Origin of the sequence: Leifsonia sp. 1010, from assembly GCF_031455295.1 — a bacterium.
Taxonomy (GTDB): domain Bacteria; phylum Actinomycetota; class Actinomycetes; order Actinomycetales; family Microbacteriaceae; genus Leifsonia.
Map to the genome: position 1 here is coordinate 224,483 of NZ_JAVDSL010000002.1, position 225,400 is coordinate 449,882.

The window sequence follows — 225,400 nt, forward strand, 5'->3', positions numbered from 1 at the left end:
CAACGCGCCGGGGGAGTACTACCTCGTCTACACGCTCGGAGCCGGGCCCAAGACGACGACGGGGCTCGCGCGCGTCGACATCGCGCCGCAGGGTGCGAGCGAGGCTCCGCCGATCGCCGTGACCGACAAGGCCTACGTCCGGCCCGGAGAGCCCACCTCCGTCGCCGTCCTCGAGAACGACGTCTCGCCGTCCGGCCGCGTGCTCGCCGTGCGATCCGTGTCGGTCGGCAAGGGCGCCGAGGACCTCAATGTGGAGGTGCTCGACAACGCCGTGGTCAAGGTCACGGCGCCGACCGTGCTCACCCAGCAGGTGCAGCTCTCCTACGTCGTCTCGGACGGGATCAACGAGGCGACCGCCGGCATCACCGTCGTCCCCGTCCCTCCGCTGGTGCAGCACCAGCCGCCGGTCGCCGTCGACGACCAGGTGCCGGTCCGAGCAGGCGATGTCGCGACCGTGGCCGTGATGGAGAACGACTACTCGCCCGACAACGCCCCCTTCACCCTCGACACGCAGCTGCGCGACGAAAGCGGTGCCGGCCAGGGCGCGACCGCCTTCGTCAGCGGCGAGTCCGTCCGCTACCAGGCGCCGACGACGCCCGGCCAGTACAACGTGGTCTACGGGATCACCGACAAGTACGGCCAGAAGGCGCAGGCGACCGTGACCTTCGTCGTCGGCGCCCCGGAGAGGGGCTCCGACCGTGCGCCGCAGCCGCAGCCGCTCACCGTGCGTGCCTTCGCCGGCTCGTCCGTGCCGGTGGAGGTCCCGCTCGACGGCATCGACCCGGACGGCGACTCGGTCTCGCTCTCGGGACTCGCGACGCAGCCGACGCTCGGCCGGATCTCCGACTCCACCAGCCGATCCTTCACCTATGAGGCGTATCCCGACTCGGCCGGGACCGACACGTTCACGTATCAGGTGAAAGACACGTACGGGAAGACGGCGACAGGCACGGTGTCGATCGCCGTCATCCCGCGCCCGAGCCAGGTGCGGCCGCCGATCGCGGTCAACGATCCGGTGCAGGTGAAGCCGGGCCGGACCATCGCGGTACCCGTACTCGACAACGACTCCGACCCGAACGGGTACGCGATCGCGCTGCAGAAGAAGCTGCTGCAGGTGGACGAGGGCCTCAAGGCGTCCGTGCACGGCAAGATCGTGCTCGTCACGGCTCCGAAGGACGAAGGCTCGTTCGTCGTGCGCTATCAGATCACCAACGGGCAGGGCGGCGTCGCCAGCGCGTTCATCCAGGTCACCGTGACCCCGAACGCCAAGGATGTGCCGCCGACCGCGGTGGACCACGTCCTGGAGCCGGACGAGGTGGCGAACAAGCAGAGCGTCAAGGTGAACGCGCTCCAGGGCGCGACCAACCCGTCCGGACTCGTGGACGACCTGAAGGTCGAGGTCACCGGGCCGAACGCCTCCGCCGCCGACGTCGGCCAGGACGGCTCCATCACCGTGAAGCCCGGCGAGCAGCGGATCGCGATCGCCTACACGCTGACCGACACGGTGACCGGGCTGAAGGGCACCGCGTTCATCGTGGTCCCGCCGAAGGGCGACGCGACGGCCCCGCCGCGGGTCAGGGACGGCCTGCCGCAGCAGATCGTGCAGGCCGACGGGTCGAAGAGCTGGAAGCTGTCCGACATCCTCACCGTCCCGTCCGGCCGCGACTACAAGCTCACCGGCGCTTCCGGCGTCAGCGCCACCAACAGCTCGGGCGGATCGTCGTACGGCGACGAGCAGACGCTGACCTTCACGGCGGCGAAGGGATACCGGGGACCGGCGGCGCTCACCTTCAAGGTGAACGACGGACGGGAGGCCGGCCAGAGTTCGGACCGCATCACCACGCTGGTCCTTCCGATCACGGTCGGGGAACCGGACCAGTCCGACGTCGCGCCGACGTTCACCTCGCCCAGCGAGAAGATCGAGCCGGGGGAGGCGCCGCTGTCGGTCGACCTGCGGGCGTCGAGCTTCCACCCGAACCCCGAGATCCTCAACAAGCTGACGTACTCGGGCGGCACGTCGTCCAACTCGAAGATCCAGTCGGCCTTGAGCGGGTCGACGCTGACCCTGTCGGCGCCGCTAGGCGTGCAGGCAGGGGAGACGGCGACGGTCGCGGTGACGATCAGCTCGGGGACGCACACGATCTCCGGCACGGTGAACGTGCAGGTGGTGAGCTCGAGCAGGCTGGTCGCCACGCAGAAGAACCCGCCGCAGACGGCCGAGGTCAAGCGCGGGGACACCGCGACGGTCACGGGCGCGTCGAGCGACGCCCAGTGGGTCAACCCGTTCCCGGGGCAGCCGCTGACGATCACCGACGCGACAGCGCAGAGTGCGCCGGCCGGGGTGACGGTCACGCACACCGGGTCCTCGATCAGCGTCAGCGCGTCCTCCGGGGCCGCGATCGGTGCGGTGAACGTGGTCTACCACGTCGAGGATGCGACCAAGGACCCGAAGCGCACCGCGTCGGCCATCGGGCAGCTGCGCGTGACCATCCACGACGTCCCGTCGAAGCCCAGTGCGCCCTCGAACCCGCGCGCGAGCGACGGGAAGGTCACCGTATCCATCAAGGCGCCGGCCGACAACGGGAAGCCGATCACGCAGTACGAGGTGACGGACGGCGCCGGGCACACAATGACCACGGCCTCCGTCGGGGATGTGACCATCGGCGGCCTGACGAACGGCAAGTCGTACTCGTTCACCGTGCGGGCGCAGAACGCGGACGGATGGAGTGACGAGTCGGCCGGAAGCACGCCGGTCACCCCGTACGGCAATCCGACGAAGGTGGGCGGACTCTCTATTAAGAGCAGCGGGAACGCCCCGAGCGACCTGACGATGAGCTGGAACGCGCTCTCGGACCCGAACGGGACGGGTGGCGGCCAGGCGACGTACCACTACCGTCTCAGCGGCGGGTCGTGGCAGACGACGACCAGTACGAGTGCCAAGGCGAACAACAAGGGCGCGGGGACGTACTCCTTCGAGATCTATGCGTCGAACCCGGGCGGCAAGGAGGGGCCGCACGCGACCTCCGGCAGCGTCGAGGTCAAGGATCCGCCGCCGCCGGCTCCCTCGATCGACCTGAAGAAGGGCGACCTCAAGCCTGGATTCGTCCACAGCTACACGTACGACGTGACTCTCCACAATTTCCCCGCGAACCGCACGTTCAGCATGCAGGTGCACTGCAATGGAGGGACGTTGTCGACGCGGTCGATCTCGACCGACGGGAGCGGCTACGGCCACTACCACGGCAACGCCGGAAGCGACATCGAGCCGTGGTGCGGCTATCCGGGAGCGTACGTGGTCGTGAACGGCGAGCAGAGCAGTGTTCAGGACTGGTCCAAGTAAGGAGATGCAGCAGTGGCAGTGACACAGGAGCAGGCGGACTGGTTCGCCGGGGCGTTCACGCAGTTGGTGGCGAACGTCGATAAGGCGATCCTCGGCAAGGAACACAGCATCCGCCTGGTGATCACGGCCATGCTCTCCGGCGGCCACGTGCTGCTCGAAGACGTGCCGGGTACCGGCAAGACGGTGCTCGCCAAAGCGCTCGCCAACACGGTCGAGGGCACGCAGTCGCGCATCCAGTTCACCCCGGACCTGCTGCCGTCCGACGTCACGGGCGTCACGATCTACGACCAGTCCAGCGGCCGGTTCGAGTTCCATCCCGGACCGATCTTCGCGTCGGTGGTGCTCGCAGACGAGATCAACCGGGCGAGCCCGAAGACGCAGTCCGCGCTGCTCGAGGTGATGGAGGAGGGCGTCGTGACGGTGGACGGCGTCGGCCATCCCGTCGGCGCGCCGTTCATCGTGATCGCGACGCAGAACCCGGTCGAGCAGGCTGGAACGTACTCGCTGCCCGAGGCGCAGCTCGACCGCTTCCTGATCAAGACCTCGCTCGGCTACCCGGACCACGCGACGACCGTCGACCTGCTGCTCGACTCGTCGAACCGCTCCCGCGCGTCGGCCGTGCGACCGATCATCGCGTCCGACTCCGTCACGACGCTCGCCCAGCTGGCGTCCGAGGTGCACACCGATGCCAGCGTCATGGGGTACCTCAGCGAGATCGTCACCGCGACCCGCGACGACAAGGATGCGGCGCTCGGCGTGAGCATCCGCGGCGCCCTGGCGCTGGCACGTGCGGCGAAGACGTGGGCGATCTCGGCCGGGCGCACCTTCGTGACGCCGGACGACATCCGCGACCTGGCCCAGCCGGTGCTCGCTCACCGCGTCATCGTCGACCCGGAGTCGGAATTCGCGGGGGTGACAGCGGCCGACATCGTCGAGCGGGCCGTCGCCTCGGCCACACCGCCCGCCTATCGGGCAGCCTGAGCCTCCTCGCCTTCGTTTCTCCGTCCCGACCGACCCGACAGGATTCTGCAGCCATGACCACCGACAGCCCCGCTCGCGGACGGCGTCGTCGCACGCCCGGCGCCGATCAGGCGCGCATCGCGGCGGAGCTCGTCGGCGGCGCGGTCGCGCGCGCGGCCGGAGCGGTGACCTCGCGGGTCGCGCCCCTCGGTCGTGCGGTCGGTCGCCGCATAGCGCCGGTCGTCGGCGTTGTCAGCACCCTCGGCTGGATCGTGCTCGCCAGCGCAGCGGCCTCCATCGTCCTGGCGGTGTGGCTCGGATGGGCGGAGTTCGTCTACATCGCGGCCACGCTGCTTGCCGCGTTCGTGATCGCGGCCGCCTTCGTCTTCGGCCGCTCGACATACCGGGCCGGAATCGAGCTGAACCCGCGTCGCGTGGTCGCCGGCGGCAGGGCTCTCGGACGGCTGACCGTCGCCAACAGCGGATCGCGGCCGGTCCTGCCGACGCGGATGGAGCTGCCCGTCGGCGAGGGACAGGCCGACTTCACCATCCCGCGGCTCGCCCCCGGGGCCGAGACCGAAGAGCTGTTCGCCGTGCCCACCGAGCGGCGGGCACTCATCCTGGCCGGCCCCGCGCTGTCCGTGCGCGGTGACCAGTTGGGGCTGCTGCGCCGTACGAACCAGTGGACCGAGCAGATCGAGCTGTTCGTCCACCCGAAGACGGTGCGGCTCGCCGCAACGGCCCGCGGTCTCGTCCGCGACCTCGAGGGGCAGACCACCAAGGTCATCACCGACAGCGACCTCGCATTCCACGCCCTGCGCACCTACGAGCCGGGCGACGACATCCGGAACGTGCACTGGCGGACGTCCGCACGGACGGGGCAGCTGATGGTCCGGCAGTACCAGGAGACCCGCCGCTCGCAGCTGCTGCTGGCGTTCGACGCCGAGCGCTCGCACTTCGCCTCGGACGACGAATTCGAGCTCGGCGTCTCCGTCCTCGCCTCGGTCGGCTGCCAGGTGATCCGCGAGGAGACCGAAATCCGCGCCCTGTGGCAGGGCGGACCGATGCGCGCCGAGACGCCGACCGCCCTGCTCGACGACTCCTGCCGCATCCAGTCGGTGGATGGCGCGCACCCCACCCTGCGCGAGTTCCTGCGCCAGGCCACCCTGCGCCTGCCCGCTCCGAGCCTCGCAGTCACCGTGGTCGGATCACAGGTCGACGCGGCCGAGCTTCGCGGCGCGTCCGCGCTGTGGTCGGCCGACACGGAGACCATCGTGATCCGGGTCGACGAGGCCGCAGAGCCGCGCCTGACCCGGCTCGGGCGCTCGATGCTGATCACCGTCTCCGCTCTGCCCGAGTTGCCGTCCCTGCTGAAGCGAGCCGGTCGATGAGCGCGGCGACGGGCACAGGGTCCGACCGGCGACGGGACGCGCGCACGGCGGCCGCGACGACACCGCTCTTCGACTCCCTTTCGCGCACGACATGGATCGACGTCGCCGTCCTCACCGGCCTCAGCCTGCTCGCGGTCGCCGGATTCGAGCCGGCGTTCGGGCACTATGCTTTCGCTCCGGCGGCGATCGGCGGCATCGTGGTGGGCGGGGGAGTCGCGCTGCTCGGCCGGTTGCTGCGACTGTCCTGGCCGCTGACCACCGTCATCGCGCTGGCCGCCTACTTCCTGTTCGGCACGCCGCTCGCGCTTCCCGGCCAGGCGCTGTACGGGGTCCTGCCGTCGCTCGACAGTCTTTCCGACCTGGTCATCGGCGCTGTGTTCGGCTGGTCCGACGCGGTGACCCTGCAGGCTCCGCTCGAGGCGCCTCCGTACGTCGCGGTGGTGCCCTACGTCGCCGGGTGGCTGGTCACCCTGGTGTCCGTCACCCTCGCCGTCCGCTGGCTGCCGCGCGTGCGGCGTCCGTCCTCGGGTCGCGCGGCCGTACTGCTCGCCGGGCCGGCGCTGCTGCTGCTCGCGGCCATTCTGCTCGGTACCCGGGATGCGTTCTTCGCCGGGATACGCGGCGTCCTGTTCGCAGGGGTGGCTCTCGTGTGGCTCGCCTGGCGTCGCGCGCGCTTCGCGCGAGACCGTGTCGAGACCGACTCCGGGGTCCGGCGCAGCCGGGTGCTCGGGGGCGCCGCGGTCGTGCTCGGTGCGGTGCTCGTCGGAGCGCTGGCGGGGTCGGTGCTCGCGCCGCCGGCCGCCTCGCGATTCGTCGTGCGCGACGAGATCACGCCGCCGTTCGATCCGCTCGACTATCCGAGCCCTCTGGCCGGGTTCCGGAAGTACACGAAAGAACTGCAGAAGACCAAGCTCTTCACCGTCACCGGACTCAAACAGGGCCAGGTGATCCGGCTCGCCACCATGGACAGCTACGACGGCGTGGTCTGGTCCGTCGCGTCCCCGGGGAGCGACAGCGATGCGTCCGGCGCGTTCGAGCTGCTCGGCAGCACCATCCCGCGGCCACCGGTGTTCACGCCCGGTGCGTCGTCGACCGCCGCCATCGACGTCCTCGGCTACTCGGACGTGTGGCTGCCGACCCTCGGCTACACGAACACGCTCACGTTCGACGCGCACACCGGCCAGGACCCGACATCGACGGTGCGCGTCAACACCGCGACGGGAACGGCGGCCGTCACGAGTGGCGTGCGCAACGGCCTCGCCTATACGGTCGGGGCGACCGCGCAGAAGATCCCGAACGACCGGGCGCTCGCCAAGGTCCCGCCGGCCAAGCTGACACTCCCGTCGGTCACCAACGTCCCCGACGTGGTGTCGGCGAAAGCCGAGGAGTACGCCGGATCCGCCGACACGGCCATCCAGAAGCTGCGAAACATCGAGCGGTCGCTCAAGTCGCTCGGCTACCTCAGCCACGGGCGGGCGTCCGACCCGGTTCCCTCGCGCGCCGGTCAGGGCGCCGACCGCATGACCGACCTGCTCTCCAAGTCGCCGATGGTCGGCGACCAGGAGCAGTACGCGAGCGCCTTCGCGCTCATGGCCCGACGGCTCGGCTACCCGACCCGCGTCGTGATGGGCTTCGCGCCGAAGGTCTCGGGCAGCACCACCACGGTCACCGGCGATGACGTGACCGCCTGGGACGAGGTCGCCTTCGAGGGCGTCGGATGGGTGCCGTTCTTCCCGACGCCGACCAAGACGGATGCGCCGAAGAACCAGACCACGAAGCCGAAGCTCGAGCCGCAGCCGCAGGTCCGGCAGCCGCCGCCCGCCGATCCGCGCGCCGAAGACCTCCTGACGCCCGTCAAGACGAAGGACAACGACCCGAAAGACAAGGCGTCGGCGTTCCGTCTGCCGGTCTGGGCGTGGGTGGTGCTCGGGGTCATCGGGATCCCGCTGCTGGCCTACTTCATCCCCCTGCTGATCATCGCCGGACTCAAACGTCGGCGACGGCGCAAGCGCGAGAGCGCCGGGCCGCCCGACCGGCGCGCGGCCGGTGCCTGGGACGAGCTGACCGACGGATACGCCGAGCTGGGGCTCGCCGTCCCGGAGCGTGCCACGCGGCTCCAAGCCGCCGCCGCGCTCGAGGAGCAATCCGCCGCCCAGGAGCTCCCGGTCCCGGACGGCGGCCTCCGCGACCTGGCCCGGCACGTCGATGCGGCGGTGTTCGACGGCAGCGTGGTCGACGAGGAGCGGGTCCAGCATGCGTGGACGACAGCCGACGACGCCCTCACCCGTGCCACGAAGGCGGCCGGCCCGCTGCGCGCCCGGCTCGCGGCGTTCCGCTACCGACGCGCCCGCCGCGCGTGAGGCGGGCGCGCGCCGCGGACCCCTCGACCGGTCGTCCCGTTTCCGTATAGTGGGCGGCATGGACGACCGCGGGTTCATCGTTCCGCCACCTGGCCTCATCCCGTCACGGGCGTCCCAGCCGGCGCAGACACCGGCGCCCGCGCCCGCCGCCGAACGGATCGAAGCGGTCGCTCCCGGCCGGGCCTTGCCCGCCTTCACCCCGCCGCCCGGACCGAACGGCCCCGCCGCTCCTAACCGGCCCGTCTGGCGTCTCCTCCTGCCCGGCGGCCGGGCCGTGCCGCTGACCCGGGCCGTGCTCCTGGGCCGCAACCCGTCCCGAGGCGCGCACGCCGGCGACGCCGAGCCGATCGCGCTCGACGACCCGACCTCGACGGTGTCGAAGACGCACGCGCTGCTCGTCGTCGAGGGCGACACCCTGACCGTCACCGACCTCTATTCGACCAACGGCGTCGTCGTCGCCGGAACCCGCGCCCAGCCGGGAGAACCCGCCGCCGTGCCCGACGGCGCGGAGCTGCTCCTCGGCGACCTGAGCATCCGCGCAGAGCGCTCCTGACAGAGGCCCGCCCGCGATCGGGTGATACCCTGTCACTCGTGTACGCGGGTCTTCTCCTCCTTAGCCGCCGCGGCGAGTCCTAGTCTCAGGCCACTCTCGCCGCGGAGTCCGTCGACGGCTGATCCGTTCACACGCTAAGGAGTTCGTAAGAGCATGAGCAACCCCACCGGGCCACTGACACTGGCCGAGAAGGTCTGGAACGACCACCTGGTCGCCAAGGGCGAGGACGGCTCGCCCGACCTCATCTACATCGACCTGCACCTGGTCCACGAGGTCACCAGCCCGCAGGCCTTCGACGGCCTGCGCATGGCCGGCCGGCCGGTCCGCCGCCCCGACCTCACCATCGCGACAGAAGACCACAACACCCCGACGATCGGCATCGACAAGCCCATCGCCGACCTGACCAGCCGCACCCAGATCGAGACGCTGCGCCGCAACGCCGAGGAGTTCGGCATCCGCCTCCACTCGCTGGGCGACGTCGAGCAGGGCATCGTGCACGTCGTCGGCCCGCAGCTCGGCCTCACCATGCCGGGCATCACCGTCGTCTGCGGCGACTCGCACACATCCACCCACGGCGCGTTCGGCGCCATGGCGTTCGGCATCGGCACGAGCGAGGTCGAGCACGTGCTCGCCACCCAGACGCTCCCGCTCAAGCCGTTCAAAACCATGGCCATCACCGTCGAGGGCGAGCTGCGCCCCGGAGTGACCGCGAAGGACATCATCCTCGCCGTCATCGCCAAGATCGGCACCGGCGGAGGCCAGGGCTACGTGCTCGAGTACCGCGGCAGCGCCATCCGCTCGCTCTCCATGGAGGGCCGGATGACCATCTGCAACATGTCCATCGAGGCGGGTGCGCGCGCCGGGATGGTCGCCCCGGACGAGACGACGTTCGCCTACCTGAAGGGGCGTCCGCACGCTCCGGAGGGCGCCGACTGGGACGAGGCCGTCGCCTACTGGAAAACGCTCCAGACCGACGACGACGCGGTCTTCGACGCCGAGGTCTACCTCGACGCCGACGAGATCGAGCCGTTCGTCACCTGGGGCACCAACCCGGGCCAGGGCGTCTCGCTCAGCCAGCCCGTCCCGGACCCGGCCGCGATCGCCGACCCCAACGCGCGGGCCGCTGCCGAGCGCGCCCTGGAGTACATGGACCTCCAGCCGGGCACGCCGATGAAGAGCATCCCCGTGGATGCGGTGTTCATGGGCTCCTGCACGAACAGCCGGATCGAGGACCTCCGAGCCTTCGCGTCCATCATCAAGGGCAGGAAGAAGGCGGACGGCGTCCGCGTCATGGTCGTCCCCGGCTCGGCGCGCGTCCGCATCGAAGCCGAGGCCGAGGGGATCGACAAGATCGTCGAGGAGTTCGGCGGCGAGTGGCGTTTCGCCGGCTGCTCCATGTGCCTCGGCATGAACCCGGACCAGCTGGCGCCGGGGGAGCGCTGCGCCTCCACCTCCAACCGCAACTTCGAGGGCCGGCAGGGCAAGGGCGGCCGCACGCACCTGGTCTCGCCGCTCGTCGCGGCGGCCACGGCGATCCGCGGAACGCTCTCGAGCCCGTGGGACCTGGAAGCCGAAGGCGGCGACACGCCGCGCGATGGCGGCGCCGGCACGCGAATCGGAGAGAAGGTGGGCGCCTGATGGAGAAGTTCGAGACCGTCACCGGAACCGCCGTCCCGTTCCGGCGCTCCGACGTCGACACCGACCAGATCATCCCGGCGGTGTTCCTCAAGCGCGTCACCAAGACCGGCTTCGAGGACGCCCTGTTCTACGCCTGGCGCCAGGACCCGGACTTCATCCTCAACCGACCGGAGTACCAGGGCGCGACCGTGCTCGTCACGGGCCCCGATTTCGGCACGGGTTCGTCACGCGAACATGCCGTCTGGGCGCTCCGCGACTTCGGTTTCCGCGTGGTCCTGTGCCCTCGGTTCGCCGACATCTTCCGCGGCAACGCGGGCAAGCAGGGCCTGTTGACCGGCATCATCTCCGAAGAGGACGCCGAGCGGCTGTGGGGGGCGATCGAAGCCCAGCCGGGAATATCGGCGACGGTGGATCTGGTTGCCAAGACTGCGACCGTCGGTGAGGTCCAGGTGTCTTTCGACATCGACGACTACACTCGCTGGCGTTTGCTCGAAGGGCTGGACGACATCGCCCTCACCCTGCGCGACGAGGCGCGAATCTCCGAATACGAATCGGGCCGCGCGAGCTGGCGGCCCACGACCCTCCCGGTGAAACTTTGACATCTCTTCTTCAGGACGCACAGGCAGCAGGAGCACGCGTGGGCCTCAAGGGCGATCGCATCACGATCAACGGCGGACGCCCCCTCGAGGGCCGCATCGAGGTGCGCGGCGCCAAGAACTTCGTCACGAAGGCCATGGTCGCGGCGATCCTCGGCGAGAGCCCGAGCGTGCTCCGCAATGTGCCGGACATCTCCGATGTCCGCGTGGTGCGCGGCCTGCTCGAGGTCCACGGCGTCAAGGTGACCGACGGCGCCGAGGAGGGCGAGCTGCTGCTCGACCCGAGCGCGGTCGAGTCGGCGCACATGGCCGACATCGACGCGCACGCCGGCTCCAGCCGCATCCCGATCCTGTTCTGCGGCCCGCTGCTGCACCGCCTGGGCGAGGCGTTCATCCCCGACCTCGGCGGCTGCCGCATCGGCGACCGGCCGATCGACTACCACCTCGAGGTGCTGCGCAAGTTCGGCGCTGTCGTCGACAAGCTGCCCAGCGGCATCCGCATGACGGCCCCGAACGGCCTCCACGGCGCAAAGCTGGAGCTCCCGTACCCGAGCGTCGGGGCGACGGAGCAGGTGCTCCTCACCGCCGTGCGGGCGGACGGCATCACCGAGCTCAAGGGCGCGGCCATCGAGCCGGAGATCATGGATCTCATCAACGTGCTCCAGAAGATGGGCGCCGTGATCTCGGTCGACACCGACCGCGTGATCCGCATCGAGGGCGTCGACTCGCTCTCCGGCTACACCCACACCTCGCTGTTCGACCGCAATGAGGCCGCCAGCTGGGCTGCGGCCGCGCTCGCGACCGGCGGCGACATCTTCGTCGGCGGCGCACGGCAGCCCGAGATGCTCACATTCCTCAACGTCTTCCGCAAGGTCGGCGGCGCCTTCGAGATCCACGACGACGGCATCCGCTTCTACCACCCGGGCGGTGAGCTCAAGCCGGTCGTCATCGAGACGGACGTGCACCCCGGCTTCATGACGGACTGGCAGCAGCCGCTCGTCGTGGCGCTCACTAAGGCGTCCGGCGTGTCGATCGTCCACGAGACCGTGTACGAGCAGCGTTTCGGCTTCGTCGACGCGCTCATCGACATGGGCGCGAAGATCCAGGTCCACAAGGAGTGCCTCGGCGGCCACCCGTGCCGCTTCGGTCAGCGCAACTTCAACCACTCGGCCGTCATCATGGGCCCGGTGGAGCTGAAGGGCGCCGACATCGAGGTTCCGGACCTTCGCGGCGGCTTCAGCCACCTGATCGCGGCCCTGACCGCCGAGGGGCGCTCGACCGTGAGCAACGTCGGAATCATCAGCCGCGGCTACGAGAACTTCATCACGAAGCTGCAGCTGCTCGGCGCCGACTTCGTCCTCGAAGGCTGAACCGGCTCATCCGGCTGGTCCATCCCGTGCGGCATGCTCCGTGCGGGATGCCGGGTCACCGATAATGGGACGGTGCCAGAAACCGCTATGCCCGTGAAGAAGCAGCGCTCGGAGAAGAGCAGACCGTCGGTGTTCTGGGTTCTCGCCGGCCTCATCGTGCCGATCGGGAGCCTGCTCGCCCGCTTCCGGATCGTCGACGGCGACAAGTTCCCGCGGACCGGCGCGTTCATCCTGACGCCCAACCACTACAGCGAGATCGACCCGGTCATGATCGGGATGGTCGCGTGGAAGCTGGGGCGGCTGCCGCGGTTCCTCGCGAAGGAGAGCCTGTTCCACGTTCCGGTGCTGGGATGGTTCCTGCGGCGGTCGGGCCAGGTCCCCGTCTCGCGCGGAGGCAGCGCCCGCGGCTCGGCGCCGCTCGAGGCGGCGCAGAAGATCGCCGACGAGGGACGGATCGTCGTCATCTATCCCGAGGGCTCGCTCAGCCGCGACCCGGACATGTGGCCGATGCGCGGCAAGACCGGGGCCGCCCGGATGGCCCTCGAGCACGACCTCCCGGTCATCCCGATCGCGCACTGGGGAACCCAGCAGGTGATGGCGCGCTACGCGAAGAAGATCAGCTGGTTCCCGCGCAAGACCATCGACGTCAAGGTGGGCGACCCGGTCGACCTGTCGGCGTTCCGCGGCAGGCCGCTCGACAACTCCACGCTCACCGAGGCGACAGCGGTCATCATGGATGCGATCACCGCTCTGCTCGAAGACCTGCGCGGCGAGAAGGCCCCGGCCGAGCGCTGGGATCCGTCGCAGCACAACCAGAAGGAGACCGGCCGCTTCGATGGCTAAAGCAGTGAAGGCTCCCATCGCGCGTCCCCGCCGCATCGCCGTGCTCGGCGCCGGCAGCTGGGGCACCACGTTCGCGAAGATCCTCGCCGACGGCGGGTCCGACGTCGTGCTCTGGGCGCGTCGTCCGGAGCTCGCCCGCGAGATCAACGAGGTGAAGCGCAACAGCGACTACCTCGAAGGCATCAACCTCCCGCGGAACCTCCGTGCCACCAGCCGCCTCGGTGAGGCGATGAGCGGTGCGGAGCAGGTGTTCGTCTCCATCCCCAGTCAGACGCTCCGCTCGAACCTCGAGGCGATGATCCCGTACCTGAGTCCGGAGACGGTCGTCGTCAGCCTGATGAAGGGCGTCGAGAAGGGCACCGGGCTGCGGATGAGCGAGGTCATCGCTCAGGGGCTGCCGATCGACGTGGAGCGCATCGCGGTGGCGTCCGGCCCGAACCTGGCGCTGGAGATCGCGCGCGAGCAGCCCACGGCGGCCGTCGTGTCGTCGGCCAGCCTGGAGACGGCGCAGGCTGTGGCCATCGCGGCGACCAACCGCTACTTCCGGAGCTTCGTCAACACCGATGTCATCGGCACGGAGTTCGGGGGCGTGCTGAAGAACCTGATCGCCGTCGCGATCGGCATCGTGGACGGCGTCGGCTACGGCGAGAACACGAAGGCGTCGATCATCACGCGCGGCCTGGTCGAGATGACGGACTTCGCCGTTGCCTACGGCGCACAGGCCGAGACGCTGTCCGGCCTCGCAGGCTTGGGCGACCTGATCGCCACGTGCGAGTCGTCGCTGAGCCGCAACAACACGGCGGGCCGGCTGCTCGGCCAGGGATACGGCTTCCACGACGTCGTGAAGCAGATGAACCAGACGGCGGAGGGTCTCGCGTCCGTCGCGCCGATCCTGCACCTCGCCGAGGCGCGCGGGGTGGAGATGCCGATCGTCCGTCAGGTGAGCCAGGTGCTCGCCGGTACGCTCGATCCGAAAGACATCGCACCGCATCTCACGACGGATTCGGACGAGCCGCAGGGCGAAAGGACAACGGATGACGGACAAGGTCGCGGTCGCGCTTCTCTTTGGGGGTCGCTCAAGCGAGCATTCGATCAGCTGCGCGACGGCGGCGGGCGTCCTTGAGGCGATCGACCGCGACAAGTACGACGTGATCCCGATCGGGATCACGCACGACGGCGCCTTCACGCTGCAGCCGGACGACGCATCGCTCTTCGCGCTGAACGCCGAGAAGCTGCCAGAGGTCGAAGACAACGGCTCGCGCATCCTGTGGCCGGACAGCGTCGCAACGCGCGAGCTGACGGTCATCGACCGCGACGGCGGCCGCTCGTCTCTCGGCGACGTCGACATCGTGTTCCCGATCCTCCACGGCCCGTGGGGAGAGGACGGCACCCTGCAGGGGATGCTCGAGCTCGTCGGGCTTCCGTACGTCGGCAGCGGTGTGCTCGCCAGTGCCCTGGGGATGGACAAGCACTTCACCAAGACCGTGCTGCAGCAGGCCGGCATCCCCGTGGCGCCCTGGGTGACGGTCAGCGCCTACGAGTGGAGCACCGACGCCGACTCCGTGCGCGAGGCCGCGCGCGAGCTGGGTCTCCCCGCGTTCGTCAAGCCCGCCCGGGCCGGTTCGAGCGTCGGCGTGACGAAAGTGAAGGACTGGTCGGAGCTCGACGCCGCGATGGAGATCGCACTGGCCGAGGACGACCGCGTGCTCATCGAGTCGATGGTCACCGGCCGCGAGGTCGAGATCGCCGTCCTCGGCGGACGGCCCGGCGAGCCTGCGCGAGCGTCGGTCGCCGGCGAGATCGTCGTCAGCGGACGCGACTTCTACGACTTCGCAGCGAAGTACCTGGACGCACCGGGCATCGACCTGGTCTGCCCGGCCGACCTCACGGACGCGCAGCTGGCCGAGATGCGCGAACTCGCCATCCGCGGCTTCGACGCCATCGGCGGGGAAGGGCTCGCGCGCGTCGACTTCTTCCTGACGGCCGACGGCTTCGTCATCAACGAGATCAACACCATGCCGGGCTTCACCCCGATCTCGATGTTCCCGCGATGCTGGCAGGAGTCAGGGCTGAGCTACCCGGCGCTGATCGACGAGCTCATCCAGGTCGCCCTCGCGCGCGCCGCCTGAGCGCGGGGACGCGAACCCGGCCGGCTCAGGGACTCGGCCTCGCGGTCGGGTCGGTGTCGAGCGTGGACAGGCACTTCTGCGTCTGCTTGACGGTGGAGACGGCGCTGGCGAACTCGGGCAGCACGGACGAGTCGGAGACGCCCGAAACGTGGTCGATGATGACCTCCGTCGCCGGCACGCGGCCGAAGGTCTGGTAGACGATCGTCTTAGCGGCCGGGTCCGTCATGAGCACCCAGTCGACGCCGTTGACGTTGACGCACGGCTTCGTCGTCGCCCCGATCGGCGGAACGCCGCAGCGCAGGATGACGGCAGCCGGATCGCCCCAGGCGCCGGTCGCCTGCGCATCCGTCTCGCGCTTCGCCTTATCGGCGACCGAGTCGGGCAGGCGAACGCTGATCTCGGCGCAACCGGGCGCGTTGCTGTTCGCGGCGGGGTCGAGGGAGACGGTGGGCGCGCAGCCCGCGAGGAGCAGGGCGGCGCCTGCGAGCAGGACGGCCGGGAGGGCGCGGCGACGGGACTTCATCGGTTTCAGGCTACCGTTTCAGATCATGGGAATCTCTGGGAGCGACGCGGCCGGCATCACCATCGGGGAGGCGTCGGAGCGGGAGGCGCTCAAGCGCATCTTCCCGCGGCTCCCGGACTCGAGCGCCACGCTCGTCGGACCGGGTGACGACGCGGCGGTGCTCGCCGCGCCGGACGGGCGCTTCGTGGTGACGACGGACATGATGGTCCACGGCCCGGACTTCCGGCTCGCGTGGTCGGGCCCGGCGGACCTCGGCTGGAAGGCCGCGGCGACGAACCTGTCGGACGTGGCGGCGATGGGCGCAGTCCCGACCGCCTTGGTCGTCGCCATCGCCGCGCCGCCGGAGACTCCGGTGGCGTGGCTGGAGGGCGTCGCCGACGGCTTCCGGCTCGCGTGCACCGAGCTGGCTCCCGGGTGCGGCGTGGTCGGAGGCGACCTGTCGGTGTCCCAGACGCTGACCATCGCGGTGACGGCGTTCGGCGACCTCGGCGGACGCCGTCCGGTGCTCCGCAGCGGCGCGCGCCCTGGCGATGTCGTGGCCGTCTCCGGGGCCCTCGGGCAGGCGGCTGCCGGCCTGCGCACGCTGTTCACGGACGCGGTGGATGCGGCGGGAGAGCCGGATTCCGCGCGTCTCGCGGCCGTCGTGGCCGCGCATCCCGATACCGTCTCGGCTCAGCTGCGGCCGCGTCCGCCGATCGCCGACGGACCGCTCGCGGCCGACGCCGGTGCGACGGCGATGCTCGACCTGAGCGACGGCCTGGCGCTGGACGCCCGGCGCGTCGCCGAGGCGAGCGGCGTGGCGATCGACCTCGACCCCGCCGCCCTGGGCTCCGACCCGCGGACGGCCCTCACCGGGGGAGAGGACCACGGCCTCCTCGCCACCTTCCCGTCCGGCACACCCCTCCCCGGCGGCTTCCGCCCGATCGGCACCGTCCGCGACGGCGCGGGCCTCCTCGTCGCCGGCACCCCCTTCGACGAGCGCGGAGGCTGGGACCCCTACCTCGAATGGGACGGCCGCCGCGGCTGACCCACCCCCGCCGCCCATCCGCGCCTCCGCGCTCACCCCACCGTCGAGTCCGCGAATTTTGCACGCTCGTAGCGCAAATCGTGTGCAAAATGTGCGGACTCGACGGTGGGCGGAGCCACGGGAAGAGGGCTAGGGGCGGAGAGGGGCGAGCCAGTGGATGGCGGTCTCGCCGTAGGACTTGCGGCGCACGAGGGCGAGTCCGTCGGGGAGGCTCGGGTCCGGCGTGCGTGCGCTCCGCTCGACGCAGACCTCGGCGTCGTCGGAGAGCAGCGGCTGCAAGGCGGTGAGCACGGCGAGCAGCTCCGCATCCGGAACGTCGTAGGGCGGGTCGATGAACACGACATCGAAGGGCCCGCGGGCACCGGCGAGGTAGGACTGCACCGTGGAGGGCCGCACGTCGATCTCCGGGACGGCGACCCGAGCAGCCCGCGCCGCCGACACGACCGCCGCGGCGTTCCGCTTGCAGACCTGCGCCGCCGCCGCGCCCTTCTCGACGAGAACGACGGAGGCGGCGCCGCGGCTGGCGGCCTCCAGCCCCAGCGCGCCCGATCCGGCGTAGAGGTCGAGCACCCGGGCTCCGTGCAGCGCGTCGCGCGCATCCAGCGCGGAGAAGATGGCCTCGCGCACCCGGTCGCTGGTGGGGCGGGTGCCGCTCTTCGGCACCTGGAGGCTGAGCGAGCCGGCGAATCCGGAGACGATGCGGGTCATGGCCCCCCGAGCCTAGCGTCGGCACCCGGAGTGCCGCCAAGATATGGGGATGGAGGAACGCCTGGAGCAGGCAGAGCTCGACGCCCTGTGGCTCCCCGGTGACCCGATCGCCTCCGCAGAACGGCTGGCCGCCGCTGCCGCCGAACCGGACCGGTCGGAGGTCGTCCGGGCCGAGCTCGAGACGCAGCGCGCCCGCGCGCTCGGGCTGCAGGGGCGGTTCGACGAGGCGGAGGCCCTGCTGGAGTCGCTCGAGCCCGCAGCCGGCGTGCTGGAGGTCCGCGTGCTGCTCGAACGGGGCAGGCTCCGGACGGCAGCCGGTCGATGGAGGGAGGCCGTGCCCGTTCTGGAGGCCGCCCTGCGTGCCGCCCGCCGGGACGGCGACGTGTCTCTCGCCGTCGAATCCGCTCTGGTACTCGCCGACGCGGACCGGCCCCGGGCACTGCAATGGATCGAGGAGGGTCTCTCCGACCTCGCCGCGACCGGCGACCCCCGCACCCTCCGCTGGGGCGTCGTGCTCCACGACCTGCGCGGCTGGGCGCTGCTGCGGGACGGGGATGCGGCCGCGGCTCTCGCCTCGTTCGAGGATGCGGTGGAGTACGCCGAGGCGTACGGCACCCTCGACCAGCAGTTCGCCGCGCAGTGGGCGTACGGTCGCTGCCTCCGCGAGCTGGGCCGTAAGGCCGAGGCGCGCGAGATCCAGCGTCGGCTCGCCTCGGAGCGTCCCGGCGAACCGGCCGTCGCGTCGGAGCTGGCGGAACTGGACGCGCCGGACGCCCCGGCCGGCCGGCCCGACGACACACCCCCCGACGACGGAATGCCGGAGGGGAAGCATACGATCGAGTCATGACCTCCGTCCCCGCCCCGGCCGGCTCCGGGTCCGCCGGCTCCGGGTCCGCCGACGCGGGCTCCATCGGCCTCGACACCCGGCTGACCGGCGTCCTCGGCGGCCGCACGGCCTCGGCGTTCGAGAAGGCCTTCGGGATGCGCACGGTCGCCGATCTGCTCAGCCACTTCCCTCGGCGCTACGCGAAGCGCGGCGAGCTGACGGCGCTGGCGAACCTGCCGCTGGACGAGAACGTGACGATCATCGCCGAGGTGCTGCGCGTGCAGGAGCGCCCGATGCGTGCGAGGCGCGGAAGCATCCTGGAGGTGAAGATCTCGGACGGCGAGGGCATCCTGACCCTCACCTTCTTCAACCAGGCATGGCGTTCGCGCGAGCTCCTTCCGGGCGTGCGCGGAATCTTCGCCGGCAAGGTGTCCGCGTACCGCGGCGCCTTGCAGCTCGCGCATCCCGACTATGAGCTGTTCGAGCCGGATGCGGAGAATGCGGTGATCCCCGGCAGCACGGCCGCGAAGGAGTGGGCGCAGACGCCCATCCCGATCTACCCCGCGACAGGGACCGTGGCGAGCTGGCAGGTGCAGAAGGCCGTCGCTCTGGCGCTCGACGCCCTCGGGCCGGTGCCCGACCCGGTGCCGGATGCGATCGTCGTCGAGCGCGGCCTGGTGCCGTACCGCGATGCGCTCGAGGGCATCCACCGGCCGCAGAAGGACGCGCAGTGGCAGCGCGCTCGCGACACGCTGCGGTTCCAGGAGGCGTTCGTCCTCCAGGCCGCGCTGCTGCAGCAGCGTGCGGCGTCGCGGGAGGCCGCCGCGACATCGCGTGTGGCCGTTCCCGGCGGGCTCCTCGAACGGTTCGACGCGGCGCTGCCCTTCTCTCTCACGGGCGACCAGGATGTGGTGGGCGGCGAGATCGCACGCGACCTGGCCGGCACGGCGGCGATGCACCGGCTGGTGCAGGGCGAGGTCGGCTCCGGCAAGACGCTCGTCGCCCTCCGTGCCATGCTCGCCGTCGCCGACTCCGGCGGCCAGTCGGCCCTGCTCGCTCCGACCGAGGTGCTCGCCGCGCAGCACCTGCGCTCGATCGCCGCGATGCTCGGCCCCGACCTCTCGGCGCAGCTCATGCCGACCCTCCTCACGGGCCAGCTCTCCACCGCCGAGCGGAAGCGCGCGCTCCTGCGGACGGTGTCCGGGCAGGCGCGCATCGTCGTCGGAACGCACGCGCTCCTCGGCGACGCGGTCACCTTCTTCGACCTGGGACTGGTCGTCGTCGACGAACAGCACCGCTTCGGCGTCGAGCAGCGGGAGGCGCTGCGGGCAAAGGGCGGCACCCCGCCGCACGTGCTGGTCCTCACCGCGACGCCCATCCCGCGCACGGTCGCGATGACCGTCTTCGGCGACCTGGATGTGTCGACGATCGCGCAGCTCCCCGCCGGCCGGCAGGGCATCGAGAGCTTCGTCGTGCCGCTCGCCGACCGCCCCGGATGGGAGCGCCGGATCTGGGAGCGCGCGTCGGAGGAGATCGCGAAGGGCCGCCAAGTGTTCGTCGTCTGCCCGGCGATCTCGGGCAAGGACGCCGAGGACGATGGCGAGGAACCGGAGCCCGACGAGCCGGAGGGCGACGGCGCCCCGCCCCGGCCGATCGCGAACGTGGAGGCCGTCGCCGCGCAGGTGCGCGCCGACCCGCTCTTCGCCGGCTCGCGGATCGGCGTGCTGCACGGCCGCCTTCCGTCCGATGAGAAGGACGAGGTCATGCGCGCGTTCGCGGCCGGCGACATCGACCTGCTGATCGCGACGACGGTCATCGAGGTCGGGGTCAACGTGCCGAACGCCTCGGCCATGGTCGTGATGGATGCGGACCGCTTCGGCGTCTCGCAGCTCCACCAGCTGCGCGGCCGGGTCGGCCGCGGCGACATCCCGGGCCTCTGCCTCCTGGTCACCTCGGCCGAGCAGGGGAGCCTGGCGCGCGAGCGGGTGGAGGCCGTCGCTGCGACGCTCGACGGCTTCGAGCTGGCCAACATCGATCTGGAGCTGCGCCGCGAGGGCGATGTGCTCGGCAGCCGTCAGTCGGGCGGGCGCTCGTCGCTCCGGCTGCTGCGGGTCGCGACGGACGGCGAGCTGATCTCGGAGGCGCGGGTCGCCGCGGAGGAAACGCTCGAGGCGGATCCGTCGCTCGCCGCGCATCCCGCTCTCGCCGCGGCGCTGGCCCGGCGGCTCGACGAGAGCGAGCGCGCGTTCCTCGGCAAAGCCTGAGTCGCGCGGACGAAACCCGTTGGTAACGGATTCACAACGAAATGCCGGGAACCGCGGGATAGTCTGGAGGTCTATGAACAGGATCGCCGTTGTCCCTGGATCGTTCGACCCGGTCACTCTCGGGCACCTCGATGTGATCGAGCGTGCAGCCGGTCTGTGGGACGAGGTCCACGTCGTGGTGGTCCACAATCCGGACAAGTCGGCGCTGCTGCCCATCGCGCAGCGCGTGGCCCTGCTGGAGCGGTCGATCGAGGATGCCGGCATCGTCGGCAACATCGTCATCGCCTCCTGGTCCATGGGGCTGCTCGTGGACTACTGCACCGATGTCGGCGCCCACGTGCTGGTGAAGGGCATCCGCTCGCAGGTGGATGTCGCCTACGAGACGCCGATGGCCATCGTGAACCGACACCTGGCCGACGTCGAGACCGTCTTCCTGCTGCCGAACCCGGCGAACGCTCACGTCTCCAGCTCGCTGGTGCGCCAGGTGTCCGCGCTCGGCGGCGACGTGAGCCCGTACGTGCCGCCGGCCGTGCACGAGTACCTCCAAGAGACCTAGCGGGGGAGTCATGAACAGTTACGCGACGCGCCAGCCCACCGAATCCTCCGTCGCGCCCGAGGAGGAGCCGGGGGATGCCACCCGCATGGACCTCGACGAGCTGAGGCGCGCCGCGGAGCAGATCACCGCCAATGTGGAGTCCGTCATCGACGGCAAGCACGAGGCCGTGCAGACCGCCCTGGTGGTGCTGCTCGCCGAGGGGCACCTGCTGATCGAGGACGTCCCCGGCGTCGGCAAGACCATGCTGGCGAAGTCGCTGGCGAAGTCGGTCGACTGCACGGTCAGCCGCATCCAGTTCACGCCGGACCTCCTGCCGAGCGACGTCACCGGCGTCTCCGTCTACAACCAGGCGGAGCGCCGGTTCGAGTTCAAGCCGGGCGCGATCTTCGCGAACATCGTCATCGGCGACGAGATCAACCGGGCGAGCCCGAAGACGCAGTCCGCGCTGCTGGAGTGCATGGAGGAGCGCCAGGTCACGGTCGACGGCTCGACCTACCCGCTCGCCGCCCCGTTCATCGTGGTCGCCACGCAGAACCCGGTCGAGATGGAGGGCACGTACGCGCTGCCGGAGGCGCAGCGCGACCGTTTCATGGCCCGGATCGCCATGGGGTACCCGGACGAGGGCTCGGAGCTCGCCATGTTGACGACGCGCGACACGTCGAGTCCGTTGTCGCGCATCCGCCCGGTGGTCACCTCCGACGAGCTGCGCGCCATGATGGTGACGGCCCGTGCGGTGTTCGCCTCGACACCGGTCAAACAGTACGCGGTCGACCTGGTGCGGGCCACGCGCGAGGACCGCGACCTGCGGCTCGGTGCGAGCCCGCGTGCCACGCTCCAGCTGATCCGCGCGGCGAAGGCGATGGCGGCTCTCGCCGGCCGCGACTTCGTCCTCCCCGACGATGTGGATGCACTGGCTGTGCCGGTGCTCGGCCACCGGCTCCTGCCGACCAGCCGGGCGCTCGGACACCACCATGAGAGCGCGCCGGTGATCGCTGACATCGTCCGGCGGATCGTCGCGTCGACGCCGGTGCCGGTCGGTTCCGGTTCTTCGGTCGGCCCCGGCGCTTCCGTCCGCCCCAACTCTTCCGTCGGCTCAGGCGCACCGGGCGCCACGGGACGCTGACATGCCCCCGGGCGGCCGTTCCTCCTCGCCGCTGAAGCGGCCGCGCCCGACCGCCCGCGGCTGGACGCTCGGGGCCGTGGGTGTGGTGGCGCTCGTCGCGTCCGCTGTCTTCGGGCGCACGGACGTGCTGTTCGTCGGCGTGTTCCTCACCGTGCTGCCCCTGGCCGCGATGATCTCGGTGACCGTGGACCGTCCGCGCCTGACCGTCACCCGCAGCTTCCACCCCGACGTCGTCGCGGCGGGGGAGAAGGCCACGATCGTCACGACCGCGCGCAATCAGGCGCCGCGTCCGAGCCCGGCCGCGCGCTGGCGCGAGTCGGCTCCTGCGACGGTCGGCGTGCAGGATTCCGCGCCGTTCCCGCGGCTCGGCGCGCACCAGGCCAATGGCATGCTCGGCCGCGACACGGTCGTGCTCCGACAGGATGTCGTGCCGCAGCGGCGGGGCGCGCATCCCATCGGCCCGCTGGTGGTGAGCCGCACGGACCCGTTCGGGATCGCATACGCCGAGTACGCGATCGGGCAGCCACGCCAGCTGCTGGTCACGCCCCGCGTCGTCCCGCTGTCGCGCGGCGAGCTGGATGTCGCCCACAGCGAGGGCACGGAGCACGAGCTGCTGCGCCACAGCATCCCGAGCGCCGATGAACTGATCGCCCGGGAGTACCGGCCGGGCGATCCTCTGCGGCGCGTGCACTGGCGGGCCACGGCCCGGCATGACCAGCTGATGGTGCGGCAGGAGGAGCAGCGCAGCAACCCCGAGGCGTGGATGCTGATGGACACGCGTCCGCTGCCCGCCCACGCCGAGGCGGCGGCCGACGAGTTCGAGACGCTGGTGGACCTGGTCGCATCCATCGGTGTGCACCTGCTGGACGAGGGATTCGCGGTGAGCGTCGTCGAGACGGGCGACCGCCAGCTGTCGGGGCGGAGCGGTGCCGGACGCACGGGGACGATGGGGGCGACGACGGCGACCTACGACGTCGGGAGCGCCGACCGCATGCTGCTGGCCGACCTGGCGGCGGTCGAGACCAGCGTCACGGCCAGGGACGACGCCGTCGCCGAGCTCGGTGCGGGTCTGCGGAGGGCAGGGCGCCCGGTCCCGGTGTTCGCCGTGCTGGCCGGCTCGCCGCCCGCGGAGCTCGGCGCTCTCGCCGCACTCCGGTCGATGGGCGACCCCGCCGTCGCCTTCGTCGGCGCCTCCCTGCCGGCCGAGACGGCTGAGGTGCTCGCCGACGCCGGATGGCTCTGCGTGACTTTCGCCGCGGGAGACGACCCCGCGGAATGCTGGCAGCGCGCCCTGCGGAGACAGCGGGCGGGGGTGGTGGCGCGTGGCGACTGAGTCCGTCGCGTTCCCCGTCGCTCGCGTCGGCGTGCGGCGCCGGGTCGGCTATTGGCGCATCACCGGCGCTCTCGTGCTGCAGGTGGTGGCGCTGAGCTACGCGCTCTCCGGGCTCATCCAGGGCATCGGCTGGTGGTTCGCGCTCGTGGCGACCGCCTCGCTGTTGCTCGTCACCGGGGCGGGGCTGCGCAGCCTCGGCGTCCCGAAGGGCGTCGTGCCCGTGCTGCTGCTGGTGGAGTCCGCGGCGATCATGACGGCGGCGTTCGGCCGAGGCTCGGGTCTGCTCGGCGTCATCCCCACGCCGACGACCGTGACGAACTGGCTGCAGTACCTCCAGCAGGCGATGCTCTCCATCTATCAGCAGGGCACTCCGGCGGAGGCGCTCCCCGAGTTCCTGTTCCTCGTCGTCGGCGGCGGATGTCTGCTCGCGCTCATCCTCGACACGTTCGCGGTGGCCATCCGGACGCCGGCCTTCACCGCCGTGGGCATCGCCGCGGTGCTCGTCGTGCCGGGCGCGCTGCTCGGCGACGGGCTCGACCCTCTTGCCCTCGCCGCGTCGGCGGCGGCGTACCTGTGGCTGCTGCGCTGCGACGTGCGCAGCAGACGCCCGGGCACACCGCGACCGGGAGCCGCGCTGTCCGTCGGCGCCTCGGCCGTGACCATCGCGGTCGTGCTCGCCGGGACGGCGCCGGGCTTCGACCAGGGCGGTGCCACCTCCTTCACCGCCGGGGGCATCTCCATCGGCGGCACGGTCACGCCGCTCGTCGACCTCGGCAAGGACCTCCGCCGCCCCGCCGCGGTGCGTGCCCTCACCTATACGACGACGGCGGCGAACGGGCAGTACCTCAAGCTGGCCTCTCTCGACCAGTTCACCGGATCCGTGTGGAAGCACCGGGAGCGCGACACCAACCGGCTGAGCGACGGCGCCAAGATCGGACCGGTCGCCGGACTCTCGGACACCGTCAAGACGACGAAGATCACGACCACGGTCGCGATCGACAACATGACGAGCCGCTGGCTGCCGACGCCAGCACCCGTCCAGTCGGTGAAGGGGTTGAACGGGACCTGGTCGTGGGACCCGGACGACCTCACGATCGGCGGCATCAACTCGACGACGCAGGGGCAGAAGTACACCGCGACCAGCCTCCTGCTGCAGCCGACAGCCGACCAGCTCAAGGCGGCGGGCGGGTTCGTGCCGGTGGAGGTGCAGCGCGACCTCTTCCTGCCGCCCAACCTGCCGTCGATCATCGAGGACTCCGCGCTCACCGCGACGAAGGATGCGATCACCGAATACGACAAGGCCGTCGCGCTGCAGGACTACTTCCGCGACAACAGCTTCGTGTACTCCACCCAGACCCCGCTGAAGCAGGGATACGACGGCGACGGCGCTCGGGTGATCGCGAAGTTCCTCGAGACCAAGAGCGGGTACTGCGTGCACTTCGCCTCGGCGATGGCGCTGATGGCCCGCACCCTGGGCATCCCGTCGCGCGTCGCGGAGGGCTACCTTCCCGGCGCGACCAGCGGAGGGACGGCCACCAACCCGGGCGAGTACACGGTGACGAGCGACGACCTGCACGCCTGGCCCGAGCTGTACTTCGCCGGCGTGGGCTGGGTGCCGTTCGAGCCGACGGTCGGCCGAGGGACGGTCCCGGACTACACCCGGCCGCAGACCGACCCCGCCGCGGCGCCCCCGAGTTCGGCCGCCACCTCCAGTTCCGCACCGCGGGCGCTCGTGCCGACCGACCCCGCCAACCCGGCCGGATCGGCCACCTTCACCCCGACCTCGGGAGCCCAGCCGCTCGCGACCGGGATCGGCGTCGCCCTCCTCGTCGTCGGCGTCTTGCTCATCCCCGCGGTCTGGCGCAGGATGCGACGGCGCAGACGGCTGCGCGAGCTCAGCGACGAGTGGGGCGGAGCCTCCCTCGTCTGGGACGAGTTGCGCGACACCGTGCGCGATCTCGGCTGGACGGCGCCGCCGACGGAGACCCCGCGCGTTTTCGCCGGCCGGGTCGCCGCGGCGGTGGCCGGAACGCCGGCGGAGGATGCGGTCCTCCGGCTGCTCGGCGAGCTCGAACGCGACGCATACGGACCGCCGAGCCGGCGGTGGGCGGGCGGCCTCTCCGACGACCTCGAGTCGGTGCTCTCCGCGCTGGAGGCCCAGGCCGGGCCGGTGCTGCGGACGAAGGCACTGCTCATTCCTGTGTCCTTGCTGCCAGCGGGCTGGCCTTCCGCCGTCCGTCCCCGTGGAGCGGCGTAAAATAGTCGCTCGTGACCCACAAGAACTCGCCGTACACCGTCAATGTGTACGACCTCATCCGCCGCCCAGGCACGATGCGCGAACAGCGCATCACCATCCCTGTGGCGGAGAAACTCGGCGAGGGCCTGATCAGCGTCCCAGAGGGCGGGACCATCGATCTCGACCTCCGGCTGGAGTCGATGCACGAGGGGATTCTCGCGACGGGCGACGCCCAGACGACGGCCATCGGCGTGTGCGGCCGGTGCCTGATCGACATCGAGCAGCCTGTCCAAGTCGATTTCCAAGAACTTTTCGCGTATTCTTCTGACGAAGCTTTCGATCATGAGGTTCACGACGACCACGTGGATCTTGAACCTCTGATCAGGGATGCGGTAGTGCTGGCACTGCCGTTCCAGCCGGTGTGCCGGCCGGACTGCCCGGGTCTCGACCCCGAGACCGGGGAGAGGCTGGCGGATGTACCGGACCGCGAGCCGTCGCAGATCATCGATCCGCGCTGGTCTGCGCTTGCGGCCTTCCAGGCTTCCGACACCGATGAACCCCGACCGAACACAGAGAAGAGATAGTCATGGCCGTCCCGAAGCGGAAGCAGTCGCGCGCCAACACCCACGCCCGTCGTTCGCAGTGGAAGGCTGAGGTCCCCACGCTCGTCAAGACGATCGAGAACGGCAAGGTCACCTACAGCCTCCCGCACCGCGCGAAGGTCGTCGAGGACTCTGCGGGCACCGCCCTCTTCCTCGAGTACAAGGGCCGCAAGGTCGCCGACGTCTGATCGTCGCTGACGATCGGTGAACGCTGTGGTCGGAGAGAATACTGACCGCACCGCACTTCTGGAGAAGCTCGGGGTCGACATCGACCCCGAGCTTCTCGAGCTTGCGCTGACCCATCGCTCGTACGCGTACGAGCACGGCGGCATCCCCAACAACGAGCGCCTCGAGTTCCTCGGCGACTCGATCCTGGGGCAGGCCGTGACGGTGAAGCTGTTCCGCGAGAATCCTCACCTCGATGAAGGCGAGCTCGCCAAGCGGCGTGCCAGCCTGGTGAGCTCTGTCGCGCTGGCCGAGGTCGCGCGCGGCATCGGGCTGGGGGAGTACCTCCGACTCGGACGCGGCGAGAACCAGAGCGGCGGCCGCGAGAAGGCGTCCATCCTCGCCGACACGGTCGAGGCCCTGATCGGCGCCACCTACCTGGATGCCGGGGGCGATGCCGCAACGGCGCTCGTCCTTCGGCTGATCGAGCCGCTGCTCGACGACCCGGACCGCTTCGGCGCCGCCATGGACCCGAAGACCAGCCTGCAGGAGGTCGCCGCACACCGCGGCGCCGGACTGCCGGTCTACACGGTGACGAACTCCGGCCCCGATCACTCCAAGACGTTCCACGCCACCGTCGAGGTGGGCGGCCTCGTCACGGCCACCGGCGAGGGGACGAGCAAGAAGCAGGCCGAGATGGCCGCTGCGCTGAGCGCCTGGACGGAACTGACGAGACGACGTGCCCGAGCTTCCCGAGGTTGAGGTCGTCCGCGCGGGTCTCGCACCCGCGGTCACCGGCGCGACCATCCTCGGCGTGGAGGTGTTCGAGCCGCGGTCGCTGAAGCGCCACGATCCCGTTGCCGGCGCCTTCGAGACGCTGCTCACCGGACGGGTGATGGAGCAGCCGGTCCGGCGCGGCAAGTTCCTCTGGATCCCGCTCGCGGGCGTCCCGCGACGCGCCATCGTGGCCCACCTCGGGATGAGCGGCCAGATCCTTCTGCGCGAGCCCGGGACCGACGAGGCCGGGCTGCTCCGCATCCGGCTGCACATCGAGCATCCGCTGCACGGCGAGCTGTGGGTGCATTTCGTCGACCAGCGGATCTTCGGGTCGATGGCGGTCGACTCCCTCGTGCCCACGGCGGACGGCGCGCCGGGCGGCCTGGGAACCGAGGAGCCGCTCGTGCCGACGCAGGTGACTCACATCGCCCGCGACCCGCTCGATCCCGCCTTCGACGACGCCGGCTTCGCCGCCGCGCTCGCCCGCAAGAACACGGGCATCAAACGCGCACTGCTCGATCAGACCCTGGTCAGCGGCATCGGCAACATCTACGCCGATGAGGCGCTGTGGGCCGCCCGCATCCACTACGCCCAGCCGGCGAACTCGCTCAGCCGCGCGAAGGTGCGGACACTGCTCACGGAGGTGCGCCACGTGCTCGAGAAGGCCCTCGCCGAGGGCGGCACCAGCTTCGACGCGCAGTACGTCAACGTGAACGGCGCCTCCGGCTACTTCTCGCACAGCCTCAACGCCTACGGTCGTCAGGGTCAGCCGTGCCCGCGCTGCGGCACGCTGATCGTGCGCGAGCAGTTCATGAACCGCGGCTCCCACTTCTGCCCGCACTGCCAGCGGCTGCGGCGGGTGCCGCCTGCGCCGGCCGCGAGCTGACCGCCGCGGCCCGCGCTCCGATCCTTCGTCGTCGCAGGAACGGAGGACATCGTCCCCCGTTCCGCCGTGAACGCCTCCGTTAACCGTCGACACGCCGCTGCGCGACCCGGAACACCTCCGTTTCCGCCCTCGCGGCAAACGGAGGCATTCCAGGGCGACACGCCGAGGCCGCACGGAGAACGGAGGCGGCGCGGTGCCCGTACGTCCACGAACTCCTCCGTTCGTGTGGGCTAGCGATCAGCCGAGGGTCTTCTGCCAGTGGCCGGTGAGGGCGTGGGGCCGGAAGCCGAAAGCGCGGTTGATGGCCAGCATCGGGTCGTTCTCGTCGGCGTTCCAGGTAAGGATGCGGCGGATGTGCGGAGCGCGCCGGCCGAGCTCCTGGATGTTCCGCAGCTTCACCGCGGTGCCGAGCCGGTGACCGCGGTGCGCGCGTGCCACGAGCGTGTCGTACTGCTCGGCCTTCGTGCCGTCGGCGGGGACCGCGAGCTCGGTGTACGCCGCGATCTCGCCGGTCGCCTCGTGGACCGCCGCGGTCACGAGCAGCGGTTCACCGCGGGCGACGAGCGTGCGCTCCTGCGACCGCACCCGCTCGCCGTCCCAGTCCTCCGGGTCGACGGCGATGCCGCTCTGCGGGATGTCGGTCGACATCCGGGCCTTCATCGCCGCGAACCGCTCCAGCAGGTCGTCCGGGGCGGCGCCCCACCACGACACGAGGCGGAAGCCGTTCAGCGTCATGGTCAGTCCGGCCTCGCGCTCCGGCGGGAGCGGCAGGTGCAGCTCGCTCGACCGCTCGATCTGACCCAGCTGGAACCCGTGGCGCAGGGCGAAGCGCACATCCCGTGACGTCGCGGGCAGCCCGGCCGTGCCCGCGGGCGCGCGCACGAAACGGTCGGCTCCCTCCAGCGTGCGGACGGGGTGCTCCGTGTACGTCGAGACGATCCGGCGGCCGCCGTCCGCGGCGAGCTCCTCGCCCTTCTCGAGCAGCGCGGAGCCGATTCCGCGGCCGCGGAGCGCAGGGACGACATCGACCAGCAGCGACACCGTCTCCGAGTCCTCATCCAGCGGGAAGATCGCCTCGACCCGGCCGACGATCGCGCCCTCCTCGATCGCCACGAAGACGATCCGCTCGACGTAGTCCTGCTCCCGGTACGCAGCCAGTGCCTGCTCGGCTGTCTCGACGAAGTCGTCGTCGCCCCACAGATCGACGACGATGCCGTTGAGGATGCCCACCAGCTCCTCGAACGCGGCCGAAGCGGGGGTGCCGAGCTCGTCGGGGATCTCCAGCCGGGTCACACGCATCCGATCGGACACCTCCTCGAGCCGTTCAACGCCGAAGGATCAGCCTACCCAGGCCCGCGGCGCGGTGTGAAGGATCCCGCACGGTTTGGTTTCGATCGTGTAAATCTGCGTTCCGATCGTGGTTGCAAAACGTTGCGAGCCCTGTATTCTCAGCACACATATTCGTGGCACGAACCGGCGAAAACGGCGAGTTCGTGACGGATTAACGTCGAGAGGCAGAAGATGCTACGGAAGAAAGTCACCATCGGTGCGGCTGTTGCAGCGTCAGTCGCACTGTTCCTCGCGGGATGTGCGAACCAGCCGTCCACGGGAGGATCCACCAACGGCAACTCGTCGAAGGTCGACATCCCGGCGATCACGTCGGTCGATGTCCCCAAGGACGCAGTGCTCCCCGCGGGCGACGGAAAGGCCACCTGTCCTGCTGGCCTGACCATCGGCTACGTGGGTGCGGAGACGGGCCCGAACGCCCAGCTCGGTATCAACATCTACAACGGCATCCAGCTGGCCATCGACCAGCACAACGAGGCCAACAAGGGATGCCAGGTCGGCTTCAAGAAGTTCGACACCGAGGGCGACCCGAACAAGGCCACCGGCCCGGTCACCCAGGCCGTGAACGAGTCGGACATCGTCGGCGTCGTCGGCCTCCCGTTCTCGGGTGAGTCGAAGGCCACCGGCAACATCTTCGAGCAGCAGGGCCTCGTCCACATCACGCCGTCGGCCACCAACCCGGGCCTGACGCAGAACGGGTGGAAGACCTTCTTCCGCGGCCTCGGCAACGACGCCGTGCAGGGTCCCGCCGCCGCCAAGTTCCTCACGGACAAGCTGGAGGCCAAGAAGGTCTACCTGGTCCAGGACGACTCCGACTACGGCATCGGCCTCGGCACCCAGACCTCGAAGGCGCTGGGCGACGCGCTCGTCGGCACCGACAAGGTGACCACGGGCCAGAAGGACTTCTCCGCGGTGATCTCCAAGATCATCAACGCGAAGCCCGACGCGGTCTACTACGCCGGCTACTACGCCGAGGGTGCTCCGTTCGACCAGCAGCTGGTCAACAAGGGCTACAAGGGCACGTTCGTGGCCCCGGACGGCGTGAAGGACGACCAGTTCATCAAGCTGGCCGGTGACGCCTCCGGCAACGCGTACTTCACCTGCCCCTGCATCCCGGGCGAGCTGATCCCCGACTTCGAGTCCGCCTACAAGAAGCTCGCGAGCGCCGAGCCGGGCACCTACTCGATCGAGGGCTACGACGCGGCCACCGTCCTCCTCGCCGGCATCGACAAGGGCAAGACGACCCGCGCCGACCTGCTGTCGTGGGTCAAGGACTACGACGCCGACGGCCTGAGCAAGCACTACAAGTGGGACTCCACCGGTGAGCTCCAGGCGCCGGCCGTCTACGGCTACAAGGTCGAGAACGGCAAGATCGTGCCGATCGGCACCATCGGCTGAGGCGACACCTGAAGGGTGCCGCGGGACACGACGGCCCGCGGCACCCTCGTTTTTCGACTACGCTCGCTTTGCTCGCCGGATCGACGGAGATCCGGCACTGAACCCTGGATGCTCGAATGCTCGAAACCCTCCTCCTTCATCCCGCCCTCGACAGCTCCTGGATCAATTTCGACGTCAACGCACTGGTCCAGAACTTCTGGAGCGCAACGTTCGACGGGCTCACCTTCGGCGCGGTCTACGGCCTCATCGCCGTCGGCTACACGCTGGTCTACGGTGTGCTGAACCTGATCAACTTCGCCCACTCCGAGGTCTTCATCGTCGGCGCCTATGGCGTCGTCGTGACCCTCACGACGCTCGGTTTCGGTCCGAGCGCGCCGAATCTGAGCGCCGGCGCCATCATCGGGGACCTCATCCTGGCGCTCATCGTCGGTGTGCTGGCCTCGGCCGTCACGGCATGGCTCCTGGAACGCGTCGCCTACCGGCCGCTGCGAAAACGCAACGCCCCGCGCCTGGTGTTCCTCATCACGGCCATCGGCGCCTCGTTCGCGATCCAGTACGGGATCTTCCTGATCCGTGGCGCGAACGCCGAGCCTTCGGTGACCATGTTCATCCCGCAGCCCATCTTCGATGTGTTCGGGACGATCGTGAACAGCCAGCAACTGATCATCGTCATCGCGTCTGTGATCCTCATGATCGCGACCGACTGGTTCATCCGGCGCACCCGCACCGGCCGCGGCATCCGCGCCGTCGCGCAGGACCCGGACACCGCGACCCTGATGGGCGTGAACAAGGAGCGGATCATCCAGATCACCTTCATCACCGGCGGTATCCTCGCCGGCGCTGCGGCGCTGTTCTACGTGATGCTGGTCCCCTCCGGCGTGATCTACAACGGCGGCTTCATCCTCGGCGTCAAGGCGTTCGCGGCGGCCGTCCTCGGCGGCATCGGCAATGTCCGCGGTGCTCTGCTCGGCGGTCTGCTGCTGGGCGTCATCGGCAACTACGGGCAGATCCTGCTCGGTGACTCGCAGTGGACGGACGTCGTGGCCTTCGTGGTCCTCGTCCTGGTGCTGCTCATCAAGCCGAGCGGCATTCTCGGCACCTCGCTCGGAAGGAGCCGCGCATGAGCATGTCAGAAGGCCCCAGGGTCCTGCCCGATGCTCGCGAAGAGCAGGCCGTCGACGCCCTCGAAGCGTCCCGCGGCAAGCGCAGCACCGGCCCGTTCGCCAACCTCCGCGACCGCTGGAACAACCTCCCGCGTGCCGTGCAGTGGGCATGGCTGCTCATCGTGGTCGCGCTCGCCTACGCCCTGCCGTACCTGAACTTCTTCCCGCTCTCGACGGCCCCCGGCAACGACTGGGCGCTGGCCTGCTTCTCGATGGCGGTCTACGCGCTCATCGCGATCGGCCTGAACGTCGTGGTCGGTTATGCCGGCCTGCTCGACCTCGGCTACGTCGCGTTCTTCGCGGTCGGGTCGTACACGGCCGCAATGCTGACCAGCCCCGACTCGCCGTTCGTGAAGATCCCGTACCTGTGGACGATCCCGGTCGCCATCGCGGTGACGATGACGTTCGGCATCATCCTCGGCGTCCCGACGCTCCGCCTGCGCGGCGACTACCTGGCGATCGTGACGCTCGGCTTCGGTGAGATCGTCCGCATCCTCGCCACGATCATCCCGGCGATGAAGGGTCAGGTCGGCTTCCAGAACGTCGGCCACCCGCCGGGGGAGAACGCCGACGGCATCCCGATCTTCTCCAACTCCAACGGCGTGCCGTGGTACTGGCTGACGATCACCGTCATCATCGTGATCCTGCTGCTGGTCGGCAACCTGGAGCGCAGCCGCGTCGGCCGCGCCTGGGTCGCGATCCGCGAGGATGAGGACGCCGCGGAGATCATGGGCGTCCCGACCTTCAAGTACAAGGTGTGGGCGTTCGCGATCGGCGCCGGCGTCGGCGGTCTGTCCGGTGCGCTGTTCGCCGGTCAGGTCGGCTTCGTGAACAACCAGAAGTTCGACGTGCAGACGTCGATCCTGTTCCTCGCGGCCGTCGTCCTCGGCGGTGCGGGCAACAAGGTCGGCGCCATGCTCGGTGGCGCGATCGTGGCGTACATCCCGCTGCGGTTCACCGTCATCGCCGACTACAAGTACCTGATCTTCGGCATCGCCCTCGTGCTCATCATGATCTTCCGTTCGCAGGGACTGTTCCCGGCGCGGCAGAAGCTGCTGGCCTACGGCAGGCACGCCTACCGCCGGGTGGCGGACGCGGCGAAGGGACGTCCGGGCCCGCGGACCGGGGCCACTCCGGTCGTCGACAGCGGGGCACTGGATGCCGATGGCAGCGCGAAGGGAGGCGCACGATGACGGACGCACGGAACACGGTTCCGGAGGAGGAGCCGGCCCTCGGCGTGAACGAGGACGAGCTGGAGGCTGCGGGTATCGACCTGGAGGTCGCCGAGGCCGCAGCACCGGACCGCGAAATCGCGGTCGAGGTGGGCGAGAACATCGTAGAGGTGCGCAACCTGACGGTGAAGTTCGGCGGCCTCACCGCTCTCGACGATGTCACCTTCGACATCCGGCGTGGCGAGATCCTCGGGCTGATCGGCCCGAACGGTGCAGGTAAGACGACGTGCTTCAACGCCATGACGGGCGTCTACAAGCCGACCAGCGGCGACGTGCTGCTGGAGGGCCAGACGATCAAGGGCCGCAAGCAGCACCAGATCACCCGGCTCGGTCTCTCGCGGACGTTCCAGAACATCCGGCTGTTCGGTGAGATGACGGCGCTCGAGAACGTCGTGGTCGGACTGGATGCACGGCACCGCACGTCGGTCCCCGGCGCGCTGCTCCGCCTCCCGCGGCACACGCGCGAGGAGAAGTCGTCGATCGAGCGCGGAATGGCCCTGCTCGAGTTCGTCGGCATCGCCGACCAGGCAGGTTCGCTGTCGCGGTCGCTCCCGTACGGCTACCAGCGCCGTCTGGAGATCGCCCGCGCGCTCGCGACCGACCCGAAGGTGCTGTGCCTCGACGAGCCGGCCGCCGGCTTCAACCCGGCGGAGAAGGAGGAGCTCATGGAGCTCATCCGCACCATCCGGGCCGACGGGTACACCGTTCTGCTGATCGAACACGACATGAAGCTGGTCATGGGAGTGACCGACCGGATCGTCGTGCTGGAATTCGGACGCAAGATCGCCGACGACACTCCGGAGGCCATCCGGAACGACCCTCGCGTGATCGCCGCCTACCTCGGGGAGCCCGAAGATGACGTTGCTTGAGCTGAAGAACATCAGCGTTTCGTACGGCCGGATCGAGGCCATCCACGACATGTCCTTCTCGGTTGATGAGGGCGAGATCGTCAGCCTGATCGGTGCGAACGGCGCCGGCAAGTCGACGACCATGAAGACGATCTCGGGCATCCTGAACCCGTCGAAGGGGTCCATCCTCTTCGACGGCGAGGACATCACCAAGATGAAGGCGCACATCCGCGTCGTCCGGGGCATCTCGCAGGCGCCGGAGGGCCGGGGCATCTTCCCGGGCATGACGGTCATGGAGAACCTCGACATGGGCGCGTTCGGCCGCAAGGACCGCTCCAAGATGGGCGAGGACTTCGACCGGGTGTTCGCGCTGTTCCCGCGACTCGCCGAGCGGAAGACGCAGGTCGGCGGCACGATGTCGGGCGGCGAGCAGCAGATGCTCGCCATCGGACGCGCGCTGATGTCGAACCCGCGGCTCCTGCTGCTGGACGAGCCGTCGATGGGTCTGGCGCCGCAGTTCATCCGTCAGATCTTCTCGATAGTGACGGAGATCAACAAGCAGGGCACGACGGTCCTGCTGGTGGAGCAGAACGCCAACCAGGCGCTGGCCCGCGCGAATCGCGGCTTCGTGCTGGAGACCGGCGTGATCACCCGCGCGGGCACCGGCAAGGAGCTCCTCGCCGACCCCGCCATCAAGGAGGCCTACCTGGGCGTCGCCTGACCCCGCCTCCCACCCACCGTCGAGTACGCGAAAACTGCACGCCGTCCACCCGGACGACGTGCAGTTTTCGCGTACTCGGCGGTGGAGTCGTGCGGCGCTCCGGCGCGGCGGCGGCGTGAACGTCCGGTAAATTCGCCTGCGTGTACTTGAAGAGTCTGACGCTCAAGGGCTTCAAGTCGTTCGCGCAGCCGACGACGTTCGCCTTCGAGCCGGGCGTCACCTGCGTCGTCGGCCCCAACGGGTCCGGCAAGTCGAACGTGGTGGACGCGCTCGCCTGGGTGATGGGCGAGCAGGGCGCCAAGACGCTTCGCGGCGGCAAGATGGAGGACGTCATCTTCGCCGGAACGGCGACGCGCGGTCCGCTCGGCCGCGCCGAGGTGCAGCTCACCATCGACAACGCCGACGGCGCGCTGCCGATCGAGTACTCCGAGGTGACCATTTCCCGCACGCTGTTCCGCAACGGCGGCAGCGAGTACGCGATCAACGGGCAGTCCTGCCGGCTGCTGGATGTGCAGGAGCTGCTGAGCGACTCCGGTCTCGGCCGCGAGATGCACGTGATCGTCGGTCAGGGTCAGCTCGACGCCGTGCTGCACGCCAGCCCCGAGGACCGCCGGGGCTTCATCGAGGAGGCGGCCGGCATCCTGAAGCACCGTCGCCGCAAGGAGAAGACCCTCCGCAAGCTGGAGGCCATGCAGACCAACCTGACCCGCCTGAGCGACCTGGCCGGCGAGGTGCGCCGACAGCTGAAGCCGCTCGGGCACCAGGCGGAGATCGCGCGCGAGGCGCAGTCCATCGCCGCCATCGTGCGGGATGCGCGAGCGCGGCTGCTCGCCGACGAGGTCGTCACGTTGCGCCGCACCCTCGACGACCACGGCCGCACCGAGTCGGAGCGCCACAGCGAGCAGATCGTGCTGCAGGAGCAGCTCGAGCAGAAGCAGCTGCGCCGCACGCGCCTGGAGCAGGCCCTGGTGGGGGATGCCGTGGATGCGGCCCGCAGCACCGCCTTCGCCCTGGAGTCGGTGCAGGAGCGCCTGCGCGGGCTGTTCACCCTCGCCAACCAGCGGGTCGCGCTGCTCGGCAGCCAGGGCGACGCGCCGGACGCGAACCCGAGCGTGACCCCGCAGAACGTGCAGGACGCTCGCGACGAGGTCGAGCGCTTGCGCGGCGTGGTCGTCGACGCCGAGGCCGCCTGGACGGCGGCGCAGGCGGCGACGCGCAGCGCCCGGTCGCGCCTGGACGCGGTGGACGAGGAGATCGCTGCGCAGAGCGCCCTGGTGTCGCGCCACGACCTGGAGATCTCGAAGCTCAACGGCCAGGCCGATGCCGCCGCACAGCGTCTCGCCGCGGTGCGCGGCGAGGTGCTGCGTCAGCAGAACGCGCTGGACGCCGCGACCGAGCGCCGCGAGCGCGCCCGCGCCGAGTTCGCGGCCCGAGAGGCCGAAGCCGCCACCGCGGACGTCGGAGAGGGTGACCTCGACGAGGCGTACGAGCTGGCGCAGGCGACGGTGTTCGAGGCGGAGGGCGAGATCGAGCGGCTGCGCGAGGAGCTGCACACCCTGGAGCGCGAGCGGGACGCCCTCGCCGCCCGGGTCAGCGCCCTCTCGCTCGCGCTGGACCAGAAGGACGGATCGTCGGCTCTCGTCGCCGCGCGCCTGGCCGGCGTGCGCGGGCTGGTGGCCGAGCACATCCGCGTCCATCCCGGCTACGAGGCCGCGATCGCCGCGGCTCTCGGCACCCTCGCCGACGCCGTGCTCGCGGACGACCGGGATGCTGCCGTCGCCGCGGTGACGCACGCGGCGGCCGACGACCTCGGCCGAGTGGAGGTCGTCATCGCCGACGCGCCCGCAGCCGACGTCGACCTCAGCGGCGTCGCCGGCGTCGTCCCGGCCACCAAAGTGGTGGATGCCCCCAACGGCGTCCGAGGCATCCTCGCCTTCACGGCGATCGCCGACGACCTGGACTCCGCCCGACGCGCATTCGAGGCGTTCGGCGCCCGCGGGAGCGGCGGCCCGATCACGATCATCACCACGACCGGCGACGTCCTCACCGAGCACGTGCTGCGCGGCGGCTCGGGCGCGAAGCAGAGCCGCATCGAGCTCATCGCCGACCGCGACGCCGCCCAGGAGCGGCTCACCGAGGTCACCTCGCTGATCGACCGGGCGAAGTTCGCCCTCGCCGAGCAGCGCGGCGTGCTGCAGGTCGCCAAAGAGCAGTCGCAGGCCGCGCTCGCGACCCTGCGGGAGTTCGACGCGAAGCTCGCGGCGCAGACGGAGCAGGTCAACCGGCTCAAGGTCCAGCTGGAGGCCTCCCAGGCCGAGTTCGACCGCCTCAGCCGGGCGCTCGAGCAGGCGGGCGAGCGGGTCGCCGAGGCCGAGCAGGCAGCGGAGAAGGCGAGGGCGGAGCTGGAGGCCGCGCGGTCGCGTCCGCGCCCTATCCTCGATGTCAGCGCCCGCGACGCCCTCTCGACCGAGTTGGATGCGGCCCGCGAAGCCGAGGTCGAGGCGCGCCTCGCGGTCGAGACCGCCAAGGAGCGCGTCCGCGCCGAGCAGGCCCGCGGGGAAGCGCTCGTCCGGCGGATGGAGGCCGAGCGCGCCGCCGCCGAGGAGGCCGCCCGGCGCGCGGTCATCCGCCGTCGCCAGCTGGATGCGGCCCAGAGCGTCATCGGCGCCCTCCCAGCCGTCCTGGCCTCCGTCGACCGGTCCGTCGCCCAGGCGCGGTTGGAGCTCGCCACCGCGGAGGCCGAGCGCGCGAGCCGCAACGAGGAGCTCGCGACCCTGCGTCGCGACGAGAACGCGGTGCGGGAGCGCCTGCAGGCCATCACGGAGTCGGTGCACGGCCTGGAACTCCAGATCTACGAGAAGAAGCTGCACCTGTCGAGCCTGCTGGAGCGGGCGGGCAGCGAGCTGGGCCTTGTCGAGGATGTGCTGGTCGCCGAGTACGGGCCGGAGGTGCCGGTGCCGGTCGACCGTGCGCGCGACGAGGAACGCGAGCCCGACGCCGAGGTCGAGACCGTCCCGTTCTCGCGCGAGCAGCAGCAGAAGCGGCTGGCCGCGGCGGAGCGCAAGCTGTCGCAGCTGGGTCGCGTCAACCCGCTCGCGCTGGAGGAGTTCGCCGCGCTCGAGCAGCGCCACAAGTTCCTCACCGAGCAGCTGACCGACCTCACGAACACCCGCAAGGACCTGCTGACGATCATCGAGGACATCGACGAGCGGATGCAGACCATCTTCGAGTCCGCGTTCGCCGACACCGAGGAGGCCTTCAAACGGGTCTTCCCCATCCTCTTCCCGGGCGGCCAGGGCAGCATCAGCCTGACGAATCCGGACGATCTGCTGACGACCGGCATCGAGGTCTCGGTGAAGCCCGCAGGCAAGAAGATCGAGCGGCTCTCGCTGCTCTCCGGCGGCGAGCGGTCGCTGGCGGCGGTCGCTCTGCTGATCGCGATCTTCAAGGCGCGGCCGAGCCCGTTCTACATCATGGACGAGGTGGAGGCGGCGCTCGACGACGCCAACCTGGGCCGCCTGCTCACGATCTTCGAGGACCTCCGCGAGAGCAGCCAACTGATCGTCATCACGCACCAGAAGCGCACCATGGAGATCGCAGACGCCCTGTACGGCGTCTCGATGCGCCAGGACGGCGTCTCCGCGGTCGTGGGGCAGCGCGTGGCGCAGGAGAAGGCGAGCTAGCTGTAGGGCCTAGGCGCAGTGTCTGACTCAGATGCTGCGATATGAGAAGAGCCTCCAGGCGGGGTGGGCGTTGAAAGACGCTCACTCGAGGACCTGGAGGTTCTCGCGTCTCACGACACGGTGGCAGGCAGCCGCTCGATCGAACCCATCGACTGTCTGCGCCATCCCCACGTCCGCACCGTGGGTGGGGTGGGTCGGACCGTCATGGCTGTCGTCACCAAACGTCCGGAATGTTTGTTGTAGACTCCTGTTCTTATGGCAGAGATCGAGATCAGACCCGAAGACGCGACGGCCGCCGCGGGTCGGGTGGCCGCGGCCGCCGAAGGCATTCAGAGTGAGGGGTCGGTCTTTCAATCGGCTGCGGAGAGCGTGGCGTCATCGATGCGGTTCGCGTCCTTGCATAACGCGTTGTCGGAGTTGATGGAGGACCTCGTGAGTGTGCCTTCGGCGGTGAGCACGAACCTGAAGAAGGTGGCGCAGGCCGGCACAGCAGCGGTGGATGGCATGGTCGCGGTGGATCGTGATGGTGCGCTGACCTTCCGTGCGGCTGATTCGAATGTGGTGATGTTTTGATTCGCGAGGACGATCTGCGAGACCTGGAGGAGTTGAATCCGGCGGCGGTGTTGGATGCTGCGGTGGCGTCGCGGGATGTCGCTTCTCGGATGCTGACTCATGCGCAGGAGGCGGAGTCGGCGCAGGCGGTGTTCGTGGAGAGTTTCCGGTCGCGGAACATGCCGGACACCGTGACGAAGTATTTGAAGCCGGGCCGGGTGTCGCTTGAACGTGTCCATTCGACGGTGGAGGCGTTGTGCCAGGTGGTGGGTGGCGCGTTCCACGAGCATGGCGCTCTCGGGCGCCGGCGGCAGGAGTTGCTGGAGTCGATCCAGACGATGTACTCCCGTGATATCCCTCCGCTGTTGGAGAAGTGGGCGGCGGTTCACGGCGGGATCGGTTATCCGGAAGTCTCTGATGTGCCGGAAGCGGCGACGTTAGAGCGGAACGCGCGGGGCCAGGTCACCGCGTTCAACAAGGCTGTCGAAGCGTTCGCTGTGGAGTTCGAGCGGTCTGTGAGGGCGTTGCGGGTCGAGCCGGGGAATCCGGCGGCGGGACCGTCCCCGGTGTCGGCGTATGACCCTGACGCGAAAGCCAAGGAGCGCGCTCAGAAGATGGCGGACTGGCTCGAGTCGAAGCTCGGCACCGATTTCGATAACACCACGAGGCTGAGCGAAGAGGATGTCGCCAAGCTCACCAAGTTCCTGCAGGAGTGCGGTGGCGACCAGAAGGCGATGGAGGAGTTCTTCGGGAAGATCCCGCCGGGCGCCCTGACGAACCTGCTCTCCGGGATCGGCTGGGGAATGGCGCCGAGTTCGCCGACCAAGTCGGAGTCCGAGCAGCTCCTTCGACTCCTGCAGGGTGGCTTCGCGCTCGGCACCGCGTCGTGGAGCAAGGAGAAGGCCAAGAAGTTCGCGAAGACGTTCGCCTCCGCGAAGTCGTCCGAGGTGGCGGCGCTGGGGCAGCTGTTCAACGGGCCGCCCTTCCCAGGCCCGGAGGTGTCGCTTGCAGCAGCGCGTGCACTGCAGGAGCGGGAGAAGAAGGAGGGCGCCGATATGGTGTTCTCGTTCCCGCCGGGCTCGGGAACCCCGTTCGATGCCACCGGGGCCGTGTTCGAATCGCTGGGGCAGTATCCCGATCAGGCGTACACATTTATAGACACGCTCTCGTATGACGATTTCAATCGGTTGTATCGGGATCGCGACTGGCGGGACGACGGGTTCGCCGGAGTCAACGCGCTTCTGTTCGGCGCAAATCAGGCCACCGGCGGTGTGTTCTCTCACCCAACGGACCTGACGATTCAGAAGCGGATTGCGGAGCTGACGAGTCAGGGCTTTGACGGGCTGGTCAAGAACAAGGCGTTTGATGCGTCGAACGTCTCAGCGGATGGAAGCCGTTACCTGGCGGGAACCATCGGACTCAACCTGCCCGCCTTGACCGAGCGCCCTATCGGTGCCGACCCGGAAAACCGCGCCCCCGACTCCGAGAAGCTGACAGTGGCCGGCCTGGGCAAGCTCTTCGGTTCCTCGATCAGTGTGGACGCCCTGATCGAGCTGCTGGGGATCGCGTCCTCGCAGCCGGTCGGCGCCCATGTCCTGGGCGACGCCATCTCCCAGTACGAGCAGGCGCTGCTTGGACTGGCGAACTCCACTTCAGACCCCAATGTGGTCAGGGACGCGTTGACCCTCTATGGCCGCCTCGACGGCTTCACTCACGGGGCGATCGACGCCGGCACGTTGAGCCGCGCGACGGAGCTGGACGAGGAGAATGCCCGGGCGGCGGATACGATCGCTGCGCTTCTGGGCCTCATGCCGTTCCCAGCGGCGTCGGACGCGCTCAAGCTCGGCGGTGTTTTCGGGGAGGGCCTCAATCTGGGTCAGGATGTGGCGATGTCAAACCTCACCGACGCCGGGGCAGACGTGTTCCGAACCGACCACGCGGCAGAGACTTTGACGCAGTCGCGGTCGGATCGAGACTCCCGCGCGAAGCTCTCCGATTACACCGTCTATGGCACGATCGCGGAAACGATGCATATTCCCGGCGTCACAGGGCAAGCGCCCCTGAGTACGGACCCGGGCACAGCGCTGTCACAGGTGCAGGCGTGGCTGGATGCGAACCGGTCAGTCGTCAATCAGTGGGTACAGGAGCACACCGAGGTGCGTGCGGACATGATCGCACGAGACTGGTCCGACGCCTACGGGAACGCCCACGACAGGGGGCGGCCTTGATAATCGCGCGCAGGATAAATGTTGTGGTTCTCGCGGCGGCGGCGGGTGCGGTGCTGGCTGGGTGTGTGCCGGGGCCGACGGTGATGAAGACGCCGACGATCGTCTGGCAAGACGGGAAGCGTCCCTCCTCAGAGTTGGAGAACCATCCCGCGATCAAGACACTGCGAGCGGCGACGATCGGGGATGCGATGGCGTGGAACTCGGGCGACTTCACCATCAAGCAGCTGACGGACACCTATCGGTACGGAGGATCGATCGTTGACCGGTACGAGAATCAAAGGGACCATCCGTGGGTGTATCGAGGTCCACTGCCATTCGAGCCGGTGAAGGTGGACCGGCTGGCCAACGGTGATTATGACGTGACGGTGTGTGCGTTGCCGTTGAAGGACTGGACGATCACCACACCCGGACATGACTGGTCCGCGAACGAGAACCCATCAGAGCCGCACCTGGAGACCTGGTCAGTAGGGAGGTTCGAGAAGCTAGGTCTGCGGATAATCGGCGGTGGCGGCTCGTTGGACGAGTCGTGTGACCGGTCGACGATCCCGGTGGGGTTCTTCGACCCCCAACCGGTCCTTCCGAAAGGTCCGATCACCAAGCCCAAACGCGAGCCCTTCCCGGACTTCCGTTGATGGCGTCGACGTTGCGTCCGCGACACTACGCGAAGACGGTGCGGCCGTGATGATCGTGCGCAGTATAGGAGTTGTGGTTTTCGCGGCAGTGATGTGTGTGGTGCTGGGCGGGTGTGTGCCGGGGCCGACGGTGATGAAGACGCCGCGGATCGTGTGGCAGGACGGAAAGCGTCCGTCGTCGGAGTTGGAAAAGCACCCCGCGGTGAAGCTGCTGCGGGCGGCGATGATCGGGGATGCGATGGCCTGGAATTCGGGGGATTTCACGATCAAGCAGCTGACGGAAACGTATGAGGACGGTCATTCCATCGTTCAGGAGTATGAGGATCAGGGGGATGATCCGTGGGTGTATCGGGGCCCCCTGCCATTCGAGCCGGTAGAGGTGGAGGAGATCAATGGCATCGACTATGACGTGACCGTGTGTGCGTTGCCGTTGAAGGACTGGACGATCACTACGCCGGGTCATGACTGGGCTGCGAACCAAAATCCCTCGAAGCCGCACTTGGAGACGTGGCACATCGCAAAGTGCGAGAAGCTCGGGTTGCGGGTCATCGGCGGTGGCGGGGGGACGGACGAGGACTCGTGTGATGGGTCGACGATTCCGGTGGGGTTCTTCGATCCGCAACCGGTGGTGCCGAAGGGGCCGATCACCAAGCCCCAACGCGACCCTTTCCCGGATTTCCGTTGGTCGTGTCGTCACTGCCGGTTCATCGACCGTCTGCCTCACGCGACGTGACCAATCAGTGGGTCAGAACAGCCACGAGTTCCTGCTGATCCGATCGCGACGGCTCACGGCTCGATCGCGGCGAGCTTGTCGTCGAGCCCCGCCAGGAGCTCCTCCGCCCGCAGATCACATTCGGCGGCGAGCAGGGCGATTCCGGTCGCGGCCGATGCGCTCAACTGCCGCTCGTCGGCCTTCTCGCGGAGGTGGCGCGCCAGCAGGACCAGGTCGCGGTGGTCGCCGAGCGCATCCTGCACAGCCTCCGCCGCCGCGGCGATCCGCACCGCCTCCCGGCCGAGGTCGTCGACGACGGCCTCGGCGGCGTACCGCAGGCGCCGCGCCGCTTTCCGGGTCTCGTGCCGCTGCTCCAGCGTCCGGCCGGAGCGCTTCCTCACGCGTCGCGCGGCCTTTCCGAGCCCCTTCCTGACCACCCGCCGCGGGTGCTTCCGTCCCGGCTTCGCCAGCGGGGGATCGGCGGCGAAGGTCTGCAGATCGGCGAGGAGGGTCCGGTGGGCCCGGCCGTGCAGGTGCCGGAGCAGCCCTCCCAGCGCCCGTCCGTGCTCGGCGCGGGCCTCCGCGGCGAGCCCCTCCACCGCATCCACCAGCTCGGGCGCAGACTCGGCACCGAGCAGACCCTCCAGGTCGCGCGCCCGCACCTCGGCGTCGCGCACCCGCCCCAGCCGCTCGCCGAGTCGCTTCAGCCGGGCGCGCATGGCCCGCTGCTCTTCGCGGTCGAAGGCCGACCGGTACACGCTCAGGATGCTGCGCAAGCGCCGCACCCGCGTCCGCGCCTGGTGCACCGCATCCTCTCCGCCGGTCTCGATCGCCACCAGCTGCTCGGCCAACTCCGCCGAGACCCCCACGAGCGCGTACATGAGCACACCGTACAACCGCGGCTAGTCTGAGTGTCATGGCTGACCGCACCCCCTGGTCTCTGTCGGGCGCCCTCCGCGGGCTGTTCGCCAAGAAGACCATCGACGACGACACCTGGGACGACCTCGAGACGGCGCTCATCACGGCCGACTTCGGTCCGGACGTGACCGAGGCGGTCATCGACGACCTGCGCGCGAAGGTGGAGCGATATCACACGACCGATCCGGCCGACCTGCAGCGCATGCTGCGCGAGACGATGGAGGAGCGGCTGTCGAAGCTCGACACCACTCTGAAGCTGAGCGACCGCCCGGCGATCGTGCTGGTCGTCGGCGTCAACGGCGTCGGCAAGACGACCACCATCGGCAAGTTCGCGAAGTTCCTCCGCACGTACGACCGCTCGGTGGTCGTCGGCGCGGCCGACACGTTCCGAGCCGCCGCGGTCGAGCAGCTGGCGACCTGGGCCGAGCGCGCGGGTGCCGAGATCGTCCGCCCGCAGCAGCAGGGGCAGGACCCGGCCTCCGTCGCCTTCCAGACCGTCGAGAAGGCCAAGCGCGACGGTACCGAGATCGTCATCATCGACACCGCCGGGCGCCTGCAGACCAAGGGCGGCCTCATGGACGAGCTCTCCAAGATCAAGCGCGTCGTCGAGAAGCAGGCGCCGATCGCCGAGGTGCTGCTCGTGCTCGACGCGACGACCGGGCAGAACGGGCTAGCGCAGGCCGAAGCCTTCCTGGAGCACGCCGGTGTCACCGGGCTGGTGCTCACGAAGCTCGACGGCTCCGCGAAGGGCGGGTTCGTGCTCGCCGTGCAGGAGCGCACCGGCATCCCGATCAAGCTCGTGGGGCAGGGCGAGGGGATCAACGACCTGACCGGCTTCACGCCGCACGTCTTCGCACAGCAGCTGGTCGGATAGGGGAGCGTCATGGCGATCGAGCATGATTTCTTCGGCCTCATCGACGAGACGGCCAGCGGTGGACTCGCCTGGGACGACACCGTCGAGCTGGGCGACCAGACCGTCGACGTCGAGCTCCTGGCCGACGACGAGAGCGGCGTCCCCGAGTTCGCGCTCGACTCTGCTGCTGCGCTCATTCAGGCGCTGGAGGGCTTCGATGCGCGGGCCCGGGATGCGCTGGTCGCCGAGCTGAGCTCGCGGCAGTCCGCGACCTCCAGCTACATCGACGAGCACGTCGACAAGCTGGGGGACAGCCTGGTCGATCTGCTGGTCTACAACTCGGGCGACATCGCCATCGACGTGCTGCGTTCCCTGCAGCTGATGAGCGTCGTCATCCAGGCGGACCACTCGGATGAGGACGAGGTGTTCGCGACGTTCGACTACTCCATCGCCCCGGACGAGTCGGATGCGCTGCTCACCGTCGCCTTCGACGTGCGGGGCGACGTGGTCTCGGTGGAGACGTCGGGCGACTGACCGACGCTCACGGCGCGTAGCCAACGTGGCCCGATAAGATATACGGATCATGGCTACTTTCGGGACGCTGTCCGACCGTCTTGCGGACACCTTCAAGAACCTTCGCACCAAAGGCAAGCTGTCGCCGGCGGATGTCGACGGCACCGTGCGCGAGATCCGTCGCGCACTGCTCGACGCCGACGTGGCGCTCCCGGTGGTCAAGGACTTCACCGCGAAGGTGCGCGAGCGCGCGCTGAGCGACGAGGTCAACAAGGCTCTCAACCCGGCCCAGCAGGTCGTGCAGATCGTCAACGAGGAGCTCGTCGCCATCCTGGGCGGCCAGCAGCGCCGGCTGCAGTTCGCCAAGCGGCCTCCGACGGTCATCATGCTCGCCGGCCTCCAGGGTGCCGGAAAGACGACGCTCGCGGGCAAGCTCGGCAAGTGGCTGGTGAAGGACGGGCACACCCCGCTCCTGGTCGCCGCCGACCTCCAGCGCCCGAACGCCGTGACCCAGCTCCAGATCGTCGGCGAGCAGGCCGGCGTCCCGGTGTTCGCGCCGGAGCCCGGCAACGGCGTCGGCAACCCGGTGAAGGTCGCCAAGGACGCCTTGAAGTTCGCGGAGACCAAGCAGTACGACACGGTCGTCATCGACACCGCCGGCCGTCTCGGCGTCGACGCCGAGCTGATGAAGCAGGCGGCCGACATCCGCAAGGCGACCGACCCCGACGAGGTGCTGTTCGTCATCGACGCCATGATCGGTCAGGATGCCGTCGCGACCGCGAAGGCGTTCCAGGACGGCGTCGACTTCACCGGCGTCGTGCTCTCCAAGCTCGACGGTGACGCCCGAGGCGGTGCCGCCCTCTCGGTCGCGTCGGTCACCGGCCGTCCGATCATCTTCGCCTCGACCGGTGAGAACCTCGACGACTTCGAGCCGTTCCACCCGGACCGCATGGCGTCGCGCATTCTCGACCTCGGCGACATCCTCACCCTCATCGAGCAGGCCCAGCAGGCCTTCGACGAGGAGGAGGCGCGCAAGGTCGCTGAGAAGTTCGCGACCGACAGCTTCACCCTCGACGACTTCCTCAAGCAGATGCAGCAGCTGCGCAACATGGGGTCGATCAAGAAGATGATGGGGATGCTGCCCGGTGCCGGCCAGATGAAGCAGCAGCTCGACCAGTTCGACGAGCGCGAGATCGTGCGGACGGAGGCCATCATCCAGTCGATGACGAAGGCCGAGCGCACCAACCCGAAGCTGCTCAACGGCTCGCGTCGCCTGCGCATCGCGAAGGGCTCCGGCACGACCGTCACCGAGGTCAATCAGCTGGTCAGCCGGTTCGAGCAGGCCGCCAAGATGATGAAGACCGTCGCCAAGGGCGGCGTGCCGAACGTCCCCGGCATGGGCCCCATCCCCGGTGCCTCGTACGCCGGGCGCAAGCAGCAGAAGAACAAGAAGAAGGGTTCCCGTTCGGGCAACCCGGCCAAGCGCGCGGCGGAGAACGCCGCGCTGGCCTCCGGCGTCAAGGCGGCCGGTACGCCGAGCGGCAGCGGGTTCGGGCTGGGCGGTGGCGCCGCGGCGCCGCAGGCAACACCGGCCGGCGGTCCGTCCGAGGAGGAGTTGGCCGCTCTGCAGAAGTTCCTGGGTCGCTGACCCGGGGCTCGCTGCGCGCTACAGCGCCAGGTTGAGCGGCTGGAGCTTCGACTCGATGGTCTGCGCCACGACCTTCTGACCGGCCGCATTCGGGTGGATGCCGTCCGCCTGGAGCAGCTCCGGGTGCCCGACGAGCGGGAAGCCGATGTCGAGCCAGGTGCCGTCGACGCCGCGCACCGCGTCCCCGACGATGTCGTCGACGCGGGTCATGGTCGCGGGCGGCTGGTCGGAGCCCCAGATGCCGGTGATGCCGACGATCGTCGCGTCAGGGAAGCGCTCACGCAGCTCCCGCAGCATCCGGTCGGCGTTCGCGGTGACAGCGGCCGGGTCCTGTTCGCGGTCGTTGCGGGTGGCGGCGAGGAGGATCACCTGCGGGTGGAGGCGGAGCGCCGCATCCACCTGCTGACGGTAGGTCGTGCCGTTCCAGCCCGGCTTGACGAACCCGGAGCCGGAAACGGCGAGGTCGGTCAGCTGCCAGCCGTGCGCCTCGGAGACGAGCGCGGGCCAGGCCTGATCGGCCGTCACGCCCTTGCCGAAGGCGATCGAATCGCCGATCGCGACGGCGTCGACGATGCCCGACGCATCCCGTCCGACGCTGCCGGCGTCCGGCGCGGCGACGGCGGTCGCCTGCGCCGCGACGGGGTGGGCGGTCGGGGCGGACGCGCAACCGGCGAGAGCGAGCAGTGCCACCGTCAGGGCCGCGGGCGCGAGCAGGGGGAGCCGGGTGCTGAGCGGGCGCGGGCGGCGTCGGGTGAGGGTGCGCACGGGTGCGAGGCTAGACGGTCCAAGCTGCGAGAACGCTGTGTCTCACTTCTCGGCGTGTCGGCCCGGTGGTAGCGGTCGCCGTCAGCGGTCCACGAGCTGCGAGCCGATGCCACGAACGACCGCGTTAGCGATGAGCTGCTGACCCTCGACGGTGGGATGCACCTGGTCGCTGATCAGCAGCTCGGGATGCCCGGCGAACGGCTGGCCCAGCTCCACCCAGGAGCCGCCCACATCGAGGACGGCCGCCTGCACGGTCCGCGAGATGACCGGGACTTGCGCGGGGGTGGGATCGGAGCCCCAGAGGGCGCTGACGCCGACGATTCGCGCCTCGGGGAGCGCCTCACGCAACCGGTGCAGCGCTGCAGTGGCCGCTCGCTGCAGGTCGGGCGTCGATGCGAAGACGTCGTTGCGCGTCGCTCCGACGATCACGACATCCGGATGGAGGCGGATCACCGCGCTGACCTGATCGTCGAACGTGTGCGTGTTGAGGCCCTTCACGGTGAACCCTGCCGCACTCTCCGCGAAGTCGCTCAGCGTCCAGTCGAGCCGATCCGCGACGAGCAGGGGCCACGCGTCTTCGGCGGGCACACCGTAACCGATGGCGATCGAGTCACCGATCGCTGCGGCGGTCACCCCACGGGAGGAGGACGCGGGGGAGGGCGAGGGCACCGACGCCGAATGCGTCGGCGACCCGCTCGGCGACGCGGGCGCGGCGGACGGCGCGCATGCACTGAGAGCGCTGCCGACGACGACGGCGAGGAGGATGGCCAGCAGGGCAGGGCGGGGACGTCGGAACCTCACCCGATCCACCCTAAGCGTCCCGTCCGAGCCGCTCTCACAGGCTCAGCTTCGCGGCGACGACCGCCGCGATCGCCTGCTGGCCGGGGAGGGTGGGATGCTCGTCGTCGTCCTGCACGAGCCCGGCTTTGCCGCGATAGGGCTGCCCGAGGTCGAGCCACGCGCCGCCGGCGTCGAGGACCGCCTGTCGCAGCGCCGTGTCGCCCGCGGCGAGCTCCTCGTCGCTCGCCTGACCGCTGAGCGCGTTGAATCCCGCGATCCGGGCGTCCGGAAGGGCTGCGGCGAGACGGTCGACCGTCGAGCGCATGGCCGTGCTCAGCCGGTCGGGGTCGGTGCCGAGGTCGTTGTCGGACGCGCCGATGAGGACGAGATCCGGCTGGGCGGCGATCGCCGCATCCACCTGGCCGGAGAAGTCATGCCCGTCGGATCCCTCGGCGACGAAGCCGGCGCCGGGCACGCTGAGGTTGTCCAGCCGCCAGCCGTGGTCCGAGGCGAGGAGGGCCGGCCAGGCCTCGGAGGGGTCGAGCCCGAGACCCGACTCGATCGAGTCACCGATCACAGCGACGTGCTCCGGCGTCGCGGTGGAGGACGATGTCGCCGGCTGCGTGGCCAGAGCGGCGTTGGAGGCCGCTTTCGCCGAGGCGCATCCCGAGAGGGCGGTCAGCGCCAGGAGGGCGGCCGTCATCGCGGTGGCCGCTGCCGCGAGGGGGCGTCGGGCGAGCATGACCACACCGTACGCCCGGAGGCTATGGGTGGGCTTTGCCGGATCCGTGGATCGGCTCGGGGTCTCTTCGCTGAACGATCAGCGGGCGAGGCCGTTGCGCAGCTCGTGCGTCAGCGAGCTGACCACGGCCTGCAGGCTCCCGCCGTTCTGCTCCGCGACGGCGAGCTGCCGTTGGTAGCTGGCGCCGGTGTCCAGGATGGTGAGGACCGTCGCCAGCTCGTCGACGCATCCCAGCCGCTCGGCTTCCGGTTGCAGGTCGTCCACCAGTTCGCGCAGGGAGTCCGAGACGAGCCGCTCGCTGCCGTCCGGCGCCTGGATGATCTCGGCGTCGAGGCCGTAGCGGGCGGCACGCCACTTGTTCTCGCGGACGAACCAGGGCTGCAGCGTGACCGGCTCGACGCCCGCGTCGAGCTGTCCCGACATCCGATCCGTCAGGCAGTGGATCAGCGCGGAGACCGCGCCGACCTCGTCGGGCGTCGACAGCCCGTCGCAGGCGCGCATCTCGACCGTTCCCCACTTCGGCGACGGGCGGATGTCCCAGCGCACCTCGGAGTGATCCTCCACGACGCCCGTCGTGACCAGGTCCTCGACATAGGCCTCGTAGTTGGCCCAGGTGCCGAACTGCCAGGGCAGGCCGGCGGTGGGCAGCTGCTGGAACATGAGCGCGCGGTTCGAGGCGTACCCCGTGCGAGCGCCCGCCCAGAACGGGCTGGACGCGCTGAGCGCCTGCAGGTGCGGGTAGTACGTGAGCAGACCGTTGACGATCGGCAGGGCCTTGTCGACCGAGTCGATGCCGACGTGCACGTGCACGCCCCAGATCATCATCTGCCGCCCCCACCACTGGGTGCGGTCGAGCAGCCGGTCGTACCGCTCGTTCGGCGTCACCTTCTGGTCGAACCACTGGGCGAAGGGATGCGTCCCCGCGCACATCAACTCGACGCCGAGCGGGTCGGTGACACCCCGGACCAAGCCGATGAGCTCCTGCAGGTCGGTGATCGCCGCGGGCACCGTGCGGTGCACCCGGCTGACCAGCTCCACCGTGTTCATCAGCAGCTCATGGGTGATCTGGGGATGCTCCCGGCCGTCGGGCGTGCCCAGCTCGCGCAGCACGTCGTCGGCGATCTGGACCAGGTCGCCCGTCGAGCCGTCGACGAGGGCGATCTCCCACTCGATGCCGACAGTGGAGCGCTCGGACTCCGAGAAATCGATCTGCATGCGGTCGTTCCATCCGTCCGATTGTTCAAAGCAGCGCAGTATCTGACAGAATAGCTAGTTGAGTTCGACGTACCCGACCCTCTATCCGGTGCGGCGGACGAACATAGACCTCCTGCCGCGTGTGCCCCCACGCCCACGGCAGTCAGTTCGATACAACTCATCCACTCACACAGGAGAATCGTGGCTGTCAAAATCCGTCTGAAGCGCCTGGGCAAGATCCGCGCTCCGTACTACCGCATCGTCGTCGCCGACTCGCGCACCAAGCGCGATGGTCGCGTGATCGAGGAGATCGGTCTGTACCACCCGACCGAGGAGCCCTCGCGCATCGAGGTCGACTCCGAGCGTGCGCAGTACTGGCTCGGCGTCGGCGCCCAGCCGACCGAGCAGGTCACCGCGCTGCTCAAGCTCACCGGCGACTGGGGTCGCTTCAAGGGCGACAAGAACGCCGTGAGCACCGTCAAGGTCGCCGAGGGCAAGGCCGAGTTCGTCGCCGACGAGAAGAAGAAGCCGGTCCTCAAGCCCAAGGCCGAGAAGCCCGCCGAGGTCGCCGCCGAGGCGGAGGCCGTCGTCGAGGCCGAGGTCGAGCGCGAGGAGGCCGCCGAGGCCAACGTCGTCGCCGAGGCCGAAGCCATCGCCGACGACGCGTCCGACGAGAAGGCCTGACGTCTTGCTCGCACCCGCGCTCACGCACCTGGTCAAGGGGATCGTCGATCACCCTGACGACGTCCACGTCGTGGCCAAGAGCTCTCCGCGTGGCGAGGTCCTCGAGGTTCGTGTGAACCCCGAGGACCTCGGCCGGGTGATCGGCCGCTCCGGCCGCACGGCGAAGGCTCTCCGTACGCTCGTTGCCGCGCTGGCCGATGGCCGGCGCGTCCGTGTCGACGTCGTCGACGACTGAGGTGGCGGACCACAAACTGCCTCGCAAGGAGGTCGCCCCCCGGCCCGGTCAGACCGAGCTGCGTGTCGGGCGCCTCACGAAGGCGCACGGCCTCAAGGGCGCCATCAAGCTGGAGCTCTACACGGACGAACCGGAGAAGCGGTTCGTCCCGGGTGCGGTGTTCACCCTGCAGGTGCCCACCGCATCCAAGTGGCACGGCAAGACGCTCGAACTCCGCGAGCTCCGCTGGTACAACGGCCACCCGGTCGGGTTCTTCGCCGGCGTCGACGACCGTACGGAGGCCGAGACGCTCATCAAGGCGATCCTCTGGGTCAGCCAGGACGCCACGCAGCTCCCGGACGAGGAAGACGCCTGGTACGACCACCAGCTGGTCGGGCTCGACGCGGTGCGCGACGGCGTGACGGTCGGACGCGTGGCTCGTGTCGACCACCTGCCCGCACAGGACCTGCTGGCCATCGCGACGGGCGACGGTGAGGTGCTCGTGCCGTTCGTGAAGGCGATCGTCCCGGAGGTCGACATCGCCGCCGGAACCGTCACGCTGACTCCGCCCGCGGGGCTCTTCGAGGAGCTGCCGGACGACGAGCCGGAGACGGAGCCTGTGGGCGACGCCGAGCCGGAGGCCGATTCCGAAGGCGAAGCCGCCGGGCCTACGTCCGACGACTGATCCACGACGCGAAGAGGGCGACCCGAACGGGTCGCCCTCTTCCCTTTCCCGCCGGCTCGTGGACAGAATGCGGCATGACCGCGTACGTGATCGACGCTCCCGCAGCCGTCCGGCTGGCCGAGTCCGGGTGGAGCGGACCGGAGGCGCTGCTGGCGCCGACGCTCCTCCGGTCGCAGACCTTGTCACTTCTGCACGCGGACGCGCGCTCAGGACGGCGTGAACCGGCGGACGCCCGGACACTGCTCGCGGCCGTCGACCGGCTTCCCGTGCGGTTGCTCGGCGACCGTGTGCTGCGGCGTAACGCCTGGCTGGTGGCGGACGAACTGGGCTGGGCGCAGACCGAGGCCGCGGAGTACGTCGCGCTGACCCGGCTCCACGGCGACGCGCTGGTGAGCGGCGAACCGCAGATCTATGCGGGCGCTGGGGCGCTCGTCCGGATCGTGCCGGTCACCGATGTGATCGGCTGAGCGTCAGGAGACGATAGCGAGACCGCGCCCGCGCAGCGAGCGGGCGTCGGCACCTAAAGCGCCCACCAGGCGGTCATGGGTGCCGACGACGTGCTCGTGGATGCGAGCGGCGGCCTCGTCCGCCTGCCGCGCGGCGACCAGGGCGAGGATCTCCCGGTGCTCGCTCGTGGCGCCCTCGTCGCGGGCGACAAGCCACCGCGCGCGGGCGAGGCGGGTCATGGCGTCCGCGACCGCGTCCGCGAAGAACGCATTGCCGGAGAGAGCGGCGAGCCGGACGTGGAACTCGGTCCCGGTCCGCACGGCGCCGTCGGGGGAATGGTCCTCCGCCCACCCGTCCAGGTGCTCGTGCAGAGTGGCGATCGCGCCGTCCGAGGCGCGAGCGCAGCTGAGCCGCACGGCGGCCGTCTCGACCGCATCCCGGAACTCGCTCAGGCGCGCGATCTCGCCGAGGTCGATCGGCGAGACCTGCCAGCCACGCCCATCGCGGCCGACGAGTCCATCCGACTCCAACCGCATGAGCGCCGACCGCAGGGGAGTTCGGGATGCGCCGAGTTCCCCCTCGAGACCGCGCTCGGTGAGACGCGAGCCTGGGATGCGGTCGAGGTCGAGGATCTCGGCGCGGAGGCGGTCGTAGACGCGGGAAGCCTCGGCGGCGGGCAGTGGCTCGGACATCGGGACTCCTTTGGTATACCGGCATGGTATACCGCTAGGGTATACCCATGTTCGCCCGAACCGTGCGTCGTCCCCGCCCGTGGCTCATGCTGGCCTTCGGCGTCCTCGCCCAGGCGAGCTCGACCGTCTTCGTGTCGACCCCGGCGTTCCTGATCCCGCTGCTGCACACCGAGCGCGGGCTGAGCCTGGCGCAGGCGGGGCTGCTCGCGTCCGCTCCCACTCTGGGCCTCGTGCTCACGTTGATCGCCTGGGGGGCGCTGAGCGACCGGATCGGGGAGCGCTGGGTGATCGCGTCGGGACTCGCCCTCACCGCACTGGCGGCCGTCGCCGCCATGTTCGTCGACTCGTACGTCGCGCTCGGCGCCCTGTTCCTGGTCGGAGGGATGGCGTCCGCCAGCCCCAACGCGGCGAGCGGGCGCGTAGTCATCGGCTGGTTCCCGAAAGAGCGGCGGGGGCTGGCGATGGGCATCCGCCAGATGTGCCAGCCGCTCGGCGTGGCGATCGCCGCGGTCAGCGTGCCGCTGCTCGCGGCGTCCGGGGGCATCGCCGCAGCGCTGATCGTGCCCGCCGTCCTCTGCGGTGTGTCCGCGGTGCTCTGCGCGATCGGCATCGTCGATCCGCCACGGCCGCCGCGGAAGGCCGCCGCGGGAGAGGATGCGCATCCCCAGGCCGTGTGGCGGCCGTACCGGGAGACGTCGCTGCTGTGGCGCATCCACGCGGTCTCCATGCTGCTCGTCGTTCCGCAGTTCACGGTCTCCACCTTCGGGCTCGTGTGGCTCGTGTCGCAGCTGCACTTCTCGCCGCTCGCCGCGGGCATCGTGATCGGTGTCAGTCAGTTCGCCGGTGCGATCGGGCGGATCGGCGTCGGGGTGCTCAGCGACCGGGTGGGCAGCCACCTGCGACCGCTGCGCTGGGTCAGCGTCTGCGCCGTCGCGGTCATGCTGCTGATGGCGGCGGCGTCCGCCCTCGGGTCCGTCGCGGCTGCCGTCATCCTCATCGTCGCGGCGATCGTCACCGTCGCCGACAACGGCCTGGCCTACACGTCGGTCGCCGAGATCGCGGGACCCTTCTGGTCGGGCCGTGCGCTGGGGGCGCAGAACACCGGTCAGTTCCTCGCCGCATCGGTTGTCGGACCGGCCGTCGGCGCCCTGATCGGCTGGGTGGGGTATCCCGTCGCCTTCGCGGTTGTCGCGCTGTGTCCCGCGGTGGCGACCCCGCTCGTCCCGCGTGATCGCGAGCTGGCGGTCGTCCCGGCCTAGCGCCGGCGCCCTTCTAGACTTTCCCCATGCGCATCGACATCGTCACGATCTTCCCGACCTTCTTCGATGTGCTCGACATCTCCCTGCTCGGCAAGGCCCGGCAGTCCGGCCTCATCGAGCTCGGCGTCCACGACCTGCGCGACCACACGCACGACCGGCACCGGACGGTCGACGACACCCCGTACGGCGGGGGAGCCGGCATGGTCATGAAGCCGGAGCCGTGGGGCGAGGCGCTCGACGGCATCCTGAACGGCGCGTCCGACCCCGTCGTGATCTTCCCGTCGCCGGCCGGGGAGGTCTTCACCCAGTCGATCGCGCGCGAGCTGGCGCAGGAGCAGCACCTGGTGTTCGGCTGCGGGCGCTACGAGGGGATCGATCAGCGCGTCTTCGACGACACCGCGGCTCGCGCGCGGGTGCGGCTCATGAGCATCGGGGACTACGTGCTCAACGGCGGGGAGGTCGCGACGATGGCGATGATCGAGGCGGTCGGCCGGCTCATCCCGGGCGTCGTCGGCAACCCCGAGAGCCTCGTCGAGGAGTCGCACGAGGACGGGCTGCTCGAGTACCCCAGCTACACGAAGCCGGCCGTCTGGCGCGGCCGGGAGGTTCCTCCCGTGCTGCTCTCCGGCAACCACGGGGCCGTCGACGCGTGGCGTCGCGAGCAGCAGCTCGAGCGCACGCGCGCCGTCCGCCCCGACCTCCTCCCGTGAGCGTCCTGCCGCGCCTCCCAGCCAACAGCTCCTGAGTTTTTCGGCTCCCATCCGCGTTTCGGAGCGAAAAACTCAGGAGCTGTTCGCTGGGGTCAGGGGGCGGTGAGGACGAGGGGGCCGTCGTCGGTGATGGCGACGGTGTGCTCGGAGTGCGCGCCGCGGGAGCCGTCGGCGCTGCGGAGAGTCCAGCCGTCTCGGTCGGTGTAGATCTCGTCCGTCGTCTCCAGGAACCACGGCTCGATCGCGACGACGAGTCCCGGGCGCAGGGGATAGCCGCGCCCGGCGCGTCCGTCGTTCGAGATGTGCGGGTCGCCGTGCATCGTCCGGCCGACGCCGTGGCCGCCGAACTGCGTGTTGATCGAGTAGCCCTCCGCGTGTGCGACGGCGGCGATGGCCGCGGAGATGTCTCCGATCCGTCCGCCCGGCTGCGCCGCCTCGATGCCCGCCGTCAGCGCGCGACGGGTCGTGTCGATGAGGCGGAGGTCCTCGTCGCGCGGAGTGCCCACGACCAGGCTGACGGCCGAGTCGGCGACCCAGCCGTCGACGCTCGCCGCGAAGTCGAGGGTCAGGAGGTCGCCGTCCTGCAGGCGGTAGTCGTGCGGGAGGCCGTGCAGCACGGCATCGTTGACGGAGGTGCAGATCACCTTCCCGAACGGGCTGGCACCGAACGACGGGTGGTAGTCGATGTAGCAGGACTCGGCGCCGCGGCGACGGATGAGGTCGTGCGCGAGCGCGTCCAGCTCCAGCAGGTTCACGCCGACGTGGGCCGCCGCGGCCGTCTGCGCGAGCACATCGGCGACGAAGCGGCCGGCCGGTCGCATCTGCTCGATCTCGGCGGGCGTCCTCAGCTCGATCACGGTGGCTCCTCTCGGTTTCCTGCCCACCAGTCTCGCAGGTCGGCATCCGGCAAACGCGCAGCCGCAGCACAGCCGGCCGCGGCTACGCTGGGCGCGTGATCATCCGCAAGGCGTTCTACTGGTGGCTCTTCCCGTCCGCCGTGGTGCTCCCCGCATGGCTGCTGGTCGGCTGGGCCGCCTTCAGCCAGGGGAGCGGCTGGTCGTTCCTCGGCCTCCTGCTGCTCTGTCCCATCCTTTTCGTCGCCATGCTCGTCGTCGGCGGGATCGTGATGGCTCGCCGCAGCGTCCGCGACAGCCACGCGGTCTCCTGGTACGACGTCGGCCTGTTCGGTGCCTGGCACCTGGCGATCATCGGGTTCGGCTTCTTCCCGGCCGGAGTGACGGGCTGGCTCGCCGTGCTCGGCATCCTGCTGTTCGTGGCGATCTTCTGGGTCGTGCTGTGGGAGCTCCTCAGGGAGACACGAGCGCGTGTCGCCATGACCTTCGAGGCGTACCAGCGTGCCGCGCAGCCCCGCGAGGTGCCGCCTCCGCCCGGCGAGTCGGTCGACGGCGGCGAGTACATCGTCATCGAGGAGCGGCGCGAGCGCGACTGACGGCTTGCGCGAGGAGTGTCGTCTCGGCATCCGATTCGACGCGCTTTGGCAAACGGGTGTCCCGCGTGGCAGAATTGACACTTGTGCCGCGGCCAGGCTCTGCCACGGGGGAGCCAGCACTTCTCGCGGACACCCACTTACCGAACCCAGACGGCCGACACTCCTGATCGGAGCCGGCCCCGAGTCCGTTCCCGACCTGTGGCGGGTACAGAGAGCGAACACCCATGCACATCCTCGACCAGCTCGACGCCGCGTCCCTCAAGCAGGACATCCCCGACTTCCGCGCCGGCGACACCGTCAAGGTGCACGTGAACATCATCGAGGGCAACCGCTCTCGCGTCCAGGTCTTCCAGGGCGTCGTCATCGGCCGCTCCGGCGAGGGCGTCCGCGAGACCTTCACGGTCCGCAAGATCAGCTTCCAGGTGGGTGTCGAGCGCACCTTCCCGGTCCACTCCCCGGTCATCGACAAGATCGAGGTCGTCACCCGCGGTGACGTCCGTCGCGCGAAGCTCTACTACCTGCGCGAGCTCCGCGGCAAGAAGGCGAAGATCAAGGAGAAGCGCGAGAACTGATCTCCGCGCCTCAACGCGTCCAGAACCCCCGATCCTCTGCGGATCGGGGGTTCTGTCGTTGGGAGCCGACCGGCCGCGTCGTGCACAGACGGCTCTCGACGATGAGTGACAATGGATGCGAGGCTTCCCGCAGATCGAGAGGGCGGAGGACGAGGAACGCATGATGACCCCGGTGTCGCCGTCCCTGCGGTTCGAGAAGGCCCTCTATCGGGAGGGCGTGACCTCCATCGTCGCCGTCGACGAGGTCGGCCGCGGAGCGCTCGCCGGCCCTGTCGCGGTCGGGATGGTCGTCATCGATACGGCGGTGAAGCGCATCCCGCCGGGACTGCGGGACTCCAAGCTCCTGCCGGAACCCGTGCGGGAATCGCTCGAGCCGCTGTGCCGCAAGTGGGCCATGCATCACGCGGTCGGTCTGGCGACAGCCGAAGAGGTCGATTCGCTCGGGATCATGCGCTGCCTGGGACTCGCGGGAGCTCGAGCCCTCGTGCAACTGGAGGAACAGGGCGCCGGCGTGCATGACAGCACCCTCATCCTCGACGGCAACTACGACTACCTGAACCCCGCGCTCATGCGGCCCGCGAAGGTGGTCACCCGCATCAAGGCCGACCGGGACTGCGCGTCCGTCGCCGCGGCATCCGTCATCGCCAAGGTGCATCGTGACCGGATGATGATCGCGCACGACTCGGAGTATCCGGGCTACGGCTGGGCGAGCAACAAGGGGTACTCGACACCGGAGCACTTCGCCGCGATCGCAGAGTTGGGCCCGAGTGCCCTGCACCGGATGACGTGGCTGAAGCAGCCCGCGCTGATCGACATCCCGGAGTGATCGGGGTCGTTCGTTCCGTCGGTTCGTCCACAGCGTGACCGCCACCGACGCGCGAGTCGGCCGAGCGGCATAGACTTGACGGACGATGGATGAAGACGAGTTCGACGACTACGACCGCGAGGTCGAGTTGGCTTTGTATCGCGAGTACCGGGACGTCGTCTCGCAGTTCAAGTATGTGATCGAGACGGAACGCCGTTTCTATCTGGCGAACGAGGTGGAGTTCGTGCGCCGCGATACGGAGCACGACTTCTACTTCGAGCTCACGATGAACGACGTCTGGGTGTGGGATGTGTACCGGGCCGACCGCTTCGTCAAGTCGGTGCGCGTTCTGACCTTCAAGGACGTCAACATCGAGGAGCTCTCCTCCAAGGAGTTCGAGCTGCCCAAGGAGCTCGCGCTCGACGAGTGAACGTCGTGCTTTCGTGAGCGACTGAGCGTTCACGCTCCACCTGTTCACAGGCTCCGTTCCTCGCGGTCTTTCCACAGATCCGTCCTCTCCGCTCCGCCGATCGGCCCACCAGCCGAGGCTGGATGCGGAGGTTGACATGGCTGAGAAAGACGAATTGGGCCGCCGCGGCGAGCAGGTCGCTGCTGAGTGGCTGCAGGAGAACGGGTACACCCTCATCGACCGCAACTGGCGGTGCCCGTCGGGGGAGCTCGACCTGGTCCTGCGGCGCGGCACAACGATGGTGTTCGCGGAGGTGAAGACGCGGTCGTCGCTGACGTTCGGGCACCCGTTCGAAGCGATCACATCGCGGAAAGCGGCTCGCTTGCGGCGTCTCGCCGCGGCGTGGTGCCGTGAGCGGGAGCCAGGGGCCGTCGCGGTGCGTATCGACGCGGTCGCCGTCACCGACGCGTGGAGCGATCGACCGGTCGTCGAGCACCTGACCGGGATCGCCTGATGGCGCTGGCACGCACGTTCGCCATCGCCCTCGACGGTTTGCGCGGCCACGTCGTCGAGGTGGAGGCGGATATCTCGGCCGGTCTCCCGGCTTTCGTCCTCATCGGGCTGCCCGACACGGCGCTGGGGGAGTCGCGCAAGCGGGTCGGGGCCGCCGCCGTCAACGCGGGCTGCTCCCTGTCGCAGAAGAAGCTCACGGTCAACCTGTCGCCGGCCGCGCTGCCGAAGCAGGGGTCCGGTTTCGATCTGGCTATCGCGATCGCGGCGCTGTCGGCGGCGGGGGTCGTACCCCCGGCCTCCGCGGCGCGTGCCGTCCATCTGGGTGAGCTCGGGCTGGACGGGCGGCTGCGTCCGGTGGCGGGTGTGCTGCCCGCGGTCCTGGCGGCTCGCGAAGCCGGGTTCGATCGGGTGCTCGTGCCCGCAGGCAACCTCGACGAGGCGTGCCTGGTCGAGGGCATCGAGGTGACAGGAGTGACGGGTCTACGTGCCGCGGCGATCGTACACGGCGCCGAGCTCGACCCGGCGGACGAGGAGCCGGTCCTTCCAGCAGTGTCCGAGCACCGTGCAGCACCGGAGCCGGACATGTCGGAGGTCTCGGGCAACGGCGAAGCGGTCGAGGCTCTGGTCGCCGCTGCAGCGGGCGGCCATCATCTGGCCATGGTCGGGCCGCCGGGTGCGGGCAAGACCATGCTCGCCCGGCGCCTGCCGTCGTTGCTGCCCGACCTCGATGGTGCCGAGGCGTTGGAGGCCACGTGCATCCGTTCTCTCACAGGTCTGGGCGTCGGAGCCGAGCTGGTGCGGAGGCCTCCGTTCGAAGCGCCGCACCATACGGCATCGGCCGTCTCACTCGTCGGCGGCGGCAGCGGACGCATCAACCCCGGCGCGATCGTCCGGGCCACTCACGGTGTGCTGTTCCTGGACGAGGCGGCGGAGTTTCCGCCGTCCGTGCTCGACGCGCTCCGGCAGCCGCTCGAGAACGGGAGCATCACCATCCATCGCGCGAGCGGTGCGGCGTCGTTTCCGGCGCGGTTCCAGCTCGTGCTCGCCTCGAACCCCTGTCCGTGCGGGCACTACGGTTCGGCGGATGCGGAGTGCACGTGCTCGCCGATGGCGCGCAGACGCTACCTCGCTCGCATGTCCGGGCCGCTGATGGATCGTGTGGACATCCGTCTCACCGTGCGGCGATTGGGGCTGGCGGCCCTCCATGCGGCGTCCGACGTCCATGCGCCCGGCTGGACCAGCAGCGAGCTCCGAGCGCGCGTCGAGGCGGCTCGGGCCAGTGCGGTCGAGCGACTGCGCGGAACAGGCTGGGTGCGCAACGCCGACGTGGCCGGCAGCTGGCTGCGATCGGGCGAGCGCCGACTCGGTGCATCGGCGATCGCGCCACTGGACCGGGCGTTGGAGCGCGGCGGCATCACGATGCGCGGCTACGACCGAACACTGCGCCTCGCTTGGACCCTCGCGGACCTCGACGGCGCTGGATCGCCGGACGTCGACCATGTCGGGCGTGCGCTGTTTCTCCGGCGCGGGATCAGCTCATGAGCGCCCAGTGCGACGGGTGCGCGGTGGCGCAGCATGCCGTGGGTGACGGAAAGGACGAGGGCGTTGTCGGTGAACCGCTGACCGGCGCGGCACGCACCGATGTGCCGTCGATGCCTGAGACCGGACGCCGTTCCGCATCGGTCATCTCGGGTCTGTCCGATGGCGACGTGGGGCGCCTGGTGGCAGGGGTCTCCAGCGGTCCGCTGGATCGCGGAGCAGGGACGTCCCAGCTGAACGCCGAACGGTTCGCGCGAGCCGCATTGACGACGGCGATCGAACCCGGAGACCTGGAGGCCGGGCGCCTGGTGGGTGCGCTGGGCGCGGTCGGACTGCTCCGAGCCATCGTGGAAGGCCACGAAGCGGAGCAGGTGCTGCGCCTCGCGCGCCACACGGACGCCCTCACGCGGCCTCCCGGGGAGGAGTCGATGCTGTCGGCGGGACGAATGGGCGAGCAGTTCGGGCACCGGTTCGAGACAGACGAGGGTCGGGCTGCCGCAGGCACCTCTGCCTTGACGCTCGAGAGCTTCCCGCCGGAGCGCCCACCCGTCGACGCACGGGCGGTCCGGCGGGTCGCCGAGTGCCTCGGACGTTGGAGGTCGCGGCTCTCCGTGGAGGAGTCCTGCCGTGCCCTCGAGCGGGCGGCACGACTCGGCGCGGTCCTGGTGACACCCGACACGGAATGTTGGCCGGAGGGCTTCGCGTCGCTCGAGGACGGAGAGCCGCTCGCGCTGTGGATCCGTGGCGATCCTCAGCGACTGGCGCTGCTAGCTCGTTCGGTCGCTCTCGTGGGCGCCCGGGCCTCGACCGACTACGGGGAACACGTGGCGATGGAAGCCGCCGCCGGACTGGCCCGACGCGGCTTCGCCGTCGTGTCCGGGGGTGCGTACGGAATCGATGCGGCGGCCCACCGAGCGGCGCTGGCGAGCGGCGGGCTGACCGTCGCCTTCCTCGCCGGAGGGGTCGACCGTCTCTACCCGGCAGGGAACAACGAACTGCTGCGTCGCGTCGCCCGGGAGGGTGTGCTCGCCGCCGAACTCCCTCCGGGCAACGCGCCGACCCGGTGGCGGTTCCTGATGCGCAATCGCCTGATCGCCGCTGCGGCGAGCGCGACGGTCGTGGTCGAGGCGGGGCGACGGTCCGGTTCCCTCAACACCGCAGGCCACGCTGCCCAGCTCGGGCGACCGCTCGGGGCGGTTCCGGGCAGCATCCTCTCGCCGGCGTCGGCAGGGTGTCACCGTCTCATCAGGGAGTATGCGGCCATCTGCGTCACGTCGGCCGAAGAGATGGCCGAGCTGGCAGACCCGCTGGGAACCGGCCCGACAGACGAACCAGGGTCGGCGGCGGCCGACACCGTGATGGTGCCGTCTGACGGCGGAGATGCGGAGGGGGCGGTCCTGTCCGCACTGTCATCGGCGCGCGGTGCCAGCGCGGACGAGATCGCGGCGCGGTCGGCTCTGCCGTTCACGACGGTCGCCGCGATCCTCGGCCGGCTCGATCTCGCGGGACGCGCCAGGGAGAGCGGTGAAGGCTGGACGCTCAGCGAACGGAGGCACGCGTGAAGCGCCCCGGTGGTCGCCGTGGTAGCGGGGCTTCGGCGGACGCCGTCTCGCAGAGGGCGCGTCGCTGCCGTCGGCGGAGAGGGTCCGGCGTCAAGCTGAGGAGGTGATTCTGGATGCGGCCATCGAGCAGTACGAGCGGCACCTGCGGGTGGAGCGCGGGTACTCGCCGCAGACGATCCGCGCCTACCGGTCGGACCTGGGGGCGCTCGCCGCCTTCGCGGCGGAGCGGGGCGTCTCGTCCCCGGAGGGCTTGACGCTCGACCTCTACCGCGACTGGCTCTGGGAGGGCTCCAAGCGGGGTCTCGCGAAGTCAACGCTCGCGAGGCGGGCGGCGTCGGTCCGCGGCTTCAGTGCCTGGGTGACCCGACAAGCCGAGGGGACTCGGAGTGCCGGCGCGGCCTCGGAGGCGCAGGGCGGACGTCGTGGCGCTCACGGCTCGGAGGGGGCGGTCCGTGGGGTCGAGTATTCGTCCGCGTCAGGCGGAGGGTCTGCGGCAGGGACCGGGCCGGATCATGCGGTCGTAGACCCGGCCGTGGCTGACGCGGGGCCGGGTCATGCGGTCGTAGACCCGACCGTGGCGGAGACGGGGCCGAACCATGCGGTTGCGGACCCGGCCGCGGGGGAGGCGGCTGCGGATCGTGCCGTTGCGGACCCCGCCGCGCGGCTGCGGTCGCCGAAGGCGGACAAGACGCTTCCGAGAGTGATCACGCGGGAGCAGATGGACGAGATCCTCGAGGGGCTCGCCGCGCGGGCGGCGGACGGCGACCCCGGGTCGCTCCGCGATGTGGCGGTGATCGAGCTGCTGTACGCGGCCGGCATCCGAGTCTCGGAGCTCACGGGGCTCGACGTCGACGATGTCGACCTCGACCGCCTGACTGTCCGTGTGGTCGGTAAGGGGTCCAAGGAACGGGTCGTGCCGTTCGGGGTGCCGGCGCTGCGCGCCATCCGTGCCTGGCTGTCGGGCGGGCGTCCGCGGCTGGCAGGTGCCGGGTCGGGGCCGGCGCTGTTCCTCGGTGCGCGGGGCGCGCGTCTGGGCAGCCGTGCCGTCTACGAGCTGGTCGCCGGGTTGCTCGCCGATGTGCCAGGGCGAGGGCCTTCCGGGCCCCACGCTCTCCGTCACACGGCCGCGACGCACCTGCTCGACGGCGGGGCGGACCTCCGGGCCGTGCAGGAACTGCTCGGCCACGCCAGCCTCGGGACCACCCAGATCTACACCCACGTCTCGACCGAACGGCTGAAAGAGGCCTACCGCATCGCCCACCCGCGCGCGTGAGCCACGCTGCCTGAGCCACCGGGTCTGAGCCACCGGTTTTGAGCCACCGGTTTTGAGCCACCGGGTCTAAGCCATCGCGCGTGGACCATCGCGCCTGAGCCAACGTGACCGAGGCACCGGGTCTGAGCCACCGGGTCTCAGCCAACCGGTCCGAGCCACCGGGTCTCAGCCACCGGGTCTGAGCCGCCGGGTCTGAGCCGCCGGGTCTGAGCCGCCGGGTCTGAGCCTTCGCGCCCGAGCCAAAGTGCCCGTGCCATCGCGCCCGAGCCATCGGGCCTAGACCACCGCGCTTGAGCGCGGCCGGGCGCACCCGCTCGACCAGCGGTCGCTCAACCGCGGCCGAGCGGCAGAAGGATCGCGGGCGGCACCCGTCCGAAGAACAGCATGGGCGACACGTACTCTCCGTCCACGCGGACACCCACGTGGATGCACGCCGTGCCGCAATGCCCGCCCGACGCCACGACCCCGATGACCGCACCACGGGCGACGGCCGAGCCCACCGGAAGGTCCGACGACACCGGTTCGACGCTCGACAGCACTCCACCGCCGTGGTCGAGCGTCACCACCGGGCGGTCCACGACCACTCCCGCGAAGCGCACTGTCGCGGTCTCCGGTGCGACGACCGGCGTCCCCGACACCGCCGTCACGTCGATGCCGCGATGCCCCGCGGCGTAGCGCGTCGGAGGTGCCGCATAGGGCGCGCTGATGGCAGGGGCGGCGACCGGCCACATCCAGCGCGCACCCTGATCTGCGGCCGCTGGCCGGTCACGCCCGGTCTCCTCGACGTCGACGGCCTGCGGGCGCGATGCGGGCGAGGGTGCGACTACGGCAGCGGCGGGCCCCGCAGCAGCCGAACCGACGGGTAAGGCGGTCACCAGCAGCCCCAACCCGGCCAGGGCACGCCACACCGCTCGCCAGCGCCCGAGTCCCAGCCGCAGCCGTGCCCAGGCACCGCCCACCCGCTCACGCAACCGCATCCGTTCCGCCTTTCTTCGCATCCACCCACACCACCCTGCGCTTCGTCGTCACCGGGCGCCCACGCGCGCTCCGAAGCGGTGGACAACTCGGCACGGAAGCCGTCTGTGGACACGCCCGTGGCCGACGGTTCTCCCCGGCGCATTCGCGGCGTACCGTGAGATTCGCCCTCGCCGCCCCCCGACCGGGAGCCGCGAACAGTGGGCGACACAACCGAAAAAGGGATGACATGACTGAAGAGAGCAGGAACGCAGCCGCCACGAGCGACGAGAACGCACCACGGCCCACGGCGGCGATGCGGAGGAAAGTCACCGGACTGGCGATCGCAGCGGCGGTCGGCGGGTTCCTGTTCGGTTTCGACTCGTCGGTCATCAACGGCGCCGTCGACTCCATCCAGAAGAGCTTCGCACTCAACGCCTTCGTCACCGGGTTCATCGTCGCCATCGCTCTGCTCGGCTGCGCGGTCGGCGCCTTCATCGCCGGTCGCCTCGCCGACCGCTGGGGGCGCCTCAAGGTGATGCTCCTCGGCGCCGTCCTGTTCCTCGCCAGCTCCATCGGTGCCGGCCTCGCGTTCTCCGCCTGGGACCTCGGGTTCTGGCGCGTCATCGGCGGTCTCGGCATCGGTATCGCGTCCGTCGTCGCCCCGGCCTACATCGCCGAGATCTCGCCGCGGCAGTCCCGTGGACGCCTCGCCTCTCTGCAGCAGCTGGCCATCACCATCGGTATCTTCGTGGCGCTGCTCTCGGACGCCCTCCTCGCCGGCGTGGCCGGTTCCGCGTCCCAGCAGCTCTGGTTCGGTCTCGAGGCATGGCGCTGGATGTTCCTGGTCGGCGTGATCCCGTCCGTCGTCTACGGCATCCTCGCCCTGACGCTGCCCGAGTCGCCCCGCTTCCTGCTCGCCAACGGGCGCCATGACGAGGCACGGGAGATCTTCACCACGCTCGTACCCGAAGAGGACATCGACCGTCAGATCGGCGACATCGAGCGCGCGATCCAAGAGGACAAGGAGGGTGCGAAAGCCACCCTCGCCGGCAACCGGCTGGGCCTCAAGCCGATCGTCTGGATCGGCATCATCCTCTCCGTCTTCCAGCAGTTCGTCGGCATCAACGTGATCTTCTACTACTCGACGACACTGTGGAAGGCGGTCGGCTTCACCGAGAGCAACTCGCTGCTCATCACCGTCATCACGTCGGTCACGAATGTGGTCGTGACGATCATCGCCATCGTGCTCGTCGACCGCGTCGGCCGCCGCCCCATCCTGCTGACCGGCTCGGTCGGTATGGCCCTGTCCCTGGGTGTCATGGCGCTCTCCTTCGCCTTCGCGGTCAAGGTCGACGGCGCCGTCTCGCTGCCGAATCCGTGGGGCCCGATCGCGCTGATCGCCGCGAACATCTTCGTCATCTGCTTCGGTGCGTCGTGGGGACCGCTGGTGTGGGTGCTGCTCGGCGAGATCTTCCCGACCAAGATCCGCGGGAAGGCGCTCGGCGTCGCGGCGGCCGCGCAGTGGATCGCCAACTTCCTGGTGACGGTCTCGTTCCCGCCCATGGCCGACTTCTCGCTGCCCTTCACGTACGGCATGTACGCGATCTTCGCGGCCCTGTCGTTCTTCTTCGTCTTCTTCAAGATCCCCGAGACGAACGGGATGGCACTGGAGCACGCCGAGACCCTCTTCCGCGAAGCCGGGGGCAAGCGCCGGGGCGTCCAGGTGCGCTCCAGCGGAGACTCCGCCTGACCCCCGCTTCCTGCTAGGATGTCTGAAGCACTCCGCTCGTCGGAGTGACTACGCGTGCCCGTAGATCCTCGCGAGAGGCGCCTTTCACCGGGCGGGGCGCGCATCCACCGGTCTCCCACTCCACTCGACGGCCTCGCCGTGCGGGCGGTGGGATGCGGATGCGCGCGGGGCACCAGGAGTGGCGGCCGCCGGCCGTCGCAGACAACCGCAACCAAAGGAGAAACGGCAATGGCCGTCGTCACCATGCGCCAGCTGCTCGACAGCGGCGTCCACTTCGGACACCAGACCCGTCGCTGGAACCCGAAGATGAAGCGCTTCATCCTCACCGAGCGCTCGGGCAGCTACATCATCGACCTGCAGCAGTCTCTCGCGTACATCGACAAGACGTACGACTTCGTCCGCGAGACCGTCGCCCACGGCGGCACCATCCTCTTCGTCGGCACCAAGAAGCAGGCCCAGCAGGCGATCGCCGAGCAGGCGACCCGCGTGGGCCAGCCCTACGTGAACCAGCGCTGGCTGGGCGGTCTGCTGACCAACTTCTCGACCGTGTCCAAGCGCCTCGCCCGCATGAAGGAGCTCGAGGAGCTCGACTTCGAGGGCACCACCAGCGGCTTCACCAAGAAGGAGCTGCTGATCAAGAAGCGCGAGCTGGACAAGCTCCACAAGTCGCTGGGCGGCATCCGCAACCTCAGCAAGACGCCGAGCGCGCTCTGGGTGGTCGACACCAAGAAGGAGCACCTCGCGATCGACGAGGCCAAGAAGCTGGGCATCCCGGTCATCGGCATCCTCGACACGAACTGCGACCCGGACGAGGTCCAGTACCCGATCCCGGGCAACGACGACGCCATCCGCTCCGTCACCCTGCTGACCCGCATCGTCGCCGACGCCGCGGCCGAGGGCCTCATCCAGCGTCACCAGAAGCCCGAAGAGGGCGCCGAGCCGGCCGAGCCGCTCGCCGAGTGGGAGCAGGAGCTCCTGCAGCAGTCCTCCGAAGAGGTGCAGTCGAGCGCCGAGACCGCCAAGGCCGCTGACGCGGACCTGGCGGCCGCCAAGGCCGACTCCGCCGAGGTCATCGCCGAGGGCGAGGCGGACGCTGTCGAGGCTGACGCCGTCGTGGCCGCCGAGACCGACGCCGCCGAGGCCGAGTCGACCGTCGAGACCGACGCACCTGCGGACGCCGAGTCCAAGTAACCCGCGTCAACCAGAAGTCTTCGAGAAAAAGAAGGTTCCAGTCAGAACATGGCAAACATCAGCATCGCCGACATCAAGGCTCTCCGTGAGCAGCTCGGCACCGGCATGGTCGACACCAAGAAGGCCCTCGAGGAGGCCGGTGGCGACATCGAGAAGGCCACCGAGATCCTGCGCCTGAAGGGTGCGAAGGGCAACGCGAAGCGTGCCGACCGCTCCACCAGCGAGGGCCTCGTCGCCGCCAAGGAGAACGGCAACGGCACCGCCACCATGATCGAGCTCGCGTGCGAGACCGACTTCGTGGCGAAGGGCGACAAGTTCATCGCCCTGTCCGAGAAGGTTCTCGACGCGGCCGCGGCCGCCGGCGCCACCACCGTCGAGGAGGCCCTCGCGGCCCCCGCCGGCAGCCAGACCGTCGCCGAGCTCATCGGTGACGAGGCCGCCATCCTCGGCGAGAAGGTGGAGCTCCGCCGCATCGCCGTCGTGAACGGCGAGCACTTCGCGATCTACCTGCACAAGACCTCCAAGGACCTGCCGCCGCAGGTCGGTGTCGTCCTCGGTTACACCGGTGACGACGCGGAGACCGCCCGCAGCATCGCGCAGCACATCTCGTTCGCGAACCCGACCTACCTCAACCGCGAGGACGTCCCGGCCGAAGAGGTCGAGAACGAGCGTCGCATCGTCGAGGAGATCTCGCGCAACGAGGGCAAGCCGGAGGCCGCGCTCCCGAAGATCATCGAGGGTCGCCTCGGCGCCTACTTCAAGCAGGTCGCCCTGCTCGAGCAGGAGTACGCGCGCGACAACAAGCTGACCATCACCCAGGTGGTGAAGGATGCGGGCCTGACCATCACCGGTTTCGCCCGGTTCAAGGTCGGCGCGTAACAGGTCATGAAGGAGTCCGGATCGTGAACACGATCCGGACTCCTTTTCTGTGCGCGGGAGGATGTCCCTCTCCCGCGAGCACCCACTAGCTTTAACCAGAACCACGCACGGAAGGACGCTATTCACGCATGTCGGCAGCCACCCAGAGACATCCTTCACAGCGACGCAGGGTCCTTCTCAAACTCTCCGGCGAAGCGTTCGGCGGCGGACAGCTGGGCGTCAACCCGGACATCGTCAGCAGCATCGCGCGTGAGATCGCGCAGGCCGCACAGGACGTGGAGATCGCCATCGTCGTCGGCGGAGGCAACTTCTTCCGCGGAGCCGAGCTCTCGCAGCGCGGTATGGACCGCGGCCGTGCCGACTACATGGGCATGCTCGGGACGGTCATGAACTCGCTCGCACTCCAGGACTTCCTGGAGCAGGCCGGAGCGGAGACGCGCGTCCAGTCGGCGATCTCGATGACCCAGGTCGCCGAGCCGTACATCCCGCGCCGGGCGGAGCGGCACCTCGAGAAGGGTCGGGTCGTGATCTTCGGCGCGGGCGCCGGGCTCCCGTACTTCTCGACCGACACGGTCGCCGCGCAGCGCGCGCTCGAGATCAGCGCCGACGTCGTGCTCGTCGCCAAGAACGGCGTCGACGGCATGTACGACGACGACCCTCGCACGAACCCCGATGCGCGCAAGATCGACCAGATCAGCCACCAGGAGGCTCTGCAGCAGAACCTGAAGGCGGTCGACTCGACGGCGCTCAGCCTCTGCATGGACAACGGGATGCCGATGCGCATCTTCGGGATCGAGCCGGCCGGCAACGTCACGGCCGCACTTCTCGGTGCCGAGATCGGCACTCTCCTCGGCTGAACGCCGCGGGCGGGTCTTCGAGCGTCGCCGCCGGTCCGGCACCGGCGGCGACGTGACCGCGCAATAGACTAGACACCGACCCACCGATCTGAAGGAGAAACCGTGATCGCGGATGTGATTTCCGATGCCCGTCAGCGCATGAGCAAGACCGTGGACGCGGCGAGGGAGGACTTCGGCACCGTGAGCGCGGGCCGGGCCAACCCGGCACTGTTCCAGAAGGTGCTGGTCGACTACTACGGGTCGCCGACGCCGCTCGCGCAGCTGGCCGGTCTCCAGAACCCCGAGGCCCGCGTCCTGCTGGTCACGCCGTACGACAAGTCGGCGCTCAAGGACATCGAGAAGGCCATCGTCAACATGCCCAACCTCTCGGCCAACGTCGGCAACGACGGCGAGATCGTCCGGGTCACCCTGCCGGAGCTCACGGAGGACCGCCGCAAGGAGTTCGTCAAGATCGTTCGCGGCAAGGGCGAGGACGCCAAGGTCGCGCTGCGCAACATCCGCCGTCGGTCGAAGGACGACCTGGATGCGCTGAAGGGCGAGGTCGGCGACGACGAGCTGGCCCGCGCCGAGAAGGAGCTCGAGGCCATCACGCGCACCCACGTCGACGCGGTCGACGAGGCTCTGAAGCGCAAGGAAGCCGAACTCCTCGAGGTCTAGCCGATGACCGACGAGAGCCCCGGAGCGCCGACGCCGGGAGCGCCGACGCCGGGAGCGCCGACGCCGGCGAACCCGGTCCCGGCGACGCCGGCACCCGGCGGCCCGCCGTCCGCGGAGCCGCCCGCCGTGCTGCCCGTCGACACGGCGGATCTGCACGGTCGCCGGGGCAAGGCACGCTCGCGGGAGGAGTTCCGCGCCCAGGTGCAGGCCACCCGCGCCGACTTCGAGCGTCAGGTGCAGGCCCGCAAGGCGCAGCTCGACGCCACGAACGAACGGATCGCCGAGCGCACGGGCCGCAACCTGATCCTCGCGATCGTGATCGGCCTCGCCGTCGGCGCGCTCGTCCTGGTCAGCCTGATCTTCATCAAGGAGCTCTTCCTGGTGTTCGGGATGGCGATGGCCGGGTTCGCCAGCTTCGAGCTGGCGCAGGCGTTCCGCGGGGCCGGACGCCGCGTGCCGCGCATCCCGACCGTGATCGCCGCGGTTGGTATCGTCCCGGCGACGTTCTTCCTGCACGCGGGGGGCATGCTCGTCGCTCTCTCCGCCGGGATCGTGCTGGTCGTGGTCTGGCGGCTGGTGGAGGAGCTGGTCGTGCCCGCCTCCCGGCGCAGCGCAGGCGCACTCGGCCGCGACCTGCTGTGGGCGGTCTTCGCCCAGTTGTACGTGAGCCTGCTGGCCAGCTTCGTCATCCTGCTCCTGGCGGAGCCGGGCGGCGAGTGGTGGGTGCTCGCGTTCCTCATCCTCGTCGTCTCGGTCGACACCGGCGCCTACGTGAGCGGTCTGTCGTGGGGCAAGCACCCGATGGCGCCGACCATCAGCCCGAAGAAGACGTGGGAGGGCTTCGCCGGCGCTGCCGCCGCGGCCATCATCGCGGGCGTTCTGCTCTCGGTGTTCATGCTGGGCGAGGTCTGGTGGTTCGGCATCGTCTTCGGCGTCGTCCTGCTGCTGACCGCTACCGCCGGCGACCTCGCCGAGTCGCTCATCAAGCGCGATCTGGGCATCAAGGACATGAGCTCGTGGTTGCCCGGCCACGGCGGTTTCCTCGACCGGCTCGACTCGATCCTGCCGTCGGCGGCGGCCACCTACGTCCTGTTCCTCATCTTCCGATGACAGAATGGGGGAGTGAGCACCTTCCCCCGCAGCCCCAAGTCCAAGCCGGGCTATGACGTCGAACAGGTGGATGAGTTCCTCAAGCTGGCGCGCCGGGCGTACGACGCCGACGAGGATGCGCCCTCGCTGACGGCCGCCGACATCCGTCACGCGGCGTTCTCGATGGCCAAGGGCGGCTATTCGACCACGCACGTCGATGCGGCGCTGGAGCGCCTGGAGGACGCGTTCGCGGCCCGCGAGCGCGAGGCTGTCCGCAGCCGTCAGGGTGACGCCTCGTGGTTCGAGGAAGCGCGCACGACCGCCCAGGTCGTCCTGAACCGCCTCGACCGTCCGCTCGGGCACCGGTTCGACCGCGTCAGCTTCCTCACGCTCGGCTACAACCGCAACGACGTCGACCGGTTCGCGAACCGGCTGGTGCGGTATTTCCAGGACGGCCGTCCGATGAGCGTCGAGGAGGTCCGGACGGTCACGTTCCGCGAGCAGCGCGGCGGATACCGTGAGGTCCAGGTCGATCTCCTGCTCGACAGTGTCACCGACGTCATGCTGGCGGTTCGCTGAGTGCGGGCGTCGATTCTTGGATCTGAGCCCGATCTCCGTTATCGTTCTGTGATCGTGGGTAGACGAGCAGCAGCAGCAGAGATCGTGCCGCTGACTCCGGCCAACCCGGTCGGCGTCGCGTTCAAGCGATCCCGGCGACCGCACATCCGGTCGCGGGCGGCCCTTCTGGGGTTCGCATTCACCGCCGCCGTGGGTTTCGCGCTGGTGAACGTGGTCGATCCGTTCTCGGGCACGACCACTACGCCGGCCTACGCGGAATCGCTACAGGAGATCCCCACCACCCAGCGCTACGACGGCGCTCCCACGCAGAATCTGACGGCTCCGGATGCGGCGGGCCAGACCATCACGCGCGATGCGGTCACGGTCAAGGAGAAACCGAAGCCCACTCCGACGCCGACCCCGACGCCGACGCCGTCGGCCAAGAAGTCGTCCTCCAGCGGCGGGTCGGCCCCGACCGCGCCCATCCCGAGTGCCGGCACGGCCAAGGACATCGGCTACCAGATGATGCAGGCGCGCGGCTGGGGCGACGACCAGTGGGGCTGCCTCGACACCCTGTGGAGCCACGAGTCCGGCTGGCGCGTCAACGCGTCGAATCCGAGCGGCGCGTACGGCATCCCGCAGGCGCTGCCCGGCAGCAAGATGGGGCCGGGCTGGGAGACCGACGCGTCGGTGCAGATCAACTGGGGCCTCGGCTACATCGCCGGCCGCTACGGCACGCCGTGCGGCGCCTGGGGCGTGTGGCAGAGCCAGGGCTGGTACTGATCCCGGCTCACGCCGAGCACCCTGACCCGCGGTCCACCGTGACCAGCACCCACGAACTCCGCGCCTAAACTGGTCCCATGCCGCGTTCCAACCGTCCCCGAGGCCGTCAGGGCGGCCGGAAGGACGACGAGCCGGACGGCCTGGAGCGACTGCTCTCCGGATGGCGACGCACCGAGGTGCGCCGCGGCGTCGAGTGGAACGTCCAGCCCGTCTCTGCCGCGCAGGCGCAGAAGAGCTACCGGTGCCCGGGCTGTGGGCGCGACATCGCGCCGGGCGTCGCCCACTTGGTCGCGTGGCGCGCCGACGGTGTGCTGGGGGATGCGGCCGACCTGGCCGCACGACGGCACTGGCACGAGTCCTGCTGGAGGATCGCATGACGACCGAGAACGTGACCGCGCACAGCACGAGCGGCGAGCCCGTCGAGATCCGCGGCGGGGTCGAACTGCCCGCGCGTCGTGAGGACATCGAGCTGCATACGGCCGACGGCCTCACGCTGGTCGGCGAACTGGCGACCCCCGTCGACCGCGAGCCGGTGGCCACACTCGTGACGCTCCATCCGCTCCCGACGGCCGGCGGCTTCATGGACTCGCACATCCTCCGCAAGGCCGCCGCCCGGTTGCCCGCGCTGGCCGACGTCGCCGTGCTGCGGTTCAATACGCGCGGCACCTCCTCGCCGCGCGGTCGCAGCCAGGGCAGCTTCGAGCACGGTGTCGGCGAGCGATTCGACGTCGAGGCGGCGATGGCGTTCGTCGCCGAGGGCGGGCTCCCGCATCCCTGGCTCCTCGGCTGGTCGTTCGGCACGGAACTCGCCCTCATGTACGGGCGCGAGTTCCCCGTCGACGGGGTCATCCTGCTGTCTCCGCCGTTGCATCGGGCGAAGCCGGAGCATCTCGCTGCGTGGTCGGGGGACCATCGCCCGATCGTGGCGCTCATCCCGGAGCTCGACGACTTCCTGCGTCCGGCCGAGGCTGCCGAGCGGTTCCGTCCGCTGCCGCAGATCGAGCTGGTGGACGTCGAGGGCGGGAAGCACCTCTGGGTGGGGGAGAACCAGACCCGGCGCGTCCTCACCGAGATCGTGCAGCGCATCAACCCCGGTGCTCTGCCGCTGCCGACCGAATGGCCGCCGCCCGCTTCCTAGGCGGGCGTTGCGTCAGAGCTCGTTCTGACGCGGGATGACGACCTGCTTGACGATCAGCAGGATGGCCGCCGCGAACGGGATCGCGACGAGCGCTCCGAGGATGCCGAGCAGCGTGCCGCCGGCGAGGGCGGCGACGACGACGAGGGCGCCGGGAACGGAGACCGCGCGGTTCATGATGCGCGGGCTGAGCACGTACGCCTCCACCTGCATGTAGATCAGGTAGTAGATCGCCGCGGCGATTGCGGTCGGCGTTCCGGACAGGAAGCAGACCGCGACGATGATGACGGAACCGGTGATCGTTCCGACCAGCGGGATCAACGAGAAGAAGAACGCGATCGACGCGAGCAGGATGGGGAACTTCGCGCCGATCACCGTCAGGAAGATCGCGCTCAGGATGCCGTTGACGAGGGCCAGCAGGACCTGCCCCATGACGTACTTGCCGACGGAGTCGGTGATCTGGTCGCCCAGGTCGGCGAACCGGGCCCGGCGGGAGGCGGGCACGAGCTGGTATGCGGAGCGTTTGATCGCGGGCAGCGAAGCCGTGAAGTAGATGGTCAGGATGACGACGATGATGACGCCGAACACGCCCTGCACGATTCCGACACCGGTCTGCAGCACCTTCGACGTGATGTCCGGCAGGTTCTTCTGCAGCCACTCAGTGACGGCGTCGATGTTCTGCTGGTTGACGATCCCAGGGAATTGATGCTGGAGGCTGAGGAACCACTTCTCGGCGTCGCCGTTGTTCACCCAGGTGATGGTGTTCTGGACGAGCTGGGTGGCCTGGCTGATCGCGACCGGGACGATCGCCCAGATCAGGCCGATGAAGGCGCCGATGATGACCACGAGAGCGACGACCAGCGCCAGCCAGCGCGGGAACTTGCGGCGCTCGAGGAACGAGATCAGCGGCTCGATGCCGAGCGCCAGGAACAGCGCGGCACCGATGTACGTGATGATCGTCGCGAGGCTGGTGATCGCACTGAGGATGAGGATCCCGAGCCCGACTCCGAGGGCGCCGATGAGGCCGAGGCGGAACGGGTTCTGGATCTTCATGTGTCCCCCTGGGTCAGTCGCGGTCGGCAGTCACACTTTCGGCCTGCTGAAGGACGCCGCGCAGGTTCTCGAAGTACCCGGCCACAGCCTCGCGCTCAATCCTAATCTGGGCGAGGCGCTCTTCCGCGTCCGCCACGAGGCGTTGTGTGCGCTCCTCCGTCTCCTCGAGCAGAGCCGCGGCCCGCTCCTCGGCGTCGTGGATGACCTGCGTGGCGGTCTCTTCGGCCTTCTTCCTGGCCTCGGTGACCGTGCGACGGGCCTCCGCCTCGAACGCCTCGGCTTCGGAACGGGCCTGGGCGGTGCGCTTGACGGCGTCCGCAAGCTGCACGTTGGCCTCGTCGAGGTACTTCTGCGTCTGGGCGACGGCCTCCTGGTGCCGCGTGAGGTACTCCTTCTCGGCCTCGTCGCGGCGCGCCTTCAGCTCGACGTCCAGGTCGATGCGGGCCTGCGCGATCTCGCGCGTACGCGCATCCAGTTCCTCCAGGGTGGAGGTGCGCAGCTGCGTGAGCTCGTTGTCGAGTGCGGCGCGGGCGTTCGCCGCCTCCTGCTCGAACTCGGCCGTGCGCTGGGCGATCTCGGCCTCGAGCGCCGTGCGGGCCTCGGCGGTCTCACGGGCGACCTCGGCGCGGGCTTCCGCGGTCTCCTTCTCGAGGGCGACCCTCGTCTGCTGGGCCTCGTCGGCAAGGGCGACGCGGGTGCGCTCCGCGTCGCGCTCGAGCTCCAGCCGCTGCTGCTCGCGCTGGTCGGCGAGCTCGTTCGCGGTCGCCTCACGCTGGTCGGCGAGCTCCAGTGTCGTCCGGCGCACGTCCTCCGCGAGGCGGGTGCGTGTCTCCTCCGTCTCGGCCGCGAGCGCGGACTTCGTCCGCTCGGTCTCGGCGGCGAGGGCCTTCTTCGTCTGCTCGACCTCGGCGGCGAGTGCGGCCTTCGTGGTGGTGACCTCGGTCTCGAGGGCCGACTTCGTCTGCTCGACCTCGGCGGCGAGCGCCTTCGTGGTCTGGTCGACCTCGGCCGCGAGCTCGGTCCTGGTCCGCTCCACCTCGTCCGCCAGGGCGGCCTTCGTGGTGGTGACCTCGGTCTCGAGGGCCGACTTCGTCTGCTCGACCTCGGCGGCGAGTGCGGCCTTGGTCGTGGTGACCTCGGTCTCGAGGGCGGACTTCGTCTGCTCGACCTCAGCGGTGAGGGCGGAGGTGGTCGACTCGACCTCCGCGGCCAGGCGGGCGCGCTCGGCGGTGAGCTCGGCCTCGACGGAGCTGCGCTCGCGAGCGATCTCGTCGGTGAGCGAGGTGCGTGCGGCATCCACTTCGGAGGCGAGCTGCGCCCGCAGTTCGGCGGCCTCGGCCGCCAGCTCGCGGCGCTGACGGTCGGCCTCCGCGGCCAGGCGGGCGCGCGTGCTGTCGACCTCGGCGGCCAGTTCGCTGGCCGTCTGCTCGCGGTCGGCGGCCAGCTGGGCCGCGGTCGCGGCGCGGTCGGCTTCCAGCCGTGCCCGCGTCTCCGTCGTCTCCTTCTCCAGGGTGGTGCGGGTCTGGAGGGTGTCGTCGGCGAGCTGCTTGGTGGTCCGCTCGACCTCTTCTGCGAGGGTGGATCGGGTCGTGGTGACCTCGTTCTCGAGCGCGGCGCGCGTGGAGGTCACCTCGTTCTCGAGCGCCGATCGGGTGGTGGTGACCTCGGTCTCGAGCTCCGACTTCGTCCGCGTGACCTCTTCGGTCAGGGCGGAACGCGTGCGGGTGACCTCGTCGGCGAGCTCCGCCTTCGTGCGGTCGACCTCCTCCTTCAGTGCGCTCCGCGCAGCGGTCACCTCGGCGTCGAGGGCCGAACGCGTCTGCTCGGCCTCGGCCGCGAGGGCGGCCTGAGTCTGAGCCACCTCCGCTGCGAGCGCCTTCTTCGTCTGCTCGACCTCCGTGGCCAGAGCGAGGCGCGTCGTCTTGTCCTCGTTCTCGAGGTCGGCGCGGGTCTGCGCGGCCTCCGCGGCGAGGGAGGAGCGCTGCTCCTCGACCTCGGCGGCCAGGTCGGCGCGTGCCTGGGCGGCCTCGGCGGCCAATGCGTTGCGGGTCTCGGCCTCCTCGGCCGCGAGCCGGTCGGCGGTCTCGGCCACGCGCTTGTCGAGGTCGAGACGGATCTGCGCGGCCTCGCGCTCGAACGCGGCGCGGTCGTCGGCGAGGGCGTTCTCGAGCTCCGCCTTCCGGGCGGCGATGGTGCGGTCGAGTTCGGCCGCCTCCGCGCGCGCAGCCTCGGCCTCGCGGGACGCGACCGCCTTGAGCTCCGCCGCCTCGCGGTCGGCCTCGGCACGGACGGCTGCCGCCTCGCGCTTGCTGGTGGCGCGCAGCTCGGCGGCCTCCGTCGCGACGGCGCCGCGGATGGCCGCTGCCTCGCGCATGGCGTCGTTGAGCAGGGTCTCCTTGTCGGAGCGGGTCTTGGCGAGCAGCTCGCCCGACTCGATCTGCGCGTCCTCCAGCAGGGTGGTGGCGCGGGCCTGGGCGTCGGCCAGGATGCGCTCGGCCTGCGCCGCGGCAGCCTTCTTGACCTTCTCGATCTCGGCGGCGACGCCGGCGCGCAGCTTCTCGGCGTCGATGTCGGCCTGGGCGATGAGACGGGTGGACTGCTCCTCAGCGACGCGCAGCGTGTTCTCGAGCTTGGTGCCGAGGCCCGAGTAGGTGGGGCTGCCGACCTCCTCGATCTCCGCGTTGAGGTCTTCGATGCGCGCCTGCAGCCGCTTGATCTCCTTCGCCGACTCCGCGGACTGCGTGTTCGACTTGATGAGCTCGCGCCGGAGCTCCTGCAGAGCCTTGTCGACCTCGTCCTTGTCGTAGCCGCGGAAGACCTGCGTGAAGTTGGATTCGTCGGTGGCCACTGTTGTTACTCCTGAGGGGATTCGGGTCGACCCGCTGCGCGCGCGCCGGGACGATCCTACAATTCGCGGGTCTACGCCCGCACGGGGGGCTGCGTGAGCGTCCAGACAAGGGTTAGCTGCCTTTCAGGCACGTCCGGTATCGTCGTGTGACTGTGCCCGCCCCCGAACTTCGGCACACGAGGAGTCCTGTTTGCGTTTCGTACTCGCCATCGTCGCGTTCGTCGTCGCCGCGGTCATGATCGTGGCCGGCATCGCGCAGCGCACCGTCTTCGCTCCGCCGACCCACATCGAGGCCGGCACCTCCGTGTCCGGCGACCCGCGGTACGTGGTCGTCGACGGCTCGGTGCTGAACGCTCATCCTGGCCAGCAGACGCTGACCGTGACGGGCGCCCCCGACGGCGCGAAGCAGGTCGTGGCTTACGGCCGTACAGCGGACGTGAAGGCCTGGCTCGACGATCAGAAGTACGTGGAGGTGGGCTACCGCACCTCCACCGGCAAGCTGACCACGAAGAACGTTACGCCGAAGGCGGCCGACACGAAGGACGACGGCACGAAGGACGGCGGCGCGAAGGACGACGGAGGCGCGGCATCCGGCTCGACCGCGACGCCGGCTCCCGCGGCCACACCGTCTCCGTCCGCGTCCGCCGGGGCCGCATCCGGGTCGACGAGCGGTGCCGCCGCAACGACCGCCGGACCCGACCCGGCCGGCTCCGACCTGTGGCTCGAGGAGTTCGACGGCCAGGCCGCCCAGGTCACCCGCATGAACATCCCGGACGACGTCAGCGTCATCGTCGCCTCCGACGGCACGAAGGCCGCGCCGTCGCGTGTCACCGTCACCTGGCCGGTCGACTCGAGCACGCCGTGGGCCTTCCCGCTGATCATCGGCGGCATCGTCCTGCTGATCATCGGCATCGCCCTCTATCTCTGGGGCCTCTACACGCATCGCCGCTCGCGCGGCCCTCGCCGGAAGAGCGGACCGAAGATGCCCAAGCTGCCCAAGGCCCCCAAGTACAAGCCCACCGCCATGATCGAGACCACACGGCGCGGCCGCCGCTCGACCCGCCGCGCACGCGTCATCATCCCCGCAGCCCTCGCCGGAGTCCTCGCGCTGACCGGCTGCACCACGGGTACGGACGCCGCGACGACGCCGACCAAGACCGCGACGCCGCTCGCCACCGAGGCGCCGGACGCCAAGGACCAGCTGCCTCCCGCCGTCACGGTGCCCCAGCTGGAGCGGATCGTGAAGCGCGTCTCCGAGTCCGCCGCGCAGGCCGACGCGAAGGCCAGCCCCGACCTCGCCAAGGAGCGATTCACCGGACCCGCCCTGCAGCTCCGCGAGGCCAACTACGCCATCCGCGCGAAGAAGGCCGACGAGCCGGCGCTGCCCGCCATCCCGGCCAGCCCGATCGTCCTGTCGCTCCCGCAGGCCACCGACGCCTGGCCGCGCACCGTCGCGGCCGTGATCGAGACGCCGAAGGACGCCAAGGGCACTGCTCAGGCGCCGATCGCGATCACCATGGTGCAGGAGACCCCGCGCGACAACTATCAGGTCGAGTACGCCGTGTCGCTCGAGCCCAAGGCGAAGGTTCCGAACCTCGCCCCGGCGAGCATCGGCTCCGCGGTCGTGCCGCCCGACTCCAAGCTGCTCGCCCTGCCGCCCCAGAAGGTGGCCGCCGCGTACGGCGACATCCTGATGAACGGCGACAAGAGCCAGTACGCCAACCTGTTCAGCGCCGAGGGCGACACCCTGCGCACCCAGGTCGGAGCGGAGTGGAAGGCGAAGCAGAAGTCCATAGTCCCCGCCACGGCGTCGCTCGAGTTCACCAGTCAGCCCGGAAGCGGGACGGACGTGGCCATGGCCACCAACGACTCCGGCGCCATCGTGTGGACGGACCTGCAGGAGTCGCAGGTGCTCAGGGTCGTCGAAGCGGGCGCCGAGGTCAACGCCGGAGTCACGTCGGCAGCCTTCACGGGCGTCGCGTCGTCGAAGACGGGCATCGAGTCGACCTTCGGCTACCAGCTGGCGTTCTACGTCCCGCCGGCCGGCTCCGACTCGAAGATCACCCTGCTCGGCTTCGCCCAGGGCATGGTCTCCGCCAAGCAGCTCTGACCCATCCACCGTCGAGTACACGAAAACTGCACGCTCTCTGCCGGATGAGCGTGCAGTTTTTGCGTACTCGACGGGGGAGTGGAGGGTGCTCGGCGCGCGGGGGCGGCGGGGACGCGAGTATCCTTGATTCTCGTGCTGTTACGCGACGCGCGCACGCATCTGGAGGAACAATGAGCAATGTCCCGCCGCCGCCCACCAACCTGCGCGGAGCTGTCGATCTGAGCTCCCTGGTCAACCGGCCCCCGGCAGGCGAGGCCCCGGCCGGGCAGCCGCCCGCGGGTGCGATCACCCTTCCGAGCCTCTTCTTCGAGGGCACGGACGCGAACTTCAACGACTTCATCGACCTGTCGATGCGGGTGCCGGTCGTCGTCGACCTCGGCACCGAGCGGTCCGACCAGTGGAAGCAGTTCACCGCCGTCCTCGACCGCGTGATCGCCGGCTTCGGCGGGCGTCTGGTGCTGGTGAAGGTGGATGTGGATGCCAACCCGCAGCTGGCGCAGGCGTTCCAGGCCCAGTCCGTGCCCGCGGTCGCCGCGCTCGTGGCCGGGCGACCCGTCCAGCTCTTCGTCGGCGCCCTGCCGGAGTCGCAGATCGCGGACGTGTTCGAGCAGCTTTTGCAGCTCGCCGCGCAGAACGGCGTGACCGACACCGTGACCGTCGAGGGCGGAGCGGCCCCCGACGCCGACGCTGCGGCGGCGGAGCCTGCACCGGAGCCGCCGCTCCCTCCGCTGCACGCCGAGGCGTACGACGCGATCGAGCGGGGCGACTACGAGGGCGCGATCCGCGCATACAAGACCGCGATCGCGCAGGACCCGCGCGACACCCTTGCGGTGGCCGGCCTCGCGCAGGTGAGCCTCCTGGCGCGCCTGAGCGGGCACACGGCGGACGAACTCCGTTCGGCCGGAGCCCAGGCGCCCGACGACGTGGATGCGCAGCTCGGCGTGGCCGACCTCGACATCTCGGGCGGCCACATCGACGACGCCTTCGACCGCCTGCTCACGCTCTTCCCGAAGCTCGACGCGAGCGGCAAGGAGACCGTTCGCACGCGCATCCTCGAGTATTTCGAGATCGTCGGCGTCGACGACCCTCGTGTCGGCAAGGCGAGGGCTAGGCTGGCCTCGCTGCTGTACTGAGCCCGTCCCCACCGGGCAGCGGACGGCGGCCCATCGTCGTGCCGGCGATCTCCGGCAGTCGAAGCTGAGGGAGTGACCCGCATGTCCCGTGTGCTCGTCATCGGAGGCACCGGCCTGGCCGGCCGCGCCGTGACCGCCGAAGCCGTCGAACGCGGCCACGAGGTGGTCGTCGCCGCCCGCCGCGTGCCGGACGACGACTCCGAGCAGTTCGTCCTCGGCGCCACCTACGTCACGGCGGACATCGTGACCGGCGACGGGCTCGAGGAGGCGGTCGACGGCGTCGACGTCCTGATCGACGCCAGCAACGCGGTCGGCAAGCAGGCAGCCCACGTCTTCGCCACCGGAGCGCAGAACCTCCTGCACACGGCCGCCCGCTTCGGCGTGCAGCGTGCCGTGCTGCTCTCGGTCGTCGGCGCCGACCGCTCGGCGTATGGCTACTACCGCGCGAAGGCCGCACAGGAGCGCGCCTACCTCGAGTCGCCGCTCGACACCCGGGTGGTGCGCGCGACGCAGTTCCACGACTTCGTCACCGCGATCTTCGACCGGGGGAGGCCGCTGGGCGCCATCCTGTCGCCCTCCGGCGTGCGGTTCCAGCCCATCGCGGTGACCGACGTCGCCCGCGTGCTCGTCGACGTCGCCGAGGGCGCGGGGGAGCCCGACAGCGTGATCAACATCGGCGGACCCCGGGTGGAGTCGGCCCGCGACCTCGCCGAGCAGCGCAAGCGGGCCAGCGGGAGCCGCCGCTACATCCTGCCCGTCCGGCTGGGCGGGCCGCTCGGGACGACGTGGCGCGCCGGACGCAACCTGGTGCCGGAGCACGCCGTCGACGGCGTCGGCTACGGCACCTGGCTCGAGACCGGCACCTGACGGCGGCCGACCGCAGGCCCGGCTAGCGCCGGGGCTTCAGCCAGAGGGCGCCGAGCGGCGGAAGCGTGAGCACCGCCGACGCCTGCCGGCCCATCCACGGCTCGTCGAGTGCCGTCACCGAACCGAGGTTGCCGACCCCGGAACCGCCGTAGGCCTCCGCATCCGTGTTGAGCAGCTCCTCCCACTCGCCCGCGAACGGCAGCCCGACACGGTAGCCGCTGTGCGGCGCCCCGGAGAAGTTGAAGAGCATCACGATCGGGTCGCCGTCGCGGTCCTTCCGGAGGAACGCGATGACGTTCCCCTGAGCGTCCGACCCGTCGATCCACTCGAAACCGGCCGGCTCGTTGTCGAGCGCCCACAGCTGCGGGTTCTCGCGGTAGAGCGTGTTCAGCTGGGCGACGAGGTTCCAGAGGCCCTGATGCGCCGGCTGGTCGAGGATCCACCAGTCGAGCCCGCGCTCCTCGCTCCACTCCGACGGCTGGCCGAACTCCTGGCCCATGAACAGCAGCTGCTTGCCGGGATGCGCCCACATGTACGCCAGGAACGCGCGCACGTTCGCCAGCTGCTGCCAGTGGTCGCCGGGCATCTTCGTGAGCAGGGAGCCCTTGCCGTGCACGACCTCATCATGGCTGATCGGCAGCAGGAAGTTCTCGCTCCAGGCGTAGACGAACGAGAACGTGATCTCGCTGTGGTGGTAGCTGCGGTACATCGGGTCCTCGTGGATGTACTGCAGCGAGTCGTGCATCCAGCCCATGTTCCACTTCAGCCCGAAGCCGAGTCCGCCGGACGACGTCGGCGCGGTCACGCCGGGGTAGCTCGTCGACTCCTCGGCGATCATGACCGTTCCGGGGTTGCGCTTGTACGCGGTCGCGGTGACCTCCTGCAGGAAGCCGATCGCCTCCAGGTTCTCGCGGCCGCCGTGGATGTTCGGCACCCACTCGCCCTCGGCACGCGAGTAGTCGAGGTACAGCATGGAGGCGACGGCATCGACCCGGAGGCCGTCGATGTGGAACTCCTCCAGCCAGTACAGGGCATTCGCGACCAGGAAGTTGCGCACCTGCGAGTTGCCGTAGTCGAAGATGTAGGTGCCCCAGTCCTTGTGCTCGCCGCGGCGCGGGTCGGCGTGCTCGTAGAGCGGCTGGCCGTCGAAGCGGGCGAGCGCCCAGTCGTCCTTGGGGAAGTGCCCGGGCACCCAGTCGAGGATGACGCCGATGCCCGCCTGGTGCAGCCGGTCGATGAGGTACTTGAGGTCGTCGGGGGAGCCGAACCGGCTCGTCGGCGCGTAGTAGCCGGTGACCTGGTAGCCCCACGACCCGCCGAAGGGATGCTCGGCGAGCGGCAGGAACTCGACATGGGTGTACCCGAGGGCACCGACGTAGTCGATCAGCTGGTCGGCCGCCTCCCGGTAGCCGAGCCCGGGGCGCCACGACGCGAAGTGCAGCTCGTAGACGCTCATCGGGCCCGCGTGCGGGTCCGTCTCGGCGCGGCCGCGCATCCACTCGTCGTCCGCCCACTCGTGGCGGCTGACGGTGATGCGGGAGGCGGTCGCGGGAGGCGTCTCGGCGAACTGGGCCATCGGGTCGACCTTGCGGACCCAGCGGCCGTCCTGCGCCAGCAGGTCGAACTTGTAGATCTCGCCCTCGCCGAGGCCGGGGACGAACAGCTCCCACACGCCCGAGGCGCCCATGTTGCGCATGGAGTGGAGGGTGCCGTCCCAGCCGTTGAAGTCGCCGACCACGCGGACGGCGCGGGCGTGCGGCGCCCAGACGGTGAACGCCGTCCCGACGACGCCGCCGAGGTCGCGCACGTGCGCGCCGAGCGCCGTCCACAGCGTCTCGTGCCTGCCTTCGCCGATCAGGTGCAGGTCGAGCTGGCCGATGGTCGGCAGGAAGCGGTACGGGTCGTCCGCGGTCCAGGTGCTCCCGTCCTCGTAACGCGCCTCGATCAGGTACGCACCGGGGCCGACGATGTCGACGCCCTGCCAGATGCCGTGGCCGATGTGCGCCAGCTCGATGTGAGCGCCGTTCGGCAGCACCGCGAAGACCTCGGTGGCGAGCGGGCGGAGTGCCCGGATGACCGTGATCGGGTCGGCGACGCCCGGCGCGGCGACCTGGTGCTGACCGAGGATGGTGTGCGGGTCGTGGTGGCTGCCCGCGGCGACGGTCGCGAGCAGGGTGTCGTCGAGAGTGGGCAGGTCGACGGCGGCGGCACCTTCGGGGATCGGGGACATGGTTCTACTCCTCAGGTTGTCGGTCGGCGGTCAGAGCGGCCGGACGGCCAGGATGTGCACGGGCTCGGTGAACGCGTCCAGGCGCACGTAGTCGTCGGCGCCCCAGGTCCAGCGTTGGCCGGTCACGCGGTCCTTCACCTCGAACTGGGAGCCGAGCGGCAGGCCCAGCGCGGTCACATCCAGGTGCACGATCGTCTCGCGCACCGAGTGCGGGTCGACGTTGGCGACGACGATCACCGCATCCGGCTTTCCCGTCCGGGTGAACTTCCCGTCGAGATACTTCGAGTAGACGAGGATGCTGTCGTCCTCGCTGTAGTGGAGGTGCAGGTTGCGCAGCTGCCGGAGCGCCGGGTGCTCGCTGCGCGCCCGGTTCAGCATGGTCAGGTAGCCCGCGAGCGAGCGGCCCTGCGCCTGCGCCTTGGCGTAGTCGCGCGGGCGGTACTCGTACTTCTCGTTGTCGATGTACTCCTCGGCGCCGGGACGCGCGACGTTCTCGTACAGCTCGTAGCCGGAGTAGACGCCCCACGTGGGAGCGGCGGTCGCGGCGATGGCGGCGCGCACCTTGAAGGCGGCGGGGCCGCCGAACTGCAGGTACTCGGTGAGGATGTCGGGCGTGTTCACGAACAGGTTGGGCCGCAGGTAGTCGGCCGTCTCGTGCGCGAGCGAGTGGAGGAACTCCTCCAGCTCCTCCTTCGTGTTGCGCCACGTGAAGTACGTGTACGACTGCTGGAACCCGGCCTTCGCCAGGGTGCGGAGCAGCGCCGGACGGGTGAACGCCTCGGCGAGGAACACCACATCCGGGTCGGTCGCGTTGACCGTGTGGATGAGCCACTCCCAGAAGTGCAGCGGCTTGGTGTGCGGGTTGTCGACGCGGAAGATGCGGACGCCCAGCGACATCCAGTGCCGCACGATGCGCAGCACCTCCTGCCGCAGCCCCTCGTAGTCGTTGTCGAAGTTGATCGGGTAGATGTCCTGGTACTTCTTCGGCGGGTTCTCGGCGTATGCGATGGTCCCGTCGGGGAGGGTCGTGAACCACTCGGGGTGCTCGGTCACCCAGGGGTGGTCGGGCGACGCCTGCAGGGCGAGGTCGAGGGCGACCTCGAGGCCGGCCTGCTTCGCCTTGCCGAGGAAGAAGACGAAGTCCTTCTCGGTGCCGAGATCCGGGTGGATGGCGTCGTGGCCGCCCTCCGCGCTGCCGATCGCCCAGGGCGAGCCGGGGTCGTTCTCGCCGGCGTCGAGCGTGTTGTTCGGGCCCTTGCGGAACGTGCGGCCGATGGGATGGATCGGCGGCAGGTAGACGACGTCGAAGCCCATCGCCGCGACCTCGGGGAGGCGCTTCGCCGCGGTGCGGAACGTGCCCGACTTCCAGGAGCCGTCGGGCAGCTGCTTCGCGCCCTCGGAGCGCGGGAAGAACTCGTACCAGCTGCCGACCCCGGCGCGCGTGCGCTCCACCTGGATGGCGCGTGTGGCCGAGAGGGTGGGAAGGCCGACGACCGGGCGCTCGGTGAGCACCTGCTGGATGCGCTCGTCGACGGCGGCGGCGAAGCGCTCATCCACTGGCCGCTTGGTGTCCGCGACGACCTTGGCCGCCTCGGAGAGGTGCCTCCGCTCGGCGGTGCTGCGGCGCTTGTCCTTGGAGGCGGTGACCAGCAGGTCGTGGCCCATCGTCAGCATCAGCTCGACGTCGATCCCGGCCGGGACCTTCACCTCGGCGTTGTGGTGCCAGGTGGCATACTCGTCGGCGTACGCCTGAACGCGGTAGCGCCAGAGACCGGTCTGGTCGAGCTGCACCTCCACCTCCCACCGGTCGGTGCCGGCGGTCAGCGGGTGCATGTGGTGCTCGGTCTGCTGCCCCGCGGGGTCGAGCAGGATGAGGTCGACGCCGATCTTGTCGTGCCCCTCGCGGAACGCGGTCGCGCGGAACGGGATGACCTCCCCGCTGAACGCGGTCGCCGCCCAGAGGCCCTCATCCACCTGGGGGGAGAGCTCGAGGATGGGGATACGGCCGAGCAGGGGCTCGTACGGGCCCGGTTCCGGGGCGCTGGGGGCCGCCTCTGTCGCGGCGGCTGATGACCTGGTCGCTGCGTTCTTCACCACGCACCCGACCGTACACTCATTAACCCGCCCGTCATGCGGCTCGTTTACAGTGGACCGAGTGAAGGCCATCCGAAGATTCACCGTCCGCGCCGTCCTCCCCGAGAACCTCTCAGCACTGGAGGAGATCGCAGGCAACCTCCGCTGGTCCTGGCACGAGCCCACCAAGGAGCTGTTCGCCCGCATCTCGCCCGAGCTGTGGCAGCAGGTGAGGCATGATCCCATCGCCCTCCTCGGCGCCGTCGAGCCGTCGCGGCTCGCCGAGCTCGCCGCCGATCAGGGCTACGTCGACTGGGCGAACCACATCCGCGACGACCTGCGCGCGTACATCCACGACCCGCGCTGGTACCAGTCGCTCGGCGATGCCGCGCCGCAGACCATCGCCTACTTCTCGCCCGAGTTCGGCATCGCCGCGACCCTGCCGCAGTACTCCGGCGGTCTCGGCATCCTCGCCGGCGACCACCTCAAGGCCGCAAGCGACCTCGGCGTGCCGCTCGTCGCCGCCGGGCTGTTCTACCGCTCCGGCTACTTCTCGCAGGCGATCACGCCCGACGGCTGGCAGCTGGAGAGCTACCCCGTGCTCGACCCGGACGGACTGCCGCTCAGCGTCCTCCGCAACCCCGACGGCACGCCCGTCCAGATCTCCCTCGCCCTGCCGGACGGCGTGCTGCACGCCCGCGTCTGGCAGGCGGCAGTGGGCCGCGTGAAACTGCTGCTGCTCGACACCGACATCCCCGACAACGAGGAGCGCCTCCGCTCGGTCACCGACCGCCTGTACGGCGGCGGCGGCGAGCACCGGCTCCTCCAGGAGCTGCTGCTCGGAATCGGCGGCGTCCGCGCCGTGAAGGCGTGGACCGAGCTGACCGGCGCACCCGAGGCGGAGGTGTTCCACACCAACGAGGGGCACGCCGGCTTCCTGGGCCTGGAGCGCATCTCCGACCTGATCGGCGAGGGGCTCACCTTCGACCAGGCGCTGCAGGTCGTGCGCGCGGGGACCGTGTTCACGACGCACACGCCCGTCCCGGCCGGCATCGACCGGTTCGACAAGACGCTGATCCAGCGGTACTTCTCCACCTCCCTCCTGCCGGGAGTCAGCGCCGACCAGGTGCTGCCGCTCGGCGCGGAGGACTACCCGGGCGGCTCACCCGACGTGTTCAACATGGCGGTCATGGGCCTGCGCCTCGGCCAGCACGCGAACGGCGTCTCGAAGCTCCACGGCGACGTCTCCCGACACATGTTCAACGGCCTCTACCCGGGATTCGACCCGCAGGAGGTGCCGATCGACTCGGTCACCAACGGCGTCCACGCGCCCACCTGGACCGACCCGATGCTCCGCGCTCTCGCACTCGAGCGCCTCGGCACCGAGGACACGACGCACGCCGACTGGGGCAACGCGTCGGCCGTCGGCGACGCCGATCTGTGGGGCGTCCGCAACCGGATGCGCGAGCAGCTGGTGCAGGACGCGCGGCGCCGCCTGATGGCGGCGTGGGAGGACCAGAACCCGGGCGGCATCGCGCCGGCGTGGATGAGCGACCTGCTCGATCCGAACGTCCTCACCATCGGCTTCGCGCGGCGTGTGCCGACTTACAAGCGGCTCACCCTGATGCTGCACGACCCGGACCGGCTGCGCCGCATCCTCACCGACCCCGAGCGGCCCGTGCAGTTCGTCATCGCCGGCAAGTCGCATCCCGCCGACGACGAAGGCAAGCGCCTCATCCAGAAGCTCGTGCAGTTCGCGTCGGAGGCGGACATCCGCCAGCGCATGGTGTTCCTGCCCGACTACGACATCGGGATGGCGCAGCTGCTCTATCCCGGAACCGACGTCTGGCTGAACAACCCGCTCCGACCCCTGGAGGCGTGCGGGACCTCGGGCATGAAGGCGGCCCTCAACGGCGCCCTCAACCTGTCGATCCTCGACGGCTGGTGGAACGAGTTCTACGACGGCGAGAACGGCTGGGCCATTCCGTCCGCGGACGCGGCCGGGGACGGCGCCGAGCGCGACGCGCTCGAGGCCGAGGCGATGTACGACCTGATCGAGCACCAGATCGCGCCGCGCTTCTACGAGCGCGACGGCGACGGCGTCCCGACCGCGTGGGTCTCGCGCATCCGCCACACGCTCGCCACGCTGTCGTCGCCGCTCTCGGCCGAGCGCATGGTGCGCGAGTACGTCGAGCGGCTCTACCTCCCGGCCTCGGACTACGAGAACCGGCTGAGCGAGAACGACTACGCCGAGGCGCGGTCGCTCGCCACCTGGAAGCAGCGGGTCGAGAGCGCGTGGCCCGGGGTCGCGGTGACGCACGTGGACGCGGGCGGTGTGGATGCGGTGCCGCAGGTCGGCGACGAGCTGCACGTGCGGGCCCTGGTCCAGCTGAACGGGCTGTCGCCGGACGACGTCGAGGTGCAGGTGGTCTACGGCCGCAGCCAGGAGGGCGACGAGCTCACCGACGTGCACCGGCAGGCGCTGACGGTCGACAACGGCGTGCCGGGCACGCACGACGCGTCGGTCGCGCACGAATTCGTCGGCACGGTGCGGCTGGGCTGGGCGGGTTCGTTCGGCTACACGGTCCGCGTGGTGCCGGTGAACGACCTGCTGCTCACCCCCGCCGAGCTCGGCCTCGTGACCACCGCCTCCTGACCCTCCGCCTCCTGACCCCAGCCAACAGCTCCTGAGTTTTTCGGCCACCGAACGGCGTGTCGGGGCGAAAAACTCAGGAGCTGATGGCGGGGTCAGCGGGTCAGGCGGACGGCGAGGACGGTGGCGTCGCCGGCGGGATGCGTCATGGTCGCGCCGTCGCGGGTGAAGCCGTTGCGGCGGTAGAAGGCCTCGGCACGGCCGTTGCCGTCCATGACCCAGAGGTACGCCGGTGCGTCGCCGATCGCGGCGTCGAGCAGCCGCTGGCCGGCGCCCGAGCCGTAGGCGCTCGCGAGCAGGTAGATGCCCTCCAGCTCGCGGTCGCGCGGTGCGTCGTCGTCGCGTCCTCGGCCTGCGGTCGCCCAGCCGACGATCGTGCCATCGCGCTCGGCGACGAAGGCGTCGGTCTCGCCGCGCTCCAGGATGCGGGTCCAGCCCTCCGCTCGGGACCCCACGTCCATGGACGCCAGGAACTCGGCGGGCATGTGTCCGGCGTACGCCTCGCGCCACGCCGTGACGTGCACCTCCGCGATGCCGCGCGCGTCGTCGACGGTCGCCCGCCGCACCGTCACCTCGGTCATTTCGCGATCGCTCCGAAGCTTCCGTCGGTCGCGCGCAGCAGGTCGTCGGGGGAGAGCTCCACGTCGAAGCCGCGCTTGCCGCCGGACACGAACACGGTGTCGAACAGCTGCGCCGTCTCATCCACCACCGTGGTGTGCCGCGTCTTCTGACCGATCGGGCTGATGCCGCCGACCACATAGCCGGTGCGGCGCTCGGCGACGGCCGGATCGGCCATGGTCGCCCGCTTGGCGCCGACTGCGGCGGCGAGCGCCTTGAGGTCGAGCATCCCGGTCACCGGGACGACGCCGACGACGAGCCCGAGATCCGTGTCGGCCAGCAGCGTCTTGAAGACGCGGTCCGGCTCGACGCCCAGCGCGTCGGCCGCCTCCAAGCCGAACGACGGCGCGGCCGGGTCGTGCTCGTACGGATGCGCGGTGAAGGGGATGCCCGCAGCGGTCAGCGCAACAGTCGCCGGAGTCCCCGCCGGCGCCTTCTGCCGGGCCATCAGACGCGCGGTCCGTTCGCCCGGTACAGCTGCATCGACGTGCCTCCGACGAGTCGCGTGTCGCCGGGGGCGAACTCGGTCGCGTCCTCGGGGATCGGGACCTCGGTCGCCGAGTCCCACAGCAGCTGGTACGAGGTGACCCCGGGGGCCGCAGGGAGCGACACCTCCACGTCGTCCTCCACCCCGTGCACGATGAGCAGGATGCGGTTGAACTCCTCCTTGTCCGGCGTCGACGCCGCGAGGTACTGCAGCGTGCGGTTCTCCGGGGAGTTCCAGTCCTCGTCGTCCATGCGCTGACCCGTCGCGTCGTACCAGTCCATGTGGCTGGCGTTGGGCGTCGTCTGCCCGTCGACGGCGTACCGGCTCGGGCGGAGCGCCGGGTTCTCGCGCCGCAGCTGCAGCAGCCGTTTCGTGGTGTCGTACTGCTCCCGCTGCTCGCGTGTGCGCAGCCAGCTCAGCCAGGTGAGCTCGCTGTCCTGGCAGTACGCGTTGTTGTTGCCGCGCTGACTGCGTCCGTACTCGTCGCCCGCGGTGATCATCGGGACGCCGGCGGAGAGCAGCAGCGTGCCCAGCAGGTTCCTGATCGCCTTGCCGCGCATGAGCAGGATGGCCTCATCCGTCGTCGGCCCCTCCACGCCGTGGTTGAACGACCGGTTGTTGTCGGTTCCGTCGCGGTTGTTCTCGCCGTTGCCGAGGTTGTGCTTCACGTCGTAGGCGGTGAGGTCGGCCATGGTGAAGCCGTCGTGCGCGGTGACGAAGTTCACCGAGGCGAGCGGTCCGCGCTCGGGCGAGAAGGTGTTGGAGGAGCCGGCCAACCGGGTGGCGAACCCGCCGATGCCGACCGGCGCCTGCCCGTTGCGGCGGGCTTCGGCGATGTCGGCGAGCCAGAAGTTGCGCACGCGGTCGCGGTAGCGGTCGTTCCACTCGGACCAGCCGGCGTGGTCGTCGGACGGCCCCGGGAAGTTTCCGGTCTGCCATCCGCCGAGCCCCACATCCCATGGCTCGGCGATCAGCTTGACCCCCTGGAGCGCCGGATCGGCGGCCGCGGCGACGAGCAGTGGATGGTCGCGATGGAAGGATGCGTCGGTGCCGCGCCCGAGCGTCGCCGCCAAGTCGAACCGGAAGCCGTCGATCTGCATCTCGTTCGCCCAGTAGCGGAGCGAGTCGAGCACGAGCCGCTGCGGGACGGGGTTGCCGAAATCGACCGTGTTTCCGCATCCCGTCACGTCGATGTACGCGCCGGTCTTGTCGTGCCGGTAGTAGGTCGCGTTGTCGATGCCGCGGAAGCTGGTGCGCGGACCACCCATGCCCTCTTCGGCGGTGTGGTTGTAGACGACGTCGAGGATTACCTCGATGCCGGCGAGGTGCAGCAGCTTGACCATGCCCTTGAACTCGGCGAGCACGGCCTCCGGACCGGCCGCCTGCGCCGCGCGCGATGCGTACGGGCCGTGTGGCGTGAAGAAGTTCAGCGTGTTGTAGCCCCAGTAGTTGGTGAGGCCCTCCTGCTGCAGGCGCTGCTCCGAGACGAAGGCCTGAACCGGCAGGAGCTCGACCGCGGTGACGCCCAGATCCTTCAGGTAGGCGATGGTCGACTCGTGCGCGAGGCCCGCGTAGCTGCCGCGCAGCTCCTCGGGAACTGCCGGATTCAGCCGGCTGATGCCCTTCACGTGCGCCTCGTAGATCACGGTGTGGTCGAGCGGGGTGCCGGGTTTGCGCGCATCCCCCCAGTCGAAGCCGTCGGCGACGACGACGGAACGCCAACCGTCGGAACTGACATGCAGGAGGCCGCGCGCGTACGGGTCGATGAGGAGCGCTTCGGGATCGAATAGGTTGCCGGGCGCCTGCGGGCCGGACACGCGGACGGCGTACCGGCTGCCGACCGTGAGTGAGCGCGAGCGGCCCACCCAGACGTCGTTCGCATCCCGGGTCATCGGCACGGTCTTGACCAGCCAATCCGGGTCGTGCTCGTCGAACAGGCACAGCTCCATGGCATCCGCGTTGGCCGAGAAGACCCTCAGCTCACCCCCGTGCGGCCCGACACGGACGCCCAGGTTGCGCAGGGGATCGGTCGAGGTCATGCGATCTAGAGTAGTGACACACGCCTGGATACTTCGGAGGGCACCGTGCCGGTCTACCTCGACCACGCCGCAACCACGCCGATGCGCCCGGAGGCGATCGCCGCCTACACCGAGGCCATGGGCGTCGTCGGCAACCCGTCGAGCATCCACAGTCAGGGGCAGCAGGCCAGGCGGATGCTAGAGGAGGCCCGGGAGACGGTCGCAGCGAGCCTCGGCGCCGACCCGATCGAGGTGGTGTTCACCTCCGGCGGCACGGAGGCGATCAACCTCGCGATCAAGGGCATGTTCTGGGCCAGGAACGACGGCGCGCGCCGACCGCGCATCGTGGCGCCCGGAGGCGAGCACCACGCGACGGTCGACACCGTCGAGTGGCTGGAGCGCGCCGAGGGAGCCGAGATCTCGTGGCTTCCCCTCGACGGTGAGGGCCGCATCCTCGTGCCGGAGCGGATCGCCGGAGACGACGCTGCTCTGCTGACCTTCCTGGCGGTCAACAACGAGGTCGGGACGATTCAGCCCGTGTCGGCGCTCGCCGCGGTCGCGCGCGCCGCGGGGGTTCCGGTGCATGTGGACGCGGTGGCTGCCTATGGCCACCTGCCGATCGACTTCGCGGGGCTCGGGGTGGATGCGCTCAGCGTCTCGGCGCACAAGATCGGCGGGCCGGTGGGGATCGGCGCGCTCGTGCTGAGCCGCGCATCCACCGTCGTCCCGCTGATCCACGGCGGCGGCCAGCAGCGGCAGGTGCGCAGCGGGACGCAGGACGTCGCCGCCGCCGTGTCGTTCGCGACCGCCGCCCGGCTGGCGGAGGCGGAGCGCGAGGCCGAGACGGCGCGGCTCTCCGCGCTGCGCGACCGCCTCATCGCGGGGGTGCGAGCGGCGGTGCCGGAGGCCGTGCTCAGCGGGCCAGAGCCCTCGTCGGGGGAGCGGGTCGCCTCGAACGCGCACTTCACCTTCCCCGGCGCGCAAGGCGACTCCTTGCTGTTCCTGCTCGATCTCGCGGGCGTGTCCGTGTCGACCGGATCGGCGTGCCAGGCGGGCATCCCGGAGCCGTCGCACGTGCTGCTCGCGATGGGACGCGACGAGACGGAGGCGCGCAGCGCCCTGCGGTTCACGCTGGGGCGCGGCTCGACGGACGCGGACGTGGATGCGCTGCTCGCGGCGCTGCCGGGCGCGTACGCCCAAGCGTCGCGCGCGGGACTCGCGGAGCGGGCGCCGCGCCTCGGCCGCTAGCGCCCGCCGACCTCGTCCGTGGGGCCGAGATTTGGCGCAAATCGTCGCAACGCGGCCGCAAGAACCGAGATTTGGCACAAATCGTGGTTATGCGGCCGCGATAACCGAGATTTGGCGCAAATCTCTCGCGTGGCGGGCGGCGGGTAGAATCGGCGGGTGAAAGTTCTGGCGGCGATGAGCGGTGGTGTCGACTCCGCGGTGGCGGCGGCGCGCGCCGTCGAAGCGGGGCATGACGTAATCGGAGTGCATCTGGCGCTGAGCCGGATGCCCGGGACGCTGCGCACCGGAAGCCGCGGCTGCTGCACGATCGAGGACTCGATGGATGCGCAGCGCGCCGCGAACATCATCGGCATCCCGTACTACGTCTGGGACTTCTCGGAGCGCTTCAAGCTCGACGTCGTCGACGACTTCATCGCCGAGTACTCGGCGGGCCGGACGCCCAATCCGTGCATGCGATGCAACGAGCGCATCAAGTTCGCGGCCCTCCTCGAGAAGGCGCTCGACCTCGGCTTCGACGCCGTCTGCACCGGCCACTACGCGGCCATCGTCACCGACGAGCACGGCAACCGCGAGCTGCACCGCGCGAGCGCGTGGGCGAAGGATCAGTCGTACGTCCTGGGCGTGCTGACCGCCGAGCAGCTGGCGCACGCGATGTTCCCCCTCGGCGCGACCCCGTCGAAGGCGGAGGTACGGGCCGAGGCCGCCGCGCGCGGCCTGAGCGTCGCGAACAAGCCGGACTCGCATGACATCTGCTTCATCCCCGACGGCGACACCCGCGGCTGGCTGGCCGAGCGCGTCGGCACCGCGACGGGCGACATCGTCGACCGCGAGGGCAACCGGCTCGGCACGCACGAGGGCGCGCACGCCTACACGGTCGGCCAGCGGAAGGGCCTCAACGTCGGCTACCCGTCTCCGGACGGCCGCCCGCGGTTCGTCCTGGAGGTACGGCCGAAGGAGAACACGGTCGTCGTCGGGCCGCGCGAGGCGCTCGACATCGCCGAGATCGCCGGGTCGCGCTACACCTGGGCGGGGATGCCGCCCGCCGACCCGTCCACGCCGTTCGTCTGCGAGGTGCAGATCCGCGCGCATGCCGATCCCGTGCCCGCCGTCGCGTCCGTCACGGGCGGCGAGCTCCTCATCCGCCCGGACGTGCCCCTCAACGGCGTCGCTCCCGGTCAGACCGCCGTCGTCTACGTCGGCACCCGCGTCCTCGGCCAGACCACGATCGACCGCACCGTCTCCGCCGTCCCCGCCTGACCCCCTCGCCGGGACGCGTCTCGCTCCTTCGCGCCTCCACCCGCCGTCGAGTCCGCAAGTTCTGCACGCGAAACGCCCGCCCACCGTGCAAAGTTCGCGGACTCGACGGTGGGCGGAGGCCGCGGGGGAGCAGAGGGCAGAGGGCAGAGGACGAGGCCGCGGCGTCGGGGGTCGCGAATAAGCTTGGGGGGTGGCGATCGAGACGACGACCGACGACCAGCTCGCAGAAGCGCGAGCCGAGGCGCAGCAGCTGACGACCCGCATCCTGGAGCTCCGGGATGCGTACTACGAGCGCGACACGGTGCTCGTCAGCGACGAGGAGTACGACCGCATGATGCGGCGGCTGGAGGAGCTCGAGCGGCTCCATCCGGAACTCCAGTCGCAGGACAGCCCCACGCAGACCGTCGGCGGCCGCGCCCAGACGACGCTGTTCGCGCCGGTGCAGCACGCCGAGCGGATGCTCAGCCTCGACAACGTCTTCTCGTTGGAGGAGTTCGAGGCCTGGGCCGCCAAGGTCGAGCGCGACGCCGGGCGGCGCGTCGACTACCTGTGCGAGCTCAAGATCGACGGCCTGGCGATCAACCTCCGCTACGAGAACGGCGTGCTCGTCACGGCGGCCACGCGCGGCGACGGCGTCGTCGGCGAGGACGTGACCGAGAACATCCGTTGGATCCCGGCGATCCCGGCTCGCCTCGCCACCGACGACCCGCCGGCGCTGGTGGAGGTACGCGGCGAGGTGTTCTTCCCCGTCGCCGAGTTCGAGGAGCTCAACGCGCACCAGCAGGAGGCCGGCGAGCGTGTGTTCGCCAACGCCCGCAACGCGGCGAGCGGGTCGCTCCGGCAGAAGGCCGAGGGCAAGAACCCCGCGCAGCTGGAGCTCATGCGCAATCGCCTGCGCCGCCTGCACATGCTCGTCCACGGCATCGGCGCGTGGAACAACCCGCCCGTCGACGCGCAGTCGAAGGTGTACGACCTGCTGAAGGGTTGGGGTCTCCCGACGTCCACGCACTACAAGGTCGTCGACGAGGTGAAGAAGGTCGACGAGTTCATCGAGTACTACGGCCAGCATCGCGGCGCGGTCGAGCACGAGATCGACGGCATCGTCATCAAGGTGGACGAGCTGGCGCTGCACGACGAGCTGGGCGCCACCAGCCGTGCACCCCGCTGGGCCATCGCGTACAAGTACCCGCCGGAGCAGGTGAACACCAAGCTGCTCGACATCGTCGTCAGCGTCGGTCGCACCGGCCGGGCAACGCCGTTCGCCGTCATGGAGAAGGTGCGCGTCGCCGGCTCGGAGGTGCGCCAGGCCACCCTTCACAACCAGGAGGTCGTCAAGGCGAAGGGCGTCCTCATCGGCGACACCGTCGTGCTGCGCAAGGCGGGGGATGTGATCCCCGAGGTCCTCGGCCCGGTGGTCGAGCTGCGCGACGGCACCGAGCGCGAGTTCGTCATGCCCGAGAACTGCCCCGAGTGCGGCACCCGCCTCGCGCCCGCCAAGGAGGGCGACATCGACCTGCGCTGTCCCAACGCCGAGTTCTGCCCGGCGCAGGTACGCGGTCGCGTCGAGCACATCGGCTCGCGCGGCGCCCTCGACATCGAGGCGCTCGGCGAGGTCGCGGCTGCGGCGCTGACCCAGCCGCGTTTCCCCGCGGAGCCGCCGCTCCCGACCGAGGCGGGCCTGTTCGGGCTGACCCTCGCCGACCTGTTCCCGATCGAGGTCGTGGTGCGGGATTCGGAGACGGGGCTGCCGAAACTGACCGATGCGGGGGAGGAGAAGGTAGACACTCCGTTCCGCCGTCGCAGGCAGAAGAAGGACGGCCCGTTCGACGCGTCCGCGGCGGAGTTCTTCGGCGACGAACTGTATGTCCCGTCCAAGAACGCGGTCGAGCTGCTCGCCAATCTGGCGGCGGCCCGCGAGAAGCCGCTCTGGCGCATCCTGGTCGCCCTGAACATCCGCCACGTCGGCCCCGTCGCCGCCCGCGCGCTCGCGAACCACTTCGGATCGCTCGATGCGATCCGGTCCGCCTCGCGCGACGAACTGGCCGCGGTGGATGGCGTCGGCGGCATCATCGCGGACGCCGTCCTCGCCTGGTTCGAGGTCGACTGGCACCGCGAGATCGTTGAGAGATGGGCCGCGGACGGCGTGCAGTTCAGCACACCCGGCCACCCCGGCCCCGGGCGTGCGGATGACGCGGGCGGCGTGCTCGCGGGTCTCACCATCGTGGCGACCGGGTCGCTCGAGGGCTTCACCCGGGAGGGAGCACAGGAGGCGATCATCGCCGCCGGCGGCAAGGCGGCATCCAGCGTCTCGAAGAAGACGGATTTCGTCGCTGCGGGGCCGGGCGCAGGGTCGAAACTCGCCAAGGCGGAGGAGCTCGGCGTGCGCATCATCGACGCCGCCCAGTTCAAGACGCTGGTCGAGGAAGGGCCCGCAGCACTCGAAATGTGACGATTTCGGTCCTCCTTCTCGCGGACAGGAGAGAAATTCTCCCCCTGAATCGGGGGTAGAACGGCTCGCCGTCGGCCACCCGTTCATGGGTAGAGTCGAGATGTGCGCTCCCCCCGGACGCACACGCAAAAGGGCTTAGCTCGCTCGCTCTCGGAGGGACCCGGACGGAGTGCTGGTCGGCTTTGCAGCTGTTCTCACTGTTACCTCGGCGGTCTCCGGACTGACTGGGGTTTCTGTGCTGCCCGCAGACACCCCGGCGGCACCCGTCTCGGCGGTCTCCTACGCGGCGGTCCCGGCCCTGGACGCCTCGGCTTCCGGACCCGTCTCCGATGTCCCCGCCGGGCCTGCGGCCCGCTCCGCGTCGACCGCGCTCCTCGGCGCCGTCGCCAGCGTCGACGCCTCGGCCCTGCCGTCCTTCCTCGACGCCAACCGGGCGAAGCTCGACGCGCTCCTCCTCGACGCCCCGGCGGCGGTGGATGTCAGCCGCCTCTGGAACCTGATCGACCCCGACAAGCAGAAGGCGCTCATCCAGGCTGCACCGCACGTCGTCGGCAACCTGGAGGGCGTCCCGTACGACGTCCGGGGCCGCGCGAACACCCTCGACCTCAAGCAGACCATCGCCAGCGTCACCAAGACGCTCAAGACGGAGCACGGTCGCGCGGAGCGGGTGGCGCTGCAGCGGCAGCTCGACACGTTGCACAACGTCTCGACCGCGCTCTCGAAGCACGACGGGGTCAAGCGGACGCTGGTGACCCTCGACCCGTCCGCCGATGCGAAGGCCGCGATCGTCGTCGGAGACATCCGCACGGCGAAGTACGTGAGCGTCCTGGTGCCCGGCATGTACATGTCCGTCGGGGAGCAGATCGAGGCATGGGCGAAGGTGGCTCAGGAGCAGTACGACCTGCAGACCGGTTTCCTGCGCCGTGTCCTGGGCCCGCGCGGCAACGGGGGAGCGCCGGGCGTCGCCGTCGTCGCGTGGATCGGCTACCAGACGCCGGTGCTCACCAACATCGGCGGGACGGCTCTGGCCGAGCAGGGCGCCGACAGCCTGGAACGCACGCTGGAGGGCATCCGGGCTCTGCGCGGCGCCGACCAGCCGTACCTCAGCGTGTTCGCGCACTCGTACGGGTCGACGGCCGCCCTGATGGCGCTCGAACGGCGCACCGTCACGGTGGATGCGCTGGCGCTGATGGGATCGCCGGGGAGCGCCGCGCAGTCGGTCGCCGGACTCGCGGTCACTCACGGGAACGTTTTCGTCGGCGAGGCCCCGATGGACCCGATCGTCAACAGCGCCTTCTTCGGCAGCGATCCCGGCTCGCCGGGCTACGGCGCGAAGCCGATGGGGGTGGACGGCGCCGTCGACCCGCTGACGCACGCGTCGCTGGCCGGATCGACCGGTCACAACGAGTACTTCACCGCGGGGACCGAGTGCATGCGCAACCTCGCGATGATCGGCATCGACCGCGGCGACCTGGTGATCGGCGGCACGACGTCGAGCGGATCGGACGCGAACACCGCGGCGTCCTCGCGCTGAGCGCATCCTGAGCCTCCGGCCCGATGTCGGCGCCGGACCACATAATGGATGGGATGGCACCGGACGACGACCCTTCCCCCGAACGACGGGGATCGAGCCGCCGCGCGTTCCTGAAGGGCGCGGGCCTCGTGGCTGCGGGCGCGGTCGCCGGCGGGGCAGCGGGCGGTGCGGCGGGCGCGAGCCTGGGAGCGGCTGCCGGGCGCGCCGCTCCGACGGCGGACGAGTCCGGTGAGGAGTACCCGCCGCTTCCGCCGCGGGGCGACGGTCCCGGGTTCGACCACCTGGTCGTGCTGATGTACGAGAACCGCTCGTTCGACAACCTTCTCGGGCACCTCTACGACGAGGAGACCCTGCCGAAGGGCGAACGGTTCGAGGGGCTGGCGTTCGGCGACTACAGCAACCCGGATCCGGCGGGCGGCCCGGACATCCCCGCGCACATCTATCAGGGCACGACCGATTTCGTGATGCGCCAGCCGTCGCCCGACCCGGGCGAGGTCTACCCGCACGTGAACACGCAGCTGTACGACGTCGTCGACCCGCCGTCGAACGCCGATGCGCGGGTGCGGGAGATGCAGCCGCCTTACAACGCACCGCCTCCGGGAGCGCGGCCGAGCATGCGCGGCTTCGTGCGCGACTACCTGGGCGTGCTCCGCAAGGACACCGGCCGCGAACCCGCGGTGGACGACTACCGCCGCGTGATGGGCGGCTTCTCGCCCGACATGCTCCCTGTCTTCTCGACGCTGGCGCGCCAGTTCGCGGTGTACGACGACTGGCATTGCGCCGTGCCCTCGCAGACGTTCTGCAACCGGTCCTTCTTCAACGCATCCACGTCGCACGGCTACGTCGACAACGGCGGTGCCGAAGGGCTCCGAAAATGGTTCGACCCGAAGAACGACGCGCCGACCATCTTCAACCGGTTGGAGGAGGCGGGTCGCAGCTGGCGGGTCTACTTCGACGACCGGCAGCTGATTTCCCTGACCGGATTCATCCACGCGCCGGTGCTGGAGCCGTACTGGAAGACGCGCTTCCGGACGATGTCGCAGTTCTACGCGGATGTGGCCGAGGGGACGCTCCCGGACTACGCCTTCGTGGAACCGCGCCTGCTCTACGACCACAACGACATGCACCCGCCGGGCGGTCCGATGACCGGGGAGGATGTGGACGGCGAGGTCGTCGTCGGAGGCGCGATCTCCGACGTGCGCGCGGGCGACCTGCTGCTGCACAAGGTCTATTCGGCCATCCGCTCGGCGCGCAGCGCGAAGGGCTCCAACGCGCTCAACACGCTGCTGCTCGTGACCTTCGACGAGCACGGCGGCACATACGACCACGTCCCGCCGGGTCCGGCGACTCCGCCGGACGACAGCGGCCCGGGCGAGAACGGCTTCGGCTTCGACCGCCTCGGCGTGCGTGTGCCCGCCATCGCGATCTCGGCGTACACAGCGCGCAACACGATCATCCACGAGGAGATGCACCATTCGGCGGTCGTCGCGACGCTGTGCAAGAAGTTCGGGATGAAGCACCTCACCGAGCGCGATCGCGGCGCCAGGACGATCGACAACGCGATCAACCGGACGACCCCGCGGCAGCCGGGCACGTGGCCCGACACGCATCCTCAGTACGTCCCGGCGAACCCGGAGTCCGACGCGCCGGCGCCGGAGGATGAGGACCGCCCGCTCAGCCCGCCCGGCATCGGCCTCGTCGGCCTGCTGATGGCGCGCTACGGCGTGCCCGGCGCGACGGTGCCGCGCACGTACAAGGAGGCGTACCAAGCGGTCAACGGGCTGGGGCGCGGGCTGTTCGGCTCGCCCTAGAATCGATAGGGCGGGCCGCGACGCGAGCTCCCGTCACCCCACCACCGAATCCACGGAGACGCACCCTTGTCTGAAACCAGCGCAAGCGAGATCAGCGCAGAGCAGGTCGCCCACCTGGCGAACCTCGCCAGGATCGACCTCAGCCCGGAAGAGCTCGAGAGCCTCACGAAGGAGCTCGGCCAGATCGTCGAGTCCGTCGCGAAAGTCCAGGAGGTGGCCGGGCCCGACGTCCCGGCGACCAGCCACCCGCTCCCGCTGACCAACGTGTTCCGGAAGGACGAGGTCCGGCCGTCGCTGACCGTGGAGCAGGCGCTGTCGGGTGCCCCCGAGCGCGAGGGCGACCGCTTCAAGGTGCCCACCATCCTGGACGAGGAGTAGGACGACATGACCGACCTGATCAGGCTCTCCGCCTCCGCCCTCGCCGAGAAGCTCGCCGCGGGCGAGGTCTCCTCGGTGGATGCCGTTCGCGCCCACCTCGACCGCATCGAGTCCGTCGACGCGGACGTGCACGCGTTCCTCCACGTCGCCGGCGAGAAGGCCATCCGCACGGCCGCCGAGATCGACGGCCGCCGCGCGGCGGGCGACCCGCTCGGCCCGCTCGCCGGTGTCCCCATCGCCATCAAAGACGTCCTGGCGACGGAGGACATGCCGTCGACCTCCGGCTCGAAGATCCTCGAGGGCTGGATCCCGCCCTACGACGCGACCGTCGTCCGCCGCCTCCGCGAGGCCGACCTCGTGCCGCTCGGCAAGACGAACATGGACGAGTTCGCCATGGGCTCCTCGACGGAGCACTCGGCGTACGGCCCGACCCGAAACCCGTGGGACCTGGAGCGCATCCCCGGTGGATCGGGTGGAGGCTCGGCCGCGGCCGTCTCCGCCTTCGAGGCCCCGCTCGCGCTCGGCTCCGACACCGGCGGCTCGATCCGCCAGCCCGCCGCGGTGACCGGCTCGGTCGGCGTCAAGCCGACGTACGGCGGCGTCAGCCGGTACGGCGCGATCGCCCTGGCGAGCTCGCTCGACCAGGTGGGCCCCGTGTCCCGCAGCGTGCTCGACGCCGGCCTGCTGCACGACGTGATCGCCGGTCACGACCCGCTCGATTCCACCTCGCTGGCCGACACCTGGCCGTCGATGGCCGATGCCGCCCGCGCCGGACACCGGGACGGGGCGCTGAAGGGCGTCCGTGTCGGCGTCATCCGCGAGATCGCCGGCGACGGCTTCCAGTCGGGCGTCAAGCAGCGCTTCGACGAGGCGCTCGCCCTGCTCGAGTCCGCCGGGGCCGAGATCGTCGAGGTCAGCGCTCCGAGCTTCGAGTACGCGGTCTCGGCGTACTACCTGATCCTCCCGGCGGAGGCCTCGAGCAACCTGGCGCGCTTCGACTCGGTGCGCTTCGGCCTGCGCGTCAACCCGGCCGACCCGCCGGTGACTGTCGAGCGCGTGATGGCGGCGACCCGCGACGCCGGCTTCGGCCCGGAGGTCAAGCGGCGCATCATCCTGGGCACCTACGCCCTGAGCGCCGGCTACTACGACGCCTACTACGGCAGCGCGCAGAAGGTGCGCACGCTCATCCAGCGCGACTTCTCCGCCGCGTTCGAGAAGGTGGATGTGCTGGTCAGCCCGAGCGCGCCGACCACCGCCTTCAAGCTGGGCGAGAAGATCGACGACCCGATGGCGATGTACCTGAACGACATCACCACCATCCCGGCGAACCTCGCCGGCGTTCCGGGCATGGGCCTGCCGATCGGCCTCGCACCGGAGGACGGGCTGCCGGTCGGCATGCAGCTGATGGCGCCCGCCCGTGCGGATGCCCGCCTCTACACGTTCGGGGCGGCGCTCGAGCAGCTGCTCGAGCAGAAGTGGGGCGGCACACTGCTCAGCCAGGCGCCGGATCTGAGCGCCACCGAGATGTTCGCGAGCGAAGAGGGAGCCGTCTGATGGCGAACGCCACTGCCCACACAGCGGAGCTGATGGACTACGAGAAGGCACTCGAACTGTTCGAGCCCGTTCTCGGCTTCGAGGTCCACGTCGAGCTCAACACCAAGACCAAGATGTTCTGCGGCTGCGCCAACGAGTTCGGCTCTGGCGCCAACACGAACACCTGCCCGACCTGTCTCGGACTCCCGGGCGGCATGCCGCAGGTGAACGAGAAGGCCATCGAGTCGAGCATCCGGCTCGGCCTCGCCCTCGGCTGCGACATCGCCGAGTCGAGCCGGTTCGCGCGGAAGAACTACTTCTACCCGGACCTGGCCAAGAACTTCCAGACCTCGCAGTACGACGAGCCGATCGCGCACGACGGGTCGATCACCATCGAGCTGGAGAACGGCCGCGAGCTGACGATCGAGATCGAGCGCGCGCACATGGAGGAGGACGCCGGCAAGCTGACCCACGTCGGCGGCGCCACCGGCCGCATCCAGGGCGCCGACTACTCGCTGGTCGACTTCAACCGCGGCGGTGTGCCGCTGGTCGAGATCGTCACCAAGATCATCGAGGGCGCCGAGGCGGACGCGCCGGAGGTCGGCCGCACGTATGTGCGCGCCATCCGCGACATCGTGAAGGCGCTCGGCGTCTCGAACGCCCGCATGGAGGAGGGGAACGTGCGCTGTGACGCCAACGTCTCCCTGCGCCGCCGTGGGTCGACGGAGCTCGGCACGCGCACCGAGACGAAGAACGTGAACTCGCTGCGCTCCATCGAGCGCGCGGTCCGCTACGAGATCCAGCGCCAGGCCGCGATCCTCCAGGCGGGCGGCACCATCGTGCAGGAGACGCGCCACTGGCACGAGGACTCCGGCACGACGAGCGCCGGCCGCCCCAAGTCGGACGCCGACGACTACCGCTACTTCCCGGAGCCCGACCTCGTGCCGGTCGCCCCGGCCCGCGAGTGGATCGAAGAGCTCCGCGGCACGCTCCCGGAGCAGCCGTCGCTGCGCCGCAAGCGCCTGACCGCAGAATGGGGCTTCACGGCCCTCGAGTTCCAGGACGTCGCCAACGCCGACCTGCTGGACGAGGTCGAGGCCACGATCGCCGCCGGCGCCGACCCCGCCGCCGCCCGCAAGTGGTGGACCGGTGAGATCGCCCGTCTCGCGAACGCGCAGAACGTCCCCGCCGGAACGCTGGTCAGCCCCCAGAACGTCGCCGAACTGGCCGCCCTGATCGAGGCCGGCACGCTCACCGACCGCCTGGCACGCCAGGTGCTCGAGGGCGTCATCGCGGGGGAGGGGCGACCCCAGGAGGTCGTCGACGCCCGCGGGCTCGCGGTGGTCTCCGACGACGGCGCGCTCATCGCGGCCATCGACGAGGCACTGTCGTCGCAGCCGGATGTGCTCGCCAAGATCCGCGACGGCAAGGTGCAGGCCGCCGGAGCCGTCATCGGCGCCGTCATGAAGGCCATGCGCGGTCAGGCGGACGCGGCACGCGTGCGCGAGCTGGTGCTCGAGCGCGCGAGCGCCACGGAGTAGCCAGGCCCGTGGGCGGGATCCTCGTCGAACGGGTGACGGCGGAGAGTGCGGAGGCCGACGCCGCCGCACTCTCCGCCGTGCTCGCCGAGACGGTGAAGGCCGGCGCGAGCGTCGGCTGGATCGTGCCGCCGTCGCCCGAGGAGGCGACCGCCTGGTGGCGAGCGCTGTTCGCGGAGGCGGACGCCGCGACCTGGGTCGCCCGCGAGCCGGACGGGCGCGCGGTCGGCACCATCACCCTTATGCGGTCCCCGAAGCCGAACGGCCCGCACCGCGGAGAGGTCGTCAAGCTGATGGTGCATCCCTCCGCCCGCGGCCGGGGAGTCGCCCCGGCCCTGATGACGGCTCTCGAGCAGCACGCGGAGCAGACCGGGCTGACCCTCCTCGTGCTCGACACGGAGACCGGCAGCCTGGCGGAGACGCTGTACCGCCGGTGGGGCTGGAGCGCGGTCGGCAGCATCCCGGACTTCGCCGTCAGCCCATCCGGAGTGCTCGGCGGCACGACGATCATGTACAAGCGGCTGGGCCTGGCGGCCCAGGCTCCGGAGCTGTTTGCGGACTCCCAGGCGGCGCGTGCAGAGTAGGCGCATGGGCGTCTTCACTCTCGGCGGTCTGACCTCCGCACCGGCCTCCTCCCGCACCGATCTGCTCGCTCCGGTGACCCTCGAGGCGCTCGCGACGCTCGGCTGGCTGGATGAGGTGGGCATCGTCGAGATCGACCCCGACGTGTCCGACACGGCCGCGACGCGCGACCAGTTCGGGCTAGATGCCGCCGACCTCGCCAACTGCGTGGTGGTCGCGGGCAAGCGCGAGGGTGTGGAGCGGATCGCCGCGTGCGTCGTCCTGTCGACCACCCGGGCGGATGTCAACAACACCGTCAAGCGCTTCCTGGACGTGCGCAAGGCGTCCTTCCTTCCGATGGACCGCGCCGTGGAGTTGACCGGCATGGAGTACGGCGGGATCACCCCGATCGGCCTTCCCGCCGGCTGGCCGGTGCTCGTCGACGCGCGCGTGATCGACGACGGCGTGGTGATCATCGGGTCCGGCGTCCGCCGCTCCAAGCTCCTCCTCCCCGGCCGTCTGCTCGGCGAGCTGCCCGACGCGCAGGTCATCGACGGTCTCGGCCTCGAGATTCCGGGATGAGCGTGGCCGCATGACCGGAGCCGCCGTCGAACGGGTGCTCGCACCCGTCCGCTCACGTCTGATCGAGACCCTGGCCGGGCGATCGGATGAGGTGCCCGCCTGGATCCTGCGGCTGGAGGACGGAGAGGACGAGGGTTTCTTCGGTCCCGACAGCGCTGCCTGGGCGGTGCACGGCGGCATGCCGACGCTCGTCGCCGGGGTGCGCGCCCTTCTGCTTCAGGCCCTGCACCCGGGCGCGCTGGCCGGAGTGCGCGACTTCTCGCGCTACCGCGAGGACCCGCTCGGCCGGCTTGCGGGGACCATCCAATGGATCCACACCGTCACCTTCGGCAGCCGGGGACAGGCCGTCGCGGGGAGTGAGATGGTGCGGTCCCTGCACCGCCGGGTCACCGGCACCTACGTCGACGGGCACGGCGTCGAGCGGCCGTACTCGGCCAACGACCCCGACCTCGCCCGCTGGGTGCACCTCGCCTTCACCGACGCGTTCCTGACGGCGCACGAGCACTGGGGCGGTCCCATCCCGGGCGGAGCGGACGTTTACGTGGCCGAGTGGGCCACGGCGGCGGAGCTCATGGGGGTGCCGGATGCTCCGCGATCCGCAGCGGCGTTGCGGGCCGAGATCGACGCGATCACCGACGCGGGGGAGCTGCGCGGCGGTCCGGAGGTCGAGGAGATCGTCCGGTTCATCCGCCGGGCTCCGCTGCGCCGCACGCTGCGGCCGTCGTACCGAATCGTGTTCCGTGCCGCCATTTCCACGTTGGAGCCGCGGCACCGCGACCTCCTCGGGCTGCCGCCCACGCTGGCCGAGCGCGTGCTTCCGCTCCACGGGGCGACCTCCGCGGTGCTCGCCGGGGCCCGCACCCTTCTCGGCCCTCAGCCGCAGGCCGAGCTGGCGGCCCGGCGGCGGCTCGCGCGGCTCGGCGCCGCCTGACCCGCATCGCCTGACCCGCGCCGCCTGACCCGCGGGCGTCTGACCTGCGGGCGCCGCGCGTGCGAGGATGACAGCATGAGCGACGCCGGCGCCGACCAGACCCAGACCCAGACCCAGACCGAGACGCAGACCCGCACCCGAACCGTCCACTGGGAGGACCCGGCTCCCGGCGTCGCGCGGATGCCCTCCATGACCGGGCTCGAGTACCTCCGGTCGATGCTGCGCGGCGAACTGCCTCCGCCTCCCATCACCGAGCTGATGCGGATGACGCTGGTCGCAGCCGACCCCGGCACCGCAACATTCGTGTGCGAGCCGGACGAGTCGCACTACAACCCCATCGGGACGGTGCACGGCGGATTCGTGTGCACCGTGCTCGATTCCGCGCTCGGCTGCGCGGTCCAGACGACACTGCCGCAGGGTCAGGGCTACACATCCATTCAGATCACCGTCAACTACCTGCGCCCGGTGCACGCGGGGACCGGTCCGCTGACCTGCACCGCGACCGTGACGAAGCCCGGCAACCGCGTCGCCTTCGCCGACGGAGTCATCACGGATGCTGCGGGCAAGACGGTCGCGACGGCGACCGGTTCGCTGCTGGTGTTCCCGATCGGCGGCTGACGCCCGACCGCGCGGCTACTTCGCCTGTGCGGCGAGCAGCTGGTCGCGCACCTTGCGGCGGATGACCTTGCCGACGATGGAGCGCGGCAACTCATCCACCTGCACGACGTGCTTCGGGACCTTGTACGGGGTGAGGCAGTCGCGGCCGAATGCGCGGATGGCCTCCTCGTCGAAGGATGCGCCGGGCTCCATCACGACGGCGGCGACCACGTCTTCGCCGCCGCGGCGGTGGGGGAGTCCGACCACGGCGATGTCGGCGACCCCCGGGAAGGACCGCAGGGCGTCCTCCACCTCGGTCGGCGACACGTTGAAACCGCCGGTGACGATGAGCTCCTTGATGCGGTCGACGATGCGGACGAACCCGTCCTCATCCATCGTCACGATGTCGCCGGTGCGGAACCAGCCGTCGTCGGAGAACACCTTGGCGGTCTCGTCGGGCTTCCGCCAGTAGCCCGAGAACACCTGCGGACCCCGTGCGAGCAGCTCGCCCTCCTCGCCGAACGGGCGGTCGATCGACGGGTCGTCCGGATCGGCCACGCGCAGCTCCGTGCTCGGCAGCGGCAGGCCGACCGTGCCCTCGCGACGGGTCGCGCCCACCGGGTTCGCCATCAGCACCGGCGAGCATTCGGAGAGACCGTAGCCTTCGACGAGGTAGCCGCCGGTCTCGTGCTCCCAGAGGTCGACGATGCCCTGCGGCAGGCTCATGGCTCCCGAGATGGCGATCTGGATGCCCGAGAGCGACACCTTGCGCTTCTCGGCCGCCTGCACCAGCCGTTCGTAGATCGGAGGGACAGCGGGCAGGAAGGTCGCCGGGTGCTTCTTCACCACATCCAGCACCAGGTCGGGGTCGAACTTCGGGAACAGCACCAGCCGCGCCCCCATGCTCATCGCGAAGGTGAGGCAGAGGGTGAGCCCGTAGGCATGGAAGAGGGGGAGGACCGCGTAGACGACCGACGTGCCGCGCTCGATGGTCGGCACCCACGCGCGGGACTGAGCCGCGTTCACGTTCAGGTTGCCGTGACTGAGCATGGCGCCCTTCGGCGTTCCGGTGGTGCCGGAGGTGTACTGGATGAGGGCCAGGTCGTCGCGCTCCGGGCGCGGGGAGGACTTCGCGATCCGGCGGGAGGCGACCAGCGAATCCCACGAGATGGTTCCGGACACCTTCGCGGTCAGCTGCTCGCGGGCCTTGCGCGCCGCCGGGACGGGGAGCCGCAGAGCGATCCGCTTGGAGGCGGGCATAGCGCGGGTGAGGTCGACGGAGATGATCGTGGTCACGCCGAGGTCGGCGGGGAGGTCCTGCACGGTGGCGGCGACCTTGTCCCAGACGATGGCGACGGTCGCGCCGTGATCCTCGAACTGGTGGCGGAGCTCGCGCGGCGTGTACAGCGGGTTGTGTTCGACGACCACGGCGCCGAGGCGCAGGACGGCGTAGAACGCCGCGACGTGCTGAGGACAGTTCGGCAGCACGAGCGCGACGCGGTCGCCCTTCGAGACGCCGAGCTTCCGCAGGCCCTCGGCGGCACGCGCGATCTGGTCGCCCAGTTCGGCGTACGTGGTGGTCGCGCCGAAGAACTCCAACGCGACGTGCTTGCCGTAGGTCTTCACCGACTCGTCGATGAGGTGGGAGAGGGACCCGGCGGGCACCTCCACATCGGCCGGGACGCCCGGCGCATAGCCGGCGAGCCAGGGCTTGGTGCTGTACGGGAGGTGCTCGGCGCCCGCGGTCGCGGCTCCGTCGCTCGTCGCGCTGTCGGTGGTCACGGCGGCAAGCCTACGCGGAGGCGACCTGCGCCCGCACGGCGTCCTCGATCGGGGTGTCGCCGCCGATGACCTCCCACTGGCGGCCGATCGCCGCGGGCTCGTCGAGCACGACGGCGATGAGGGTGGCGACGTCCTCGCGGGCGATGCTGCCGCGCGGAACGCTGTCGCCGAGCGTGATCCGCCCGGTTCCCTCGTCGGTGGTGAGGCCGCCCGGGCGGACGATGGTCCAGTCGAGCCCGGAGGCGCGGAGCGCCGTGTCGGCGTCGCGCTTGGCGTCGACATAGGCCTTCCACACCGGGTCGGCGTCGTCGACGGGAGCGTCTACGCCCCAGGCCGAGACCTGCACGAAACGGCGGATGCCCGCCTTCGCTGCCGCCTCCTGCGACTTCACCGAGCCGCCGTAGTCGACGGTGCGCTTCCGCTCGATGCCCGAGCCGGCTCCGGCCCCGGCGGTGAAGACGACCGCGTCGCAGCCGCGGATCGCCTCGGCGAGGGCGTCGGCGTCCGCCTTCTCGATGTCGACAAGCACCCCGAGACCGCCGAGGCGGTAGACGTCCTCGGCGTGCTCGTCGTTGCGGACGACGCCGACGAAGTCGTCACCGCGGTCGTAGAGCACCCGCATGAGCTGCTGGGCGACTTTTCCGTGGGCTCCGATGATCGCGACTCGAGTCATGACCCCATCCTTCCACCGTGCGTCGGCGGGATGCGACACGCGTCCGCCTGGCGCGAACGCTCTCGGCGTTCGGGCCAGGCTCTGTTACCGTCGAGTCCATGACCGCCCTGCTCGAGCTCCTCGGACGCGCCTTCGCGTCCGCGCTCGGGATGCTCGGCGGCGGCAGCCCCGCCGGCGTCGTCGCGCTGGCCGGTGTGGCCGGCGCCCTCGGCCTCGTTGCGGTTGTGGCTGCGGCGGCACTTCGGTCGGTGGCGGCTCTCGCCGCCTCCCTGCGGGTGCGCTCCGCGTGGTCCCGGCCGATCCTGCCCGCCGCGGGATGGCTCGCCGAGAGCCAGTCGGCTCCGGACGCCGACGGCCGGCCGCGGCCCAGAGCGCCCGGCGCCTCCCTGCCGGTCGCGTAGCCGCATCCCCGTATCCCGCCACCGGGCGGACGGCGGTGCCGCGCGACCAGACGCGTCCGCATCCGTCCGAATCGCAGGGACCACACACTCATGGACTTCTTCTCCTGGCCGCCCATCGCGGCCCTCCTCGACGGGGCGTACGGCCTCGTCACCGCCCTCTCCGCCGCCGTCGAGCCGATCGCCGGAACCGCCGCCGGCCTCGTCGCCGTCGTCGTGCTGACGCTGCTCGTCCGCGTCGTCCTCATCCCCGTCGGCGTCAGCCAGGTGCGCGCCGAGTACAGCCGCCGGCGGATCGCTCCGCGCCTCGCCGAGCTGCAGCGCCGCCACAAAGGCGACCGCGAGACCCTCGCCCAGAAGACGATGGAGCTGTACCGCGAGGAGCAGGTGTCGCCGTTCGCCGGGATGCTGCCGCTGCTCGCGCAGATCCCCGTCGTGACGCTGCTGTACGCCGTTTTCACGCATCCCACCATCGCCGGGCACGCCAACGCGCTGCTCGGGGAGCACGCCTTCGGGGCGCCTCTCGGCACCAGCTTCGTCGGGCTCACCGGCGCCGGGGCCGGGGTCTGGCCGGCAATACTCGTCTACTTCGGCGTCCTCGCGTTGATCGCCATCGTGACCACGGTCTCGCGGCGCGTGCTGACGCTGCCGCAGCCGGAAGGCTCGACGGCGCCGGTCGGGATGCTGCGGGCGCTGTCGTTTTTGCCCTATGTGACGGTGGTGTTCGCGGCGTTCGTCCCGCTCGCGGCCGCCGTCTACATCCTGACCTCGACGACGTGGACGGTCGCCGAGCGGTGGACGCTGCGCCGGCTCCTCGATCCGGCGCGCCGTGCCGGGGGATCGACGCGGCCGACGACGTCGCACTGAGGAAAGCACAGACGGATGGCGCAGAGCCGGTACTGAGCGGTCGCACAGCCCGCGGGTGGCACGATGGACGGCATGTGGAGACGCGCATCGGGTGATCGATCGGCGACGGGCGGGGGCTCGGAGGTGACGGGACGCGGGCCCGGGTTGGGCGTCGGCGTCCAGGTCTATGTGCGTGAGCACGATCCGGCGTCGTCGGACGACTGGATCGGCGAGCCGACGGGCGTGATCATCGCGCCGGGCGATCGCGGGCTGCGCAACGTCTACGGACCCCAGGACGGGCTGACGACGTGGACGGTGTCGTTCTTCGAGCCGCAGCACCGCCGCGACGGACGCGGACCGTACGAGACCGCGATCATCCCGGCGTCACTGCTGGTCGCCGAGGAGCCGTACGACCGCTGATGCTCCGCATCCCGCCGCGCCGCTGAACCGGTTCGGCAACCCACTACCTCCGGGCGCGCCGCGAACCTACAATGTCGGCATGTTCGTCGAGGGCACCCTTCGATGGCAGGTCACGGAGGACTGCCCGTGGGACCTGCTCGTCGCCCTCGCCGTGCGTGAGCTCGCCGGCCTGCACGGCCGGGTCGAGCCCGCGCTTCCGCGACTCGAGCCTGCGGTGGTCCCTGTGCTGCATTCCGGGCGGACGGAGGCGGTGGACGGGCGCGGTGCGTCGGGGCCGCTGCCGACCACCCGGCCGGCTCCGCTCATCCATCCCGCGCGTCCGGCGGGCAGGCCGGCCGCCCCCACGACCGAGCCGGATGCGGCGCGGGAGGACGGCGCCGCGGCCCTGGTGCGGCAGTGGGAGGCGTGGTTCGAGGTGGCGGCCGACCGGCACCGCCGCCTGACCGCGCCGCTGCTGCGACCCCCGCACTTCGAGGCGTTCGACCGGGTGATCGAACTGCAGGATGCCGTGATCGCCCACTACGACGCGGCCGCCGGGTGGGCGACCGCGCGGCACGCCGAGTACCTGGCGGACAGCGCCGAGCACCACGCCCGCCGCGCCGCCGACATCGTGGACGTCGTGCGCGAGCGGGAGCACGAGCTCCGGCGTCAGGCCGGGTACTTCCGGCTCGACATCGACGTGCTGCCGCTCGCCGAGAAGGGCACCTGGATCGTCGGCCCGCACACCGTGGTGGTCAGTGCGTCGCTGCGGAACGACTCCGTGGCATTCCGCGACTGGCTGCGCCCGCTGGTGGCCGCCCTCGTCTGACGCCCGACGACGCGCCACCCGCGAAGGGATCAGGCGGGGCGCTTGGCGGGGGATGCCGTGAGCGCCGGGTCGGTCTGGGCGACATCCCCGACGGCCTCGTCGATGCGCGCCATGATGTCGCCCGAGAGCCGCACCCCCGCAGCCGCGGCGTTCGACCGCACCTGCTCCGGGCGCGACGCGCCGACGATCGCGCCGGACACGTTCTGGTTCTGCAGCACCCACGCCACGGCGAGCTGCGCCATGGTGATGCCGAGCTCGTCCGCGATGGGCTGAAGCCCCTGCACCGCGGTCAGCACCTCGTCGCGCATGAATCCGCGGATGGCGTCGGCGCCGCCCTTCTCGTCGGCCGCGCGGCTGCCCTCCGGCGCCTGCTGTCCGGGCTTGTACTTGCCGGTGAGCACGCCCTGGGCGACCGGCGACCAGACGATCTGCGAGATCCCGAGCTCGCCCGAGGTGGGCACGACCTGCTTCTCGATGACGCGCCACAGCATCGAGTACTGCGGCTGGTTGGAGATGAGCTGGATGTTCAGCTCCTTGGCGAGCGCGTGTCCCGCGCGCAGCTGGTCCGCCGTCCACTCGCTGACGCCGATGTAGAGCGCCTTGCCGGCACGGACGACGTCCGCGAAGGCCTGCATCGTCTCTTCGAGCGGCGTCTCGTGGTCGTACCGGTGCGCCTGGTACAGGTCGACGTAGTCGGTGCCGAGGCGCTGCAACGAGCCGTCGATCGACTCGAGGATGTGCTTGCGCGAGAGGCCGACGTCGTTGTGGCCCTTCGGGCCGGTCGGCCAGTAGACCTTGGTGAAGATCTCGAGGGAGGCGCGGCGCTGGTTCCTGAGAGCGTCGCCCAGCACCTGCTCCGCGACGGTGTTGGCGTAGGCGTCCGCGGTGTCGAACGTCGTGATCCCCGCGTCGAGGGCGGCGTGCACGCACTCGGTCGCCGTGTCGTTCTCGACCTGGGAGCCGTGGGTGAGCCAGTTGCCGTAGATGATCTCCGAGATCTTGAGACCGCTGTTGCCGAGGTACCTGAATTCCATGCCCCCAACGTACGTCGCCGGGTCCGCGAAGTGCACGTCGTGGTCGCTATTCGCCGGTTTTAGCCGCCACGACGTGCACTTCGGCGGAGGAGGGTCCCGCGTGTCGGCGGCGGGTGAGAAGCTGGAGTCGTGGGACGAGCGGACGGCAGCGAGCGGCAGGTGAGCGCGGCCGACGTCGACGACTCCGAGTCCGCCATCCTGCATGTCGACATGGATGCGTTCTTCGCGTCCGTCGAGCTGCTGGAGCGCCCGGATGCCCGCGGCAAGCCGGCGATCGTCGGGCATGCGGGCGGCCGCGGTGTCGTGACGAGCGCGACGTATGAGGCGCGACGGTACGGCGTGCGGAGTGCCATGCCCATGTCGCAGGCGCTCCGGCTGTGCCCGAACGCGATCATCCTGCCGCCCCACTACGACCGCTACACCGAGTACTCGGCGAAGGTGATGGACATCTTCCGGGAGGTCACGCCGCTGGTGGAGCCGCTCAGCATCGACGAGGCGTTCCTCGACGTGTCGGGCGCCCGTCGCCTGCTCGGGTCGCCGCGCCGCATCGCCGAGCTGATCCGGTCGCGGGTGCAGGAGGAGACCGGGCTGACCTGCTCGGTCGGGGTCGCGGCGACGAAGTTCATGGCGAAGCTCGCCTCGGGCCGCGCCAAGCCGGACGGCCTGCTGGTCATCCCGCGGTCCGAGACGCTCGCCTTCCTCCGCCCGCTCCCGGTGGGCGCGCTGTGGGGCGTCGGGGCGAGCACGCAGGCGTCGCTGGAGCGGATGGGGCTGCTCACGGTCGCCGACCTCGCGGACGCCCCGCTGCACGTGCTACAGAAAGCCGTCGGCGATGCGAGCGGACGCAAGCTCCACGAGCTCGCGAACGGCCGGGACGAGCGCAGCATCGTCACCGAGTCCCGCGAGAAGAGCATCGGCCACGAGAACACCTTCGGCACCGATGTGGGCGACCTCGACGTCCTCCGCCGCGAGTTCCTGCGCCTGTCGGGCCGGGTCGGCGAGCGGCTCCGCAAGCACGCGATGATCGCCCGCACGGTGTCCATCAAGGTGCGATTCTCCGACTTCCGCACCATCACGCGGTCGCGCACGCTGGCGGAACCGACCAACGTCGGACGCCGCCTGTTCGAGGAGGCATGGGATGTGTTCGGCGCCCTGAACCTCGACGTCCGGCAGACGCCGCTGCGGCTCATCGGCGTCCGCGCGGAGCAGCTGCTCGACGCGGGCGGCGACGCGGTCGCCCTGTGGGATCCGGACGAGGAGTGGCGCGAGACCGAGCGCACCCTCGACGCGGTGAGCGCACGGTTCGGCCGGGGGATGATCGGACCGGCCTCACTGGTGCGCCGCGCGCGCGACGCCGACCAGGAGGAGCGCGACGGCCGCAACCCGAAGTACGTGAGCGACTGAACGGGTCTGGCCGCGTCGGGTGCCGGGCGTTACGGTTGGCTGCATGACGAACATCTCGCTCAAGCTCGCGGAGACCCTCAGCGCCTCCGGCATCAAGTCGGTCTACGGCGAGCCCGTCGTCGTCGACGGGACCACCATCGTGCCGGTGGCGGCCGTCCAGTTCGGTTTCGGCGCGGGAGTCGTGGGCGAGGGCGGCGAGGACGCTCCCGGCGGCGGTGGCGGCGGAGGATGGGCCGTGCCCTTCGGCGCATACGTCTCCGACGAGACCGGGGTCCGGTTCCGCCCGAACCTGATCACGCTCCTGGCCGTCGGCATCCCCTTCGTCTGGGTGGCCGGGCATGCCTGGTCGCGCGTGATCCGCGCGCTCAAGAAGTAGCGACGCCCCAGACGTAACACCGTGCCCTCAGCGGACTAGTATTGGGGGCGAACACGGGAGTCCGGTGAGCCGGGCTGAGAGGAGACTTCTCCAAGTCTCGACCGTCGAACCTGATCTGGGTCATGCCAGCGCAGGGAGGCCATCTCACATCCCGTGCCCTGTTCCGCTGAATGAAAGGGCACGTCCAGTGCATGCAACTCTTCTCTCCACGTCCACCGGCGCGCGGTCGCGCGTCTTCCGCTGGCGCGTCGTCGACATCGTCGTCGCCAGCGTCGTCGCCGTCGCGTCCGGCGTCGTCTTCTGGGTCTGGGGCATCGTCCAGAACCCGATCTCGGGCCCGGTCGGGGCCGTCCTCCCGGGCTTCCAGGGCATCCTGAACGGCCCGTGGCTGTTCGCCGGGGTGCTCGTGGCGCTCATCGTGCGGAAGCCCGGCGCCGCGCTGTTCGGCGAGGTCGTCGCGGCGACCGTCTCGGCGCTGATCGGTACGCAGTGGGGATTCGCGACGCTGCTCTCCGGCGTCGTGCAGGGGCTCGGCGCCGAGATCGTCTTCGCGCTGTTCCTCTACGCGAACTGGCGCCTCGTGCCCGCCCTCCTGGCGGGCGCCGGCGCGGGGATCGCCGAGTCGATCCTCGACCTCCTGTACTGGTACCCCGGGTCGAAGCCCGAATTCGCGATCACGTACGCGATCACCACGACGATCTCGGGCATCGTGGTCGCGGGCCTCGGCTCGTGGCTTCTCGTCCGCGCACTCGCGAAGACGGGGGCGCTCAGCCGCTTCGCCGCGGGCCGCGAGTCGCGGACGGCGTCGCGGGCCTGACGGCCGTGGAGTCGGGACTGACCGCCCCAGCCGGGGTCCGGGTCGACGGGTGGGGCTGGCGTTACGCCGGACGGGACGCCTGGGCGGCCCGCGGGGTCGATCTGCGGATCGAGCCGGGGGAGCGCGTGCTGCTGCTCGGCGCTTCCGGCGCGGGCAAGAGCACGCTCCTCGCGGGCTTGGCCGGTGTGCTCGGCGGGGATGACGACGGCGAGGCCGAGGGGTCGCTGACCGTCGGCGGCCGACCGCCCGCGTCGGCGCGGGGGACGGCGGGACTGCTGCTGCAGGACCCGGACGCCCAGGTCATCCTCGCCCGGGTCGGCGACGATGTGGCGTTCGCGTGCGAGAACCTCGGAGTGCCGCGCGACGAGTTGTGGGCACGCGTCCGTCGAGCGCTGACCGATGTCGGCCTCGACGTGCCGCTCGACCGCTCGACGAGCCAGCTCTCCGGCGGCCAGAAGCAACGGCTAGCGCTGGCCGGCCTGCTCGCCATGCAGCCCGGCCTTCTGCTCCTCGACGAGCCGACCGCGAACCTCGACCCCGACGGGGTGCTGGAGGTTCGGGATGCGGTTCGCTCGGCCCTCGACGCCACCGGCGCCACCCTGGTCGTCGTCGAGCACCGCGTGGCGGTGTGGCGCGACCTGGTGACGCGTGTCGTCGTGCTCGGGGCCGACGGCGGGGTGCTGGCCGACAGCGAGCCGGGGCAGGTGCTCGCCGATGCGGCGGGCGAGCTGCGGCGCGCCGGCGTCTGGCTGCCCGGGACCCCGGTGCCGCGGTCGCCGTCCGTCGTCGAGGGTGCCCCGCTGCTGGCCGCGCGGTCGGTGGTGTTCGGCCGCGGGCCGGCGGTGACGCGGGGCCGGAAGCGCGGCCGTCCGCCGGTCGGTGTCCCCGTCGGTCGTCCGGCCGACGCCGACGTCCGCGAGAGCTCGGCCCTGGCCCTGACCGGCGCGAACGGCGCGGGCAAATCGACCCTCGCGCTGACCTTGGGCGGCCTGCTGCCGCCGCTCGGCGGTGCGCTCGTCGCCGAGTCGGCGCTGGCGGCAGGAGCATCCACCGACCCGGCGACCTGGCGGTCGCGCGAGCTGCTGACTCGGATCGGCAGTGTCTTCCAGAACCCCGAGCACCAGTTCATCGCCTCCACCGTATGGGAGGAGCTCGCCGCGGGACCCCGTGCCCTGCGGCTGGCGGACGACGACGTCGAGAGCCGGGTGGACGAGCTGCTTGACGGCCTCGCCCTGACCGACCTTGCCGACGCCAACCCGTTCACGTTGTCCGGCGGTCAGAAGCGGCGGCTGTCGGTCGGCACAGCGCTCGCGACCCGTCCGCGCCTGCTGGTGCTGGACGAGCCGACCTTCGGTCAGGACGCGCGCACCTGGGACGGCCTCGTACGGATGATCGCCGACCTGCGGCGGGAGGGCCATGCTATCGTCGCGGCGACGCACGACGCCGAGTTCATCGAGGCCGTCGGTGCCGCCGCGCTCCGCCTCGACGACGCGGAGGTGCGCGCATGACCCTGCTGCAGCCGCTGCGCACCGGCCCGCTCGCCACCCTCAACCCCGTCGCGAAGCTCGGCGCGGCGCTCATCGTCACGGTCGCCCTGCTCCTGTCGATCGACCCGGTCTCGGCCGGCGTCGCCCTGGGGCTGGAGCTCGTGCTGCTGACGCTCGCGCGCATCCCGCTCCGCTCCGTCGTCGTGCGGACCGCCCCGGTGTGGATCGCAGCCCCGCTCGCCGGGCTCACGACCGTGCTGTACGGACAGACGTCCGGCACCGTCTACGTGCAGTGGTGGGCAATCGAGATCAGCAACGGCTCGATCGCCCTCGGCGTGGCGACCGCCCTGCGCGTGCTCGCCATCGGCCTGCCCGCGGTGCTGCTGTTCGTCACGATCGACCCGACCGACCTGGCGGATGGATTGGCGCAGCTGGTGCGTCTGCCCGCGCGTTTCGTGATCGGCGGGCTCGCTGCCCTGCGTCTGGTCGGACTGTTCGCGGAGGACTGGCGCGCCCTCACCCTGGCGCGCCGCGCACGCGGCGTCGCGGAGTCGGGCGCCTTCCGGCGGTTCCTCGGGCAGTCGTTCGCCCTGTTCGTGCTGTCGCTGCGCCGCGGGACGAAACTGGCGACGGCGATGGAGGCGCGGGGCTTCGGCGCGCCCGGAACGCGCACGTGGGCGCGCCCCTCGGTCTTCCGCGGGCGCGATTGGGCCGCCCTGGTCGTCGCGGCGCTGGTGGCCGGGCTCTCGATCGCGGCGGCCGTCGCAGCGGGGAGCTGGAATGCACCGCTCAGCTGACGATCCGATCGGCACCCTTCGTGCCGCCGTCGCGCGTTCCGTCGCGGAAGCCACCAGAGCCGGGCGGACGCCGATCGTCTTGATCGACGGACCGAGCGGCGCAGGCAAGAGCACGCTCGCCGACCTCCTGATCGCGCAGTGGCCCGCGGAGGGACGCCCTCGGCTCGTGCGCATGGACAACCTGTACCCAGGATGGGACGGGCTCGACGCCGGCAGCGAAGCGCTCGGCCGCGATCTGCTCGAGCCGCTCCGGACGATCGGGGCGGGCAGCTGGCAGCGCTGGAACTGGGCCGCACATCACGCGGCCGGGGTCGAGCTGGTGGCCGGCGGCGAGCCGCTGGTGGTCGAGGGATGCGGGACGCTCTCGCGCCGGAACGCCGCCCGCGCGGACCTGACCGTCTGGCTGGAGGCGGACGACGCCCTGCGCAAGGAGCGTGCGCTCGCCCGCGACGGCGAGACGTTCGCAGCGGAGTGGGACCGCTGGCAGGCGCAGTTCGAACGGTTCGTCGCCCGGGAGCATCCACGCGTCTCCGCGGATCTCGTCCTGGACGTGACGGGACTCGACCTGCCGGGTGGGATCACCGATGCGCGATCGGGTACTACGGTGGAGTCATGACCGACGCACGACAGGACCCCGAATACATCGTCGAGTACGCCGACGGGCCGCTCGCCGGCCAGACCGACCGCCGCTTCCTGGTGGACGGCAAGGTGGACGAGCGCATCGGCGTGATCGCCGCGATCGAGGGCCTGGAGTCGACGTTCTGGTACGTCGCGGGCGAGGAGCGCGACGTCGAGGGTCAGAAGCTGGTGTCGTACCGCTTCGACGCTCCGGACTCCGACCCGGTGGAGGCCGACAAGGAGGACGAGTCGATCTTCGGGAACGGCGCCTGACCTGCCGCTGATGCCGGCCTCCCGCTGATTCCCGTGGGCTACGCCGGTCGTCCTGGCTAGGCCCAGCCCAGTTCGTGCAGGCGCTCGTCGTCGATGCCGTAGTAGTGGGCGATCTCGTGCACGAGCGTGATGTGGATCTCGTCGCGCAGTTCGTCCTCGTCGGCGCTGATCGCGAGGAGCGGTTCGCGGTAGAGCACGATGCGGTCCGGCATCTCGCCGAAGCCGTACGTGTCGCGCTCGGTGATGGCTACGCCCTCGTACAGGCCGAGCAGGTCGAGGGAGCCGTCCTCCGGGCGGTCCTCCACGACGAACACGACGTTGTCCAGGTCGTCGACCATCTCATCCGGGAGTTGATCGAGCTCGTCCGTGACGATCGCCTCGAAGGCGTCCTGGTCGAGGTCGAGCGTCACGCGCGGCTCACCACGCCTCGGCGACCGCTGCGTGCAGGTCGAGCAGCCCGGCCGTGCGCTCGCTCGGGCCGCGGCCGAACCCGCACTCCGTCGCGACACCGAAGCGCGGCTGCGCGGTCGCGGCCGCCTGCGCCCGGCGGCGGGCACCCTCCACGCCGTCCTCGTGATGCAGCAGCCCGAGGTACAGCTCGGTCTCCTCGGGAACGACGACGTCGGCGAGCGGGACGAAGTACGCCGTGTCGTCCCGCTCGATCGGCACCGGGAGGTGCACCCAGGTGACGGGGCGCGGAGCGGCGTCGAGGATGCCGCGGAGCACCGCGGCGAGTCGCCCGGCGTCGGTGGGCTGCACGAAGTGCTGCTCCTCCACATCGCCGTAGCAGAGGTGATAGCCGAGCTGCACGTCGGTGGGCACCGCCGCGGCCTGCCGGACGGCGCGCTCCACGACGCCGGCGAGCACGTCGTCGCCGAACCACGACGGCATCCGCCCTTCGAGCAGCGCGAACTCGACGGCGGTGTCCCACTGGATCGCGAGATCCTCGTGCGGGATGCTGTCGAGAATGCGCTGCAGCTCGCCGAAGAGCGCCCGCTCGTAGGCGGGTTCGACGGCGGCGCGGTCCTCCGGCACGATGAACGGTCCGACCACGCCGGCCGGTGTCGGCAGAGAAACCTGGAAGCGCACGCCCGCCGGGATGACGCCGTCCTGGTGGAGGCTGCGGAACACGGCGTACGAGTCGAGAGCCGCCTCCGCGTAGCCGAGGTCGGGGAAGACGAGGTCGTCGGCCGACACACCGTCGTCGAGACGGAACGGACGGGGATCGAACACGCCGCGCAGCAGCGGCGCGTCGCCGGGGATGCGCGAGAGGCCGCTCATCGTGTCGAGGCGGCCGGTCTGGAACTGCACCCAGTAGAAGCGCTCGCCCACCTCGCCGTCCGGGATGCGGCGCATCCGGTCGCCGAGATGGGCGTTCACGGTGCGGAACACCGTCTCGGCATCGGGCAGGTTGACGCTGCCGACGAGATGGGCTCCGCGGATAGCGGGGGAGGAGGGGGCGTGCTCGGTGCTCACTCGCGCGAGTCTACCGGCGGCCGCCGCCCGCCTCCCCGGCTCTCAGGTCAGTACCAGTTGACGGCCTCGGAGTGGCCCCACGCGGCGCACGGCGTCCCGTACCCCCGGGCGATGTAGTCGAGTCCCCACTTGATCTGGGTGGTGGCGTTGGTCGCCCAGTCGGTGCCGAAGGACGCCATCTTGCTGCCCGGGAGGGCCTGCGGGATGCCGGTCGCACCGCTGCCGGGGTTGGAGGCCTGGTAGTTCCACTGCGACTCGCGCTGCCACAGCTGCGAGAGGCACTGGAACTGGTCGGCGCCCCAGCCGTATTGGCTGGCGGCGAGGCTCGCGGCGGTCGCCTTGGCGCCCGCCGGGGTGTTCGCGTTGGCGAGCGCCGCGGCAGCGGCGGCGGCGGCCTCGGCCGCGCGGCGGTCGGCCTCGGCGCCGGCGGCGGCCAGGGCGTCGGACGCGGCCTGGGTCGCCACGATGCTGTCGCGGAGGGTGTCCTCGTCGAGCTTGGTGTAGCCGCTCAGACCGGCGATCGCGGTCTTCGCCGCCGACGCGTCGGCCTTGGCCTGGTTCGCGTTGACGGTGGCCTCTGCGCCGGTCAGCGTGGTCTTCGCCTGGCGCTCGAGGCGGTCGCGCACGATCGAGTCGTACACGGAGAGCTGTTCGTGACGCATCCCCGTGGCCTCGGAGAGCTCTTGCGTCTTCCGCTCGCTCTCCTGCTGCTGGGCCATCGCGGGGGCGAGGAGGCTGGCGCTGACCAGCACGGCGGCGGCACCGGAGACGATGCGGCCGAAGGGGACGGGACTGTTCTTGACGGTGGTACGGAGAGAACTCAGCATGCTTTTCCTGGATCGGGCTTCCCCGCCTGACGCGTGGCGACGCCGTGGGCGTCCCTGCGACCGGACCGTGTGAATTCGGGTGGTCCTGCGGGCTGACTGCCGCGCGGCACGCGCGGAAGCGCCTGGTGGACCCGTGGTCCGGAAGGCGCGGCATGCGGCGCGGGTGTGCCGGGCGTGGGAAGGGCTGCGTGTCCAGGGCGACGCCGGGGGACGTCTCAGGTTGGGGGCCTTGAGGGTTTGGGGCCTGGATGCGCGCCTGCGCGGCACGGACGGCTTTCACTGCCGTCGACCATCGACCCTAGGCGCTGTTTCTGGACGGTTCGGGCATAGAGCCTGGCAAAGTCGTGTACGCGTCAACGACCTGTCGGCGAGTCGGTGGTTGCCTCCGAGTGCTCCTCGGCCTCCACCTCCGCCTCCGCCGCGTCCATGCGCCGGTCGGTCACCCAGAGCATCGGGATGAGCTGCAGCACGACCAGCATCCCCATCACGAGGAAGACCCAGCGCACGCCGAACAGCTGACCGATGAGGCCGCCGGCGAGCGCGCCCAGCGGCATCGTGCCCCAGGCGAGCAGTCGGTAGGCGCTGTTGACCCGCCCGAGGAGGCGGGTGGGGGTGACGCGCTGGCGCAGCGAGACGGTGATCACGTTCCAGATCGAGACGGTGACGCCGCCGATCAGCATCCCCGCCGCGATGATGAAGGGATTCGTGGTGAAGAAGGGCGTCGCTACCGTGAAGAGGGAGCCGACGATGGTCAACGCGAGCCCGCGGGCCCGCCCGAGCAGCCGTTCCGCGGGCTCCGCGAGGAAGGTGCCGAGCACGCTCCCGACGGCCGACGCCGTCAGCAGCAGGCCGTATCCCGGGTCGGTCAGTCTCATGGCCGACTGCGGGCCGACGGCATACAGCACGAAGACGGTGTAGACGGCTGAGGCGGCGAAGTTGAAGACGCCCACCATGATCGCGAGCGTGCGCAGCAGCGTACTGCCGCGGAGGAAGCGGAGGCCCTCGGCGATGTCGGCGCGGATCGTCGTGCGCTCGGGCCGATCGGCCCGGTAACGCCCGCGGACGAGCAGCAGCATCCCGATCGCGGCGAGCCAGAGCAGCACCGGCGCGCCGAACGCGAGCGCGACACCGGTCGCCACCAGGAAGCCGCCGAGCGGAGGGCCGACGAACTCGTTCGCGGTCAGTTCCGCCGCGTAGAGGCGCCCGTTCGCCCGGGAGAGGCGGTCGCGCGAGACGAGCTGCGGCAGGATCGACTGCGACGACGTGTCGTAGACGGTCTCCGCGACGCCGATGCAGATCGCCGCGGCGTACAGCATCCAGATGGACCCGATCCCGGTCAGGGTGACGACCGTCAGGAACGCGAGGAAGAGCGCGCGGGCCGCGTTCGCGACGAGCATGAGGCGGCGGCGGTCCAGCCGGTCTGCGAGCGCTCCGGCCGTCAGCGCGAACAGCAGCCAGGGGAGGGTGAACGCGAAGGAGAGGCCGGCGATGAGCGCGGGAGAGTCGGTGTAGCGGATGGCGACGAGCGGCAGCGCGACCTTCATCACGCCGTCGGCGAGGTTCGAGAGGCCTGCCGACGTCCACAGCTTCCAGTACCGTGCGCCGAGTCCGTTCGCGGTCATACGGCAAGCGTTGCACAGTGATTGAGAAAACTCAATCGATGGATGAAATCCCAATCCGCGCTAGAGTCGGAGCGTGACCGACGAACGCAGCATCGACGCAGGGCCCGACGCCAAGCGCCGCCCGGCCACGCCGCAGGAGCTCAAGGCTCTGTCGCATCCGCTGCGTGTGCGCATCGTGCGGCTCTGCGGCGACCGCGAGCTCACCAACAAGCAACTGGCCGACCGCTTGGGCGTCGACCCGGGCACGGCGTACTACCACGTGCGCCAGCTGGTCGACGCGGGTTTCCTGGAGCCGGGGGAGGTGCGGACGGGGGAGACCGGTGCTCTCGAGAAGCCGTACCGCTCCACCGGGCGGACCTGGTGGCTGTCCGTGCCTCTGGAGGATCTCGACCTGGGCGACGGCTTCGCGCCGGTGGATGCGTTCCAGCAGGAGCTCGCCGAGGCCGGCCCGACGTCGATCGCCACGTACGCGCGCTTCTCGCTGCACCTCTCGCCGGAGGACGTGGCCGAGCTCGACCGGCGCATCGTCGCCGTCATCGACGAGTACGTGGAGACCGACGCCGAGCGGCGGTATCTGCCCGCGCACGGCGGGATGTTCCTGCTGCACAGGACGGCGTCTCCGGCCGACGACGGGGGAGAGGACGCGCCGAAGGCCTCCTAGAGAGCCGCCGCTGCCGCCGTGAGCACCTGCGCGAGGGTCGGAACGCCCTCTGCGCGGAACACCTCCGTACCGTCGGGCGCTTCGACGATCACCGTCGGGGTGGAGCGGATGCGGTCGCGCTCGGCGCGCTCCAGGTTGCGCGCCACATCCAGCTCGGTCACCTCGATGCGCGGAGCGAGTCGCGTCGCCTCCGCGAGCACGGCACGCGTCTGCATGCACGGCTCGCAGAACGCGGATGTATAGAGAGTGAGCTGCGCCTTCCCGGTGACCTCCGGGACAACGGCCGGTGTCGAATCCACACCGTCAGTGTACGTCCGGGGAAATCGCGGCGACGATCGCGCGGTGCGGGCCGTCGCCGCCACCGCCGGGGGAGCGGGACCAACAGAATCGTCCCGTGAGCCGAACGACCTTCACGCGCTACGTCGCCCTCGGAGACTCGCTCACCGAGGGCCTCTGCGACCGCGCCCCCGGGCACGCGGACGCCTTCCTCGGCTGGGCCGACCGCCTGGCCGGAATCCTCGACGGCGACGCCCGGCTCGCCGGCGCCTCGCTGGAGTTCGCCAACCTGGCCGTGCGCGGCCGCCGCATCGCCGACGTGGTGGATGCGCAGATCCCGCACGCGCTCGACCTCCGGCCCGACCTCGTCTCCGTGATGATCGGCGGGAACGACCTGATGAGCCCCGCGGCCGACCCGGACGCGCTCGCCACCCGGCTCGAAGCGGGGATCCGCGACCTCCGCGCCGCGGGGACGACCGTCCTGCTCGCCAACATCTTCGACCCGCAGTTCGCCTTCTTCCTCAAGCCGTTCAGAGGGCGCGCGGCCGTCTTCAACGCGAACATCTGGAGCATCGCGCGGGACCAGCGCGCGATCGTGCTCGACGTGTGGGGCGTGCGCGAGTTCCGCGACCCCGCGATGTGGGCGTCCGACCGGGTGCACCTGAGCACGCGCGGTCACCGGCTGCTCGCGGCGCAGGCCGCCCACGCGTTGGGGGTGCCGTACGCGGAGGTGAGCGGGCCGGAGACGACGGTCGCCCCGGAGGCGACGGCGCCGGTGCCGCCCGACTCGGTGCCGTTCCGGACCTGGCTGCGGGTGTACGCCATCCCGTGGATCGCCCGGCGGGTGCGGCACGTGTCGACCGGCGACGGGATGGGGCCGAAGCTCCCGGTGCCGCAGCGGGTCGACTTCGGGGCCCTGTCCGGCCCTGTCGGCCTGTCCGGCCCTGTCGGAGGCCAGCATTAGACTCCTGTTATGGCTACTTCCTCGGATCGACTGGTCTGGATCGACTGCGAGATGACCGGCCTCGACCTCGAGGTCGATGAGCTCGTCGAGATCGCGGTGGTCATCACCGACTTCGAGCTGAACGTGCTCGACCCCGGTCTCAGCATCGTCATCAAGCCCGACGACTCCGCGCTCGAGAACATGGGCGACTTCGTCCGGCAGATGCACACCACCTCGGGGCTGATCGAGGAGATCCCGAACGGCAAGAGCCTCGCCGAGGCCGAGTACGAGGTGCTCGAGTACGTGCTGAAGTTCGCGCCGACCGCGCGGACGGCCCCGCTCGCCGGCAACACGATCGGCACCGACCGCATGTTCATCGCCAAGTACATGCCGAGGCTCGACAACCACCTGCACTACCGCAACGTGGATGTGTCGTCGATCAAGGAGCTTGCCCGCCGCTGGTTCCCGCGCATCTACTTCAACGCCCCCGAGAAGAACGGCGGCCACCGGGCGCTCGCCGACATCCTCGAGTCGATCCGCGAGCTCGACTACTACCGCTCGGCTGCGTTCGTCGCCCCGCCCGGGCCCACCACGGAGGACACCCAGGCCTTGGCCGCGGGCGTGGTGGAAAAATGGGCTCCCCGCATGTACTAGAATCGATGAGTTGCTTCGGTCGATCCGCGTGATCGACGAGGCGTCGTGGTGGGTATAGCTCAGTTGGTAGAGCGCCTGGTTGTGGTCCAGGAGGTCGCGGGTTCAAGCCCCGTTACTCACCCCACACAGGGCCGGACTCTCGTAGTCCGGCCCTTTTTCGCATCCCCGCGCCCTAAGCAAACAGCTCCTGAGTTTTTTCGTTCGAATGGGCTTCGGGACGCGAAAAACTCAGGATCTGTTTGCTTGCGCGGGAGGGTGCCCCCGGCAGGAATCGAACCTGCGACCAAGAGATTAGAAGGCTCCTGCTCTATCCGCTGAGCTACGGGGGCGTCGAGTCCACGATACCGGAGCGCTCGGCTGCCGCCGCGTCAGAGCGTCTGGCCGGTCTTCCCCGCGCGGTTCACGATCGCGATCACCGGACGGCGCCCGCGCAGGCCGAAGCGGAGGCGGAGGCTGGCCTGCCGGGCGATGAGCACGGCGACGACAGCCGCCGCCGCGGTGGGCACGAGTCCGGAGATCGCCATGGCGATGTGCGGGCCGACCTGCTCCACGATCCACCCCATCAGCGGACCGCCGAGGGCCTGCCCGCCGAGCAGCACGAGGATGTACAGCGAGATCACGCGCCCGCGGATCTGCACGTTCGACGACATCTGCACCAGCGAGTTCGCCGCGGTGATAAAGAGCAGGTTGCCGACCCCGATGGCGACGAGCAGCAGCCCGAACGCCAGCTCGCCCGGGGCGAATCCGGCCAGCGCCTGCACGACGCCGAGGGCTGCCGCGGTGCCGACGACCATCGACAGCCGGACGCTGGTGCGGCGCGTCGAGGCGAGTGCGCCGGTGAGCGCGCCGGCGGCGACGAGCGCGTTGAACATCCCGTAGCCCTGCGCGCCGACGTTGTAGACGTCGTTCGCGTAGGCGGCGAGGAACACCGGCATGTTGAAGGCGAACACGGCGACAACGGCGACCATGACGATCGTCCAGAAGATCACCGGCTTGCGGCGGACGTAGCGCATCCCCTCGGCCAGCTGCCCCTTGCCGCGGGGAGCCGCAGGCGACGCGTGCAGCTCCGACCGCTTGAGCGTCGCCACCGCGAACACGACCGCGAGGCAGGCGACGGCGTTGATGGCGAACGACCATCCGCCGCCGACCGCGGTGATGAGGATGCCGCCGACCGCCGGGCCGATCAGCCCGCCGAGCTGGAAGATCGACGAGTTCAAGCTGATCGCATTGCGCAGGTAGCGCGGACCGACGAGCTCGTTGACGAACACCTGACGTGCCGGGTTGTCCACGACCGTGACGAGACCGAGGGTGAACGAGATCGCGTAGACGTGCCAGACCTCGATGGCGCCGGTCAGGGTGAGGACAGCGAGCAGCGCCGCGAGGGCGGCCGCGCACGACTGCGTGATCACGAGCAGCCGCTGCTTGGAGTACCGGTCGGTGATCACCCCGCCCCAGAGGCCGAAGAGCAGCATCGGCGTGAACTGCATGAACACGGTGACGCCGACGGCGGCGACGCTTCCGGAGAGCTGCAGCACCAGCCAGTCCATCGCGATGCGCTGCATCCACACCGCCGTGTTGGCGACCAGGTTGCTCGCCGCGAACCGGCGGTAGTTCGGCACCCGCAGGGAGGCGAACGTCTCGCGCCACGGCGGCCGGGTGGAGAGGACCGGCATGGGTCCGGTGGGCGGGGCCGCTGCGGGGGAGTGCGCCACGTGCGTGTTACCTCGATGTCGTCGCTGGTTCCGTATGAAGTCTCCCTTCGACACTACGCAATCGGGACTATTCTTGGAGCCGATCACGGCTATAAGTCCCATTGGCTTTTCGAATGGATGCGAATGTTCGACCCTGTCCTGCTGCAGACCTTCCTTGCCGTCGCCGACACGCGCAGCTTCACCAAGGCCGCCGGGCGGCTGGGCATCAGTCAGCCGACGGTGAGCCAGCACATCCGCAAGCTGGAGCAGGCGGCGAAGCGCCAGCTGATCGCCCGCGACACGCGAGAGGTGCGGCTGACGGACAACGGGGATGCGATGGCCGGCTTCGCCCGCACCATCCTGGCCGCGCACGCCGAGGCGGACAGCTACTTCAGCGGGTCGGCCATGCGCGGGCGTCTGCGCTTCGGGGCGGCCGACGATCTCGCGATCACGACGCTCCCGCGCATCCTGCGCCACTTCCGTCAGCAGAACCCGCAGATCAATCTGGAGCTGACGGTCGATCAGTCCGGCCCGCTGCACCGCAAGCTGAAGGCCGGCCAGCTCGACCTCATCTTCATCAAGCAGACGCCGGGCACGACGGAGGGGGCGGTCGTGGCGACCGACGAGCTCGTGTGGATGGGGCAGGAGAAGACCGTGCTCGATCCCGATGGACCCGTGCCGCTCATCTCCTACCAGGGCCCGAGCCTGAGTCGTCAGGCCGCGATCGACGCCCTGGAGGCCGCGGGCCGCACCTGGCGGATCACCTGCAACACCCGTGAGGTGAACGGCGTGCTCGCCGCCGTCCGGGCAGGGATCGGCGTCGCCGTCTTCCCCCGCTCGCTCATCCCCACCGACCTCATCAAGGTGACGAACCGATTCGGGTTGCCGGAGCTCGGCCACGTCGACTTCACGCTGCTTTCCAACCCGTCGGCCGCGCGGGAGCCGGTGGATGCGCTGACCACCGCGATCCTGGCGCGCGCCGTCAGCCGCGTGGCCTGATCCGGCTCAGCCTTCGATCGGCACGGCGTCCGGATCGGCAGGCCGTACGCCGCCGTCGGCGGACTTCCGGCGGAGGGTCAGCGCGATCAGCGGGAAGAGCAGCACGGAGAGCATGCCCGCTCCGACCAGGGCCGTCGCGGTGCCGACCTGCAGGTCGTGCTCGCGCACGCCGATCGCGGTCACGGCGACGATGATCGGCAGCCCGGTCGCGCTGAACAGCGTGAGCGCAGCCCGGTCGCGGAACGTCGAGCCCGGCGGCGCCAGGAACGACGCCGGGATGCCGCGCAGGAGCAGCAGAAGGACGAGGAAGATCGGCAGCAGGATCAGCGCCCGCGGGTCTCCGAGCAACGCCTTCAAGTCGAAGCCGATGCCCGTGTTGATGAAGAACACCGGCACCAGCACGCCGAAGGCGACGGCCTCGAGCTTGCTCTCGATGTGATGGGCGTCCTCCGGCTTCGCCCCGGAGAGCAGGATGCGGCAGAGCACCCCCGCGGCGAACGCGCCGAGCAGCATGTCGAGCCCGAGCGCGATGCTCAGACCGACGAGAGCCGCGATGACGCACACCACGAATCGCACGGCGAACTGGCCGCTGGTGTGCAGCGTCGCACGGACGAGCCGGTGGAATCGCTCGTGGCCTCCGCGCGAGGCGATCCAGATCCCTGCTCCGGCGATCACGGCGAACCCGATCAGCACCAGCGCGGCGGCCAGTGGCTTCCGGCCGCTGAGGAACAGCGAGATCGCGAGCAGCGGGCCGAACTCGCCGACAGCGCCGATCGCGGTGACGACCCGGCCGAACGGTGTGTGCATCTCCCCGGCGTCGCGCAACACGGGCATCAGGGTGCCGAGGGCCGTCGAGGTGAGAGCGATGCCGACATAGACGCCGGGCACGATGGATCCCGCGATGAGCGTGGCCAGCACGATCGCGAAGACGAGGGAGAACAGCCAGACCAGGGATGCCCGACGCAGCGGCCGGCCGGCGATGGCCGGAAAGTCGATCTCGTTGCCCGCCATGAAGAACAGGAAGGCGAGGCCGAAGTTGGCGATCGCATCCAGACCGGCCGTCTCCGGCACCCAGCCGAGGACGCTGGGGCCGATGATCAGACCGAGGACGATCTCGAACACGACGAGCGGGATCTTGACGAACCGCCCGACCGCGGTGGTGAGAAGGGCGGCCAGGACGCCGAGCAGGGGGACGAGCACAACGCTCGAGACGGCGGGTTCCATGGGCGCATGTTAGCGACCGCCGCGGCGTCCGCGGCAGACCGTTCGTGGAGGACGGAGGCGTTCACACGGGCGAAACCGGACGGGGATAATGTGGCGTCATGCGCGAACTTCAGGCACAGATCATCGAAGAGCTGCACGTCCGTCCCGAGATCGACCCGGCCGCCGAGGTCGAGCGACGCGTCGGCTTCCTGGTCGACTACCTCCGGTCGACGGGTGCGGCCGGTTTCGTCCTCGGAATCAGCGGCGGCCAGGACTCCAGTCTCGCCGGCCGGCTCGCCCAGCTGGCGGTCGAGCGACTGGCCGCGGAGGGGACGGACGCCGACTTCGTCGCGGTCCGTCTGCCGTACGCCGTGCAGCGGGACGAGGAGGACGCGCAGCTGGCGCTGTCCTTCATCCAGCCGAAGAGCTCGGTCGTGTTCAACATCCAGCGCGGCACCGACGGCGTCGAGGACGAGTACGCGGATGCTCTCGGGGAGCCGATGACCGACTTCGTGAAGGGAAACGTGAAGGCCCGGATCCGCATGGTCGCGCAGTACGCGATCGCCGGCCAGCGCGGTCTCCTCGTGATCGGCACCGACCACGCGGCGGAGGCGGTGACCGGTTTCTTCACCAAATATGGCGACGGCGGCACGGACATCCTCCCGCTGAGCGGCCTCACCAAGCGGCAGGGCAAGCAGCTGCTCGCGCACCTGGGTGCGCCCGCCCGGCTGTACGAGAAGGCACCGACGGCCGACCTGCTCGACCTCAACCCGGGCCAGACCGACGAGGACAACCTCGGGCTGACGTACGTCGACATCGACGACTTCCTGGAGGGGAAGGACGTGTCGGACGAGGTCGCGGAGGCGCTGGAGGCGCGATACCGGGCGACCGAGCACAAGCGGCAGCCTCCGGCGAGCCTGTTCGACTCGTGGTGGGGCGAGGGCGCGTACAGCCGCTGATCATCGGAGCAACGACGAAGGGCGCCGGCGTGATGCCGGCGCCCTTCGTGTCGGGTGGAGTGGATGCCGCCGGAGCGGCGGTCGTCAGACGGGCTGCCCGAGTCGCGTGGTCGGCGCGGTGTCCTGCGGCCGAGCGCCGGCCGCGGCGGCCTGGACGAACGGGTTCGTCTCGGCCGTGTCGTCCTGCGCGGGCGCAGCGGCCGGAGCGGCTGTGGTCGCCGGCGCGGCGTACTGGTCGTGGTGCTGCTGCGCGACCCACGCGTCCTGCTGCGCGATCAGCGACCGCTCGGTGTCGGTGTTCTCGAACCGCCACCGCTCGAGGTCGCTCTGGAAGATGCGGCGAGCTCGACGCGGGTTGTTCTGCCATTCGAGCAGGCGGTCGCGGAACTCCGCGATCGCCGGGTCGAGCTGGTAGCCGAAGGTGGCCGAAGCCCGCTTCATCTCGGCGAGCTGGTGGCCCGCCCAGGTGGCCGCGAGGCCTGCCGTCTTGATCGGGAGCAGCCGGACCATGATGTCGGCCTGGCCGACGGCGCGGTCGGAGAGCACCTGCTCGGCCGGGGTGAGGGAGTTCCAGACGGAGGCCTCGGTCGCGGCATCCACGAGGGCGGCGATCGCGGACGCCTTCTGCTGGCGGTCGGTGCGGGAGAGCAGACCCTTGAGGGCGCCTCGGGCGATCCACGCGGAGATCAGGCCGGAGACGATCACGGCGACCGCGAGGACCGCCGCGTAGAAGAGCGCCGGGCGCGCGGCCGGCGACGTGAGCCAATCGACGAAGTCATTCCACCACTGCATGCCGTGATGGTAGCCGCGGTTGTCCACCTGGCCGCGGACCCTCTGCGTCGTGTCGTCAAACGGGCGCACGGCGTCCTCTGCGCGCGGGCTTCACGGGCGCGGCAGAATGGAGACGACGATCGAAAGGGGACCCCATGCAGACCTTCGTGCTGGCAGGCGGATGCTTCTGGTGCCTGGATGCCGTGTACCGCGTGCTCCGCGGCGTGCAGGACGTCGTGTCCGGCTACACCGGCGGGACCGCCGTCGACCCCACCTACGAAGAGGTGTGCACGGGTCGCACCGGGCACGCGGAGGCGGTGGCGGTGACGTTCGACCCCGAGGTCATCCCGCCGAGCGTCATCCTCGACGTCTTCTTCACGCTGCACGACCCGCGGCAGCTGAACCGGCAGGGCAACGACATCGGCACCCAGTACCGTTCGGCGATGTTCTACGACAGCGAGCATCAGCGCGAGCTGTTCGAGGGTGCGCGCGACCGCGCCGCCGAGTACTGGGACGGCGGGATCGTGACCACCATCGAGCCGCTCGGGCCCTTCTACCGCGCGGAGGAGTACCACCAGGACTTCTTCGCGAAGAACCCGGGCCAGGGCTACTGTCTCGCCGTCGCCCTGCCGAAGGTGAACAAGATCCGCGCGTCGTACGCGGACTACGTGGCGGCCTGAATCCGTCCACCTCTTCCGGACTAGGCCCGTTCTCCACAGATTCTCCACCCGCGGCTCGCGACGCCCACGGAGCAGCGAGGCTGGGGCTGTGCCCGCCGCAGGAGCGGGCGCAGAGAAGAGGAGAACATGTCCGATACCGTTGCGGTCCGCGGCTTCGTCGCCACCGAGCCCCGTCACCTGGTCACCGAAGGCGGGCTGCCGATCACGAGCTTCCGGCTCGTCACCACGCACCGCCGCTACAACCGCCAGGCGTCTTCGTGGGAAGACGGCGGCAGCAACTGGTACACCGTGAGCGCCTTCCGGCGTCTCGCGCTGGGCACGGCGGAGTCCATCACCAAGGGTGACCCGGTGCTGGTCGCCGGGCGACTGTGCCTGCGCGAGTGGTCGGGTGAGAAGCAGGGGATGACGGTCGAGATCGAGGCGGAGTCCATCGGGCACGACCTCACCTGGGGGCGATCACGGTTCACACGGGCGGCCGCAGCGGATACCGACGGTGATCCCTCACCGGCGCCTCCCGAGGGAATCCCAGCGGCGGCACCCTAAGATGCCGGATATGCCGTCTTCCGTAGTCCGCCGGACCGGTTCGCCCGTTGCTTCCGCTCTCACCCTGGTGGCCGGACTGACCGTGGCTCTCGCTCTCGCCGGGTGCACCGCATCCACGCCGAAAGCGTCTGCGACGCCCACGGCGACGCCGATGGCGACGAGCACGGCCACACCGACGCCGGCTGGTCTGGTGCCGGGCGGCACGGCGCAGGAGAACCTCGCCTACTTCGACACGGTGAACCACGCGACGCTTGCGGCGAACCCGAACGCCCAGGGTCGCGACTTCATCGACGCGCTTGTCAAGGCCGGTTTCGCCAAGGCCGACATGCAGGTGACCGTCGATACGACGACCATCGGGCTGAAGGCGAACTCGATCCAGTTCTCGGTGCGGATGGGCGACAGCTGCCTGATCGGCCAGAACGGCGCCGACGCGGGCGGCTACTCCAGCATGGTGACGCCCGTGCTGTCCACCGGGAACTGCCTCATCGGGCAGACCCGTCCGATCGAGTGGTAGGGCCGGAGCCGCCCGGGAGGCGGCGCAGGGCCGGTATCCTCGAATACGGCAGTAAGCCGACGACAGGGAGTTGAAGAAGAAGAGTGGCCGAATACATTTACTCGATGGTGCGCGCCCGCAAGGCGGTCGGCGACAAGGTGATCCTCGACGATGTCACGATGGCGTTCCTGCCGGGAGCGAAGATCGGCGTCGTGGGTCCGAACGGCGCCGGTAAGTCCACCATCCTGAAGATCATGGCCGGTCTGGACACGCCCTCCAACGGCGATGCCAAGCTCAGCCCCGGATACACCGTCGGCATCCTGATGCAGGAGCCCGAGCTCGACGAGAACAAGACCGTGCTCGAGAACGTCCAGGAGGGCGTGGGCGAGATCAAGCAGAAGGTCGACCGCTTCAACGAGATCTCCGGACTCCTCGCCGACCCGGACGCCGACTTCGACACGCTCCTCGCCGAGATGGGGACGCTGCAGGAGCAGATCGACGCCGCCGACGCGTGGGATCTCGACTCGCAGCTCGACCAGGCGATGGATGCGCTCCGCTGCCCGCCGGGGGACTGGCCGGTCCACACGCTCTCGGGTGGTGAGAAGCGCCGTGTCGCGCTCTGCAAGCTTCTGCTCCAGAAGCCCGACCTCCTGCTCCTCGATGAGCCCACCAACCACCTCGACGCCGAGAGCGTGCTCTGGCTCGAGCAGCACCTGGCGAAGTACCACGGCGCCGTTCTCGCCGTGACCCACGACCGGTACTTCCTCGACCACGTGGCCGAGTGGATCGCCGAGGTCGACCGCGGGCACCTGTACCCGTACGAGGGCAACTACTCGACCTACCTCGAGAAGAAGCGCGAGCGCCTCGAGATCCAGGGCAAGAAGGACGCGAAGCTGGCCAAGCGCCTCTCCGAGGAGCTCGACTGGGTGCGCAGCAACGCCAAGGGGCGTCAGGCCAAGTCGAAGGCCCGTCTGGCCCGCTACGAGGAGATGGCGGCCGAGGCGGAGCGCACGAGGAAGCTCGACTTCGAGGAGATCCAGATCCCGCCGGGGCCGCGCCTCGGTCAGGTCGTCATCGACGCGAAGAACCTCGAGAAGGGCTTCGGCGACCGCAAGCTCATCGACGGCCTCACCTTCACGCTTCCCCGGAACGGCATCGTCGGCGTCATCGGCCCGAACGGTGTCGGCAAGACGACGCTGTTCAAGACGATCGTCGGCCTCGAGCCGCTCGACGGGGGCGACCTGAAGGTCGGCGAGACCGTGCACATCTCGTACGTCGACCAGACCCGCGGCGGGATCGATCCCAACAAGAACGTCTGGGAGGTCGTGTCCGACGGGCTCGACTACATCCAGGTCGGCAAGACCGAGGTGCCGTCGCGCGCCTACGTCTCCACCTTCGGTTTCAAGGGACCGGACCAGCAGAAGAAGGCGGGCGTGCTCTCCGGTGGTGAGCGCAACCGCCTGAACCTCGCCCTCACCCTGAAGCAGGGCGGCAACCTGCTGCTCCTCGACGAGCCGACCAACGACCTGGATGTCGAGACGCTCTCCAGCCTGGAGAACGCCCTGCTCGAGTTCCCCGGCTGCGCGGTGGTCATCACCCACGACCGGTGGTTCCTCGACCGGATCGCGACCCACATCCTCGCCTACGAGGGCACCGAGGAGAACCCGGCCGACTGGTACTGGTTCGAGGGCAACTTCGAGGCATACGAGGAGAACAAGGTCGAGCGTCTAGGCCCCGACGCCGCCAAGCCCCACCGCTCCGCGTATCGCAAGCTCACGCGCGACTGAGACGGCCGGCCATGCGACTGCACGTCCCGATCAAGCTCCGCTGGAGCGACCTCGACGCCTACGGCCACGTGAACAACGCCGAGATGCTGCGCCTCCTGGAGGAGGCGCGCATCGAGGCGTTCTGGGCGACCGACGACTCCAGCGGCGACACGAGCGGCGTGGCGGCGGGAAGCGGCGAGGCCGTCGGCGGGTCGACCGCTGTCCTCGACGGCCGTCCGGGCGCAGACACCCTGACGCTGATCGCGCGGCAGGAGATCGAGTACCTGGCGCCCATCCCGTACCTCCGCCAACCGCTCGACGTGCAGCTCTGGCTGGGCCGCCTCGGCGGCGCGAGCCTCGAAGTCTGCTACGAGGTGTGGTCGCCGGAGGGCACGGAGCCGAAGACGCTGTTCACGCGCGCGGCCACGACGATCGTGCTCGTCGACGCGACCACGCAGAGGCCGCGCCGGATCAACGAGCGCGAGCGGGATGCCTGGACGCCGTACCTCGACGAGCCCGTGGCGTTCGCCAAGCGGTCCTAGACGACGCCCCGCTCCGCCCTCACGGGGCCGGTGTCGGCGCCGGGCTGCTCTGCACCGGGTCCGGGCTGAACGAGTTCTCCCACACCGCCCGCGAGCCCGCCTCGCCGATCAGGACCACCTCGACGACCGTTCCGACGGCCAGCACGGCCGCGATCACCGTCAGCACGATGATCGCGGTGCGGCGCACCGCCACGCTCGGCCGGCGTGGCGAGTCCGGCCGGTCGAAGAAGAAGAACCACGCCCACTGGACGACGGTGAACACGAACAGCGCGATCACCCACGGCAGCAGACCGTGGCCCAGCGCAGCGTGCTGCTGGATCAGCGGGGTGGCCGGCAGCCGCGCCTGCAGCCACTCACCGGCCTCCACGACGACGGGAACCAGGATCAGGTCCGCCAGCGCCAGCAACGGCACCACGATCCCGAGCCGCCGGCGTGCGGCCGGCCAGATCGGCACCAGCAGCGCGGCGATCGCCGTCAGCGGCACCAGCACGACGACGAAGTGGACCAGCAGGACGTGCAGCGGCAGTCCGTTGACCTCCACGGCGCGCCCTACGCGGTGACGGTGACGGAGTCGCCCGACACGGTCGCCTTCAGCTTCGGCAGCGGATCACGCGCAGGGCCGTTGAGCACATCGCCCGTCGTCGCGTCGAACTTCGAACCGTGGCACGGGCAGTCGAACTCCTTGCCCTGCGGCGCGACCGTGCATCCCTGGTGCGTGCACACGGCGCTGAACGCCACCACCTGACCGGCGGTCGGCTGCGACACCACGATGGGCTTGCCCGCGAGCGTGGCAGACACGGCACCACCGACCGGGATGGACGCGAGCGACACTTCGGCCGTGCCGCCGCCGCCCGAGGACGACCCGCCGTCTCCGGAGCCGGATCCGGATCCGTTCGCGTCCTGTCCGCCGCCGGGTGTGCAGGCGGCGAGCAGGACCGCGCCGGCGGAGGCCCCGCCGATCGTGACGAGGGTGCGGCGGGTGAGCGGTGCGTGGTCGTTCATGCGGATTCCTCCCGTTCGGCGGATGCGTCTTCTACGGTTATCACGAGACGGTCGCGCGGTCGGTTCAACCGTTCCGCATGAACCTTTCCGTCGGCTGCATCGTGTACGAGGTGGAGGTGAACATGCCGGAGGAGGACGCCCGCCTGCTGCGCGAGCTGCACGACCAGCACGCGCAAGCCGTCTGGCGGTACGTCGTGCACCTCACCGGCGACCGTGCGATGGCCGACGACGTGGTGCAGGAGACCCTCCTGCGCGCCTGGAGGAAGCCCTCCGTGCTCGACCAATCGCAGCAGTCCGCGCGCACCTGGCTCTTCACCGTGGCCCGGAATCTCGTCATCGACGGCCGCCGCAGCGCCGCCCACCGGCACGAGTTCGGCACGGACACGCTGCCGGAGCATCCTGCACCGGACAGCGAGGCGGACGCCGTCCTCGACGCGTGGCTGGTGTCGGACGCCCTGGCGGAGCTGTCCGTCGAGCACCGCGCGGTCATCGTGCACGCCTACTACGGCGGACGTTCGATCGCCGAGATCGCGCGCGAGCTCGACATCCCGGAGGGCACGGTCAAGTCGCGCCTCCACTACGGCCTGCGAGCCCTGAGGCTCGCACTTCAGGAGAGAGGGGTGACGGAACGATGACCACGCACGACGAGTTCGCCACCTGGGACGCCGCATACGTGCTAGGCGCGCTCTCACCGACGGAACGCCGCGCCTTCGAGGCGCACCTGCGCGAGTGCGACCGATGCTCCGAGGCGGTGGCCGAGCTGGCCGGGATGCCGGGCATCCTCAGCCGCGTGCCGCGCGAGCAGGCCGCAGCGCTCCTGGAGGAGCCGCTGCCGACGCCGAGCGCAACCGATCGGCCCGACTCCGAGGGACCGTCGCCCGACGTGCTCCCGTCGCTGCTGCACCAGGCACGCCGGCGTCGCATTCGGTCCCGCTGGCTGGTGGCGGGGCTGTCCGCCGCTGCCGCCGCGATCGTGGTGGGATTCGCCGCCTTCGCCCTGCCCGCGATCCTGCAGCCCGCATCCACGCCCACCGCTGCCGTGGTCATGAAACAGGTCGAACCGAGCCCGCTCACCGCCGACCTCCGGCTGACCGCGGAACCGTGGGGCACCCGCATCGATTCCGACTGCCGCTACGCCCACCTCGGGGGCGACGACGGCGACCGAGCGTGGACCTACGCGATGGTCGTCACCGACCGTTCGGGCACGCAGCACGAGATCTCGACCTGGACGGCGGAGGCCGGAACAGTTGCGACGCCCGTCGCGACGACGAGCATCCCGATCGCGGACATCGCCTCGGTGGACATCCGCGCAGCGGGCGGGACGGTACTGCTGCGCAGCACGTTCGACTAGGGCGTCGGCAGCGGCCGGTCGGCTCGCTCAGTCCTCGGCGCGCGGGAGCCGGATGGTCGCCTCCTGCGCGACGCTCGCCACCAGGCGTCCATCGCGGGTGAAGATGCGCCCCTCCGCCAACCCGCGCCCGCCGCCGGCGGTCGGCGACTCCTGCACGTACAGCAGCCACTCGTCCACCCGGGCCGGCCGGTGCCACCACATCGCGTGGTCGAGGCTCGCGGCCTTGAGCCCCGGGGTGGCCCAGGCGATGCCGTGCCGCCGCATGATCGACTCCATGATCGTGTAGTCGCTCGCGTAGGCGAGTGCGGCCTGGTGCAGCCGGGGATCGTCGGGCATGTCACCGATGGTTCGGAACCAGACCGCCTGGTGCGCGACCCGGTCGCCCTCGACCGAGAGGTAGACCGGCGAGGTGACGTGCCGCATGTCGAACGGGCGCTGGCTGGCCCAGTACTGCGCGACGGGATGGCGCACGTCCTCCAGCGACGACGCCGTCGACGGCAGGCTCTCCGGGTCCGGCAGCCCCTCGGGCATCGCGTCCTGGTGCTCGATGCCCTCATCCTCGGTCTGGTACGAGGCGATCATCGACAGGATGGGGAGCCCGTTCTGATACGCCTGGGTGCGGCGCCGAGAGAAGGACCGCCCGTCGTGGATGCGGTCCACGGAGAACGTGATCGGGAAGTTCACGTCGCCCGGACGCAGGAAGTATCCGTGCATCGAGTGGATGCTGCGGTCGTCGTCGACCGTCCGGGTGGCCGCAATGATGGACTGCGCGAGCACCTGGCCGCCGAACACGCGGCCCAGCGGCATCCACTGCGATGGGCCCGTGAAGATGTCCTCACTGGTGCGGGCGCCGGTGTCGGTCAGATCGAGCGCGGTCAGTAGGGAAGCCAGGGGCTCGGTCACGGTGCCTCCAAGTCGGTGGTGTGTTGGTAGTTTAGACATCCGATGAGCCAGTCGTTTTCTCTAGTCGATCTCCTCGCCGTCGCCGATCTGCAGACCTATCTGTCGCGGGCGGCCCGTGTCGAGGAGGGCTCCGTGCGCCTGATCGCCGGATCGGGGGTGCTGGCCGTCTACACGGCGATCCTGTATCCGCGGGGATTGATGGATGAGACGCCGACCGTGCTGGGCCTGCGGACCTTCGCGACGGGTGCGGATGTGGAGTTCGATGTCGTCGTTCCCATCCGCTCGCTGCTCGACCGGGTGGCGCGGGTGCGCGAGAGCGCAGAGGCCGCCGAGGCTGAGGGCACCGGCGCCGAGGGCACGGCCGCGCCGATCGAGATCCGCCTGCCGCTCGAGGTGTCGACCGTGACGTGGGCGGGCATCTCGCCGCCGCGGGGAGGGTGGCAGAAGGTCGGCGAGACATCGTCCGCCCTGCTGCAGTCGACCGCGAAGACGGGCGTCGCCGAGGTCGCAGAGGCCGTGCCGACCGGCACAGGCGAGCAGCTGGTGCAGCGCGTCCGTGCCGAGGTGTGGGGCCGCCCGATCGACGACCTGGAGTACATCCCCGCGGGCGCCGCATTCGCCGCGGACAGCCTCGGCTTCGTCGGCGACGACGACACGGTCACCATCCACGAGACGGGCCGCTGGACGCGCCTCACCACGCGCCGCGGCCACACCCTCGTCCGCCGCCAGGCCTGGACCCTCCGCCGCTGACAAGCCAACAGCTCCTGAGTTTTTCGCACGAATGCGACGCTGAATCGCGAAAAAGTCAGGAGCTGTTGGTGTGAGAAGCGCGCATCGAGGGACGGTCAGGCGCGGGCGGCGGCTCGACCGGCCTGGCGGCCCGAGAAGAGGCAGCCGCCGAGGAACGTGCCCTCCAGGGCGCGGTAGCCGTGCATCCCTCCGCCGCCGAAGCCGCTCGCCTCACCGACCGCGTAGAGGCCCGGAACCACCGACCCATCGGCCGACAGCACCCGCCCGTCGAGGTCCGTCTCGATGCCGCCGAGGCTCTTCCGGGTCAGGATGTGCAGCTTCACCGCGATCAGAGGTCCCGCCGCCGGGTCGAGCAGCTTGTGCGGCGTTGCGACGCGGATCAGTTTGTCGCCCCGGTAACGGCGCGCGGCTCGGATGGCGGCGAGCTGCAGATCCTTGCCGAACTCGTTGTCCAGCTGACGGTCGCGCTCGTGCACGTGCCGTGCGACCAGCTCGGTGTCGAGCGGGACGTCCGCGATGCGCTGCATCCCGGCCAGCAGTTCGTCGAGCGTGTCGGCGACCACGAAGTCGGCGCCCTTCTCCTTGAACGCCTCCACCGGCCCGGGTGCGCCCGGAGCGACGCGTTTGGCGAGCAGCCGCACGTCCTTGCCGGTCAGGTCGGGATTCTGCTCGCTGCCGGAGAGCGCGAACTCCTTCTCGATGATCTTCTGGGTCAGCACGAACCAGCTGTAGTCCGAACCCGTCCGCCGCAGGTGCTCCAGCGTGCCGAGCGTGTCGAATCCCGGATACAGCGGCGACGGCAGTCGGTCGCCGTGCGCATCCAGCCACAGGGATGACGGGCCGGGCAGGATGCGGATGCCGTGCCGCTCCCACACCGGATCCCAGTTCTGGATGCCCTCGGTGTAGTGCCACATCCGGTCGCCGTTGATCAGGTGCGCGCCCGCGGTCTCCGCGATCGCCAGCATGCGGCCGTCGACGTGGGCCGGCACTCCGGAAAGCATGGATGCGGGAGGCTCGCCCAGCCGCGCAGGCCAGGCGGCGCGGACGAGGTCGTGGTTTCCGCCGATCCCGCCGGAGGCGACGATGACGACCGGCGCCCGGAGCTCGAAGTCGCCGACGACGTCCCGGTTGCTGGGCGCACCGCGACCGGCGGTGTCCGGTGCGAGCACCGCGCCGCGCACGCCGGTGACCCGGCCGTCCTCGACGATCAGCTCGTCCACCCGGTGCCGATTGCGGATCGCCGCGCGTCCGTTCGCCGCCGCCGACTGCACGCGTCGCGCGAAGGGCTCGACGACCCCCGGACCGGTGCCCCACGTGATGTGGAAGCGGGGGACCGAGTTGCCGTGACCGCCGGCCCTTCCGTCGCCGCGCTCCGCCCATCCCACGACGGGGAAGAAGCGCACGCCCTTCTCGTGCAGCCAGGCCCGCTTCTCACCGGCCGCGAACTGCAGGTACGCCTCCGCCCACTGCCGCGGCCAGTGATCCTCGTCGCGGTCGAAGCCGGCGGTGCCGAACCAGTCGTCGCGGGCAAGCGCGAGGGAGTCGTGCACGCCCATCCTGCGCTGTTCGGGGGAGTCGATGAGGAAGAGCCCACCGAACGACCACCAGGCCTGCCCGCCGAACGAGGCGGACGGCTCCTGCTCCACGATGGTGACCCGGCGCCCCGCGTCCAGCAGTTCGGATGCGGCGACCAGGCCCGCAAGGCCCGCGCCGACGACGATCGCGTCGGGTTCGTAGGTCATCCGTGTCTCCTTCGGCACCGGGATGGCGGGAGGAGCGCTACTCCTCGAATGTGTTGACCATAGCGAACGCGGCCCGCTCCAGGTAATTCCAGAGCGTCTCCTCCTGCAGCGGCGGGAGGTCGAGTTCGCCGACCGCGGTCCGCATGTGGGTCAGCCAGCGGTCACGGGCGTCCGGGTTCACCTTGAAGGGGTTGTGCCGCATCCGGAGGCGCGGGTGCCCGCGCTGCTCGCTGTACGTCGTCGGACCGCCCCAGTACTGCTCCAGGAACAGCGTCAGCCGCTCCTTCGCCGGGCCGAGATCCTCCTCCGGGTACATCGGTCGCAGCACCGGGTCGTCGGCGACATCGCGGTAGAACGCGTCCACCAACCGGACGAACGTCTCGTGTCCGCCGATCTGGTCGTAGAAGCTCGGCTGAGGGCCGACGGGGATGCTCATCGGGCGGGTCCGTCCGTCTCGGGGCGGGGGTGGGGCGCGGTGTCGGCATCGGGCTTTGGCGCCTTTTCCCCCGCCGCCTTTTCCCCAGCCGCCTTCCGCACGGACGCTCCGCCCTCGACCGCCGGCGTGATCCGGATCGCGCCCGGGTCGGCCACCCGTCCGCCGCCCGCCGCCTGCTGGCGCTTCGCCGCCGCGCGCGCCTTGCGCCCCTTCAGCGGCGGCTCCGGCGTCACGGCCTGGCTCGGCCGGGTGCGCGGGGGCTTCGCGCCCATGACGCTCGCGGCGCTGTCGAATCCGCTCAGCACGACGGCAGAGAGCGACGGGAGCTTCACATCCATCTCGTCCAGGGCCTGCTTGAGGCGGAGGCGCAGCTCGCGCGAGACGTCGTCCTTCGCAGTGGTGCGGGTCTTCAACACGATGCGGATGACGATCGCGTCGGCCGAGATCGACTCGATTCCCCACAGCTCCGGCTTCTCGAGGATGCGCGAGCGCCACTTGGTGCTGGTCGCGAGCGCCGTCGCGGTTTCCAGCATCTTCGCTTCGACCGCCTCGACATCGGCCTCGTAGGGCACCGCGAGGTCGATGATGACGCGCGCCCAGCCCTGCGACATGTTGCCGACGCGGAGGATCTCGCCGTTGCGGACGAACCAGAGCGTCCCGTTGACATCGCGCACCTGGGTCACGCGGATGCCGACCGCCTCGACCACGCCGGTCGCGGAGCCGAGGTCGACCACATCGCCGACGCCCAACTGGTCCTCCATGACCATGAACAGGCCGTTGAGCACGTCCTTCACGATGTTCTGGGCGCCGAAACCGAGCCCGGCGCCGATCGCGGCCGTGAGCAGCGCGAACGACCCGAGCACGTCGGGGACGAAGACATTGAGGATGAGGATGATCGCGATGATGCCGATCGTCACGTTGACGATGTTGGTCAGCACCGAGCCGAGCGTCCGCGTGCGCTGCACCACGCGCACGGCCGCGAGCGGCGACGCCACGAGCGCCTGCGTGTCGCTGACGTTCTGGCCCTTCTTGACGCCGCTGACGATCCGGGCGACGACCTTGCGGATGACGACGCGCAGGATCCAGCTCAGCAGGAAGGCACCGGCGACGATGCAGACGGCGTTGACGATGTTCCAGCCGGCGTCGACCGCCCAGGAGCCCAGATCGGTCCAGAAGTTCGCTTTGAGGATTTCCATACCGCTTCGAGCCTAGCGAGCCGCGCCTTGGCGGTGCCTGGAATCGGAGCCGGGTCGGGTCATCGGTCCAGCAGCCCGTGCTCGTACGCGAAGATCACCGCGTGCACGCGGTCGCGCAGCTGCAGCTTCGAGAGCACGCGCCCGACGTGCGTCTTCACCGTCGACTCGGTCAGGTAGAACCGCGCGCCGATCTCGCCGTTGCTGAGGCCCTCGCCGATCGCGAGCAGGATCTCCCGCTCGCGCGGGGTGAGGGCGGCCGCCGGGTCGTGCCCGGTCTGGTTCGGCGATGACCCCGACGGGAGCCGGTCGGCGAACATCTCCAGCATCGCCCGGGTCACCCGGCCGGAGACGGCCGCGTCGCCCGCCGCCACCGCGCGCACGGCGCCGATGAGCTCGTCGGGGCGCGCATCCTTGAGCAGGAATCCGCTCGCGCCTGCCCGCAGCCCGCCGAACGCGTACTCGTCGAGGTCGAAGGTGGTCAGGATGATGATCCGCGCGCCCGGGTCGGTCTCGACGATGCGCCGGGTCGCCTCGATGCCGTCGAGCACCGGCATCCGGACATCCATGAGCACCACGTCCGGTCGCACCTGCGCGGTGAGCCGGACGGCTTCGGCGCCGTCGGCCGCCTCGCCGACCACGGCGAGGTCCGGTTCGGCCTCCAGCACCATCCGGAAGCCCATGCGGACCAGCTGCTGGTCGTCGACCAGCAGGATGCGGATGGGGGCGTCGGTCACGGGTTCTCCTTCGGGTTCTTCGGTGCGGGTGCCGCGGTCACTGCCGGGACGTCGCCGGGCGGGGGAGGCGGAGGCGGCGGCGCCGAGTCAGCGGTCGTCGTGGCCGCAGGCGCCGCCGTGCGCACCGCGTCGAACACGGCCCGAACGCGCCAGCCGCCGCCGGGTCGAGGCCCCGCCTCCAGCGTCCCGCCGTACAGCCCGACCCGTTCGCGCAGGCCGATCAGCCCGCGCCCGGAGCCCTGCCCGGGGGAGGGATGCAGCGCAGCGTCGTCGTCGATGGTTACGATCACGGTCCCCGGCTGGAAGACGATGACGACGCGCACGGCCGTCGCGGTCGGGGCGTACCGGAGCGCGTTCGTCAGACCCTCCTGCACGACGCGGAAGATGGTGAGCTGCTGTCCGATGTCCTCCGGGGGCACTCCGGTGACGGTGATCCGCACCGGCAGACCGGCGGCGCGGAACGTCTCAACCAGTTCGGCGAGCTCGCCGACGCCCGGTTGCGGTTCCCGTGCGGCGGTGCCGTCCTCGCCGTCGCGCAGCACGCCGAGCAGGCGGCGCATGTCGGCCAGAGCGCCGCGCCCTGTCTCCGCGACGAGCCGCATGGCTTGTGCCGACCGCTCGGCCTGCTCTGTCCGCTCGGATTCCGGACGCCCGGATGCCGCATCCACCATCCGGGCGGAGCCGTCCGCCAGCGTGATCATCACCGTGAGGCTGTGCGAGACGATGTCGTGCATCTCGCGCGCGATCCGGCTCCGCTCGGCCGCCGCCGCGATCTCGGCCTGCTGGTCGCGCTCGCGGGCGAGCTGACGGGCGCGGTCGATGAGGGCGTTGAGGTAGCGCCGGCGGTTTCCGACGTTGCTGCCGATCAGCACGGAGACGACGCTGAACGACAGGACGAGGATGCCCGACGGGATCGCGGCCGTCTCGAGCGGCGTGAACACCTTCGCCTGGGTGAGGATCACCTGCACGACGAGCGTGGAGACCGTGACGGCGGAGGTCACCGCGAACGCCACCCACGCCGAGCGGATGGAGCGGTAGACCGCGAGCGCGTACAGCGCGAACAGGGTGGGCACCACATCCATGTCGCGGCCGAGGAAGACGCTGGTGCCGAGCAGCACGGTCGCGATCGCGAAGACGACCGCGGGCTGTTGCCGCCGCGCCAGCAGGGCAGCGCCGGCCACGGCCGACAGGACGAGGTGGATGAGTTCCTGCGGTGTCGGGTGGACGGCCGAGACGACGAGGGCACCGACGACCGAGGGGATGAGGTAGAACGCCGCGACGAAGATGTCGACGGCCAGGGGATGCGCTGCCAGGAAACGACGCACGACCCCGGGCGGTCTCGGCAGTTCGAGTCCGCCCGGGGTCTGCGTGGTGGTCGCCTCCGAGGTCACGACGAGGGTCAGGCGTCCCTGCGCTGCAGCAGCACCGACCCGGCGATGAACGCGACGGCCGCCCAGACGAGCACCGTCACGACGTTCGCCCAGGGCTCGAGGGTGCCGTTGCCGACCCCGGCGAGGCCCTGTCCGGCGTTGCTGATCAGGTAGTGCTGCGCGTCGGCGACCCACTCGGTGCGGGTGAGGCTGCTGATGAGGCTGGCGATGATCGGCAGCACGAGCAGCACACCGAGGGCACCGGCGATGCCGCCGGCCGTCGACTTGAGGATGGCGCCGACGCCGAGCGCGAAGACGGCGACGAGACCGAGGTACGCTCCGGCGCCGAGGATCGCCCACAGCGTGTCGGAGGAGAGCAGATCGCCCTCGTATCCCTTGCTGTTGAGGAGCGGGACGGCGACCGCCCAGGACGCGGCCGACGACACGAGGCCGACGACGAAGGCGACGACGAACAGGACGAGCGTCTTCGCCGCGAACACCGGGAAGCGGCGCGGAACCGCGGTGAACGACGAGCGGATCTGGCCCGTCGAGAACTCGCCGCTGATCACGAGGACGCCGAGCACGGCGATCACCAGGGAGGCGAACGTCAGACCGGCGGTCGCGGCTGTGGTCGCGAACGCGGCGCTCTGCGCCTCGATGGCCGCGCGCTGACCCGCAGGCACCTGGCCGACCAGCACCGATTTCTCGGGGATGGTGACCGCGACGAGAGCGGCGATGCCGACCACGAGCACGACGGCGCTGATGAGCGTCCAGAAGGTCGACCGGAGGGTGCGGAGCTTGATCCACTCCGACCGGATCACGCGCGGGAAGCTGAGGCGGCCGAGCGAGGTGTGCGGATGCCCGACCGGGGCGGCGGGGTGTGTGGCGGTGCTCATCGGCTGACCTCCGTGCGGTACTCGACGTCGTCCTGGGTGAGCTCGAGGTAGGCCTCCTCGAGCGAGGCGCTGATCGGGGTCAGCTCGTGGAGCACGATCCCGTCACGAGCGGCGGTCTCGCCGATCTGGGCGGCGGTGAGGCCGGTGATCTCGAGCAGCTGCGCCTCGACGCCGGTGACGGCGACGTCCGCGCCGGCGACGGCTCGTGCGAGCTGCTCCGGCTGCGGCGTCCGCACGCGGACGGCGTGGCGGGTGGCGGCGGCGAGGATGCTGTCCACCGGGGCGTCGGCGAGGACGCGGCCGCGGCCCAGCACCACGATGTGGTCGGCGGTCTGCGCCATCTCGCTCATCAGGTGCGACGAGAGGAAGATCGTCCGGCCCTGGGACGCCAGGTGCCGGGCGAACTGGCGCACCCAGAGCACGCCCTCGGGGTCGAGTCCGTTCACCGGCTCGTCGAGGATGAGCGTCGCCGGATCGCCGAGCATGGCCGCGGCGATGCCGAGCCGCTGTCCCATTCCGAGCGAGAAGCCCCCGACGCGCTTGCTGGCGACCGACTCGAGACCGGTCATGCCGATCACCTCGTGGACGCGGGACTTCGGGATGCCGTGGGTCGCCGCCAGCGACAGCAGGTGCGCGTATGCGGTGCGGCCGGTGTGGATGGCCTTGGCGTCGAGCAGGGCGCCCACCTCGGTGAGCGGCGACCGGAACTCGGCGTACCGCTTGCCGTTGATGAGCGCCTGGCCGCGGGTCGGGCGGTCGAGCCCCATGATCATGCGCATGGTGGTCGACTTGCCTGCGCCGTTCGGGCCGAGGAAGCCCGTCACTTTGCCGGGCTGGATGGTCACGGAGATGTCGTCGACGGCGGTCTTCGCGCCGAAGCGTTTGGTGAGGTGATCGAGCTGGATCATGACTCCGAGACTAGGGGTGACGGGTCCGCGCCGTCATCGTCCCGCGGTACGACGGCGGGTCGGCCCCGGGCACGGCACGAGGGGCCCCACCGCGGTGAGGCCCCTCGTTGCCGTCGTTCGTCAGTGCGCGCGAGTTACTGTGCGTCCCGCTTCTGAGCCGCGAGAGCTCGCTCCACACCGGCGAGGTTCTCCACCACCATGCGGCGCAGCGCCGCCGGCTCCGGGTTGGCGTCGAGCCAGGCCCGGGTCGCGTCGCGCAGGGCCTCGTTCGCCAGCGGTGCCGGGTACATGCCCTCGACCAGGTACTCCGCGATCTTGTACGTGCGGGAGGTCCAGATCTGCTGCAGCGTGGCGAAGTACGGCTCGACGAACTGGGCGAGCACGCTCTTGTCCTTCGCGCGCTGGAAGCCGATGCCGGTGTACCGGACGATCGTGTTGGGCAGGCTGTCGGAGCCGAACACCGAGTCCCACGCCGCCTGCTTGCCCTCCAGCGTCGGGATGCTGGCGCGGGCCTGGGCGGCGAACTGGCCGCCGTTCGCGGTGTTGTCGGCGGCGAGGGCCGCGTCGATCTCGGCGTTGCCGGCCGCGCCGCCCGCCACGAGGGCGATGAGCAGCTCCCACGACAGGTCGGTGTCGATCGTCAGGCCCTCGAGCGTCACGGAGCCGTCGCGCAGCGCCGCGACCGTCTCCAGCTGCTCGTCGGTCGAGGCGAGCGCCGCGAAGAACTTCACGAACTGGAACTGCGCGTCACTTCCGGCCTCTGCGCCCTTCGCCAGCTCCCACAGCGCGGACGCCGCATCCTGAGCCGTCTGCTTCTGACGCTCGGGGGCGACGTAGGCGGTAGCGGCGAGCACCAGCTGGTTGAGGGTGGTGCGGATGGTCGTCGACTCGGTCTCGGACGCGATGTTGCCGAGCACCAGGCGCACGTAGTCGCTCGCGCTCGTCTCGGCGTCGCGGGTCGCATCCCACACCGCACCCCAGACGAGCGACCGGGCGAGCGGGCTCTCGATGTCGGAGAGGTGCTCGATCGCGACCTTCAGCGACTCCTCGTCGAGGCGGATCTTCGCGTAGGCGAGGTCGTCGTCGTTGATGAGTACGAGGTCGGGGCGGCGGGTGCCGACGAGGTCGGCCACCTCGGTGCGCTCGCCGTCGACGTCGAGCTCGAAGCGCTCGTCGCGGACCAACTTGCCGTCGCTGAGGTTGTACAGGCCGATCGCGAGGCGGTGCGGACGGATGGTCGGGTAGTCGGCGGCCGCCGACTGCAGCACGGCGAACGAGGTGATCGTGCCGTCCGCATCCACCGTCAGCTCGGGGCGGAGGGTGTTGACGCCGGCGGTCTCGAGCCACTTCTTCGACCAGTCGGTGAGGTCACGGCCGCTGGTGGCCTCCAGCTCGACCAGGAGGTCCTTGAGTTCCGTGTTGCCGTGCGCGTGCTTCTTGAAGTACTGCGCGACACCGGCGAGGAAGTCGTCCTGGCCGACCCACGCCACCAGCTGCTTCAGGACGGAGGCGCCCTTCGCGTAGGTGATGCCGTCGAAGTTGACCTGCACGTCCTCCAGGTCGTTGATCGTCGCGACGATCGGGTGCGTCGAGGGCAGCTGGTCCTGGCGGTACGCCCAGCTCTTCTCCATGGCGGCGAAGGTCGTCCACGCCTCGGTCCACTCGGTGGCCTCGGCCGTGGCGAGGGTGGAGGCGTACTCGGCGAACGACTCGTTCAGCCACAGGTCGTTCCACCACTTCATGGTCACCAGGTCGCCGAACCACATGTGCGCAAGCTCGTGGAGGATCGTCACGACGCGGCGCTCCTTGATGGCGTCGGTGACCTTCGAGCGGAAGACGTACGTCTCGGTGAAGGTGACGGCTCCGGCGTTTTCCATCGCGCCAGCGTTGAACTCGGGCACGAAGAGCTGGTCGTACTTCTCGAAGGGGTACGCGTAGTCGAAGCGCTCCTCGTAGAAGGCGAAGCCCTCGCGGGTCTTGTCGAAGATGTAGTCGGCGTCGAGGTACTCGGCGAGGCTCTTGCGCGTGTAGACGCCGAGCGGGATGGTGCGGCCGTCGCGGCTGGTCAGCTCACTGTGCACCGACTCGTACGGGCCGGCGATCAGCGCGGTGATGTAGGAGGAGATGACCGGGGTGGGAGCGAACGACCAGACCTTCTTACCGTCGCCCGCATCCTGCGGCTCGGGGGTGGGGGAGTTGCTCACGACGGCCCAGTGCGCCGGGGCGGTGACCGTGAACGTGAACTGCGCCTTCAGATCCGGCTGCTCGAACACCGCGAACATGCGGCGCGAGTCCGGGACCTCGAACTGGCTGTAGAGGTAGACCTCGCCGTCGACCGGGTCGACGAAGCGGTGCAGGCCCTCACCGGTGTTGGTGTAGATCGCGTCGGCGACGACGGTCAGCTCGTTCTCCTCCTGGAGGCCGTCGAGCTGGATGCGCACCCCGTCGCTCACGGTCGCCGGGTCGAGCTCCGCACCGTTCAGCGTGACGCTGTGCACCGTGCGCGTGATCGCGTCGATGAAGGTCGACGCACCCGCGGTGGCCGAGAACCGCACCGTCGTGGTGCTGAGGAAGGTCTCCGGACCGGTCGTCAGGTCGAGGCTGACGTCGTAGCTGTGGGTGCGGACGAGCGACGCGCGCTCCTGTGCTTCGATGCGGGTGAGGTTTTCTCCGGGCAACGCTGACTCCTTCGAGGGGATCGGACGGGTGGATCGTGTCCACCCGTCCACCTTAGCCACCGGTTCCGACGCCGTCGGTGGCCGTCCCTAGACTGTGGATATGCGCATCCACATCGCCACCGATCACGCCGGACTCGACTTCAGCAGGCACCTGCAGGAGCATCTGACCGCTGCCGGTCACGAAGTGATCGACCACGGCCCTGTCGAGTACGACCCCATCGACGACTACCCGGCGTTCTGCATCAATGCCGCCGCTGCGGTGGTGCGCGACCAGCAGGCCGGTGTCGAGGCGCTCGGCGTGGTATTCGGCGGCTCCGGCAACGGCGAGCAGATCGCCGCCAACAAGGTCCGTGGCGCCCGCGCAGCCCTGGTCTGGAGCGAGTCCACCGCGCTGCTCGCCCGCCAGCACAACGACGCCAACGTCATCGCGATCGGCGCCCGCCAGCACACCGTCGAAGAGGCCACGGGCTTCATCGACGCCTTCATCGCCGAGCCTTTCTCGTTCGAGGAGCGCCACGTCCGCCGCATCGCCCAGCTGGCGGAGTACGAGGCCACCGGCGACATCGCGGGCAAGCACGTGGACCGCTGATGCCCGAGGGTCACTCCGTCCATCGCATCGCCCGGCAGTTCGCGGTCAACTTCGTCGGCCACCGGGTCTCCGTCTCGTCGCCGCAGGGGCGGTTCGCCGCGGATGCGACGCGCATCGACGGCCACGTGATGACCGATGCGAAGGCGGTCGGCAAGCAGATGTTCCTGGAGTTCGACAACGACCTCTGGCTGCGCGTGCACCTCGGCCTGTACGGGGCGTGGGACTTCGCGGGCGACATCAGCATCGACCCGACGATCGCGAGCGCGAACGGCCGGATGGGCCAGACGAACCAGCGCGGCACCGACCTCGAGCCCGTCCTCGACAGCGCGGGCGAGAACTCGCTCCACTCCATCGGCGCGCCCCGGCGCACGCGGCTGCGCATGGCCGAGTCCGAGAAGGTGGAGGCCGAGATCACCTCGTTCCCGCCCGAGCCGATCGGCCAGGTGCGCGTGCGACTGCTGACCGACACCGCGGTCGCCGACCTGCGCGGGCCGACGGCCTGCGAGGTGCTCGACCCGGCGCAGGTGGATGCGGTCATCGCGAAGCTGGGGCCCGATCCCCAGGTCGACGACGGCCAGGAGGCGGAGGACCGCTTCGTCTCGATCGTGCGCCGCAAGCCGACCGCCATCGCGCTGTTGCTGATGGATCAGAGCGTTGTGAGCGGCATCGGCAACGTCTACCGCGCCGAACTGCTGTTCCGCGCCAGGCAGAACCCGCACACGCCGGGCAAGCAGGTGCCGGAGGAGACGGTGCGGGCGCTGTGGCGCGACTGGGTGCATCTGCTGCGGATCGGCGTCGAGACCGGCCAGATGATGACGATGGACGACCTCGACGAGCAGTCCTACCGTAAGGCGATGGCCAACCGCGACGACCGCCACTGGGTCTACAAGCGCGAGGGACTGCCGTGCCGGGTCTGCGGCACGAACATCCTCATGGAGGAGCTGGGCGGCCGCAAGCTGTACTGGTGCCCGGTGGACCAGGCGTAAGGGGACCGCGTGCGACAGAATCCGAGCTTCACCCTGACCGATCCGGCCGAGCTGAAGCGGCTCGTGCGCGAGAACCCATGGGCTACGTTCGTGAGCAACACGTCCGCAGGGCTGGTCGCCTCCCACTATCCGGTGATCCTCGACGAGTCGCGGGAAGAGCTCACGCTGCTCAGCCACGTCGGCCGTCCGGATGAGCAGCTGCACGAGTTGGGGGAGCACGAGCTGCTCGTGATCGTGCAGGGTCCGCACGGCTACATCTCGTCCGGCTGGTACGACGAGAAGCCCGCGGTTCCCACCTGGAACTTCATCGCCGCTCACTTCACGGGTGTTCCTGAGCTTCTCGGCGACGAGGAGAACCTCGACGTGCTGGCCAGGCTGGTGGACCACTTCGAGGACGAGCTGCCCGAGCCGCGTCGCATGCGCGGCACACTGGAGGATGCGGCCTACGCCGAACGCATCGTCTCGGGCACCGTCGGCCTAAGGCTGACGCCCACACGCGTGGTCGCCAAGCAGAAGATGAGCCAGAACCGCCCGGACCACATCGTCGACGCGATCATGGACGAACTGGGCGGCGACGGCCCGTACGCCAGCGCCGGCCTGCTGCGTGAGATGCGTCTCGTGCACGACCGGCGCCGCGCCGCGCGATGACGGTGCTGCTTGCCGGCGCGCGGCTTCCCGGGCGCGACGGGCTGGTGGATGTGGTGCTCGACAGCGGGCGGATCGCGTCTGTCTCACCGGCTGCTTCGACGGGTGGCGGCGCGGCGGGGGAGCGCATCGCGCTCGACGGTCGCTGGCTCGTGCCTGGTCTGTGGGATCAGCACGTGCACTTCACGCAATGGGCGCAGACCGCGCGTCGCCTGGATGTGTCCCGGGCGGGGTCGGCCGCCGAGGCCGCTGCGCTGGTGCGGTCACGGGCGTCGGCGGCGGGAGCGTCGGCGGCGGCGGATGCGGCGGACGACGTGCTCGTCGGCTTCGGCTTCCACGACGCGCTCTGGCCGGACATTCCCACGCGCGAGCTGCTCGATGCAGCCGCGGGCGACCGCCCGGTCGTACTGATCGCGGGTGACCTGCACTGCTCCTGGCTGAACTCGGCCGCGGCCGCGCGGTTCGCGCCCAGTACGTCGGACGCCGTGCTGCGGGAGGACGCGAGTTTCGCCGTGACCAGCCTCCTCACCGCTGCCGATGACCGGACGCTCGACCGCTGGGCGGCCGACGCGGCGCGGGTCGCGGCGACGCGTGGCGTGGTCGGCATCGTCGACCTGGAGTACGGCTGGAACCTCGACGTCTGGCGGAGGCGCATCGCGGGTGGCGCATCCGGCTCCTCCGACCTCCGTGTCGAGTTCGGCATCTACGGGGAGCACCTGGAACTCGCTGCAGAGCTGGGCCTGCGCACCGGCGACGTCGTGGATGACACGGCTGGCCTGCTCACGGTCGGCCCGTTCAAGGTGATCTCCGACGGCTCGCTGAACACCCGCACGGCTCTCTGTTCGCACGCCTATCCCGACGGCGGCCACGGCGTGGCGAACCTGACCCCGGACGAACTGGTCGAGCGGATGCGGTTCGCGGTCGAACACGGCCTGGTCCCCGCCGTCCACGCCATCGGCGACGACGCGAACCGCCGTGCGCTGGACGCGTTCGAGGCCGTCGGTTCGGGCGGCCGGATCGAGCACGCCCAGCTGATCGACGCCGCCGACATCCCGCGCTTCGCGCGCCTCGGCGTGACCGCGAGCGTTCAGCCCGAGCACGCGATGGACGACCGGGACGTCGCCGACCGCCTCTGGTCCGACCGTGCCGACCGGGCTTTCCCTCTCGCCGAGCTGCACGCCTCCGGCGCCCACCTCGCCTTCGGCTCCGACGCCCCCGTCGCGCCCCTCGACCCCTGGGCCGCGATCGCGGCGGCGGTCGGTCGCTCGCGCGACGGCCGCGAGCCGTGGCATCCCGAGCAGTCCCTGTCTCCGGAGGCCGCTCTCGCCGCCTCCGTGCGCTCGACCGTCGCCCCGGGCCAGCCGGCCGACCTCGCGGTGCTCGACCGCGACCCGCTCACCGCGTCCCCTGCCGACCTCCGCACGATGCCGGTCGCCGCCACCTTCGTCGCCGGCCGCCCCACTTACGACACCCTGCGCTGACCCGCGCCTCGCAGATTCAGCACGAATGTGCGGTTTGCGCCCGCCAAAGCGCACATTCGGCACGAATCAGCTGTCCCCGCCCGCATGACGCGGCGGACCTTAGGCACCAACGTCGGACATCCTCGCCCAATCGTTCCGTATCTCCGTCCGGGCCGCGGTGCGTCGGAGATTTGGCGGCACTTTACCGACGCTGGCAGGGCTGCGGGCTTGCGTCGGAGATGTGCCGCCCACTGTCGGACATCGGCGCCAAGTCGTTCCGTATCTCCATCCGGGCCGCGGTACGTCGGAGATTTGGCGGCACTTTACCGACGCTGGCCGGTCTGCGGCGTTGCGTCGGAGATGGGCCGCCCAGCGTCGGAGACCGGCGGCAAGTCGTTCCGTATCTCCACCCGGGCCGCGGTGCGTCGGAGATTTGGCGGCACTTTACCGACGCTGGCGGGGCTGCGGGGTTGGGTCGGCGACGTGCCGCCCAGCGTCGGACATCGGCGCCAGGTCGTTCCGTATCTCCATCCGGGCCGCGGTGTGTCGGACATTTCGCGGCACTCTACCGACGCTGGCAGGGCTGCGGCGTTGCGTCGGAGACCAGCGGCAAGTCGTTCCGTATCTCCATCTGGGCCGCGGTGCGGCGGAGATTTGGCCGCACTTTACCGACGCTGGCCGGGCTGCGGGCTTGCGTCGGCGATGTGCCGCCCAGCGTCGGACATCGGCGCCAGGTGGTTCCGTATCTCCATCCGGGCCGCGGTGTGTCGGAGACTCCGCGGCACTTTACCGACGCTGGCGGGGCTGCGGGGTTGGGTCGGCGACGTGCCGCCCAGCGTCGGAAACCGGTGCAAGGTCGTGCCGCATGTCCATCCGGGCCGCGGTGCGTCGGAGACTTGGCGGCTCTTCACGAGGCGAGCTAACCCGTCGTGCAGGCGCCCTGGCGCCCGGCAGGTGAGGCCGACTACTCCATCTCAGCGTCGGGGGCCCGCACAAACGAAGGGGCCGCCCGCATCCGCGGACGGCCCCTCGCGCCGGGTACGGCGGCTGCTACTCGCTGATGTGCGCGAACAGGAACCAGCGGTCCTTGTCGAGCCCGCGGGCGATCTCGATCGCGACGTCCTGGCTGGTCTGATCGAGCTCCGCGAGCTCGCGCACCGCCGTGTTCACCCCGGCGAGGGCCGCGTCGAGCTGCGCGATGACCTCGGCGATGGTCTCGTTGGAGGGGCGGAACCCGGCGGTGAGCTCGCCGGTGGTGGTCTTGGCGGCGACGGTGCCGAGGCGCGCGTCGACGGGGAGGCCGAGGGCGACGATGCGCTCCGCGGCGAGGTCGGCCCACTCCTGAGCGTGGTCGACGATGGTGTCGAGAAGCTCGTGGACGCCGATGAAGTTGGCCCCGCGCACGTGCCAGTGCGCCTGCTTGCCGTTGACCACGATGGCGGTGAGGTCGATGACGACGGGGGTGAGGAACTGGGCGACCCCGGCTGCGACGTCCGGGTTCGAGACACTCTGGGTTGCGGCGATGTCCGTCATGATTGGCGTCCTTTCTTCTGCCTGCGATAACGCTACTCAGGCCCGCGAATTCCGCAACGAAGCGAAGGCTGCGCTTAGTTAGCCTGCCCTCTCATCCACGCGACTCGGGTTAACCCCCGTACGGGTTCGGCGGCGCCCGGGATGGGGTGCTGAGCCGCGCGCGACGAGGCTCGAACCATGACATCCACACCGCCGCCGAAGCTCCGCCGCCCGCGCGCATCCCTCATCGCGCTCGGCCTCACGGTCGCCCTCGCGGTGACGTCGGCCGCGACTCTGGCCGCGTGCAGCGGGCTCGGCGCGGGAACCGTCGACACGGCCGGAAAGGTCGACTTCGACACGCCACTGCCGGTCCCGCCTCTCGCCGTCCCGACTGTCGAAGCCGACGGCACCAAGACGTTCGAGCTCGACGCCCGCGCCGGTACGACCGAATTCCTTCCCGGAAAGAAGACGACGACGTGGGGTTTCGACGGCTCCTACCTCGGCCCCACCCTGGTCGCCGACCGCGGCGACGAGGTGCGCGTACGCGTCACTAACCACCTCACCGAGGAGACCAGCGTCCACTGGCATGGGATGCACCTCCCGGCCCGGATGGACGGCGGCCCGCACCAGATGGTGTCACCGGGCGAAGTATGGGAGCCGCGCTGGCGCATCGACCAGCCCACCGCGACCCTCTGGTACCACCCGCACCTGCACGGGCGGACCGAGCAGCACGTCCAGCTCGGGATGGCGGGGATGTTCCTCCTCCGCGACCCGCAGGAGGCGGCGCTCGCCCTCCCGCGCACGTACGGGGTCGACGACCTGCCGGTGATCGTGCAGGACAAGCGCTTCGGATCCGACGGACAGTTCACCGACTCCACCTCGGGATTCATCGGGCCGATCGGCGACACCCTGGTCGTGAACGGCGCCATCGGGCCGTACGCCGAGGTGACCACCGACCGCGTCCGCCTGCGCCTGCTCAACGCCTCCGCCGCGCGCACCTACGACTTCGGCTTCTCAGATCGGCGGACCGTGCAGCTCATCGCGACCGACGGTGGACTCCTCCCGGCGCCGGTGGCTCTGGACCACATCCGGCTCTCTCCGGGCGAGCGGGCCGAGATCGTCGTCGCCGTGCAGCCGGGGGAGCATGCCGTGCTGCGGTCATTCCCGCCCGACCTCGGGCTCGACGGCCCGCTGCCCGGCATGAACGCGGGCACCGACACCCTCGACGTGCTGCAGCTGCGCGCCGCCGCGTCCCTCGAGCACCGCCCCGAGGTCCCGGCCGCCCTGACTCCTACCGAGCCGCTGCCGAAACCGCAGGTCACGCGCACCTTCCGTCTCGACGGGCACGAGATCAACGGCCGGAAGATGGAGTCCGGCCGGGTCGACGAGACCGTCACCGTCGACACGGCGGAGGAGTGGGTCGTCACCAACACGATGGACCTGCCGCACAGCTTCCACGTCCACGACGTCCAGTTCCGCATCGCGTCGATCGGCGGCGCACCGCCGCCGCCCGAGCTCGCCGGCTGGAAGGACACCGTCTACCTGCCACCGCAGACCGAGTTCCGGTTGCGTCTGCAGTTTTCCGACTACACCGACCCCGACGCCCCCTACATGTACCACTGTCACCTCCTCGCCCACGAGGACGCCGGAATGATGGGCCAGTTCGTCGTGGTCCGCCCCGGCGAGCACGCGGGCGTCGTTCCGGAAGACACCACCGCTCCGCACGGCGGAAGCGGCCCACGAAAGGACACCAGTCATGACCACTGAAACGGACACCGGGCAGCCCGGCACGGCCCGACCTTCTGCCACGCTGGATGCTGTGACGCCATCCCAGCCCCATCCCGCCCGCGCGAACTACGGTTCGCTGTGGCGCGGTGTGCCGCGCGAGCTCGGCTTCCTGCTCCTGACGATGCCCATCGCGATCATCGGGCTCACGGTGCTGATGTCGCTGTTCTGGACGGGCGTCGGCACCATCGTGATCTACGTCGGCTTCTTCATCATCGTCGCCGCCTTCTACACCGCTCGGGGGTTCGGCCTGGTCGAGCTGACGCGACTGGATTGGGCGGGACGGCCGTCCATCCCGCGACCGGTCTGGGAGAAGCCGGGCACCCCACGCACGTTCCTCCGCTCGGTGTTCGGGCCGTTCGCGAACGGCCACTACTGGCTGTACCTGCTGCACGGGATGCTCATCAACCCGATCGTCAGCATCGTCTCGTGGACGCTGACCATCGTCTGGGCGTCGGTCGCGCTGGGCGGCCTGACCGGGTGGATCTGGGAGCCGTTCATCCCGCAGGGCGACCGCGACTTCTTCCTCTCCCAGACGGTGGTGGATGCGGTGTTCCGCACCACCTCGACGTTCGACCCGACTGTGGGTGACCGCATCCTGTACCTGATCGCCGGCATCCTCTTCGCCGCGACCCTGCCGTTCGTGACGCGCGGTCTGACGCTGCTGCACGAGGCGGTGGCGCGCGGCCTGCTCGGCCGGTGGCCGTCGGAGGAGCTGCAGCAGGAGGTGGCCGACCTCTCCGCCTCGCGCGGTGCGGCCGTCGCGGCGGAGGATCAGGCGCTGCGCCGGCTGGAGCGCGATCTGCACGACGGTCCGCAGCAGCGTCTCATCCGGCTGCAGATGGACATCGCCGCCGCCGAGCGCAAACTCACGGACGACCCGGACGCCGCCGCGACGCTGCTCGCCGAGGCGCGCCAGCAGGCGGGCGACACCCTGGAGGAGCTGCGGGCACTGTCGCGCGGCTTCGCCCCGCCGATCCTGCAGGACCGCGGCCTGGTCGCCGCCGCCGAGTCTCTCGCCGCGCGCAGCCCCATCCCGGTCACCGTGGAGTCGTCGCTGCAGCCGGGGGAGCGCTTCAGCCCCGAAATCGAGCGGAACGCCTACTACGTGCTCGCGGAGCTCGCCGCGAACCTGGCCAAGCATTCCGGCGCGCGGGCCGGCCGGCTCTTCCTGGAGCGATCGGTGGATGCGTCGGGCGCCGCGTGGCTGAACGTCTGGCTGACCGACAACGGCCGAGGGGGAGCCTCCCTCGTCGAGGGTCACGGCCTGCGCGGCCTGGAGGAGCGGGTGCGCGGCCTGCGCGGCGAGCTCGTCGTGGACAGCCCCGAGGGCGGCCCCACCCGGATCGGTGCGCGCATCCCGCTCGCCTGAGTGCGAACCGTGCCCGGCGCATCCAGTTGACGCAACACGCCGTCCGCCACCCCGGCGCGACGGCGTGTCGCGTCAACCCGGCGCGTCGGGCCCGCGCTCTAGGCTGGGTGGGTGCCGAGCGAATCCGTCCCCCTGCGTGTCGTCGTCGCGGACGACTCCGTCCTGCTGCGCGAGGGCCTCATCCGGCTGTTCGACGAGGCGGGCTTCGACACCGTCGGCGCGTTCGGCGACGCGGACACGCTGCTGGAGGCGGTGCCCGACCTGATGCCGGACGTCGCGGTGCTCGACGTGCGCATGCCGCCGACCTTCCGCGACGAGGGTGTGCGGGCTGCGCTGCGAATCCGCCGCGAGCATCCATCGATCGCCGTCCTGCTGCTGTCGCAGTACGTCGAGGGCACGTACGCGCAGGAGCTGCTCGCCGGCGGCGAAGGCGGCACGGGTTACCTGCTGAAGGACCGCATCGCCTCCCTCGATGAGCTGCGGGATGCGGTCACCCGGGTCGCTGCGGGCGGCACGGTGCTCGACCCGCAGGTGGTCCGCGAGCTGTTGACCCGGCGGACCGACCCGCTGGAGCGCCTGACCCCGCGCGAGCGGGAGGTGATGGAGCTGATGGCCGAGGGCCGCACGAACGCCGCGATCGCCGCCCGCATGGTCGTCGGCGTCGGTGCGGTGGAGAAGAACGTCACCTCCATCTTCCAGAAGCTGGGCCTGGAGGACTCCGGCGACGACCACCGCCGGGTGCTGGCGGTACTGGCCTTCCTGCAGCGCTGAGGTGTTGGATGGCCGCATGGCTGGTTTCGACGACATCACCAAGAAGGCGCAGGAGTTCCTGAACGACCCGAAGGTCAAGGACGCGCTCAACTCCGAGCAGGCGGAAGGCGTCAGCGACAAGCTCCTCGACGGCGTCGCCGGCGCCGCGAAGAAGGTCACGGGCGGCAAGTTCGACGACAAGATCGAGGGCGCGCGCGACGAAGCCGACAAGCACGTCGGCAACGAATAGCGGTCATTCGGTCGGCCGCAGCGGCCGATGGGCCCGAAACGCCTTCTTGTACGTGCGCATGCCCCACAGCAGGGACAGCACGACGACCGCCACCCCGACCAGGCACCCGAGCACGGCCGCGACGACGGGATGTGCGCCGAGCGCCCACGATGCCCCGCCGACGAGCAGACCGACGACGATCGCCTCCACGATGGTGATGATCATCATGGAGCTGCCGAGCACGGGACTCGGCCCACGCGGATAGAAGAAGTGGTACGTGATCCGCGCTCCGATCTCGTCGTCATGCGCAGACGCCATCAGGTATTGCTCCAGTCCGGGGTCGAGCTCCACGTACGCCGCCCGCAGCCGGTTCATGGCGACGACGTACATGAGGTCCTCGCTGGCCGTGTTGAACGCTCGCACCTCCGTGACCAGCCCGAGCAGCGCGAGCGCGAACAGCACCCCGAGCGCCGCCACCCCGAACCACCCGCGGAACCCGCTCGCCTGCCCGATGAACCCGAGCGTCACAAGCCCGGCGGACACCAGCGTCAGAAAGATCGCGATGCGCGTCAGCACCTCGCTCTGCGTCGTGCTTCGCGACGCCAGCAGCCCCCAGTGCTCGGTCGCGAGCAGCTGCGCGCGCAGGCTGCGCTGCGCGTCCGTGAGCCCGTCGTCGGGCGGGGGTGGTGCCGTCATGGGGGCATTGTGGCGCGGGACAGCGCCGTTGGCATCAGTTACTGCAAAACGATGGGATCGCTACATGTCTCCCGAGTGACTTGTGCGAAACGTTCACTCGATCGATGTAAGGCGGTTCCTTACCAACTCGATGCCTAGGTCGGGTCGTTTGGCTGGCCGTTCCTCAACGACGAATGGCCCCCGGTCGGCACGGGCCCGCGTAGACGCCATGAGGTCCTGCACGTCATTGAAGACGTCGAAAGTTTCACGACGCCACCGTTCTAGTTCCAGAACAGATGCAGATGCGAGGAAAAAAGACGCATTCCGCGCCTCCACCGAACCCTGGTCCCTGCGCGCCAGAAACTCGCGCAACTGCTGGAGCTCTTCCATTGTTGAAGCGGCTTCGGACGCTGACGCGCGCACTCGAGTCAAGAGTTCTGCGGTTCGCTGGAGGTCATTTTCGATCCCTGACCGCCACTTCGCCTCAATGTGGCGTCGGATGAATGAGGGAGCACTACTTCTCATCTTTCCCCTCACCTGGCTGACCACCGTCGGTAGGTCCGCGTTTAGTGCGCCGAACAATGCCCAGACGGGTTCGGAAATCACGTTGGCCATTCCAAGAGCAACTGCGAAAAGTGCGATGTAGGCCGCGACTTCGTTCCGCCGATCGAAGAACATCGCACTGAGGGCCGATACCTCAGAGGTCACGAGGCCGATTCCAACAACTACCCAATAAACCGAGGCGACGCGTCGGCCGACAGAGTTTTCTGGGCTGATGCGCTTTGCCTGCTGTCGGATCTCTAGGACAAACGCCAGGGCGATGACCGGTATTACTCCTGCCATCGGGATCCAATAACGCTCGACCAAAGCATTCACTCGACCACGCTACAGCGGTTGGGGTTCGCAGACGGATCGCGTGGCCAGCCACTAGGGCGTGAGGGCACTTAGATCGTCTTGGACGCTCGGGAAGCTAAGAGAGCCAGATCCGCTCCCCGGTCGTGTCGGAACTCGGACCGCCGCCGACGGTCCGGTGGTACGACCTTCGCCACACTGATGCTCGCTGGGGGCATTGTGCCTCACATGCTCGGACGCTGGATGGGACACGCGTCGCAGGCGACGACGGACACTGACTACGCGCACCCGCACCTCAACGACTACATCGCGGAGACCGCCCCGTTCGAGCGATTCGCGGCCGAGGCTTAGGTCTGTACGATCGCTTTGTGGCCGTCGCTGACTTCGCTGAGAAGACATTTGAGATTGCCTATGACATCGAGCTTGCAACCGGTGCCGGGGGCAATCCGGCTGTCTATGCTCCGTCGCAAGTATTCGAACAACTGCTGGGCTTCGACGCAGCTGCCAATCCGGATCCAGACCACGTTTTGTGGAAAGTGCTAAATGCGCCCCGTCCCCGCGGACTGACCCTCCTGTCTACCAATTGGTCGGGTTCTGGATTGCCCAAACCACTCGGGTCGGACCTGCCAGCCTTCCCCGTGAGTTACATCGTGCAGTTCAAGCGACCGGAGTTCCTACGCGGAGCGCGTGCAGCTCAATGGACCCTTTGGCGCGCGCCCTATTATCGATTCCGCCGTGAGCCAACTCAGCAACGCGTGCTCAAGCGTCTGGAAATCAACGTTGGCACCGAAGCAGTGGTCCGGTATGCGGCTCCGGCTTTTCATACGAACCAGGAGCTGGATGCGGCCCGCTGGACGCGGTCAATCATCTCGCGGACCGGCCATGTTGCTCCCTCGACATTGGCTGATCACAAGGTCTGGACGTACCAAGAGGCGGACTCTCCTGGCCGTGGCAATCCAACAGGTCCGTTACGGAGCTTCGACTCGTTCAATACTCTGTTTCGACCACTTGAAGAGGGGCCCGCCCGACCGTCAGGATTAGCCGTTCAGGGCACCGCGGTCGTATCCCACGTCGACCTCTTGGCGCGCGCTGCGCTTCTGCGCGAGCCCGCGCTTCGTCGAGTCATTTATGAGTGGGACGCAAGCCTCCAGGAGGCGGGCGTCTCCTTCCGTGAGCGACATGTAGCGTGCTCGTACGCAGCGGTACAGACTCTGATGAGCTGGATTGGTGCGCGTTGGTGGCTCCTGGACCAAGCAGCGGTGCGGTCGGAAGGCGCCGCAGAGGCAGGCTACTGACTCAGTGCATCCAAGAGGCCCATGAGCATGTTGAGCCGGTCGCTCGACGGTTCCGACCTTGTCGCGCGCTTCTGCTTCTTCACTTCTTCGAGCACGGCGGAGTAATCGCCAAACTCGGTTTCTGGACTTTCTGATGCCCGCTTTGGGCGTCCGAGGGATTCGGCCACAGCGGGCGGAAGAACCGGAATCTCCCCGAGTTCGGGCTTGGCGTACAACGGTTGCGAGGTCAGAGTGCGGACAAGAGTTTCCAGTGAGTCCGGGTTATCAGGAGCGACCCAGAACCGGGTGGCTCGCATTAGATCCTCAGGTATCGCATCTTCGGATTGCGACGGGAGGATAGCGACGATGACTTTCCGCTGCCACGCTCCCTGGTCGCGCTGGAAAAGCCCCTTCAAGGCGTCGGCCTCGGCCACAGCGCCCGCCCCGACCGTGAGGCTGTTGGTCCCTTCCCAGCGCTGCGCCCAAGCCTCAGAGATCGCAATAACGACGAAGTCAGAATCCTTCACCTGAGCCGGTCCGAAGCGAGTCCAGTCCGTCTCCGTCTCGTGGGAATGGAAGAGGTCAAGATCGGCATTGATGCCGTTCGCGCGCAGAGCTCCTGTGAACTCGACGACCTCACGCGCCCAGTCAGAAGCTTCCCGGTCGGTCCATCCCTCGCCCCGGTGGGCCCAGCTAACGAGGACGCGAGGCACCGGACGTTCCGCAGAGCCAGTGAGACCCCGTGCAGATTCCACCGCTTCTGTTGATCGACTAAGCCTGCTCGCGGCTTCAGCCGCCGCATGCGCGGCGTCGATTAGCCGGTGGCGATCGCTACTTTGTTCCATAAAGATGCTTCGCCATACTGGCGAACACCGCGTCGATCTGCTCGGTCGATGCGTCCGCCGAGATGTGGACCTGAACGTCTACGTGCAAGTTCGGGAGCTTCGTCTGCGGGGCGCCTTGCTTACTTTCGGCCCCCGCGCCGGGATTGGCCTGGATCGACGCGTCGGCCGAATTGGTCTCGTCTTTCCTCTTCGGCTTCTCAGCAGCGGTCTTGCGTTGCGCTCGCTTGGGCGTAGGGCCGTCCCCGTTAGCCGCCTTTGCTTGCCGTTCGGTGCTAGGGAGGTTCCTCGAGACCAGTGAGAGATAGAAGCGCGCTTGGATCCCTGCCGACGCCTGACCGCCTCCCGTGTGTCGCATGAACCACGCCGTTACATCGGCAGCGTTTTCGCTAGGCCCGGGGTACAGGTCGCGCAACTCCTCGGGGTAAACGTTCTGCACGATCTCCTGCGCGGCGGCGGCGTATTCCGTGTCAATCCTGAATCGCTTTGCGAGGTCGGTGGGCACACCCTCAGCGTCGATTAGTCCGATCGTCTTGAGCTGCGGAATTAGGTTGCGCGCAGCCTTCTCCGTGTTAAAGCCCAGTGCCGACTGGAGATAGGACGGCGTGACTTTCGCGGGGACCGACTTCTGGAAACGGAGTCGCAACTCGCTCCATACGTTGGCGGAGACGTAGGGGTAGCCCTTCGTGCTGGTGGCGGTGTCAGTCACTGATGCTCCTTAGTCTGGTGACTGCATACTGCCCGAGTGTGCGTAGGCCCAGGAACGACACGCGGGCATCTGCCTAGGTGTGCCGCGAACGGGGGCCACGGCGTTTTGACGGGGATCGCGTTCCGGAGCGTTTCGCTCAACGGGCCGCTCGACCAGTGTTTCCAATGGAGGGGATGACGGGAATCGAACCCGCGTAATCAGTTTGGAAGACTGAGGCTCTACCATTGAGCTACATCCCCGGCGCCGCAGGTGCGGCACGGTGGCCGCCCGATTCTTCGCGGCGGCCGACGACCATCGTAGTACACGCGCGGGGGAGCACGTGTGCAGTAGACTTGCCCAGGTCTTTCGCACCGCTTCAAGCCGGGGCGTAGCTCAGCTTGGCTAGAGCGCCCGCTTTGGGAGCGGGAGGTCGCAGGTTCGAATCCTGTCGCCCCGACGAGGACCTCGTTCCTTGCGAGAAGACCATCGTTCGATCATTCAGGAGAACCCAGACATCGTGAAGACCACGGTCGAGAAGCTCAGCCCCACCCGGACCAAGCTCACCATCTCGGTGACGCCGGAGGAGCTGCAGCCTTCCATCAAGCACGCGTACGAGCACATCGCCGAGCAGGTGACCATCCCCGGTTTCCGCAAGGGCAAGGTGCCGCCGCCCATTATCGACCAGCGGGTCGGCAAGGCCGCCGTCCTGGAGCACGCGGTCAACGAGGGTCTCGACGGGTTCTACCGTCAGGCGATCGAGGAGAACGACGTGCGTCCTCTGGGCCGCCCGGAGGCCGACATCACCGAGTGGCCGAACGAGTCCGACTTCTCGGGCGACCTGCTGCTCACCATCGAGGTGGATGTGCGCCCCGAGGTGAAGCTGCCCGACTTCGACGACATCACCATCACGGTCGACGCGGCCGAGGTGGGCGTGGATGACGTGGAGGAGGAGCTCGACCGGCTCCGCAGCCGCTTCGGCACCCTCGTCACGGTCGACCGTCCCGCCAAGACCGGTGACTTCGCGCAGATCGACCTGGTCGCCGTGATCGGCGGCGAGGAGGTCGACACCGCCGCGAACATCTCGTACGAGATCGGCTCCGGCGAGCTCATCGACGGCATCGACGAGGCGCTCGACACGCTCACCGCCGGCGAGACCACCACGTTCGAGGCGCCGCTCATGGGCGGCGACCACGAGGGCGAGAACGCGCAGATCACCGTCACGCTGAACGCCGTCAAGGAGCGCGAGCTCCCCGAGGCCGACGACGACTTCGCGCAGATCGCCTCCGAGTTCGACACCATCGGCGAGCTGCGCCAGAGCCTGCGGACGCAGGTCGAGCGCGCCAAGGTGTTCGGCCAGGGCACGGCCGCCCGCGACCAGCTGGTCGACAAGCTCCTCGAGCTGGTCGAGATCCCGGTCCCGGAGCAGCTGGTCGAGGACGAGGTCCACCGCCACCTGGAGCAGGAGAACCGCCTCGAGGACGACGTCCACCGCGCCGAGGTGAAGGAGTCCAGCGAAAAGACCTTCAAGACGCAGATCCTCCTCGACGAGGTCGCGCAGGAGAACGACGTCAAGGTCAGCCAGGACGAGCTCACCCAGTACCTCGTGCAGGGTGCCGCGCAGTACGGCATGGACCCGAACGAGTTCGTGAAGATCCTCAGCGAGAACGGCCAGATCCCGTCGATGGTCGGCGAGGTCGCTCGCAACAAGGCGCTCGCGATCGTCCTCGGCAAGGTGAAGGTCGTCGACACCAACGGCAAGCCGGTCGACCTGGCCGAGTTCACCGCCATCGCCGACGACGCCGAGGCCGACGACACCGCCGCTGCGGACGAGGCTCCCGCTGCCGAGGAGGCCCCCGCCGAGGAGGCCCCCGCCGCCGAGGAGAAGCCCAAGAAGCGCTCCACCAAGAAGAAGGCCGACGACAAGTAACGTCCCCGCCGTCACGAAGCCGGGCCGCGCCATCCGCGCGACCCGGCTTTCGTGCATCTGTGGGACGCAAGGCGCCGTTCTGGCACCATGAGAACGGCGTGTTGCGCCCCACAGACCGAACAGTGCGAAGGAGAACGGGATGGACGACTGGCGACAGCGAGTGGATGCGGTCTGGGCCGACGCGGACGACACGCGCGAGCAGGCCACCCTCGACGCGATCGACGCCCTCGTCGCCGAACGCCCCGCGAACGACCCGGAGGCGCTGTTCGAGGCGGCCGGCGGCCGTGACTTCGCCGGCCGCGAAGCCGACGCCGAGCCCTTCTACCGCGCAGCGCTCGCCCACGGCCTCACCGAGCCGTACCGCGGGCAGGCGATCGTGCAGCTGGCGAGCACCCTCCGCAACCTCGACCGTCCGGCCGAGGCACTCAGCCTGCTGCGCGACTTCCTCGGCGCAGAGCCCGAGCATCCCCTCGCCGACGCGGCCCGCGCGTTCGCCGCGCTGTGCCTGTTCGACGACGGGATGCGCGCCGACGCGCTCCGGGAGGCGCTCGGCGCACTCGCCCCGCACCTGCCCCGGTACGGCCGCGTGGTGACCGCCTACGCGGCCGCCCTCGACGACGACTGACCCCCGCATCGACTCCCCGGCGCGCTGCTCTCTCTGCCGAGGGCGAACAGCGCCGAAATGCGCTCGGCGCTCCGATAGATTCGACACCAAGCGACAAAGGAAACGGAGCGAACATGGCCGATATGGGTATCCAGCCCAGTGTTTTCGACAGACTTCTCAAGGACCGGATCATCTGGCTCGGTTCGGAGGTCCGGGACGAGAACGCGAACGAGATCGCCGCGAAGCTGCTGCTCCTGGCCGCGGAGGACCCCAAGCGGGACATCTACCTCTACATCAACTCCCCGGGTGGCTCGATCACCGCGGGCATGGCCATCTACGACACGATGCAGTTCGTCCCGAACGACATCGTCACCGTCGGTATCGGAATGGCCGCGTCGATGGGGCAGCTGCTCCTCACCGCAGGCACCAAGGGCAAGCGCTACATCACCCCGAACGCGCGCGTTCTGCTGCACCAGCCGCACGGCGGCTTCGGCGGAACGGCGAGCGACATCCAGACCCAGGCTCAGCTCATCATCGACATGAAGAACCGCCTCGCGCAGATCACCGCAGAGGCCACCGGCAAGTCGGTCGAGCAGATCAACGCCGACGGCGACCGCGACCGCTGGTTCACCGCCCAGGAGGCGCTGGAGTACGGCTTCGTCGACCACATCCGGGAGTCGGCACTCGACGTCTCGGGCGGCGGCGGTACCGAGCCGGAGTCCGAGTAGGCCGCTGAAGAAGGATAAGGACAACAGAATGAACACCCCCATGCTCGGCGGTCAGGCCTTCAGCGGCGTTCAGGCGCCCGGTGCCCGCTACATCCTCCCCAGCTTCGAGGAGCGCACGGCGTACGGCTACAAGCGCCAAGACCCGTACGCGAAGCTCTTCGAGGACCGCATCATCTTCCTCGGTGTGCAGGTGGACGACGCGTCCGCCGACGACATCATGGCCCAGCTCCTCGTGCTCGAGAGCCAGGACCCGGACCGTGACATCGTCATGTACATCAACTCGCCCGGTGGCTCGTTCACCGCGATGACGGCGATCTACGACACGATGCAGTACATCCGTCCGCAGATCCAGACCGTCGTGCTCGGCCAGGCCGCCTCGGCCGCCGCCGTGCTGACGGCCGCCGGCACCCCCGGCAAGCGTCTGGCGCTGCCGAACGCCCGCATCCTCATCCACCAGCCCGCCGTCGGCGAGGCCGGTCAGGGACAGGCGTCCGACATCGAGATCCAGGCCAACGAGATCATGCGCATGCGCACCTGGCTGGAGGAGACGCTCTCGAAGCACTCCAACCGCTCGGTGGAGCAGGTCAACAAGGACATCGACCGCGACAAGATCCTGTCGGCGGCCGAGGCCCTCGAGTACGGCCTGATCGACCAGGTGCTCACCAGCCGCAAGTCGCTTCCGGCGCTGGTCAAGTAACCAGCCGCACCCGCAACGGGGTGGTCGTCCGCACGGACGGCCACCCCGTTCGTGCGTCCGGAGGAGGCCATCTGCTGTGAGCAGAACCGCCGCGTGAACGAAAACGGCCGTGCTGCGCACCATTGTCGTCCGCACGGGTTAGGCTCGTCAGAACAGACCCGAAGAAGGAGGGGAGAGGGATGGCACGCATCGGGGAAAGCGCCGATCTGCTCAAGTGTTCCTTCTGTGGCAAGAGCCAGAAGCAGGTTCAGCAGCTCATCGCCGGTCCTGGCGTGTACATCTGCGACGAGTGCGTCGAGCTCTGCAACGAGATCATCGAGGAGCGGCTCGCCGAGGCGGGTGAGGAGGCGTCGAGCGAATTCGACCTTCCGAAGCCTAAGGAGATCTTCGGGTTCCTGGAGGAGTACGTCATCGGCCAGGAGCAGGCCAAGCGCGCTCTGGCCGTCGCGGTGTACAACCACTACAAGCGCGTCCGTGCCCGGCAGAGCCTCACGGCCGCCGACACGATGGATGACGTCGAGATCGCGAAGTCGAACATCCTGCTGATCGGCCCCACTGGCTGCGGCAAGACGTACCTCGCCCAGACGCTGGCCCGGCGCCTCAACGTGCCGTTCGCCGTCGCCGACGCCACCGCCCTCACCGAGGCCGGCTACGTCGGAGAAGACGTCGAGAACATCCTCCTCAAGCTCATCCAGGCCGCCGACTACGACGTCAAGCGGGCCGAGACGGGCATCATCTACATCGACGAGGTCGACAAGATCGCCCGCAAGGCCGAGAACCCGTCGATCACGCGCGACGTCTCGGGCGAGGGCGTGCAGCAGGCGCTGCTGAAGATCCTCGAGGGCACGGTCGCCTCGGTCCCGCCGCAGGGCGGCCGCAAGCACCCGCACCAGGAGTTCATCCAGATCGACACGACGAACGTCCTGTTCATCGTGGCCGGCGCTTTCGCCGGGCTGGAGGAGATCATCTCCTCGCGTGCGGGCAAGAAGGGCATCGGCTTCGGCGCCCCGCTGCACTCCAAGGGCGACGACATCAACCTCTTCAGCGAGGTGCTGCCGGAAGACCTGCACAAGTTCGGTCTCATCCCCGAGTTCATCGGCCGTCTCCCGGTCGTGACGACGGTGACGCCGCTCGACCAGGATGCGCTCATGCAGATCCTGACCGAGCCGAAGAACGCCCTGGTGCGTCAGTACCAGCGCATGTTCGAGCTCGACGGCGTTCAGCTGGAGTTCGACCACGCAGCGCTCGAGGCGATCGCCGATCTCGCGGTTCTCCGCAAGACCGGCGCCCGCGGACTCCGCGCCATCATGGAGGAGGTGCTCGGCCCGATCATGTTCGAGGTGCCGTCCAGCTCCGAAGTGGCGCGTGTGGTCGTGACGAAGGAAGCCGTGCTCGAGAACGCGGCGCCGACTATCGTCCCGCACCGCCCGCGGCGCGAGGAGAAGTCGGCGTAAGCGCCGGCTGCTTGATCAGCATCTCCGGCGCCTTCGTCACCAGCAGCCACGCGGGCAGCACGGCGAGGCACAGGATCGGCAAGATCAGCAGGTTCTGCGTGACCGCCACGCCGATGAAGATGGCGATCCAGCCGTCCCGCGCGATCGCCAGCGTCAGTCCGAGCACGCCGGCGGCGACAGCGATCTGAAGCGGCACGGCGGGCACCAGGGCGTTCGCGAGCGTCCCGACGGCCGCGCCGATGAACACGGCAGGGAAGATGCGACCGCCGCGGAACCCGGCCCCGGCGGCCACCAGCAGCGCAGCCAGCTTGACCACGAAAATGAGCGCCAGCTGTCCGGCGGTGTAGTCGCCCCGCGAGGTGACCAGCTGGTTCATCTGCGTCAGCCCCTTGAAGAGCGTGATGGGTCCGCCGAGCGCCCCCAGGCCTCCCAGCACCGCGCCGCCGATCAGCGTCATCAGCAGCGGATGACGGAGACCGTGGAAGCCGCGGTGGATCAGCGGGAACAGGTACACCCCGACGAGCCCCACCGCGGTGGCGAGCACCGCGATGATGAGTGCCGCCAGCACATCCCACCCCGTGATCGTCGTGTACGCGGGCATCGGGATGGCGAAATGCGGATGCGCCAAGAAGGTCATCGTCAGCGAACCGGCCGCCGCCGAGACCAGCGGCAGGAACAGCTTGTCCCAGAGCGCGCCCCCGCCCTTGACCGCCGCGACCATCCCGGTGAACACCAGGGCCGCAGCGACCGGCGTGCCGAACAGGGCCCCGATGGTGCCGGATGCGGCCATCATCAGCACCAGCTGTACCGGCACGGCCTTCCACAGGCGGCCGACGAGGGCGACCATCAGGCTGATGTTGATCGCGATGATCGGGTTCTCCGGCCCCAGGCTGACACCGCCCGCAAGGCCCAGGATGGCGGCCAGCGCCAGCGACGGCACCACCGCAGGGCGCAGGGGAGGAGCCACGAGTTCCGTCGTCGCCGAGTCCGGACCCGCGTGCCCGGGAACCAGCCAGACCGTCAGCCCCACCGCGGCACCGGTCACGGTGAGCACGGCGAAGATCCACCACCCCGACGACGGGTCGATGCCGAGCGCTTTCGGGAGGTTCGTCCACACGCCATCCTCGATCAGGCCGGCCAGTGACTCGATCGCCCACAGGGCGAGGGCGCTGAAGACGCCGACGACGACGGCCGGGATGCTGAGGAGGACGAGCTGGCGGACGGACGGCGCTGCGAGTTCCGGCTGCGTGGCGGTCATGGCCACCCCCTCCCGGCTGTGCTCAGCGCTCGAATGGGCTCAGCGCTCGAATGCGCTCAGCGTAGAGGGTGGCCGGTGAGGCGGGCTAGGCTCAGTTGTCCAGCCCGCGGCGCTTGAGCAACGGGTCGATCTCGGCATCGCGGCCACGGAAATCGCGGTACGCCTCGAGCGGGTCCTTCGACCCGCCGACGCCCAGCAGCCGCGACCGGAACCGGTCGCCGTTCGCACGCGTGAGGCCGCCGTTCTCGCGGAACCACTCCACCGTGTCGGCGTCGAGCACCTCGCTCCAGATGTAGGAGTAGTACCCGGCGTCGTAGCCGCCCGAGAACGTGTGAGCGAAGTAGGTGCTGGCGTACCTCGGCGGGACGGCCGGGTTGTCGAGCCCGACGTCCGCGAGCGCGCGCGCCTCGAACGCCGCGACGTCGTCGACCGTGTCGTCGGCGGTGATCCGGTGCCAGGCCTGGTCGAGCAGCGCAGCCCCCAGGTACTCGCTGGTCGCGAAGCCTTCGTTGAAGCCTTCGGCGGCGTGGAGCTTGTCGACCAGCTCCTGCGGCATCCGCTCGCCCGTCTGGTAGTGCACGGCGTAGTTCTCGAGCACCTCCGGCCACAGCATCCACATCTCGTTGACCTGGCTCGGGAACTCGACGAAGTCACGGAATACGTTCGTGCCGGCGAAGCGTGGATACGTCACCCGGGCGAAGAGGCCATGCAGCGCGTGCCCGAACTCGTGGAAGAGGGTGTTCGTCTCGTCGTAGGTCAGCAGCGTCGGCTCCCCGGCGGCCGGCTTCGGCACGTTGAGGTTGTTCACGACGACCGTGGGCGTGTCGAGCAGGGCGGACTGCGAGATGAGGGGATTCATCCACGCGCCTCCGCGCTTCGAGTCACGCGTGTAGAGGTCGAGGATGTACAGGCCGAGCTCGGAGCCGTCCTCGTTGCGGGTCTCGAACACGCGGGCGTCGGGGTGGTAGGCGACGAGGTCGGGACGCTCGGTGAAGCTGATCCCGTAGAGCCGGTTCGCCGCGTAGAAGACGCCATCGCGCAGCACGCGCTCCGCCTCGAAGTACGGGCGCATCGCGGCGAAGTCGACGTCGAACTTCTCGGCGCGCACCTTGCCGGTGAGGTAGGCCCAGTCCCAGGCCTCGACGGTCTCGTCGTCGCCGAGCTGGCGCTGCAGGTCCGCCTGCTCGGCACGGGCGTTGCGCGCGGCCGGGGGCGCTAGGCGGCCGAGCATGTCGGCGACGGCCTCGGGCGTGCGGGCGGTCTGGTCGGCGGTCACGTAGGCGGCGTGCGTGTCGAAACCGAGCAGGCGTGCGCGTTCGGCGCGCAGTCGGGTGATCTCCAGCACCAGCTCGCGGTTGTCGTTCTCGCCGCCGCGGATGCCGCGGGCGCGGGATGCGGCCATGATCCGCTCCCGGCTCGCGCGCCGGGTGAGGTCGGCCAGCCACGGGTGACCGGTGGGGAGGACGAGGGTGACGACGTACTTTCCGTCGAGCCCGCGCTCGGCGGCGGCCTGCGCTGCGGCCGACAGCTCACCCTCGCCGAGCCCGTCGAGCTCGTCGGCGCTGTCGAAGACGACCGCGAGGTCGTTGGTGTCGGCGAGCAGGTTCTTCTCGAAGCGCGTGGTCAGCGTCGAGAGCCGCTGGTTGTACTCGCGCAGGCGCTCCTTGTCGGCGTCGTCGAGGCCGGCGCCCGCGAGGGTGAACTCGGTGTAATAGCGCTCGACGAGGTAGCGCGACTCCGGGTCGAGGCCGAGCTGGTCGAGCTGCTCGTGCAGGGAGGAGATGCGCGCGTAGAGGGCGGGGTTCAGCCGGATGGCGTCCTGGTGGGCGGCCAGGCGCGGTGCCATCTCCTCCTCGAGGGCGTTCGTGAAGTCGGTGCTGTCGCTGGAGCTCTTGTTGAAGAAGACCTCGGCGACGCGCAGGAGCGTCTGACCGGATCGCTCGAGCGGAAGCATCGTGTTCTCGAAGGTCGCGGGCTCGTCGGTGGCGACGATCGCGTCGATCTCGGCCAGCTGCTCCTCGAAACCGCGCTCGAACGCGGGCCGGTAATGCTCATCCCGGATCTCGGCGAAGGGCGGCAGCTGGTAGGGGAGCGAGCTGGAGGTGAAGAAGGGATTCGCGGTCTCGGCCATTGCTCCAGCCTAGACAACGACTGCTCCACGCCAAAGGAATGATTGCAAAGGTTGCATTGCAAAGAATCCCTTGCAAAGAAGTCTTTGCACTCGTATCCTTGACGCATGGCGAACGACGAAGAGCGCGAGCAGACCGAACCCGGCGGTGTCGTGGGAGGTGCCTCGAGGTACGAGGAGGCGCTCGGCATGGCCGCACTGCGCGCGCTCGCCCATCCGCTCCGCGTCGAGCTCATGAACGAGCTGTCCGACTTCGGCCCGGCCACCGCGAGCATGCTCGCCGAGCGTCTGGGGGAGTCGAGCGGGGCGACCAGCTACCACCTCCGTCAGCTCGCGAAGCACGACATCATCGTCGAGGACACCGAGCGCGGTTCCGGGCGCGAGCGCTGGTGGCGAATGGCGCCCGGCGGCGTGACCATCGGCTCGGCGGAGACTCTGGCGACACCCGCCGGCCGAGAGGCCAGTGAGGTGATCTCGCTCGGCTGGCAGCAGAACAACGAGCGCCGCCTGGCATCGTTCCTCCGTCGCGGTCTCGACACCTTCGGCTTCGACTGGATGCAGTCGAGCACGCTGTCGACGTCGCATCAGGAGCTGACGCGCGAGCAGCTGGCCGAGTTCGGCCGCGAGTATTACGTGCTCCAGGAGCGCCTCCGCGAGAAGTGGAAGGCCGAGAACGCCGAGGTCGAGAAGGCCGGGGGCGAGGTCGCCGACCGCAAGCGGGTCCAGATCCAGTTCAACGCGTTCCCGCTGGTGGAGCAGGAGGACCGCTGATGTCCGCATCCGCCTCCACCACGACCCCTTCGACGCCGGCGCGCACGCCGCTCGGCGCCGGCTTCGGCCGCTTGTGGACCGCAGCGATCGCCAGCAACCTGGCCGACGGTCTCGGCCGTACGGCCGTCCCGCTGATCGCCACCACCCTGACCCGCGACCCGGCCCTGATCGCCGGCGTGAGTGCCGTTACCTTCCTGCCGTGGCTGCTGTTCGGCATCCCGGCGGGCATGCTGCTCGACCGTGTCGACCGGCGCGTCGCCATGGCCGTGGCCAACTCGCTGCGGTTCGCCGTCGCCGCCGTGCTCGCCATCCTGATCACGACCGACTCCCTGACGATCTGGCTGCTGTACGCCTGCGTGCTCGCGTTCGGACTGGGGGAGACCGTCTTCGACAACGCGACCTCGACGGTCGTCCCCGCCCTCGTCTCGCGCGATCAACTGGATCGGGCGAACGGTCGGATGCAGTCGGCCGAGATCACCATCCAGAACTTCATCGCCACCCCGGTCGCGGGCTTCCTGTTCGCGGTGGCGATCGTGCTGCCGGTGTGGCTGACAGGGGCGGGCTTCCTCATCGCGGGGATGCTGGCGCTCACCATCCCGGCGGCTGCGGCCCACGCCGCGCACCACGGCGAGGCGGGAACGGCCGAGCCGCGGCCGACGCTCTCCGCGGTCGTCGGCTTCCTCTGGCAGCAGCGGTTCCTGCGGTGGATGATCCTGCTCACGTCGACCACGGCGTCCGCTCTGGCCTTCGCGCAGGGGAGCGTCGTGCTCCTGCTGCTGCAGACGTTCTCCGTCCCGGCCGCCCTGGTCGGCGTGGTCACCGCGGCCGTCGGGGTGGGGGCGCTCGTCGGCGCTCTCGTCTCCAGCCGCTTCGTCGAGCGCTTCGGCCGCGGCCGCGTGATGTTCTGGGCGATCCTCATCAGCGGCGTCGGCATCCTCGGCGTCGGCGTCACCGCCAACGTCGTCATCGCGATCGCCGCCTACGCCGTCGGCGCGTTCGGTGTCGCCGTCTGGAACGTGCCCTGGGGCGCGCTCCGCCAGGCGATCATCCCGAACGCCATGCTCGGGCGCGCCCTCGGCATCGTCCGCACCATCGGCTGGGGCCTCACCCCCATCGCCACCGTCCTGGGCGGCTTCGTCGCCCGCATCGACCTCCGGCTGCCGTTCGTCATCGGAGGCGGCGTGGTGGTCGTCCTGACGCTCGTCGCGTCGCGCCTGATCCTGTCGGCGTCCGCCCAGACCCCGGCCCACGAACCCGTCCCGGAAGGACAACCCTCATGACCACCGTCCTGGTCACGCCGTACCGCCCGTTCACCCACCGCCTCGCCCTGCGGGTCGGCACCGCCCTCACCGCGTGGGGCGCCCGGCCGCTGCCCCGCGGGCTCCGCCACGCCGACCGCGTCGAGCTCATCGAGCGCACGCGCGACGCGGCCGCGCACACCCTGCCGCAGCTGCCGCGCTGAGCTGCCTCGCTGAGTGCAGGTGCGCCGACGGCCCGGGTCAGGCCTCGTCGTAGTCGGATGCGTCGGCCTCGATCGTCTGCGTGATCGTGGCCGAATCCTCCTGGGCGTTGTAACGGATCTCGGTGCCGTCGTCGAGCGTGACGACCGGCTTGCCCTCCAGCCAGGTGAGCGTCCAGCTCCAGCCGGCCGTCTCCACATCGGTGGCGACGAGCTCCTCCTCGACGGTCTGCACGGCGTACGCCACGACCTCGGGCAGGGAGGCGGGAGGCTGCTCGCCGACCGCCCAGCGCGTTCCGAGCTGCATCAGGCGCGTCCCGCCTCGACGCGGGCGGACGCCAGGTCGATCTCGTACGTCACCCAGGACGTCCGGCTCGCGACCTGGTCGTAGAGCTTCTGTGCCGTCGAGTTGTCCTGTGCGGTGATCCACTGCACGACACCGAGCCCGCGCTCCTCGGCGAGGGAGCGGGCCTTCTGGATGAGCGCGCCGCCGACGCCCTTGCCGCGCTCCTCCTCGACGACGAACAGGTCGTCGAGGAACAGTCCGCGGTCGCCCTCGAGCGGACGGGCGAACTCGCGCATGTGGGCGAGCCCGACGATGCGGTCGCCGTCGACGGCGACGTAGCCGTCCTCCTCGTGGTCGTCGGCGGTGAGCCACGACCACAGGACCAGGGCCTTCTGGTCGGTCAGCTGGGTGTCGTAGAACTCGGCGTACTTGGCGTACACATCGAGCCAGGCGAAGAAATCGCCGTCCTTGACCGGTCGAACCTCGATCGACATGGATTCCTCCGTTCGCGTTTCGCGCCCGGCTGCGAGACCGGTGCGTTCTCCGACCATATAACGGTCACGTTCAGGGGACGAGATCGTAGGTGACCCACTTGGTCTTCTCAGCGAACCTGTCGTAGAGGCGCCGCGCGGTCTCGTTGTCCTTCGCCGTGATCCACCGGACGACCGACAGGCCGCGGTCCTTGGCGCTCGCGCGCAGGGCCTCCAGCAGCGCGGAGCCGGCTCCGGCGCCGCGGGCGTCGGGGCTCACGAACAGGTCGTCGAGGTACAGGCCCTTGCTGCCGTCGAGGGGGCGGACGAACTCGCGCACATGCGCCAGGCCGATCGGCGTGTCCTCCTCGTCGACGGCGAAGTACGCCTCCAGCTCGTTGTCCGGGTCCGAGATCCAGCTCCACACGAGCAGGGCCTTCTCATCGGTGATGGGGCGCTCGTAGAACTCCCCGTAGCCTGCGTAGAGGTCGAGCCAGGTGAAGAACTCGTTGTCTCGTACGCGCCGGACGGTCGCGGTCATCGTTCCTCCTCGCTCGGGGCTGCGGCGAGCAGGATATCGGTCACCTGCAGCTCGTCGGCGGAGGCGAACCGCAGGTCGGCGATTCTGCCGACAGAGCGGAGGTCGCCCGCAGCGGACTCGACGGCCGCGATCTCGTCGGCCGGGCCGGCGATGACGGCCGAGTCCACCGGCGTGCGCTGAGACGCCTTCGAGGCCGTTTTAGCGCCGCGGATGCCCGTCAGGGCGCGTCCGACGATGGCGAGGACCTCGCGGTCCGCGCTCCAGTCGAGCGCCACCTCCCGGGCCTCGGGCCACGGCGCCACGTGCACCGAGCCCTCCTCGGACCAGCTCCACGCCTCCTCGGCCGCGAACGGCAGCACGGGGGCGAACAGCCGGAGGAACGTGGAGAGCGCGACGCGCAGGGCGACAACGGCGGAGGCCTGCTCCTCACCGGCCTCGCCGTAGGCGCGCTCCTTTACGAGCTCCAGATAGTCGTCGCAGAAGGTCCAGAAGAACGGCTCGACGATCTCCAGCGCCCGGGAGTGCTCGTAGTTCTCGAGCGCGGCTGTCGCGTCCGCCACGACGCCGGCGAGGTTCTGCAGCATGCTGCGGTCGAGCGGACTCGTCACCCGGTCGAGCTCGATCGACTCAGGCGCGTCGAAGCCGAGGATGAACTTCGCCGCGTTGAGCAGCTTGATCGCCAGGCGGCGACCGATCTTGATCTGCGTCGGGTTCTGCGGGTCGAACGCCGCGTCGGTGCCGAGCTTGCTGGACGCCGCCCAGTACCGCACAGCGTCGGAGCCGTGCTTCTCGAGGATGTCGGCGGGCGTCACGACGTTGCCCTTCGACTTCGACATCTTCTTGCGGTCGGGGTCGACGATGAAGCCGGAGAGGGCGGCGTTGCGCCACGGAGCCACGTCGGCCTCCAGCTTCGCCCGCAGCAGGGTCGAGAACAGCCAGGTGCGGATGATGTCCTGACCCTGCGGGCGCAGGTCGAACGGGAAGACGGCGTCGAACAGCTCCGGGTCGCGCATCCACCCGCCGGCGAGCTGCGGGGTGAGGGAGGAGGTCATCCACGTGTCCATCACGTCGTGCTCGCCGACGAAGCCGCCGGCCTGACCGCGCTGCGCCTCCTCGAAGCCGGGCGCGGTGTCGGACGACGGGTCGACCGGCAGCATCTCCTCCGTGGGGAGGAGCGGCTCGTCGAAAAGCGGGTTGCCGTCCGCATCGAGCGGGTACCAGACGGGGATCGGCACACCGAAGAAGCGCTGGCGCGAGATCAGCCAGTCGCCGGTGAGGCCGTTGACCCAGTTCTCGTAGCGGACGCGCATGAAGTCGGGGTGCCAGTCGATCTCGCGACCCAGCTCGATGAGCCGGGCGCGCAGCTCCTCGTCGCGCGCGCCGTTCTTCACGTACCACTGGCGGGTGGAGACGATCTCGAGCGGCTTGTCGCCCTTCTCGAAGAACTTCACCGGGTGCTGGATGGGCTTGGGCTCGCCCTCGAGGTCGCCGGACGCGCGCAGCAGCTCGACGACCGCCTGCTTGGCCGAGAACACCGTCTTGCCGGCCAGCTGGGCGTAGGCCTCCTTGCCGGCCTCCGACGTGATCGCCGTGGGCGGTTCGGGGAGGATGCGGCCGTCGAAGCCGATGATCGCCCGGTTCGGGAGATCGAGTTCGCGCCACCAGGTGACGTCGGTGACATCGCCGAAGGTGCAGATCATGGCGATGCCCGATCCCTTGTCCGGCTGCGCGAGGTGGTGGCCGACGACCGGCACCTCGACGTCGAACAGCGGGGTGCGGACGGTCGTGCCGAACAGCGGCTTGTACCGCTCGTCGTCGGGATGCGCCACCAGCGCAACACAGGCGGGAAGCAGTTCCGGGCGGGTGGTCTCGATGTAGACCGGGCCGTCGGCGCCGTGGAAGGCGACGCGGTGGTAGGCGCTCGGCTGCTCGCGGTCCTCCAGCTCGGCCTGCGCGACGGCGGTGCGGAAGGTGATGTCCCACAGCGTCGGCGCCTGCGCCTGGTACGCCTCGCCGCGCTCGATGTTGCGGAGGAAGGCCAGCTGGGAGGTGCGGATCGAGTCGCGCCCGATGGTGCGGTAGGTCTGCGACCAGTCCACCGAGAGGCCGAGGGTGCGCCAGAGCGCCTCGAACTGCTTCTCGTCCTCTTCGGTCAGCCGCTCGCACAGCTCGATGAAGTTGCGGCGCGAGATCGGCTTCTGGTCGGCCGCTTTGGTGCTCTTGTTGTCGCCGCCCTCGAAGGGCGGCGTGAAGTCCGGCTCGTAGGGGAGCGACGGGTCGCAGCGCACGCCGTAGTAGTTCTGGACGCGGCGCTCGGTGGGCAGGCCGTTGTCGTCCCATCCCATCGGGTAGAAGACCGTGCGGCCGCGCATGCGCTGGAAGCGCGCGATCACGTCGGTGTGCGTGTAGCTGAAGACGTGGCCGATGTGCAGCGAGCCGGAGGCCGTCGGCGGCGGCGTGTCGATCGAGTAGACGCCGTCGCGGCCGGCGGCGAGAGCGCCAGCGCGGTCGAACTCGAACGTGCCGTCCTGCTGCCAGCGGTCACCCCACTTCGACTCGAGACCCTCCAGTGCGGGCTTGTCCGGTACGCGAGCGGCGGGCGTGTTCTCGCTCATGGGGGTCCTCCGAGTCGATATGTGCGGCACCGTGTCCACGGGGTGCCTGAGTGTGGGATCCCCTCCAGAGTACCGAACCTCGGGTACGAACGCGTCAGACCTCGTCGATGATGGGCTTCCGCCGAGCCGCGAGAAGGGCCGCGACGAGGGTGATCAGCGACATGACCGCGAGCACGATACCCGGGTGCCACCAGGCGTTGCCGGTGGCCTTGCCGAAGACCAGCGTGAGCGCCGGGACGAACGACGTGAGCAGCGCCGCGAGGCTGTACGCGACCGACAGACCGCTGTAGCGCACCTCGCTCGGGAAGAGGTCCGACATGAGCCCGCCGAGACCCGCCCACGACAGGGTGGGCAGGATGCCGCCGATGATCATGCTGCCGACGAGGATCGCGAAAGACGCGGACTGCAGCAGGAAGTACATCGGGAAGGCGACGATCAGCGTTCCGACCGCGCCGATGGCGACGACCTTCGCCGAACCGATCCGGGTCGCCCAGAGGCCGAACAGCGGGATGGTGACCAGCTGCAGCAGGCCGCCTATCGTCGTGGCGACCAGCAGATCCTGGTACTTGAAGCCCAGCACTGAGGTGCCGTAGTCGACCATGTAGGTGTTCATCAGCGAGTACGAGCCGATGCCGAGCACCGCGGCGCCGATCCCGATGACGAAGCCCGACGGCGCCTTGCGGAAGACGTCGATCACCGGGAAGCGGTCGCGCGTGCCCGTCTCGAGCAGCTTGCGGAACACCGGCGTCTCGTCGATCGACCACCGCAGGTAGAGCGAGACGAGGAGAAGCGGGAACGCCGTCAGGAAGGGGATGCGCCATCCCCAGGCCGCGATGTCCGCGGTCGACATGGTGAGGGTGAGGACGATGAACACGACCGCGCTCAGGATGGAGCCCACGGGCGAGCCCAGCTGGGGGAGAGCCGCGTAGAAGCCGCGCCGCTTCGGGTTGGCGTACTCGGTGGCCAGCAGGATGGAGCCGCCCCACTCGCCGCCGACCGAGAAGCCCTGCAGCAGACGCAGCAGCACGATCGCGATCGCCCCGAACCAGCCGGCCGCCGCGTAGGTCGGGAGCAGTCCGACCAGGCCGGTGCTCAATCCCATGATGAGGATGGTGATGAGCAGGGTCGGGCGGCGTCCGATCCGGTCGCCCAGGTTGCCGAACACGACCGCGCCGATCGGGCGGATGACGAATCCTGCGGCGATGGCGAGGAACCCGGCCAGCGCCCCGCCGAACGCGCCGAGCGGCGCGAAGAAGAGGGGGCCGACGAAGAAGGCCGCGAAGTACGCATAGAGGTAGAAGTCGTACGACTCGAGCGCCGTGCCGACGAACGAGGCGATGGTGACGCGGCGCGCGGTGCCGGGGGTGATGCCCGGGCGGTCGGTCTCGCTGCGGACGGGGCTGGTGGTGGTTGTCACGGGTGTCCTTCAGAACGGATTAATATGTGGACCGGGTCCAATAATGGCACGAGAAGGGAACGCGAGATGGCTCTGCAGCATTCCCCGCGTTCGTCGAGTTCCGGCCGGCCCCGCTCCTCGTCCCGCGCAATGATGGCGGAGGCGGCCGCCGAACTCTTCCTCGAGCAGACGTACACCGGCACCACGGTCGACGACATCGCGCGCCGCGCCGGCGTCAGCCGGGCCACCTTCTTCAACTACTTCGGCTCGAAGAGCGACCTGCTGTGGCTGGAGGTCGACGAGGCGCTCGCCGCCTTCGACACGACGCTCGCGTCGGTCCCGGCGGAGCTCGCGCCGATGGATGCGGTGCTCGACGCGGTCACCCGCCTCGCCGACACCTTCGGCCCGGGCCGTCTGCCGCTCGCCGTGACCCAGGTGGACCTGATGGGCACCGATGCGGAGCTGCAGGCCTCCGCGCTCCCGCGGTTCCTCGCGCTCGTGCGCAGCCTGCAGGCGTTCATCGCGGGCCGTGCGTCGCTCGGCGCCGACGCGCTTCTCCCGCGCGCGGCAGCCACCGCGGTCGTCGGAGCGGCCGTCTCGGCGGCAACAGCGTGGGCGCGCGCCGGCGTCCGCCGGGGGGCCCTCACCCCGCTCGTCCGGACGGCCGTCGCTCCGGTCTGCCGCGGCTACGCCTCCGCCCTCTGAGGTGCTCGCGAAGCGGGGACGGATCGGGCATAGAATGGGTGCACAGACATCGATCCGGGTATCGCCGGGGAGTCTTCGGAAGAACGGCGGACGCGCGAGCGGCGCTCAGTAGAACCGAACGGGGCCGGCCCGTCACAGCCGAAGAATGAGAGGCCTTTTCCGCCACCGGCGGCGGGTGGGGCAAGCGGGGTGGTACCGCGACGGGCGTGCGAGCGTCCGGCGTCCTCGTCCAGCACGAGAACCTGCCAGGAGTGAGATGCCGTACCCCAAGTCCGCGCCGGACTCGCCGCACGACGGCGAGCAGCGCCCCGACGTCACGCCGAGCCCCGTCTTCCCGGAGATCGAGACCGACGTCCTCAAGTTCTGGGACCAGGACGGGACCTTCCGCGCCTCGATCGACAACCGCGCCGACGCCGAGGAGTGGGTCTTCTATGACGGCCCGCCGTTCGCCAACGGCCTCCCGCACTACGGCCACCTGCTGACCGGGTACGCGAAGGACGTCTTCCCGCGCTTCCAGACGATGCGCGGCAAGAAGGTGGAGCGCCGCTTCGGTTGGGACACGCACGGTCTGCCCGCGGAACTCGAGGCCGAGCGGCAGCTCGGGATCACCGACAAGAGCCAGATCGAGGAGATGGGCCTCGCCGCGTTCAACCAGGCGGCGAAGGACTCGGTGCTGCGGTACACCCGCGAGTGGCGCGAGTACGTCACCCGTCAGGCGCGCTGGGTGGACTTCGACAACGACTACAAGACACTCGACACCACGTACATGGAGTCGGTGATCTGGGCGTTCAAGCAGCTCCACGAGAAGGGCCTCGCCTACGAGGGCTACCGCGTGCTGCCGTACTGCTGGCGCGACCAGACCCCGCTGTCGAACCATGAGCTGCGGATGGACGACGACGTCTACAAGATGCGTCAGGACCAGACCGTGACGGTCACGTTCCCGCTGGTCGGCGAGAAGGCCGAGGTGCTCGGGCTCACCGGCGCGCGCGCCCTCGCCTGGACGACGACGCCGTGGACGCTGCCCACCAACTTCGCGCTCGCGGTCGGTCCCGACATCGAGTACGCCGTGCTGCCCTCCGGACCGAACGGCGCCGCCGACTCGTACGGCGACCCGGACCAGGAGGTGCTGAGCGGCCGCTACCTGCTGGCGAAGGATCTCGTCGGCAACTATGCAAAGGACCTCGGCTACGAATCGCCCGCCGATGCGCTGGCCGCGATCACCGGAACCCTGCGCGGTTCCGAGCTCGAAGACGTCGAGTACGACCGGCTCTGGGACTACTACGCCGACACCGAGAAGTGGGGCACGCAGAACGCGTGGCGCATCCTCGTCGACGACTACGTGACGGTCGAGGACGGCACCGGCATCGTGCACCAGGCGCCCGCCTACGGCGAGGACGACCAGCGGGTCACGGAGAAGGCCGGCATCCCGGTCATCATCTCGGTGGACGACGGCGGACGCTTCCTCCCGGACGTGCCCGATGTCGCCGGTCTGCAGGTGTTCGACGCGAACAAGCCGCTGACCCGGCTGCTCAAAGAGCAGGGCCGGCTGCTGCGCCAGGCGAGCTACGAGCACTCGTACCCGCACTGCTGGCGCTGCCGCAATCCCCTCATCTACAAGGCGGTGTCGAGCTGGTTCGTGCGCGTCACCGACTTCCGCGACCGGATGGGCGAGCTCAACGAGGAGATCACCTGGGTTCCCGAGAACGTCAAGGACGGCCAGTTCGGCAAGTGGCTCGCCGGCGCCCGCGACTGGTCGGTGTCGCGCAACCGCTACTTCGGGTCGCCCATCCCGGTGTGGAAGAGCGACGACCCCGCCTACCCGCGGGTCGACGTCTACGGGTCGCTCGAGGAGCTGGAGCGCGACTTCGGCCGCCTGCCGCTGAACGCCGCGGGAGAGCCGGATCTGCACCGCCCGTTCATCGACGAGCTCACGCGCCCGAACCCGGACGACCCGACCGGCCGATCCACCATGCGCCGCATCCCGGATGTGCTCGATGTGTGGTTCGACTCCGGATCGATGCCGTTCGCCCAGGTGCACTACCCGTTCGAGAACCGCGAGTGGTTCGACAGCCACAACCCGGCCGACTTCATCGTCGAGTACATCGGGCAGACGCGCGGCTGGTTCTACCTGCTGCACACGCTCGCGACGGCGCTGTTCGACCGCCCGGCCTTCAAGAACGTCATCAGCCACGGCATCGTGCTCGGCAGCGACGGGCAGAAGATGTCGAAGTCGCTCCGCAACTACCCGAACGTCAACGAGGTCTTCGACCGCGACGGCTCCGACGCGATGCGCTGGTTCCTGATGTCGAGCCCCGTGCTGCGCGGCGGCAACCTGGTGGTCACCGAGGAGGGCATCCGCGAGGGCGTCCGGCAGGTGCTGCTGCCGCTGTGGAACACCTGGTACTTCTTCTCGCTGTACGCCAACGCGACCGGATACGAGGCGAAGCGCTCGACCGCGTCCACCGACGTGCTCGACCGCTACCTGCTCGCCAAGACCCGCGACCTGGTCGAGGCCATGACCGCCGACCTGGACGCCCTGGACTCGACCCTCGCCTCAGCCAAGCTGCGCGACTTCGCCGACGTGCTCACCAACTGGTACGTGCGCCGCTCGCGCGACCGGTTCTGGGAGGGCGTCGGCGAGGACGGCAGCGGTACCGAGGCGTTCGACACGCTTTACACCGTGCTCGAGACCGTGACCCGCGTCGCCGCGCCCCTCCTGCCGCTCGTCAGCGAGCGCATCTGGAAGGACCTCACCGGCGGCCGGAGCGTCCACCTCACCGACTGGCCGGAGGCCGCCGAGTTCCCGGCGGACGACGCCCTGGTGGATGCGATGGACCGCATCCGCGCCATCAGCTCCACGGCGCTGTCGCTGCGCAAGCAGGCCGGCAAGCGCGTCCGGCTGCCGCTGGCCTCGCTCACCGTTGTCGCGCATGACGCCGCCGCGCTGGCCCCGTTCGAGGGCATCCTGCGCGACGAGCTCAACGTGAAGGCGGTCGAGCTGGTCGAGCTGCAGGACGACAGCGCTGCGCACTACGGCATCACGAGCAAGCTGACCGTGAACGCCCGCGCGGCCGGTCCGCGACTCGGCAAGCAGGTGCAGCAGGTCATCCAGGCCGCCCGGGCCGGCGACTGGACGGAGACCGACGGTGTCGTCACCGTCGGCGGCGTCGAGCTGGTCGAGGGGGAGTACGACCTCGTGCTCGAGACCGCGTCGGACGGCGACGGGACCTCGGCGCTGGCGCTGCTCGCCGGCGGCGGGTTCGTCCTGCTCGACACGGCGACCACGCCGGAGCTCGAGGCGGAGGGGCTCGCGCGCGACATCATCCGCGCCGTGCAGGACACCCGTAAGGCGGCCGGACTCGACGTCAGCGACCGCATCCGGCTCGCCCTGACGTTCGAGCACGAGGACGACGCGCGCGCGCTCGACCTCGCGGGCGACGTCGACATCGCGACCGAGACGCTGGCCCTGGCGGTGCAGGTGTCGGCCGCGGGTGCATCGACACCGGAGCAGCCCGCGTACGAGCAGCAGTTCGGCGCCGGGCAGTTCGCCAACGCCGGGGCGTTCACCGTCGGCGTCACCAAGCTGAACGAGGAGGAGTCGTGACCGACGAGGACGACTACCGCGACCGCGCAGAGGCCGTCTACCAGGCGCTGCTCGCCCGGGTCGGCGAGGGAGCGCCCGAGCGGCGGCTCGACGCCACCCGCCGTGCGGTGGAGCTGCTGGGCGACCCGCAGCGCGCGTACCCGATCATCCACGTCACCGGCACCAACGGGAAGACGTCCACCAGCCGCATCGCCGAGAGCCTGCTGCGCGCCTACGGGCTTCGCACCGGACTGCTCACGAGCCCGCACCTGGTGCGCTTCAACGAGCGTATCGTCATCGACGGGGAGCCCATCGAGGACGAGGCGCTGGTGCGCAACTGGGAGGACATCAGCCCGTACCTGGAGATCGTGGATGCGGAGCTGACGGAGGCGGGCAAGGCGCCGCTGACGTTCTTCGAGGCGCTGACGGCCCTGGCCTTCGCCGCATTCGCCGACGCCCCCGTCGACGTCGCGGTGATCGAGGTCGGCATGGGCGGCGAGTGGGACTCCACCAACGTCGGAGACGGCCAGGTGGCCGTGTTCACTCCGATCGCCCTCGACCACACCAAGGCGCTCGGCGACACCGTCGAGGAGATCGCGCGCACCAAGTCCGGGATCGTGAAGCCGTCGGCCGACGTGGTGTCGTCCGCGCAGACTCCCGAGGCCGACCGGGTGCTGCGGGATGCCGCCCTGCTCACCGAGTCGACCTTCGCCGAGCAGCCGGTCGACTTCGATGTCGCATCGACCCGCGTCGCCGTCGGCGGACAGCTGGTGACGGTGCGTGGACGCGCGGCGACCTACGAGGACGTCTTCCTCCCGCTCTACGGAGACCACCAGGCGCAGAACGCGGCCGTCGCCGTTGCTGCGGTCGAGACGTTCCTCGGGCGCGGCACCCAGCCGCTCAATCCCGCGCTCGTCGAGGAGGGGTTCGCCACGGCCACGTCGCCCGGCCGCCTGCAGCTGATCGGCATCGAGCCGAGCATCCTCGTCGACGCCGCGCACAATCCCGCGGGCGCTGAGGTGCTCGCCGACGCGCTGCGCACGTACTTCGACTTCGACGAGATCACCTTCGTCGTCGGCATCCTGGGCGACAAGGATGCGCGCGGCGTCATCCGCGCGCTCGCCCCGGTCGCCACGCAGTTCTTCGTCACGCGTCCCGACTCGGAGCGGGCGCGGGAGGCGGAGGAGCTCGGCGATCTGGTGCGCGAGGAGGTGGGCGACGAGGCGACCATCGTCTACTCGGACCCCATCGACGCGCTCGAGTCCGCCCGCGACTGGGCGGGTGAAGAGGGCCGCCGCGCGGTGGTCGTGGCCGGCAGCATCGTGCTGGTCGGCCAGGCCATGGCGTACGCCGAGGAGCAGGAGTGGAAGAAGGCGGCGACGTGACCGACGCCGGATCCGCGGGCGATGCGCCCGAGCAGCAGCCCCCGCGCACCGGGCGCCCGCGGCGTCAGCGCTCACTCCGCGAGCTCCTCGGGTCGATCGTCCTCGGCTTCGAGCTGCTCGTGGTGTTCCTCGGCGCGCTCGTGCTGTTCGGCCTGGGCTCGCTGCCCGCCGCCGTCGCCCTCGGCGGGGGAGCGGCGCTCATCGTGCTGATGATCGTCGCGATCGGGCTGCTGCGGAACACCGTCGGCATCGTGCTCGGCTGGATCGTCCAGGTCGTCATCGTCGCGGCCGGCCTCCTCGTCCCCGCCTTCTTCATCGTCGGCGCGATCTTCACCGCCATGTGGGCGTACTGCATGATCGCCGCCGCACGCATCGACCGAAACAACCGGGCCGCGGCTTCCGCGGCCGACAATGGAACGGAGAACCCATGACCAGCGCCGTCGAAGAGACCCTCGTCCTCATCAAGCCGGATGGAGTGGCCCGCGGGCTGACCGGCGAGATCCTGCGCCGGATCGAGGCGAAGGGCTACTCGCTCGTCGACCTGCGGATGCTGCAGGCCGACCGCGAACTGCTCGCGCAGCACTACGCCGAGCACGAGGGCAAGCCGTTCTACGAGCCGCTGGTCGAGTTCATGGAGTCGGGCCCGATCGTGGCGATCCGCCTCGCGGGCAACCGCGTGATCGAGGGCTTCCGCTCCCTCGCCGGAGCCACCGACCCGACGACCGCGCTCCCGGGCACCATCCGCGGCGACCTCGCCCGCGACTGGGGACTCAAGGTGCAGCAGAACCTCGTCCACGGTTCCGACTCGCCCGAGTCCGCACAGCGCGAGCTCGGCCTCTGGTTCGGCTGAGCCGACAGCTGCACGAAAGGGAGGCATCCCCGGCCGCTACGGCCCCGGATGCCTCCCTTTCGCGCATCCACCGGCGTGTCGCACGAGATGCGCCTCCCATTAACGCCTGGCGGCGCGCCGATCAGACGAAAGCGCGGTGGATCCAGTCGAGCTGGATCTGGGCCAGGATCGCGACGATCGCGTAGCAGACGATGGTGATCAGCGGCACCCAGCCGTACAGGGTGCGGAACACGCGACGCGCGCGTTCCGGCACGGGGATGTTGCCCTCCTTGAAGTTGTAGAGGGTCACCGCCCAGAAGGTCGGGATGGTCACGAGCCAGGTCACCATGCACCAGGGGCACAGCACGTTGAGCACGGTGATGGACTGCGTGATCAGGAAGATGACGAGCACCAGCGCGAGCAGCACGCCCACGTTGAACGCGATCCAATACCAGCGGGCGAAACGCCCGCGGTTCGCCAGGAGGCCGGCGCCGACGGCGATCGTGGCCGTCCAGCCGCCGAGGCCGAGGATCGGGTTCGGGAAGCCGAGCAGCGATCCCTGCCAGGAGGTCAGGTTCTTGGCGCAACCGACCAGCACCGAGAAGTTGCAGGAGAGCTGCGCGTTCGGATCTTCCAGGAGGTGGAACTTGTCCACGGTGAGCATGAACGCCGCCCAGACTCCGATGAGTCCGGCGATGATCAGGAAGACGGCGAGAGCGGTCGGGCGGCGGTAGGAAACCTCGGCGGGGCTGTCTGGCACTCTCGGATTATGGCATGACGCCTGCGTGTCGTCCTGGGAGGAGACTCGGGTGGGCCCGCGCCCGTGCGATAATCGTTGCAGCAGTCGTCCCGGCCGAGGCCGGGAGCACCGACAGAAGGCTTGAGGGCGCCCAGAGCGTCCGTGAAAAATGCCGGCCGTGATGGCCGGTGGAGAACATGAGCCGGATGCAGGCCGCGCCACGAGCCCGGCGGTATCCGAACAGGATTGAGGGAGGCGCCGCTCGCGCCGCCTCCCGACGGAGAGACCCGGTGAGCGGGCAACCGCCACCGGTCGAGGAGTGCACCAGCGATGGTGGATAACGAAAATATCGACAACACGGACAACAACGAGACGGAGACGGGAGGACGGAAGCGCAAGGGGCTCTTCGGCGCACGACGCGTCGTGAGGAAGCCCTTCCAGGCCGCACAGGCCGACGCGTTCCCGCCTTCATCCGGACAGGGTGAGGCCGAGCAGGCCGCCGGCGAGCCCACCGCCGAGCAGACGGTCGCCGAGACCGAAGCGCCACAGGCTGCCACCGTCGAGGAGACGGCGCCCGCCGCCGGTGAGACCGCGGCACAGCCCGCCCTCGCCGCCGACGGCGTGCAGCCCCCGGCGGGCCTCGAGCCCCCGGCGCTCCCCGACAAGCACGGCGAGGCGGAGGCGCCGGTCGTCGGCGCCGCCGCGCCCGGCCTGCCCCCGACGACCCTGCTCTTCCAGGCGCCGGACGTCCTGCCGCTCCCGCCTCTCCCCGAGGCCGACGAGGAGCCGGCCGGCGGTGTCCGCCGTCGGTCCCGCCGCCGCGCGGGCGAGTCGCGCGACAACGCCAACGACCCGGCCAACACCGTCGTCAAGGTGCGCACGCCGCGCGAGCCCGAGCTCATCACCGAGCCGCAGAAGGTCAAGGGCTCCACGCGTCTCGAGGCGAAGAAGCAGCGCCGCCGCGACGGTCGTGACGCCGGCCGGCGCCGCCCCGTCATCACCGAGGCCGAGTTCCTGGCCCGCCGCGAGTCCGTCGACCGTCAGATGATCGTCCGCTCGAAGGGCGGCCGCATCCAGATCGGTGTGCTCGAGGACAAGGTGCTCGTCGAGCACTACGTCGCCCGCTCGCAGGAGGCGTCGCTCATCGGCAACGTCTACCTCGGCCGCGTGCAGAACGTGCTCCCCAGCATGGAGGCCGCGTTCGTCGACATCGGCCGTGGCCGCAACGCCGTCCTGTACTCGGGGGAGGTGGACTGGGATGCGGTCGAGACCGGCAACCAGCCGCGCCGCATCGAGCTGGCCCTGAAGCCCGGCGACCGCGTGCTCGTCCAGGTCACGAAGGACCCGGTCGGTCACAAGGGCGCGCGTCTCACCAGCCAGATCTCGCTTCCCGGCCGCTACCTGGTGTACGTGCCGGGCGGATCCATGAACGGCATCAGCCGCAAGCTCCCGGACACCGAGCGCTCGCGCCTCAAGAAGATCCTCAAGGAGGTGCTGCCCGAGAACGCGGGCGTGATCGTGCGCACCGCCGCCGAGGGGGCGACCGAGGAGCAGCTGACCCTCGACGTCACGCGCCTGACCTCGCAATGGGAGGACATCAGCACGCGCGTCGAGACACAGCAGGCGCCCGCGCTGCTTCACAGCGAGCCGGACCTCCTGATCAAGATCATCCGCGACGTCTTCAACGAGGACTTCCAGAAGCTCGTCATCGCCGGCGACGACGCGCGCCAGACGATCGAGAACTACCTCCGCCAGGTCGCGCCCGACCTGCTCGACCGCGTCGAGCCGTACACGGGGGAGCGCGACGCGTTCGACGAGTTCCGCATCACGGAGCAGATCGAGAAGGCACTGGAGCGCAAGGTGTGGCTCCCGTCGGGCGGATCGCTCGTGATCGACCGCACCGAGGCCATGACGGTCGTCGACGTGAACACCGGCAAGTTCGTCGGCTCGGGCGGCAACCTCGAGGAGACGGTCACCAAGAACAACCTGGAGGCGGCCGAGGAGATCGTCCGTCAGCTGCGGCTTCGCGACATCGGCGGCATCATCGTCGTCGACTTCATCGACATGGTGCTGGAGTCGAACCGCGACCTGGTGCTCCGCCGCCTGGTGGAGTGCCTGAGCCGCGACCGGACGAAGCACCAGGTCGCCGAGGTCACCTCGCTCGGTCTCGTGCAGATGACCCGCAAGAAGCTCGGCCTCGGCCTGCTGGAGACCTTCAGCGAGGCGTGCGAGGTCTGCGCCGGTCGCGGTGTCATCGTGCACCACGACCCGGTCGTGAAGCACCGCCAGCCGCAGCAGCCGCAGAACGAGCGTCGCCGCGGTCGCGGCGGCAGCGCCGGCGGCAACGGCAACGGCGGAACGAACGGCAACGGCAACGGAAACGGCGGCAACGGCGGCGGTGGCCACAACGGCACGCACGCCATCACCGACGACGCCAAGAACGCGCTGGCCAAGATCGCCGCGTCGACCATCCACCACGACGAGGAGGCGAAGGCGCAGGAGAGCGCCGTGTCGGCCGAGGTCGAGGAGATCAGCGTCACCGAGGTGACGCTGACCGAGGTCACCGCCACGAAGAAGCGCCGCCGAAAGGGCAAGGGCGGTGCCGACCGGCAGCAGGCCGAGGTCTCGCCGTCCGAGGACGCGGCCAGCGCGCCCGCTTCGGAGCAGTCGGGCGAGGTTACGGCTGAGGCCGAGCCGGAGGCCGCGGCGTCCGAGCCGACGGCCGAGCCGATCCTCCCGCTCCTCGACCTCCCGGAGCCGGCGGCGGTGCGCCCGCCCGCGCCGCGCCCGTCGCCCGAAGAGGCCGAGCTCCTGCTCGACTCCGTGCTCGACGCGCTGCCCGCGCCGAAGGAGCCGGGTCAGGGTCGCAACCGGAGCCGGCGTGCGAGCACGGCGGTCATCGCCGGCGGCGAGCTGGCGCCGAAGGGCGAGTAGCCCTCACCGCAGGGCTGAAGCGACCGGGACGCCGTCAGTGACGGCGGCGCACCCGGTCGCGTGCCCGCACCCGCAGCCCGCTCGCGATGAGCCGCGACACGAGCTCCTTGCCGGAAACGGGATGCGCCCCGGCCGCCACCAGTTCGTCGTAGCGCCGGTCGGGCACGTCGTAATGGTCCATGTCGAAGGCGCGGCGCTGGATGCCGTTGGCCTCGGCGAAGGCGTGCAGCTCGTCGAGCGACGCGTCGCTGACCAGATGCGACCACAACATGCCGTGGGCCGGCCATGCCGGGGGATCGATCAGGACCGTCATAGAATGATTCTAGGAACCGGTTCCGCTGTCGGAGCCGAACGGTCCCGAAGCCGGAACGGTGTCGCCACCGTGACGACGGTCGCTGAATTGACGGCCTGTCGGGCGTCGGGTAAAGTTGACCGTTGGTGTGTGCCGGGTGTGACCCGCGCAGCCATCATGGTTTTCTGAGAGCAGCCGGGAGCATGTCGCTACCGGCGGGACTCGCCAGTGACTTCCAAACAGTTGAAGAAGCAGGACCAGGTCCGCGGCAGCGCCGGGAACTGTTCCCCGACGAAAAGGTACGTGAAAGTGGTTTACGCAGTTGTGCGCGCCGGTGGCCGGCAGGAGAAGGTCGAGGTCGGCACCATCGTGACGATGGACCGCATCAAGGCCGACAAGGACGGCAAGGTCGAGCTCGCGCCGGTGCTGCTGGTCGACGGTGACAAGATCACCTCCGACGCCAAGTCCCTCGCGAAGGTCACCGTGACCGCCGAGGTCCTCGGCGACCTCCGCGGCCCGAAGATCGTCATCCAGAAGTTCAAGAACAAGACCGGCTACAAGAAGCGCCAGGGCCACCGTCAGGAGCTCACGCGCGTCAAGATCACCGGCATCAAGTAGCCGACGGCTCTCGAGGAGAAGACACCATGGCACACAAAAAGGGAGCGAGCTCCACTCGCAACGGCCGCGACTCCAACGCGCAGCGCCTCGGCGTGAAGCGCTTCGGCGGCCAGACCGTCAACGCGGGCGAGATCCTGGTCCGCCAGCGCGGCACCCACTTCCACCCCGGCGTGAACGTCGGTCGTGGCGGTGACGACACGCTGTTCGCCCTCGCCGCCGGCGCGGTCGAGTTCGGCACCAAGGGCGGCCGCAAGGTCGTCAACATCGTGGCGGCCGAGGCCTGAGCCTCGACCACGAGCACCACTCTTCCGGATGGGCGGGCTTCGGCCCGCCCATCCGCCGTTTCAGCACCACAATCAGTAGGAGAGCACCATGGCGACGTTCGTTGATCGCGTGACGTTGCACTTGCGCGCCGGCAACGGCGGCAACGGGTGCGTCTCGGTCCGGCGCGAGAAATTCAAGCCGCTGGCCGGTCCCGACGGCGGGAACGGCGGCAACGGCGGCGACATCGTGCTCGTCGCCGACCCGCAGGTGACCACGCTGCTCGGCTACCACCGCCACCCGCACCGTTCGAGCGAGAACGGTGGCTTCGGCATGGGCGACCATCGCAGCGGACACACCGGCGAGACCCTCGAACTGCCCGTCCCGGTCGGCACGGTCGTCAAGAGCGCCGACGGCGACGAGCTCGTCGATCTGTCGGAGCCCGGCATGCGGTTCGTCGCCGCTCCCGGCGGAGTCGGGGGCCTCGGCAACGCCGCGCTGGCGAACCCGAAGCGCAAGGCGCCGGGCTTCGCGCTCCTGGGCACTCCCGGGTGGGAGGGCGATGTCCAGCTCGAGCTGAAGACCGTCGCCGACATCGCCCTGGTCGGGTACCCCTCGGCGGGCAAGTCGAGCCTCATCGCCGCCATGTCGGCCGCGAAGCCGAAGATCGCCGACTACCCGTTCACCACGCTCCACCCGAATCTCGGCGTCGTGCAGGCGGGCGATGTCCGCTACACCGTCGCCGACGTCCCCGGTCTCATCGAGGGTGCGAGCGAGGGACGCGGGCTGGGGCTGGAGTTCCTCCGTCACGTCGAGCGCTGCTCGGCCCTCCTGCACGTGCTCGACTGCGCGACGCTGGAGCCCGGTCGCGACCCGCTGAGCGACCTGGACGTCATCCTCGGCGAGCTGGCCGCCTACCCGGTGCCGGAAGGGCAGACGCCCCTTCTGGAGCGCCCGCAGCTGATCGCCCTGAACAAGATCGACGTCCCGGACGCCCGCGAGCTCGCCGACTTCGTCCGACCGGAGCTCGAGCAGCGCGGTTACCGCGTCTTCGAGATCTCGACGGTCAGCCACGAGGGCCTGCGGCCGCTGTCCTTCGCCCTGGCCGAGATCGTCGAGCAGGCGCGCGCCGAGCAGGCCGCGCTGGAGCAGGCGCGACCCCGCATCGTCATCCGGCCGAAGGCCGTCGACGACTCCGGATTCGTCGTGAAGGTCGAGGGCGGCACGGACGGCCCGGTGTACCGCATCCTGGGCGCGAAGCCCGAGCGCTGGGTCGCCCAGACCGACTTCGCCAACGACGAGGCCGTCGGCTTCCTGGCGGACCGCCTCGCGAAGCTCGGCGTCGAGGACCAGCTGGTCCGTGCGGGCGCCGTCGCCGGCTCCACGGTCGTCATCGGCCGGGACAACGGTGTGGTGTTCGACTGGGAGCCCACGCTCACCTCCACCGCGGAGCTCATCACCTCGCCCCGCGGAAGCGACGTGCGCCTCGACACGAATGCGCGTCCGACCCGCGCTCAGCGCCGCGACGACTACTTCGAGCGGATGGACGCGAAGGCGGAGGCCCGCGAGCAGCTCCTGCGGGAGCGCGAGGCGGGGCTGTGGCAGGACGACAGCTACGACGACAACGTGGTGAGCAGCGCGGCTGATGGCAGCCGCGGAGACGAGGAGACCGCAGAGGGATGACCATCGACGACCGCAGCCAGATCCCCTCCGCCCGACGCATCGTCGTCAAGGTGGGCTCGTCGTCCATCAGCGGCGAGAACGCGGGGCAGATCGTGCCGCTGGTCGACGCCCTCGCCGAGGCCCACGGCCGCGGCACGCAGGTCATCCTGGTCTCGTCCGGCGCCATCGCGACCGGCACGCCGTTCCTGTCGCTCTCCGAGCGCCCCACCGATCTCGCGACCCAGCAGGCGGCCGCCGCGGTCGGTCAGACGGTGCTCATCTACCGCTACCAGGACAGCTTCGACCGCTACGACATCGTCGCGGGTCAGGTGCTCCTGACCGCGGGCGACATGGAGAACCCGACGCACCGCAGCAACGCGAAGCGCGCGATGGAGCGGCTGCTCGACCTCCGCATCCTGCCGATCGTGAACGAGAACGACACCGTCGCGACGCACGAGATCCGCTTCGGCGACAACGACCGCCTCGCCGCGCTGGTGGCGCTGCTGGTCGACGCCGACGTCCTGGTGCTGCTCTCCGATGTGGATGCGCTCTACACGCGTCCGCCGCACGAGCCCGGTGCCGAGCGCATCGAGGTCGTCGGCTGGGACGACGAGCTGGAGGGCGTCGAGATCGGCTCGACCGGTCTCTCCGGCGTCGGCAGCGGGGGAGCGGTCACGAAGGTCTCGGCCGCCCGCCAGGCCGCGGAGCGCGGTACCGCCGTCGTGCTCACCGCGACATCGCTGGTGTCGCAGGCCCTGCGGGGCGAGCAGGTCGGGACGTGGTTCGCGCCGGCACCCGACACGCACGCATCCGACGCTTCCGTCCCCAGATCCGGGCTTTCCACCGGTTCGACCGCGGCCGTCACCTCCGACGCCGCGGCGTCCTAGAATCGACGCATGTCCTCGCTGACCGGTGCGCTGCCCACGGCCGCGCTCTCCCTGCACGAACGGCTCGCCGCCGCCAAGACCGCGTCGCGCGACCTGGCGATCGCCGACACGGATCGCAAGAACCGCGCGCTGCGCGCGATCGCCGACGGCGTGCTCGCCTCATCGGCCGACATCCTCTCCGCCAACGAGCTCGACCTGGCCAACGGCCGTGAGAACGGGCTCTCCACCGGCCTGCTCGACCGGCTGACGCTGAGCCCGGCGCGCCTCCAGGGCCTCGCCGACGCCGTCCTCGAGATCGTCGGCCTGACCGACCCGGTCGGGCAGGCGGTGCGGGGCAGCTCGCTGCCGAACGGCGTGAAGATCACGCAGGTGCGCGTTCCCTTCGGCGTCGTCGGCGCGATCTACGAGGCCCGGCCCAACGTCACGATCGACATCGCCGCGCTCGCGATCAAGAGCGGCAACGCCGCGGTGCTGCGCGGTGGCAGCGCGGCCATCGAGACCAACCGCGTGCTCGTGCACGTCATCCAGCAGGCGCTGGCGAGCGCCGGACTTCCGTCGGATGCCGTGCAGACGATCGACGACTTCGGTCGCGAAGGCGCGGCAGAGCTGATGACGGCGCGCGGCTTCGTCGACGTGCTCATCCCTCGGGGGAGCGCCGACCTGATCCAGGCCGTGGTGACGCAGTCGACCGTCCCGGTGATCGAGACCGGCGCGGGCGTCGTGCACGTGGTGCTCGACGAGTCGGCCCGGGAGGATTGGGCCGTCGACATCGTCCGGAACGCCAAGGTCCAGCGGCCGAGCGTGTGCAACGCCGTCGAGACGCTGCTCGTGCACAGCGCTGCCGCCGAGCGGTTGCTGCCGCCGGTGCTCTCCGCGCTGCGCGCCGAGGGCGTCACCATCCACGCCGACGACCGCGCCTTGCCCTTTGCCCCGGATGCGGTGCCGGTGACCGAGGAGGACTACGCCACCGAGCACATGAGCCTCGACATCTCGGTGAAGGTGGTCGACGACCTCGACGAGGCGATCGAGCACATCCGTCGATACTCGACCCAGCACACGGAGTCGATCATCACGAACGACCTGCAGAACGCGGAGCGCTTCCTCGCCGAGGTCGACTCTGCGGTCGTGATGGTGAACGCCTCGACGCGTTTCACCGACGGCGGCGAGTTCGGCTTCGGCGCCGAGGTCGGCATCTCGACGCAGAAGCTGCACGCGCGCGGGCCGATGGGACTTCCGGAGCTCACCAGCACCAAGTGGATCGTCCGCGGGTCCGGCCAGGTCCGGGCGTGACCGACCGCTAGACTTGACGGCGGGCCGAAGGCCCCGAGAAAGGATCACGCACGATGTCATTCCTGACGACCGTCCTCGCCGAGGCGGAGACCCACGTCGAACTGCCGATGCCCACCTGGGCCTTCGGCGCTATCGCCATCGTCCTCTTCATCGCCCTCGCCTTCGTCGCCTGGAGCTTCAAGGATGTCGCCAACCGGCACAGCCACCGCTCCGCCCCCGACGCCGCCGCCCATGCGGGGGCTCCGGGTGCCACGCACCACGGCACCGGCCACCCGACCCAGGGGCACTGAGCCGATCCGGGCATGGAGCTGAAGGAGACGGGCCGGCCGCGGATCGGTGTGATGGGCGGCACTTTCGACCCCATCCACCACGGCCACCTGGTCGCCGCCAGCGAAGTGGCCCAGTCGTTCGACCTCGACGAAGTGATCTTCGTCCCGACCGGTCAGCCCTGGCAGAAGGGTGCGGTCACGGAACCTGAGCACCGGTACCTGATGACCGTCATCGCGACAGCATCCAACCCGCAGTTCACGGTCAGTAGGGTCGACATCGACCGCGAGGGCCCCACTTACACGATCGACACCCTGCGTGACCTCCACGAGGAGCGGCCGGACGCCGAGCTGTTCTTCATCACGGGCGCCGACGCCATCGCGCAGATCCTCAGCTGGCGCGACGTCGCGGAGCTCTGGGAGCTCGCGCACTTCGTGGCTGTGAGTCGCCCGGGACATGACTTGAGTATTTCTGGATTGCCGGAGCAAGACGTAAGCTTGTTGGAAGTTCCGGCCCTGGCGATCTCGTCGACCGATTGCCGGAGCCGGGTGAGCAGGGGATTCCCGGTGTGGTACCTGGTACCGGACGGGGTTGTTCAATACATCTCCAAACACCATCTGTATCGGAGCGTGGCATGACATCGTGGCCTGAACAGCCGCCAACAGGCCAGCCGCAGACGCGGCGACAGGCGAGGGAGTTCGAGCGCTCCGCCTCCCGACGTGCCGGAACCGCCGAGCCGACCCCCGGTGGCCAGATCCCCGAGATGACCACCACGGTGCCGCCGCGCGCGCCCGAGACGGCTGAGGCCGCGGGTGACGCGGCGCAGTCGGCGGAGAAGCCGCAGGTCGAGTCGCGCGACGCCGAGAAGGCGCAGGCGGAGCCGAAGCAGGCCGAGCCCGCCGCCGCGAGGACCGAGCAGGCGCCGGCCCAGCCGGAGCGTCCGGCCATTCCGGCCAGCGCGTTCGCCGAGCCCGGCGTCTCGTCGCCGTCGCGTGACGCCTTCGACCTGTTCCGTCAGGGTCCGGACACCACGCAGCCCGAGCCCGTCACGCAGCCGATGGCCATTCTCCAGCCGACCACGCCGCCCGCGGCACCCGCATCCAGCACCCCCGGTCCATCCGCCCCGCCGGCTTCAGCGAACGCCGGGTCGGAGCGCACTCTGACGCGCCGCGAGCTCCGAGCGATGCTGCAGGCGCAGGAGGCCAACGCCCAGGCCAATCATGCGCCGGCCGCGGGGGAGCAGGTCTTCCCGGTGTCCTTCACGTCCGCTCCCGAGGAGTCCGGCGCCAAGGAAGGCGCAGCGGAGTCCGGCTCGTCGGCTCCGCAGGCCGCTGCTGCTGCTCCCGCCGCCGATCCGCTCGCAGCCGATCCCGCGACGCCCGCCCCGACCAGCGAGAAGTCGGCCTGGCCGTTCGCCCCGCTGACTGCGTCGTCATCGCCGACCGCATCCCGTTCCGGCCAGTCCGAGACCACGGTCACCCAGAGCTCCACCTCTCCCTTCGCCGCCTTCGGCACCGCGGAGCCGAAGGCCGACGCCCCCGCTGTCGAGGCCCCGTCCGCGCCCGCCCCGGCGAAGAACGAGGAGCCGGGCGAGACCGCCGCACAGGAGCGCCGGCCGTTCACCCCGCCGACCGGGCACTGGTCGACGGCTGCCGAACTGGACGACCAGAACCAGCCGATCATCTCGCGCAACGTCGCCCAGTCGACCGCCGCGACGACGACCAACGCGCTCATCCTGCCCGTCATCCCGCAACCGGACACCCGCGCGCCTCTGACGAGCACGGGGGAAATCCTGGTCACCGGCTCGATCGACCTTCCGCGCGGGATGGGGGCCACCGGCGCCCACCCCGACCGCATCGACTCGTCTGACCTCGACCGTCTGCTCGACGGCGAGGAGAACGAGTTCAACACCTCGGAGGTGCAGCCGGTCCGCGCGTCGCGCGCCATCAGCACCCACACCTCCACCCGGGGCGTCATCGCCCCGCCGAAGAAGCGCGGCAACACGCTGCCGGTGATCCTCATGGTCACCGCCGGCGTCCTGGCCGTGAGCGTCACCGCGCTGCTCGTGGCCGCCTATGTGCTGAAGGTGTTCTGATCATCCGCACCTGCGCCACTCTTCTCGCACCGACCGCGACCCCACGACCGGAGGACCTTCCGTGACCGCATCCCAGCACGCCCGGGAGATCCTGCAGGTGGCCGCCGCCGCCGCCGACTCGAAGGGCGGACAGGACCTCGTAGCCCTCGACGTCTCGGGCCCGCTGCCGCTGACGGACGCATTCCTGCTGGTCAGCGGACGGGTCGAGCGCAACGTCGTCGCCATCGCATCCGAGGTGGAGGACCGCCTCAACGAGGCCGGCGTGAAGACGCTGCGCCGTGAGGGCAAGGGGGAGGGGCGCTGGGTGCTCCTCGACTTCGGCGACCTCGTCGTGCACGTCTTCCACGAGGAGGACCGCATGTACTACGCGCTCGAGCGCCTCTGGAAGGACTGCCCGACGATCCCGATCGAGCTGCCCGTCCACGAGAACGCCGAGTAGAGCGCCGCGCGCCCGGCTCCCAGCGTTCTGTCGGGTTCACCTGAGAGCCCTCTCATGAAGGGCCGCTTGGATGGGGACATGAAGTGTCCCAACGACAACGCGACCCTGGTCATGAGCGAGCGCCACGGCATCGAGATCGACTACTGCCCGGAATGCCGGGGTGTCTGGCTCGATCGTGGAGAGCTCGACAAGATCATCGACCGCGCCGGGACCTCGGCTCCGGCCGCGCCCGGTCCCCAGGCCGCCCCGCAGCCGCCGCAGTACGCTGCGCCGCAGCCGTACGCGGAGCCGCAGTACCGTGAGCCCCGCTACGGCGACCAGCGCTATGGCGACCCCCGCTACGACCAGCAGGGCCAGCGCCCCTACAAGAAGAAGGAGAACTGGCTCAGCGAGCTGTTCGACTGACACGAGCGGCGCTCAGTTTTTTCTGGCGGGCGCGATGTAGTAGTCTGAATGAGTTGTTCCGGGAGGTCCGAAAGGCCCGAACGGCGCACACTCTGGGTCTGTGGCGCAGCTGGTAGCGCACCTGCATGGCATGCAGGGGGTCAGGGGTTCGAGTCCCCTCAGATCCACCGAAGATGACAGAAGGCCGGACCGAAAGGGCCGGCCTTCTGCGCTGTTGCGGTCGGCGTCTGGCCGCTGGCGGTCAGTCGCCCTTCACGTTGACCAGCTGGTGAAGGGTGTGGCGGATCTCGACGAGGTCGGCCGCGTCGGCCATCACCTGGTCGATCGGCTTGTACGCCTGCGGGATCTCGTCCAGGAACGCCTCCGTGTCACGGAACTCGATCCCGGTCATCGCCTCACGCAGCTCCTCGATGGTGAACCGCTTGCGCGCGGCCGTCCGCGAGAACTGGCGTCCAGCGCCGTGCGGCGAGGAGTGCAGCGCGAGCGGGTTGCCGAGCCCGGAGACCACGTACGACGCCGTCCCCATCGAACCGGGGATCAGGCCCGCCTGGCCGACGCGCGCCGAGATGGCGCCCTTCCGCGACACCCAGACGTCCTTGCCGAAGTGGTTCTCCTTCTGCGTGAAGTTGTGGTGGCAGTTGATGCGCTCCGACTCGATCACGTCCACGCCGAACCACTCCGACGTCTGACGCACCACACGGTCCATCATCTCCTCACGGTTCAGCAGCGCGAAGTGCTGAGCCCACCGCAGCTGCGCGATGTACTCGTCGAACTCCGGCGTGCCCTCGACCAGGTAGGCGAGGTCCTTGTCGGGCAGTTCGATCCACCACTTCTCCATCAGCGCCTGCGCGACCTTGATGTGGTGACCTGCGATCCGGTTGCCGACGCCACGTGAGCCGGAGTGCAGGAACAGCCACACCACGTCCTCTTCGTCGAGGCTGACCTCGATGAAGTGGTTGCCGGAGCCGAGCGACCCCAGCTGACGCTCCCAGTCGCGCAGGTGCGTCGACGGGTCGAAGCCGGCCTGCTCGGCCAGCTCTGTCAGCTCCTGGATGCGCGGCTCCGCGGTCGCGACGATCTTCCGGTTGCGGGCGCCGGCGGAAAGCGGGATGGCGCGCTCGATCTGCGTGCGCAGCTCCGAGAGCGGTGTGGTGGAGGCCGCCACGTCGTCGCGCGTGAACTGGGTCCGCACGGCGATCATCCCGCATCCGATGTCCACGCCGACGGCCGCGGGCATGACGGCGCCGAGGGTCGGGATGACCGACCCGACCGTGGCGCCGAGACCCAGGTGGGCGTCCGGCATGAGGGCGAGGTGCGGGTGGATGAACGGCATCCGCGAGGTGGTGACCGCCTGCTCGCGCGTGGAGTCCTCCAGCAGGGAGGCCCAGCTCAGCAGGCGGTTCGAGATTCTTTCCATGATCCTTTCGTTTCTCATCGGGGTGCGGCCGGGACGGCCGTTCCCCGCGGAGATGCGAAGGAGGAGGTCAGCCCCGGACCTCGAACGGCGGGGCTGTACACCGGAAGGTGCGGTGCTACAGACCCCGCGGGCGCTCGAGCGCGCGGAAGGTGCGCTGTTCGCGCTTCGGGTACTGCAGGCTGAGCATCCCGGTGTCCTTCCGTTCGGCGTCTTCAGCGTGGGCTGCCTGCGCTGTCGGCGCAGGATTCACGACTATACATGCCAGCAGTGATTCTGGGAAGTACAGTCTGTTCCATGGAGACTCGGATCGCCGGCCCCGCCGACGCGGACGCCATCACGACCACGATCGCCCTGGCTTTCCGCGACGACCCGGTGTGGGGTCCGGCTCTCGCGGCGCCGGATGGCGGAACCGCGCACCTGGAGCGGTTCTGGCGGTACTTCGTCGACGGCGCGATCGGCCATCGCACGGTGTCTATGCAGGACGGCCCGTCGGGCGAGGCGGCGACGGTCGCCGTCTGGCTGCCGCCGGGGGTGGACGAGCTCACTGACGAGCAGGAGGCGGAGGTCGATGCCCTGATGGAGCGCACGCTCGCGCCCGAGCGCTTCGAGGCGTACCGGCGGCTGTGGCAGTGCTTCGACGAGACGCATCCCCACGGCGAACCGCACATGTACCTCAGCCTGCTGGCCACGCACCCGGCTCATCGCGGGCGCGGAATCGGTCAGCGCGTGCTTGCCGAAGATCTTGCGCGGTTCGACGCCGAGGGCCTTCCGGCGTATCTCGAGTCGACGAATCCGGCCAACGACCACCGCTACGAACGCGCCGGATTCCGGGCGGTAGGCGGCTTCACATCCGTCATCGACGGGGCCGCCGTCACCACGATGTGGCGGGATGCGCGCAACCCTGTAGAAGGAGGCTGAGCCTCAGCGCAGGCGGCGTTCCTCCTCCTGCTCCAGACGCTCCTTCTCGGCGTCCTTCGCCTCCTGCTCCTTCTGGATCTCTTCTTCGCGCGGGGTCTTGTTCGTCATGAGGCGAGCGTAGCCTCATTGCGGGCCGGGATAGATGTCGTTGTGCGCCGGGCCGAGGCTGGACTAGTCTCCCGCACGGACGGGAGTCGTCGATGGCAGCGGAGATCCCAGAAACACCTCGCCCTGTGGCCTTCGCCGGCGGGGTGCTCGACCGCTATCGCCATGTCTGCGCGTTCGTGAACGGTCGCGCAGAGGCCGACGCCGTGCTCGATCCCTTCCTGCGGGACGGAGTGGATGCGGGCGACCGCCTCCTGTACCTGGTGGACACCGCCACGCCGGGCGCTCCGCTCCGCCGTCTCCGCCGCCTGGGCTACGACGCCGGTGCGCTGCTCGAAGGCGGGCGCTGCGAGGTCCGGACGTGGGCCGAGACCTACCTGCGCACGGGAGCGTTCGACCAGGGCGACATGCTGGGGCAGCTGGACGCGATGCTCGGCACCTCGGCCCGGCCGCGCATCCGGCTTCTCGCCGACATGGGGTGGGCGGCCGATCGCGACGGAGTCGCGGACGACCTGATCGAGTTCGAGGCGCGCGCCAACTTCCTGCACGCGCGACACGGGCATGTGGTCATCTGCGCCTACGACACCTCTCGCTTCGACGGCGCGTTCATCATCGACATCCTGCGGACGCATCCGATGGTCTTGATCGGCGGCCTGTTGCAGGAGAATCCGTTCTTCGTGCCTCCGCAGGACTTCCTGGAGGAGCGGGCAGCGCGTGGTTGACGAGCCGGAGCGTCAGCCTGCAGCGGTCGCCGCCGACGACCGGCGATGGATGCGCGACCTGGGGGCGATGCTCGCTCTCCCGTCGTTGTGGGTGGATCACAGTCCCGCCGAGATCGCGGACGGCCTGCTGAGCGTGCTGGTCGGCGTGCTGCGGCTGGAGGCGGCGTTCGCGCGGTTCGAGGTCCCCGACGGCCGGGAGCGGCTCGAGACCTGGCGCCCGTCCGGTCCGCCGGCGCCGGACTCCCTGGTGGAGGCGCTGCGCTCGGGCCGCGCATTCTCGGCCCCCGGCGGCGCGGAACCGAACTCGACCGGCTTCGCGACGGCTGCGGTCCGGACGGCCGAGGTCGGAGCGGCGACGAGCGGGCGCATCACCCGGGCCGCCGCGCTCACCCTCGCGCTGCCGTGGGAGTCGGCACGCGTGCTCGTGGCGGCATCCCGAGCCGACTTCCCGACCGAGCGGGAGACGCACCTCCTGCGGGTCGCGGTCGGACAGGCCGCGATCGCCCTCCACACGGCACGGCGGCTGGCGGCCGAGCGGAGCGCCCGACGCGCGGCCGAGCTGGCTCTGGACACACAGACACGTGCCCTCCATGCGCTTCTCGACGACCTCGCGCCGGCGCTGTCGGAGGCGACGCGCCGGGTCCGCCAGGCGGCGAAGGAGGTGGAAGACCCGGATGTGCCCGTCGGTGCGGCAGGGACGCATCCCCTTTCGGCGCATCGCGCGGAGGAGCCCCGGGTGGTCTCGCTTCGCGGCTCGCCCCTCGACCCCGACCAACCGGTGGGCGGGACGGCCGACGGCACGGTTCCGCTCGACGAGACGCTGACTCGCCGTGAGCTGGAGGTGCTCGGCCTCCTCGCGCAGGGGCTGAGCAACAAGGAGATCGCCGGTGTGATGTGGCTGAGCGACCGGACGGTCGAGCGCCACATCACGAGTCTGTACCGCAAGATCGGGGTCGGTCGGCGCAGCGAGGCGACGGCGTTCGCGCTCCGGCACGGCGTCGTCTGACTGGGGGTCAGCCGAGCGCGGATCACCCGAAGGTGAAGCAGTACGCTTCGAGCCCTGGGCGGTCGAACTCCAGCTGCAGCACCGCATCCTGTATGCGTCCGGGCTGCCGGATCAGCTGGAAGGTGTCCTGGCGGTCGACCACGCCGCGGCCGTCCGCATCCACATCTGTGCCGTGGGCGTCGCCCGGCGGTCGACCGTCGAGCAGTACCCGGAACGGGATGCTGCTGCCGGCCGGGGTCGGCCCCATCACGAGATTCGCATCGCGCGCGTGGAAGGCGAACGCGACGCTGCCTCCGGCCTCGTCGAGCACCGCCGCGTGCTGCGCGTGCGTCCATCGGCCGGTCAGATCCCAGCCGTTCAGCGGCAGCGCGCGGGTGCCGTCGTAGGACTCGCTCCGGTCGTAGCGGTCGGCGGACTCGGACACGAAGCCGCTGCTCTGGCCGTAGCCGAGGTAGGTCTCGGGCGAGCGGAGGTCGCGCCAGTCAGCCGCCACTTCCAGTCCGTGCGGCTCGACCATCACGAGGTTCAGATCCAGGTCGCGGGCGCCCGCGGCCATCAGCAGCCGCTGGATCATCATCTCCGTGCGCTCGTACTCGCCTTCGCCGAAGTGGTGGAACCGCAGCCGACCGTCGGCGTCGGCCAGGTAGACGGCCGGCCAGTAGTGGTTGGCGAAGTCGTCCCAGACGCCGTAGTCGTCATCCACTGCGACCGGGTAATCGACACCGAGCGCGCGGGTGCGCTCGATCACGTTCGCCCGGTCGTGCTCGAAGCCGAACTCGGGCGTGTGGACGCCGATCACGGTGAGCCCGTCGGTGGCGTACTTCTCGTGCCAGGCGCGCAGGTACGGGAGGGTGCGGAGCCAGTTGACGCAGGTGTAGGTCCAGAAGCCGACGAGGACGACCCGGCCGCGCAGTCCCTCCGGGGTGAGCGGCTCCGAGTTGAGCCAGCCGGTGGCGCGGGCGAACGAGGGGAGCCGGCCCTCGTCGGGCAGCGGCTCCTCATCTCCCGCGAGGCGGTGCGCGATGGTGCGGAACAGACCGCGCTCGCGGTCGCCGTCAGCCGACACGGTGGTCCTCCGTTCCGGCGACCGTCGCATCGGCCATCCGCGCGACGTCGAGGACGGCGTCGGCAAACGCGCGCGGCGCCTCCTGCGCCAGGTTGTGCCCGACACCGCCGGTGATGAGCCGGTGCTCGTAGGGCCCGGTGAAGCGGTCACGGTAGGCGGCCGGATCGAGGTGGAAGGCGCCGTTCGCGTCGCCCTCCAGGGTGATCGCGGGGACCGGGATCACCGGACGGGCAGCGATGCGGGCCTCCACCTCGTCGAGACGGGGATCGCCGTCGGCGAGCCCCAGCCTCCACCGGTAGTTGTGGATGACGATGTCGACGTGATGGGGATTCGCGAATGCCGGTCTGCTGCGCTCGAAGGTGGCGTCGTCGAAGTCCCATCGCGGTGACGCCGTGCGCCAGATCAGCCGCGCGAACTCGTCACGGTACCGGTCGTAGCCGGCTCGGCCGCGCTCGGTCGCGAAGTAGAACTGGTACCACCAGGTCAGCTCGTCCACCGGGTGGAGCGGGTTCGCGTTGGCGGCCTGACCGGCGACGAGATAGCCGCTCGTCGTCACCTGACCGATCACGCGCTCCGGCCACAGCGCGGCGAGGATGTTCGTCGTCCGGGCGCCCCAGTCGCAGCCGCCGACCAGCGCCCGCTCGATGCCCAGCGCGTCCAGCAGAGCGATCGCGTCGGCGGCGAGCGCGGCCGGCTGACCGCTCCGCAGGGCGCCGGGGTCGCGGAACGTCGTCGTGCCGTAGCCGCGGAGGAACGGCACAACGACGCGGAAGCCGGCGCCCGCGAGCGCGGGCACCACGCCATCGAAGCTGTGGATGTCGTACGGCCAGCCGTGCAGCAGGAGCACCGGTGGGCCGTCGGCCGGCCCCGTGTCGGTGTATCCGACGTTCAGCTCGCCGGCGTCCACCTGCCGCACCGCGTCCATCCCGTCGGTTTCGGACATCCCATCGATCTCAGCCATGCTCGCGCTCCCGTCGTCTGATCCGATCCTGGCCCCGTCGCCGGTCAGCGGAGAGACCGGAATGTGGCGCGGAGCTCCTGCGAGAACAGCTCCGGCTGCTCCCACGCGGCGAAGTGGCCGCCGCGGTCCAGACGGTTGAAGTGGATGAGATTCGGGTACGCGGCGGTCGCCCAGCTCCGCGGTGCGGCGTAGATCTCATCCGGGAACACGCTGACGCCGACCGGGAGGGTGACCTCCTTCGGCGCGAAGAACGCGAGCTTGCTCTCCCAGTAGAGCCGCGCGGACGAGACCGCGGTGTTCGTCAGCCAGTACAGCGTGACGTTGTCGAGGATGTCGTCGCGCGTCAGTCCCTCCGAGCCGCCGGCGAAGACGCGGGCGATCAGGTCGTAGCTGCGGGCGTCGTGGTCGAGCATCCACGCGGCCAGCCCGACGGGGGAGTCGGCGATCCCGTACAGGGTCTGCGGGCGGTTGCCCATCTCCTGCGCGTAGGCGAGACCGTGGGCGTAGAAGAACGCGAGCTGGTCCCACGCTCCGCGCTCCTCGGGGTCGAGGTCGGCGGGCGGCTGCTCGTGCGCATCCAACGCCTCCTGGATCGCGGGCGGGATGGTCGCCGCCATGTTGGTGTGGATGCCGATGAGCCCGGGAGGGGCGAGCAGGGCCAGCTGCTCGGTGACGGCATTGCCCCAGTCGCCGCCCTGTGCGACGTAGCGGTCGTAGCCGAGCCGCCGCATCAGTTCCGCCCACGCCCGGGCGATGCGGATCGGGTCCCAGCCGGTCGCGTCGGGCTTGCCCGAGAAGCCGTGGCCGGGAAGCGACGGGATGACCAGGTCGAAGGCGTCGGAGGCGTCGGCTCCGTCGGAGGTCGGGTCGGTGAGCGGGCCGATGATCTTCAGCTGCTCGATGACGGAGCCCGGCCAGCCGTGCGTGACGATCATCGGGAGGGCGTCCGGGTGCGGCGACCGGATGTGCAGGAAGTGGATGTCGAGGCCGTCGATCTCCGTCACGAACTGCGGGATCTCGGCCAGCCGAGCTTCGACCGCGCGCCAGTCGTGCTGGTCGGCCCAGTATTCGGCCAGGGCGTGCATGACGTCGAGCTGAACGCCCTGCGAGCTGTCGTCGACCGTCTCGCGCTCGGGCCAGCGGGTCGCGCGGATCCTGCGCCGGAGGTCGTCGAGCTCCTCGTCGGTGGCGGTGTAGGTGAACGGGCGGATGTCCTCCGCGCTCGTGCTGTCGGCGTCCTGGCGGTGTTCGGCGATGGTCATGGCTGCTCCTCGGATGTTCGGTGGTCCCGGTCTCGGCGGTGCCCGCTGTCCCGGCGGTGTGCGCTGTATTCGGCGGTCGGGCGGCCGTCGCGAGTCGGTGGTGACGCCGGGCGGTCGCCGGCGGCATCGGGGAGAACCGTCAAGGGGGCGGGCGCACCGCGGCAGGGTGGCGGGAACCCCTCACCGCTCGCAGGCGTGTGAACGTCCTCATCCCGCGTGCGCGCCTCGCAGCGGGCGGAAAGGGATGGTCGCTAGGATTTCCAGCAACGTCCGCCGAACCGAGGGATGCCGATGACCGATCTGCCGCGACGGCATCAGCGCGCCCGGGGACCGGAGGGCGTCCGTCACGGTCGGCTGCCGCGGCGGCGCGCCGGGATCGCGGCGCTCAAACTCCTCGCGGGAGCAATCGTGGTCGCGTTCGTCAGCATCGGCTCGGTCGCCGGCTACGCCGTGTGGGACGTCGCGCACTCGATCAAGACCGGCGTGCACCTTCAGGCGCTGCCGGGCCAGACGCCCATCCCGCAGGACATCCCGAACGTGGGAGCGATCCCGGGCGGCGTCAACCTGCTCCTCGCCGGCACCGACAGCCGCAGCGACCTGGGCGGAATCTACAACAGCGAGGACGAACAGGACGCCAGCAGCGGCGCGGGCAACAACGACGTCACGATGCTGCTGCACATCGCCCAGGACCACAAGAGCATGATGGTCGTCAGCTTCCCGCGCGACCTGATGGTGGCCATCCCGGACTGCCCGGACCCGAACGGCGGGACGATCGACGGCAGCTCGTACGCGCAGTTCAATACGGCACTGTCCCGCGGCGGCCTCAACTGCGTGGTGGCGACGGTGTCGAAGATGACAGGGCTGAGCATCCCGTTCGCCGCGGTGATCAACTTCAACGGCGTCAGCGCCATGTCGGACGCGGTCGGCGGCGTCACCGTCTGCCTCGCCTCGCCCGTCACCGACGACTACACCAACCCGCCGCTCGACCTCCCCGCCGGCGAGAACACGATCGTCGGGGATGTGGCGCTCTCGTTCCTGCGCAGCCGTCACGGCGTCGGCGACGGCAGCGACCTGGGCCGCATCTCCAACCAGCAGGTCTTCCTGTCGGCCCTCGCCCGCAAGGTCGTGGACGGCGGGGTGCTCTCGAACCCGGTGCAGCTCTATGCGCTGGCGAAGGCGGCCGTGAACAACATCACGCCGTCGGACACCCTGACGAACCCCACGACGCTGGTGCAGATCGCGCTGGCGCTCAAGGACACGGGCCTGCAGAACATGGTGTTCGTGCAGTACCCGGCGGTGACTGACCCGGACAACCCGAACCGCGTGGTGCCGCAGGAGTCGGCGGCGGATGCGCTCAACGAAGCCCTCGTCAACGATCAGCCGGTGAAGCTGACCGGCTCGACCGGCCGTGCCGCTGAGGACCCCACCGCGACCGCGTCGCCGGCGCCGGAACCGGGCGGGGAGCCGTCGCCCGCGGCGCCCGCCGCCCCGGCGACACCCGCCGCGCCCGCCACGCCCGGGACAACGGACCCGTCCGCCGGGGGAGCAGTCGAGCTGCCGTCGACCATCACCGGCCAGACGGCTGCGCAGCAGACCTGCACGAAGGGCAACAACTAGCCGGGTCTCGTGCGCGGAACGGAGGGGATCTGCGCTCCGCGGGCGCGCATCCACCTCCGTTCGTGGCGAAACGCCGGGGCGTCGGCCGGTATCTCCTCCGTTCGTCCCGCGCGCCGCCGCGTGACGAATAGGGAGGAATTCGGCGGGCCGGGACGGCGTGTCTGCGCGGAACGGAGGGGATGTGCCGGCGAGTGGCCGCATCCACCTCCGGTTCTGGCGCGGGGCGATCGGGGGATGTTGCCTCGATCCGCGCGAGCACGTTGAATGAGTCCATGACCAACGTGCGGATCGAGCGGATGTCGTCGCTCCAGCTGAGAGTGCTCGTCATCGCGATCCTCGCGAGCTTCGTCGCCTTCCTCGACGGCGCCGTGATCAACGTCGCCCTTCCGGCGATCTCGAAGGAGCTCGGCGGAGGGCTCCCGCTGCAGCAGTGGGTGGTCGACGGCTACCTCGTGACGCTCGGCTCGCTCATCCTCATCGCCGGGTCGCTCTCCGACGTATTCGGGCGCAAACGCGTGCTCTATGCGGGGCTGATCGGCTTCGGCATCACGTCGCTGATGTGCGCGTTCGCGCCGACCGGGGTGTTCCTCGTGATCGCCCGGGCCCTGCAGGGCGTCGCCGGGGCGCTGCTCGTGCCGAGCTCGCTCGCGATCATCATCTCCCGCTTCGACGGCCCGGCCCAGGCGAAGGCGATCGGCCGCTGGACGGCGTGGACCGGCGTCGCGATGATCGCCGGGCCGGTGGTCGGCGGGATCTTCGTCGACACGCTGTCGTGGCGGTGGGTGTTCGTCATCAACGTGATCCCGATCGCGATCACGCTGATCCTCATGATGACCCTGAAGGGCGAGGACAAGGGGATGGGCGGCCGCGTCGACTACGCCGGTGCGATTCTCGGATCGGTGGGTCTCGCCGGGACCGTGTTCGCCCTGATCGAGCAGGGGACGTACGGATGGGGGAATCCGCGCGTCTGGATCCCGCTCGTCCTCGGCATCCTCAGCCTGGTGGCGTTCTTCATCGTGGAGACGCGGGTGAAGCAGCCAATGCTGCCGCTCGGCCTGTTCAGCGTCCATAACTTCTGGGTCGGCAACGTCTCCACGTTCTTCGTCTACGGCGCGCTGTCGTTCGGCCCGCTCATCGTCACGCTGTACCTGCAGCAGGTGGCCGGGTTCTCGGCGATCGCGGCCGGGTTCGTGTTCATCCCGTCCACGCTGTGCATGCTCCTGCTCTCCGGGCTGTTCGGCGGGCTCGCCGGCCGTTACGGGCCACGGCTCTTCATGGCGGTCGGGCCGATGATCGCCTCCGCGGGCTTCCTCTGGCTGCTGATGATGGGGACGGACGTCGACTACTGGACGACCCTGCTGCCCGCGGTCCTGCTGTTCGGAGTCGGCCTGTCGATCACGGTCGCGCCGCTGACGAGTGCGATCCTGGGCGCCATCCACCCGGAGCAGGCGGGCATCGCGTCGGCCGTGAACAACGCCGTGTCGCGTATCGCCGGGCTGCTCGCGGTCGCCGCCGCGGGCATGATCATCGGCGGCACGCTCGACACCGAAGGGCTCCACCGCGCCATGATCGCCGCCGCCGCGCTGCTGCTCGTCGGCGGCGTGGTGTCGGCGATCGGCATCCGCAACAAGGCGCCGGTCGCCGACAAGATTCAGACCGTGACCGACTGACCGGTCAGCGCGAGCATGGCGACGTCCACGATGGCGCACGTCATGATCAGCTGCATGAGGAGGCGCGTCGGGGTCCGCCGGAACAGCAGGACGATCCCCGTCACGGTCGCGGCGAGTCCGATGACCAGCCCCACGATGAGGAGCGGGCGCACCGGGAGGCCCGGGCCGAACGTGATGAGCAGCGTCGCGATCGCGAGCGCCGCGAAGGCGAGCAGTCCGCTGAGCCGCGCGCCCAGCCGATGCGGGAGCCCGCTGATGCCGGTGCGCGCGTCGTCTTCGAGATCCGGGAGCACGTTGGTGACGTGCGCGGCGACGCCGAGCAGAGCGCCGGCGGCGAACACCCACCACTGCGGCAGTGCGGGCTGCTCCTGGCCCAGAGTGGCGATGGCGGGCAGAACGCCGAAGGCGACGGCGAACGGGACGAACGAGTAGACGGTCGCCTTGAGGCCCAGGTTGTACGCCCAGCCGCCGGCGATGGCGATCAGGTGCGCGACCAGCGCCCCCGGCCCGAGCGGGATCGTCAGCAGGATCGCCGCGGCCAGCGCGACGAACGCGGCGGCGCGCACGGTGGCGACCGACACATCTCCGCGTGCGGCCGGCTTGTCGCTGCGCTCCACCGCCCGGTCGCGGGCCGCATCCAGCCAGTCGTTGCACCAGCCGATCGAGAGCTGACCGAAGAGCACGGCCAGCGCGAGGATCAGGAGCCGGCCGGGCGGATAGCCGAGGCCGACTCCGAGCAGTGTGGCGATGACGGTGACGACCACCGTCGGCCCCGGATGACTGGCGAGCAGGAGGGAGAGCACCTTCTTCGCCATGCCGTCATCGTATCCCGAGGCTGGGCTGCAAACTGCTTGCGTCGATCTGCAAAAGCTTGCGTACACTGTGGCCATGTCAAAACGACTCGCCGAAGTAGCGCGCAAGGTCGGTGTCAGCGAGGCCACCGTCAGCCGCGTCCTCAACGACAAGCCGGGGGTGTCCGACGCCACGCGGCAGGCGGTGCTGACCGCCCTCGACGTGCTCGGGTACGAGCGGCCGACCAAGCTGCGCGGGGAACGCGCGCGACTCGTCGGACTCGTCCTCCCCGAGCTGCAGAACCCGATCTTCCCCGCCTTCGCCGAGATCATCGGGGGAGCGCTGGCTCAGAACGGCTACACCCCGGTGCTCTGCACGCAGACCGCCGGCGGCATCTCAGAGGCCGACTACGTCGAGCTCCTGCTGCAGCAGCAGGTCTCCGGCGTGGTCTTCGTCGGCGGCGCCTATGCCCAGCAGGATGCGGACCACAGCCACTACGGCCGGCTGACCGACCTGCACCTCCCGACCGTGCTCGTGAACGCACCCGTCGACTCTCTGGGATTCGCCACGGTGTCGTGCGACGACACGGTCGCCACGACCCAGGCGCTGACGCACCTGCGGTCGCTCGGGCACGAGCGGATCGGGCTGCTGCTGGGGCCGCGCGACCACATCCCGTCGCAGCGCAAACTCGCGGCGGCCCGCCAGGTGACGGCGGAATGGGGCGACGAACTGGATGAGTCGCTCGTCGTGCACTCGCTGTACTCGCTCGAGGCGGGTCAGGCGGCGGCGACCCGGCTGCTCGCCGCCGGTGTCACGGCGATCGTGTGCGCGAGCGACCCGATGGCGCTCGGGGCGATCCGTGCCGCGCGGCGCGCCGGACTGTCGGTGCCGCGCGACGTCTCCGTCGTCGGCTACGACGACTCGGCGCTGATGAACTGCACCGAGCCTCCCTTGACGACGATCCGGCAGCCGATCGAGCCGATGGGACGCACGATCATCGAGCTCCTGCTCCGTCAGATCTCGAGCGATTCGGCGATTCGCGACGAGCTGTTCTTCGAGCCGGAATTGGTGGTGCGCGGGTCCACCGGGCCCGCTCCGCACGCTGGCTGAGGCCGCAAGCGCACGCAAAAGTGCGCAAACCAATTACGTATTGTTGAGTTCTTGCGTCATTCTGTCGTTCTAGCTACATTTCGGTGAACGACGACGGCGCCGCGGTGTCCGTCGCGACGACAGACGACCGAAGGACTCAGCGTGGATCTCACCGTGATGGACGGCGGCACCGCCGCACCCGTCGCCGCTCCGAAGCCGGCGAGCGCCGGCACCACGGCGCGTGCCGCATCCACACCGCCGTCCGACGACCCGCAGTGGTGGCGCAGCGCGGTGATCTACCAGATCTACCCGCGCAGCTTCGCGGACGGGAACGGCGACGGCGTCGGCGACCTCGCCGGCGTGCGGCAGCACCTGCCGTACCTCGCCGATCTCGGCGTCGATGCGCTCTGGTTCACGCCCTGGTACGACTCGCCGCTTGCCGACGGCGGCTACGACGTCGCGGACTACCGCCGCATCCACCCGGCTTTCGGCGACCTGGCCGAGGCCGAGGCGCTGATCGGCGAAGCGCTCGCCCTCGGCATCCGCACCATCATCGACGTCGTCCCGAACCACGTCTCCGACCGGCACCGCTGGTTCCAGGAGGCCCTCGCCGCCGGCCCGGGATCGCCCGAGCGCGAACGCTTCTGGTTCCGGCCCGGCCGCGGCGACGACGGCTCGCAGATGCCGACGTCGTGGCCGTCGAACTTCTCCGGGGACACCTGGACGCGCACGACGAACCCCGACGGGACGCCCGGCGAGTGGTACCTGCACCTGTTCAGCCCGCAGCAGCCGGACCTCAACTGGGACCACCCGGATGTGCGGCGCGAGCACGAGGACATCCTGCGGTTCTGGTTCGATCGCGGCGTCGCCGGAGTGCGCATCGACTCGGCCGCGCTGCTCGTCAAGGACGCGGCGCTGCCCGAGGTGCCCGAGCATCCCGGGGCGGGGGAGCACCCCAACCAGGACCGCGACGAGCTCCACGACATCTACCGCGGCTGGCGCGCCCTCGCCGACGGGTATCCGGGAACCCGGGTGCTGGTCGGCGAGATCTGGCTGCCCGACATCGAGCGGTTCGCGCTGTACCTGCGACCGGACGAGCTGCACACCGCGTTCAACTTCGACTTCCTGGCCCGGCCCTGGGATGCGGTGGAGCTGCGCGCATCCATCGACGAGACGCTCGCGGCACACGCGCCGGTCGGCGCTCCGAGCACCTGGGTCCTCTCGAACCATGACGTCACCCGGGCGGTGACCCGGTACGGTCGCGAGGACTCCTCGTTCGCCTTCGCCACCAAGCGCAAAGGCACCCCGACCGACCTCGCCCTCGGGACGCGCCGGGCACGAGCCGCTGCCCTCCTCACGGCCGCACTGCCCGGTTCGCTGTACATCTACCAGGGCGACGAGCTGGGGCTGCCGGAGGTCGAAGACCTTCCCGACGAGCTCCGCGAGGACCCGATGCACGAGCGCTCCGGCGGCGTCGATCCCGGTCGGGACGGCTGCCGGGTCCCGCTCCCGTGGCGGGGGACGCAGGCGCCGTTCGGATTCAGCCCCGAGGGAGCCGACGCCGAGCCGTGGCTGCCGCAGCCGGCCGGCTGGTCGGCGCTGACCGTGCAGGCGCAACAGAGCGACCCCGCCTCCATGTTGTGGCTGTACCGGCAGGCGCTCCGGATCCGCCGCGCAGAGCCCGGCCTCGGCGACGGACCGCTGACCTGGCTGGATGCGCCGGACGGTGTGCTGGCCTTCGCCCGCGGCGCCGCCTTCGCGAACGTCACCAACCTCTCCGCCGCTCCGGTCGACCTCCCGGAGCACCAGGCGATCCTCCTCAGCAGCCGTCCGCTCATCGACGGGAAGCTGCCACCCGACTCGACGGTCTGGCTGCGGACGCAGCACCGGCCGACGGGACACCTCGCCACCTGAACGCACCATCCACGCACTGCACCATCCACGCACTGCACCATCACTCGAAAGGGTCCAGACAATGAAGTCATCACTCAGGATCACGGCGGTCGCCGCGGTCACCCTCGCCGGAGCGGGGCTCCTGGCCGGATGCTCGTCATCCGGCGGCGACTCCGGCGACGGGAAGGTCCACATCACCGTCGCCAGCCTCATCCCGGGCAGCGACAAGGCCGCGTTCACGGCCTTCGACGACCGGATCAAGGAGTTCGAGAAGGCCAACCCGAACATCGACATCAAGTCCGAGGAGTACCAGTGGACGGGCCCGACCTTCGCGACCCAGCTCGCCGGCGGCACCCTCCCGGACGTCTTCAACGTTCCGTTCACCGACTCCCAGTCGCTGCTCCAGGCGGGTCAGCTCGCCGACATCACCGCGGAGGTGAAGAAGCTGCCGTACGCGGACAAGTTCAACGAGAACGTGCTCGCGGTGGCGAAGTCCGGAGACAAGATCTACGGCATCCCGTACGGCCCGTACGCCATGGGGCTGTCGTACAACCGCGAGATCTTCCAGAAGGCCGGTCTCGACCCGGACAAGCCGCCGACGACCTGGGACGAGGTCCGTTCTGCCGCCAAGACCATCTCCGAGAAGGTTCCCGGTGTCGCCGGCTACATGCAGATGACGCAGGGCAACACCGGCGGATGGGAGCTGACGACGACCGTGTACGCCCGCGGCGGCCGGATGGAGACCACCGACGGCGGGAAGACGAAGGTCACCACCGACAACCCGGTCACCAAGGAGGCGCTGCAGTGGCTGCACGACCTCCGGTGGGAGGACAACTCGGTCGGCAGCAACTTCCTGCTCGACTGGAGCGGCATCAACCAGGCGTTCGGCGCCGGGCAGATCGCCATGTACCCGTCCGGATCCGATGTACTCACCTCGCTGGTGCAGCAGAACAACGTCGACCCGGCGAACTACGGGCTGACGATGCTGCCGATCGACTCGTCGAACAGTGACGCCGGCGTGCTCGTCGGCGGCAACGTCGCGGCCGTCAGCCCCAAGTCGTCGCAGGCCCAGAAGGAGGCCGCGGTGAAGTGGATTGACTTCTACTACATGCAGAAACTGCTCGACAAGGACCAGGCGATCGCCGACGCGAAGGTGCTCGTGAAGTCCAACCAGCCGGTCGGCGTTCCCACCCTGCCGGTGTTCGACAAGGCCACCTACGACCAGAACATGGAGTGGATCAAGGGCGAGATCAACGTGCCGCAGGAGAACGTGGCGCCGTTCACCGACAAGATCTTCGACGCCAGCCTGGTTCCCGAGCCGAACAAGCACACGCAGGAGCTGTACGGCGCGCTCGACTCCGTCGTCCAGGCCGTGCTGACGGACAAGAACGCGGACATCGACCAGCTGCTGAAGAAGGTCGACAGCGACATCCAGAAGCTCGTCGACGCCGACAAGTGACCGACACAGACACGTGACAACACACGATCGACAGCTGAGTCGTCCCCGCCGCACACCCCTGACGTGGGTGCGCGGCGGGGGCCTCAGCTCCCTGCTGTTCCTGCTGCCGATGCTCCTGATCTTCGGCTTCTTCTCCTGGTGGCCCATCGTGCGGAGCGTCGTCATGAGCTTCCAGCACACCAACCTGGTGAGCGCGCCCACCTGGGTCGGCTGGGACAACTTCGTGCAGGTGGTGAACGATCCGCTGTTCTGGACGGCGGTCGGGAACACCGCCTGGTTCGCCTTCCTCGCGCTGCTGCTCGGCTACCCCATCCCGCTGATCGCGGCGGTGCTGATGAGCGAGGTGAAGCGCGCGAAGGGCCTGTACAGCGCGCTCGCCTACCTGCCCGTGGTGGTACCGCCGGTGGTGGCGGTGCTGCTGTGGAAGTTCTTCTACGACGCCCGCCCGGACGGCGTGTTCAACACGATCCTCGGCTGGGTCGGTATCCCGCCGCAGCCCTGGATCCAGTCGGCGACGCAGGCGATGCCGTCTCTCGTCGTCGAGGCGACCTGGGCTGCGGCGGGCGGAACGATCATCATCTACCTGGCCGCGATCACGGGGGTGGCGCCGGAGCTGTATGACGCGGCGGAGGTCGACGGCGCGGGCATCTGGCGCAAGATCTGGCACGTCACGCTGCCGCAGTTGCGCAGCGTCCTGCTGATCACGCTCATCCTGCAGATCATCGGCACGGCGCAGGTGTTCCTGGAGCCGTTCCTCTTCACCGGCGGCGGCCCGGTCGATTCGACCGTCACCATCCTGCTGCTCATCTACCGGTACGCGTTCCAGAACTCGCTCGGCGGCGACTACGGCGCCGCCACCGCGCTCAGTCTGATGCTGGCGGCGTTCCTCGCCGTGCTGTCCCTCGTGTACTTCCGCCTCACCAAGTCCTGGAGCCAGAATTGACGACCTCGACCGAGCTGCCGCGCGAGGCGGCGGCCAACGCGCAGGAGCTCCTCGCGCCGGCTCCCCAGGAACCGGGCAAGCAGACGCGGACTCGACGGCGGGAGCGAGAGGACGCGGGCGACCGCGGCATCCTCTCGATCTCCGACAGGCGGAAGCCCGGGGTGCGGTGGAGCGCACGCGTCATCCACGGCGCTCTGCTCGTCGTCCTCGTGATCGTCGGCCTCGGGCCGCTGCTCTGGCTCGCGAAGTCGGCCATCACGCCGACGGAGGACACTCTCCGCACGCCGATGGCGCTGTTCCCGAACGGGGTGGACTGGGCGAACCTGTCGACCGCGTGGTCGACGGTCCACATCGACGTGCAGTTCATGAACACGATCTGGGTCGCGGCCGGCTCGTGGGCGGCGCAGATCCTGGTGGCGACGACGGCCGGGTATGCGTTGAGCGTGCTCCGGCCGAAGTACGGGAAGGTGCTGTACGGCCTCATCCTGACGACGCTGTTCGTGCCGTCGGTAGTGCTGCTCGTTCCGTTGTACCTGACCATCCTGAACCCGCCGCTGCTCGGCCAGTCGCTCATCAACACGTTCTGGGCGGTGTGGCTGCCGGCCGGCGCGAGCGCCTTCAACGTCGTGCTCGTGAAACGGTTCTTCGACAACCTGCCCCGGGAGATCTTCGAGGCGGCTCGGACGGACGGGGCCGGGCCCTTCCGGTTGTTCTGGTCGATCGTGCTGCCGATGTCGAAGCCGATCCTCGGCGTGGTGTCCGTGTTCGCGATCATCGCGGCGTGGAAGGACTATCTGTGGCCGCTGCTCGTGCTGCGCGACCCGGCCATCCAACCGCTGTCGGTGCGGCTGCCCACGCTGCAGGCGGCGATCCAGCTGGATGTGTACCTCGCCGCCCTGGCGATCTCGACGCTCATCCCGATCGTGCTGTTCCTGGTGTTCCAGGGCCTGTTCCTGCGGAGCGCGGGGCTCGGCGGCGCCGTGAAGGGATGAGACGGCTGGGTTAGCATCGAGGGATGCGCGCAGCCCGACGCCGGACGGCCGCGGTGGTCGCCGTGGCGCTCTCGGCGACCCTGCTGTCCGGGGTGCTGACCGGATGCGTCGGCCCGGCGCCGGCCCACACTGCGGGCGGGACACGCACCGCCGCGGCTGTGCCGACTCCCTCGCCCACGCCGACGGTCGACCCGGTCGAGGCGTACGCACGGCAGCGGCTCGCCAACCTGACCCTGCGGCAGAAGGTCGCGAGCCTGTTCATGCTGCACACACCCGGCACCGACCCGGCGGCACTGCGCGGGTACGTCGACCGGTACGGCGTCGGCGGCATGATCCTGATGGGCGACAACATCCCGGCGACCCCCGCCGAACTCGCCGCGCAGACGGCGGCCATGTCCGCATCCGATCCCGGCCTCCCTCCGCTGATCGGTGTGGACGAGGAGGGCGGCGACGTCACGCGTCTGGGCTGGGACGACCAGCCGGGCGCCGACACCCTGCGAGACCAGGACCCGGCAGCGACGCGCGACGCCTTCGCCCGGCGCGCGACGCTCCTGAAGCAGGCCGGGATCTCCGTGAACTTCGGGACTGTCGCCGACGTCACCGCGGACCCGGCCTCCTTCATCGCCGACCGCGTGCTCGGGACGGACCCCGGCGCGGCGGCCGCCCGTGTCGCCGCCTCGGTTACGGGGGAGCGCGGGACGGTGCTGAGCACGCTCAAGCACTTCCCCGGCCACGGCGAGAGCGAGGCCGACTCGCACCACGCCGTGCCGTCGACCGCCGTCAGCAAGCAGGACTGGTCGACGCGGGACGCCCCGCCGTTCCAGGCGGGCATCTCCGCTGGAGCCGAGCTGGTGATGTTCGGGCACCTCGCCTATACCCAGGTGGATGCGGCGCCCGCGTCGCTCTCGGCGGCCTGGCACCGCATCCTGACCGATGAGCTCGGGTTCCGCGGCGCGAGCATCACCGACGACCTGCGGATGCTGCAGGACACGGGGCTGCCGCAGTACCAGGACCCGGGGGAGAACGCAGTGCAGGCGATCGCGGCGGGGAACACCATGGTGCTCGACGTGCTGCCGGCCGGAGGCGATCCGGATGCGCTCATCGATGCCGTCGTCACGGCTGTGCAGCAGGGACGCATCCCGGTCGCGCAGATCGACGCGGACGCGCTCAAGCTACTGGAGCTGCGCCGGTCGCTGTCCGCGGAAGAGTGACGCGTCAACTTTTTTCGCGAATCGCGGAATAGTCCGGGAGTCCATGCGCTTGCATGTATTCGACGCGGGGCGGATGGGCCGCCCGGCGCGCGACTTCTAGGAGACACCGTGACCATCGAGATCCCCGGCTACAAGGCAGGCACCTGGACCATCGACCCCGCCCACAGCGAGGTCGGCTTCAGCATCCGTCACCTGATGATCAGCAAGGTGAAGGGCGTCTTCGAGAACTTCGACGCCACCTTCGTGACCGCCGAGAACCCGCTCGAGTCGAAGGTCACCGCGAAGGCCGACGTCGCCTCCATCAACACCAAGGACAAGAACCGCGACGCGCACCTCCGCACCGGCGACTTCTTCCTCGCCGAGGAGCACCCGACGATCGACTTCGTCTCGACCGGCGTGCGCCACGAGAACGGCGAGTTCCTCGTCGACGGCGACCTCACCATCAAGGGCGTCACCAAGCCCGTCACCTTCGAGTTCGACTTCGGCGGCTTCGGCCAGGACCCGTACGGCAACTACAAGGCCGGCGCGACCGCGAAGACCAAGATCAACCGTGAGGACTTCGGCCTCACCTACAACGCCGCGCTCGAGACCGGCGGCATGCTGCTCGGCGACGAGGTCACCATCACCCTCGAGCTCCAGGCCGTCCTCGCCGCCTGACCCTGCGCTTCGCGCCCCTGCCCCCAACGCCCCTCCGCCCACCGTCGAGTCCGCGCTTTTTGCACACGACGCGCCTCGTGCGCGTGCAAAGTTCGTGGACTCGACGGTGGGCGGGTTCGTTTAAGAAGGGGTCAGTGGCCGATGAGGGGGGAGAGGGTGCGCGCGATCACGGAGGCGCGGCGCGTGACGGACTCCTCCAGGTCGGCGGACTCCATCGCGACGAGGCCCGCGTTCGCCCCGGCGAACCGCAGCGGCTCGGGCTCCCACCGCGGTGAGCGGTGGCCGACCCACGGCAGCATGGTCAGGTCGGTGCGGGATCCGGTGAGCAGGTCCGCCAGCGTGCGCCCGGCCAGGTTCGTGGTGCTGAGCCCGTCGCCGACGTAACCGCCGGCCCAGGCCTCGCGCGCATCCCGGTCGTAGCCGACGCTCGCGTGCCAGTCGCGCGGGACCCCGAGCGGTCCGCCCCAGTGGTGCGTGATCCGGGCGCCCGCGGCGTCCGGGAAGAGGTCGTAGAGCGTGTGGATGAGGTGGTCGCGCACGCGCAATGACCGGTCGTATCCCGGCCGGATGGCGCTCCCCAGGTGGTACCGCGCGCCGCGGCCCCCGAACGCGAACCGGTTGTCGGCGGTCCGCTGCCCGTAGACGATGAGGTTCCGGAAGTCGGTGAACGTCTGCCCGTGCTCGATGCCGATGCGCTCCCACGTGGCGTCGGGCAGCGGCTCGGTCGCGATCATCAGCGAGTAGAGCGGGAGGATGCGGCGGCCCACCTGCGAAAGCTGCGAGCCGTACCCTTCCGTCGCATTGACCACGGTCCCGGCCCGGACCGTGCGCGCGGAACCGCCGGAGCGCACCTGCACCGTCCCCGCGTCCCACGACAGCACCTCCGTGCCCTCGGCGATGGTCGCTCCGCGGCGTTCGACGACCCGGGCGAGACCGCGCACCAACTTCGCCGGGTGGATGCGCGCGCAGGCCGGCGTGTATGTCGCGGCCAGCGCATCCGGCACCCCGAACTTCGAGCGGACCGTCTCGGTGCCCCACAGCGCCACGCGGTCGACGCGGTAGCGCTCCGACTCCTCGAACTCGGCGCGCGCGGCCGCGACCTGCGGCTTCGACCGGGCGAACGTCACCGTTCCGCCGCGGGCGAAGTCGATGTCGATGCCCTCGGTCTCGGCGACCCGCCCGACCTCGTCGACGGTGTCGACCATCGCCTGGCGCAGGCCCACGGCCGCATCCCGGCCGTATCGCGCCTCGAGCTTCGACGCCGACCACGGGAACAGCGACGAACACCAGCCGCCGTTGCGGCCGGACGCACCGAAACCGGCGACCTCCTTCTCCAGCAGCAGGATGCGCAGAGACGGATCGCGCTCCTGCAGGTAGTAGGCGGTCCAGAGGCCGGTGAGCCCGGCGCCCACGATCGCCACATCCACATCGGCGTCGGCGTCGAGACCGGACCGGGGGCGGAAGCCGTCCTCGTCGGCGGCGATGGAGTCGAACCAGAAGCCGACCGTGCGGTAGTCCATTGCGCTCCTTCTCGTTAAGGCGCGAATCCGGGACCGCGTGAGCAGTCCCGGATTCGTCCTTTGGGGGTCTTACAGGTGGTTCGAAGCCTCCGTCAGCACCGATTCGAGGATCTGGCGGATCTCGACGAACTCGCTCGGGCCGATGGTGAGCGGCGGGGCGAGCTGCACCACGGGGTCTCCACGGTCGTCGGCGCGGCAGTACAGGCCGGCGTCGAACAGGGCCTTCGACAGGAACCCGCGGAGCAGACGCTCCGACTCGTCGTCGTTGAAGGTCTCCTTGGTGTTCTTGTCCTTCACCAGCTCGATGCCGAAGAAGTAGCCGGCGCCGCGGACGTCGCCGACGATCGGCAGGTCGAGCAGCTTCTCGAGCTCGGCGCGGAACAGCGGGGAGTTCTCACGGACGCGCTCGTTGAGCTGCTCCTCCTCGAAGATGTCGAGGTTCTCCAGCGCCACCGCGGCCGAGACCGGGTGACCGCCGAACGTGTAGCCGTGGTAGAACGACGTGTTGCCGTGCTTGAAGGGCTCGTAGACGCGGTCGCTGATGATCGTCGCGCCGATGGGGGAGTACCCGCTGGTCATGCCCTTCGCGCAGGTGATCATGTCCGGGACGTAGCCGTACTCGTCGCACGCGAACATGTGGCCGATGCGGCCGAACGCGCAGATGACCTCGTCGCTGACCATGAGGACGTCGTACTTGTCGCAGATCTCACGGACGCGCTGGAAGTATCCGGGAGGCGGCGGGAAGCATCCACCCGAGTTCTGCACCGGCTCGAGGAAGATCGCCGCGACGGTGTCGGGACCCTCGAACTGGATCATCTCCTCGATGCGGTTCGCCGCCCAGACGCCGAAGGCCTCGATGTCGTCGGTCGGCGCGCCCATCTCGCCCGCACGGTAGAAGTTGGTGTTCGGGACGCGGAACCCGCCGGGGGTGAGCGGCTCGAACATCTCCTTCATGGCCGGGATGCCGGTGATCGCCAGGGCGCCCTGCGGGGTGCCGTGGTAGGCGACGGCGCGCGACAGCACCTTGTGCTTGGTCGGCTTGCCCTGCAGCTTCCAGTAGTACTTGGCCAGCTTGAACGCGGTCTCGACCGCCTCACCGCCGCCCGTGGAGAAGAAGACGCGGTTGAGGTCGCCCGGCGCGTACGAGGCCAGCCGGTCGGCCAGCTCGATCGCGTTCGGGTGGGCGTACGACCAGATCGGGAAGAACGCCAGCTGCTCGGCCTGCTTCGCCGCCGTCTCGGCGAGGCGCTTGCGGCCGTGGCCCGCGTTCACCACGAAGAGTCCGGAGAGCCCGTCGATGTACTGCTTGCCGTGCGAGTCCCAGATGTGGTGGCCTTCGCCGCGCGTGATGATGGGGACGCCGTGGCCCTCTTCCATCACCGACTGGCGGGCGAAGTGCATCCAGAGGTGGTCGCGCGCCTTCGCCTGCAGCGCCGCCTCCTCGGCCGCGATCGGCTCGCCGAACGTTTCTACGGTTGTCGTCATGGTTATCGCGTTCCCCAGTTGTAGAACTGTTTGTGGAGTTTCAGATACACGAACGTCTCGGTGGACAGCACGCCCTCCAGCGTCCGGATCTCGGAGTTGAGCATCGTGATGAGGTCGAGGTCGTTCTCGCACACCACCTCGGCGAGGATGTCGAAGGTGCCGGCTGTCAGCACCACGTAATCCACCGCCGGCATGGCCGCCAGCGTGTCGGCCACCGCACGCGTGTCGCCCGTGCAGCGCACGCCGATCATCGCCTGACGGTAGAAGCCGAGCTGCATGGGGTCGGTCACGGCCACGATCTGCATCACGCCCGACTCGGTCAGCTTCTGCACGCGCTGGCGCACCGCCGCCTCGCTGAGACCGACGGCCTTGCCGATCTCCGCGTACGACTTGCGGCCGTCCGCCTGCAGTTGCTCGATGATCGCCTTGGAGACGTCGTCGATGACCGCAGCCTTCTGGCCGTTCGCTGCCCGAGGGGTACTCATGGAGCGATTCTGTCAGTGGATTGGATGTCTGGCAAGCGATTCCGCACGAATTTGCCCGTTTCGCTGACGAAATCAGTAGGCTGACCGCCATGACAGCTACCGACTCACCCGTACGTGAACTGCGGAACTTCGTCGACGGCCGCTCCGTGGAGGCACGCGGCACGGACAGCATCCCGCTGATCGACCCGGCGACGGAAGAGGTCTACGCCACGGCACCCGTGTCCACCGAGGAGGATGTCGCCGACGCGTACACCGCCGCCGAGCGCGCCTTCCGGACGTGGGGGCAGACCACGCCGGCCGAACGCCAGCTCGCGCTGTTCCGGATCGCGGACGCGATGGAGGCGCGTGCGGAGGAGTTCGCGGACGCCGAGTCGCAGGACACCGGCAAGCCGCGCGCCACGCTCGTGGAGGACGAGATCCTGCTGTCGGTGGACCAGATCCGCTTCTTCGCCGGCGCCGCCCGCAACCTGGAGGGGCGGTCGGCGGGGGAGTACATGCCCGAGCACACCTCCTTCATCCGGCGTGAGCCGATCGGCGTCGTCGGCCAGGTGACGCCCTGGAACTACCCGCTGAACATGGCGGTGTGGAAGTTCGCCCCGGCGCTGGCCGCGGGCAACACGACCGTGCTGAAGCCGTCGGACACGACCCCGCTGTCGACCCTGCTGCTGGCGGAGGTCGCCGCCGAGTTCCTGCCGGCGGGCGTGCTCAACGTGGTGCTCGGCGACCGGACGACCGGCGCGGCGATGACCGCGCATCCCATCCCGCAGCTGATCTCGATCACCGGGTCGGTGCGGGCCGGCATGGAGGTGGCGCGCGCGGCCTCCTTCGACCTCAAGCGGGTGCACCTCGAGCTCGGCGGCAAGGCGCCCGTGATCGTGTTCGACGACGCCGACATCGAGAAGGCGGTCGCGGGCATCGTAGCGGCGGGATACTTCAACGCCGGCCAGGACTGCACGGCGGCGACCCGCCTGCTCGTGCAGGACGGCATCCACGACGAGTTCGTCGCCGCCCTCGCGCACTACGCTCGCGAGAACGCGCGCACCGGCGCTTCGCGGGAGGATGGCATCCTCTACGGTCCGCTGATCAACGCCAACCAGCTGGCGCAGGTGTCGGGATTCGTCGACCGGCTGCCCGACCACGCCCGCGTCGAGCTGGGCGGCAACCGCCAGGGCGACCGCGGCTACTTCTGGGAGGCGACGATCGTGTCCGGGCTCCGGCAGGACGACGAGGCCGTCCAGAACGAGATCTTCGGCCCGGTGCAGACCATCCAGCGGTTCACTGACGAAGCGGAGGCGCTGGCGAACGCGAACGGCGTGAAGTACGGGCTGGCGTCGTCGGTCTGGACGAAGGACCACGGCCGGGCGATGCGGTTCGCCAAGGGGCTCGACTTCGGCTGCGTGTGGATCAACACGCACATCCCGATCGTCGCCGAAATGCCGCACGGCGGGTTCAAGCATTCCGGCTACGGGAAGGACCTGTCGGCGTACGGCTTCGAGGACTACACGCGCATCAAGCACGTCATGTCGTACATCGGAATTTAGGTCAGGGCGCGTTATCACAACGCGCGTGCTCTCTAGACTCCCCGGGTGATTCTCTCTCGTAACTCCAGTACCCTGTCCGCTCCCACCCGTGCGCGCCGCTGCGTACGCGCGGCTGCCGTGGGGGCGGCTCTCGCCGGCGCCCTCATCGTGGCTCTCGCGCCGTCCGCGCCCGCGGGCGCCCTGATCGGCGGGACGCCGGTCGCGGTCGGCGAACGTCCCTACTTCGCGACCGTGTCCGGGCCCGCCGGCGTGTGCGGCGGCGCGATGATCGGCACGGAGTGGGCGATCACGGCCGGCCACTGCGTCGCACAGGGGGACGCTCGCGACGTCGTCGTGACGGCGGGATGGACCAGGGCCGGCGAGGGTCGTCCGGTCACCCTCCACGGTATCCAGGCGTACTGGCATCCGACCGTCGACATGGCGCTGATCCGCGTGCCGGCGACGCCGGGTATCGCGACCGTTCCGCTGGCCGACGCGCCGCTCGTGGCGGGCGACACCTATATCAGCGTGGGCGCAGGTGAGGGGAGCGGCGAGCGCCTCACGGAGGGCCGCTTCAGAATCGACTGGGCGAGCCCGTACTGGGAGTTCACGGCGAAGGGAGCCACCGGCACGGAAGGGAACTGCTACGGCGATTCCGGGAGCCCCGACATCGTCGAGACGCCGGCCGGAGACCGCCTGGTCGGCGTCGCCTGGGGCATCACCCCGCAGACCTGCGGACCGACCACGCGATCGCGCAGCTACAACGTCTGGTATCCCGCGACCCGCCAGTGGATCGCGTCGGTCACCGGAGGCGCCACCTCCTGACCGCTGCCAACAGCTCCGGACTTTTTCGCCCCCGCCGCGGCGTGTCGGGCGGAAAAAGTCCGGAGCTGTCGGCATGGGCGGCGGGTCAGGAGTCGCGGCGGGGGATGCGGAGGGGGTTGCCGTCGCGGAGTTCGGGCGGGAGCACGGCCTGCGGGGCGTCCTGGTAGGCGATGGGAGTCAGCCAGCGGCGGAGGGCCGTCGCTCCGACGGAGGTGTGGATGCTCGCGGTCGTCGATGGCCAGCCGCCACCGTGGTGCTGCGCCCAGCCGATGGCGACGCCGGTCGGCCAGCCGTCGAAGAGGAGGCGCCCGGCGACACCGGTGAGCGCGGCGGCCAGGGCCGTGACGTCCTCCGCCATTCCGCGGTGCATGGCCGCGGTGAGGGACGGCTCCAGCGCCGCGACCAGCGCCGGCAGCTGGGGGTCGTCGTAGCGGACCAGCACGGTGACCGGTCCGAAGCACTCCGCGAGGAAGGGTGCGGGGTCGGCCAGAAAGGTGTCGGCGTCCACGAGCACGACGGTCGGTGCGGACGCGCCGTCGGCAGCGTTCCCGCGCACCACCTCGACCGAGGGGCGCGCCGAGAATGCGGCGACGCCGTCGGCGAAGGCCTCCGTCATCCCGTCGGTCAGCTGACGGCTCGACGGTGCCTCGCCGAGCGCGTTCCGGACGGCGTCCTCGACGCCGCCGCCGGACGGCACGAAGACGAGTCCCGGTTTGGTGCAGTACTGACCCGCGTCGCGGGTGAAGGAGGCGACCAGGCCCGTCCCGATGGCATCGGCCCGCTCCATCGCGGCGGCCCGGGTCACGACGACCGGGTTGATGCTGCCGAGCTCCCCGTAGAACGGGATCGGGTCGGGACGCGAGACGGCGAGGTCGAACAGGGCCCGCCCGCCCCGGGTCGAACCGGTGAACCCGGCCGCGCGCACGAGCGGGTGACGGACCAGCTCGGTGCCCGCGTCCATCCCCTCGACGAGCGCGAACCAGCCGGACGGGAGGATGCGCGCGGCGAGAGCAGCCGTCCGGCGGGAGAGCAGCGGGTGGCCCGGGTGCGCCTTGACGATCACCGGGCAGCCGGCCGCCAGCGCTGACGCCGTGTCGTTTCCGAGCACCGAGAACGCGAACGGGAAGTTCGACGCCGCGTACACCGCGACCAGGCCTAGCGGCCGCAGGATGCGGCGGAGGTCCGGCCGCGGCGGGATGAGCGACGGGTCGGGCGATTCGACGACCGCCTCGAGGTACGCGCCCTCACGGATCACCCCGGCGAAGAACCGCAGCTGCGCCGCCGTGCGCGTGACCTCTCCGTCGAGCCGTGCGACAGAGAGGTGCGTCTCCTCGTTGCCGAGGCGGACGAGCTCCGCCCGGTCGTCGTCGAGGGCGGCGGCGAGGGCCTCCAACCAGCCGGCGCGGTCCTCGCGGGTCGTGGGAGCGGATGCGGCACGAGCCGTCGCGGTCGCCGCATCGGCCACGGCTGTCTCGGGCATAGCCGTGTTGCCGCTCACGCGAAGGCCGCCAGTCCGGTCAGCGCCCGGCCGAGCACGAGCGTGTGGATCTCATCCGTGCCCTCGTAGGTGCGCACCGACTCCAGGTTGGCCATATGCCGCATGACCGGGAAGGCGCTCGTGATGCCGTCGCCGCCGAGAATGGTGCGCGCCTCGCGGGCGATCGCCAGCGCCTCGCGCACGCTGTTCAGCTTGCCGACGCTGATCTGCGTCGGGGTGAGCCGCCCCGACTCCTTCAGCCGACCCAGATGCAGCGCCAGCAGCATCCCCTTCTCGTACTCGACGAGCATGTTCGCCAGCTTCTCCTGGATCAGCTGGGTCGCGCCGATCGGGCGACCGAACACCTCGCGCGTCGTCGCACGCTCGATCGACACCTCCAGGCAGTCACGCGCAGCGCCCAGCGCACCCCACACGATGCCGTACCGCGCCTCGTTGAGACACGAGAACGGACCGGAGAGACCGCGCGCGCCGGGGAGGAGCGCCGACGACGGGAGGCGGACCTCCTCCAGCACCATATCGCACTGCACCGAGGCGCGCATCGAGAGCTTTCCGTCGATCGCGGTCGCGGAGAACCCCGGGGTCGAGGTCGGCACCACGAACCCTCGGACACCGTCGTCGGTGGCCGCCCACACGACGGCGACATCGGCGAGAGCGGCCAACCCGATCCAACGCTTGGCGCCGGTGAGCACCCAGTCGTCGCCGTCGCGGCGGGCCGTCGTGCGCATGGTGGCCGGGTCGCTCCCGCCCTCCGGCTCGGTCAGCGCGAAGCAGCCGATGCGCTCGCCGCGGGCCATCGGCGGGAGCCACTCGGCCTTCTGCTCGTCGGAGCCGAACTTCGAGATCGCACTCATCGCCAGGGAGCCCTGCACCGAGACGAACGTGCGCCAGCCGCTGTCGGCGGCCTCCAGCTCGTGGCAGACCAGACCGTAGCTGACCGCGCCCGCGCCCGCGCATCCCTCGTCCTTCAGGTGCATGCCGAGCACGCCGAGCGCACCGAGCTCGGCGACCAGCTCGCGGCGGAAGTGCTTGTCCTCGAAGTCCTGCTCGATGACCGGGCGGATGCGCTCGGTCGCGAACGCGCGCGCTCGGTCGCGCCAGCCGCGCTCCTCGTCGCTGAGCAGGTGGTCGATGCTGAACGCCTCGTCGAGGGTCGTCGTCACGGTCGGTCCTTTCGCCGGTCTATCGGGTGATGCAGGTGGTGCAGGTGAGTCGGGTGGTGCAGGTCCCTCTGGCGCGCTCAGCGCTCGTCGGTCCAGCGCGCCTCGTGCGCGCCGAGCGGCGGAGGCGGGGTGCGGTGGACGGCCGGAGCGGTGTCCAGCCGGATGGGCGTCGCCGGCTGACGCGAGGCGCGCCCGGTCTCTGGATCGACGCTCGTCACGACCGGTTCCAGCCCGAGCGACTCGGCGAATGCGAACGCCTCGGCGATGTCGTTCACGAGCCCGGCCGGAACGCGGGCGCGGGTGAACGCATCCACCCAGTCGGCGGCGGTCCGGGAGGACAGCAGCGGTTCGAGGATGCCGCGCAGCGCGTCGCGGTTGCGCACGCGGGCCTCGTTGGTGGCGAAACGCTCGTCACCGGGGAGAGCAGGGTGGCCGAGGACGACCGCGAACGCGGCGAACTGCCGGTCGTTGCCGACAGCCACGACGAGTTCGCGGTCGGCCGCGCGGAACAGCTCGTACGGCGCGATGCTCGGGTGCGCGTTGCCGAGACGGGCGGGGGAGCGGCCGGTCGCGAGGGTGCCGGACGCCTGGTTGGTGAGGGCGGCGAGCAGCGAGCCGAGCAGGTCCACGTCCACCCGGGAGCCGCGCCCGGTCGCGTCGCGCTGGCGGAGGGCGAGCAGGATGCCGGAGAACGCGTTGAGGCCGGTCAGCACATCCACCAGGGCGACGCCGACCTTGCTCGGTTCGCCGTCGGGCGCTCCGGTGATGCTCATCAGGCCGCCGACGGCCTGCACGAGCAGGTCGTAGCCGGGGAGGGCCGCTCCGGCATCGCGGCCGAAGCCGGTGATCGAGCAGAACACCAGCCGCGGATTCGTCTCGCGCAGGGTCTGCTCGTCGAGGCCGAAGCGCTCCATGACGCCGGGCCGGAAGTTCTCGACCACGACGTCGGCCGTGCTCGCCAGGCGCCGGGCCGTCGCCAGCCCGTCGGGGGTGGCGAGGTCGCAGACGACCGAGCGCTTGTTGCGGTTGACCGAGCCGAAGTACGTGGACTCGCCCGCATCGTCGACCGGAGGACGCCAGGCCCGGGTGTCATCGCCGCCGGGGCTCTCGATCTTGATCACGTCGGCGCCGAAGTCGGCCAGCATCATGGTGGCGTACGGACCGGCGAGCACGCGCGAGAAATCGGCTACGCGGACCCCGCGCAGCACACCCGCATCCGGCTTCTCCGGGATGCGGCCGCGGTCGTCGGCCATGCTCGCTCCTTCGCTCGACACGGATTCATCCTATAGCGAATGATTCGATCGCGTTATCGTTGACGGGTGACCTCAGCGACGCGCGAAGCAGCACGCACCGGCCGCTCGGCGCCCGGCGCGCGCGACGCCGTGTTCGCCCAGCTCGACGACGCCGGACGCGCGGAACAGGTAGCCCGGAGGCTGACGGACGCCATCCTTCTCGGGGTGCTGGAAGCCGGCGAGCGGCTTCCTAGCGAGGCCGAGCTGGCGCGCCGCTTCGGCGTGGCGCTGGTGACGGCGCGGGAGGGTCTCGGGATGCTCCGGCAGGCCGGGCTCGTCGAGACGCGGCGCGGGCGCGACGGAGGCAGCTTCGTCGTGCACCGCGGAGAGGC

Annotated in this window: 212 protein-coding genes, 5 tRNA genes and 1 riboswitch (2 of these 218 cut by a window edge); of the genes, 150 read left to right on the plus strand and 67 right to left on the minus strand. The window is 70.0% G+C overall.

Annotated features, from left to right (window positions below):
* The 11 genes from J2Y42_RS11820 to J2Y42_RS11870 all read left to right on the plus strand — a co-directional run.
* Positions 1-3,340, plus strand: the 3' portion of a protein-coding gene (locus J2Y42_RS11820; protein ID WP_309858703.1) for an Ig-like domain-containing protein. It extends 1,934 nt beyond the left edge of the window; the window shows 3,340 of its 5,274 coding nt (coding positions 1,935-5,274); its start codon lies off the left edge, out of view; it ends in the stop codon at positions 3,338-3,340.
* An 18-nt stretch (positions 3,341-3,358) separates the two neighbouring features.
* Entirely contained in the window at positions 3,359-4,321 is a 963-nt protein-coding gene (locus J2Y42_RS11825) for an AAA family ATPase (RefSeq protein ID WP_309859529.1), read from the plus strand.
* Between the two features lie 53 nt (positions 4,322-4,374).
* Positions 4,375-5,691, plus strand: coding sequence for a DUF58 domain-containing protein (locus J2Y42_RS11830; protein ID WP_309858706.1), 1,317 nt, complete (start codon positions 4,375-4,377; stop codon positions 5,689-5,691).
* Positions 5,688-8,051, plus strand: coding sequence for a transglutaminase-like domain-containing protein (locus J2Y42_RS11835; RefSeq protein WP_309858711.1), 2,364 nt, complete (start codon positions 5,688-5,690; stop codon positions 8,049-8,051). The genes J2Y42_RS11830 and J2Y42_RS11835 overlap by 4 nt, the downstream gene beginning before the upstream one ends.
* A 58-nt stretch (positions 8,052-8,109) precedes the next feature.
* Positions 8,110-8,604 (plus strand): FHA domain-containing protein, encoded by a 495-nt coding sequence (locus J2Y42_RS11840; RefSeq protein ID WP_309858713.1) that lies wholly within the window; start codon positions 8,110-8,112, stop codon positions 8,602-8,604.
* A gap of 153 nt (positions 8,605-8,757) precedes the next feature.
* Positions 8,758-10,242: a 3-isopropylmalate dehydratase large subunit gene (leuC, locus tag J2Y42_RS11845; protein WP_309858716.1), complete on the plus strand. Its 1,485-nt coding sequence runs from the start codon at positions 8,758-8,760 to the stop codon at positions 10,240-10,242.
* Positions 10,242-10,841, plus strand: a complete 600-nt coding sequence (leuD, locus tag J2Y42_RS11850; protein ID WP_309858720.1) for a 3-isopropylmalate dehydratase small subunit — start codon at positions 10,242-10,244, stop codon at positions 10,839-10,841. Before leuC ends, leuD begins: the two co-directional genes overlap by 1 nt.
* Positions 10,838-12,208 carry a UDP-N-acetylglucosamine 1-carboxyvinyltransferase gene (gene murA, locus J2Y42_RS11855; RefSeq protein WP_166645316.1) on the plus strand — a complete coding sequence of 457 codons (1,371 nt, stop codon included), beginning with the start codon at positions 10,838-10,840 and terminating at the stop codon, positions 12,206-12,208. Before leuD ends, murA begins: the two co-directional genes overlap by 4 nt.
* Positions 12,209-12,295: 87 nt before the next feature.
* Positions 12,296-13,051, plus strand: a complete 756-nt coding sequence (locus J2Y42_RS11860; RefSeq protein WP_018190654.1) for a 1-acyl-sn-glycerol-3-phosphate acyltransferase — start codon at positions 12,296-12,298, stop codon at positions 13,049-13,051.
* Entirely contained in the window at positions 13,044-14,174 is a 1,131-nt protein-coding gene (locus tag J2Y42_RS11865) for an NAD(P)H-dependent glycerol-3-phosphate dehydrogenase (protein WP_309858727.1), read from the plus strand. The genes J2Y42_RS11860 and J2Y42_RS11865 overlap by 8 nt, the downstream gene beginning before the upstream one ends.
* On the plus strand, positions 14,086-15,180 hold the full coding sequence (locus J2Y42_RS11870; protein WP_309858731.1) for a D-alanine--D-alanine ligase family protein: 1,095 nt from the start codon (positions 14,086-14,088) through the stop codon (positions 15,178-15,180). The genes J2Y42_RS11865 and J2Y42_RS11870 overlap by 89 nt, the downstream gene beginning before the upstream one ends.
* A 25-nt stretch (positions 15,181-15,205) precedes the next feature.
* Here J2Y42_RS11870 and J2Y42_RS11875 read toward each other — a convergent pair whose 3' ends face one another.
* The gene (locus J2Y42_RS11875; RefSeq protein WP_309858733.1) at positions 15,206-15,703 is read right to left on the minus strand and encodes a DUF3515 family protein; all 498 of its coding nucleotides are present in this window, start codon (positions 15,701-15,703) and stop codon (positions 15,206-15,208) included.
* Positions 15,704-15,728: 25 nt separating this feature from the next.
* Between J2Y42_RS11875 and thiL the strand changes: the two genes are divergently transcribed.
* Positions 15,729-16,730: a thiamine-phosphate kinase gene (thiL, locus tag J2Y42_RS11880; protein ID WP_309858735.1), complete on the plus strand. Its 1,002-nt coding sequence runs from the start codon at positions 15,729-15,731 to the stop codon at positions 16,728-16,730.
* Between the two features lie 129 nt (positions 16,731-16,859).
* Here thiL and rsmD read toward each other — a convergent pair whose 3' ends face one another.
* Positions 16,860-17,438 carry a 16S rRNA (guanine(966)-N(2))-methyltransferase RsmD gene (gene rsmD / locus J2Y42_RS11885; protein ID WP_309858737.1) on the minus strand — a complete coding sequence of 193 codons (579 nt, stop codon included), beginning with the start codon at positions 17,436-17,438 and terminating at the stop codon, positions 16,860-16,862.
* Positions 17,439-17,487: 49 nt separating this feature from the next.
* Between rsmD and J2Y42_RS11890 the strand changes: the two genes are divergently transcribed.
* The 10 genes from J2Y42_RS11890 (at position 17,488) to mutM (ending at position 28,206) form a co-directional block, all read left to right on the plus strand.
* Positions 17,488-18,285 (plus strand): tetratricopeptide repeat protein, encoded by a 798-nt coding sequence (locus J2Y42_RS11890; protein WP_309858740.1) that lies wholly within the window; start codon positions 17,488-17,490, stop codon positions 18,283-18,285.
* Entirely contained in the window at positions 18,282-20,528 is a 2,247-nt protein-coding gene (locus J2Y42_RS11895; protein WP_309858742.1) for an ATP-dependent DNA helicase RecG, read from the plus strand. The genes J2Y42_RS11890 and J2Y42_RS11895 overlap by 4 nt, the downstream gene beginning before the upstream one ends.
* 73 nt (positions 20,529-20,601) lie before the next feature.
* Positions 20,602-21,084 (plus strand): pantetheine-phosphate adenylyltransferase, encoded by a 483-nt coding sequence (coaD, locus tag J2Y42_RS11900; RefSeq protein WP_309858745.1) that lies wholly within the window; start codon positions 20,602-20,604, stop codon positions 21,082-21,084.
* A gap of 10 nt (positions 21,085-21,094) precedes the next feature.
* Positions 21,095-22,207: a MoxR family ATPase gene (locus tag J2Y42_RS11905; protein WP_309858748.1), complete on the plus strand. Its 1,113-nt coding sequence runs from the start codon at positions 21,095-21,097 to the stop codon at positions 22,205-22,207.
* A gap of 1 nt (position 22,208) precedes the next feature.
* Positions 22,209-23,540 (plus strand): DUF58 domain-containing protein, encoded by a 1,332-nt coding sequence (locus J2Y42_RS11910; protein ID WP_309858750.1) that lies wholly within the window; start codon positions 22,209-22,211, stop codon positions 23,538-23,540.
* Positions 23,530-25,797 (plus strand): DUF3488 and transglutaminase-like domain-containing protein, encoded by a 2,268-nt coding sequence (locus J2Y42_RS11915; protein WP_309858752.1) that lies wholly within the window; start codon positions 23,530-23,532, stop codon positions 25,795-25,797. Before J2Y42_RS11910 ends, J2Y42_RS11915 begins: the two co-directional genes overlap by 11 nt.
* Before the next feature lie 11 nt (positions 25,798-25,808).
* Positions 25,809-26,360, plus strand: a complete 552-nt coding sequence (locus J2Y42_RS11920) for a YceD family protein (protein WP_309858755.1) — start codon at positions 25,809-25,811, stop codon at positions 26,358-26,360.
* 2 nt (positions 26,361-26,362) lie between these two features.
* Positions 26,363-26,566 (plus strand): 50S ribosomal protein L32, encoded by a 204-nt coding sequence (rpmF, locus tag J2Y42_RS11925; protein ID WP_018190667.1) that lies wholly within the window; start codon positions 26,363-26,365, stop codon positions 26,564-26,566.
* A 25-nt stretch (positions 26,567-26,591) separates the two neighbouring features.
* The gene (rnc, locus tag J2Y42_RS11930) at positions 26,592-27,305 is read left to right on the plus strand and encodes a ribonuclease III (protein ID WP_309858765.1); all 714 of its coding nucleotides are present in this window, start codon (positions 26,592-26,594) and stop codon (positions 27,303-27,305) included.
* Positions 27,283-28,206, plus strand: a complete 924-nt coding sequence (gene mutM, locus J2Y42_RS11935; protein WP_309858769.1) for a bifunctional DNA-formamidopyrimidine glycosylase/DNA-(apurinic or apyrimidinic site) lyase — start codon at positions 27,283-27,285, stop codon at positions 28,204-28,206. Before rnc ends, mutM begins: the two co-directional genes overlap by 23 nt.
* 237 nt (positions 28,207-28,443) lie before the next feature.
* On the opposite strand, the gene J2Y42_RS11940 is transcribed toward mutM, so the two are convergent.
* Positions 28,444-29,505, minus strand: coding sequence for a GNAT family N-acetyltransferase (locus tag J2Y42_RS11940; protein WP_309858774.1), 1,062 nt, complete (start codon positions 29,503-29,505; stop codon positions 28,444-28,446).
* A 222-nt stretch (positions 29,506-29,727) separates the two neighbouring features.
* Here J2Y42_RS11940 and J2Y42_RS11945 point away from each other — a divergent pair, with 222 nt between their 5' ends.
* From J2Y42_RS11945 to J2Y42_RS11990, 10 genes are all read left to right on the plus strand, one after another.
* Positions 29,728-30,951, plus strand: a complete 1,224-nt coding sequence (locus tag J2Y42_RS11945) for a branched-chain amino acid ABC transporter substrate-binding protein (protein WP_309858777.1) — start codon at positions 29,728-29,730, stop codon at positions 30,949-30,951.
* 116 nt (positions 30,952-31,067) lie between these two features.
* Complete coding sequence (locus tag J2Y42_RS11950; RefSeq protein ID WP_309858779.1) at positions 31,068-32,075, plus strand: branched-chain amino acid ABC transporter permease; 1,008 nt, start codon at positions 31,068-31,070, stop codon at positions 32,073-32,075.
* Positions 32,072-33,307 carry a branched-chain amino acid ABC transporter permease gene (locus J2Y42_RS11955; protein ID WP_309858782.1) on the plus strand — a complete coding sequence of 412 codons (1,236 nt, stop codon included), beginning with the start codon at positions 32,072-32,074 and terminating at the stop codon, positions 33,305-33,307. Before J2Y42_RS11950 ends, J2Y42_RS11955 begins: the two co-directional genes overlap by 4 nt.
* Positions 33,304-34,215, plus strand: a complete 912-nt coding sequence (locus J2Y42_RS11960) for an ABC transporter ATP-binding protein (protein WP_309858784.1) — start codon at positions 33,304-33,306, stop codon at positions 34,213-34,215. Before J2Y42_RS11955 ends, J2Y42_RS11960 begins: the two co-directional genes overlap by 4 nt.
* Entirely contained in the window at positions 34,208-34,915 is a 708-nt protein-coding gene (locus J2Y42_RS11965; RefSeq protein WP_396427157.1) for an ABC transporter ATP-binding protein, read from the plus strand. The genes J2Y42_RS11960 and J2Y42_RS11965 overlap by 8 nt, the downstream gene beginning before the upstream one ends.
* A 140-nt stretch (positions 34,916-35,055) precedes the next feature.
* The gene (gene smc / locus J2Y42_RS11970) at positions 35,056-38,598 is read left to right on the plus strand and encodes a chromosome segregation protein SMC (RefSeq protein WP_309858791.1); all 3,543 of its coding nucleotides are present in this window, start codon (positions 35,056-35,058) and stop codon (positions 38,596-38,598) included.
* Positions 38,599-38,853: 255 nt separating this feature from the next.
* The gene (locus J2Y42_RS11975; RefSeq protein WP_309858794.1) at positions 38,854-39,171 is read left to right on the plus strand and encodes a hypothetical protein; all 318 of its coding nucleotides are present in this window, start codon (positions 38,854-38,856) and stop codon (positions 39,169-39,171) included.
* Complete coding sequence (locus tag J2Y42_RS11980) at positions 39,168-41,378, plus strand: hypothetical protein (RefSeq protein WP_309858796.1); 2,211 nt, start codon at positions 39,168-39,170, stop codon at positions 41,376-41,378. Before J2Y42_RS11975 ends, J2Y42_RS11980 begins: the two co-directional genes overlap by 4 nt.
* Positions 41,379-41,401: 23 nt before the next feature.
* Positions 41,402-42,010, plus strand: coding sequence for a hypothetical protein (locus J2Y42_RS11985; RefSeq protein WP_309858799.1), 609 nt, complete (start codon positions 41,402-41,404; stop codon positions 42,008-42,010).
* Between the two features lie 46 nt (positions 42,011-42,056).
* Positions 42,057-42,743 (plus strand): hypothetical protein, encoded by a 687-nt coding sequence (locus J2Y42_RS11990; protein WP_309858802.1) that lies wholly within the window; start codon positions 42,057-42,059, stop codon positions 42,741-42,743.
* 53 nt (positions 42,744-42,796) lie between these two features.
* On the opposite strand, the gene J2Y42_RS11995 is transcribed toward J2Y42_RS11990, so the two are convergent.
* Entirely contained in the window at positions 42,797-43,603 is an 807-nt protein-coding gene (locus J2Y42_RS11995) for a CHAD domain-containing protein (RefSeq protein ID WP_309858805.1), read from the minus strand.
* 35 nt (positions 43,604-43,638) lie between these two features.
* Between J2Y42_RS11995 and ftsY the strand changes: the two genes are divergently transcribed.
* Genes ftsY through ffh form a run of 3 tightly spaced genes read left to right on the plus strand, consistent with a single transcriptional unit; the run spans position 43,639 to position 46,654 of the window.
* The gene (ftsY, locus tag J2Y42_RS12000; protein ID WP_018190678.1) at positions 43,639-44,514 is read left to right on the plus strand and encodes a signal recognition particle-docking protein FtsY; all 876 of its coding nucleotides are present in this window, start codon (positions 43,639-43,641) and stop codon (positions 44,512-44,514) included.
* A gap of 9 nt (positions 44,515-44,523) precedes the next feature.
* Complete coding sequence (locus J2Y42_RS12005) at positions 44,524-45,027, plus strand: DUF2004 domain-containing protein (RefSeq protein WP_309858811.1); 504 nt, start codon at positions 44,524-44,526, stop codon at positions 45,025-45,027.
* A 49-nt stretch (positions 45,028-45,076) separates the two neighbouring features.
* Positions 45,077-46,654: a signal recognition particle protein gene (ffh, locus tag J2Y42_RS12010; protein ID WP_309858813.1), complete on the plus strand. Its 1,578-nt coding sequence runs from the start codon at positions 45,077-45,079 to the stop codon at positions 46,652-46,654.
* Between the two features lie 18 nt (positions 46,655-46,672).
* On the opposite strand, the gene J2Y42_RS12015 is transcribed toward ffh, so the two are convergent.
* From J2Y42_RS12015 to J2Y42_RS12030, 4 genes are all read right to left on the minus strand, one after another.
* Positions 46,673-47,419 carry a GDSL-type esterase/lipase family protein gene (locus J2Y42_RS12015; protein ID WP_309858816.1) on the minus strand — a complete coding sequence of 249 codons (747 nt, stop codon included), beginning with the start codon at positions 47,417-47,419 and terminating at the stop codon, positions 46,673-46,675.
* A gap of 81 nt (positions 47,420-47,500) precedes the next feature.
* A complete protein-coding gene (locus J2Y42_RS12020) occupies positions 47,501-48,220 on the minus strand; it encodes an SGNH/GDSL hydrolase family protein (protein ID WP_309858819.1) in 720 nt (239 codons plus the stop codon).
* Positions 48,221-48,254: 34 nt separating this feature from the next.
* A complete protein-coding gene (locus J2Y42_RS12025; RefSeq protein ID WP_309858822.1) occupies positions 48,255-48,941 on the minus strand; it encodes an SGNH/GDSL hydrolase family protein in 687 nt (228 codons plus the stop codon).
* A 78-nt stretch (positions 48,942-49,019) separates the two neighbouring features.
* Complete coding sequence (locus J2Y42_RS12030; RefSeq protein WP_309858827.1) at positions 49,020-50,156, minus strand: glutamate--cysteine ligase; 1,137 nt, start codon at positions 50,154-50,156, stop codon at positions 49,020-49,022.
* Positions 50,157-50,336: 180 nt separating this feature from the next.
* On the opposite strand from J2Y42_RS12030, the gene rpsP reads away from it, so the two are divergent.
* The 4 genes from rpsP (at position 50,337) to J2Y42_RS12050 (ending at position 52,185) form a co-directional block, all read left to right on the plus strand.
* On the plus strand, positions 50,337-50,819 hold the full coding sequence (gene rpsP / locus J2Y42_RS12035) for a 30S ribosomal protein S16 (protein WP_309858829.1): 483 nt from the start codon (positions 50,337-50,339) through the stop codon (positions 50,817-50,819).
* Between the two features lie 4 nt (positions 50,820-50,823).
* Positions 50,824-51,054: an RNA-binding protein gene (locus J2Y42_RS12040; protein WP_018190686.1), complete on the plus strand. Its 231-nt coding sequence runs from the start codon at positions 50,824-50,826 to the stop codon at positions 51,052-51,054.
* Entirely contained in the window at positions 51,017-51,718 is a 702-nt protein-coding gene (rimM, locus tag J2Y42_RS12045) for a ribosome maturation factor RimM (RefSeq protein ID WP_309858834.1), read from the plus strand. Before J2Y42_RS12040 ends, rimM begins: the two co-directional genes overlap by 38 nt.
* Positions 51,719-51,792: 74 nt before the next feature.
* Entirely contained in the window at positions 51,793-52,185 is a 393-nt protein-coding gene (locus tag J2Y42_RS12050) for a hypothetical protein (protein WP_309858836.1), read from the plus strand.
* 3 nt (positions 52,186-52,188) lie between these two features.
* Here the strand turns inward: J2Y42_RS12050 and J2Y42_RS12055 are convergent, their stop codons facing one another.
* Positions 52,189-52,857 (minus strand): GntR family transcriptional regulator, encoded by a 669-nt coding sequence (locus tag J2Y42_RS12055; protein WP_309858839.1) that lies wholly within the window; start codon positions 52,855-52,857, stop codon positions 52,189-52,191.
* 47 nt (positions 52,858-52,904) lie between these two features.
* Between J2Y42_RS12055 and J2Y42_RS12060 the strand changes: the two genes are divergently transcribed.
* Both J2Y42_RS12060 and trmD read left to right on the plus strand, forming a co-directional pair.
* On the plus strand, positions 52,905-54,116 hold the full coding sequence (locus J2Y42_RS12060; protein ID WP_309858841.1) for an MFS transporter: 1,212 nt from the start codon (positions 52,905-52,907) through the stop codon (positions 54,114-54,116).
* Positions 54,117-54,142: 26 nt separating this feature from the next.
* Positions 54,143-54,826: a tRNA (guanosine(37)-N1)-methyltransferase TrmD gene (gene trmD, locus J2Y42_RS12065; RefSeq protein WP_309858844.1), complete on the plus strand. Its 684-nt coding sequence runs from the start codon at positions 54,143-54,145 to the stop codon at positions 54,824-54,826.
* A gap of 92 nt (positions 54,827-54,918) precedes the next feature.
* Here the strand turns inward: trmD and map are convergent, their stop codons facing one another.
* Complete coding sequence (map, locus tag J2Y42_RS12070) at positions 54,919-55,683, minus strand: type I methionyl aminopeptidase (protein WP_089875473.1); 765 nt, start codon at positions 55,681-55,683, stop codon at positions 54,919-54,921.
* Positions 55,684-55,778: 95 nt separating this feature from the next.
* On the opposite strand from map, the gene J2Y42_RS12075 reads away from it, so the two are divergent.
* The 8 genes from J2Y42_RS12075 (at position 55,779) to J2Y42_RS12110 (ending at position 62,949) form a co-directional block, all read left to right on the plus strand.
* On the plus strand, positions 55,779-56,276 hold the full coding sequence (locus J2Y42_RS12075; RefSeq protein WP_309858849.1) for a hypothetical protein: 498 nt from the start codon (positions 55,779-55,781) through the stop codon (positions 56,274-56,276).
* 224 nt (positions 56,277-56,500) lie between these two features.
* Positions 56,501-56,848, plus strand: a complete 348-nt coding sequence (rplS, locus tag J2Y42_RS12080; RefSeq protein WP_309858852.1) for a 50S ribosomal protein L19 — start codon at positions 56,501-56,503, stop codon at positions 56,846-56,848.
* 160 nt (positions 56,849-57,008) lie between these two features.
* Positions 57,009-57,674 (plus strand): ribonuclease HII, encoded by a 666-nt coding sequence (locus J2Y42_RS12085; protein WP_309858855.1) that lies wholly within the window; start codon positions 57,009-57,011, stop codon positions 57,672-57,674.
* 85 nt (positions 57,675-57,759) lie between these two features.
* On the plus strand, positions 57,760-58,083 hold the full coding sequence (locus tag J2Y42_RS12090) for a DUF2469 family protein (RefSeq protein WP_018190696.1): 324 nt from the start codon (positions 57,760-57,762) through the stop codon (positions 58,081-58,083).
* Positions 58,084-58,219: 136 nt separating this feature from the next.
* A complete protein-coding gene (locus J2Y42_RS12095) occupies positions 58,220-58,576 on the plus strand; it encodes a YraN family protein (protein ID WP_018190697.1) in 357 nt (118 codons plus the stop codon).
* The gene (locus J2Y42_RS12100) at positions 58,576-60,117 is read left to right on the plus strand and encodes a YifB family Mg chelatase-like AAA ATPase (protein ID WP_309858860.1); all 1,542 of its coding nucleotides are present in this window, start codon (positions 58,576-58,578) and stop codon (positions 60,115-60,117) included. Before J2Y42_RS12095 ends, J2Y42_RS12100 begins: the two co-directional genes overlap by 1 nt.
* Positions 60,114-61,676 (plus strand): DNA-processing protein DprA, encoded by a 1,563-nt coding sequence (dprA, locus tag J2Y42_RS12105; RefSeq protein WP_309858863.1) that lies wholly within the window; start codon positions 60,114-60,116, stop codon positions 61,674-61,676. The genes J2Y42_RS12100 and dprA overlap by 4 nt, the downstream gene beginning before the upstream one ends.
* 103 nt (positions 61,677-61,779) lie before the next feature.
* Entirely contained in the window at positions 61,780-62,949 is a 1,170-nt protein-coding gene (locus J2Y42_RS12110; RefSeq protein ID WP_309858866.1) for a tyrosine recombinase XerC, read from the plus strand.
* 329 nt (positions 62,950-63,278) lie between these two features.
* On the opposite strand, the gene J2Y42_RS12115 is transcribed toward J2Y42_RS12110, so the two are convergent.
* Positions 63,279-63,926: a peptidoglycan DD-metalloendopeptidase family protein gene (locus tag J2Y42_RS12115; RefSeq protein ID WP_309858869.1), complete on the minus strand. Its 648-nt coding sequence runs from the start codon at positions 63,924-63,926 to the stop codon at positions 63,279-63,281.
* 227 nt (positions 63,927-64,153) lie between these two features.
* Between J2Y42_RS12115 and J2Y42_RS12120 the strand changes: the two genes are divergently transcribed.
* The 10 genes from J2Y42_RS12120 to J2Y42_RS12165 all read left to right on the plus strand — a co-directional run bounded on the left by J2Y42_RS12120 (position 64,154) and on the right by J2Y42_RS12165 (position 72,808).
* Positions 64,154-65,656, plus strand: a complete 1,503-nt coding sequence (locus tag J2Y42_RS12120) for a sugar porter family MFS transporter (RefSeq protein WP_309858872.1) — start codon at positions 64,154-64,156, stop codon at positions 65,654-65,656.
* A 228-nt stretch (positions 65,657-65,884) separates the two neighbouring features.
* Positions 65,885-66,847 (plus strand): 30S ribosomal protein S2, encoded by a 963-nt coding sequence (rpsB, locus tag J2Y42_RS12125; protein ID WP_309858874.1) that lies wholly within the window; start codon positions 65,885-65,887, stop codon positions 66,845-66,847.
* 48 nt (positions 66,848-66,895) lie between these two features.
* Positions 66,896-67,726, plus strand: a complete 831-nt coding sequence (tsf, locus tag J2Y42_RS12130) for a translation elongation factor Ts (RefSeq protein ID WP_309858877.1) — start codon at positions 66,896-66,898, stop codon at positions 67,724-67,726.
* A 128-nt stretch (positions 67,727-67,854) separates the two neighbouring features.
* Positions 67,855-68,583, plus strand: a complete 729-nt coding sequence (gene pyrH / locus J2Y42_RS12135) for a UMP kinase (protein WP_018190705.1) — start codon at positions 67,855-67,857, stop codon at positions 68,581-68,583.
* 102 nt (positions 68,584-68,685) lie between these two features.
* Positions 68,686-69,240, plus strand: a complete 555-nt coding sequence (gene frr / locus J2Y42_RS12140; protein WP_309858880.1) for a ribosome recycling factor — start codon at positions 68,686-68,688, stop codon at positions 69,238-69,240.
* Positions 69,241-69,243: 3 nt separating this feature from the next.
* On the plus strand, positions 69,244-70,350 hold the full coding sequence (locus J2Y42_RS12145; protein WP_309858882.1) for a phosphatidate cytidylyltransferase: 1,107 nt from the start codon (positions 69,244-69,246) through the stop codon (positions 70,348-70,350).
* A gap of 12 nt (positions 70,351-70,362) precedes the next feature.
* Positions 70,363-70,908: a DivIVA domain-containing protein gene (locus J2Y42_RS12150; protein ID WP_309858885.1), complete on the plus strand. Its 546-nt coding sequence runs from the start codon at positions 70,363-70,365 to the stop codon at positions 70,906-70,908.
* A 54-nt stretch (positions 70,909-70,962) separates the two neighbouring features.
* Positions 70,963-71,670: a lytic transglycosylase domain-containing protein gene (locus J2Y42_RS12155; RefSeq protein ID WP_396427153.1), complete on the plus strand. Its 708-nt coding sequence runs from the start codon at positions 70,963-70,965 to the stop codon at positions 71,668-71,670.
* Between the two features lie 77 nt (positions 71,671-71,747).
* The gene (locus J2Y42_RS12160; RefSeq protein ID WP_309858888.1) at positions 71,748-72,047 is read left to right on the plus strand and encodes a hypothetical protein; all 300 of its coding nucleotides are present in this window, start codon (positions 71,748-71,750) and stop codon (positions 72,045-72,047) included.
* The gene (locus J2Y42_RS12165) at positions 72,044-72,808 is read left to right on the plus strand and encodes an alpha/beta hydrolase (protein ID WP_309858890.1); all 765 of its coding nucleotides are present in this window, start codon (positions 72,044-72,046) and stop codon (positions 72,806-72,808) included. The genes J2Y42_RS12160 and J2Y42_RS12165 overlap by 4 nt, the downstream gene beginning before the upstream one ends.
* 12 nt (positions 72,809-72,820) lie before the next feature.
* On the opposite strand, the gene J2Y42_RS12170 is transcribed toward J2Y42_RS12165, so the two are convergent.
* Entirely contained in the window at positions 72,821-73,858 is a 1,038-nt protein-coding gene (locus tag J2Y42_RS12170) for an AI-2E family transporter (RefSeq protein ID WP_309858893.1), read from the minus strand.
* Positions 73,859-73,871: 13 nt separating this feature from the next.
* A complete protein-coding gene (locus J2Y42_RS12175) occupies positions 73,872-76,706 on the minus strand; it encodes a DivIVA domain-containing protein (RefSeq protein WP_309858896.1) in 2,835 nt (944 codons plus the stop codon).
* A 190-nt stretch (positions 76,707-76,896) separates the two neighbouring features.
* Here J2Y42_RS12175 and J2Y42_RS12180 point away from each other — a divergent pair, with 190 nt between their 5' ends.
* The 3 genes from J2Y42_RS12180 (at position 76,897) to J2Y42_RS12190 (ending at position 80,816) form a co-directional block, all read left to right on the plus strand.
* A complete protein-coding gene (locus J2Y42_RS12180) occupies positions 76,897-78,816 on the plus strand; it encodes a hypothetical protein (RefSeq protein ID WP_309858901.1) in 1,920 nt (639 codons plus the stop codon).
* A gap of 170 nt (positions 78,817-78,986) precedes the next feature.
* Positions 78,987-79,949, plus strand: a complete 963-nt coding sequence (locus tag J2Y42_RS12185) for a tetratricopeptide repeat protein (RefSeq protein ID WP_309858905.1) — start codon at positions 78,987-78,989, stop codon at positions 79,947-79,949.
* 81 nt (positions 79,950-80,030) lie between these two features.
* Complete coding sequence (locus J2Y42_RS12190; protein WP_309859533.1) at positions 80,031-80,816, plus strand: NAD(P)H-binding protein; 786 nt, start codon at positions 80,031-80,033, stop codon at positions 80,814-80,816.
* 22 nt (positions 80,817-80,838) lie between these two features.
* Here J2Y42_RS12190 and glgB read toward each other — a convergent pair whose 3' ends face one another.
* Together glgB and J2Y42_RS12200 are read right to left on the minus strand one after the other, a co-directional pair.
* Positions 80,839-83,046, minus strand: a complete 2,208-nt coding sequence (gene glgB / locus J2Y42_RS12195; RefSeq protein ID WP_309858908.1) for a 1,4-alpha-glucan branching protein GlgB — start codon at positions 83,044-83,046, stop codon at positions 80,839-80,841.
* A gap of 30 nt (positions 83,047-83,076) precedes the next feature.
* Positions 83,077-85,143, minus strand: coding sequence for an alpha-1,4-glucan--maltose-1-phosphate maltosyltransferase (locus J2Y42_RS12200; RefSeq protein WP_396427154.1), 2,067 nt, complete (start codon positions 85,141-85,143; stop codon positions 83,077-83,079).
* 58 nt (positions 85,144-85,201) lie between these two features.
* On the opposite strand from J2Y42_RS12200, the gene glgP reads away from it, so the two are divergent.
* Entirely contained in the window at positions 85,202-87,775 is a 2,574-nt protein-coding gene (glgP, locus tag J2Y42_RS12205) for an alpha-glucan family phosphorylase (protein WP_309858911.1), read from the plus strand.
* A 92-nt stretch (positions 87,776-87,867) separates the two neighbouring features.
* Here the strand turns inward: glgP and J2Y42_RS12210 are convergent, their stop codons facing one another.
* From J2Y42_RS12210 to glgX, 3 genes are read right to left on the minus strand one after another with little or no spacing between them, the layout of a single operon-like run.
* Positions 87,868-88,353 carry a GNAT family N-acetyltransferase gene (locus tag J2Y42_RS12210; protein WP_309858914.1) on the minus strand — a complete coding sequence of 162 codons (486 nt, stop codon included), beginning with the start codon at positions 88,351-88,353 and terminating at the stop codon, positions 87,868-87,870.
* Positions 88,350-88,838, minus strand: coding sequence for a Cys-tRNA(Pro) deacylase (gene ybaK, locus J2Y42_RS12215; RefSeq protein ID WP_309858917.1), 489 nt, complete (start codon positions 88,836-88,838; stop codon positions 88,350-88,352). The genes J2Y42_RS12210 and ybaK overlap by 4 nt, the downstream gene beginning before the upstream one ends.
* The gene (gene glgX / locus J2Y42_RS12220) at positions 88,838-90,916 is read right to left on the minus strand and encodes a glycogen debranching protein GlgX (RefSeq protein WP_309858920.1); all 2,079 of its coding nucleotides are present in this window, start codon (positions 90,914-90,916) and stop codon (positions 88,838-88,840) included. Before glgX ends, ybaK begins: the two co-directional genes overlap by 1 nt.
* Before the next feature lie 45 nt (positions 90,917-90,961).
* On the opposite strand from glgX, the gene J2Y42_RS12225 reads away from it, so the two are divergent.
* The 12 genes from J2Y42_RS12225 (at position 90,962) to J2Y42_RS12280 (ending at position 105,335) form a co-directional block, all read left to right on the plus strand.
* Positions 90,962-92,143, plus strand: a complete 1,182-nt coding sequence (locus J2Y42_RS12225) for a cysteine desulfurase family protein (RefSeq protein WP_309858923.1) — start codon at positions 90,962-90,964, stop codon at positions 92,141-92,143.
* 156 nt (positions 92,144-92,299) lie between these two features.
* Complete coding sequence (gene mnmA / locus J2Y42_RS12230; protein ID WP_309858925.1) at positions 92,300-93,400, plus strand: tRNA 2-thiouridine(34) synthase MnmA; 1,101 nt, start codon at positions 92,300-92,302, stop codon at positions 93,398-93,400.
* Positions 93,401-93,590: 190 nt separating this feature from the next.
* Complete coding sequence (gene ligA / locus J2Y42_RS12235; RefSeq protein WP_309858928.1) at positions 93,591-95,849, plus strand: NAD-dependent DNA ligase LigA; 2,259 nt, start codon at positions 93,591-93,593, stop codon at positions 95,847-95,849.
* A 235-nt stretch (positions 95,850-96,084) separates the two neighbouring features.
* Positions 96,085-97,383: an alpha/beta hydrolase gene (locus tag J2Y42_RS12240; RefSeq protein ID WP_309858933.1), complete on the plus strand. Its 1,299-nt coding sequence runs from the start codon at positions 96,085-96,087 to the stop codon at positions 97,381-97,383.
* Positions 97,384-97,436: 53 nt separating this feature from the next.
* Positions 97,437-99,194 carry an alkaline phosphatase family protein gene (locus tag J2Y42_RS12245; RefSeq protein ID WP_309858936.1) on the plus strand — a complete coding sequence of 586 codons (1,758 nt, stop codon included), beginning with the start codon at positions 97,437-97,439 and terminating at the stop codon, positions 99,192-99,194.
* A 90-nt stretch (positions 99,195-99,284) separates the two neighbouring features.
* Positions 99,285-99,572: an Asp-tRNA(Asn)/Glu-tRNA(Gln) amidotransferase subunit GatC gene (gene gatC, locus J2Y42_RS12250; RefSeq protein WP_172823262.1), complete on the plus strand. Its 288-nt coding sequence runs from the start codon at positions 99,285-99,287 to the stop codon at positions 99,570-99,572.
* 6 nt (positions 99,573-99,578) lie between these two features.
* The gene (gatA, locus tag J2Y42_RS12255; RefSeq protein ID WP_020074965.1) at positions 99,579-101,126 is read left to right on the plus strand and encodes an Asp-tRNA(Asn)/Glu-tRNA(Gln) amidotransferase subunit GatA; all 1,548 of its coding nucleotides are present in this window, start codon (positions 99,579-99,581) and stop codon (positions 101,124-101,126) included.
* A complete protein-coding gene (gene gatB / locus J2Y42_RS12260; protein ID WP_309858940.1) occupies positions 101,126-102,646 on the plus strand; it encodes an Asp-tRNA(Asn)/Glu-tRNA(Gln) amidotransferase subunit GatB in 1,521 nt (506 codons plus the stop codon). Before gatA ends, gatB begins: the two co-directional genes overlap by 1 nt.
* A gap of 8 nt (positions 102,647-102,654) precedes the next feature.
* Entirely contained in the window at positions 102,655-103,227 is a 573-nt protein-coding gene (locus tag J2Y42_RS12265) for a GNAT family N-acetyltransferase (protein WP_309858943.1), read from the plus strand.
* Between the two features lie 4 nt (positions 103,228-103,231).
* On the plus strand, positions 103,232-103,786 hold the full coding sequence (locus tag J2Y42_RS12270; RefSeq protein WP_309858946.1) for a YbaK/EbsC family protein: 555 nt from the start codon (positions 103,232-103,234) through the stop codon (positions 103,784-103,786).
* A 10-nt stretch (positions 103,787-103,796) separates the two neighbouring features.
* Positions 103,797-104,717: an oxygenase MpaB family protein gene (locus tag J2Y42_RS12275; protein WP_309858949.1), complete on the plus strand. Its 921-nt coding sequence runs from the start codon at positions 103,797-103,799 to the stop codon at positions 104,715-104,717.
* Between the two features lie 75 nt (positions 104,718-104,792).
* Positions 104,793-105,335 carry a PaaI family thioesterase gene (locus J2Y42_RS12280; protein WP_309858951.1) on the plus strand — a complete coding sequence of 181 codons (543 nt, stop codon included), beginning with the start codon at positions 104,793-104,795 and terminating at the stop codon, positions 105,333-105,335.
* A 15-nt stretch (positions 105,336-105,350) separates the two neighbouring features.
* Here the strand turns inward: J2Y42_RS12280 and J2Y42_RS12285 are convergent, their stop codons facing one another.
* Both J2Y42_RS12285 and J2Y42_RS12290 read right to left on the minus strand, forming a co-directional pair.
* Positions 105,351-107,096 (minus strand): long-chain-fatty-acid--CoA ligase, encoded by a 1,746-nt coding sequence (locus J2Y42_RS12285; protein ID WP_309858954.1) that lies wholly within the window; start codon positions 107,094-107,096, stop codon positions 105,351-105,353.
* 10 nt (positions 107,097-107,106) lie between these two features.
* The gene (locus J2Y42_RS12290) at positions 107,107-107,769 is read right to left on the minus strand and encodes an SDR family oxidoreductase (protein ID WP_309858958.1); all 663 of its coding nucleotides are present in this window, start codon (positions 107,767-107,769) and stop codon (positions 107,107-107,109) included.
* Between the two features lie 98 nt (positions 107,770-107,867).
* On the opposite strand from J2Y42_RS12290, the gene J2Y42_RS12295 reads away from it, so the two are divergent.
* The 4 genes from J2Y42_RS12295 to J2Y42_RS12310 all read left to right on the plus strand — a co-directional run bounded on the left by J2Y42_RS12295 (position 107,868) and on the right by J2Y42_RS12310 (position 110,241).
* Positions 107,868-108,170: a DUF6412 domain-containing protein gene (locus J2Y42_RS12295; RefSeq protein ID WP_309858960.1), complete on the plus strand. Its 303-nt coding sequence runs from the start codon at positions 107,868-107,870 to the stop codon at positions 108,168-108,170.
* A 90-nt stretch (positions 108,171-108,260) separates the two neighbouring features.
* On the plus strand, positions 108,261-109,034 hold the full coding sequence (locus J2Y42_RS12300) for a YidC/Oxa1 family membrane protein insertase (RefSeq protein WP_309858963.1): 774 nt from the start codon (positions 108,261-108,263) through the stop codon (positions 109,032-109,034).
* A gap of 72 nt (positions 109,035-109,106) precedes the next feature.
* On the plus strand, positions 109,107-109,433 hold the full coding sequence (locus J2Y42_RS12305; protein ID WP_309858965.1) for a hypothetical protein: 327 nt from the start codon (positions 109,107-109,109) through the stop codon (positions 109,431-109,433).
* Positions 109,434-109,512: 79 nt separating this feature from the next.
* Positions 109,513-110,241: a hypothetical protein gene (locus J2Y42_RS12310; protein WP_309858967.1), complete on the plus strand. Its 729-nt coding sequence runs from the start codon at positions 109,513-109,515 to the stop codon at positions 110,239-110,241.
* A 29-nt stretch (positions 110,242-110,270) separates the two neighbouring features.
* Here the strand turns inward: J2Y42_RS12310 and J2Y42_RS12315 are convergent, their stop codons facing one another.
* Complete coding sequence (locus J2Y42_RS12315; RefSeq protein ID WP_309858970.1) at positions 110,271-111,275, minus strand: aldo/keto reductase family protein; 1,005 nt, start codon at positions 111,273-111,275, stop codon at positions 110,271-110,273.
* Positions 111,276-111,404: 129 nt separating this feature from the next.
* On the opposite strand from J2Y42_RS12315, the gene J2Y42_RS12320 reads away from it, so the two are divergent.
* From J2Y42_RS12320 to J2Y42_RS12350, 7 genes are all read left to right on the plus strand, one after another.
* Complete coding sequence (locus J2Y42_RS12320; protein WP_309858972.1) at positions 111,405-112,679, plus strand: DNA polymerase IV; 1,275 nt, start codon at positions 111,405-111,407, stop codon at positions 112,677-112,679.
* 43 nt (positions 112,680-112,722) lie between these two features.
* Positions 112,723-113,055: a spore germination protein GerW family protein gene (locus tag J2Y42_RS12325; protein ID WP_309858975.1), complete on the plus strand. Its 333-nt coding sequence runs from the start codon at positions 112,723-112,725 to the stop codon at positions 113,053-113,055.
* A gap of 43 nt (positions 113,056-113,098) precedes the next feature.
* Positions 113,099-113,209: riboswitch (TPP riboswitch) on the plus strand.
* 33 nt (positions 113,210-113,242) lie between these two features.
* Complete coding sequence (locus J2Y42_RS12330; protein WP_309858978.1) at positions 113,243-113,872, plus strand: ECF transporter S component; 630 nt, start codon at positions 113,243-113,245, stop codon at positions 113,870-113,872.
* Positions 113,873-113,877: 5 nt separating this feature from the next.
* On the plus strand, positions 113,878-115,380 hold the full coding sequence (locus J2Y42_RS12335) for an ABC transporter ATP-binding protein (RefSeq protein ID WP_309858981.1): 1,503 nt from the start codon (positions 113,878-113,880) through the stop codon (positions 115,378-115,380).
* The gene (locus tag J2Y42_RS12340) at positions 115,377-116,156 is read left to right on the plus strand and encodes an energy-coupling factor transporter transmembrane component T (RefSeq protein ID WP_309858983.1); all 780 of its coding nucleotides are present in this window, start codon (positions 115,377-115,379) and stop codon (positions 116,154-116,156) included. Before J2Y42_RS12335 ends, J2Y42_RS12340 begins: the two co-directional genes overlap by 4 nt.
* On the plus strand, positions 116,140-116,772 hold the full coding sequence (locus J2Y42_RS12345; protein WP_309858986.1) for an ATP-binding protein: 633 nt from the start codon (positions 116,140-116,142) through the stop codon (positions 116,770-116,772). Before J2Y42_RS12340 ends, J2Y42_RS12345 begins: the two co-directional genes overlap by 17 nt.
* The gene (locus J2Y42_RS12350; protein WP_309858988.1) at positions 116,769-117,047 is read left to right on the plus strand and encodes a hypothetical protein; all 279 of its coding nucleotides are present in this window, start codon (positions 116,769-116,771) and stop codon (positions 117,045-117,047) included. The genes J2Y42_RS12345 and J2Y42_RS12350 overlap by 4 nt, the downstream gene beginning before the upstream one ends.
* Before the next feature lie 56 nt (positions 117,048-117,103).
* On the opposite strand, the gene J2Y42_RS12355 is transcribed toward J2Y42_RS12350, so the two are convergent.
* The 4 genes from J2Y42_RS12355 to J2Y42_RS12370 form a co-directional block, all read right to left on the minus strand.
* Complete coding sequence (locus tag J2Y42_RS12355) at positions 117,104-117,457, minus strand: metallopeptidase family protein (protein WP_309858989.1); 354 nt, start codon at positions 117,455-117,457, stop codon at positions 117,104-117,106.
* Between the two features lie 7 nt (positions 117,458-117,464).
* The gene (locus J2Y42_RS12360; RefSeq protein WP_309858991.1) at positions 117,465-118,523 is read right to left on the minus strand and encodes a hypothetical protein; all 1,059 of its coding nucleotides are present in this window, start codon (positions 118,521-118,523) and stop codon (positions 117,465-117,467) included.
* A gap of 47 nt (positions 118,524-118,570) precedes the next feature.
* Positions 118,571-119,350 carry a hypothetical protein gene (locus tag J2Y42_RS12365; protein WP_309858992.1) on the minus strand — a complete coding sequence of 260 codons (780 nt, stop codon included), beginning with the start codon at positions 119,348-119,350 and terminating at the stop codon, positions 118,571-118,573.
* Between the two features lie 353 nt (positions 119,351-119,703).
* Positions 119,704-120,972, minus strand: a complete 1,269-nt coding sequence (locus J2Y42_RS12370) for an MFS transporter (protein WP_309858994.1) — start codon at positions 120,970-120,972, stop codon at positions 119,704-119,706.
* Between the two features lie 73 nt (positions 120,973-121,045).
* On the opposite strand from J2Y42_RS12370, the gene J2Y42_RS12375 reads away from it, so the two are divergent.
* Complete coding sequence (locus tag J2Y42_RS12375) at positions 121,046-121,633, plus strand: winged helix-turn-helix domain-containing protein (protein WP_309858996.1); 588 nt, start codon at positions 121,046-121,048, stop codon at positions 121,631-121,633.
* Here the strand turns inward: J2Y42_RS12375 and J2Y42_RS12380 are convergent.
* Complete coding sequence (locus J2Y42_RS12380; protein ID WP_309858998.1) at positions 121,630-121,932, minus strand: thioredoxin family protein; 303 nt, start codon at positions 121,930-121,932, stop codon at positions 121,630-121,632. The two genes, J2Y42_RS12375 and J2Y42_RS12380, sit on opposite strands and share 4 nt — an antisense overlap.
* 95 nt (positions 121,933-122,027) lie before the next feature.
* Between J2Y42_RS12380 and J2Y42_RS12385 the strand changes: the two genes are divergently transcribed.
* The 3 genes from J2Y42_RS12385 (at position 122,028) to J2Y42_RS12395 (ending at position 123,630) form a co-directional block, all read left to right on the plus strand.
* Positions 122,028-122,873, plus strand: coding sequence for an SGNH/GDSL hydrolase family protein (locus tag J2Y42_RS12385; protein ID WP_309859001.1), 846 nt, complete (start codon positions 122,028-122,030; stop codon positions 122,871-122,873).
* Between the two features lie 9 nt (positions 122,874-122,882).
* Positions 122,883-123,506: an oligoribonuclease gene (orn, locus tag J2Y42_RS12390; protein WP_029042786.1), complete on the plus strand. Its 624-nt coding sequence runs from the start codon at positions 122,883-122,885 to the stop codon at positions 123,504-123,506.
* Between the two features lie 48 nt (positions 123,507-123,554).
* Positions 123,555-123,630, plus strand: a tRNA-His gene (locus J2Y42_RS12395).
* Positions 123,631-123,762: 132 nt separating this feature from the next.
* Here J2Y42_RS12395 and J2Y42_RS12400 read toward each other — a convergent pair.
* Positions 123,763-123,835 (minus strand) — tRNA-Arg (locus J2Y42_RS12400).
* A gap of 39 nt (positions 123,836-123,874) precedes the next feature.
* Positions 123,875-125,179 carry an MFS transporter gene (locus tag J2Y42_RS12405; RefSeq protein ID WP_309859005.1) on the minus strand — a complete coding sequence of 435 codons (1,305 nt, stop codon included), beginning with the start codon at positions 125,177-125,179 and terminating at the stop codon, positions 123,875-123,877.
* Between the two features lie 162 nt (positions 125,180-125,341).
* Between J2Y42_RS12405 and J2Y42_RS12410 the strand changes: the two genes are divergently transcribed.
* Positions 125,342-126,196, plus strand: coding sequence for a LysR substrate-binding domain-containing protein (locus tag J2Y42_RS12410; protein WP_309859008.1), 855 nt, complete (start codon positions 125,342-125,344; stop codon positions 126,194-126,196).
* Between the two features lie 6 nt (positions 126,197-126,202).
* Here J2Y42_RS12410 and J2Y42_RS12415 read toward each other — a convergent pair whose 3' ends face one another.
* Positions 126,203-127,420, minus strand: coding sequence for a cation:proton antiporter (locus J2Y42_RS12415; protein ID WP_309859011.1), 1,218 nt, complete (start codon positions 127,418-127,420; stop codon positions 126,203-126,205).
* Positions 127,421-127,518: 98 nt separating this feature from the next.
* On the opposite strand from J2Y42_RS12415, the gene nadE reads away from it, so the two are divergent.
* Complete coding sequence (gene nadE / locus J2Y42_RS12420) at positions 127,519-128,358, plus strand: ammonia-dependent NAD(+) synthetase (RefSeq protein ID WP_309859014.1); 840 nt, start codon at positions 127,519-127,521, stop codon at positions 128,356-128,358.
* Between the two features lie 84 nt (positions 128,359-128,442).
* Here the strand turns inward: nadE and J2Y42_RS12425 are convergent, their stop codons facing one another.
* On the minus strand, positions 128,443-129,150 hold the full coding sequence (locus tag J2Y42_RS12425; protein WP_309859017.1) for a hypothetical protein: 708 nt from the start codon (positions 129,148-129,150) through the stop codon (positions 128,443-128,445).
* Positions 129,151-129,284: 134 nt separating this feature from the next.
* Between J2Y42_RS12425 and msrA the strand changes: the two genes are divergently transcribed.
* From msrA to J2Y42_RS12450, 5 genes are all read left to right on the plus strand, one after another.
* Positions 129,285-129,809, plus strand: coding sequence for a peptide-methionine (S)-S-oxide reductase MsrA (gene msrA, locus J2Y42_RS12430; RefSeq protein WP_309859020.1), 525 nt, complete (start codon positions 129,285-129,287; stop codon positions 129,807-129,809).
* A gap of 126 nt (positions 129,810-129,935) precedes the next feature.
* The gene (locus tag J2Y42_RS12435; RefSeq protein WP_309859023.1) at positions 129,936-130,352 is read left to right on the plus strand and encodes a single-stranded DNA-binding protein; all 417 of its coding nucleotides are present in this window, start codon (positions 129,936-129,938) and stop codon (positions 130,350-130,352) included.
* Positions 130,353-130,362: 10 nt separating this feature from the next.
* Positions 130,363-130,866 carry a DUF6993 domain-containing protein gene (locus J2Y42_RS12440; protein WP_309859026.1) on the plus strand — a complete coding sequence of 168 codons (504 nt, stop codon included), beginning with the start codon at positions 130,363-130,365 and terminating at the stop codon, positions 130,864-130,866.
* Positions 130,867-130,949: 83 nt separating this feature from the next.
* The gene (gene ettA, locus J2Y42_RS12445; protein WP_309859029.1) at positions 130,950-132,632 is read left to right on the plus strand and encodes an energy-dependent translational throttle protein EttA; all 1,683 of its coding nucleotides are present in this window, start codon (positions 130,950-130,952) and stop codon (positions 132,630-132,632) included.
* A gap of 11 nt (positions 132,633-132,643) precedes the next feature.
* A complete protein-coding gene (locus J2Y42_RS12450) occupies positions 132,644-133,153 on the plus strand; it encodes a thioesterase family protein (RefSeq protein ID WP_309859032.1) in 510 nt (169 codons plus the stop codon).
* Positions 133,154-133,172: 19 nt separating this feature from the next.
* On the opposite strand, the gene J2Y42_RS12455 is transcribed toward J2Y42_RS12450, so the two are convergent.
* Together J2Y42_RS12455 and J2Y42_RS12460 are read right to left on the minus strand one after the other, a co-directional pair.
* Positions 133,173-133,694 carry a hypothetical protein gene (locus J2Y42_RS12455; RefSeq protein ID WP_309859035.1) on the minus strand — a complete coding sequence of 174 codons (522 nt, stop codon included), beginning with the start codon at positions 133,692-133,694 and terminating at the stop codon, positions 133,173-133,175.
* Between the two features lie 8 nt (positions 133,695-133,702).
* Positions 133,703-134,155: a Rieske (2Fe-2S) protein gene (locus tag J2Y42_RS12460; protein WP_309859038.1), complete on the minus strand. Its 453-nt coding sequence runs from the start codon at positions 134,153-134,155 to the stop codon at positions 133,703-133,705.
* A gap of 77 nt (positions 134,156-134,232) precedes the next feature.
* Between J2Y42_RS12460 and J2Y42_RS12465 the strand changes: the two genes are divergently transcribed.
* Together J2Y42_RS12465 and J2Y42_RS12470 are read left to right on the plus strand one after the other, a co-directional pair.
* A complete protein-coding gene (locus J2Y42_RS12465) occupies positions 134,233-134,790 on the plus strand; it encodes a sigma-70 family RNA polymerase sigma factor (RefSeq protein ID WP_020074936.1) in 558 nt (185 codons plus the stop codon).
* Positions 134,787-135,506, plus strand: coding sequence for a zf-HC2 domain-containing protein (locus J2Y42_RS12470; protein ID WP_309859042.1), 720 nt, complete (start codon positions 134,787-134,789; stop codon positions 135,504-135,506). Before J2Y42_RS12465 ends, J2Y42_RS12470 begins: the two co-directional genes overlap by 4 nt.
* Before the next feature lie 27 nt (positions 135,507-135,533).
* Here the strand turns inward: J2Y42_RS12470 and J2Y42_RS12475 are convergent, their stop codons facing one another.
* Positions 135,534-136,409, minus strand: a complete 876-nt coding sequence (locus J2Y42_RS12475) for an acyl-CoA thioesterase II (RefSeq protein ID WP_309859045.1) — start codon at positions 136,407-136,409, stop codon at positions 135,534-135,536.
* 42 nt (positions 136,410-136,451) lie between these two features.
* Here J2Y42_RS12475 and J2Y42_RS12480 point away from each other — a divergent pair, with 42 nt between their 5' ends.
* The gene (locus tag J2Y42_RS12480; RefSeq protein WP_309859048.1) at positions 136,452-137,159 is read left to right on the plus strand and encodes a hypothetical protein; all 708 of its coding nucleotides are present in this window, start codon (positions 136,452-136,454) and stop codon (positions 137,157-137,159) included.
* A gap of 95 nt (positions 137,160-137,254) precedes the next feature.
* On the opposite strand, the gene J2Y42_RS12485 is transcribed toward J2Y42_RS12480, so the two are convergent.
* The 8 genes from J2Y42_RS12485 to pepN all read right to left on the minus strand — a co-directional run bounded on the left by J2Y42_RS12485 (position 137,255) and on the right by pepN (position 147,119).
* Entirely contained in the window at positions 137,255-138,901 is a 1,647-nt protein-coding gene (locus J2Y42_RS12485) for an FAD-binding dehydrogenase (protein WP_309859049.1), read from the minus strand.
* A 37-nt stretch (positions 138,902-138,938) separates the two neighbouring features.
* Positions 138,939-139,337: a globin gene (locus tag J2Y42_RS12490; RefSeq protein WP_309859052.1), complete on the minus strand. Its 399-nt coding sequence runs from the start codon at positions 139,335-139,337 to the stop codon at positions 138,939-138,941.
* Positions 139,334-140,533: a mechanosensitive ion channel domain-containing protein gene (locus J2Y42_RS12495; RefSeq protein ID WP_309859054.1), complete on the minus strand. Its 1,200-nt coding sequence runs from the start codon at positions 140,531-140,533 to the stop codon at positions 139,334-139,336. The genes J2Y42_RS12490 and J2Y42_RS12495 overlap by 4 nt, the downstream gene beginning before the upstream one ends.
* A gap of 59 nt (positions 140,534-140,592) precedes the next feature.
* Positions 140,593-141,267, minus strand: a complete 675-nt coding sequence (locus J2Y42_RS12500) for a response regulator transcription factor (protein WP_309859057.1) — start codon at positions 141,265-141,267, stop codon at positions 140,593-140,595.
* Entirely contained in the window at positions 141,264-142,658 is a 1,395-nt protein-coding gene (locus tag J2Y42_RS12505) for a histidine kinase (RefSeq protein WP_309859060.1), read from the minus strand. The genes J2Y42_RS12500 and J2Y42_RS12505 overlap by 4 nt, the downstream gene beginning before the upstream one ends.
* 8 nt (positions 142,659-142,666) lie before the next feature.
* Positions 142,667-143,533 (minus strand): ABC transporter permease subunit, encoded by an 867-nt coding sequence (locus tag J2Y42_RS12510; protein WP_309859062.1) that lies wholly within the window; start codon positions 143,531-143,533, stop codon positions 142,667-142,669.
* Positions 143,530-144,441, minus strand: a complete 912-nt coding sequence (locus J2Y42_RS12515; RefSeq protein WP_309859065.1) for an ATP-binding cassette domain-containing protein — start codon at positions 144,439-144,441, stop codon at positions 143,530-143,532. The genes J2Y42_RS12510 and J2Y42_RS12515 overlap by 4 nt, the downstream gene beginning before the upstream one ends.
* A gap of 134 nt (positions 144,442-144,575) precedes the next feature.
* Positions 144,576-147,119 (minus strand): aminopeptidase N, encoded by a 2,544-nt coding sequence (pepN, locus tag J2Y42_RS12520; protein WP_309859067.1) that lies wholly within the window; start codon positions 147,117-147,119, stop codon positions 144,576-144,578.
* 100 nt (positions 147,120-147,219) lie between these two features.
* On the opposite strand from pepN, the gene J2Y42_RS12525 reads away from it, so the two are divergent.
* Genes J2Y42_RS12525 through J2Y42_RS12540 form a run of 4 tightly spaced genes read left to right on the plus strand, consistent with a single transcriptional unit; the run spans position 147,220 to position 150,820 of the window.
* On the plus strand, positions 147,220-147,708 hold the full coding sequence (locus J2Y42_RS12525) for a ribose-5-phosphate isomerase (protein WP_018190781.1): 489 nt from the start codon (positions 147,220-147,222) through the stop codon (positions 147,706-147,708).
* Complete coding sequence (locus tag J2Y42_RS12530) at positions 147,708-148,694, plus strand: DNA-formamidopyrimidine glycosylase family protein (protein WP_309859070.1); 987 nt, start codon at positions 147,708-147,710, stop codon at positions 148,692-148,694. Before J2Y42_RS12525 ends, J2Y42_RS12530 begins: the two co-directional genes overlap by 1 nt.
* A gap of 9 nt (positions 148,695-148,703) precedes the next feature.
* Positions 148,704-149,342, plus strand: a complete 639-nt coding sequence (locus J2Y42_RS12535) for an FMN-binding negative transcriptional regulator (protein ID WP_309859073.1) — start codon at positions 148,704-148,706, stop codon at positions 149,340-149,342.
* The gene (locus tag J2Y42_RS12540; RefSeq protein ID WP_309859076.1) at positions 149,339-150,820 is read left to right on the plus strand and encodes an amidohydrolase family protein; all 1,482 of its coding nucleotides are present in this window, start codon (positions 149,339-149,341) and stop codon (positions 150,818-150,820) included. The genes J2Y42_RS12535 and J2Y42_RS12540 overlap by 4 nt, the downstream gene beginning before the upstream one ends.
* A gap of 1,029 nt (positions 150,821-151,849) precedes the next feature.
* Here the strand turns inward: J2Y42_RS12540 and J2Y42_RS12545 are convergent.
* Complete coding sequence (locus J2Y42_RS12545; RefSeq protein WP_020074922.1) at positions 151,850-152,332, minus strand: Dps family protein; 483 nt, start codon at positions 152,330-152,332, stop codon at positions 151,850-151,852.
* A gap of 177 nt (positions 152,333-152,509) precedes the next feature.
* Here J2Y42_RS12545 and J2Y42_RS12550 point away from each other — a divergent pair, with 177 nt between their 5' ends.
* From J2Y42_RS12550 to J2Y42_RS12565, 4 genes are all read left to right on the plus strand, one after another.
* On the plus strand, positions 152,510-154,078 hold the full coding sequence (locus J2Y42_RS12550) for a multicopper oxidase domain-containing protein (protein ID WP_309859080.1): 1,569 nt from the start codon (positions 152,510-152,512) through the stop codon (positions 154,076-154,078).
* Positions 154,068-155,468 carry a sensor domain-containing protein gene (locus J2Y42_RS12555; RefSeq protein WP_309859082.1) on the plus strand — a complete coding sequence of 467 codons (1,401 nt, stop codon included), beginning with the start codon at positions 154,068-154,070 and terminating at the stop codon, positions 155,466-155,468. The genes J2Y42_RS12550 and J2Y42_RS12555 overlap by 11 nt, the downstream gene beginning before the upstream one ends.
* 111 nt (positions 155,469-155,579) lie before the next feature.
* Positions 155,580-156,239, plus strand: coding sequence for a response regulator transcription factor (locus J2Y42_RS12560; protein WP_309859085.1), 660 nt, complete (start codon positions 155,580-155,582; stop codon positions 156,237-156,239).
* 16 nt (positions 156,240-156,255) lie between these two features.
* Positions 156,256-156,468, plus strand: a complete 213-nt coding sequence (locus J2Y42_RS12565) for an Rv0909 family putative TA system antitoxin (protein WP_089875537.1) — start codon at positions 156,256-156,258, stop codon at positions 156,466-156,468.
* Between the two features lie 3 nt (positions 156,469-156,471).
* Here the strand turns inward: J2Y42_RS12565 and J2Y42_RS12570 are convergent, their stop codons facing one another.
* Together J2Y42_RS12570 and J2Y42_RS12575 are read right to left on the minus strand one after the other, a co-directional pair.
* Entirely contained in the window at positions 156,472-157,143 is a 672-nt protein-coding gene (locus J2Y42_RS12570; protein WP_309859087.1) for a hypothetical protein, read from the minus strand.
* Positions 157,144-157,236: 93 nt separating this feature from the next.
* Entirely contained in the window at positions 157,237-157,998 is a 762-nt protein-coding gene (locus J2Y42_RS12575; RefSeq protein ID WP_309859089.1) for a hypothetical protein, read from the minus strand.
* Positions 157,999-158,342: 344 nt separating this feature from the next.
* Here J2Y42_RS12575 and J2Y42_RS12580 point away from each other — a divergent pair, with 344 nt between their 5' ends.
* Positions 158,343-159,269, plus strand: coding sequence for a hypothetical protein (locus J2Y42_RS12580; protein ID WP_309859093.1), 927 nt, complete (start codon positions 158,343-158,345; stop codon positions 159,267-159,269).
* Here the strand turns inward: J2Y42_RS12580 and J2Y42_RS12585 are convergent.
* The 3 genes from J2Y42_RS12585 to J2Y42_RS12595 form a co-directional block, all read right to left on the minus strand.
* Positions 159,263-160,093, minus strand: a complete 831-nt coding sequence (locus J2Y42_RS12585; protein ID WP_309859095.1) for an SEFIR domain-containing protein — start codon at positions 160,091-160,093, stop codon at positions 159,263-159,265. The two genes, J2Y42_RS12580 and J2Y42_RS12585, sit on opposite strands and share 7 nt — an antisense overlap.
* Positions 160,080-160,799: a DUF5343 domain-containing protein gene (locus J2Y42_RS12590; RefSeq protein WP_309859097.1), complete on the minus strand. Its 720-nt coding sequence runs from the start codon at positions 160,797-160,799 to the stop codon at positions 160,080-160,082. Before J2Y42_RS12590 ends, J2Y42_RS12585 begins: the two co-directional genes overlap by 14 nt.
* Positions 160,800-160,964: 165 nt before the next feature.
* A tRNA-Gly gene (locus J2Y42_RS12595) sits at positions 160,965-161,038 on the minus strand.
* A gap of 122 nt (positions 161,039-161,160) precedes the next feature.
* On the opposite strand from J2Y42_RS12595, the gene J2Y42_RS12600 reads away from it, so the two are divergent.
* The 6 genes from J2Y42_RS12600 (at position 161,161) to clpX (ending at position 166,188) form a co-directional block, all read left to right on the plus strand.
* Positions 161,161-161,235: transfer RNA gene (locus J2Y42_RS12600), tRNA-Pro, on the plus strand.
* A 60-nt stretch (positions 161,236-161,295) separates the two neighbouring features.
* Positions 161,296-162,705 (plus strand): trigger factor, encoded by a 1,410-nt coding sequence (gene tig, locus J2Y42_RS12605; RefSeq protein ID WP_309859099.1) that lies wholly within the window; start codon positions 161,296-161,298, stop codon positions 162,703-162,705.
* Positions 162,706-162,844: 139 nt separating this feature from the next.
* Entirely contained in the window at positions 162,845-163,330 is a 486-nt protein-coding gene (locus J2Y42_RS12610) for a tetratricopeptide repeat protein (RefSeq protein ID WP_309859103.1), read from the plus strand.
* 113 nt (positions 163,331-163,443) lie between these two features.
* Positions 163,444-164,037 carry an ATP-dependent Clp protease proteolytic subunit gene (locus J2Y42_RS12615; RefSeq protein ID WP_309859106.1) on the plus strand — a complete coding sequence of 198 codons (594 nt, stop codon included), beginning with the start codon at positions 163,444-163,446 and terminating at the stop codon, positions 164,035-164,037.
* Between the two features lie 28 nt (positions 164,038-164,065).
* The gene (locus J2Y42_RS12620; RefSeq protein WP_018190794.1) at positions 164,066-164,734 is read left to right on the plus strand and encodes an ATP-dependent Clp protease proteolytic subunit; all 669 of its coding nucleotides are present in this window, start codon (positions 164,066-164,068) and stop codon (positions 164,732-164,734) included.
* A gap of 179 nt (positions 164,735-164,913) precedes the next feature.
* On the plus strand, positions 164,914-166,188 hold the full coding sequence (gene clpX / locus J2Y42_RS12625) for an ATP-dependent Clp protease ATP-binding subunit ClpX (protein ID WP_089911448.1): 1,275 nt from the start codon (positions 164,914-164,916) through the stop codon (positions 166,186-166,188).
* On the opposite strand, the gene J2Y42_RS12630 is transcribed toward clpX, so the two are convergent.
* Both J2Y42_RS12630 and J2Y42_RS12635 read right to left on the minus strand, forming a co-directional pair.
* The gene (locus J2Y42_RS12630; protein ID WP_309859111.1) at positions 166,145-167,446 is read right to left on the minus strand and encodes an ion channel protein; all 1,302 of its coding nucleotides are present in this window, start codon (positions 167,444-167,446) and stop codon (positions 166,145-166,147) included. The genes clpX and J2Y42_RS12630 overlap by 44 nt on opposite strands.
* A gap of 91 nt (positions 167,447-167,537) precedes the next feature.
* The gene (locus J2Y42_RS12635) at positions 167,538-169,577 is read right to left on the minus strand and encodes a M3 family metallopeptidase (RefSeq protein ID WP_309859113.1); all 2,040 of its coding nucleotides are present in this window, start codon (positions 169,575-169,577) and stop codon (positions 167,538-167,540) included.
* A 105-nt stretch (positions 169,578-169,682) separates the two neighbouring features.
* On the opposite strand from J2Y42_RS12635, the gene J2Y42_RS12640 reads away from it, so the two are divergent.
* The 3 genes from J2Y42_RS12640 to J2Y42_RS12650 are packed head-to-tail and all read left to right on the plus strand — an operon-like array spanning position 169,683 to position 171,807.
* The gene (locus tag J2Y42_RS12640; protein WP_309859115.1) at positions 169,683-170,345 is read left to right on the plus strand and encodes a helix-turn-helix domain-containing protein; all 663 of its coding nucleotides are present in this window, start codon (positions 169,683-169,685) and stop codon (positions 170,343-170,345) included.
* Positions 170,345-171,625, plus strand: coding sequence for an MFS transporter (locus tag J2Y42_RS12645; RefSeq protein WP_309859117.1), 1,281 nt, complete (start codon positions 170,345-170,347; stop codon positions 171,623-171,625). The genes J2Y42_RS12640 and J2Y42_RS12645 overlap by 1 nt, the downstream gene beginning before the upstream one ends.
* Positions 171,622-171,807, plus strand: coding sequence for a hypothetical protein (locus J2Y42_RS12650; protein ID WP_309859119.1), 186 nt, complete (start codon positions 171,622-171,624; stop codon positions 171,805-171,807). The genes J2Y42_RS12645 and J2Y42_RS12650 overlap by 4 nt, the downstream gene beginning before the upstream one ends.
* Positions 171,808-171,844: 37 nt before the next feature.
* Here the strand turns inward: J2Y42_RS12650 and J2Y42_RS12655 are convergent, their stop codons facing one another.
* From J2Y42_RS12655 to J2Y42_RS12675, 5 genes are all read right to left on the minus strand, one after another.
* The gene (locus J2Y42_RS12655; RefSeq protein ID WP_309859120.1) at positions 171,845-172,111 is read right to left on the minus strand and encodes a hypothetical protein; all 267 of its coding nucleotides are present in this window, start codon (positions 172,109-172,111) and stop codon (positions 171,845-171,847) included.
* Positions 172,111-172,584, minus strand: coding sequence for a GNAT family N-acetyltransferase (locus J2Y42_RS12660; protein ID WP_043742084.1), 474 nt, complete (start codon positions 172,582-172,584; stop codon positions 172,111-172,113). Before J2Y42_RS12660 ends, J2Y42_RS12655 begins: the two co-directional genes overlap by 1 nt.
* Positions 172,585-172,654: 70 nt before the next feature.
* Positions 172,655-173,101 (minus strand): GNAT family N-acetyltransferase, encoded by a 447-nt coding sequence (locus tag J2Y42_RS12665; protein WP_309859125.1) that lies wholly within the window; start codon positions 173,099-173,101, stop codon positions 172,655-172,657.
* Entirely contained in the window at positions 173,098-175,716 is a 2,619-nt protein-coding gene (valS, locus tag J2Y42_RS12670; protein WP_309859126.1) for a valine--tRNA ligase, read from the minus strand. Before valS ends, J2Y42_RS12665 begins: the two co-directional genes overlap by 4 nt.
* A 94-nt stretch (positions 175,717-175,810) precedes the next feature.
* On the minus strand, positions 175,811-177,133 hold the full coding sequence (locus J2Y42_RS12675; protein WP_309859128.1) for an MFS transporter: 1,323 nt from the start codon (positions 177,131-177,133) through the stop codon (positions 175,811-175,813).
* A 66-nt stretch (positions 177,134-177,199) separates the two neighbouring features.
* On the opposite strand from J2Y42_RS12675, the gene J2Y42_RS12680 reads away from it, so the two are divergent.
* The 5 genes from J2Y42_RS12680 to ndk all read left to right on the plus strand — a co-directional run bounded on the left by J2Y42_RS12680 (position 177,200) and on the right by ndk (position 183,635).
* Positions 177,200-177,817: a helix-turn-helix domain-containing protein gene (locus J2Y42_RS12680; protein ID WP_309859130.1), complete on the plus strand. Its 618-nt coding sequence runs from the start codon at positions 177,200-177,202 to the stop codon at positions 177,815-177,817.
* A gap of 256 nt (positions 177,818-178,073) precedes the next feature.
* Complete coding sequence (ileS, locus tag J2Y42_RS12685) at positions 178,074-181,421, plus strand: isoleucine--tRNA ligase (RefSeq protein WP_309859132.1); 3,348 nt, start codon at positions 178,074-178,076, stop codon at positions 181,419-181,421.
* The gene (locus tag J2Y42_RS12690) at positions 181,418-182,785 is read left to right on the plus strand and encodes a glutamate ligase domain-containing protein (RefSeq protein ID WP_309859134.1); all 1,368 of its coding nucleotides are present in this window, start codon (positions 181,418-181,420) and stop codon (positions 182,783-182,785) included. The genes ileS and J2Y42_RS12690 overlap by 4 nt, the downstream gene beginning before the upstream one ends.
* Positions 182,782-183,216, plus strand: a complete 435-nt coding sequence (locus J2Y42_RS12695) for a DUF4233 domain-containing protein (RefSeq protein ID WP_309859136.1) — start codon at positions 182,782-182,784, stop codon at positions 183,214-183,216. Before J2Y42_RS12690 ends, J2Y42_RS12695 begins: the two co-directional genes overlap by 4 nt.
* Entirely contained in the window at positions 183,213-183,635 is a 423-nt protein-coding gene (gene ndk, locus J2Y42_RS12700; RefSeq protein WP_309859138.1) for a nucleoside-diphosphate kinase, read from the plus strand. Before J2Y42_RS12695 ends, ndk begins: the two co-directional genes overlap by 4 nt.
* Before the next feature lie 121 nt (positions 183,636-183,756).
* Here ndk and J2Y42_RS12705 read toward each other — a convergent pair whose 3' ends face one another.
* On the minus strand, positions 183,757-184,374 hold the full coding sequence (locus J2Y42_RS12705; protein ID WP_309859139.1) for a vitamin K epoxide reductase family protein: 618 nt from the start codon (positions 184,372-184,374) through the stop codon (positions 183,757-183,759).
* A 309-nt stretch (positions 184,375-184,683) separates the two neighbouring features.
* On the opposite strand from J2Y42_RS12705, the gene J2Y42_RS12710 reads away from it, so the two are divergent.
* Entirely contained in the window at positions 184,684-187,287 is a 2,604-nt protein-coding gene (locus tag J2Y42_RS12710) for an Rne/Rng family ribonuclease (protein ID WP_309859141.1), read from the plus strand.
* 34 nt (positions 187,288-187,321) lie between these two features.
* Here J2Y42_RS12710 and J2Y42_RS12715 read toward each other — a convergent pair whose 3' ends face one another.
* Positions 187,322-187,600 (minus strand): DUF4031 domain-containing protein, encoded by a 279-nt coding sequence (locus J2Y42_RS12715; RefSeq protein ID WP_309859143.1) that lies wholly within the window; start codon positions 187,598-187,600, stop codon positions 187,322-187,324.
* 288 nt (positions 187,601-187,888) lie between these two features.
* Here J2Y42_RS12715 and rplU point away from each other — a divergent pair, with 288 nt between their 5' ends.
* From rplU to J2Y42_RS12770, 11 genes are all read left to right on the plus strand, one after another.
* Positions 187,889-188,197, plus strand: a complete 309-nt coding sequence (rplU, locus tag J2Y42_RS12720) for a 50S ribosomal protein L21 (RefSeq protein WP_175337332.1) — start codon at positions 187,889-187,891, stop codon at positions 188,195-188,197.
* 26 nt (positions 188,198-188,223) lie between these two features.
* On the plus strand, positions 188,224-188,481 hold the full coding sequence (rpmA, locus tag J2Y42_RS12725; protein ID WP_018190815.1) for a 50S ribosomal protein L27: 258 nt from the start codon (positions 188,224-188,226) through the stop codon (positions 188,479-188,481).
* Between the two features lie 88 nt (positions 188,482-188,569).
* Positions 188,570-190,141: a GTPase ObgE gene (gene obgE, locus J2Y42_RS12730; protein WP_309859151.1), complete on the plus strand. Its 1,572-nt coding sequence runs from the start codon at positions 188,570-188,572 to the stop codon at positions 190,139-190,141.
* Positions 190,138-191,007, plus strand: a complete 870-nt coding sequence (gene proB / locus J2Y42_RS12735) for a glutamate 5-kinase (RefSeq protein WP_309859153.1) — start codon at positions 190,138-190,140, stop codon at positions 191,005-191,007. The genes obgE and proB overlap by 4 nt, the downstream gene beginning before the upstream one ends.
* A 9-nt stretch (positions 191,008-191,016) precedes the next feature.
* Positions 191,017-192,297, plus strand: coding sequence for a glutamate-5-semialdehyde dehydrogenase (locus tag J2Y42_RS12740; protein ID WP_309859156.1), 1,281 nt, complete (start codon positions 191,017-191,019; stop codon positions 192,295-192,297).
* A 53-nt stretch (positions 192,298-192,350) separates the two neighbouring features.
* Positions 192,351-192,587 carry a hypothetical protein gene (locus J2Y42_RS12745; protein ID WP_018190819.1) on the plus strand — a complete coding sequence of 79 codons (237 nt, stop codon included), beginning with the start codon at positions 192,351-192,353 and terminating at the stop codon, positions 192,585-192,587.
* Positions 192,588-192,599: 12 nt separating this feature from the next.
* Positions 192,600-193,202 carry a nicotinate-nucleotide adenylyltransferase gene (gene nadD / locus J2Y42_RS12750; RefSeq protein ID WP_309859159.1) on the plus strand — a complete coding sequence of 201 codons (603 nt, stop codon included), beginning with the start codon at positions 192,600-192,602 and terminating at the stop codon, positions 193,200-193,202.
* Positions 193,199-194,659 carry a hypothetical protein gene (locus J2Y42_RS12755; RefSeq protein ID WP_309859161.1) on the plus strand — a complete coding sequence of 487 codons (1,461 nt, stop codon included), beginning with the start codon at positions 193,199-193,201 and terminating at the stop codon, positions 194,657-194,659. The genes nadD and J2Y42_RS12755 overlap by 4 nt, the downstream gene beginning before the upstream one ends.
* A 61-nt stretch (positions 194,660-194,720) precedes the next feature.
* Positions 194,721-195,098, plus strand: a complete 378-nt coding sequence (rsfS, locus tag J2Y42_RS12760; RefSeq protein WP_018190821.1) for a ribosome silencing factor — start codon at positions 194,721-194,723, stop codon at positions 195,096-195,098.
* A gap of 78 nt (positions 195,099-195,176) precedes the next feature.
* Positions 195,177-195,503, plus strand: a complete 327-nt coding sequence (locus J2Y42_RS12765) for a zf-TFIIB domain-containing protein (protein ID WP_309859164.1) — start codon at positions 195,177-195,179, stop codon at positions 195,501-195,503.
* A gap of 94 nt (positions 195,504-195,597) precedes the next feature.
* Positions 195,598-195,670, plus strand: a tRNA-Ala gene (locus J2Y42_RS12770).
* A 74-nt stretch (positions 195,671-195,744) separates the two neighbouring features.
* Here J2Y42_RS12770 and J2Y42_RS12775 read toward each other — a convergent pair.
* A complete protein-coding gene (locus J2Y42_RS12775; RefSeq protein ID WP_309859167.1) occupies positions 195,745-196,920 on the minus strand; it encodes an RtcB family protein in 1,176 nt (391 codons plus the stop codon).
* A gap of 294 nt (positions 196,921-197,214) precedes the next feature.
* Between J2Y42_RS12775 and J2Y42_RS12780 the strand changes: the two genes are divergently transcribed.
* From J2Y42_RS12780 to J2Y42_RS12790, 3 genes are all read left to right on the plus strand, one after another.
* Positions 197,215-197,838: a GNAT family N-acetyltransferase gene (locus tag J2Y42_RS12780; protein ID WP_309859170.1), complete on the plus strand. Its 624-nt coding sequence runs from the start codon at positions 197,215-197,217 to the stop codon at positions 197,836-197,838.
* A gap of 200 nt (positions 197,839-198,038) precedes the next feature.
* Entirely contained in the window at positions 198,039-198,665 is a 627-nt protein-coding gene (locus tag J2Y42_RS12785; RefSeq protein ID WP_309859173.1) for an MEDS domain-containing protein, read from the plus strand.
* On the plus strand, positions 198,658-199,671 hold the full coding sequence (locus J2Y42_RS12790) for a response regulator transcription factor (RefSeq protein WP_309859176.1): 1,014 nt from the start codon (positions 198,658-198,660) through the stop codon (positions 199,669-199,671). The genes J2Y42_RS12785 and J2Y42_RS12790 overlap by 8 nt, the downstream gene beginning before the upstream one ends.
* A 22-nt stretch (positions 199,672-199,693) precedes the next feature.
* Here J2Y42_RS12790 and J2Y42_RS12795 read toward each other — a convergent pair whose 3' ends face one another.
* From J2Y42_RS12795 to J2Y42_RS12805, 3 genes are all read right to left on the minus strand, one after another.
* Positions 199,694-200,737 (minus strand): thioredoxin, encoded by a 1,044-nt coding sequence (locus tag J2Y42_RS12795; protein WP_309859180.1) that lies wholly within the window; start codon positions 200,735-200,737, stop codon positions 199,694-199,696.
* Positions 200,727-201,680 carry an alpha/beta hydrolase gene (locus J2Y42_RS12800; RefSeq protein WP_309859183.1) on the minus strand — a complete coding sequence of 318 codons (954 nt, stop codon included), beginning with the start codon at positions 201,678-201,680 and terminating at the stop codon, positions 200,727-200,729. Before J2Y42_RS12800 ends, J2Y42_RS12795 begins: the two co-directional genes overlap by 11 nt.
* Before the next feature lie 62 nt (positions 201,681-201,742).
* Positions 201,743-202,960, minus strand: coding sequence for an epoxide hydrolase (locus tag J2Y42_RS12805; protein ID WP_309859185.1), 1,218 nt, complete (start codon positions 202,958-202,960; stop codon positions 201,743-201,745).
* Between the two features lie 291 nt (positions 202,961-203,251).
* Here J2Y42_RS12805 and J2Y42_RS12810 point away from each other — a divergent pair, with 291 nt between their 5' ends.
* Positions 203,252-204,577 (plus strand): LCP family protein, encoded by a 1,326-nt coding sequence (locus tag J2Y42_RS12810; protein WP_309859188.1) that lies wholly within the window; start codon positions 203,252-203,254, stop codon positions 204,575-204,577.
* 272 nt (positions 204,578-204,849) lie between these two features.
* Positions 204,850-206,247, plus strand: a complete 1,398-nt coding sequence (locus J2Y42_RS12815) for an MFS transporter (RefSeq protein WP_309859189.1) — start codon at positions 204,850-204,852, stop codon at positions 206,245-206,247.
* On the opposite strand, the gene J2Y42_RS12820 is transcribed toward J2Y42_RS12815, so the two are convergent.
* Positions 206,229-207,062: a UbiA family prenyltransferase gene (locus tag J2Y42_RS12820; RefSeq protein WP_309859191.1), complete on the minus strand. Its 834-nt coding sequence runs from the start codon at positions 207,060-207,062 to the stop codon at positions 206,229-206,231. The two genes, J2Y42_RS12815 and J2Y42_RS12820, sit on opposite strands and share 19 nt — an antisense overlap.
* 73 nt (positions 207,063-207,135) lie before the next feature.
* Between J2Y42_RS12820 and J2Y42_RS12825 the strand changes: the two genes are divergently transcribed.
* From J2Y42_RS12825 to J2Y42_RS12855, 7 genes are all read left to right on the plus strand, one after another.
* Complete coding sequence (locus J2Y42_RS12825) at positions 207,136-208,149, plus strand: LacI family DNA-binding transcriptional regulator (protein ID WP_309859193.1); 1,014 nt, start codon at positions 207,136-207,138, stop codon at positions 208,147-208,149.
* Between the two features lie 156 nt (positions 208,150-208,305).
* Complete coding sequence (locus tag J2Y42_RS12830) at positions 208,306-210,042, plus strand: glycoside hydrolase family 13 protein (protein ID WP_309859538.1); 1,737 nt, start codon at positions 208,306-208,308, stop codon at positions 210,040-210,042.
* A 61-nt stretch (positions 210,043-210,103) separates the two neighbouring features.
* Positions 210,104-211,480: an extracellular solute-binding protein gene (locus J2Y42_RS12835; protein ID WP_309859196.1), complete on the plus strand. Its 1,377-nt coding sequence runs from the start codon at positions 210,104-210,106 to the stop codon at positions 211,478-211,480.
* A 13-nt stretch (positions 211,481-211,493) separates the two neighbouring features.
* Positions 211,494-212,423 carry a sugar ABC transporter permease gene (locus tag J2Y42_RS12840; protein ID WP_309859198.1) on the plus strand — a complete coding sequence of 310 codons (930 nt, stop codon included), beginning with the start codon at positions 211,494-211,496 and terminating at the stop codon, positions 212,421-212,423.
* Positions 212,420-213,415: a carbohydrate ABC transporter permease gene (locus tag J2Y42_RS12845; RefSeq protein ID WP_309859200.1), complete on the plus strand. Its 996-nt coding sequence runs from the start codon at positions 212,420-212,422 to the stop codon at positions 213,413-213,415. Before J2Y42_RS12840 ends, J2Y42_RS12845 begins: the two co-directional genes overlap by 4 nt.
* A 23-nt stretch (positions 213,416-213,438) precedes the next feature.
* Positions 213,439-214,626, plus strand: coding sequence for a glycoside hydrolase family 3 N-terminal domain-containing protein (locus J2Y42_RS12850; RefSeq protein WP_309859203.1), 1,188 nt, complete (start codon positions 213,439-213,441; stop codon positions 214,624-214,626).
* Positions 214,627-214,734: 108 nt separating this feature from the next.
* Positions 214,735-215,283 (plus strand): YceI family protein, encoded by a 549-nt coding sequence (locus J2Y42_RS12855; RefSeq protein WP_309859206.1) that lies wholly within the window; start codon positions 214,735-214,737, stop codon positions 215,281-215,283.
* A 131-nt stretch (positions 215,284-215,414) separates the two neighbouring features.
* Here the strand turns inward: J2Y42_RS12855 and J2Y42_RS12860 are convergent, their stop codons facing one another.
* From J2Y42_RS12860 to J2Y42_RS12870, 3 genes are all read right to left on the minus strand, one after another.
* The gene (locus J2Y42_RS12860; RefSeq protein ID WP_309859208.1) at positions 215,415-216,803 is read right to left on the minus strand and encodes an FAD-dependent oxidoreductase; all 1,389 of its coding nucleotides are present in this window, start codon (positions 216,801-216,803) and stop codon (positions 215,415-215,417) included.
* 69 nt (positions 216,804-216,872) lie between these two features.
* Positions 216,873-218,288, minus strand: coding sequence for an aspartate aminotransferase family protein (locus J2Y42_RS12865; protein ID WP_309859213.1), 1,416 nt, complete (start codon positions 218,286-218,288; stop codon positions 216,873-216,875).
* Positions 218,289-218,290: 2 nt separating this feature from the next.
* Complete coding sequence (locus tag J2Y42_RS12870) at positions 218,291-218,773, minus strand: Lrp/AsnC family transcriptional regulator (protein ID WP_309859217.1); 483 nt, start codon at positions 218,771-218,773, stop codon at positions 218,291-218,293.
* A gap of 89 nt (positions 218,774-218,862) precedes the next feature.
* Between J2Y42_RS12870 and J2Y42_RS12875 the strand changes: the two genes are divergently transcribed.
* Positions 218,863-220,314, plus strand: a complete 1,452-nt coding sequence (locus J2Y42_RS12875; RefSeq protein WP_309859219.1) for a gamma-aminobutyraldehyde dehydrogenase — start codon at positions 218,863-218,865, stop codon at positions 220,312-220,314.
* Positions 220,315-220,359: 45 nt separating this feature from the next.
* The gene (locus tag J2Y42_RS12880; RefSeq protein ID WP_309859222.1) at positions 220,360-221,118 is read left to right on the plus strand and encodes a S1 family peptidase; all 759 of its coding nucleotides are present in this window, start codon (positions 220,360-220,362) and stop codon (positions 221,116-221,118) included.
* Between the two features lie 85 nt (positions 221,119-221,203).
* On the opposite strand, the gene J2Y42_RS12885 is transcribed toward J2Y42_RS12880, so the two are convergent.
* The 3 genes from J2Y42_RS12885 to J2Y42_RS12895 all read right to left on the minus strand — a co-directional run bounded on the left by J2Y42_RS12885 (position 221,204) and on the right by J2Y42_RS12895 (position 225,029).
* Positions 221,204-222,598 (minus strand): aldehyde dehydrogenase family protein, encoded by a 1,395-nt coding sequence (locus J2Y42_RS12885; protein ID WP_309859225.1) that lies wholly within the window; start codon positions 222,596-222,598, stop codon positions 221,204-221,206.
* 14 nt (positions 222,599-222,612) lie between these two features.
* A complete protein-coding gene (locus J2Y42_RS12890) occupies positions 222,613-223,776 on the minus strand; it encodes an acyl-CoA dehydrogenase family protein (protein WP_309859227.1) in 1,164 nt (387 codons plus the stop codon).
* A 77-nt stretch (positions 223,777-223,853) separates the two neighbouring features.
* Positions 223,854-225,029 (minus strand): CoA transferase, encoded by a 1,176-nt coding sequence (locus tag J2Y42_RS12895; RefSeq protein WP_309859541.1) that lies wholly within the window; start codon positions 225,027-225,029, stop codon positions 223,854-223,856.
* Positions 225,030-225,095: 66 nt separating this feature from the next.
* Between J2Y42_RS12895 and J2Y42_RS12900 the strand changes: the two genes are divergently transcribed.
* Positions 225,096-225,400, plus strand: the 5' portion of a protein-coding gene (locus tag J2Y42_RS12900; RefSeq protein WP_309859230.1) for a GntR family transcriptional regulator. The gene runs 481 nt beyond the window's last position; 305 of the gene's 786 nt are visible here — the first part of the coding sequence; its start codon is at positions 225,096-225,098; its stop codon lies off the right edge, out of view.

What these genes read in the sequence shown, in the direction of transcription:
- J2Y42_RS11830 (WP_309858706.1), top strand. Translation starts at nt 4,375, where the DNA reads ATGACCACCGACAGCCCCGCTCGCGGACGGCGTCGTCGCACGCCCGGC.
- J2Y42_RS11835 (WP_309858711.1), top strand. Translation starts at nt 5,688, where the DNA reads ATGAGCGCGGCGACGGGCACAGGGTCCGACCGGCGACGGGACGCGCGC.
- J2Y42_RS11840 (WP_309858713.1), top strand. Translation starts at nt 8,110, where the DNA reads ATGGACGACCGCGGGTTCATCGTTCCGCCACCTGGCCTCATCCCGTCA.
- leuC (WP_309858716.1), top strand. Translation starts at nt 8,758, where the DNA reads ATGAGCAACCCCACCGGGCCACTGACACTGGCCGAGAAGGTCTGGAAC.
- leuD (WP_309858720.1), top strand. Translation starts at nt 10,242, where the DNA reads ATGGAGAAGTTCGAGACCGTCACCGGAACCGCCGTCCCGTTCCGGCGC.
- J2Y42_RS11860 (WP_018190654.1), top strand. Translation starts at nt 12,296, where the DNA reads ATGCCCGTGAAGAAGCAGCGCTCGGAGAAGAGCAGACCGTCGGTGTTC.
- J2Y42_RS11865 (WP_309858727.1), top strand. Translation starts at nt 13,044, where the DNA reads ATGGCTAAAGCAGTGAAGGCTCCCATCGCGCGTCCCCGCCGCATCGCC.
- J2Y42_RS11870 (WP_309858731.1), top strand. Translation starts at nt 14,086, where the DNA reads ATGACGGACAAGGTCGCGGTCGCGCTTCTCTTTGGGGGTCGCTCAAGC.
- J2Y42_RS11875 (WP_309858733.1), bottom strand. Translation starts at nt 15,703, where the DNA reads ATGAAGTCCCGTCGCCGCGCCCTCCCGGCCGTCCTGCTCGCAGGCGCC.
- thiL (WP_309858735.1), top strand. Translation starts at nt 15,729, where the DNA reads ATGGGAATCTCTGGGAGCGACGCGGCCGGCATCACCATCGGGGAGGCG.
- rsmD (WP_309858737.1), bottom strand. Translation starts at nt 17,438, where the DNA reads ATGACCCGCATCGTCTCCGGATTCGCCGGCTCGCTCAGCCTCCAGGTG.
- J2Y42_RS11890 (WP_309858740.1), top strand. Translation starts at nt 17,488, where the DNA reads ATGGAGGAACGCCTGGAGCAGGCAGAGCTCGACGCCCTGTGGCTCCCC.
- J2Y42_RS11895 (WP_309858742.1), top strand. Translation starts at nt 18,282, where the DNA reads ATGACCTCCGTCCCCGCCCCGGCCGGCTCCGGGTCCGCCGGCTCCGGG.
- coaD (WP_309858745.1), top strand. Translation starts at nt 20,602, where the DNA reads ATGAACAGGATCGCCGTTGTCCCTGGATCGTTCGACCCGGTCACTCTC.
- J2Y42_RS11905 (WP_309858748.1), top strand. Translation starts at nt 21,095, where the DNA reads ATGAACAGTTACGCGACGCGCCAGCCCACCGAATCCTCCGTCGCGCCC.
- J2Y42_RS11910 (WP_309858750.1), top strand. Translation starts at nt 22,209, where the DNA reads ATGCCCCCGGGCGGCCGTTCCTCCTCGCCGCTGAAGCGGCCGCGCCCG.
- rpmF (WP_018190667.1), top strand. Translation starts at nt 26,363, where the DNA reads ATGGCCGTCCCGAAGCGGAAGCAGTCGCGCGCCAACACCCACGCCCGT.
- J2Y42_RS11940 (WP_309858774.1), bottom strand. Translation starts at nt 29,505, where the DNA reads ATGCGTGTGACCCGGCTGGAGATCCCCGACGAGCTCGGCACCCCCGCT.
- J2Y42_RS11945 (WP_309858777.1), top strand. Translation starts at nt 29,728, where the DNA reads ATGCTACGGAAGAAAGTCACCATCGGTGCGGCTGTTGCAGCGTCAGTC.
- J2Y42_RS11950 (WP_309858779.1), top strand. Translation starts at nt 31,068, where the DNA reads ATGCTCGAAACCCTCCTCCTTCATCCCGCCCTCGACAGCTCCTGGATC.
- J2Y42_RS11955 (WP_309858782.1), top strand. Translation starts at nt 32,072, where the DNA reads ATGAGCATGTCAGAAGGCCCCAGGGTCCTGCCCGATGCTCGCGAAGAG.
- J2Y42_RS11960 (WP_309858784.1), top strand. Translation starts at nt 33,304, where the DNA reads ATGACGGACGCACGGAACACGGTTCCGGAGGAGGAGCCGGCCCTCGGC.
- J2Y42_RS11975 (WP_309858794.1), top strand. Translation starts at nt 38,854, where the DNA reads ATGGCAGAGATCGAGATCAGACCCGAAGACGCGACGGCCGCCGCGGGT.
- J2Y42_RS11995 (WP_309858805.1), bottom strand. Translation starts at nt 43,603, where the DNA reads ATGTACGCGCTCGTGGGGGTCTCGGCGGAGTTGGCCGAGCAGCTGGTG.
- ftsY (WP_018190678.1), top strand. Translation starts at nt 43,639, where the DNA reads ATGGCTGACCGCACCCCCTGGTCTCTGTCGGGCGCCCTCCGCGGGCTG.
- J2Y42_RS12005 (WP_309858811.1), top strand. Translation starts at nt 44,524, where the DNA reads ATGGCGATCGAGCATGATTTCTTCGGCCTCATCGACGAGACGGCCAGC.
- ffh (WP_309858813.1), top strand. Translation starts at nt 45,077, where the DNA reads ATGGCTACTTTCGGGACGCTGTCCGACCGTCTTGCGGACACCTTCAAG.
- J2Y42_RS12025 (WP_309858822.1), bottom strand. Translation starts at nt 48,941, where the DNA reads ATGCTCGCCCGACGCCCCCTCGCGGCAGCGGCCACCGCGATGACGGCC.
- J2Y42_RS12030 (WP_309858827.1), bottom strand. Translation starts at nt 50,156, where the DNA reads ATGCAGATCGATTTCTCGGAGTCCGAGCGCTCCACTGTCGGCATCGAG.
- rimM (WP_309858834.1), top strand. Translation starts at nt 51,017, where the DNA reads ATGGCCGGCGCGTCCGTGTCGACGTCGTCGACGACTGAGGTGGCGGAC.
- J2Y42_RS12050 (WP_309858836.1), top strand. Translation starts at nt 51,793, where the DNA reads ATGACCGCGTACGTGATCGACGCTCCCGCAGCCGTCCGGCTGGCCGAG.
- J2Y42_RS12055 (WP_309858839.1), bottom strand. Translation starts at nt 52,857, where the DNA reads ATGTCCGAGCCACTGCCCGCCGCCGAGGCTTCCCGCGTCTACGACCGC.
- J2Y42_RS12060 (WP_309858841.1), top strand. Translation starts at nt 52,905, where the DNA reads ATGTTCGCCCGAACCGTGCGTCGTCCCCGCCCGTGGCTCATGCTGGCC.
- trmD (WP_309858844.1), top strand. Translation starts at nt 54,143, where the DNA reads ATGCGCATCGACATCGTCACGATCTTCCCGACCTTCTTCGATGTGCTC.
- rplS (WP_309858852.1), top strand. Translation starts at nt 56,501, where the DNA reads ATGCACATCCTCGACCAGCTCGACGCCGCGTCCCTCAAGCAGGACATC.
- J2Y42_RS12085 (WP_309858855.1), top strand. Translation starts at nt 57,009, where the DNA reads ATGATGACCCCGGTGTCGCCGTCCCTGCGGTTCGAGAAGGCCCTCTAT.
- J2Y42_RS12090 (WP_018190696.1), top strand. Translation starts at nt 57,760, where the DNA reads ATGGATGAAGACGAGTTCGACGACTACGACCGCGAGGTCGAGTTGGCT.
- J2Y42_RS12095 (WP_018190697.1), top strand. Translation starts at nt 58,220, where the DNA reads ATGGCTGAGAAAGACGAATTGGGCCGCCGCGGCGAGCAGGTCGCTGCT.
- J2Y42_RS12100 (WP_309858860.1), top strand. Translation starts at nt 58,576, where the DNA reads ATGGCGCTGGCACGCACGTTCGCCATCGCCCTCGACGGTTTGCGCGGC.
- dprA (WP_309858863.1), top strand. Translation starts at nt 60,114, where the DNA reads ATGAGCGCCCAGTGCGACGGGTGCGCGGTGGCGCAGCATGCCGTGGGT.
- J2Y42_RS12115 (WP_309858869.1), bottom strand. Translation starts at nt 63,926, where the DNA reads ATGCGGTTGCGTGAGCGGGTGGGCGGTGCCTGGGCACGGCTGCGGCTG.
- J2Y42_RS12120 (WP_309858872.1), top strand. Translation starts at nt 64,154, where the DNA reads ATGACTGAAGAGAGCAGGAACGCAGCCGCCACGAGCGACGAGAACGCA.
- rpsB (WP_309858874.1), top strand. Translation starts at nt 65,885, where the DNA reads ATGGCCGTCGTCACCATGCGCCAGCTGCTCGACAGCGGCGTCCACTTC.
- tsf (WP_309858877.1), top strand. Translation starts at nt 66,896, where the DNA reads ATGGCAAACATCAGCATCGCCGACATCAAGGCTCTCCGTGAGCAGCTC.
- pyrH (WP_018190705.1), top strand. Translation starts at nt 67,855, where the DNA reads ATGTCGGCAGCCACCCAGAGACATCCTTCACAGCGACGCAGGGTCCTT.
- J2Y42_RS12145 (WP_309858882.1), top strand. Translation starts at nt 69,244, where the DNA reads ATGACCGACGAGAGCCCCGGAGCGCCGACGCCGGGAGCGCCGACGCCG.
- J2Y42_RS12160 (WP_309858888.1), top strand. Translation starts at nt 71,748, where the DNA reads ATGCCGCGTTCCAACCGTCCCCGAGGCCGTCAGGGCGGCCGGAAGGAC.
- J2Y42_RS12165 (WP_309858890.1), top strand. Translation starts at nt 72,044, where the DNA reads ATGACGACCGAGAACGTGACCGCGCACAGCACGAGCGGCGAGCCCGTC.
- J2Y42_RS12170 (WP_309858893.1), bottom strand. Translation starts at nt 73,858, where the DNA reads ATGAAGATCCAGAACCCGTTCCGCCTCGGCCTCATCGGCGCCCTCGGA.
- J2Y42_RS12185 (WP_309858905.1), top strand. Translation starts at nt 78,987, where the DNA reads ATGAGCAATGTCCCGCCGCCGCCCACCAACCTGCGCGGAGCTGTCGAT.
- J2Y42_RS12190 (WP_309859533.1), top strand. Translation starts at nt 80,031, where the DNA reads ATGTCCCGTGTGCTCGTCATCGGAGGCACCGGCCTGGCCGGCCGCGCC.
- glgB (WP_309858908.1), bottom strand. Translation starts at nt 83,046, where the DNA reads ATGTCCCCGATCCCCGAAGGTGCCGCCGCCGTCGACCTGCCCACTCTC.
- J2Y42_RS12210 (WP_309858914.1), bottom strand. Translation starts at nt 88,353, where the DNA reads ATGACCGAGGTGACGGTGCGGCGGGCGACCGTCGACGACGCGCGCGGC.
- ybaK (WP_309858917.1), bottom strand. Translation starts at nt 88,838, where the DNA reads ATGGCCCGGCAGAAGGCGCCGGCGGGGACTCCGGCGACTGTTGCGCTG.
- glgX (WP_309858920.1), bottom strand. Translation starts at nt 90,916, where the DNA reads ATGACCTCGACCGATCCCCTGCGCAACCTGGGCGTCCGTGTCGGGCCG.
- J2Y42_RS12245 (WP_309858936.1), top strand. Translation starts at nt 97,437, where the DNA reads ATGGCACCGGACGACGACCCTTCCCCCGAACGACGGGGATCGAGCCGC.
- gatA (WP_020074965.1), top strand. Translation starts at nt 99,579, where the DNA reads ATGACCGACCTGATCAGGCTCTCCGCCTCCGCCCTCGCCGAGAAGCTC.
- gatB (WP_309858940.1), top strand. Translation starts at nt 101,126, where the DNA reads ATGGCGAACGCCACTGCCCACACAGCGGAGCTGATGGACTACGAGAAG.
- J2Y42_RS12270 (WP_309858946.1), top strand. Translation starts at nt 103,232, where the DNA reads ATGGGCGTCTTCACTCTCGGCGGTCTGACCTCCGCACCGGCCTCCTCC.
- J2Y42_RS12275 (WP_309858949.1), top strand. Translation starts at nt 103,797, where the DNA reads ATGACCGGAGCCGCCGTCGAACGGGTGCTCGCACCCGTCCGCTCACGT.
- J2Y42_RS12280 (WP_309858951.1), top strand. Translation starts at nt 104,793, where the DNA reads ATGAGCGACGCCGGCGCCGACCAGACCCAGACCCAGACCCAGACCGAG.
- J2Y42_RS12290 (WP_309858958.1), bottom strand. Translation starts at nt 107,769, where the DNA reads ATGACTCGAGTCGCGATCATCGGAGCCCACGGAAAAGTCGCCCAGCAG.
- J2Y42_RS12295 (WP_309858960.1), top strand. Translation starts at nt 107,868, where the DNA reads ATGACCGCCCTGCTCGAGCTCCTCGGACGCGCCTTCGCGTCCGCGCTC.
- J2Y42_RS12300 (WP_309858963.1), top strand. Translation starts at nt 108,261, where the DNA reads ATGGACTTCTTCTCCTGGCCGCCCATCGCGGCCCTCCTCGACGGGGCG.
- J2Y42_RS12305 (WP_309858965.1), top strand. Translation starts at nt 109,107, where the DNA reads ATGTGGAGACGCGCATCGGGTGATCGATCGGCGACGGGCGGGGGCTCG.
- J2Y42_RS12310 (WP_309858967.1), top strand. Translation starts at nt 109,513, where the DNA reads ATGTTCGTCGAGGGCACCCTTCGATGGCAGGTCACGGAGGACTGCCCG.
- J2Y42_RS12315 (WP_309858970.1), bottom strand. Translation starts at nt 111,275, where the DNA reads ATGGAATTCAGGTACCTCGGCAACAGCGGTCTCAAGATCTCGGAGATC.
- J2Y42_RS12325 (WP_309858975.1), top strand. Translation starts at nt 112,723, where the DNA reads ATGACGAACATCTCGCTCAAGCTCGCGGAGACCCTCAGCGCCTCCGGC.
- J2Y42_RS12340 (WP_309858983.1), top strand. Translation starts at nt 115,377, where the DNA reads ATGACCCTGCTGCAGCCGCTGCGCACCGGCCCGCTCGCCACCCTCAAC.
- J2Y42_RS12345 (WP_309858986.1), top strand. Translation starts at nt 116,140, where the DNA reads ATGCACCGCTCAGCTGACGATCCGATCGGCACCCTTCGTGCCGCCGTC.
- J2Y42_RS12350 (WP_309858988.1), top strand. Translation starts at nt 116,769, where the DNA reads ATGACCGACGCACGACAGGACCCCGAATACATCGTCGAGTACGCCGAC.
- J2Y42_RS12365 (WP_309858992.1), bottom strand. Translation starts at nt 119,350, where the DNA reads ATGCTGAGTTCTCTCCGTACCACCGTCAAGAACAGTCCCGTCCCCTTC.
- J2Y42_RS12370 (WP_309858994.1), bottom strand. Translation starts at nt 120,972, where the DNA reads ATGACCGCGAACGGACTCGGCGCACGGTACTGGAAGCTGTGGACGTCG.
- orn (WP_029042786.1), top strand. Translation starts at nt 122,883, where the DNA reads ATGGCTACTTCCTCGGATCGACTGGTCTGGATCGACTGCGAGATGACC.
- J2Y42_RS12405 (WP_309859005.1), bottom strand. Translation starts at nt 125,179, where the DNA reads ATGCCGGTCCTCTCCACCCGGCCGCCGTGGCGCGAGACGTTCGCCTCC.
- J2Y42_RS12410 (WP_309859008.1), top strand. Translation starts at nt 125,342, where the DNA reads ATGTTCGACCCTGTCCTGCTGCAGACCTTCCTTGCCGTCGCCGACACG.
- J2Y42_RS12415 (WP_309859011.1), bottom strand. Translation starts at nt 127,420, where the DNA reads ATGGAACCCGCCGTCTCGAGCGTTGTGCTCGTCCCCCTGCTCGGCGTC.
- nadE (WP_309859014.1), top strand. Translation starts at nt 127,519, where the DNA reads ATGCGCGAACTTCAGGCACAGATCATCGAAGAGCTGCACGTCCGTCCC.
- J2Y42_RS12425 (WP_309859017.1), bottom strand. Translation starts at nt 129,150, where the DNA reads ATGCAGTGGTGGAATGACTTCGTCGATTGGCTCACGTCGCCGGCCGCG.
- msrA (WP_309859020.1), top strand. Translation starts at nt 129,285, where the DNA reads ATGCAGACCTTCGTGCTGGCAGGCGGATGCTTCTGGTGCCTGGATGCC.
- J2Y42_RS12435 (WP_309859023.1), top strand. Translation starts at nt 129,936, where the DNA reads ATGTCCGATACCGTTGCGGTCCGCGGCTTCGTCGCCACCGAGCCCCGT.
- J2Y42_RS12440 (WP_309859026.1), top strand. Translation starts at nt 130,363, where the DNA reads ATGCCGTCTTCCGTAGTCCGCCGGACCGGTTCGCCCGTTGCTTCCGCT.
- J2Y42_RS12450 (WP_309859032.1), top strand. Translation starts at nt 132,644, where the DNA reads ATGCGACTGCACGTCCCGATCAAGCTCCGCTGGAGCGACCTCGACGCC.
- J2Y42_RS12460 (WP_309859038.1), bottom strand. Translation starts at nt 134,155, where the DNA reads ATGAACGACCACGCACCGCTCACCCGCCGCACCCTCGTCACGATCGGC.
- J2Y42_RS12465 (WP_020074936.1), top strand. Translation starts at nt 134,233, where the DNA reads ATGAACCTTTCCGTCGGCTGCATCGTGTACGAGGTGGAGGTGAACATG.
- J2Y42_RS12470 (WP_309859042.1), top strand. Translation starts at nt 134,787, where the DNA reads ATGACCACGCACGACGAGTTCGCCACCTGGGACGCCGCATACGTGCTA.
- J2Y42_RS12480 (WP_309859048.1), top strand. Translation starts at nt 136,452, where the DNA reads ATGAGCCAGTCGTTTTCTCTAGTCGATCTCCTCGCCGTCGCCGATCTG.
- J2Y42_RS12485 (WP_309859049.1), bottom strand. Translation starts at nt 138,901, where the DNA reads ATGACCTACGAACCCGACGCGATCGTCGTCGGCGCGGGCCTTGCGGGC.
- J2Y42_RS12490 (WP_309859052.1), bottom strand. Translation starts at nt 139,337, where the DNA reads ATGAGCATCCCCGTCGGCCCTCAGCCGAGCTTCTACGACCAGATCGGC.
- J2Y42_RS12495 (WP_309859054.1), bottom strand. Translation starts at nt 140,533, where the DNA reads ATGGAAATCCTCAAAGCGAACTTCTGGACCGATCTGGGCTCCTGGGCG.
- J2Y42_RS12510 (WP_309859062.1), bottom strand. Translation starts at nt 143,533, where the DNA reads ATGAGCACCGCCACACACCCCGCCGCCCCGGTCGGGCATCCGCACACC.
- J2Y42_RS12515 (WP_309859065.1), bottom strand. Translation starts at nt 144,441, where the DNA reads ATGATCCAGCTCGATCACCTCACCAAACGCTTCGGCGCGAAGACCGCC.
- J2Y42_RS12525 (WP_018190781.1), top strand. Translation starts at nt 147,220, where the DNA reads ATGCGCATCCACATCGCCACCGATCACGCCGGACTCGACTTCAGCAGG.
- J2Y42_RS12530 (WP_309859070.1), top strand. Translation starts at nt 147,708, where the DNA reads ATGCCCGAGGGTCACTCCGTCCATCGCATCGCCCGGCAGTTCGCGGTC.
- J2Y42_RS12540 (WP_309859076.1), top strand. Translation starts at nt 149,339, where the DNA reads ATGACGGTGCTGCTTGCCGGCGCGCGGCTTCCCGGGCGCGACGGGCTG.
- J2Y42_RS12545 (WP_020074922.1), bottom strand. Translation starts at nt 152,332, where the DNA reads ATGACGGACATCGCCGCAACCCAGAGTGTCTCGAACCCGGACGTCGCA.
- J2Y42_RS12550 (WP_309859080.1), top strand. Translation starts at nt 152,510, where the DNA reads ATGACATCCACACCGCCGCCGAAGCTCCGCCGCCCGCGCGCATCCCTC.
- J2Y42_RS12555 (WP_309859082.1), top strand. Translation starts at nt 154,068, where the DNA reads ATGACCACTGAAACGGACACCGGGCAGCCCGGCACGGCCCGACCTTCT.
- J2Y42_RS12565 (WP_089875537.1), top strand. Translation starts at nt 156,256, where the DNA reads ATGGCTGGTTTCGACGACATCACCAAGAAGGCGCAGGAGTTCCTGAAC.
- J2Y42_RS12570 (WP_309859087.1), bottom strand. Translation starts at nt 157,143, where the DNA reads ATGACGGCACCACCCCCGCCCGACGACGGGCTCACGGACGCGCAGCGC.
- J2Y42_RS12585 (WP_309859095.1), bottom strand. Translation starts at nt 160,093, where the DNA reads ATGGAACAAAGTAGCGATCGCCACCGGCTAATCGACGCCGCGCATGCG.
- J2Y42_RS12610 (WP_309859103.1), top strand. Translation starts at nt 162,845, where the DNA reads ATGGACGACTGGCGACAGCGAGTGGATGCGGTCTGGGCCGACGCGGAC.
- J2Y42_RS12615 (WP_309859106.1), top strand. Translation starts at nt 163,444, where the DNA reads ATGGCCGATATGGGTATCCAGCCCAGTGTTTTCGACAGACTTCTCAAG.
- J2Y42_RS12620 (WP_018190794.1), top strand. Translation starts at nt 164,066, where the DNA reads ATGAACACCCCCATGCTCGGCGGTCAGGCCTTCAGCGGCGTTCAGGCG.
- clpX (WP_089911448.1), top strand. Translation starts at nt 164,914, where the DNA reads ATGGCACGCATCGGGGAAAGCGCCGATCTGCTCAAGTGTTCCTTCTGT.
- J2Y42_RS12630 (WP_309859111.1), bottom strand. Translation starts at nt 167,446, where the DNA reads ATGACCGCCACGCAGCCGGAACTCGCAGCGCCGTCCGTCCGCCAGCTC.
- J2Y42_RS12635 (WP_309859113.1), bottom strand. Translation starts at nt 169,577, where the DNA reads ATGGCCGAGACCGCGAATCCCTTCTTCACCTCCAGCTCGCTCCCCTAC.
- J2Y42_RS12640 (WP_309859115.1), top strand. Translation starts at nt 169,683, where the DNA reads ATGGCGAACGACGAAGAGCGCGAGCAGACCGAACCCGGCGGTGTCGTG.
- J2Y42_RS12645 (WP_309859117.1), top strand. Translation starts at nt 170,345, where the DNA reads ATGTCCGCATCCGCCTCCACCACGACCCCTTCGACGCCGGCGCGCACG.
- J2Y42_RS12650 (WP_309859119.1), top strand. Translation starts at nt 171,622, where the DNA reads ATGACCACCGTCCTGGTCACGCCGTACCGCCCGTTCACCCACCGCCTC.
- J2Y42_RS12655 (WP_309859120.1), bottom strand. Translation starts at nt 172,111, where the DNA reads ATGCAGCTCGGAACGCGCTGGGCGGTCGGCGAGCAGCCTCCCGCCTCC.
- J2Y42_RS12660 (WP_043742084.1), bottom strand. Translation starts at nt 172,584, where the DNA reads ATGTCGATCGAGGTTCGACCGGTCAAGGACGGCGATTTCTTCGCCTGG.
- J2Y42_RS12665 (WP_309859125.1), bottom strand. Translation starts at nt 173,101, where the DNA reads ATGACCGCGACCGTCCGGCGCGTACGAGACAACGAGTTCTTCACCTGG.
- valS (WP_309859126.1), bottom strand. Translation starts at nt 175,716, where the DNA reads ATGAGCGAGAACACGCCCGCCGCTCGCGTACCGGACAAGCCCGCACTG.
- J2Y42_RS12680 (WP_309859130.1), top strand. Translation starts at nt 177,200, where the DNA reads ATGGCTCTGCAGCATTCCCCGCGTTCGTCGAGTTCCGGCCGGCCCCGC.
- ileS (WP_309859132.1), top strand. Translation starts at nt 178,074, where the DNA reads ATGCCGTACCCCAAGTCCGCGCCGGACTCGCCGCACGACGGCGAGCAG.
- ndk (WP_309859138.1), top strand. Translation starts at nt 183,213, where the DNA reads ATGACCAGCGCCGTCGAAGAGACCCTCGTCCTCATCAAGCCGGATGGA.
- J2Y42_RS12710 (WP_309859141.1), top strand. Translation starts at nt 184,684, where the DNA reads ATGGTGGATAACGAAAATATCGACAACACGGACAACAACGAGACGGAG.
- J2Y42_RS12715 (WP_309859143.1), bottom strand. Translation starts at nt 187,600, where the DNA reads ATGACGGTCCTGATCGATCCCCCGGCATGGCCGGCCCACGGCATGTTG.
- rpmA (WP_018190815.1), top strand. Translation starts at nt 188,224, where the DNA reads ATGGCACACAAAAAGGGAGCGAGCTCCACTCGCAACGGCCGCGACTCC.
- obgE (WP_309859151.1), top strand. Translation starts at nt 188,570, where the DNA reads ATGGCGACGTTCGTTGATCGCGTGACGTTGCACTTGCGCGCCGGCAAC.
- proB (WP_309859153.1), top strand. Translation starts at nt 190,138, where the DNA reads ATGACCATCGACGACCGCAGCCAGATCCCCTCCGCCCGACGCATCGTC.
- J2Y42_RS12740 (WP_309859156.1), top strand. Translation starts at nt 191,017, where the DNA reads ATGTCCTCGCTGACCGGTGCGCTGCCCACGGCCGCGCTCTCCCTGCAC.
- J2Y42_RS12745 (WP_018190819.1), top strand. Translation starts at nt 192,351, where the DNA reads ATGTCATTCCTGACGACCGTCCTCGCCGAGGCGGAGACCCACGTCGAA.
- nadD (WP_309859159.1), top strand. Translation starts at nt 192,600, where the DNA reads ATGGAGCTGAAGGAGACGGGCCGGCCGCGGATCGGTGTGATGGGCGGC.
- J2Y42_RS12755 (WP_309859161.1), top strand. Translation starts at nt 193,199, where the DNA reads ATGACATCGTGGCCTGAACAGCCGCCAACAGGCCAGCCGCAGACGCGG.
- J2Y42_RS12765 (WP_309859164.1), top strand. Translation starts at nt 195,177, where the DNA reads ATGAAGTGTCCCAACGACAACGCGACCCTGGTCATGAGCGAGCGCCAC.
- J2Y42_RS12775 (WP_309859167.1), bottom strand. Translation starts at nt 196,920, where the DNA reads ATGGAAAGAATCTCGAACCGCCTGCTGAGCTGGGCCTCCCTGCTGGAG.
- J2Y42_RS12780 (WP_309859170.1), top strand. Translation starts at nt 197,215, where the DNA reads ATGGAGACTCGGATCGCCGGCCCCGCCGACGCGGACGCCATCACGACC.
- J2Y42_RS12785 (WP_309859173.1), top strand. Translation starts at nt 198,039, where the DNA reads ATGGCAGCGGAGATCCCAGAAACACCTCGCCCTGTGGCCTTCGCCGGC.
- J2Y42_RS12800 (WP_309859183.1), bottom strand. Translation starts at nt 201,680, where the DNA reads ATGTCCGAAACCGACGGGATGGACGCGGTGCGGCAGGTGGACGCCGGC.
- J2Y42_RS12805 (WP_309859185.1), bottom strand. Translation starts at nt 202,960, where the DNA reads ATGACCATCGCCGAACACCGCCAGGACGCCGACAGCACGAGCGCGGAG.
- J2Y42_RS12810 (WP_309859188.1), top strand. Translation starts at nt 203,252, where the DNA reads ATGACCGATCTGCCGCGACGGCATCAGCGCGCCCGGGGACCGGAGGGC.
- J2Y42_RS12815 (WP_309859189.1), top strand. Translation starts at nt 204,850, where the DNA reads ATGACCAACGTGCGGATCGAGCGGATGTCGTCGCTCCAGCTGAGAGTG.
- J2Y42_RS12820 (WP_309859191.1), bottom strand. Translation starts at nt 207,062, where the DNA reads ATGGCGAAGAAGGTGCTCTCCCTCCTGCTCGCCAGTCATCCGGGGCCG.
- J2Y42_RS12825 (WP_309859193.1), top strand. Translation starts at nt 207,136, where the DNA reads ATGTCAAAACGACTCGCCGAAGTAGCGCGCAAGGTCGGTGTCAGCGAG.
- J2Y42_RS12830 (WP_309859538.1), top strand. Translation starts at nt 208,306, where the DNA reads ATGGACGGCGGCACCGCCGCACCCGTCGCCGCTCCGAAGCCGGCGAGC.
- J2Y42_RS12835 (WP_309859196.1), top strand. Translation starts at nt 210,104, where the DNA reads ATGAAGTCATCACTCAGGATCACGGCGGTCGCCGCGGTCACCCTCGCC.
- J2Y42_RS12850 (WP_309859203.1), top strand. Translation starts at nt 213,439, where the DNA reads ATGCGCGCAGCCCGACGCCGGACGGCCGCGGTGGTCGCCGTGGCGCTC.
- J2Y42_RS12860 (WP_309859208.1), bottom strand. Translation starts at nt 216,803, where the DNA reads ATGGACTACCGCACGGTCGGCTTCTGGTTCGACTCCATCGCCGCCGAC.
- J2Y42_RS12865 (WP_309859213.1), bottom strand. Translation starts at nt 218,288, where the DNA reads ATGACGACAACCGTAGAAACGTTCGGCGAGCCGATCGCGGCCGAGGAG.
- J2Y42_RS12870 (WP_309859217.1), bottom strand. Translation starts at nt 218,773, where the DNA reads ATGAGTACCCCTCGGGCAGCGAACGGCCAGAAGGCTGCGGTCATCGAC.
- J2Y42_RS12875 (WP_309859219.1), top strand. Translation starts at nt 218,863, where the DNA reads ATGACAGCTACCGACTCACCCGTACGTGAACTGCGGAACTTCGTCGAC.
- J2Y42_RS12885 (WP_309859225.1), bottom strand. Translation starts at nt 222,598, where the DNA reads ATGCCCGAGACAGCCGTGGCCGATGCGGCGACCGCGACGGCTCGTGCC.
- J2Y42_RS12895 (WP_309859541.1), bottom strand. Translation starts at nt 225,029, where the DNA reads ATGGCCGACGACCGCGGCCGCATCCCGGAGAAGCCGGATGCGGGTGTG.